Source organism: Comamonas piscis (genome assembly GCF_014109725.1).
GTDB lineage: Bacteria > Pseudomonadota > Gammaproteobacteria > Burkholderiales > Burkholderiaceae_C > Comamonas > Comamonas piscis.
Map to the genome: position 1 here is coordinate 3,692,461 of NZ_CP058554.1, position 230,686 is coordinate 3,923,146.

Genomic DNA, 230,686 nt, shown 5'->3' on the forward strand with positions numbered 1-230,686 from the left:
GCAGGTCTTGATGGGAGCGGATGCTGCGCTGCTGATGACCTACCACCTGGGCGGCGGCAGCGATGTGGACCGCCAGGCCGGCGCCCAATGGCTCCAGCCGATGTTTGGGGCAGTCGATGCCGAGCAGTTGGTCGTCTGCCCGGGCGCGCAGGCGGCGATTGCCGCCTCCATCCTGGTGCTGACCGAACCCGGCGATGTGATTCTGGCCGAGTCCATCGGCTACCCCGGCCTGCGGGCCGCAGCGACGCAGTTGGGCCGGCAGCTCATCGCCGTGCCCACCGACCCGCATGGCATGCGGCCCGACAGCCTGGAGCAGGCCTGCCGCCAGCACCAGCCGGCGCTGCTCTACCTCAATCCCACCTTGCAGAACCCCACTGCAACCACGATGCCGCTGGACCGGCGCCAGGCATTGGTTGCTGTTGCCCAGCGCTACAACGTCCGCATCGTCGAGGACGACCCCTACTGGCTGCTGGCCGAAGCGCCCCCGCCACCACTAGCAAGCCTGGCGCCGGAGCAGGTGCTCTATATCTCCACCTTGTCCAAATGCCTGACACCCGGCCTGCGCGTGGCCTTTGTGCTGGTGCGCGATCCAGTCCTGCGCGAGCGCTTTCTTGCCGCGCTGCGCGCCTTTGCGCTGATGGTCTCGCCGCTGTCGGCCGCGCTGGCAACGCAGTGGATTCTGGACGGCTCTGCCTATGGGCTGATGGAGGGTGTGCGCAAAGAGGCCCGCCTGCGCCACCGCATGGCGCGCGATCTGCTGGCCGGCCGCTACAGCGGCGCGGGCGATGGCCTGCATGTCTGGCTCGAACTGCCGGGGTATTGGAGCCCCACACAGCTCGCGCAAGCGGCACACAGCGAGGGCATCGCCGTCACCCCGGCAGAAGCCTTCACCACTGGCACTGCAGAAACGGGCAGGGACACGGGCGCGGGCACAGGCACAGGCACGGGCACCGTCAATGCCATACGCATTTCCCTGGGCAGCATCAAGGACCGAGGGCGCTTGCAGGCTGGTCTCCAGCGGCTGTCGCAGCTACTGGCACGGCGGCCGGATCCGTTCACGACAGCGGTGGTTTGACGCCCCCTCGTTCAAAGCCCCATGCACTTGCGTCCTGCCCCAACCAGCGCGCTCCCCACGCTCTTTGAAATCCACCAGTCTGTGTTCCACGCGGACATGGCAGTGCTTCGCTGCTTTCAGCATCAACCAGCCGTCGCCTGACTGGATGCCCCAGCCAAGGCCGCCGTGACCGCATCATCCACGCTAAAGGCCGCATACGCATCGGCAGGCAGCTGCGGAATCTGCGCACGCTCCAGCACTTCCCGGACCCGGTTTCTGGCGCGGGCGATGACCAGGCACACCTGCTGCTTCTCCAGCAAGGTCGCAAACTCGCTCAGCGCGATGATGGTGGTTCCATCCAGGTCTGAAGTGGCCTCCAGGCTCAGCACCAAGGTGTGCAAGGGTGCGGCACCGGCCGCCTGCTTTTGGTCCACCACCCGGCGCGCCATGAGGCCCAGGGTAGGCTCCGCATTGCCAAAGAACAGCGGCTCGGCCGGGCGGGCAATCAGCATGCCGGCAGGCTGCTCGGCATTGGCATAGTGCGCCACATCCACAAAATCATGCGAGCCGGGCAGGCGCGCCAGCCAACTCAAGCGGGGCTGGGCATAGTCACGCAGCAGCAGCAAGATGCTGACGCCCATCGAGACCAACAGGCCATCGAGCACGCCAAACACCAGCACCGCGAGAAAGGCCAGCACCACCAGCGTGCGGTCGCGCCGCCACTGAAAATAAGGCCGCACGCTCTTCAGGCTGAGCGTATGGCTCACCGCAAACATCACAATCGCGGCCAGCAGCGGCTCGGGGATTTTCTCAATCCAGGGCAGGCACAGCCACAGCAGCAGCGCGATCAGCGCCGCCGTCAGCAGGCCCGCAGCCTTGCTCTGCGCGCCCGCCACCTCATTGGCCGAAGTGGCCGAATAACCCGCCCCTACCGGCATCCCCTGAAAAAGGCTGGACACCACATTCGACAGGCCCAGCGCCATCAGGTCGCGGTTGGACTGGACCTTGTCGCCATGGCGCACTGCAAAATTGCGGATCGAGCCATAGGACTCGGCATACAGAATGAGCGCCAGCGCCGCCGCCAGCTGGCCCACGCGCAACCACTCGGCAAACGCCAAGCTGGGCAGGCTGGGATGCGAAAAGCCCAGCTGCATCGCCCCCACCGGGGCAATGCCCCAGCGTGCGCAGTAACCCGTCGCATCCAGCGCAATGCCGATGACGATCACCAACAGCGCCGCCGGCACCAGCGGCCATCGGCGCAACAAGCGCAGCAGCACCAGCGCCGCGACCAGCAGGGCCAGCCCCGCCAAGTTCCACTGCGGCCACTGCTGCAGCAGCTCATAGCTGAAGCGGAAGATATCGCTGTGCGCCGGGTGCACGCCCACGGCATTGGGCAACTGCTTGATTGCAATCGTCAGCGCCAGCCCCAGCGAGAAGCCGGTCAGCACCGGCTTGGCGATAAAGTTGGAGATGCTGCCCATGCGGGCCAGCCCGGCAAAGATGAAGTAGATGCCCGCCAGCAGCACCATCGCCAGGCCCATCATGTGCTGCGCATCGGTGCTGACATGCAGCACCGAGTTCATCGCCGAGGCCAGCACCGCCGCCGATGACGAGGTGGCCGACACAATCGCAAAGCGGCTGCTGCCGGTGATGCCATAGGTCAGCAACCCCGCCAGCAAGCCAATCACGCCTGCCTGCGGCGGCAGGCCTGCGATGCTGCTGTAGGCCACCGCTTCGGGCAGCAGCAGCCCCGCCATCGACAGGGCGGCAAGCGCATCGGCACGGCTGGGGCGCAAAGCGATGGTCATGGTGCTGCGGGGTGGCTCGTCAGTCCTTGGACTTGGACTGTGGTCTGGATTTGGACTGCGGTTTGGACTTGTCCTTTAGCTTGTCCTTGGCCCCACCTTTGGCTGCGCCGTGGGAGAGGTCATCCTTGTCATCGGTACACAGGGAGGCACTGACCGGCAAAGCGGCATCCAGCAGCCCCGTCCAGCCCGGCAGATTCTGCGCCGTGCTGCCATGCGCAATCTTGATCGCCTGGGCCAGCACCTTAGCGCTCAGCAAGCCTTTGGCATTGGGCTTGAGCGCGTCACGACTAAAGTGGCTGCGGAAAAAATCCGCCCACAAAAACTCCACATAGGGCTCCGACTCTTTGGAGAAGCCACCATGGCTGCGCACCTCGCCCGCCAGGCTGCGGTAGGGGTCGTCGCGCAGCGCTGCCAGCCTGCCCGGGATGGCGGTGTACTCGCACTGGGCGCCATGCTCATCAAAGGAATGCGCCCAGTGGCGGAAGGCCATCAGCCGCCAGAACAGCTGCACCTCCATATTGGAAAAGTCCGCCAGCTGCACCGCCCAGGCGTACTTCACCCCTTCCTGGATCAGCGCCTGGCCCAGGTGGTGGTGGTCGACGATATAGCACTCGCCATGCGGCCCCACCACCGTCGGGAACCAGTGCGTGTTCAGCAGCTGCTCGCGCGCCTTGGGCTTCATCCCCGCCCAATCTCGGCGCTTGGCCGCCACCTCAATGGCCCCCACCGTAATCTGGGTGGGACGCAGATCGCTGATCAAGACCCGCTGCAGTTGCTGCTTGGCGCGCATGGCGGCTTCACTTTCTAAGAATTGGTTGGAGTGAACTCAGAGGCGATCAGGCATTTTGATCCTATTTGTGGTGCTTGCTGCTGCCATTGAAAGAAATCGCTGCGGCCCGCGTGCTATCGAGCCATTCAGCCCCGCAGTGCAGCACCAGCAGCAAGCACTTTGGCACCAGCGCTATAATCCGCCCGTCGAAAAAGGCAGACTTGGTTTGGTAAGCCCAAGTCCTTCCACACGGAAGCGCTGACTCTGCCCGCGCATGGGTCCCCACGACGAACTTGCACCGCATCTCCATGCGGCCATCGGTTCGTCCCAGGGGTTCTCAAGACAAAGAATCACTCCGGCCGAACGGTCAAACGAGAGAGGACATGTCCATGCCTACGATCCCCCATTACGACGTCATCATTGTTGGTGCAGGCCCCGTGGGTCTGCTGCTCAGTTGCGAGCTGCGGCTCGCCCATTGCTCCGTGCTGGTGCTGGAGCAAGCTCCCCACCCGCACGCCCCCCTCAAGCAAGCGCCCTTTGGCATTCGCGGCCTCAACATCCCCACGCTGGAGGCGCTGCAGCGCCGGGGCTTGCTGGATGCCGTTACCGCGCCCGTGCACAGCGACAGCGCCCCCTCCGTATCGCGCCCCCACTGGATGCAGCATGCGCGCCGGCCCGGCGGGCATTTTGCGGGCATGCAGTTCTTCCAGGACCAGATCGACACCGCCGCCTGGCCCTACCGCCTACCCAGCCCCGCCAGCGAAAGCATGCCCACGACGATGGAGCGCCTCGAATCGGTGCTGGCACAGCGTGCGGCAGACCTGGGCGTGGAGCTGCGCCGTGGCGCTCGTGTGACCGATATTGCGCAGTTGCCCGACGGCGTGCTGGTGCAAGCCGGTGATGCACAGCTACAAGCCAGCTGGCTGGTGGGCTGCGACGGTGGCCGCAGCCAGATCCGCAAAGCAGCGGGTTTTGACTTTGCCGGCACCGAGCCCGAGTTCACGGGCTACTCGGTAGAGGCCACGCTGGACAACAGCGCCACACTTATGCCCGGCCGCCATTACACAGACACGGGCATGTACACCTTCCAGCCACCCGGCACGATCGCGATGGTGGATTTTGATGGCGGCGCCTTCCACGGCAGCACCTCCATCAGCGCCGGGCATGTGCAAACGGTGCTGCGCCGGGTCAGCGGCACAGATGCGACGGTCCAATCGCTGCAACTCGCATCCACCTGGACCGACCGCGCCCGCCAGGCCAGCAGCTACCGCCAGGGCCGCGTGCTGCTGGCGGGAGACGCCGCCCATATCCACTCGCCCTTGGGCGGCCAGGGCCTCAACCTGGGCATTGGGGATGCGATGAACCTGGGCTGGAAGCTGGCTGCCACGATCCGGGGTGATGCGCCAGCGGACCTGCTGGACAGCTATATCGCCGAGCGCCACCCGGTTGGCGCCCAGGTGCTGGACTGGTCCCGCGCCCAGGTCGCCCTGATGCGCCCCAGCCCCGCTACACGCGCCCTTGCCGACATCGTGCGCGACCTGATCGCCACCCGCGATGGCGCCACCTACTTTGCCGACCGGGTCTGGGGCGCCACCTTGCGCTATGACCTGGGCGACCCCCACCCGTTGGTGGGCCGCAGCGCGCCAAACTTTGCACTGGCCGATGGCTCAACCCTTGCGAGCCATCTGCAGACTGGCCAGGGACTGCTGCTGGACTTTGATACCGCTGCACCTTTGCGTGACTTGGCGATGGGATGGCAGGGCCGCCTCCGCTATATCGCCAGCCGTGCCGCTGATGAACTGGGGTTGCGATCGCTGCTGGTCCGCCCGGACGGCATCGTCGCCTGGGTGGATGACGGTGTGGCGCCATCCGAGAACGTTTCAGGAGCTATCCAGCGCTGGTTTGGCCCCGGGCAACAGCGCTAATGCGCTGGCGCTGAGCCGGGCATCAATCCGGCTCCGGCCAAAACATCTTTCTGACCTTGTCGTTGAAGTAAGGCAGCATCAAGGTCAACCCACCCAACGCATTGGCCAGAAAGTCCAGCACCTGGGCCCAGGAGGACTCGACCGACAGCCAGTTGTTGCCAACGATGAACAACAAGCCGCAAGCAGTCGTGACCAGATTGAGCGCAGGCGCCCAGGAGCGAAAGCGCATGCAGCCATAAAAGCCCGCAGTCCAGCCCAGGAGGATGAGGCACAGCAGCACTACCATCTCCCCCTCCAGCGCCATCGGATAGCGCAGCGGATGTTGTGAGGACAGCAGCTCGGTCCTGAAATCCATGCGGATGGAGAGCACCAACAGGAGGACGGTGGCAATGACTAGCAGGCGGTAGCGATTTTTGGTCATGATTTATTAGGCGAGTTGCGCCATGCTAACAAACGCCATAGTGCGCAGGCACTTCGCTTTACTCACCTCGCCACACGACGTCGGTCCCACCACTGTCGAATTCCGAGATCACGCTATACGAAAAAGGATGTGCAACACCCCGACACTCCCTAAATACATTCAATCTAAAAATTTAAACAGTATCCACAGAGCATGCAAACATATAAAATACAAGCCCAAAAGCGAGAAAAATATTAAAAAAAATGGCAGCAATTTACCAAGAATTAGAACGGCTAGAAAATTACACTTCCAATCATGCCAGCTCAGAGATAAAGATCCGCTAATAAAACGTTATGCATAACAACCACAAAAGGTTGCAGCACCATTTACACACCATGCTTTAAAGCTGGCATCAAAAATGCAAACTATGTTTCTAAAATCAGGCGCCTGCATAGCAGCAAGAATACGATTACTCACCAATGAAAATCATACTACCCCGGCCAGATTGGCTGTGGCTTTTTGGGGCGATGGTGCTGAAAAAATCATACAGGGACCTAGTCAAATTATCTGCGACTTGGAATCAGGTGCATGTAATCCTGACGCAATAAGCAATCTTCTCTTGCGGCAAAATTGCACAGTTCTAAAATACTCTGGACTTCATGCAAAGGTTGTTATTAGCACCGACGGCGCAGTAGTCTCGTCTGCAAATATGTCAAAGAATGGCCTGGGCGGAGAAGATAATAGCGCAAGCAGAACAATTGAAGCAGGTTACTTCATTCCAAATACAGCGCAAGAATACGAAGAAATTGCAGTGTGGTTTGAGGACCTCTGGAAAGCTGCCACGGAAATTACATCGACAGATCTCGCACTGGCGAAAGTAAAATGGGAATCGCGCAAACGCGATCGCTTAAAGCTAGAAGCAATAACAAACCCGGCGCTCAAAATAAATTCCAGCTCATTACTCAACCCCAAAATAGAATCCAAAGATTTAATTCGCGCAGTAAAAAAAGAAGTATTCACCCAAATCAGCAAGTCATTTGAAAACATCGAAAGACACCGACTTGGAAAAATTGCCAGCTGGGCCTGCCATCTTATTTTGGTTCGCGCAGGAGTCAGTTTAGACTATTCATCCAAAAAAACAAATAGCTCCGGAGCAGTGACGGAAAAATGGATCACGAGTAAATTCGGAACGAAAAAATATTTCGACACTGTGGAAAAAATAGAAGCCATTCTTAACATCATTAAAAATGACGATTTTTTCTCCGATGAGATTAGACGTTTTGCAGAGTCAGTTCAATCAACACCCCCATGGAGAATCAAAAGCAATCACCAAAACAGCTAATTCATTCTTGCAAATTTACAAAAAATCATGAGATTTCAGATTCAATTCTCAACCCATATCTCTGCATCAATAAACTTTGATATTTACAACTTAAAAGCCTCGCTGGCACAAAGCTAATTCCAAGCATCTTTAGAACGAGATGGATCCATCAAGAGGAAAGCGGTCTTTTTATGAAGCAAAGGCAGTAGAATGGCCCGCACTTGTTCGCAAAGAAGCCGGTGACAATCCGGCACGGTCGCGCCACTGTATCGCTGCCGCAGGCCCCGGGCTCGCCCCGCACCCTGCGCTGCCAAGTCAGACCTTTGTGCCAAGCCACCCCCGAACCAGCCCCCACCGGCATCCGCCCGCTGGTTTGCCTAGGACGCGCTTTTCCTGGAGTTCCCATGCAGACACCTGCCCCCAGCCGCCGCTTGGCGCTGCCCTTCCACCCTGCTCTTTGGCGCACAGGCTCGGCCTTGCCGTTGGCCCAGGTCTGCGGCCGCTAGTCCGTTCGCGCATCCCCTTTTTGTTCCAGACTGCCGAGCGCACCGCGCCCACCGGCCCAGCCCCTGGCTTGCCCGGCAGCCCTCCCTCTTTATTTGGAGACATCTCTCATGAGCACCAGCAAAAAGATCCCAGCCACCATCGTCACCGGCTTTTTGGGCAGCGGCAAAACCACCTTGCTGCGCCATATCCTGTCCAACGCCAATGGTCGCCGCATTGCGGTGATCGTCAATGAGTTTGGCGAGCTGGGCATTGATGGCGAGATTCTGCGCGGCTGCGGCATTGGCTGCGATGACGACGGTGTCGAGCAGGCCGGCCAGCTCTATGAACTGGCCAATGGCTGCATGTGCTGCACCGTGCAGGAAGAGTTCTACCCGGTGATGCGCAAGCTGATTGAGCGCCGTGCCGATATCGACCACATCCTCATCGAGACCAGCGGACTGGCCTTGCCCAAGCCACTGGTCCAGGCCTTTAACTGGCCCGAGATCAAGAACGCCTGCACCGTCGATGCGGTGATCACTGTGGTCGATGTGCCCGCAGCAGCGGCCGGCCAGTTTGCCGCCAACCCCGCCGCCGTCGATCTGCAGCGCAAGCAAGACCCAAACCTCGACCATGAATCGCCGCTGCACGAGCTGTTTGAAGACCAGCTTGTGTCCGCCGACCTGGTGGTGCTGACCAAGCTCGACCAGGCCAGCGCCGCCGACCGCGCTGCCGTTGAAGCCTTGGTGCGCGAAGACATTCCGCCCGCCGTCAAGATCGTCGCCGCCGACCATGGCCGTATCGACCTGGATGTCGTGCTGGGCCTGTCCAGCGCGTCCGAAGAAAGCATCGAATCGCGCAAGGGCCACCACGAGCACGAAGCCGGCCATGTGCATGACGAGCACGACCATGACGATTTCGACTCCGTCGTCGTGCAGTTGGGCGAGGTGGACCGCGAAGCACTGCTGGCCCAGCTGGCCGATGTGGTCGCGCAGCAAACCGTCTACCGCATCAAGGGCTTTGTGGCCCTGCCCAGCAAGCCCATGCGCCTGGTGGTGCATGGCGTGGGCAAGCGCTTTGACAGCTACTTTGACCGCCCTTGGCGCGCCGATGAAAAGCGCGGCAGCCACCTGGTCTTCATCGGCCATGACCTGGACGAGTCCGCCATCCGCGCCCAGCTCGCCGCCAGCCCGGTCGGAGCGCTCTGATGCATTTGCTCGCGGTCCAGCCCGGTGGTTTTGTCGACGACGCAGCCTTTGTCTCCAGCCTGGGTCAAAGCCCCGCCGACATCGTGATCCTGAGCGCCGCAGACACCACCCTGGCCCTGCTCGCTCAAGCCTATGAGCAGCTGCGGGCCGGCATGGATGGCGAGCAACTGCCCAGCGTGCGGCTGGCCAATTTGATGTACCTGCGCCAGCCTGCATCGGTCGATCTGTATGCCGATGAGGTGCTGCAGCATGCCAAGCTCATCATCATCGACCATCTCGGCGGCGAGAGCTACTGGCCCTATGGCACCGAGCGGGTCATGTCGCTGTGCCGCGCCCACAAGATTGCGCTGGCCATGTTCTCCGGCGACAGCAGCGAGGACCTGAACCTGCTGCAAAAGAGCACCGTGCCGCAGCAGGACTGCCGCACCTTGTGGCGCTACCTGCGCGAAGGCGGCCTGGCCAATGCGCGCGAGCTGTTCCGCTTTGTCTGGCACGGCCTGCTGGGTGGACCGCATGCGGCACTGCCGCCGCGCCCTTTGCCGGCGGTGGCCGTGTACCACCCCAGCAGTGATGAGGCCACGGTCGCCACCTGGCAGCAACCCGGCCCGCTGCAGTGGCAGCCCGGCGCGCCGGTGGTGATGGTGCTGTTCTACAAGGCGCATCTGCAGTCGGGCAACACCCAGGTGTTTGCCGACCTCTGCCAGGCCTTGCTGGCCCAGGGCATGAACCCGCTGCCGCTGGCCTTGCAATCGCTCAAAGATGCCAGCTGCCTGGCCGCCTTGCAGGCGCTCTGCGCCAGCGAAGGGGTGGCGCTGATCCTCAACACCACCGCCTTTTCTCAATCGTCGCTCGATACGCCCGGTGACCATGCACTGGCCGGCGATATCCCCGTGCTGCAGCTGATCCTGTCGGGCAGCAATGAGCAGACCTGGCTGGACAGCACCCATGGCCTGCAGCCGCGCGACATTGCGATGCATGTGGCGATGCCCGAGGTCGATGGCCGCATCATCACGCGGGCGATCAGCTTCAAGGGCCTGTCGCACCGCAGCGATCTGACCCAGTCCGATGTGGTGCAGTACCAGGCCCACCCCGAGCGCATGGGCTTTGTCGTGGAGCTGGCCCAGCGCTGGTGCCAGCTGCGCCGCAAGCCCAATGCCGACAAGCGCCTGGCCCTGGTGCTGGCCAATTACCCCAGCAGCGAAGGCCGCATCGGCAATGGGGTGGGACTGGATACCCCCGCCTCCGTCATAGAAATTTTGCGCGCGCTGGCGGCCGATGGCTATGCCGTCGATGCCATGCCCGCCGACAGCCAGGCGCTGATGGAGCTGCTGCAGCAAGGCATCACCAACGCACCCGATTCCTGGGCCACGCGTGCCGCCTGGCAAAGCCTGAGCCTGGCGGATTACCTGCAGTACTTCAACACCCTGCCAGCCGCCAACCAGCAGGCCATCACCGAGCGCTGGGGCGCGCCCGCGCAGGACCCAATGCTGCGCGAAGGCCGCTTTATGGTGTCCGGTCTGCGCCTGGGCCAGATCTTTGTGGGCGTGCAGCCGGCACGGGGCTACCAGCTCGATGCGCTGGCCGCCTACCATGACCCTGACCTCGTGCCGCCCCACTACTACCTGGCCTTCTACCACTGGCTGCGCAGCCAATGGCAGGCCGATGCGATGGTGCATGTGGGCAAGCATGGCAACCTCGAATGGCTGCCCGGCAAGAGCGTCGCCCTGTCGGCCAACTGCTGGCCCGATCTGGTGCTCGGCCCCCTGCCCCACCTCTACCCCTTTATCGTCAATGACCCCGGCGAAGGCACGCAGGCCAAGCGCCGCGCCCAGGCCGTGATCATTGACCACCTGATGCCCCCCCTGACCCGCGCCGAGAGCTACGGGCCCACGCGCGATCTGGAGCGCATGGTGGACGAGTACTACGACGCCGCCACCCTCGACCACAAGCGCGCACAAATCCTGCGCCAGCAGATCCTCGCCCACATCGTGCAGCACGATCTGCACCAGGACCTGGGCCTGCAAGCCCCCGGCGGCGAAGAGGAAGAGCAGCAACTGCTCAACCGCACCGATGCCTACCTCTGCGAGCTGAAAGAGAGCCAGATCCGCGACGGCCTGCATATCTTCGGCGTCTCGCCCGCCGGCCGGCTGGAGACCGACACCTTGCTCGCGCTGGCACGCCACCCGGTTGGCGACGGCAAGGGCGCAAACCAAAGCCTGGTACGCGCCATGGCCCGCGACCTGGGGCTGGACTTTGACCCGCTCGATGCCGACTGGGCCGCTGCCTGGACCGGCCCGCGCCCGGCCCTGCTTCAAGACCTTCAAGATCTGCATGACCAGCCCTGGCGCCACCACGGCGACACACGCGAGCGCCTGGAGCTGCTGGCCTTGCAGATCCTGGCCCCCGACGCCGCCTTGCCGCCCGCACTGGCCGAGCTGCCCGACGGCCACACCCAGGCCGTGCTGCGCCGGGTGCAGCAGGATCTGCGCCCGCGCCTGGCCGCCTGTGGCCCGCAAGAGCTGCAGCAACTGCTGCGCGGCTTGGCGGGGCGCTTTGTGCCAGCGGGCCCCAGCGGCGCGCCCACGCGCGGCCGGCCCGATGTGCTGCCCACCGGCCGCAATTTCTTCTCGGTCGATACGCGCGCCATCCCCACGCAAACCAGCTGGGGCATGGGATTCAAATCTGCCCAATTGCTAGTGGAGCGCTATACCCAGGAGCATGGCGAATACCCCGTCACCATTGGCCTGTCTGTGTGGGGCACGGCCACCATGCGCACTGGTGGCGACGATATCTCGCAGGCCTTCGCGCTGATGGGTGTGCGCCCCACCTGGGCCGATGGCAGCTGGCGGGTCAGCGATTTTGAAGTGCTGCCGCTGCATGTGCTGGGGCGGCCCCGGGTGGATGTGACTCTGCGCGTCTCGGGCTTTTTCCGGGACGCATTCAGCAATGTGATCCGCCTGTTCGATGCCGCCGTGCAAAAGGTGGCGGCCTTGGAGGACGAAGACGCCGCGCAGAACCCGATCCGCGCCCGGGTGCTGGCCGAGGCCGCGCAGCTGCAGCAACAGGGCATGGACGCCAAAGAGGCGCGCCACCAAGCGGGCCTGCGCGTGTTTGGCGCCAAGCCCGGCAGCTATGGCGCCGGCCTGCAAGGCCTGATCGACAGCGGCCAGTGGCAAAGCGACGAGGACCTGGCAACGGCCTACCGCAACTGGGGCGCCTACGCTTACGGCCAGCAAGACGAAGGCAGCAATGTGCCCGAGACCTTTGTGCGCCGCTTGGCGGAGATGCAGATGGTGCTGCACAACCAGGACAACCGCGAGCACGATGTGCTCGACTCCGGCGACTACTACCAGTTCCAGGGCGGCATGGCGGCTGCCGTGCGCCACTACAGCGGCCAACAACCGGCCATGTACTTTGGCGACCACAGCAACCCCGAGTCGCCACGCATGCGCAGCCTGCAAGAAGAGATCAGCCGCGTGGTGCGCTCGCGTGCCACCAACCCCAAGTGGATCGAAGGCGTGCAGCGCCATGGCTACAAAGGCGCGTTCGAGATTGCCGCAACCGTGGACTACCTCTTCGCGTTTGATGCCACCGCCCGCGTGGTGCGCGATGACCAATACGCCCGCGTCACCGATGCCTTTGTCGCCGATGCCAGCACGCGCGCCTTTATGCAGCAGCACAATCCGCAGGCCTTCCACGGCATGTGCGAGCGCCTGCTTGAAGCCATACAGCGCGGCCTGTGGCAAGAGCCCGGCGACTACCCCAAATTGCTGGAGACCCATTTGCTCGACACCGAACACCTGCTGGAGATGCGATGAGCGCCCCCAACGATCTGCATTTTCCGTTCAGCGCCCTTGAAGGCCAGGCTGCGCTGCAGCAGGCCTTGCTGCTGCTGGCGGTCGATCCGCAACTGGGCGGCGTGCTGGTGGAAGGCCCGCGCGGCACCGCCAAATCCACCAGCGCCCGCGCGCTGGCCGAGCTGCTGCCCAGTGGCCAGTTTGTGAACCTGCCCCTGGGCACGACCGAGGAGCAGCTGCAAGGCGCCCTCGATCTGGAAGCCGCCCTGCAATCCTCTGCCGTGCAGTTCCGCCCCGGCCTGCTGGCCCAGGCGCACCAGGGCATCCTGTATGTGGACGAGGTCAACCTGCTGCCCGATGGCTTGGTGGACTTGCTGCTCGATGTCAGCGCCAGCGGCACCAACCGCATTGAGCGCGATGGCGTATCGCACCAGCATGCCGCGCGCATTGCGCTGATCGGCACGATGAACCCCGAAGAAGGCCAGCTGCGCCCGCAGCTGCTGGACCGCTTTGGCCTGTTTGTGCGCCTGCCAAATGTGCCTGATGTGGACACGCGCAAACGCATCGTGCGCGCCCGCATGGCCTTTGACGCAGACCCGGCCCAGTTCTGCGCCCAGCATGCCGAGGCCCAGACGCAGTTGCGCGCGCAGATTGCCGCGGCACGGCAGCAGTTGGCCAGCGTCGTCTGGCCCGATGCCATTTTTGATGCCGTCGCGCAGCTGTGCCAGCAATCCGGTGCCGAAGGTGTGCGCGCCGACCTGGTGATGCTGCGCGCTGCCCGCGCCCAGGCAGCGCTGGCGGGCCATGCCAAGGTGAGCCTGGCCGATGTGCAGGCCGTGGCTGAGTTGGCACTGGCCCACCGCCGCAGCGCCGATGCGGCGCAACCGCCATCGCCCAGTGGCCAGGTCAACGATCCCAACGATCAACAAGCCCAACAGCAGCAACCGCAGCGGCAACCGCCCAACCAGGCACAAGCCAGCAAGGCCGATGCAGCCAGCAGCAGCAACACCAACCACAGCCAGCCCGATAGCTGGGGCGGCATGGCCGCGCCGCGCCACACCGGCATCGAACCCGTCAAGGCCCTGCGGCCCTTTATCGCAAAAAAAGCCTGACGCGCCTCAGCCTGGCCGGCAAGGCCAAGCTGGGGCGCGCGCAGAGCACGCAGCGCGCCGGCCGCCGGCAGGCAACGGCCAGCGACCGCATCGACTGGCCCCGCAGCCTGGCCGCCAAAGGCCAGGCCAAGTTGGCGCGCCCGCACCTGCGCTACCGCAAGCAACCAGCAGGTGCGCAACTGATGCACTGCGTGCTGCTTGATACCTCCGCCTCCATGCTGCGCGGCCAGCAGCTCGCCCGCGCCAAGGGCTACCTGCAGGCCCTTGCCGAGCAGGCCTACCGCCAGCGTGACAGGCTCTGCGTGCTGGGCTTTAGCGGCGACAGCGCCTATGTGATCCAGGCAGGGGCCAAGGCCCAGGCTTTGAATGACGGCTGGATTCGCCCGATTGCGGGCGGCGGCGGCAGCCCGCTGGCCAGCGCCATCACCCTGCTGGAGCGCCTGCTGCAACGCGCCCGCCGCCAGGGGCCCGTGCATGCCTGCGTCTGGCTGCTCAGCGACGGCCGCTTTGCCCAGGTGCCCGAGCGCCCCAGCTGCGCCGAGCAGATCACCGTCGTCGGCTTTGACCAGGGCGGCCTGCCCTTGCAGCTGAGCCAGCGCCTGGCCAGCCAATGGCAGGCAGCATGGATCGAAGCCTGATCCAGCGCCGGCCCTGCCCGGCACCCTTTTGCCAGTAGGGAGATGGCCCGCGCAGTTGCCCCAAAGCAACATACAGACATAGCCCACAAGTAGGCATTCACACTGGATCGGTGTTTTTAAAGCGCAAACGCTGCGGATCGTGCATGACTCGCCCCGCTTTTAAATACAATTCGTTCTCATTCCTAACACCAATCCCCTGGCAAACCTCGCTGCGGCGCCCCTGGCTGGCGCCGTTGTACTGTGCCCGCCTCGTTTTTTGCTGCCTTCACCATGTCCGCATCCACCAGCACTTCGCGCAAGCCATCGGGCCCCCGTCCAGCCCTCGGCCAGATAACAGCAGCCGTTCTGATCAGCCTGGCACCAGCTGCCAGCGTGCTGGCCCAGACGGCCGATGCAGCGGCGACTGCGGCTGCCGATGAGGAGCCAGTGGCAGAAAGCACCTTGGAGACTATCCAGGTCTCAGGCGATCTGCTGGGCAGCGGTCTGCAAAACCAGCTCAAGACCTTTGCCGGTGCCCGCACCATCGTCGACAAGGACGTGATCGAGAACAGCGGCGCCTCCAGCATTGGTGATGTGATGCGCCGCATTCCCGGCGTGCAGAGCAGCGACAACTCCGGCACCGCAGGCAGCGCGGTGTCGCTCAATATCGGCGTGCGTGGCTTGACCGGCCGCTACTCGCCCCGCTCCACCGTGCTGCTCGATGGCGTGCCGCTGGCCGTGGCGCCCTACGGCCAGCCCCAGCTGTCGTTTGCCCCGGTGAGCCTGGCCAATATCGAATCCATCGATGTAGTGCGCAGCGGCGGCGCAGTGCGCTATGGCCCGCAAAACGTGGGCGGCATCATCAACTTCAACACCCGAGCCATCCCCACCAGCAAGGACATCACTGGCGATGTGACCATGCGCTACAACGGCTTTGGCAAGGGGGGAGAGAACAACACGCTCTACAGCACCTTCCTGGGCTCGCAACTGGACAACGGCCTGGGCTGGGCACTGCTGTACTCGGGCATGACGGGCTCCGAATGGCGCAAGGACAGCGATGAGCGTTTGAACGATGTGGCGCTGAAGTTCCGCTATGCGCTGTCGGGTACTTCCGAGGTCTACGGCAAGCTGTCTTACTACGATGTGCGCTCCAACACGCCTGGCGGCCTGACGGTGGCCCAGTACAACGCCAACCCCTTCCAGAACACCCGCCCCACCGACATGTGGGACGGCGAGCGCAAGGGCCTGGACCTGGGCTATATCAACACCTTGTCGGACACGCAGGAGTTCGAGATCCGCGCCTACTACAACGACAGCTCGCGCTCCAGCCGCCTGATCAATGCCGCGCAGACCCAGATCAACTACCAGCCGCGCAACTACCAGACCCTGGGCATCGAGCCCCGCTACACCCAGCGTTTTGCACTGGGCAACAGCACGCATGATGTGACCGTGGGCTACCGCTTCATCCGCGAGCGCGGTGACGACAACAGCAGCCTGCTGAACCTGTCCACCAACGTGATGGGCGCCACTACCTCGTTCGACAACGCCACCGATGCCCATGCCGGCTATATTGATGACCGCATCGCCATCGGCGCCTGGCGCATCACGCCGGGCGTGCGCTTTGAGCACATCAAGTCCGAGCGCGATGACCGCAGCGGCGGCCAAAGCTTTGACACGCGCAACAACAAGTGGCTGCCCTCCGTCAGTGTGTCCTACCTGTTCAACCCGGCCCTCACGCTGTTTGCCAACTACACCACCTCGTTCGGCCCGGTGCAGAACATCCAGCTGAACTCGCAAACTGCCGCCAACCCGCTGCGCCCCGAAGTGGCCAAGACCAAGGAGCTCGGCGCCCGCTGGCAAGACAAGCAGTGGCGCGCAGAAGCCACGGTGTTTGACCTGCGCTTTGACAACCAGATCCTGCAGACACCGGGCGTTGTGCCCGTCACCTTTGCCAATATCGGCGCCACCAAGCACCAGGGCCTGGAGCTGGCTCTGGAATACAGCTTTGACAAGGCCGGCGCACTGGCGGGCACCACCGTCTACGGCAACTACACCTACACCAAGGCGATCCAGAAATCCGGCACCACCGCCGGGCTCGATGTGCCTTTCTACGCCCGCAACACCGACACCGTCGGCGTGCGCTATGAGCGCGATGCCTGGGGCTTTAACCTGTCGAGCACGCACCAGAGCAAGCAGTACTCGGACCTGGCCAACACCGAGGCCGAATCGGCCAATGCCAATGTGGGCCGCATCCCGGGCTTCCGCCTGTGGAACGCCCAGGTCAGCTGGAAGGTTCCGCAGTACAAGGGCAGCGAAATCATGGTCGGCGTGAACAACATCGCCGACCACCGCTACTACACCCGCAATGTCGACGGCAACCCCGGCCGCATGGTCGGCGCGCCGCGCACCTTCTACGTCCAGGGCCGCTACGCGTTCTGATCTCCCCATACCTGGCCTTCATATGACAAGACCCGCAGCACCTGATGCGGGTCTTTTTTGCCGATGGCCCTGCCTGTTTTGTGACCCTCTGATGACCCTTTCCCGCACCTCCGCCCGCTCCGCTTCCTTCCACCCGCTGAGCTGCCTCCGCGCCATCCCGCTGGCGATCTCGCTGGCCATCGCCGTCTGGCCTGCAGCCGCCCAAACCGCGCCCGATGCTGCCGCGCCCGACGTAACAGCCTCCGCCCCGGCCGCCGAGGCCGTGCTGCCCCAGGTCATCGTGCAAGAAAAAGCGCAGGAAATCGGCTACCAGCCCAAGCGCGCCACCACCGCCACCCGCAGCGATGCGGCGCTGCGCGATGTGCCCCAGGCCATTGCCGTGGTACCCGCCCAGGTGCTGCAGGACCAGCAGGTGCGCTCCATCGACGAGGCGCTCTACAACGTCAGCGGTATCACCCAGGCCAACACCTTGGGCGGCACGCAAGATGCGGTGATCAAGCGCGGCTTTGGCTTTAACCGCGATGGCTCCATCCTGCGCGATGGCATCCGCACCGTGCTGGCCCGCAACCTCACCTTCACGACCGAGCGGGTCGAAGTGCTCAAGGGCCCCAGCTCGGTGCTCTACGGCACCATGGACCCAGGCGGCGTGATCAACATGGTCACCAAAAAGCCCCAGCTCAGCTTTGCCGGCCAGGTAGGCGCCTCGCTGTCCAGCTACGGCGGCGGCGGTGCCTCGGTCGATCTGACCGGCCCCATCGGCGAGCAAGGCCTGGCCTACCGCTTTATCGCCGACACCAGCGATGTCGACTACTGGCGCAACTTTGGCAAAAACCGCCAGACCGTCATCGCCCCGTCTCTGGCCTGGTATGGGCGCGACACCTATGTGCGCATGTCCTACGAGCACACCGACTATGAGCAGCCCTTTGACCGGGGCACGGTGATCGACAGCCGCACTGGCCGCCCGGTGGCCACCGACCGCCGCGAGCGCTTGGACGAGGCCTACAACCGCACCCTGGGCGATTCGGACTTCTTCACCGTGCAGGCCCAGCACAGCCTGAATTCGCAGTGGAAGCTGAACGCCGCCTACAGCTACAACCGCAATGGCTATGACGACTACCAGGCCCGGCCGGTGTCGCTCAACCCCACCACCGGCATCCTCACGCGCCGGCCCGATGGCACCCGCGGCGCGCTCAGCCAGCAGCATGTGGGCCAGATCAACCTGGAAGGCAAGCTGCAAGCAGGCGGCATGACGCACGAGATCCTGGCCGGCTTCGACGCCGAGGACAGCAATATCTTCCGCCGCGACATCATCCGGGGCAGCAACAGCGGCGGCTTCAATGTCTACGACCCGGTCTACGGCAACCTGCCCAATGCCACCAGCATTGACGAGGCGCAAAGCGCCCAGAGCGACAAGATCCGCCAGCAGGCACTGTTTGCGCAGGATTCAATCCGCCTGTCGCCCCAGTGGCTGCTGCAGCTGGCCGGGCGCTGGCAGCACTACGACCAGATCGCCGGCAAGGGCCGGCCCTTTGTGGTCGGCAGCGAGGCGGACGGCAGCAAGTTTGTGCCGCGCGCCGGCCTGGTCTGGCAACCCAGTAGCGAATGGTCCATCTACGGCAGCTACAGCGAATCCTTCAAGCCGCAAAGCAGCATTGGCAGCGTCATCGGCACCCTGCCGCCCGAGACCGCCAAGGCCTGGGAGCTGGGCACCAAGTGGGAGTCGCCCGCAGGTATCACCGCCACCGCTGCGCTCTATGACATCCGCAAGCGCAATGTGGTGGTGAACGAGACCATCGACGGCCAAAGCTATGCCCGCGCCGTGGGCGGTGCCCGCTCGCGCGGCCTGGAGCTGGATGCCGCTGGCCGCCTGGGCAAGCAGTGGCAGCTGATTGGCACCTATGCCTACACCGATGCCGCCGTGACCGACGACCCGCAATACCAGGACAACCGCCTGGCCAATGTGGCGCGCCACACCGCATCGCTGTTTGCCGCTTATGATTTTGCCGCCAGCAGCAGTGGCCGCTGGCGTGCCGGCGCCGGCCTGCGCCATGTGGGCCGCCGCGCGGGCGATGCCGCCAACAGCTTCAACAACGCCGGCTACACCGTGGCCGACAGCTTTGTGAGCTGGGAGCGCCCCTGGAGCGGCCGCGTCGTCAAGCTGCAGCTCAACGTCAAGAACCTGTTCGACAAGAACTATGTGAGCTCTTCGGGCAGCCCCATCTATGTGTCCCTGGGTGAGCGCCGCCAGGCCGTGCTGCGCGCGGTCGTTGATTTCTAAGCTTGAGCAGTCCGACAAAATCAAAAGACAACAAAGACGAGCATGTGGAGTTTTAAAAATATCTGGTTCCAGATCCACTGGCTGATCGGCATCACCGCAGGCACGGTGCTGATCGTCATTGGCCTCACGGGCGCCACCTATTCCTTCCAGGACGAAGTGCTGGACTGGGCCAACCCGGGGACCGCCAGCGTGCCGGTGCAGCAAAGCGCGGCGCTGACGCCGCCCCAGCTGCTGGCGGCAGTGCGGGCCAGCGGTGAGCAGCGCCGTATCGACCGCATTACCTTGTATGCCGAGCCCGGGCGCAGCGCCCAGCTCGCCTTTGCGCCGGAGAAGGGTGAGCGCCGGGGCCAGAGCGTCTACCTCAACCCCTACACCGGCGCCCAGCTGCCGGCACAAAGCGGCCGCGAGTTTTTTGAATGGAACGAGCGTCTGCACCGCTGGCTGCTGCTGCCGCGCGACGATGGCAAGCCGATAACCGGCAGCCTCTCGCTGTGCCTGCTGCTGCTGTCGCTGTCGGGCCTGTACCTGCGCTGGCCGGCCAAGCCACTGTCCTGGCGCAGCTGGCTCACCTTCAATGTGCGGCGCAAGGGCCGGCCGTTTCTCTGGGGCCTGCACTCGGTCGCCGGCACCTGGGTGCTGGTGGTCTATGTGATGCTGACCCTCACCGGCATGTACTGGGCCTTTGATGCGGTGCGTGCGCCGGTGGACCGCTGGATGGGCGCGCCCTCCCGCGCAGCGGCCCGTGCCGAGCAATCGGCCGCGCAAGAGGCCGCCCGCAAGGCGCCGCCACTGAATATCGAGCCCGCTACGCTGGAGCCTGCCTGGCAAGGCTTTACGCAGCTGGCCAGCCAATGGCAGTTTGCGCAGATGCGCCTGCCCCAGCGCGCCGACCAGCCCGTGCAGTTCAGCTGGTGGGGCGCCGATGCCCCGCATGACCGGGCACGCAACCAGTTGAGCCTGAGCCTGGACGGCAGCGTGCAGCGCGACGACCGCTTTGCCGATCTGCCCGCCGGCCGCCGTGCGCTGGCCGCCATCTACCCGCTGCACACCGGCACCTATTTTGGGATGACGGGCCGCATCATCGTCACCGTTGCGGCGCTGATGATGCCGCTGTTCGCCATCACCGGCTGGCTGCTGTATTTGGAGCGGCGCCGCAAGTCCCGCGCCGCCGCCAAGGCCCAGCGCGCGCTGCTGGAGGGCGATGGCCCGCAGCCCAGCCCCGCTACCGGTGCCAACACCGGCGCCAGCATTGCCGTGGTCTACGCCAGCCAGGCAGGCCATGCCCAGCAACTGGCCGTGCGCACCGTCGCGCGCCTGCGCAGCGCCGGCCTGGCCGCGCAACTGCTGCCCGCCGCCAATCTGGACATGGCCCAGCTGCAGCCGCAGCGCCAGCTGCTCTGGGTAGCCAGTACCTTTGGCGAAGGCCAGCCACCCGACAGCGCCCGCCGCCTGGCGCGCCTGCTGCAGCAGGCCGAGGGCACGCCATTGGCGCACCAGCGCTTTGGCATGCTGGCCCTGGGGGACCGCCAGTACAGCCAGTTCTGCGGCTTTGGCCTGGGGCTGGCTGCACAGCTGGAGCGCCTAGGCGCCCAGCCCGTGTTTGCGCCCATCACCATGGATGCCGAAGACGACAGCGCCTGGCAAGCCTGGCTGCAGGCCCTGGCCGCGCACTGGGGCGTGAACGCCGCACCCGCCACAGCGGCAGACAACGCCGCTGCCAGCGTGGCCGATTCCGATGCGCCCGACGCCCTCTTCCTGCCCGCACAGCTGCTAAGCCGCCACCACCTCAACCCCGGCAGCAGCGGCCAGCCGCTCTACCAGGTGGAGCTGGCCTTTGCGCCTGCGCAAGCGCTGCAATGGCAGGCCGGTGGCCTGGTCGAGGTCAAGGCCGCACACGCGCCCGCCCAGGTCGATGCCTGGCTGCAGGCGCAGCAGCTTGATGGCAGCGCAGCCGTGCAATGGCGCGGCAGCGCCAGCAGCTTGCGCGATGCGCTCAGCGCCTCCGAGCTGCCCACGCTCTCGGCCCCTGCCACATCGGCCCAGGCCGTCGCCGACCAGCTGCATCCGCTGGCCCCGCGCAGCTATTCGCTGGCCTCCCTGCCGGCCGATGGCCGCATTCGCCTCTATGTGCGCCAAACCCTGCGCGAGCAGCCAGGTGCTGCCCCGCAGCTGGGCCTGGCGTCGGGCTGGCTCACGGCGCATGCGGCGCTGGGCAGCAGCATCGCGCTGCGCCTGGTCGACAACCCCGGCTTTGCGCCGCTGGTCGGCGATGCGCGGCCCGCCATCTTCATGGGCAATGGCTCGGGCTACGCCGGCCTGCGCGGCCACCTGCGCCACCGTATCGCCCAGGGCCAGTTCGACAACTGGCTGGTCTTTGGCGAGCGCCGCCGCGCCCATGACTCCTATGCCGAAGACGAGGTCTGCGTCTGGCAGGCGCATGGCCAGATCGAGCGCGCCGACTACGCGTACTCGCGCGACGCCCGTGATGCCCGCGTGCAGGCCGCTGGGCAAGGCCCGCACTGTTACGTGCAAGACGCTTTGCGCGCCGCTGCCGAACCGCTCAAAGCCTGGCTGGCCCGTGGCGCCGTCATTTACGTCTGCGGCAGCTATGACGGCATGGCCACCGGGGTGGACCAGGCGCTGACCGAGCTGCTGGGCGAAGAAGGGCTGAACGCGTTGATTGACGAGGGGCGGTATCGGCGGGATGTGTATTGAGTGGCGAGGCCCTGGCGGGCCGACCGCCACACCCAAAACTAGACGCAAACAGGGCAGTGCTTTTAAGCACTGCCCTTTTTTCTTGCGCCTTAGGTTGACGGTGCTCGCTCAACCTACGGTCCTCTGGTTGCACAAAACTTGATATTCCTAGGACCGGACCTGCAGAGCCTATGGAAGCTGCGTCCTCAACCTGTCCCACCAAGTCGGCGGGATGCGGATGAGATGCTGCGCTTCATCCCCCCACATAAACTGCTCACAGGCTCCCTTCGGGCATATCCAGTGGGGACGCGGAAAATAATCATTATATGCAGAGTACTGAATGATCATAAGACCATTTTCATTATCGTAGATCCGCACCATATATAGCTTATCAAAATTCAATACAATTTCTCGCAATAGATATCGTTTTGCAATATACCGACCATCGTCCGATGGATATTCAGAAATTAAAATCGCGTTTCTTTTTTCATAAATTTTAAGCCAGTTATATGAAACAAAAGCAGCTGACATCAGAAGAAATATCGCTATTTTAAGTGGCTTCATAGCATTGAAAACGAAATATCCACCTGATCAACTCTAGAGTCAGAAAATACCAAGAAATCCATTCCTCTTCCACTTTTGATTCTATAATCTCTTAATGAACCATTGGTAAACATACTGCAGAACGGGGCCACCCCAAGCCGATAGACCTCGCTTTCGGTCCAACAGGCCAACCACTGGAAGCCTGAAAAATCAAAGACATCTCTGATATAAATCTCGACTTCCGAAATATAAATAAACCCGTCTGCCACCACCGCTTTACGAATCGCCGCCATCACATTAAATCTTCCCAATGCGGCTGCCAGCGCATCTGGCGTCTCAAATATACTTCCTTGCCTATACCTTTGAAATTGCCACTTGAAGTGCAAGCTCTTAATATCCAAATGGGAATTATCGATCACTAAATTTGTCTTCTCTGAAATCACTACATTCGCAAAATTTGCCAAAATTCGTTTTTTTATCGCATCTCGCGCTTTGGGCGTATTAAGTATTGTTTTCAACTGATTGATGGCATTGATCGCCCTCGGAAAGCTCTCAACCCAGTCCATGGTCACTATTCCAGTGCTGTAGGCGCCGTACTCATCAGCAGATATACTTCCATCTGCTGCTGCTTCTGTCATTACTTTCGCGGCCCCGTTCAGCCGAAATTCCATCAGATTGGCGCCCTGATGCCAGCCTTTTTTACGCATCGTACTGGGTATATCCTCAGGCCCATACGCTAGCGATTCGGCAATTCGATTAATGTCGTCCACGCCACCGTTCATCATCGACGGCGAAAGAGGATGGGCTATCTCCCGCAAAGCACCAAATTTTTCGGCAACATTGGAAAAATTGTGCATTCCAAGCGGACCGGGTACCCGGCAGTATCCAGCGACGCCATGGGCACCGGGGGCATTCGGGTGGATGAACTCAGAACTATCCACCAACGACTGAAATTCCCTGAAGTAAGTCATATGAATTCCTTTAAAAGGATCCAATGCTACTATCAAATAAATATGATCGATAGCTTTTTACAACTCATCTCAAAGGCCTGCAGCTAAGGCCGGATAAGCTGGTGCCCTTCTCCCTTCTGACTGCGTCCGCCATGCCTCCAACCCCACCCCCTCTCGCCATCCGCCCCCTGGTCGATGCCGACCTGGCCGCGCTGCTCGCGCTGTACACCCATCTGCACCCTGCAGACGATGCCCGCCCGCCGCAGCCGGAGGTTCAAGCCATCTGGCAAGGCTTGATGGCGGATCCCAGCAATCGGTACCTGGGCGGCTTTGTCGGCACGCAGTTGGTCAGCAGCTGTGTGCTGCTGGTCATCCCCAACCTCACGCGCGGCTGCCGGCACTATGCCTTGATCGAGAACGTCGTCACCCATGCCGACCACCGGCAGCGCGGCTATGGCCGAGCGCTGCTGCATGCAGCCCTGGCGCATGTCTGGGACAAGAACTGCTACAAGGCCATGCTGATGACCGGCAGCAAGGACGAGAGCACCTTGCGCTTTTATGCCGACGCAGGTTTTGACGGCCATGACAAGCAGGCCTTCGTAGCGCGGCCTCCCGCATGAAATCCACAGCCTCCATCGTCCTGGCGGCCAGGGTGTTTGCGCTGGGCTTTTTCGGCCTGACTTTGTACTGCTCAGCGGTCTATCTGCTGCTGCGTGATGTTCTCGGGCTGCAGATGGTGTTCGGCGGGCTCTACCGCATGTTCATGTACCACGCCAAACATCCCTTCCAGTACATCGCCCTCTTCTGCGCGGTGTTTGCGGCGGGCTTGGCGTTGATCTTGGGTTGCTGGCCGAGATCAAGGCAGTGGCCGGCTTGGGCGTTGACGGCGTTGGTGCTGCTGCTTACCTTACTGCTAGGCTCCGCCTTGGGTGGTGCGCTGTGGTCGCTGCACGATATGCAGGCGGGGTATTTCCCGCCGAGCCACCGCCTTTGGCAGCAGGTGGGTTGGGCGATGCCATCACCACGCCAGCGCCTGTTGAGCGAGATGTGCTACTGCCAGCTGCTCGTTGGCCTGGGTGCGCAACCCGTCCTCCAGAAACCAAGCTGCAGACAAGGCGGCATGGGCCATCACCCATCTGAGCAATCGCTGACGCTCCAGCCCTGCAACGTCGATCACTATCGCCAACTGCCTCGCAAAGCGCAGCGGGTCAGTGCTAGTTTTCAGGTCAGGGTTGCACAGAACATTCACGTAGTCGTAATAGCGTTCACCCCTGACGCGCTTGGGATCTATCGCAAGCCAGCCACGCTGATCGAAGTCCAGGATATTGCTATGGTGTGCATCTCCATGCAGGACGACCTGCTCACGCTGATCACACAGCAGCGCACGGGCCACCCATGCGCATTCCGCCATCAGACTTCCTTCCCGCTGTGCCATAGGCGCTAGCGATCTAAAAAAATCCGCCAGTGGCAGCAGATTTTGAGGTGGCGCAGAGGGTCTGTTTGCATGCAGTTGGCGAAGGGTGAGGCAGGTACAGGTAGTCGCTGCGTCATCTTCCCCCTCTAAAGCCATGCGCAGTAGGTGCTTTGTGCCTGTTGCCCGCTCCATCAGCAGCGCTCCTGAATCCGGGTCGCGGGCATAAATGCGAGCAGCGCCTTTGCCATCCCACCATTGAAGGACTTGGCCGCCGATGCGTTCGTCAAGGTTTTGGCTGATTTTGATCATCGCCAGAAGGCCTTCCTGCGTCCCGGAGAGCCTCACAGGCAGAAGCTGACTGGTAGGGGTCACAAAGGGCTTACCAGCGGGCTGTGCGTTCCAGCGTTGCAGGTAGGCATCGAATAGGCTGAGGTCGGACATCCCTCTGATTTTCGTAGAAGCTGCATGGCTTGCCGCCATAAGGACCCGTCACGCTGATGCGCGCGTGTGATTCATCCCGGCAATCTTGCAGCCCTGGTTGTCCGCCAGGGCACGATCGCCGAGGATCCTCTGAGCACAGATTCTGCAATCGCTTCGCGCCTAGTCCTTGGGCACAAGTATCTTCATGACGGCCGACCCCGTCAGCACCGACTCGTCGCCCACAAAAATTGCGCCTTGTACAAAAGCAAGCGATGCCGTCGCGCGCACAACATGTCCACGCGCCTCCACAAAGGCCCCGGGGTGCACAGCGGCTACGAACTGGCAATCCATCTGCACGGTGACACAGGTTTTTCGCTCGCAATGCTCCCAAGCAATTGCACTGAGGGCATGGTCCATCAACGACATCAGAAAGCCGCCATGGACTATGCCGGCTGGGTTGGCGTGCCTGGCACTTGTGAGCACGCCGTAGCGCCACGCAGTGCCAACCTTCTTCGTCCAAAGCGGGCCAATGGTTCCCACAAAACCCGGCAGATCACGCTGCTTCCAACCTGACATTGCAAGAGACGGGTCGTTGATGCTTTCATTCATGGTTGTCTACCTTTACGCCAGGAATTGCGTCAGTGATGCAGCATGTCCCTGAAGCTGTTTGGCGACCTGCTGGCCTTGCGTGACTGACAGCCCTTCAGCCATCCCTGCTGCGACCAAGGAATGGGTCATCCGGCCAAGACGGTCCAGCACGGGAATGGCAATGACCACAACACCTGTGATGTAGTTGTTGCGGTCGATGCTGAAGCCTTTCTTCCGAACCGCTTCGACCTCCGCGCTCCACACCTCAAAGTCTGGCGCCTTGTCCCAGCGTAGGGCCTTGAACTTCCGCTCCAACTCCTTCGGGCTCGCAGCGCTGTACGCCGCAACAAGGCGACCCGTTGCGCTGATGAGTGCAGGGAATCGGCTTCCCACATCCACGTGAAGGCTGAAGGGTGTGTGCGATCGAGACAGGGCAAGAACCACCATGTGCTCCAGGCCGGAGACCTCCACGCCGATCGTGGTCAGACCCCAATCCTCTGACACCTGATCGAGCATGGGCTGAACCAAGGTGGGGAAAGGATTGCGCTCAATCACGCTCTTGGCCAGCGTCAACATGCCCACGCCCAGCGAATAGCGCTTGGTCTCAACGTCCACGCTCACCAGGTCTTCCGCAACCAATGCACGAAGGATGTGCAAAGCCGTGCTGGTGACCAGCCCCAGCTCTTCTGAGATCACTTTCAAGGTCAGCGGACTAGAGGTTTTCCCCAGGAGACGAAGGATGGAAACTGCCCTTGTGACCGCAGGCACATCGCGGATGCGTGCGCCATCTTTAGCGGGTTTTTCTTCTGTAGCCATGGTTTTTCTTCGCTCCTTGTAGCAGGGTTTTCTGCCCACATTCTGGCAGAAAGCTTCGCCTTATTTTAATTGTACTAATACAATTGATAGACGCCATTGACAATTTTAGAGATGTGGCGCAAAGTGAGTCCAACACAGACGGAGACATGAAAGCACCATGACAAAGCTGACCGACTACACCTCGCATGCCGATGCGCAAGCGCATTGTTCCAACCAGAAACTCTGGGAACTTTTCGATGGCAACCGGGAGAAGATGAACATCGCCCATGAGTGCCTGGACCGCCATACAGGAAAGGGAAACACGGCCGTCATCCTGGTTCGGGCAGATGGGAGCAGCCAGGAGATTTCGTTTGATGAACTGGCCGCTGCCGCTTCGCAGTTCGCTCACCTGCTTGGGCAACGCGGCATTCGTAAAGGGGACCGCGTAGCGGTGATGCTCGAGCCGTCCTTCGAGTTTTATGCCGTGATGTTCGGTGCCATCAAGTTCGGCGCCATCGCAGTTCCCCTGTTCACCTTGTTCGGACCAGACGGCATCCGCTTGCGTATTGAAGACTGCAAGCCGCGCATGGTGGTCACCAACACTGAGAAGGCCCCCCTGGTTCCATCCGCCGAAGACCTAGAAGTCATCGTCGCAGACGACTCCTTGCTGGCCCGCCTGCGCACGCTGCCCAGCACGTTTGAAAGTGACACCAAGGCCGATGACTTGGCTATCTTCCAGTACACATCGGGCACAACCCGCGAGTTGCCCGACGCTGTCAAGCACACGCATCGCGCCATCGTGACCTTGATGCTGGCAGCGCTTTATGGCACGGGCATCCGTCCTGGTGACCGCTTCATCTGCCCGTCTTCACCAGCCTGGGGCCACGGACTGTGGCATGGCACATTGGCACCGCTCGCGCTTGGCGTGACCATCGGCGCGTACTCAGGCAAGTTCAATGGCGAGCGTCTGCTGCAAGCGCTGGATGAGCACCGCTTCAGCAACATTTCTGCAGCAGCCACGCACTATCGAATGATGCGTAACTCCGGCGCTGCATCCAAGTTCGACTACTACCTCGAGAAAATTTCGTTTACCGGTGAGCCCATCGACAGTGAGACTGCGCGCTTTGTCGAAGACACCTTTGGCCGCCCTGCCTGCAGCATGTATGGCACGACGGAAATCGGCGTCTGCCTGGTCAACTATCCGGGTGCCGCTGACTTTCCCGTGAAGTCTGGCTCCCTCGGCAAGCCCGTTCCGGGCCTCAAGGTGGAGGTGCAAGACCCCCATGGCAAGCCTTGCGAACCGGGGGTCACGGGGGAGCTCAAGCTCTGGCGCAACGGCGATTGGTTGGCAACGAAGGACCTGGGGCGCATCGATGAGGATGGCTACTTCTGGCATGGAGGCCGAGCCGACGACGTGATCATTTCTGCGGGCTGGACCATTGGCGCCGTCGAAGTCGAAGACGCCATCCTCCAGCATCCCGATGTCCGGGAGGCCGCCGCCATTGGTTCGCCAGACGCTTTACGCGGCCAGGTCGTCAAGGCCTTTGTCGTGTCGCCCCGGCCAGGCAGCGACGCATTCATAGAAGAAATTCAAAACCTCGTCCGTACGCGGCTGAGTCAGCACGAATACCCGCGCCAGGTCGTATTCGTCGAAGAGCTTCCCAAGACCCCAGCAGGGAAAGTCCATCGCAAGAAGTTGCGCGAACAAGATGCCACCCCCGTGGCAACCATCTGATTTTTTACCACCCAAAGAAGAGGAGACGACATGACTGTTCAAACCGAACGTTCCTTCCCAAAAATCACCGATGCAGGCCTTGACGACCTCCGCGAGCGCATCGGCAAAAAGATTGGTGCCACCGCAGAGCCATGGTGTTATGAGGCCACCCGCGACAACATCCGCCACTACGCCCACGGAATCGGCGATGACAACCCGCTGTGGTGCGACCCGGATTACGCGGCCAAAACCAAGCACGGTGGCATTCTGGCGCTGCCGAGCTTCCTCTTCTCCACCAGCCGTATCGTCTCCGGTTATGTGGGCGGCCTGCCCGGGGTGCATGCCATGTGGTCCGGTGCCGATTGGACCTGGCACAAGAACGTGAACCGCAACGATGAAATTCGCACCGAGGCTTACCTCAAGGACCTCATCGAGCACCAGACCCGATTTGCCGGCCGTGCCATCCAACAGGTCTACCACGTGGACTTCTTCAACCAGGAAGGGGACAAGGTCGCCGAAGCGGACAGCTGGTGCTTCCGTACCGAACGAGACCATGCGCGGGAGGTCGGTACAAAGTACAAAGATGTGCGCGAGCGCCAACCACGACGCTATACCCCCGAAGAGATTGGCGAGGCATGCAAGCTCTACGCCAATGAGGAAGTGCGTGGCGCCGTGCCCCGTTACTGGGAGGATGTCGAGGAAGGGCAGCCTCTGCCAACGATGTTCAAGGGACCGATGACGGTCACAGGCTTCATCGCCTATGCCCAGGGCTGGGGCGGTCTCTACATCCGTGCCAACAAGCTCGCGTGGAAGCTCATTGATGCGCATCCTGGTGTCGGCATCACCAACCGCTTCGGCATCCCCGACGTCCCTGAGCGTGTCCACTGGGAAGAGGACTTTGCACTGGAAGTGGGTGCCCCTGGTGCCTACGACTACGGCCCCGAGCGTACCTCTTGGCTCACCCACCATCTGACCAACTGGATGGGTGATGACGGTTTCCTCCGCAAAGCCCATTGCAAGATCCGTCGCCACAACCCAGAAGGCGACATGCTGTTCATCAAGGGCCATGTCACCAAGAAGTGGGTGGAGAACGGCAAGCACCTGGTTGAGATCACCCAGGAGGCGCGCAACCAAGACGACGAGCTGTCCGTCCTCGGCTCTGGCGTCATCGAGCTCCCATCGCGCAGCTAAGGACCACAGGCCACCAGCGCGGCGGGGCCCTCGCGATCAGGCGGCTCCGCCCATCGCGATGTGTCTCGCCGCCATTGCCGGCCCCGCAGGGCCAGCATTCCTTCCCAACTGGAGGTCTGATGTGACAAATAGACATGAGGACAAGTCGCCAGCAGCTGCGCTCCAAGGCCTGCGCGTGCTCGACCTTTCTCGGGTACTCGCGGGGCCGCTGTGCGCCCAGATGCTGGCCGACCATGGGGCCGACGTTATCAAGGTAGAGCCACCAGCGGGCGATGAAACGCGCAAACTGGGCCCCCCTTTTGCCGTCACGGGCGATGCCGCCTACTACACCGCCGTCAACCGGGGCAAGCGTGGCGTGGTGCTTGACTTGTCGACCAAGTCAGGACAAGAGGACCTGCTGGCGTTATTGGACGGCATCGATGTTTTGATTGAAAACTTCGTCCCTGGAACCATGGCTCGGTGGGGGCTCGACTATGAAAAAGTACTGCAGCCACGCTTTCCAAGGCTGGTTCATTGCACGGTGTCGGGATTTGGGAGTGATGGACCTTTAGGCGGCCTGCCAGGCTATGACGCGGTGCTCCAAGCAATGTGTGGCCTGATGAGCATCAATGGCGACATGCAAAGTGGGCCCACGCGTATTGGCATTCCCATCGTTGACCACCTCACAGGTTACACGGCGTTCTCTGGAATCCTGCTGGCGCTCTATGAGCGGTCGCGCTCTGGCATGGGCCAAAGAGTCGACGCTGCGCTCTTCGACGCTGCGATGAGTTTGCTGGTCCCACATGCCGCAAACTGGATGTACTCACACCAAGAACCCAGACTCCTTGGCAGCGCACATCCAAACATCAGTCCCTACGACAAATTTCTGTGCACCGATGGCTACATTTTTCTGGGCATCCTCAACGACCGCCAGTTCAAGCGCTTTTGCGACCATGTCGGATTGAGCCATGTGCTGGAAGACGAACGGTTTTTTAGCAATGCCGGTCGCCTTCAGAACAGAGATGCCCTGCGGGAACTGATTGAAGTGGCACTCAGCAGTTTCTCTCGCGACCCATTGTGTGCCGAGCTCATGGGCTGCGGCGTTCCAGCTGGCCCTGTGAACTCAGTCTCAGAAGCGTTTGCCCAACCCCATTCACGCCACCGCAAGATGACCGTCGAGCGCGATGGCTACCACGGCATTGGCGTACCCGTGAAGCTATCCCGAACGCCTGGCTGTCCAGGATCGAATCCCCCGAGATTTGGTGAGCACACCGCAGCAATCTTTCACGAAGGAGGTGTGCCACCTACCTTGACCTGCGCCTAGGGATCCACTGCAAAACTCCCTGCCGTGGTCTGAGCGCGGCCTCGGGCGATCCGCGTCCATCCCGCTTGGCGAGGGTTATGCAGAAGATCCCTAGTTGCGCGATGCCCCCGGGTGCGGGCAGAACTGCATCTGACACGCAGTTGGCACCTGACCATAAAACCGAAGGAGACAACCATGAGAGTTAGCACGTTCATCGGAGGCGTCGTGGCCTCGCTCGTGATGCTGCAGCCGAGCATCGCACAAACCTACCCCGCCAAACCCATTCGACTGGTAGTCCCCTACCAAGCCGGACAAGGAACCGATGTTGCAGCACGGCTTGTCGCTGAGCATCTGGGCAAAACCTTGGGTCAGCCCTTTGTCGTGGACAACCGCGCAGGCGCTGGCGGCAACATTGGTGCGGCAGAGGTCGCTCGGGCAGCGCCGGATGGCTACACCCTGCTGATGGGAACCAACGGCACCCATGTACTCAATAAGTTCTTGTATGCCTCCATGCCTTTTGACCCAGAAAAGGACTTCGAACCCATTGGCCTCGTCAGCACGTTTCCGATGGTGGTCATTGCGAACCCTGCAGCACCCTACGCAGGAATCGGTGACCTGCTCGCCGCCGCCAAAGCCAAGCCAGGTTCTGTCGATGTCGCCCTGCCAAGCACCACCGCCCGCCTGGTCTTGGAACTGCTGCAAGAGAAAGGAAAAGCGTCCTTGCAAAGCGTTCCCTACAAAGGCTCCGGAACCTCCATGACCGACATCATTGGCGGACAGGTGAGCGTTGGCATCGACACGGCCAGTGCCGTTCGCTCATTCGTCAGCTCAGGCAAACTCAAAGTGCTTGGCGTCACCTCACTGCAGCAGTCTTCGCTGTTGCCGCAGGCCCAGACGGTGACGTCTCAGGGACTCGATGATTTCCAAGTTATCGCGTGGAATGGGCTGTATGCACCACGTGGAACGCCGCCGGCTATTCTGCAGAGGCTCAGCACAGAACTCGGCAAACTCCTGGCCCAGCCTGACGTGCGCCAGCGGCTTCTGGAGCTTGGCCATGAACCCTCGAATGGCCTTCCAGAAGAGCTGAAAACCTTTGCCGCTAGCGAGCGCGTCAAATGGGGCCCTCTGGTCAAGAACGCCGGACTGAAAGTCGACTGAATTCAACAGCGCCCCCGCCTGCGTCGCTCAGCCATCTGAACAAGCAGTTCGCGGGGTCCCATGAACGCCAAGCCCAGGGCTGCTGGCTGAGACCCAGTTTGATGGTGGGGTCCAGTCGTTGGCAACAACGGCTTCAGGGTCGCTTCTGGCGGTAAGCGACATCCGGACCCCAAATGCAAGCTTGAGGGTTGCCGGCCATGCTCGCCAACCCCGCACAAGGTGACAAGCCAACCCACCACGCTAAGCAGCACTTGCTTGCCAACTCCCAAAGCGTTCTCCAGTTCACACCAGCGGGCCATATCCAAATCACACCAAGAACCGCCCCTCCACACCGCAATCACCGCGTCTGCATCCCACACCTGGACACACATATAATAAGAACCATTCTCATTCCGTGACATCCTCCACACCATGCACCCCGGCACCGGCATCCCGCCCTCACCCTCCGTCGATCCGGTGCAGGCCCTGTACGAGGCGCACCACAGCTGGCTGGTCGCGCGCTTGCGGCGCAAGCTGGGCTGCGCCTGGGATGCGGCGGATTTGGCGCAGAACACCTTTGTGCGCGTGCTGGGCACCCAGCGCCAGCAACTGCAAGAGCTGCTGGAGCCGCGCGCCTACCTCACCACCATTGCGCAGCGCCTGCTGTCCAACCACCTGCGGCGGAGGCAGATTGAGCGCGCCTACCTGGATGCGCTGGCCCTGCTGCCCGAGCCCGTGGCCCCGCCGCCCGATGCACAACTGATGGTGCTGGAGACCCTGGTGGCGATTGACCGCCTGCTGGGCGGCCTGCCCGTCGTTGCCCGCAAGGCCTTTTTGCTGTGGCGGCTGGAGGATTTGACGCAGGAAGAGATTGCCCAGCAGCTGGGCATATCGCGCACCAGCGTGCGACGCCACCTGGCCGCAGCGGCAGAGCGCTGCTATTTTGCGGACCAGGCCTGAGATGGCCGCGCCCGACAAGCTGCCCGGCGCACTGCCGCTGGGCGCACAAGCTATGCCAGCTGCCATGCCAACCACCATCCCCCCTGCCGTGGCCCAAGCCGCCGTGCGCTGGCTGCTGGATCTGGAGCCTGGCGACAGCAGCACCGCCCGCCGCAAGCGCCAGCAATGGCAAAGCTGGCTGGATGCCAACCCGCTGCATGCCCAGGCCTGGCAGCGCATTGCGCAGGTGGATGGCCAGTTGCGCGGCGTGCCCACGGCGGTGGCGGTACAGACCTTGGCATCGCCCGCCTTGTCGCGCCGCCATGCGGTGCGCCTGGCGGTAATGCTGGGCGCCGGTGCCGGCGGCTTGCTGGCCCTGGGCCAAAGCCCGCTGGGCCAGCAAGCCTGGCTCAGCGCCAGCGCTGATCTAGCAACCGCCACTGGCGAGCAGCAGCGCACCGTGCTGGCCGATGGCACGCGCCTGCTGCTCAATACCGCTACGGCGGTGGATCTGCGCTACAGCAGCAGCGAGCGCCTGATCGTGCTGCGCGCTGGTGAGATCCAGATTGAAAGCGCTGCCGACCCCAGCCCCGACCCAGCGACCGGCCAGGCCCGCCCTTTGCGCGTGCGCAGCAGCCAAGGCTTGGCACGCGCCATTGGCACCCGCTTTACGGTGCGCCAGTATGCGGACGACACCCTGGTGCAGGTGCAAGAGGGCCAGGTCGAGCTGCAACTGCGCAACGACATAAGCCAGACCCTGCGCCTGGCTGCCGGCGAGCAAGGCCGCATCGCCACGCAGCAATTGCTGCGCGAAGCCACCGCCCCCGCTGCCGACCTGGCCTGGACCCAGGGCATGCTGGTGGCCGACGATATGCGCCTGGGCGACTTTATTGCCGAGCTGGCCCGCTACCGCCCCGGCCGCCTGCACTGCACGCCCGAGGCCGCAGCCTTGCGCGTATCGGGCAGCTACCCCTTGGCGGATACCGACAAGGTGCTGGCAGCGCTCAGCCGTGCCTTGCCTGTGCGCATCAGCAGCCGCACACGCTGGTGGGTGACGGTCGAAATAAACTAGTTGTCATACGCGCATCGCCAAGCGCTTCAAAAAAAATGTGGCCAATTGGCCCAACCCGCGTGTCAAGCCTTGCAGAAGTGCCGTAAAACCCTTTGCGGCGCGCTGCAACCAGCTTGTACCAACCGGGACTCTCCGCATGCTCCGCTCTCGTTTCTACGCCCCCGCCACGCCCCGTGGCACCGCGCTCTCCGCCCATCTGCTCTGCCTTGGCCTGGCCACCTGCGCCAGCCTGGCGGCATTGCCGCACAGCGCGCAGGCCCAGCCCTCTGCCAGCGCCCCTGCAACCCCAGCCGCCCGCAGCTACTCCATCCCCGCCGGCCCATTGGCCGCAGCGCTCAACCGCCTGGGGCAAGAATCGGGCACCCTGATCTCCTTCGCACCCGATACCGTTGCCGGCCTGCAAAGCCCCGGTGTGCAAGGCGCCGCCGATGTAGGTCAGGCGCTCAGCAGCCTGCTGGCCGGCTTGCCGCTGCAGGCCCAGCGCGATGCCAGTGGCAGCTATGTGGTGCGCCGTGTGGCACAAGCCGCAGCACCGGCTGCAGTGGCCGCAAGCGCGGCAGACGGCGCGCCCAGCATCACCCTGCCCGAGCTGCGCGTCACCGCCCAGGCCGAGCGCAGCGCCACCACCGAAGGCACCGGCAACTACACCATCCGCAGCACGGCGGCGGCGACCGGCCTGCAACTGTCGCCGCGTGAGACGCCGCAATCCGTCAGCGTGCTCACCCGCCAGCAGATCGAGGACCAGGGCATCACCAGCATTGGCGAGGCCGCGCGCCACATCACCGGCATCTCGGCCATCAGCTCCGACAGCGATCGCACCGATCTGGATGCGCGCGGCTTCTACATCAACAACTACCAGTACGACGGCGTGCCCACCTTTGTCGCCAATGACTTTTTTGGCGCGTCGATGCTCGACCCGATCCTGTATGACCGCATCGAGGTGGTGCGCGGCGCCACGGGGCTGATGACCGGCGCAGGCAATCCCGGCGCGTCGGTCAACCTGGTGCGCAAGCGCGCCAGCAGCAAAACCTTCACCGGCTCGGCCACGTTCAGCCTGGGCTCCTGGAACGAGCGCCGCGCCACGCTGGACCTGAGCACGCCCTTGACCGACGACGGCCGCATCCGCGCCCGCGTAGCGGCGATGGCCGATGAGCGCGACTCGCACCTCGACCGCTACCACACCCGCAACCGCGCGCTGTTGGCCACGGTCGAAGCCGATCTGACCCCCGACACCACCGCCTGGATCGGGCTGGAGCACCAGGCCAAGCGCCCCACCGGCGTTACCTGGGGTGGACTGCCCATGGTCTACCAGGATGGCAGCGCCACGCACTGGCCGCGCTCCTTCAGCATTGGCGCCGATTGGACCGAGTGGAACACCACCAGCAACACCACCTACGCCGGGCTGGAGCACCGCTTTGACAATGGCTGGTCCATCAAGGCCAACGCCAGCCGGCTGGATGCGGACTACACCTCCAAGCTCTTCTACCTGCTGAACGAGCCCGACAAGAACACCGGCCTGGGCCTGGGCCCCTACCCCAACTACTCGCGCCAAAGCTTTGCGCAAAACAGTGGCAGCCTACAGGCCACCGGGCCGTTTGATCTGCTGGGCCGCAAGCATGAGGCCGTTGTGGGCTTGACCGGCAGCCAGTCCAACTACACCTATGGCAACCATGCCTACACCGCCACACCGGTGGGCAATATCTTTGAATGGGATGGCTCCTACCCCGAGCCGGTCTGGGGCGCCTTCCGCCCGCTGGGTGATGACCGCACGCGCCAGACCGCCGTCTACGGCGCGCTGCGCCTGTCGCTGGCCGATGACCTCAAGCTCATCATCGGCGGGCGCGAAACCCGCTGGCAAAGCCAGAGCCTGACGGAGACGCGCAAGCACAATGTCTTCACGCCTTACGCCGGCCTGCTGTATGACCTCAACCCCACCTACACGGTCTACGCCAGCTATACCGATATCTTCCAGCCGCAGAACTACCAAGACGCGCAAGGCCGCTACCTGGACCCTGTGACTGGCAAATCGTACGAGGCCGGCATCAAGGCCGCCTACCTGGATGGCAAGGTCAACGCCTCGCTGGCCGTGTTCCGCATCGCCCAGGACAATGTCGCCGTGCAAGACGGCGACAACATGATTGGCGGCACCGGCAACCCAGCCTACCGGGGTGAGAAAGGCGTCACCAGCAAGGGCTTTGAGGCCGAGGTATCGGGCGAGCTGGCCCGGGGCTGGCAGCTGATCGCCGGCTTTGCCCGGGCCGATGCCCGCGCGGCCGACGACTCGCGCCTGCAATCGCAGCGCCCCAACAACATGGCCCACCTCTACACCACCTACCGCCTGCCGGGCAACTGGAGCGCCCTCAAGGTGGGCGGCGGCCTCACCTGGCGCGGTGGCACCTACGCCACCACCACCACCACATCTACCGATGTGGAAGCGCGCCGCGACCAGGGCTCCATCACCCTGGCCAGCCTGATGGCCAACTACGACATCTCGCGCCAGCTGTCCGTGCAGCTCAATGTCAGCAACCTGTTTGACAAGACCTACTTTGACTTTGCCGGCAGCCAGATCTACTACGGCGCACCGCGCAAGTTCACGTTGACGGCGAAGTACGACTTCTAAGCGCCCATCACAAGCCCGCTGATGCTGATCAGCGGGCTTGCTCCGCAACATCCACCAGCACCGCGCACAGCAGGCAGGCCTCGGAACCAATCGCCAGGCAGGTTTTTGCCAGCTCCCTTCTGGGTTGGCCAGGCTGCTGCACCGCAGGCCATCCGGTCTGCTCACTTTCTGCGCCACCGCCGCTCAGCTCGGCGGTTTCGGCATTGCGCAACCTGCGCACAAAGCCAAGCTCAGGCAGCGATCCGTCGATACAAACCACAGTTTCCCGCCATTACATTAATTTTCAAAAGCGGCGCGGAACTGTGCAAGCAGCCATGCAGGGGCGCACTTCAGATGCACACCTATGCTTGATTTGCTTTGAAGAAATAGATATCTATTTAGCTATTTAAATTGATGCTTTTTAAATAGTAGATACCTTTATAAGCTCTGTCGCTCTCTAAAAAACCACCAAGTGGTCAAACGCCACACCTTAAGTGCAACCACGCGTAGGTCCATGGCGTTGTTAAACGCACTATAAAAATCAAGGAAAAACAAGCACAGATACATCCAACTGGGCAGCACTGATTCCTACTATTTTCACATGTTACATATTTAACAATGGCGCATATGACTAATGATGCGCATCAGACATAGGCTTGCGCAATTAAATTCAGAAGATGTATAAATCCATGGCGAAGGTGACAGCGGACGACCATTCATTCAGTCGTAAGTAACGAAGACCAATAATAATTGGCAGCATCTTATTTGTTTGCCCGCTACATACACGTCACCCTAATCGCAATCTTTCGATATATCCAAGGAAACCTATGTCTTACCTCTACTTCAAGAAATATGTGCTTTTAGCAGGTCTCACTTTTTTGCCAGCCATAGCCTGGTCACAGTTCGTGGTGCCACCGGCTTTTCGAAATGCCGTCGAGCTGCAGTGGAACTTGACCGGCTCTGCACAGCTAACAGCGGCGTCTTCTCCGGGTTATGACGCAGCAGGGTCGGGTTGGTTACGTCTTACAGAAAATGCCCGTCAACAGACTGGATCTGCACAATACACCGGCGCAAGCTTCTCCGCAGAAGAAGGGGTGATTATAGATTTTGATTACGTGATGTGGATGACAGACGCTCCAACTGATCTCGCAGGCGATGGCCTGTCCTTTTATTTGTACGATGCGACTAAAGGAATGACAGGAGCCAAACACGGAGGGGATCTGGGTTACTGCGGCGGAGATGGTGGTTATCTGGGCGTGGGCTTTGATGCCTATGGCTATTTCTCTACCGATATTGCCTGCGGAGGCTTAGGCGACCCGAATACGCCGCGCATACCTAATACCATCGCGATTCGGGGACCGTTATCCAGCTCCAACACCTATCTTGCCGGCACGAATGTACCTGCACTCAATAACCCAGATGCCACTGCGCGCGCCGTTGACCGATCCGCACGCATCGTCCTGGTGCCGACTGGCGATGCCAATTCGCCCTTTTTGGTCAGCGTGCTCGACGGCCCAACCGGTGCACCCGCACCGATCATTACCGACCAACCCTTCCCTTATGCAGCGCCGCCCCAGCTCAGCATTGGTTTCTCAGCCTCCACAGGGACCGCAACCCAAATCCATGAGGTGCGCCTCAACAAAGTGGCCGTACCTGCAGATGTGCAGATCGACGTCGCGATGACCAGCCCCACCAGCCGGCGCCATGGCGATCCCGTTAGCTACACACTGAGCGTCAAGAACAACACGCTGAGCAACTCGCCCCTCTCCGCCAAGATCGATGTCCCGTCCAGCGCCCCGCTGATCAACGACCGCATTCCCGAGCTCAGCAACAAAACATGGACCTGCACCGCCAGCGGCGCAGGCACCACCTGCCCGGCAGCCAGTGGCAGCGGCGACATTGCAGACCTGGGCAACTACACCATGGGCCAGAGCGGAGAGCTGAACTTTGTTTTTCAGGGGGAGGTGGACCAAGCTGCCGTCTGCAATGCCTCCGTCGGCAATTCTGCAAGCGTCGATTTCACTCCCACCTCTGGCTTCGCAGACGAAGACCCTGCCAACAACCAATCCAGCAGCACCGCCTTTGTGGTCGATTGTCCAACCGACCCCATCAAACCTGTTCCCACCAAACCTGTGCCCGCCTTGGGCGTCTGGGGCCTGAGCCTGCTGTCCATGGGCTTGATCGGCTGGGGTGCCATCGCCCAGCGACGCAACCGCAAAGGCTAAAGCAGCAAGGATTGTCCGGCCAAACTGAACGCTGGCATCCACCGCCGCAGCCCGCAATCGCGAAGCAAGTACAAAACAGCCCGCTGATAACCAGCGAGCTGTTTTTGTTTTGGCCTACGGAGGGTGTCTCCGATCATCCCGGGGCTTACGACACTCCTGAGACTCCGCGCCCCCGACAAGGGGCCGTACCCAAATAGAAAAGCCCACTGAATAACCAGCAGGCTCGTCACAAGGGAGGTTCTGAATTCACAGCCTACCCATTCAAGGGGCTAAGGCAGCTCCTGAGACTAGGCGCACGGGCGTAGGCAGTACTGGAAGTACGACAAGCCCGAGCAACGACGTATCAGGCGCTGTATTAGCCCCGCCACCTTAAATCCATGGCACGCCGTAGTATTCGTTCACCTTGCGGCCATACTCGTCGTTGTAATCCTGCGTGGTCTCACGCGCATAACGGGGCGCGCCTTCCAGCTGTTCCTTGGTCAGCGACACGACATAGCCGCCCAGGCCCGTGTCGTACTTCAGCGTTTCCCAGGGCAGCGGGTACACATCGGTGCCCATACCCAGAAAGCCGCCGAACTCCATCACGGCATAACGGACCTTGCCGCTCAGCTTGTCCAGCAGCAGGCTTTCCACCGAGCCCAGCTTGTCGCCATTGGGGTTGTAGACCTTGGTGCCTTGCACCTTGTCGGAAGAGATGACGCTCGATGCGGTGTTAATCGTGTTCATAGGTTTCTCCTGTGTTGGAAAGCGGGATTGCAAAGGGGCCGATGCGGGGTGCTGTTGACAGCGCTTCCGTTGTGTCTCGGCCTTGGATTCAATGCTAAACAGCGGCGCTGGCGGGCCGGGTAGTCATCGCGTTCCGATAACCGTAGGACGGGCCGCACCGGTTTTGCAGGACGGGAAAAATCGCAGCAAGCACGGTGCGGGCGATACCCCGCCGTGCCAGGCGGGGCGCGCCTTGGCGCGGTTTTTTGGCCGTCCATGGTTGCCGCAGCAACAGGCCGCACATGCAAGCGATACATTCCGCGACTACAGTGGCCGCTACTCCTTGCGTCCAACGCAAAACGGGCAGCCCGAAGGCTGCCCGTTGCACGGCACTGCATAGCGCTCGCGCCCTCAATACGGCACAAAAATCGCTATCAGCAAAAACACCAAAACAACGGCGCCGATGATGGCAAAACGCTTGTTGGCGAATCGCCCAGCGCCGGTGTTGGGATTGGTGGGCTTGGTAGGTTTGGGGTCTGGTGGGTTCATACCTGAGAATCTATCCATCGGCCTGGCGCAAGCGCGTCAGACAAAGTACAGAAAGCATGACAGCGCCTGATTGGCGGCGTTGTCGGTAGCAGGGGCCACACCCGCCCCCGGTAGAGGAAAACAGAATGCGTGGTTCGATGACTTTGGCAACACTGCTGTTGGGGATGGCCCAGGCCTGCGCCGCTGCGGGCACTGCGGGCGCTACGGCAGCCACGCCCCAGGCCACGCGCAGCGAACGCCCTGCTGCCAACGCCACAGTCCACGACAGAGACAGCGATGCAGAGCAGGACCAGGACAGCGACAGAAAACCGCGCCGCCCGCAAGCCGCTGAACCCGCCAGCGCCCCCAGCACACCGCTCGCGCCCCAGCCCATCTTTATCATCAGCTGCAACGCCAGCGGCTGTAATGACAACCAGGGCCGCTTCCTCACCCGCTCCGGCCCACAGCGCCTGGTGGGGCCCGATGGGATTAGTTGCCAGCTGATGGGCGGCAACTGGCAGTGCAGCCCCGGCAGCCAGCCTTAAAGGCATGGCGCCGGCCGCCAACACTGCCGCAATTCGCGGTTGCCGCGCCGGCCGCACCAAGTCATGTCGTAGCTTGGTTCGGCCTGCGGCTGAATACCTTTTCAGGCTTAGCCAGCTTCCATTCCACACCGCCGATTTGCTGCGACGCATTAGCGCCATGTGCCGATGCCAGATATGGGCCAGGTCCACCAGCCTGGCCTTTTTGCGTTGGAGAAAAACACGGGGGAACGGCACCCAATCGGCACGCTGCCATTCGCGTGCATGCCATTTCTACAACGGCATTTCCGCTCTGCATTCCAGGCACTAAACCCGGGCGGTCAATCGCCTGCGGCTCACCCATTCAAGCCTTGTAAATAACCTTCCAATCCCTGTGTGGATCATCCCAGCAGCGGGAATGTTGGCAGCCTTTAGACCCCTTTCACCCACCCTGCTTGCCCGCCCAGACCTTGGGTATACGGGCGCAGACCCCCTTTAGCTGCGCCAAAGTCACAACAGTAAATACCCACAAACATCCAATTGATTGATAGAAACTATCAAAATACCAACTGCCATTTCAACAACAGAACTTGCAAATAAATTACACCCGTTATTGATTAACGATTATTGTTTATTGGCAATCTGACTAACCAAAATTCCCACATGTCCGTCCACCGCAGTTTCTGCAGGGACATATCTGTCGCAATCTTTGAATCAGTTACCGGAGAAAACACATGCTAGCCATGACTCGCCGCGCTTTGCGCCACTACACCACCCTTGGTTTACTTGCCTGTGCGGCGTCTTGGGGGCCTATGGCTTCTGCGCAAAGCCAGCCGCCTGTGGTGGTGGTCAATAGCCTCCCGATGTTCGAACCAAGCTCCTATTCTTTTGAATCACCCGAACAGCGCGGACCTGCTTTTCAAACGGGCCCTATCCAGACCCTCATCCGCGAAGTCGTTTTTGGCTTTGACGTGGGCTTACCTGTCACTGCGACACTAAGCCTCTATCAAGTTGACAACACTACTAACTTTCCTACCGGTGCAGCATTGGCGTCCACCACCATCAACTTGGTGGGAAATGGCGACGCGAGCGTGGTGCATACATACAACGTTGCCCAATTGGGGGCCATTGCTACTACCATTCTTCAGCCTGCGCAAAAGTACGCATTGATCCTGTCCAATGCAAGCGACTACGCTCGACTGACCGACGGCGACGTAACTTCGGACCAAAACTATGCCTTGACTTACAGCGAGGGCTTTAGCATGGTGGGCAGTGGTCATATCGACACCCTTGATGACGGAGCGACATGGCTGGTCGAGCCACAAATCCCAGCTGTCCAAATCAGCGTATCGCCCGTTGACGTCGTCCCCCCCAGCGTCAGCCTCACCTGCACCCCCACCGAGCTGCTAGCCGTTGCCGGCCAAGTCTCCACCTGCACGGTGACGGTCAGCGCCCCATCCACCACTGATACCCCCATCAACCTGAACTTGCCTGCCACCAACCCGGGTTACACCACCACCTGCACGTCGCCCCTGGTGATTCCAGCCAATGCCACCCAAGCCTCTTGCACGATCACGGCAGTGGCCAATACGACGCCCAACGCTCCCGATGTGATTGCAGATGTTTCAGTGGCGCCGCCCACCACGCCGGATGCCTACACGGTTGAAGGCGATGCGGCACAAGTGACCATCCGAAGCGACGACGTCGTCGTGCCTCCCGCAGCCCCCACCCCCGTCCCCACCTTGGGCGCCGTTGGCCTGGTCTCTCTGGTCTCCGTGATGGGCTTTATCGGCCTGCGCCACTCGCGCAAATCGGTCTAATCCGTTCTGCCGGCCTGAGGCTTTAGCGCCCTCAGGTGTGGCATGTCCCCGGGGCTCGTCCATGGCGAGGCCCCGGGTTCTTTTTTTGGGGTTGCCAATGGCGGGCAGCCCGTGTTTATCGCCTTGCTCGCCAGCGGCCAATGCAGCAGGTACCCAGGCCTGCACCTGCTGCGACCGCACCGGCCATCCCATCCCACCTGCCCAGCGGCATGCCTGGGCAGCGCTGTTGTGGCCCGGCAACCGCCAGGACCATCTACTCTACCGGTCACCCCGCTGTCGCCCGCTGTTACTGGCACTTGCATCTGGGCTGAGCCGGCGCTTTGCCATCCGGCCGCGCCAGCGATAGCGCGCTGCCTTGGCGCAGCGACCTGTGCCTGTTAGCCAGCATCCCGCTGCCACTGGCAACCAGGGGCCATGCAGAGGCCCCAGCGCCCCAGCCCATCGGCGCTGCACATGGCCCGATACCCAGCTTTCCGCGCCCCCGCGCAGCCAAGCAAAGACCCAAAGCATCAGCCCATTTTTTGGGGCTATATCCAAAGCCATCTGCGACACGCGATAAAAGCAATTACCTATTGAAAATTGAGTTTTTATAAAAAATAACAATTGATCGTGATAGCCTATGCGCCGTGTGATTTTTGCATACACGTTTTGTGCACAGAGTATGTTGAGCGAGCCCAAAGTGCAGTGAATGACTGCCAGGTCAAACAGCGGTCTGTCGAGAGAAAACCAGCGTTTAAGCGCACTGGCTGGAGCTTTCCGCACGGGGGTATGCCGAACCACAAACACTTATAAGACCTATTCTCAATCCAAGGAGACCTGCACCCTTTTCATAGCCAAAAACATAACAACAAACTAAAGTTGATACACGTTTGTTATCAATCAAAACTAGGGAATTGCCCTAATCTATGCGCTGTTCTGTTTTACAGGAGGACGCGGAGAACAGAGAGCTCTGCGTTTTTTAACCCAACCAGGAAACATGATGAAAGACCAATTTCTTCTTGACGGAAGTCAAGCCCGCTCCATGTCCGCCCCTGCGCCTGCAGACAGCGCAAGCCAGGGCTTGCTGGCGCTGATGGGCCAGATGGCCCAGTCGCCATCCTCGTTCAGGGCCTAAGGCCGGCCCCCTCTACCCCTCCCTCCAGAAGAACCGCGTATCCGACACATAGAAGGCAAAAGCCTCCATTTAGATAGCTTCTTACAACGTAAAAAATAGAGATCAATATGAAAAAACCATTCTTCCCTCTGAGCCAATGCGCCTTGCTGGTTCCCTGCCTTATGGCAGGTATGGCCCATGCGCAGTCCATTGAATTGACGGGTGACACTACAGCGACCGGCCATCGAGGCGCAAGCTACACCACCGACAGCATGACGGTCGGCAATACCGCTGCAGGAGCGCTGGACGTATCGTCGGGGGCTGTACTGATCAACACCGGCCCAGCAACGCTGGGTGCAGCGACGAGTGGCTCGGGAACAGCGACTCTTTCTGGCAGTTCCCAATGGACCTCCGCTGAGCTCAATGTTGGCAATGCCGGCACCGGGGTACTCAATATCAACAGCGGCGGCCTGTTGGTCTCTGCCGATGCCTACATCGGCAGAGAAGCAGGTAGCAATGGCACGGTGACCGTTGATGGCCCGGGATCCAACTGGAGCTCGCCAGTCAACCAGTAACACAACTTCAGGATTGGCCATCTTGAAGGAGCAGGCACCCTGAAAGTACTCAACGGCGGTATCGCGTTTGCGGATGGAGAGATCTACACTGCAGGCTCTCTGAACTCGTCAGCACTCGTAGAAATCGACGGCGTTGGCTCTACTTTGGGCGGCCACAGGGGTTGCAATTTCGGCATGGGAAGCGCATCTACCGTACGCGTCACCAACGGAGGACTGCTCAACTGCCGACAGCACACTGACCTTGCCTATGGAAGCGTGTCCTTGAGCGGCGCAGGCTCTCACCTGGAGGCCGGCCAGTTTCTCTCGATCGGTAAGGAGCTCGGTGATAGCGATGCCACACTGAACATCGGTGAAGGCAGCTCGGTGGCTGTCAGCCAGGAGCTTCGCCTGCCATCTGTTTTTGGCAACACCGCCTCCACGGGCAGGGGCACTATCAACATCAATGGTGCCGCCACACCGGGTTTCTTGCATGCCTTGAACATCGTATTTGGTGAGAACGGCCTGGGCGTTCTTAACTTCAACCACACCGATAACTCTGGCAACTATGCGTTCTATGCGCCGATCACAGGACCAGGCACGGTCAATGTCACGGATTCTGGCATTACCACCCTCACCCGCGATTACACCTACCACGGCAAAACCAACGTCAATGCTGGCGTGCTACGCGCAGGCTCTACTAACAGCCTGAGCCCTACCTCTGACTTTGCCGTTGCCAGTGGCGGAACGTTGGATACCAACACCTACAGCCCCACCGTGAAGAGCCTCAGCAATGCGGGCACGGTGACCATGTTGGCTGGCGGCACGGGAAGTGTTTTGACGGTAACTGGCAACTACGTCGGCAATGGCGGCGTTATCGCCATGAACACCATCGTGGGGGCAGACAACTCTGCCACCGAAAAACTGGTCGTCAACGGCGCTACCAACGGTACGACCATCTTGAACATCACCAATCTGGGCGGCGCCGGCGCACCCACCACCGGCAACGGCATTTTGGTGGTGGAAGTCGCTGGTGCATCGAATGGCGTCTTCAGCCTGCCCGCACCGGGTCATCTGGAAGTGGGCGGATTCCGCTATGAGTTGGTCAAGATCGGCAACAACTGGTACCTGTCGAACAACGAGCGGACAGAGGCCTCGCCGGTGGAAGCCAGCGTGGCCTGCACGCCATCCCAACTGGGCGGCTCGGCAGGCCTGGTCGCCACCTGCACGGTGTCGCTGAGTGTTCCCCTGGGTGTGGACATGCCGATCAACCTGAATCTGCCAGCCAACAGCCCGCGTTACAGCAGCACCTGCGCATCGCCGCTGGTGATCGCCGCCAATGCCACCCAGGCCTCTTGCACGATCACCGCTGTGGCGGCCACCAATGAAAGCGATGTGATGGCTGAACTCTCCATCGCCCCGCCGAGCGTGGCCGATGCCTATGCGGTGGGCGGCGTCCCCGCGCAAGTGCAGATCCTTGGCAATGGCAACTCCCGCCCCGGTGCAGGCGCCCATGCCGTGCCAACGATGGGCACCGTTGGCCTGGTGGCGATGGCATCGCTGATGGGCCTGATCGGCTTGCGCCGCAGCCGCAAGCACAACGGCCGCCAAGGCTAAATGCTTCAAACCCAGCCCTTGCTACCTGCTTGCTTGACCAGCCGCATCCAGCCATGCCGTACACACGTACTGCGCTGCGCTTGATGCCTGGCCGGCAGCGCCCAACAGCAACCGCCCAGCGGCGGTTTGCCTGGCGGTGCTAGTGGCGCTTATCCAGAGCCCCTCGCCCATGGTCTGAACGCGGATCCTTTGAGACCGCGCCCAGACCATGGGCGAATTTCTTTTTTTTTGGGGGGAGACCTACCCCACAACGCCTCCACACAAGAGAGGCGCGTTTGCTGTAAAGAGGGTTTACCCCCTCCAATTGATAGCTTTTTACAACGTTTTTACGGAGACATTTGATGAAGAAAACTATTCATTCACTTAGCCAAGGCGCCTTGCTGCTGGCCTGCCTTCTGGCGGGCACGGCCGGCGCGCAGACCATCACCTTGAGCGGCGACAGCAGCCCCAGCGGCAGCCTGGGCGCCAGCTATGACGGCACGGAAATAACGGTCGGCAATACCGGGGCGGGACGCATGGAAGTGCTGTCTGGGGCCAGGTTGAACAACAGTCGCCAAACCTTGATTGGCCAGGCGGCGGGCAGCGCGGGCACGGCGCTGCTGTCTGGCGGCTCTCGCTGGACGGCCATTGATGTGACGGTGGGGCGCTTTGGCAGCGGGGAGTTGACGGTCAATGCAGGCGCCAGTCTGGAGTCGGCACAGGGCTATATCGGACGCCTGGCCGGCAGCAGCGGCACGGTCACGGTGGAAGGGCCCGGCTCCTCCTGGTCCATCCCCATCACCAGGGATGTGGATTTCTGGATTGGCAATGCAGGGGCGGGCACGCTGCGGGTGCTGGATGGCGCAACGGTATCGACCACCAGCGACATCTACACCTCCAATGATGTGGGCGGTACGGCATTGATCGAGGTGGAGGGAGCCAACTCCAGTCTGTCGGCACTACAGCGCTGTTATTTGGGCGCCATTGACCTGACCACCATCAACATCCGCAATGGCGGCATGGTGCAGTGCGGCATCGATAGCTATTTGCGCATGGGCCATATTTCGCTCAGCGGTGCGGGTTCCCGATGGGTATCGACTTCCAGCTTCGACATCGGACGCAGCAGCGATCGCAGCCGTGCGGTGTTGACCATTGGCGATGGCAGCGCCGTGCAGGTGGCAGAGCAGTTGCTGCTGCCCAACGTCCGCAATGCCTCCTTGACGGACACGGGCACTCTCAACATCGAAGGTGCCACGACGCCGGGCGCATTGACCGCCAACCAGATCCGGTTTGGCATCAACGGAAGGGGCGTGATCAACTTCCAGCACAGCGACGCCTCTGGCAACTACCTGTTTGCCACACCGGTGTCGGGCCCGGGCACAGTCCATGTCAGCAACGGCGGCACCACCAGCCTGACGGGCAACAACCAGTACACGGGGCTCACGACGATTGATGCGGGCGTGTTGCGCGCAGGTAGCGCTACTGGTTTGAGCAGTGCGTCCGACTATGTGGTGGGCGCTGGCGGCACGCTGGATAGCGATAGCTACAGCCCCACGGTGCGCAGCCTGTCCAATGCGGGCACAGTGACTATGCTGGCTGCAGGCGCCACTGGCGTGCTCACCGTGGCCAATAACTATGTGGGCAACGGCGGCAGCATCGCGATAAACACGGTCTTGGGGGCAGATGACGCTGCCACCGAGAGGTTGGTCGTCAACGGCGATACCAGTGGCACCACGGTGCTGAATATCAGCAACCTGGGCGGCACCGGGGCGCAAACCACGGGCGATGGAATTTTGCTGGTGCAAGTGGCGGGTGCGTCGAACGGCAGTTTCCGCTTGCCTGCGCCGGGTACCGTGCGGGCTGGCGATTTTGTATATGCACTGGCCCAGGTGGGCAACAACTGGTATTTGCAATCGCAGGAACGGGCCGAGGCCTCGGGCCCCTCTGCCAGCGTGGCATGTACGCCTGCCGAGCTGGCTGACTCCGACAACCAGGTCGCCACTTGCACGGTGCGCCTGAGCGATGCCCCAGCGACGGCGCTGAGCATCAACCTGGTCCTGCCAACTGCCCACCCGCGCTACACGACGACTTGTACATCGCCGATCATCATCGCGGCCAACACGACCGAGGCCTCCTGCACGATCACTGCGGTGCCCAATACAACGCCCAACGATGGCGATGTGACGGTGGCGCTGTCTATCGCCCCACCCACGGTGCCCGATGCTTACGTCGTAGATGGCGGCCCGGCACTGGTGCTGATCATGGACGATGACATCCCCCGCCCCGCCATCGGCCCCCAAGCCGTGCCCACCCTGGGTAGCGTGGCTCTGATGTCATTGGCATCGCTGATGGGCCTGATGGGCTGGCGCCGCAGCCGCAAGCACAGCGGCCGCCAGGCTTAAACAGGGGACGCGTTGTACACCACCCCGCCATAGCAACCGCCGCCCGGCAATTGCTGACCGGCCGGCCGCCACTCCGTATTGGGGTGGCGGCCGGCTTGTTTATGGCGTGCCGCTGAGCGCAGCACAGCACCCCGCAAGGCGGAACATCCCCATGCGCAAACGTTTGCGAGTCGCCAAAGAGCGCCATTTTTGAGCAGGGGGCGGCACTATACGCCCTGAAACTTACAAAATACTTACATTATTTATAGCTATTACCAGAGGATAGTAATAATTTTAATTTATGATCGTGCTTCCTCTGGAGGGAGGAAAAGTGCTTCTTCGGGAGACGACCCTTGGGCCCGCCTCGTGCGGGCCTTTTTTTTGCCCCCTGGTTGCGCAAACAACAAGCAACATTCGTACATCTACAGCGATTTCTGGCAGTTTTCTCCAGGCACACCCTCTGCCTGATGGAAATTAATCTAACGTGGCCATGCCGCCTCATTCCGCCATCTGTATTGCCCACGTGCAGCGGTACGCGACCTAGGGACCCTCTGCAAAACTCCCTGCCGTGGTCTGAACGCGGGCTCGGGCGATCCGCTGCGTTGTCCTCGTTGTCAATAGCTACGGCTCGACTGCAAAAGGCGACTTGCGTCTCATCCCGATCCGCGCCCATCCCATTGGGCGAGGGTTTTGCAGAGGATCCCTAGCTTGGCAGCGGAGGACACGATGCAGCCGCGCCTTGAACCCTCCCACAGGCTCGACACCTGCGCCGATGATCGTTATCGCCCGTGCAGCGGCGAGTAGCGGTGCACCCGCATCCTGGGAACCTCTGCGCAACGCCTGCCATGGTCTGAACGCGGACTCGGGCGGTTCGCTGCGCAGTCCTCCTTGTCAATAGCTATAGCTACTGATTGCAAATAACGCCTTGCCGCTTATCCCGATCCGCGTCCATTCCGCTCGGCGACCGAGTATGCCGAAAGTCCTCAGCTTCATCCAAGATCGAACGCAATATCGGATTCATTCAGCTTATGCAGCAATTCCCTATTGAGCCGAAGCCCTGTTTTGCATGGCCGCAGCGGCACAAATGCCCTGCTCAGGAATGTCAGCAAATATGAGCAATGCAACAAACATCAATAAATACCCATCAACAAAAATACTCCATAGTGTCTCCACACTTTTTTCAAATCACTGCCTGATATTGACCTATGGCTTATCAGGAGGAACACCCAACCTACATCTGCCACATTATTCAAACCCACCCGCTTCGGTGACATCATTCGCATGGGCTTAGGCAACAAGCTGATTGCGCTGCAAGGAACCGAAACTGTCTCAATATATTTATCCATGCAACCTTTAGATGATAAAGCTGCAAAAACTTTGGAATATTCATATGATTGACAAGACAAATACCCGTACCCCCCTTAATCGCAGAACCGTCCTACAGGGGGCCGTAGCCGGCTCAGCCGTCCTTGCCACCACAGGGCTTGTGCACGCAAATGGTCAACCGCTTATTGGAGACGAACCTGCATCCGGGGATCTGGCAAAAACCCTCTATGATGCGCTGCGCGAGAGCATTATAGGTGGCATACGGCAAGTTCCAGCTATCGGCGGATTGCTCTCCTTTTTGGGATCCAGGATTATCCCGGACTCGAACGAAACGCCGGAGCAAATGTGGCGGCGACTGATTTCGGCAAGTATTTCGGATGCGTTGACACGATTGGTTCAGCGCGACCTGATTGGTCTCTCCAATGTGGTCAACCTCTATAAAACTGCTATTGAAACCGGCAACAAATCTACCATTCTGGCGCAAAGCATTGCTGCCAATACGCAGTTCAATAGCACAGTACCGGGGTTCCAAATCAAAGGCGAGGAAACGGGTCTGCTACCACTTTTTGCAGTCGCTGCCTCGCTCCACCTGGCCTTGATGAGAGACATGGTGCTCAAGGGGTCAGAAATTGGCCTCAGCGAAGCACATGTTGCACGTTATGCAAAGGAAACCACGGAGCTGATTAAACAGTATTCTGCACATGTGGATACTTTTGCTCCACTCGCCATAGAAAATGCGCGCCGGAATAACCCAAATGGTCAAAATGGTGCACCAAGGAACATGCCGCTGACTGCGATGCTCAACGCTAAAACTGATTATCAGCTCAGAGTTCTAGATTTGCGAGACACCTGGAATAACCTTGATCCGACACTGTTCCCAGGCCCCTCGACCATCATGCTTAATCGCGAGATATTTACATCCATCATCGGCTGGTGGGGTAGAGGCCATGGTTATCCGGGCACCATTCCGGCATGGAAGCCGCCAAGCTCCCCGCTGACCAACCTGGAGGTATGGGATAAAAGCCAATGGAGAACCCGTTTTATCTTTGGCTTCGAAATGACCTACCTGGATGGCACCACCATCAGCGCTGGCGCCAGAAACAGCACGCCGCATGAGGTTCTTGTAGGCAGCTATATCGACAGGGTGACGGCGGAAAGTTCAGCCGGCATCTATCAAATGCGCTTTCACAACAGCAATGGGCATTGGACGAAAGTGGGGATAGATCGGGATGGCGTTACGCATATTAGAGAATTTGACACGTCCTTCGCTGGGCATCGCCTGTCATCGATTCATCCAGTGGGAGGGGGAGTCGGTGCAGCGAACGGCGCCGTCAGTGGCTGTGTACTTGGATTTCAGTTAATCCATCCTGGAGCCTATGTCCTGCCTGAGATAGAGCTGAGGAGCATCGCTGCCAAGATGGCACCGCAGCTGAGGGATTGGATCGCGAAATAAGGCGATTCCACCGCCATCATTCAGCGCTGATACATAGAACCCGCTGAAGGATTCTCTGCACGAACATCGCCCCAGCGGATGGATGCGGAGCTCCTGAGCCTGCGTTCAGACCACGGTAAGAAAGTTGGTAGCGGGTCATTGATGCACATGCCGCTGCCCAACCATGCGAATGCCGAGACCACAGCAGTGTGCTCGGCATTCGCACACCCAAGTTCATCCCGCCCAGGTGGCACTGCAAAAGCTCGACCATGCATTGAACGCGGGCCCGGCACCTCCGCCTAGCAAAACCACTTTTAGCCAGCCAGACGCTGCACAGGTGAGCATTCGCTCCGTGGTGGCCCAGCATGCCGCCCGCTTGGCCGCACTTGGACCGCCTGGAAGTAGGAGTATGACTACATATTTGTTAACAGAGGTACACGTACAATTTGCGGTTGGTTCCGGCCCCTGTCGCCGCCCAGTACTCCCTCCCCCACTCCATGCCCCAATCCCGTTCGTCGCAGCAGCGCAGCCTGTTCCCTTTGCCGCTGCCCATGCTGCTGGGGTTTGCCGCCGCAGCCATTGCTGCGCTGGTGATCGCCATCGTCAATGTCTACTCGGCCGATGTGCGGGCCCGCGCGGTGACCAGCATTGACCGTATGACGGCGGCCATGCGCCAACTCAATGAATTCTCGGTATCGCTGAAAGATGCGGAAACTGGCCAGCGCGGCTTTTTGCTGACGGGCGACCCGGCCTATCTGCAACCCTACCGCCGCGCCCAAGATGCGCTGGAAGGCCAACTGCGCGGCCTGGCTGCCAGCAACAACAATGCGCCTTTGCGCCAGGAGCGGGTGCAGGCGATAGACGCCTTGGCCCACCAAAAGCTGGCCGAGCTGGAGGCCACGATCGAACTGAAGCAGGCCGGCCGAGGTGACGAGGCGCTGGCGCTGGTGCGCACCGACAAGGGCAAGCTGGTGATGGATGAGCTGAACAGCGAGGTCGCCAACCTGTACCTGCTGCAAAACAATGAGCTGGACCAGCGCCGCCGCGCCTGGGAGCAGGCGGCGATCACCTCGACCTATATCTCTTGGGGCGGCTCGCTGGTGATGCTGGTGCTGGTGCTGGTATCAGCGGCGCTGTCGATGCGCGAGTTCCGTGCCAAGGCGCGCCAGGCCTGGGTGTCTGACGGCCTGGGCGGTTTGAACCAAGCCTTGCAGGGTGACCACCGCCTGGAAGAAGTAGGCGCACGGGCCCTCGATTACCTGGCCAGCTACCTGGGTGCCCGCGTGGGCGCCGGCTATGCCCGCCATGGCATGGATGACCGCTACCAGCTGTTTGGCGGCTATGCGCTGCCCAAGGATGCGCTGCAAGCACACTTGCTGGCGGGTGAAGGCCTGGCCGGCCAGGTGCTGCGCAACGGCAAGCTGCTGAAGGTGGGCGGCCTGAACCAGAGCCATTTGAAGATCACCTCGAGCACTGGCGAATCGCAGCCGCTGGAGCTGGTGCTGGCCCCGGCGGTGGAGAACGGCAAGGTGCATGCCTTGATCGAGTTGGGCTTTGCCCGCCCAGTGACCCAGCCCGAGCTGGACCTGCTGGAGGCTGCATCGTCCACCCTGGCGATTGCAGTGCGCTCGGCCATCGACCGCTCACGCCTGGAGAACCTGCTGGAAGAAACCCGCCAGCAGTCCGAAGAGCTGCTGGTGCAGCAAGAAGAGATGCGTGCCAGCAATGAAGAGCTAGAGCAGCAAAGCCAGGTGTTGCAGCGCTCGCAGGCGCAGATGGAGCAACAGCAGTCGGAGCTGGAGCAGACCAATGCCTACCTGGAAGAGCAGACGCAAAAGCTGGAACACCAGCGCGAGCAATTGCTGCGCGCCAAGGATGCGCTGACCGACAAGGCCCGCGAGCTGGAAGTGGCCAGCCAGTACAAGAGCGAGTTCCTGGCCAATATGAGCCATGAGCTGCGCACGCCGCTGAACTCGACCCTGATCCTGGCCAAGCTGCTGGGCGACAACAAGCTGGGCAATCTGACGGGCGAGCAGGTGAAGTATGCGCAGACGATTTATGCCGCCGGCAATGATTTGCTGGCGCTGATCAACGACATTCTGGACCTGGCCAAGATTGAAGCCGGCCAGGCCAATGTGGTGCTGGAGCCGATCAACCTGAGCACCTCCATGCAGTCGCTGATTGAGCCGCTGCGCCCGATGGCCCAGCAAAAGGGCCTGGCGCTGACCTGCCATATCGCCCCCGGTGTGCCCGCCTACACGCAGACCGATGGGCTGCGCCTGGGCCAGATCTTGAAGAACCTGCTGTCGAACGCAATCAAGTTCACCGAGCGGGGCAGCGTGAACCTGCAGCTGACCCAAAGCCAGCCAGGAACCTTGACCTTTGCCGTGCATGACACGGGCATCGGCATTCCTGAGCACCAGCAGCAGCTGATTTTTGAGGCCTTCCAGCAGGCCGATGGCAGCACCCACCGCAAATACGGTGGCACGGGCCTGGGCCTGTCGATTGCACGCGATCTGGCGCATTTGCTGGGCGGCCAGGTGAGCGTGCAGAGCACCCCCGGCCAGGGCAGCGTGTTCAGCTTTCATATGCCGCTGGTGCAGGCCGGTACGCCGACCGCCGAGGTGCCGATGGTGCCCAAGGCAGCCGATGCGTTGCGCGCACTGCAGGCGGCACCGATACCCGCCCCCATCAGAACCATGGCCCCGGCCACTGCACCGCGCAGCATGGCCACCTATGCGATGGCCGATACCAGCGGGGTAGCTACCGCTACCGCTACTGCCACGGCAGCGCCTGCCACCGCTGTGGCGGCCGCCGCCGATGCACTGGCGCTGCCCACCATCATCCAGGGCCGCCATTTGCTGGTGGTCGAGGACGACCCGCGTTTTGCCGACATCCTGCAGGAGCTGGCACGCGAGATGGGCTTTAGCTGCCAGGTGGCACGCAATGCGGCCGATGGCTTGTCGGCAGCGGTGCAGTTTTTGCCCAATGCGATTGTGCTGGACATCAACCTGCCCGATTTCTCGGGCCTGGGCGTGTTGGACCAGCTCAAGCGCAACCCGGCCACGCGCCATATTCCGGTGCACATCGTGTCGGTGGCCGATTACTCGCAAGAGGCGCTGGTGCGCGGCGCGCTGGGCTATGCCCTGAAGCCGGTGCAGCGCGAAGAGCTGGCCCAGGCCTTGAAGCGGCTGGAGGCCAAGTTCACCCAGAACATGCACCGCGTGCTGCTGGTGGAAGACGACGAGCGCCAGCGCGACAGCGTACACAGCCTGCTGGGCAACAGCGAGGTGGATGTGGTCTGCGCGGGCACGGCCGGCCAGGCGCTGGAGTATCTGGCCCAGGGCACCTATGACTGCATGATCATGGACCTGAACCTGCCGGACATGAGCGGGTTTGCGCTGCTCGAACGCATGTCGGAGCAGGACGGCGTGTCCTTCCCGCCGGTGATCGTCTACACCGGCCGGGCCCTGTCGCGCGACGAAGAGACGCAGCTGCGCCGCTTCTCGCACTCGATCATCATCAAGGATGCGCGCTCGCCCGAGCGCCTGCTCGACGAGGTCACCCTCTTCCTGCACCAGGTGGAATCGCGCCTGTCACCCGAGCACCAGCAGATGCTGGCCCAGGCCCGCAGCCGTGAGGCCGCGCTGGAAGGCCGCAAGGTGCTGGTGGTGGAGGACGATGTGCGCAATGTGTTTGCGCTGACCAGCATCCTGGAGCCCACCGGTATCGCGGTCGAGATTGCGCGCAATGGCCGCGAAGCACTGGAGGTGCTGGACCGCGAGGACAACGGTGTGGACCTGGTCCTGATGGACATCATGATGCCGGAGATGGATGGTTATACGGCCATGCGCGAGATTCGCGGCCGCCAGGCTTTGAAACGCCTGCCCATCATCGCGCTGACCGCCAAGGCCATGAAAGACGACCAGGAGAAATGCCTGGCCGCTGGTGCCAACGATTACATCGCCAAGCCGCTGGACGTAGAAAAACTGCTGTCCCTGGTGCGCGTCTGGATGCCCAAGTAAACGCGCCATGCCATTACGCAAGAAGGCCGAGATTGCCGAGATTGAGCAGCGCCTGCTGCTCGACGGTATTTATTACCGCTACCACTATGATTTCCGCGGTTATGCGCAGGGCTCGATCAAACGCGGGCTGGAGGCGGCGCTCTCCTCGTTCGGCTGCCAAACCCTGTCGCAATTGCAGGACCGGATCATGCATGACCCGACGGCGTTCACCGCGCTGCTGGGTTATCTGACGGTGCAGGTCAGCGATATGTTTCGCGACCCGGCGTATTTTGCGGCGCTGCGCCGCGAGGTGGTGCCGCTGCTGCGCACCTACCCCTCACTCAAGATCTGGGTGGCCGGCTGCAGCACCGGTGAAGAGGTCTACTCGCTGGCCATCCTGCTGCAAGAGGAAGGCCTGCTGGAGCGCAGCCTGATCTATGCAACCGACATCAACTCCCAGGCACTGCGCGTGGCCGAGCAAGGCATTTTTGGCATCGAGCGGGCGGAGTCGTTCTCAGAGAACTACCTCAAAGCCGGCGGCAAGCATTCGCTGGCCGATTATTACACCGCACATTATGGTCACGTGGTACTGGACAAAGAGCTGCGCAAGAATGTAGTATTTGCCGACCACAGCCTGGCCACTGACAGTGTATTTGCCGAGATGCATTTGATCTCTTGCCGCAATGTGCTGATCTATTTTGATTCCGACTTGCAGAACCGGGCCTTTGATCTGTTCAAGCAGTCTTTATGCCACCGGGGTTTTCTGGGTTTGGGCATGAAGGAATCGCTGCGATTTTCGAACCAGGCCCAGGCATTTGAAGATGTGGCCCAGGTAGAAAAAATTTACCAGAAGAAATCGAATATTGAATAGATTCGATAATATCCGCCTCCAGCGGCGATGCATTGGCATGGCCCGGATACTTAGCTTTTGACTTGTAGCTCCATGAATACCATTGACGGCATCAAATGCCTGATCGTTGACGACATTCCGCAGAACCTGGTGGCGCTGGAAGCGCTGCTCCAGCGCGATGGCGTGCAGTTCCTCAAGGCCCACTCGGCGCGCGAGGCGCTGGAGCTGCTGCTGCTGCACAACGACATCGCGCTGGCGCTGCTGGATGTGCAGATGCCGGAGATGAACGGTTTTGACCTGGCCGCACTGATCCGGGGCAGCGAGCGCACCCGCAACATTCCGCTGATCTTCATGACGGCGGGCACGCATGAGCAGAACTGGCAGTTCCAGGGCTATGAGAGCGGCGCGGTCGACTTTCTGTACAAGCCGATTGACCCGGACATGCTCAGCGCCAAGGTCAACATCTTTTTTGAGTTGCACCGCCGCAAGCAGGATCTGGCCCAGCAGCTGCAGGAGCGCACCGAGGCGCTGCGGGTGAACGAGATGTTCATGGCCGTGCTGAGCCATGACCTGCGCAACCCGCTGCAGTCGATCAAGATGGCCGCGACCTTGCTCAAGCGCCAGACGGACGCGAGCAAGAACGAAGAGCTGGCCGAGCGCCTGCTGGGCAATAGCCAGCGCATGGCCCGCATGGTGGAGGATTTGCTCGATGTGACCCGCATCCGTCAGGCCGGAGGCCTGCGCCTGAGCGTGGTCGATATGGACCTGCGCAGCTTGAGCGATGCCGCCGTGGATGACGCCCGCCAGTGCGCCAGCGATCGGGAGTTGGACTACCAGGTGCTGGGCGACACCCAGGGCCGCTGGGATGGCGAGCGTCTGGCCCAGGTGGTCAGCAACATCATGGGCAATGCCTTGAAGCATGGCGCGAAGGACGCGCCGATCCGCGTGACCCTGGACGGCAGCCAGCCCGGTGAGCTGCTGCTGACGATCCAGAACGGCGGCACCATCCCGCCCAGCTTGCTCGCCGATCTGTTCAAGCCTTTCAGAGGGGGAGAGCGCCAGCCGGGCCAGAGCGAAGGGCTGGGCCTGGGGCTCTACATTGCCCAGCAGATTGCCCGGGCGCATGGTGGCAGCATCCAGGCGCAATCGGCAGAAGGCCAGACCCGCTTTGACATTCGCCTGCCGCGCCAGCCGCTGGCGCACCACCGGCAGGCAGTGCTTTAAGCTCCCGGCGGAGAGCCGCTACCTCGCCGAGCACACCAACGAAGGCCTATGGGAGGGGCGCTTACTGCAGCGATGCGTTGGCGCGCTGGGCCTCGATCTGGCTCAGCAGCGCTTCCAGCTCTTCAATCTCAAAGGGCTTGAGCAAGGTGCGCACATTAGGACCCCACTGCGCGGGGTAGTGGCCCAGGTCGTAGCCCGAGCACAGGACGATCCAACGCTGTGGCGACTGCTTGAGCAGGGCTTGGGCCAGGTCAGTGCCCGATTGGCCAGGCAGGCTGACGTCGCTGACGACCAGATCAAAGGGGGCCTGCGCATCGAGCAGCAAGGCGTCTTCGGCGCTGGCACAACTGGTGATGCTGCGGCCCGGCCCTTCCATGAGGCAGCCGATGGTCTCACGCAGCTCATCGTTGTCTTCTATATAGACTATTCTCATTGCAAACCTAATAATCAAAGAATATTGCAATAAAGCTATCGCAATCCAGGATTTGCATCAGAGAATTTATCCCTGTAGGACATTTTCTTTTTTATGCCGATGGAATATACCACAGCGGCCCATCCGCGAAATTTTCGTGTTAGGCAGCGGTGTCAGAAATAAAGGGTTTTAGACGCTGTAGGCGCATTCTGACAACGGGCGTTTGCGCGCACCCACAAGGCATTTGCAAACGATTGTTTAAACTACCTATCAGCCATTGGGGCATATGGGAAAAGGTATTTCACCCACCATTGAGGCAGGTCAATACCTTGAGCCAAATCAAGAATTAAATAATATGGTTTTTGATATCCGCGCCATTCAATAATAAATTTGACGATATACACGCAGGTTGGAGAATTAATACTTCCCTGCTGCGCATGCGGGCCCTCCCATCCCGTGCAACCCGTTTAAAAAAGACAGTGGGCAGACGCAGCCAGCCTGCGCTGCCGCCACCAAGGAAGACCAAATGATCAACGTAGGACTTGTGGATGACCACGCCATCGTTCGCTCCGGCCTGAAGCAATTCTTGGCGGATTTTGTAGATATTCGCGTTGTAGGCGAGGCCTCGAACGGACGCGAAGCCATTGACCTGGTGCGCAATGAATCGATTGACGTGCTGGTCATGGATCTGTCGATGCCCGGCCAAAGCGGTATTGATGCACTGACCATGCTGCGCGCCAAGGAGCCCGATATGGGCATCCTGATTCTGAGCGGCTACCCGGCAGAGCACTATGCGATCAACCTGATCCGCCAGGGTGTGAACGGCTACCTGAACAAGGAATGCGACCCGAGCGAAATTGTGGAAGCGATCCGCACCATCTCGCTGGGCAAGCGCTACCTGACCCCCATGGTTGCCAACCTGCTGGCCCAGCAACTGGGCCGCAAGGACGATGCCCCACCGCACGAGCACCTGTCGGAGCGCGAGTTCCAGGTCTTCCTGAAGCTGGCCCAGGGCGAAACCGCCAGCAATGTGGCCGAGCAGCTGTCGCTGAGCGTCAAGACCGTGAGCACCTACCGCACCCGCTTGATGGAAAAGATGACCTTGAGCTCGAACAGCGATTTGACGTACTACGCGTTGAAGAATGGCTTGATCAGCTGATCGCCCATCCCTCGCATAAAAGCAAACGCCACCTTCGGGTGGCATTTGTTTTTATGCGCAGGCATGGTGCCGTCGAGCCGTAGCAAACCACAGGCAGGCAGAGCAGCGGATTTCAGGGGCGCCGTGATTTATGCTGCGCTAGCTTTCTGCGCTTCGGCAGCTTTCTCATTGGCACGGTGCAGCACCGCCTGCGCATCCTCGGTCAAGGCATACAGAGCGCTGTGCAGACCGCCTTGTAGCCAACGGCTCAGCTTGAACGCCCCCTCATCATCGGCACCCACCAGCAGCGCCGATATGGCACTCATGCCATACAAACGCGTGTTGATCGCTTGGGCTTCGCACTCGGTCAGCGCCAGGTCGTCGGTAAAGCCGCAAGCCCTGCGGAGCCTGCAAATGTCGTGAATGTCCAAAGGCGGGTCGCCCTGGCCAGCGATGGCCTGGAGGGCATCGGCATGGGCCTTATCAAAGCGGGCGGTATCCGAGCTGGCATCCACGCATGCGGCAGCGTTGGTCTTGCTGGTCATGAGGACGCCTCCATCAGCCACCGGTTGCGGAGTGCAGGCATTGGGTGTGCAGTCATGTTCAGCGCGTTGTGCGCGTCGGCATGCAGTTGGATAGGAGCGGTTTCGCCTGTGGGGAAGGTGGGCGCAGAGATGTGCGCAGGGAAAGACTGAGCCATGGTGGACTCCAAGAGGGTTCGGTTTGCAAAAACCACCGCTCCGAGACCAATCAGGGCGGCAGCTCGACAGGTTGGTCTACCGGGAACCCTCTTGCGAGAACCAGCCAGGCTTGCGCCTGCCTGTCGAGCCGCCATAAAAGGGGCACGACTGACAAAGCCGCATTCCATTGCGGATACTGCGGCTTTCGTCGCAGAGGATTCAACGGGAGACCAATCCCGGCTGCGCTTTATTGGCACAGCGGCATGACTGTAGCACGGCAGGAACGGGCATTCCCTGCCCAGGTCTGCATGGCGGGTTTAGGCATTTTCTTTTTCGGAGATATCTAACCCTCCTTCGCTTCGGCCAGCGCCAGACGATGGGCGGCCAGTACGCGCAGGCCGGATTGGGGGGCTGCGTACAGGTTGCGAGGGACAGAGGGACTGCATCTCCCCTTGCACCCATGAACGGCCGCGATCATCGTTGCGCGCTTCGTGGATAAGTGGTGGAAGCGGCTCCAGCTCGGAAGCGGAATGGCGCTCCGTAGCGCAGGCTGCTACCTCACACTATTATGTAAATTTTGTCAGTAGATGTTATTTTTACCTTAAAATCCACCGCTGCTTGTTCTCCTCCCGTTTGCCGGGAGCGCTTAACGAGGCGCAGATACATCTGTCGCCAGTTATCGCCGTTATCGGACTCCGTTCCGAGCTGATTCAAAACATCGATCTCCCCAAATCCCGATAGAAGGTGACTCACCTGCCGTTGCGTGAGGGGACATCAGCCGCTCCAACCCATAGACAAAAACTCCCATGGAGTCTTTTGTTTTTCAATCAATTTATAAGATATATGAAAAAAGTGACTTTGGCGGTGGCCTGCCTCACGGCCATGAGCGCCTTGAATGCCCAGGCCAGCGAGCTCAGCGTTTATATTTCCCAACCCGTTCGCAACGCTGCGCTCAATGCCGCGGTGCCGGATGGCGCCCTGCCCTGGTCAGAGTCTTATCAGCAGACATACACCATTGAGACATTCAACGGCGAGACGCTGGGCGACAAAACCACCGGCAACTGGGCCATCGGAACTTACGAAGTGGGCGCCGGCGGCAATACCAATGTGGCTGCGGCCAATGTGTATGGCGGCGCAGGCACCGGCACAGCGGTGGGCAGTGGCGGCTCCAACTTCCTGAACGCCGGAACGACCGGCACACCAGAAGGCGTGACGGTGACTTTGACCAACCCGGCGCGCTATGTCGGTTTCTGGTGGTCGGCGGGCTCCAACGGCAACAACGTCGAGTTGCTGGACGAGCACGACAATGTGTTGACCGCGATGACCACCGACGGCCTAATGACGTTCCTGAATTCGCCCGACAACCTGACCATGAAGGCCTTGGACGGCACCACCACCTACTCCCGAGCCCAGTACAACGGCAATCCTTTTGTGGAGGGTAATGGCGGTGAGCCCTATGTCTATCTGAACTATGTGCTGAAAGACACGACGGGCTTCGGCGCCACCGCCATCAAGAAGATCCGCTTCTGGGGCGCCGGCTTTGAGCTGGACAACATCGCCGTGCGTGAAGAAACGCTGCCTGGGCTGCCGGCAGATACCGAATTGCCCGGCAGTTGGGTGCCGACAGAGATCAACAACGTCTTCGAGGACCCACCGGCCACCGCTGACGACGCCGGCAGTACCCGCATCAACACGCCCTCGGCGCCGTTGGACATCACCTTGAACGACCCGTATGTGCCAGCAGGCAGCGCAGTCACACCGCAGGCGACGTCGGCCAACGGCGGCACGATTGCGGCCGATCCAGCCAATCCAGGGAAATTCATCTACACACCCGCCACGGGCTTCATCGGCACCGACAGCTTTAGCTACCAGGTCTGCCTGCCAACGCCCAACCAGACCAAGTGCGCGACGTCGGTGGTGACGATGACCGTCACCGCGCCCGATCTGGCGATCGATCTGAGCGGCATCGGCGCTACTGCGACTGTCGGCCTGCCTTACCAAGGGGCATTTACTTGCACCAACCTGGGCAATGCGGATGCGGTGTCTGAGACGACTTGCACCACCGGCCCGCTGCCGGAAGGCCTCAGCGTGCAGGCTTGCACCGTGAGCCCGGACAACAGCGCCTGGGTCGCTGGCAACCGCATTGCGCAAGGCGCTGTCGTGACCTGTGACGTAGCCGGTACGCCCGCCAATGTGAAGAAAACGACGACGACGACTGGCACGACCAGCACCACGGGCGACAGCGACCTGCTCAACAATTCGGCGCCCCAGGACATCACCGTTGTAGGTGTGCCAAATGTCGTCATCGACCTGGGCGGCTTGCCATCAACAGGCACGGTCGGCTTGCCGTACAAAGGCAGCTACACCTGCACCAACCAAGGCAGTGCCGACCAGGCAGATGCCAGTTGCAGCGCCTCCGGCCTGCCTGCCGGCATCAGCCAAGGTCCTGCGGCCTGCACCATCGTGACACCAGCTGCACCCGCCCCCACCGGCTGGACCTCGCCTTCGGCGATCCCCGAAGGCGCAGTGGTGACTTGTCCCGTTGAAGGCAAGCCGACGGAGGTTGGATCAGCGTTGGTAAGCGGCTCAGGCGCTGAAAGCAAGGCAAGCAAGGACATCAGCATCAGTGCCGTTCCCATGGCCATTCCGGTCCCATCGCTGTCCACCTGGGCGCTGATGGTGCTGGCGGGATGCCTGGCCATGCTCGGCATGGGACGCGCACGCAAGCGCAGTATCTAAGCCAAGCTCTACTTAGAGACACATGCCAGTCAGTGCAACGCTGACTGGCGTTTTTTTAGGGGTAGCTGCCGCGATAGCGTCTGATGGACCGGAGCGAGATTCTTCGGCGCTGGTACGTCAGACCGCCTTCCCCACCTTGCAGGTGCTGCACCTGCTGCCCAGCATGGGCAACTCGGTCGCTTTGCCAGCGGCGTGCGTTGTGCAGATTACGCTACGCGGGGCTTGCAGGGGCAGCATTGGCGCACGGTTTCCGACGGATATCCGCAGCACCTGTGTCGGCATCGCCTATAACTAGGCCCTTGGGATCCTCTGCAAAACTCCCTGCCGTGGTCTGAACGCGGTCTCGGGCGATCCGCTGCGTTGTCTTCCTTGTCAATAGCTACGGCTCGACTGCAAAAGACGCCTTGCGGCTCATCCCGATCCGCGTCCGTCCCGCTTGGCGAGGGTTTTGCAGAGCATCCTTACGGTTTTTTGGGGGGACTTGCCCTTCATCGCCCCCTGCTGGATTGGCAAGACCGACAAGATTGCGCCCCAGTTGCCATGTTGCAGCCGCCGTTCTGAACGCATGGAGCGGAACACAGCAACCGGGCCACCTTTAAAACACCAGGAAATAAAACATGGCTATCCATATCCAAACCCCCGTCATCGACTCACGCGCACTCTCCCTGCGCAGCGGCAAGCAGGTGCGCCTGAAACTGGAGGCCTTGCAGCCCAGTGGCTCCTTCAAGACCCGTGGCATCGGGCATGCCTGCGAGGTGTACCAGTCGCGTGGCGCCAAGCGCTTTATCTCCTCATCGGGTGGCAATGCGGGCTATGCCGTGGCCTATGCTGGCCGCATGCTGAATACGCCAGTGACGGTGGTGGTCCCGGCGACCACATCGCAGCGGGCCCAGCAGTTGATCCGCTCCGAAGGGGCCGACGTGATCGTGCACGGCGAATCATGGATGGAGGCCCATGCCCAAGCCCAGCAGTTGATGACCGCCACCGATGCCTTTCTGCATCCCTTCGACGACCCTCTGCTCTGGACCGGCCATGCCAGCATGATCGATGAGCTGGCGCAGCAAGGCGAGCGGCCCGATCTGCTGATTTGCTCGGTAGGCGGCGGCGGGCTGCTATGCGGTGTGGTGGAGGGATTGCAGCGCAATGGCTGGGGCTCCGTGCCCGTCCTCGCCGCCGAGACCGCTGGCGCCGAATCCTTTGCGAAGGCAGTCGAGAACGGTGGCCCGACATTGCTGCCCGGCATCCACTCCATTGCCACCTCGCTGGGCGCACGCCAAGTCTGCGACCGTGCCTTTGCGCTGACCCAGGAGCACCACATCGAGAGCGTCGTCGTATCGGATGCCGCCGCCGTGGCCGCCTGCGAGGAGATTCTGCTGGAGCACCGCATGCTGGTAGAGCCGGCCTGCGGCGCATCCGTGGCCGCCTTGCACAGCGCATCACCACTGCTGCAGCAAGCCCGCTCCGTGGTAGTCATTCTCTGCGGTGGCGTGGGCATTACCGCAGGCCAGCTGGCGCAGTGGAGCGCCGATTTCGGCAGCTGAGATGGGGTGCGCGAGGGCGCCGCGGCGGCACTAGCTGGAAGGCCACCCTATGCGGCTGCCGGTCATATTGAACCGCAGACGGGGGATTGGGCGACACCCTGGCCGGATCCTCCACACCAGCCCCCCCATGACGCCGAGAAGACACGGGACTTCAGCCTGCTGGCGGATATTCGCCCTTGGATCGAGACCATGCCGCTGGAGCGTGCACCCGAAGCTTTAGGGACCCTCTGCAAAACTCCCTGCCGTGGTCTGAACGCGGGCTCGGGCGATCCGCCGCGTTGTCTTCCTTGTCAATAGCTACGGCTATTGACTGCAAAAGACGCCTTGCGTCTCATCCCGATCCGCGTCCATCCCTCTTGGCGAGGGTTTTGCAGAGGGCCCTTAGCGCGCATGGTGTCTGGCCAAGTCAAGTTCCACATGGTGCTGACGATGAAAGCAGGAGAACAACAATGAATATCAATCCTTCGGTCGCGCGCCTGGCGCTGGCGCAGGCGCTGTCGGGCGCCAACACGACGGTGGTGTATGCCACGGGCGCCATCATCGGCCATATGCTTGCGCCCCGGCCCGAACTGGCGACCTTGCCGATCACGATGTTTGTCGTGGGCATGGCGATCTCCACCTTGCCGGCGGGCCAAGTGGCAAGGCGCTATGGGCGAGCCCGGGCCTTCCAGCTAGGCAATCTCAGCGGCGTGCTGATGGGGCTGATTGCCAGCCTGGCGATCGTGCAAGGCTCGTTTGCGCTGTATTGTCTGGCCACGCTTTTTGGCGGTGCCTATGCCGCCGTGGTGCTGAGTTTTAGGTTTGCGGCGGCCGAATGCGTATCGCCCGAGGAGAAGCCCAAGGCGCTGTCTACCGTGCTGGCAGGCGGCGTGCTGGCCGGCGTGGTGGGGCCGCAGCTGGTGAGCGCCACGATGAATGCCTGGCCGCCTTATGCCTACAGCCTCACCTATATCTGCTCGTCCATCGTCGCGGTGTTGTCGGCGATGGTGCTGCGGGGTGTGAAGTTCCAAACCCTCCAGCCACGCAGCGGGCCGGTGGTTGCCCGGCCGCTGGGGCCCATCGTGCGGCAGCCACAGTTTGTGGTGGCCCTGCTCTGCGGCACCGTCAGTTATTTGCTGATGAACTTCATGATGACCAGCGCACCGCTGGCGATGGAGCTCTGCGGCATCTCGCGCACGCATTCCAACTACGGTATCGAGATGCATGTGATCGCGATGTATGCACCGAGCTTTTTTACCGGCAGCCTGATCAAGCGCTTTGGCGAGAGCCGTGTCATCTTCGCTGGCCTGGTGCTGACTGCCCTGGCCGCCATCACCGGTCTGGCCGGTATCAGCGTTTCGCACTTCTGGGTGGGCCTGGTGCTGCTGGGCCTGGGCTGGAACTTCGGCTTCCTGGGCGCTTCGGCCTTGGTGCTGAAATGCCATGCGCCCGAAGACGGCCCGCGCGTGCAGTCACTCAATGACTTTATCGTCTTCGGCGCGATGGCCGTGGGCTCCTTCGCATCGGGCAGCCTGCTGACCACCTATGGCTGGGATTGGGTAGTGGGGCCGATGCTGCCGCTGGTGTTGGTGGCGGTGTTGTCGCTGGGGTGGTTGGCGCGGGCGCGGGGATCAGCGGAGGCGTCACAGTGATGGCTATGAAAGCAGGTTGAAGCCAACACGCATCCAAGCCAGTGCAGCGCAGGCCATCAGATTTGCATCCCGAACCGCTTATTTGATCCGCGACTGCAGGGGCAGCCCCTGAGGCGCGGGCGGTAAAGAAGCCGCAGCAGCCGCCGGATCCACCAACAGGCCAATGTAGCCGTGCTGTCTCAGTGTCAACTGCGTTCCGTATGGTCCCGACAATCCAGCCGGTACTGCTTGGGCGATTTCTTCCAGAATTTCTTGAACTCGGTGGAAAAGTTGCCAGAGTTGGCATAGCCCACTTCTGCCGCGATATCGGCAACGCCCAGCGAACCCGTTTTCAACAGCTCGGCCGCCATCTTCATGCGCTGCTGGCGTATGAATTCAAAGACCGTCATGCCGGCCATGGCGTCAAAAACAATATTCAGGCGGTGTATGGACAGGCCCAGACTGGCGGCAACATCGCCGCCTTTAAGCTCGGAATCGCTGATATGCGCCCGAATAAATTCAGTGGCTACCCGGTTGATACTGGTATTGGCTGAAAGCATCTTCGGAATGGATTCCAAGGCAGCGTGCTGGTACGGCATTTTTGGGGCAGCAGGTGATTTTCTGCGCGACAACGCAATGTGAATGCGGACCCGTTCCAATACCTCATCTACATAATAAGGCTTCAATATGTAGTCCACCGCTCCGGATTGCAAACCCAACAAGCGGTCATTCTTTTCAGCTAATACCGAGATGAAGATAATCGGTATACGCCGCGTCAGTGAATTATCCTTTAGCTGTTTCGCTGCTTTAATACCATGGCGTTCTGGCAGTTGCACATCCATCAGCACCAGGTCCGGAAGCTGCAAAAAAATGCGGGTGTAGACCTGGCTCTCGTTGTCTATAACGCTGACGGTATAGGCATTGCTGCGCAGCGCGGTGACCAACAGACGGAGCTGCTGCATATCGCGGTCGACGATCAGCACATGGGGGACTTTGAGCTCACTGTTACTCATATATTGCGTGCAGAACCACAGCACCATCCGGACGAATTATTCTTGAATTATTTCCCGCATTGAATTGATAAGAGCCGGGGTCCGACTTGAGGCCAGATCAGACGCAGCATGGCAACGCTCGCGTGCCACCCAATGGTGCAGCGAGCCTCAAAAGACACAATGCAGAGATTGGCGGCAAATATAGTACGAGCGATTCAAAAATGATTTAAATGTTAAAAATTACAATGAGAAACACCATGCCATTGAATATATAAATAGCAAATATTAAAGAATCTACAATTAACCAAAGAGTTTTAAATTTAAGCAAAAAATAATCCGCGAATTGCCTGCTAGATTTGCCCGTGCATTTCATTTACACCGGTGTGATAGCAATTTTTAATTGCCGGCACATGCTGATTGCCATGGCTGTCATCCGCACCGACATCGAATTTATTTGAATGGGGAAAGGGTTATCTAGATGAAAAAAAATCACAGACAAGCTGCGTTTTTTGCGGTGACATTGCTAGGACTGGCTGCTGCATCCAGCGTGCAAGCTGCGACCTTGGCATGCGGCGCGCCGCTCCGTGTTCATACGGCTAAAGACACCTGGACTGCCGACGCACGCTATGTGAGCGCTCCCACGGGCGCGGCCGTGCCCCTGGTCGACGACTACCAATGGTCCGGATGGTTTAACAAGACGACGACCAACCACGTCGCCAGCGCCAGTGAATTGCCTGGTTCGGCTTTGACAGGACCCATTCAAGGTGACTGGATTTCGTTTGGTGAAACCCCATCCGTCATTACCAACGGTGTGGTCGCCAATGGCGCCTTGGTCGCTGGCCGTGTGTCTTTCACCTATAACGAAAAGATCAGCATTGCCAGCAATGTCAATCTGTCGTCCATCAAGATCCGGGGCACCGGAGGCTTCGATAACTACGCGCTGTTTCTGGTCAAACCCGATACCACGCCCTCTGGCGCCACGGACTGGGTTCGTACAACTGCTGCGGGCATGGACAACGATTCGGCTGCCAACGCGATTTCGCTGGATGGCGACACGGAGGGACTGGGCTTTTACTACGGCGACAACACGATTGGCTTCGCGATTCAGAATTTCGCGTCCGCCAACACAGTGGCCAGCAACGTGACTGGCGTAATTGCCGATTTTGAAATCACCGCCGATTGCCTGACTGAGCCTGCGCCGCAGCCCACGGCCATTCTGGCTTGCCCTGCTGGCAGCCAAGTGGGTGATGAAGTCCGGGTAGGCCCGTTCACCACCAATGCCAGAGACTGGAAGTGGACCAAGCGCTTCAATGCAGGGGCCTTGGAGAACGTCGAGCAGCCGCTGTTTGACAGCTACCGCTACCGCGGCTATTTCGACCCCGCTGCAGCCTCTACCCCCTCGACTGCGCGCTGGATCAGTCCGGGAACAACGGACCCGGCTAGCACCGACCTCCCAGGCGTTCCCTATCCTGCTGCCACCGGCCAGTCCAACGGCGGAGTGGATGCATCTACGTTTGTGATGAACCAGTCCATCAATGTTGGCGCTAACGTCGATCTGGCCAGCATCAAACTGGACGGCCGGTTTGCCTTTGACGACTACGGCAACTCCGTCTATGTCAAGCCAGCCGCTGGCACCGAAACCTGGGGAGGAACCTACCTGTCGAATGGTTTTGGTGCGTTCACAACGTTGACGACACCCGCTATCCCCGGTTTTGAGCGTGGCCAGAACACCATCGGCTTTATGCTGGACGGTGGTCAAAACCTCAACAGCTGCGCTGGCGGCACCTGCGCCATGGCTGCTGCGGCTGAGTTCTACGTGACCGCAGCCTGCACCGGCGAGCCGCCGAGCGCTGACCTGTCGATCACCAACACCAGCTCCGCATCCAGCGTGGCCCCCGGTGCGACGGTGACGTACACCATTGCCGCCAGCAACGCCGGCCCGATGGATGCCACTGGCGCCACGGTGACCAACACCTTGCCAGCGGCACTGACCGATGCCACCTGGACCTGCGTGGGTACGGGCGGCGGCACCTGCACGGCATCGGGCAGCGGCAATATCAACGACAGCGTGAATCTGCCCGCTGGCGCAACCGTTACCTACACAGTGACCGCCAAGGTCGCTGCAAACGCTACGGGCTCACTGGCCACCACGGCAAGCATTGCCTCCCCAGCTGGCGTGGATGACCCCACCCCTGCCAACAACAGCGCAACCGTCAGCAGCGTCGTCGCCACCCATGGATCTGCGACGCCAGTACCTACGCTGGATCTCGCCGGCTTGGCTCTGCTGGGCGGTCTGAGCGCCGGTATCGGTGCCTTGGCACTGCGCCGCCGCCAACGCGCCCAGTGATAGCGCACAGCAGGCAGACTGGTTAGTCTGCTGGCTGGCACCGAACCGCCTCCAACTGGAGGCGGTTTTTTTATACTCCTCGGTTGTTGGGGCACATTTGCGCCCCGGAAAGGCACCGCATGCAGCCAGATGGACAAGCCGTCACCGGTTCTCCAATCACCGATGTCATTTTTGAAGAGAAGCGCGTCCTGCTCGTGCTGGAAGATGGTCGCAGGCTAGCGGCACCGTTGTCTTGGGTGGGGCCCAGGGTGGCGGCGATGGACGCGCAGCAGCGGTCGCAGTGGGTGACCACCGCCGACCGGCGGGGGCTGAACTGGCCCAGCGCCGGCCAGACCTCGGCCGACGGCGCTCTCAATGTCTGGATGCTGGAGCAGGATGCGCTGTTTGAAGCGGCGCTGGCAGAGCTGAAGGCCGCTGACTGGAAGATCGACCAAATCAGTAGCCGCAGCCGGGCGCTGGTGGCCTTGTGGCGCCTGGTGGCCGATGGCTATAACGGCGGGCTGCTGCAGTTTCTGGGCAACTGGGGCATGGCCGAGATGGATGCGGCGCTGGCCGCACTGGCCGACATCCAGGCCAGCGCCACGCTCGATGTAGTGACCGAGTTCTGGCGCCTGGTCGGGCCGATTGCCCAGTCCGAAGAGGTCAACACAATCGATGATGTATACCGCGCCGTGGCGGGCGAGCTGTCCGAGCGGATCGAGGCACTGGACGAACAGTTCTGGGAGGCGGCCGAGGAGCTGGTCAAGCGGGTGCCGGAGTTTTTTGGGCCTGCGCCGTCGGCGAACTGATTCACGATCGACCACAAACAAACAAACAAACAGCCCTCGACTTGATGAACTGAGGGCTGTTTTGCGCCTGGGCGCTACTTGTCGTTGTTGGCGCTCAGGTTGTCCAGCATGTCATCCAGCGATTTGAATTCGAGGGTCTCGACGCTATCGTCCTCGTCGATGGAGATATCTTCCAGCGCCAGCTCTTCGCAGAGCTGAGCACGCACCCAGCATTGCGGAAACTGCTGCGGCGCCACAAAAGACAGCAGCACCGCATCGGCAAACACGGCCACCGAATGCAGACGCAGGTCATCGCGCAGATCGGTTGGCTCTTGCACCTCAGCGTCGTCTTCGACCTCTTCAACAGCGTCTTCCACCTCCAGCACGATGTCGTTCACCAGCTGCTGCCAGCGCTCCACCGGCATCGCAAGAAAGCGCTGCGTATTGGCAATCAGGGCGTTGGCATCCATCTCCGGGTGGTCGTCCAGCTCCGGGTCAACGTTGACATGGATATCGGCGCCTGCTGCCTTAAAGCGCACGCTGCCAATGACAAAGCCGTCGGCGGCTTCCACGTCTTGAAGAAGCTGGCTCGCCGCAATGGCATCTCGGAGATGGGCAATCTGTGTCATGGGAACTGTCCTTTCTTTGGCCGAAGGGGTTGTGCAAAGCATGCCAAGGCATCATAAGCGCCAACTTTTGACGCAGCTACCGTGCGCTGGAATGACTGCCATTCGCTGAACTGGCAAGAACAAGATAGTTCTTGTCCAAGTTGCGCGATCACGCCAGTGAGGTTTCACGTACGCTACCCGCTTGCTACAAATCTTTGCACTCCCATCGCAGTGCAAAACTAACAACATGACCGCCGAAACCGCCACCCTCGATCCCACCGCCTCCATCGCAGCACCGCCTGCAGCAGACACCCAACAGCATGGCTTCCTGCTGCCCATTGTTGGCGGTGCGGCCCTGGCCCACCTGCTCAACGACATGATCCAGGCGATGCTGCCCTCGATCTTTCCGATGCTCAAGGCCAACTTCTCGCTGAGCTTTGGCCAGATCGGTGTCATTGCGCTGGTCTACCAGGTGACCGCATCGCTGCTGCAGCCCTGGATTGGCATGTACACCGACAAGCACCCCAAGCCGTTCTTGCTGCCCTCCGGCATGGGCATGACCTTGATCGGCATCGGCCTGCTGGCGACCGCGCAGAGCTACGAGATGCTGTTGGTAGCCGCTGCGGTGGTGGGCGTCGGCTCGGCCACCTTCCACCCCGAGGCATCGCGCATTGCGCGCCTGGCATCGGGCGGGCGTTTTGGCACGGCGCAGTCCACCTTCCAGGTGGGTGGCAATACGGGTTCGGCCATTGGCCCGCTGCTGACGGCGGCCATCGTCATTCCCCACGGCCAGCCGGCAGTGGCCTGGTTCATGGTGGTCGCGCTGGTCGCCATCTTTGTGCTGTACCGACTGACCATCTGGGTGCGCCACAACGGCAGCGCCAAGGCCAAGAGCTTGGCCAAGAACCATGCCGGTGAAGGCCTGGACCGCGCAGGCGTGATCCGCGCCGTCACGGTGATCTGCATTCTGATGTTCGCGAAGTTTGTCTATATCGCCTCCTTCACCAACTACTTCACCTTCTACCTGATTGAACGCTTCCACCTGAGCGTGCAAAGCAGCCAGCTGTTTCTGTTCATGTTCCTGGCCGCTGTGGCGGCAGGCACCTTTGCCGGCGGCCCGGTGGGTGACCGCATTGGCCGCAAGGCCGTTATCTGGATTTCGTTCTTGGGTGTAGCGCCATTTGCGCTGGCCCTCCCCTATGTGGGCCTGGTCGGCACCGCCGTCCTGGCCATCGTCATCGGCCTGGTAATGTCATCCGCCTTTGCCGCGCTGGTGGTCTATGCGCAAGAGGCCGTGCCTGGCCGCGTGGGCTTGGTCTCTGGTTTGATGTTCGGGCTGATGTTTGGCATTGGCGGCGTGGGTGCCGCTGGCCTGGGTGAGCTGGCCGATGTGCATGGCATCGTCTGGGTGTATGGCCTCACCTCGTTCCTGCCGCTGCTGGGGTTGGCGACGGCGTTTTTGCCGGATACGCGGAAGAAACGCCAATAAGGTCTTGATGCGCATCCGGCATCAGGTGCGAGGGGCTGGTTGCCCAGCCCCTCACCGCAGGCATTATTCCAAGGGAACGTCGCCCAGCCCCAACAGGTTGCCGTGGCGGTCGCGGACCTGCAGCGCATAAGACCCTCGGTTGCCTACTTGCTGGAACAATGACGCGCGGTAGACCTTGCCGTCGCGGTTCGACACGCAAACGCCTTGTGGGAGAAACCGAGGGTTAGGCCGCGAGCAGCGCACCGTCCCATCGGCACTGAGGGCGTCCTTTCCTTCTACACGCGACAAGGTGACTGCTTCAATCACCCGCTGGTTGCCGCTTTCTGCGTCGAATCGCAGCCACCATTGGCCCAACAGACTTTGCGCATCCAGTAAACCAGGCTCCATGGCCATGCGCAACATTGGCTTGCGCACCTCATCTGGAAACGCTATGCCGCCCTCAATCCGAGATGACGACTGTGCCGTAGGTTCCAGAACCACAAAATCCAGCGTGAGATCACCTACGGCCTGCGCCAATTCGGCGATGGCCGATGGCCCACCCAATGGGCGGCCACCCCGGTATCGGTTCAGGCCAAAACTTGTTTTTCCCCTCTGGTATTCACCGCTTCCCATATGGAAAGTTGGGTCGCCGTTGGGCAGGTAGTTGAACACCTGGGCAAGCGCCATCCCGTTTTGAACATCAATAGCAATACCGCGCCCAGGCTTAAACGTCACTTCGTCCCGAACCAGCCAGGTGCCGCTGCTGGGGGTCAGCGTTGCGCTGCAGCCGGAGATATCTCCAACATATAAATCCTGCCAGTTCGCGCAGGCTGCAATACCCCCGCGATCATCCCCCCCGACTGCAGCCCCGTTGAGCGAATAGGTCTGCTTTACGCCCTGACTGATCACCTCCGCCACACCCACCAAATCGACATTGGCAATGCGCAATCTCATCGACTGAACAAAGGGAAAAGGGTCATTTGGTGTCTGCGTCTCAGTACTTGTGCAGTGGTATTCATCCTTGCCGGTCACCTGCGTGCAATCGAGCGTTTGCCCGGGATAGTCTCTGAGCTCCGAAACCCAGACTTTCCACTGCTTATCCTCCGTCAGCTTGCCCACACTGATGCCAGCAAACCAATGTGGATTCTCGCTGGCATCCAGCATCGTGCTCAGAAAATAACGTGTCTTCCCCTTTTCCCAATAGCGGGATAGGTAGTCCTCGCTTCGCATCTCAAAGCGCTGAATCGCCCGCGCAGGCTCCCCTGGAAACTGCACCGTTCCCTGCAGCCCATTGCTAAAACTGACTGTCACATTGCCTGGCGAGCCAAGCTCTTGCGCATCCCGCGCGTCACTGCCAAAGCTACGTCCCCCTTGGTATTGCATCAGCGGTACGGTGATGGAGTCACCATCCAGTTGCCCTGTGGCCATGTAGAAAGTGGCATCGCCATTCTGCTCGTAGCCAAATACCTGCATAAAGAAAGTATTGCCTTGCACATCAATCGCCAGGCCCCGGCCTGGTTTGCCATCCAATTCCTCGGTAATGGCCCAGGTGCCTGCCTGGGGAGTAAAACTGCGCGCGGCCCAAGTGGCGGTACACGAAACTGCCAAGACGGAAGCCAAAATAGCGGGACGAAGTGCCGGAATACGATATGCCTTTTTCACGTAATCTCCTGGTTTCAAATCAATATTTTTGGGATGCTCCAGCGGCATGCTGATGGACTTCGTACTGCTGAATCGGACAAACACAGACAAACCCAGAAGTTAGCCTCATGCACGTCTGGGCGGAGGCTTGGGCGCCCGAAGGCATCGCCCATATTTCAGGACGATCCGCCTTGTCGGCCAGGGAAGAACTCGCCTACCCGGGAAGCCCCTGCAAACCGGCTGTAGGGGTCTGAATGCGGTCTCTGACGATCCGCGCCCATCCCCTTCAGCAATAGGTTCGCAAGCCAATGCGCAGTGGAAAAATGGCGTCCCCTTCAGCCGCATCAATCATTCGAGATTTGCCCCACACCACGCCAGTTGGCGAATTGGTCTTTCAGCTGAATGGCATCCTCATCGGCTGTAAAGCCATTGAAACGCGCGTACAGGCTGCCTTGGACAACGGCTCTCGTCGCATCCGTATAGAGATTGCAGACATAGCGTGGGACATCGTAAGGATTCTTGGTGCATTGCACCAATCCATCATCGCTGGTAGCAGATGCTTCATTCGTAGATGAAAAACGCACTTTTCGGAGGATGGGTGCATCAGGAGGTACTGCATTTGAAAACGCCATCACCCACTCCCCAGCTAGGCGGCTGAACGGCGTCAACCCTTGTAAATCCAAGCGTTTGACAGGCTTGACTTCTTCACCAGGAAGCTGGAACGTGCCTTCAACATAGGGGGCAAACCTGTCTTCATTTCTGCCTGAGAATTCAATGACAGCGGCCCCAGCCTCTTGGCCATCAGACACCGGGGCGGCAGCAGAAGCTGGCCCGCCTAAATACCGTCCCCTTTGGTAACGCTGGATCGGCACTATTCTCGGGTTAATGGTTCCCGTCACCGGGTTACGACCAATCACTGCGCTCCCCATATGGAACGTGGACCTGCCATCGGGCAGATAATTGAAGATCTGCAGAATCGCCACCTTGTCCTGCATATCGACACTGATGCCGCGCCCCGGTCTACCCGTCAGCTCATCAGCAAACACCCAGGTCCCGTTGGATGGCATTTGCCATTGATCACAGCCTGCAGGCATATACGTATATTCATACATCCCGCACAGAGATACGGCTCCGCCAAGGAAGCCCATTGCGCGCTGCACTCCGGCAATTTCCAGAACATGGCCACTGCTGTTCTTGAGCGTGCCCACGACCTCCGGCCCTATCATCTGAAATTTCAGATCGGTATGCGGGCTTGTTGCTGCATCGCTCACGAGCGCTTGGCAGCTAAATGACTGGACGCCTGACAATCGCTGGCAGTCATACGACGCTCGATACCCGCTAAAGCGTGATGACAAGGAAAGTCGGTAATTTTTCCCCTCTACTTTGCTAAGGCCGGCGCCTAAAAAATCTACAAAATTGCCGCCCTGATCCACCAGCAGCCACTTGCTAGTCTTACCTATATTTTTTGCTTCTGGTGAGGGAGCAAGTACCGCATCATCAAAATCGGGGTCGTTGACCAGAAAGCGCTCGATGGGCTTCTCCTGCTCCCCAGGGAAACGGATCGACCCCAGGATGCCATTTGAGAAGGACACGGTCACCATGCCTGGTGATCCATCTTCCACCGCGTCCTGCGCGCCGCCGCCAAAACTGCGGCCTGCCTTGTAGCGCATAAGGGGTGCCGTAGCGGTAGTGCCATCCATCTGGGCGGTAGCCGTATAAAAAGTGGCATCGCCATTCTGCTCATAGCCAAATACCTGCATGAACAAGGTATTGCCTTGCACATCAATGGCCAAGCCACGGCCCGGTTTTCCGTCAATCTCTTCGCTGACCATCCAAGTTCCCGCTTGCGGTGTAAAACTGCGCGCAGCCCACGTGCCGGAGCAAGAAAGCGCAAGGATGGTAGCCAGAATAGCGGGACGTAATGCAGAAATGCGATTTGCCTTTGTCACATGATCTCCTCGTTTTAAATCAGTATAGATGCAAATAAATTGGAAATCCAAAACTAGAATAACCAAGACCTCCCGCTCCATCTAAAGATTAAACCCCCCCATTAACAACCGTGCAAATCCTCTATTTGTCTCTCTGTATCGCGGGCACTGTATTGCCGCTGTCGCAATTTATTCCATGGCTTTGCGCACATGGCCTGGATGTGCCACTCCTTTTGCAACAGGCCACTTCCAGCCCACTTTCCGCTTTCGCTTGGTCTGACGTTCTGGTGTCCGGCATCACCGTTGCGGTGTTGATCGTGGTGGAGGGAAGAAGGCTTGCCATGCCCAGGCTGTGGCTGCCCGTCTGCTGTCTTGTAGTGGGGCCATCGTTGGCATTGCCGCTGTTTCTTCTGCTGCGCCATCGGCATCTGGCTGCAGTGGGGTCCGCTGAAAAGGAGCCATGCAAGCAATGCCAGAATCCGTCTTGAGGCAACCCCAGCACTGACTGGGGTTCAGACCCTCCGATTCACAGCCCCCATTTAAAAAGCTGCCTTGATGTCCATGAAATCCAGTTTTCTCGCCCTGGCATGGGCAGTTGCCTGCTGTATCGCTGCAGCAGAACCGGCCCCGCTTAGCTTCGTCCGTATCAAAAGCACCTATGGTTCTGCGCAACATGAACCCGCCAGCCTGGTGGCCAGAAATGCGCAAGAACTGGAGGAGCTCGTCCAGCGCCATGGCGCACCTGCTATTCCAAAACCTGGTGCTTTGATTGCGGATGTTCAAAATCACATGGTGATTGGCATATTCCTGGGAGACAGGCCTAGCCCTGGTTACGGCATGTCCGTGCAATCGGTTGAGCAGGTAAATGAACAGCTGGTGGTCACTTACCAAGAGTACATCCCCGATAAGACTGCCGTTCATGCTGCAGCGCTTATGCAGTTGTTTGAGATTATTCAAACACCCCAAACCAGGTTGCCGGTGGTATGCAAAGGGCTGCCTGCCATCAGTATCGATGAGGCCAACCGCAGGTCCCAGTCAAAACAGAAAACCAGCAGTGCTTCATGAGCGCTTGCGCTGACTGAATAGCCAGCAACAGCCTCAAGTGCTGCCTGGCCAACTCCACCCCCACCAGGGTAATCCCGGAAATACAACAAAAAGTTGCAAACGCAATAACTGATGAATAAGATTGAGAATGATTCTTGTTTAATTTTCATAAAACAGTCACTCTCATGTCATACACCAAGCAACGTAGACACCAACCCAACCTGATCGTGATGGCCTTGATGGCGGCAGCCGCCACTGCCAGCGCATCCGCCCAACAAGCCCAAACTACCGAGGCAGCAGCAGCAACTGGCAGCGCTGCCGAGGTAACCGCCAACGCGCCGGTCAACCTGCCCCAGGTAACCGTGCGCGACCGCTATGAGCGCGAGGACCTGCCCGCACTCGCCCCCGGGCGCAAGGCGGCCAAGGGTGCGCGGCTGGGCATTCTGGGGGCGACCTCGATCATGGAGGCACCCGTCCACGTCAATGCCTACACCCGTGAGCTGGCCGAGGACTGGTCGGCGCTGTCGCTGCAGGATGTGCTGGAGAACGATGCGGCGGTGGTCTTCACCACCAACAAGGGCCACTTGCTGCAGAACTTCAACCTGCGCGGGCTGGATGTGACGGCGATGGACATAGCGACCAATGGGCTCTACGGCATTGCGCCGGCCAACTCGGTGCCGATCGAGATGTTTGAGCGGGTCGAGGTGATGCGTGGCCCCAATGTGCTGCTGTCTGGCATGCCACCGCTGGCCAGCGTGGCCGGCTCGGTCAATATGGTGACCAAGCGCGCGCTGGCCCAGCCGATTGCGGATCTGACTGCCACCTATGTCTCTGATTCGTACTACCAACTGCATGCCGATGTGGGCAAGCGCTTTGGGCCTGAGCAGCGCCTGGGCCTGCGCTTCAACGGCGTCTATGGATCAGGGGATATGGGTGCCGAGGATGAAAAGCAAAAGCGCAATGTGGGTGCGCTGGGCCTGGATTACCTGGGTGACAACTTCCGCCTCTACCTGGACCTGTACAACAGCGTCAACAAGATCGATGGCGGCAGCCCTGCGATGTTCAGCTTTTTGGGCAGCGCAGCCATCCCCGGTGTGGGCTATTTGCTGTCGCCGCCCGATGGCGATGTGAACCTGTTCAAGGGCTCGCATGGCAAATACGACAACAGCGGTTTGCTAGCCCGGGCGGAGTTTGATTTCAGCAAAAACTGGCAAGGCTATGTGGCAGCGGGCGGCTCAGAGGCCGAAGGCCAGGGCCTGCTGTTTGGCACGCGCGCCATCGTCACCGGCGCCGATGGCACCACGCGCGGCGCCATCTACAACGTACACACCAAGTCGGAGCGCCGCACGGCCGAGGCTGGTGTCATCGGCAAGTTCGACACCGGCAGCGTGCAGCACCGCCTGCAGCTGTCGTTCAACATCCTCAAGCACAAGGAAGGCACGGTCAACACGGCCTGCAACTACTGCTACACCACCAATATGTACCGGCCGACCGAGCCGACTTTCCCGGCAGCGCCGACTTTCAAGGGCTACGCCACGGAGAATGAATTCCGCTCCATCGCGATTGCCGACACGATGGGCTTTTGGGATGAAAAACTGCTGCTGACCCTGGGCCTGCGCCACCAAACGGTGAAGACCCCGCTGGTCAATGGCGTCGCCTCCAACTACAGCGAAAGCCGCGTCTCGCCGATGGTGGCCGCCGTAGTGCGCCCCTGGGGCGAGAACATTGCGCTGTTTGCCAACTACACCGAAGGCCTGGAGCCCGGCCGCACCGTGGGCACCGGCTTTGCCAACCAGGGCGACACCCTGGCCCCCATGCAAACCAAGCAGGGCGAAGTGGGCGTCAAACTGCAGGCAGGCGAGACCACCCACACCTTCAGCGCCTTCCAGATCAAGAAGCCCTCGGTCATCACCAACAGCGCCAACTTCCAGGTGCTCGATGGCGAGCAGCGCCTGCGCGGCCTGGAATGGAGCGCTTTTGGCAAGCTGAGCGAAACCGTGGCTCTGCTGGGTGGCGTCGAATACATCAAGTCAAAGCAGATCAACACCGGATTGGAGAACTACGGCGTGCCCAAGCTGCGCACCCGCATTGGCCTGGATTGGGACACCCCCGTGCAAGGCCTGTCGGTGGGCGGGCGCTTCTTCCACACCGGCTCGCAATGGGCCGACTCGGGCAACCGCCTGAAAGTGCCGTCCTGGAACCGTCTCGACGCCATGGCCCGCTATGCCACCAAGTTTGGCGCCACCCCCGTGCGCTTTAACGCCAGCGTGGAAAACCTGACCAACAAGAACTACTGGATCGGCATGTTCAACGACGGCTTTGTGATGCCGGGTGCGCCGCGCACCTACCGCTTGTCGGCCACCGTGTCGTTCTGATCGGGAGGTCAATGAACCTGGCCGCCATGGCCAGGGTCCACAAACACCACAGCCCGCTGGCACGTACATGCCAACGGGCTGTTTTTATCAGGGGTGTGACGCGCTTTACTTGGTCAAGATCAGCTTGCCCAGCTTGGTCGCCTGCAAGGTGTAGACGAAGCCGTTATGCGCAATCTGCACCGTCTTGTGGCCGGACAGCAGGCTGGCGCTGTCAACGCTGCGCACTTGCAGATTGGCATCATTAAGCACACGCGGCTGCAAGGCGATGGTAAGGGGCTCGGCATCGGCTTGCGTTTCGCAAACAGATGGAGTGGCTGCCAGGTCCAATGGCTGCGGAGCAGCGGGACGGCGCAGTTGCAGGGTACGGCGGGCACTGGTGGCGGCATGCAAAGGGGTCATGGTGGCGCTCATGGCAGTTGGGTGTTGGGTTGGTGGTCAAGCAAGTGCAGCCAGCTTGGCGCACCGCAGGGATGGAAGAAATGGCAGTTGGGGCACAGCGCCCCTGATCGCGCCCTCCGCCCAGCCAGCGCCGGAGCGGGCGCCAGCACGGCGCTGCAGGACGGGATGACGTTCATGGCGAGAGGGGTAAATCACAGGAACGGAGTCTAACATTGAATGAGATTGATTATCATTCATAACCATTCTGTCAAAGGAGTCTGATGTCCGTCCCGCCCTTGCCCGTTGCCCCCTCAAGCACATCCAGCATGCCCCTGCCCGCTGCGACTACGCGCCCTTTCAGCCTGCAGCCGCTGATGTTTGAGAACTTTGTTTGCACGCTGTCGATGATGTCCTTTGTGGCACTGATCGGCCCGATTGCGCGCCTGCTGGGCTTGGCGCCTTGGCAGGCCGGCATGGCCGTGACCGTGGGTGGCCTGGCCTGGGTGCTGCTGGCACGCCGCTGGGGAGCGGCCAGTGACCGCTGGGGCCGGCGCCCTATCCTCCTGCGTGGGCTGGGCGGCTTTGTGATTTGTTATGCGCTGCTGTGCAGCTTTATCGTGTTTGCGCTGCGCAGCCAGCCGCCCGTGTGGCTGGCCTTTGCCGGGCTGGTGCTGTTGCGCGGCATGGCCGGCGGCTTTTATGCGGCCGTGCCCGCCACCGGCGCCGCGCTGATTGCCGACCATGTGCCCGCCCCGCAGCGCGCGGCGGCCATGGCCACCTTGGGGGCGGCCAGCGGCATCGGCATGGTGGCGGGGCCCGGTGTGACCGGCCTGCTGGCCGCGCACAGCCTGGAGCTGCCTTTGCTCATCACCGCCGTGCTGCCGGCCTTGGCGTTTTTGGTGCTATGGCGCTGGCTACCGCGTAGCAGCAGCATGCCAACGCCCCCAGCGGCCACCTCAAGATCAGCGACCCACGCCTGCGCCGCCCCTTGGCCGTGGCCTTTTGCGCCATGTTCAGCGTGACCATTGCCCAGGTCGTTGTGGGCTTCTTCGCACTCGACCGTTTGCAGCTGGAAGCCAGCGCCGCTGCACGCGCCGCCGGCATTGCACTGGCCGTTGTCGGTGTGGGCCTGATCCTCGCGCAGCTGGCCGTCCGCAAACTGGGCTGGACGCCGCAGCGCCTGATCCGCGCCGGCTGCGCCCTGTCTGCGCTGGGCTTTGCATCACTGCTGCTGGCCAGCACACCCTGGGCGCTGTGGGCCGGCTACTTTGTCGGCGCCGCCGGCATGGGCTGGGTCTTCCCCTCCGTCATGGCCCTGGCCGCCAATGCCGTGGGCCCGCATGAGCAAGGCGCCACCGCCGGCACCGTTGCCGCAGCCCATGGCCTGGGCATGATCCTGGGGCCACTGGTGGGCACCTTGGTCTATGACCTGCACCCCGGCGCGCCTTATTTGCTGGTGGCGGTGCTGCTGGTGCTGGTGGCGCTGTGGCCTGCGCGTGCACCGGTGTCGGCGCTGGAGGTGGGGCGGGTGGGTTGAGGCCCAGCTGTCTGACATTTAGCGGTTCATTTGCGCTGCCTGGCTGCATCCAACTTGGCCTCCAGGCGGGCAATCACCACCTCTGCAGGGATGCCAGCAGCAGCGCTGTTGTGCCGCGTGGCGGCCGATCCCCGCTGCAGCCATCCAGCCTGTGCTTGCCGCTGCTGGATCTCGTGGCGGACCGCGGTTTCGACAAAAGACGCCAGGCTTTCGTTAGGCTCCAAGGCATGCTCCACCTCATCAAGTAAAGCGGGCTCGACGCAGATGGATGGGATGGTGGCGGTCGTCATGGAGAGATCGTAGAGTGAGGGCGTGCCGGTTCTTATTAATCTTGCAAATTTTCGCACTGCATGCAAATTGGGAGCCGACTGTCAGGTCTCCGTGAGCTTTGAATTTTTCTCACTGAAGTTTGAACTCGGGGCGCTTTGGGCTCCGCCAGAGGGGGGCCGGGGCGGCGTCCAGCCTGTCGCCGGCCCGTGAGGCTGCTGTTGCGCTTGGTCAATGCGAAGGTAGGATGGCGGCTAACGGCCAGAAGCAGACCTTCAACCTTCGTGTTCAGAGACCCAGTACAAGTCACGTTCAAGCTGCTCAAAAATTTTTCACTCGTAACCTAGCGCCTGCACTCCTATGGTCAAAATTTCTTCGCAGCAACAAGATGAGTTGCAACGTGCCATCTCCGAGTTTGTCGGAGCCTTCGAAGTCGTGTTTCGCTATGACTGGAACTACTCCTCAGAGATGATTGGTGACGCCGGGGCGAGCTTCTTAGAGCCCAATGTTGAGAATGAGAACGAAGATTGGGGAGCTCGAGGGGTGTTGCTTGAGCGGTATCGAGTATTGGTGGCCGCGATGAAGGAATGCGGCATGGAGCCTAGGTTCCCGTTCCCTCTTGAGAATCTGCCCGAAGCGCCCAAGCGACTTTGGTGAACGCTCCACGTCCCGGGGATGTCTGCTTTCAGCAAAATTGAACTTCGGCTTCGGGTCGAGCACTGACAGTCATCAACCAGCCAAATGCGGTAGTTCGTTAACGGACACCCATGCAGCCATCCGCAAACACTCGCCGGGTGAATCGACATGGAAATTCCAGAACTAAATAACGTCTATGGGCTCATTGACTGCAGCGGCCGAATGAAGGAGTTCGCGGCTACCCTGCAGCGCTTTCGTGAGGCGGAAGTTTGGCTCAAGGTATCAAATTTCGACGGCGCTGAAAGCATTCATATGGAAATTTCAGACGCGTCATTTCAAGCATACGGTGACCACCATAGTCAATTTCTTTTCAATGGGGCGATTGCAGGCGATGAAGAGATGGTTTGCGAGTTCACGCGTGAGCTTCACAGTCTTTTAAGGCTGGCGGGCTTCAGCGTTTGGTTCGAGATCTATGACAGAAACCGTGTACCGTTGGCGACGTTGGGTACATACTTTGGAAATCGACACCAGTGACCGAGCCGATTGCGGCCATGCGCCAACTTTCTATTTATCGCTTCATCCCAAATGATGCCAGTTTCGTTTTACGTTGAATCGGATGTCTTGGCTTTGCTAGAGCCTATTCCTTGTGTGCTCATCGCGCGTGAGGACAATGCGCTCAGGCTGCTCCAAAAGATGCATCGCGATATACAAGAATTGAGGAGTGTCTTGAGCCATTTCCCAGATGTTCTGTATCAACCACTGGAGATGCACTATGCGGTTTCCAAGGCCATCGCAGCCGTGAATGAAAAATTGATATCCGACCTAACCTCTAATTTTGGTTGGGGAGGAGTAGTCTATGCGGCCTTTCTTGCTGCATTCCGCCCCATGATGCCATTCGCCGACTACCTAAGAATAGCCAGGAATAGAGTTCCTCAAAATCAATGGTTGGTTGATTTGGCGCTTCGTGAAATTGAAGGTTGTTCAGATCCCGAAGTGGGCGGACATCAATCGCTGATTAGGGCAATCAGAGCAACGCTTCCAAGTTACCCCGGCGAACATATCCACCTCCGTGAGTGGCCTATTGGCGAAGAATTGGCCCAATTAAATCTAGAGAAAGACGCCATCGCTGCGGTTTACCGGAAGAATGGGGCAAGCGAAGCAATTTCGGAGATAAAGAGTTCTCCATGGTCGAAACTGCTGATGATTTGACCGTCAGCTTCCGAGGGCGGTGAACTTCGGCTACGGGTCGCAAGCTGCCCTCGAGCAAGTTCCATCAGCAGATCACTCTTGGCTTGGTCGGTAGGATCTTTGCAAGAGTGTGAGACTGGCTGGATCAACCGTTCTCACTGATTCTGCAGATGTCCTTGATCTACAAGGACACGAATTTGCAAGATCAATGAGGACCTACAGGGCGGGGAATGCTCAGCCATCGAACCTCGGAGTGATGGCTATTGGCACGGGGCGACTACCACCACTCCAACTTCGTCCAAATACCACCCCATCTCGCTCCACCTCCCCATACCACCTGGCATGGACTACGATAGCGGCACTCTCAGCCCCACCTTACCCGCCTGTGCAACCCACTGACCGCCCGTCCAAAATCCAAGATGTAGCCCGTGCGGCGGGCGTGTCTGCGATGACGGTGTCGCGGGCGATCAACCACCCCGAGCGGCTCAACCCGGAGACCCTGCAACGTGTGCGCGATGCCATCGCCAGCATGCGCTATGTGCCCAATGCGCTGGCCAGCGGGTTGCGGCTGTCGCGGGCGCGGCTGGTAGCGGCCTTGCTGCCGACCTTGGTGGGGCCTGTGTTCCAGGAGCTGATCCAGTCGCTGGACCATGCGCTCAACCAGCATGGCTACCAGCTGATGATTGGCCGCACCGGCTATGACGCCGCGCAGGAGGCGGACCTGATTCGCGCCATCATCCAGCGCCGGCCCGATGGCATTGTGATGATCGGCACCGCAGCATCGGAGGAAGGCCGCGCATTGTTGCAGGCCTCGCGCATTCCGGTGGTGGAGACCTGGGACCTGGCCGATACCGCCATCGACATGCTGGTGGGCTTTTCGCACCATGCCATTGGGGCAGCAGTGGCGGAGCATTTTGTCGCCAAGGGCCACCGACAGCTGGGCATGGTCAGCGGCGATGATGCGCGTGCCCGCGTGCGGGTGGCGGCCTATGCGCAAGCGGCTCAAGCGGCCGGGCTGCCGGAGGTGACGGTGGCCTTTACCCCTGCACCCAGCACCTTGGGCGGTGGCCGGCGCGGCCTGGCCGACGTACTGCTAAAGCATCCCGAGGTGACTGCCGTTTTCTGCAGCTCGGACACCCTTGCCTTGGGCGCCTTGATTGAGGCGCAGCACCAGGGCCTGCGCGTGCCTCAAGACCTGGCCGTCGTTGGCCTGGGCGACCAGGAGTTCGCCAAGGACACCGCCCCGCCCCTCACCACCGTGCGGCTGGACGGCACCCGCATCGGCCAGTTGGCAGCCGATATGATCGTGGCCCGCTCGCTGGACCAGCCCGTCGATGCGCACCACGTAGATATCGGCTTTGCGATCACCCAGCGCAGCAGCAGCTAAACAGCATCTCCCCAAAAAACTTCGTCTCTCGCCACCCAGTCAATATCGGGTAATTACTGATTTCTACACACAAGTTAACGTTAACAATACGACAAATTCCAATGTTAACGTTAACTATTCGAAGCGAACCATCGCTCAGCATGCTTTCAGCAACACCCGCAACAGCAGGAGACAAACATGACCACTACCCCTTTCAGCCCTTGGAAGAAAATCGCCGCACTCGTCTGCGCCAGCGCTGCGGCCTTGGCCGCCAGCCCTAGCGCCTGGGCTTGGCCCGACAAGCCGATCACCATCATCGTGCCCTTCCCCGCAGGCGGTGCGACCGACACCGTCGCCCGCGCCATTGGCAACAACCTGGGCCAGCAATGGGGGCAGACGGTGGTGGTAGAAAACAAGGCGGGGGCGACTGGCAGCATTGGCGCAGCCCAGGTGGCGCGCGCCCCGGCTGATGGCTATACCTTGCTGGTGTCGTCCTTGGCACCGCTGGTGGTGGCACCGCATTTGATCAAGGGCCTGTCCTATGACCCGACCCGCGACTTCAGCTACATCACCGTGGCGGTACAAACGGCCAATGTGCTGGTGGTCAACCCTAGTCTGGCGCCCAAGGTCAACAACGTGCAGGATGTCATCGCGATGCTCAAGGCCAAGCCCGATACCGTCAGTTTTGCGACCTCGGGGGCGGGCTCTTCCGACCACCTGACCGCCGAGCTGTTCTGGCAAAAGACGGGCACCAAGGGCCTGCATGTGCCCTACAAGGGTGGCGCTCCGGCAACGGCCGATCTGCTGGGTAGCCAAGTGGATATGTCGTTCCAGAACGTGAACAGCGTGTTCCCGCACATCAAGTCGGGCAAGCTCAAGGCCATTGCGGTGACGGGCAACAAGCGCTCTGCGGTACTGCCCGATGTACCAACCATGGCCGAGGCCGGCATCGAAGGCATGGATGTCTATGCCTGGCAAGCCTTTGCCGCTCCCAAGAACCTGCCGGCCGACATCAAGACCAAGCTGCATGATGGCATCGTCAAAGCGCTGCATGACCCTGCCGTGAGCAAGCAGTTCACCGACATGGGCCTGGAGATTGTCGGCAACAGCCCCGAGGTTTTTACCGAGTTTCAGCGCAAGGAGTTTGCGCGTTGGAAGCAGGTGATCACGACGGGTGGTATCACCGGACAATAAACAGCAAACCCAACTGACCCAACAGCGGGCCCGTCAAAGCGCCCGCTGCGCAACTCTCAACATTTAGCCTACGCCGACCATGCAAGCCACCCCCTCCGCCTCCCCCAGTTCCACCCCCCGCATCACCGGCTACCGCGTGGTGCCGGTGGCCGGGCATGACAGCATGCTGCTCAACCTGAGCGGCGCCCATGCGCCGTTCTTCACCCGCAACCTGCTAATCCTGACCGACAGCGATGGCCGCACGGGCGTGGGCGAGGTACCGGGTGGCGAGAGCATTCGCAACACCTTGGAAGATGCGCGCGAGCTTATCCTGGGCCAGCCGGTGGGCAACTACAACGCCATGCTCAACGCAATGCGCAGCAACTTTGCGAACCGGGACAGCGCCGGCCGTGGGCTGCAGACCTTTGACCTGCGCACCACCATCCATGCGGTGACCGCTGCCGAATCGGCACTGCTGGATTTGCTGGGCCAGCACCTGGGCGTGCCGGTGGCGGCGCTGCTGGGCGAAGGCGTGCAACGCACCTCGGTGCAGATGCTCGGCTACCTCTTCTATGTGGGCGACCGCGAGCTGACCGACCTGCCCTACCAAACGGCCCCCGACGAAGCGGACGACTGGAAGCGCCTGCGCCATGAAAAAGCCATGGACCCGCAAGCCATCGTGCGCTTGGCGGAAGCGGCTTACGAGCGCTATGGCTTTGAAGACTTCAAGCTCAAGGGCGGCGTGCTGCGCGGCGAGGACGAGGTAGAAGCGATCCGTGCGCTGCATGAGCGCTTTCCCAAGGCCCGCATCACCTTGGACCCGAATGGCGGCTGGTTGCTGAAGGATGCGGTGCGCATCACCCGCGATCTGCACGGCATCTTGGCCTATGCCGAGGACCCCTGCGGCGCCGAAGAAGGCTTCTCCGGCCGCGAGGTGATGGCCGAGTTCCGCCGCGCGACGGGACTGCCCACGGCGACCAATATGGTCGCCACCGACTGGCGCCAGATGGCGCATTCGCTGTCGCTGCAATCGGTCGATATTCCGCTGGCCGACCCACACTTCTGGACCCTCTCCGGCTCGGTGCGCGTGGCCCAGCTCTGCCAGGCCTTTGGCCTGACCTGGGGCTCGCATTCGAACAACCATTTCGACGTGTCACTGGCCATGTTCACCCATGTGGGTGCCGCCGCGCCCGGCAAGGTCACCGCCATCGACACGCACTGGATCTGGCAGGACGGCCAGGGCCTCACCAAGCAACCGCTGCAGATCAACGGCGGCTACATCGAGCTGCCGCAAAAGGGCGGCCTGGGCATTGAACTGGACATGGATGCCGTGGAACGCGCCCACCAGCTCTACCTGCAACACGGCCTGGGCGCCCGCGATGATGCGATGGCCATGCAGTACCTGGTGCCCAACTGGCGCTTTGACAACAAGCGCCCTTGCATGGTGCGCTAAGGATCATCGGCGATCCCTCGCTCCACCCAAACAGCGAGGGATGCCAGATGGCCGGACTCAGGGATGCCAATGGCTAGCCCGGACCAGGGTCGCAGACGGCCCGGCGTTGCCGGCCAAGGCATAGGACAGCTGATTGGCCGCCGCAATGACGGTGTTGGCCATCTCTTCCAATTTTTGCTGGGGCAGGCGCGACGCGGGGCCGGACACGCACACGGAACCTAGCAAGCGCCAGTGCTTGCCAAACACCGGTGCGGAGATGGTGGCCACACCCTGCTCGCGCTCGCCGATGGACCAGTGGAAACCCCGTTGGCGAATGGCCTCGTACAAATCGCCAGGCTCGCCGGAGAACGCCAAAATCACCCTCCCTGGTGAGCCTTTATTCAGCGGCAGCCCCTCGCCCATGCGGGCATGGTGGCGCAAGGCCTGGGGGCCTTCTACCCGCACCAGGCAGGTCCGCACATTGCCTTCGCGCACATAAAAGGCCGCGCTCTCGCCACAGGCCATCGTCAGCGCGCGCAGCGCCGGCTCCAACACGTTTTGCACATCAAAACCGGCCTGGTAGCGGGCGCCCAACCAGCCCGCTGCCGGGCCCAGGCGCCAATCGCCATCGTCCCGCTGCACCAGGTAGCCCGACTGCGCCAAGGTGCGCGCAATCCGCAACGCCGTGGTCTTGTGCAGACCGCAGCGCCGGCTCAGCTCGGCCAGTGGCAGATGGGATTCTCCCAACGCAAACGCATCTATCAATTGCATAGCACGCAACACCGCAGTGACAGTGGTTGTGGACGATCCACCGACCTCTTGCATCGCGTCCGAAGATGCGTTGGCAGGGTCGTCCGCAGCGGCCATCTCGCCCTCCAAAACCTGGGTGACAACAGGGCCCGGTTTCGCTGCGGATCGGGCTAAGGGTTTGCGCTGAGTGGGGTTGCCCATGGTGCAATGTGTTTCATTGGTTGAAACGGCATTGTATCCCTTGAAACTTTTTTTTAAAGTAGCGCACCACTTGGCGTGAGACCAAGGGGGAACAAATCAACAGAACGATACGGAGACAACGTATGACGATCACGACACGAGCCATGAGCTTCTCGGCACGCCTGTGCCGCCTGGCGCTGGGGACAGCCGTCCTCGCCGCAGCATCCACGGGCGCCATCGCCCAAAGCAACTACCCGGCCAAGCCCATCCGTTTGTTTGTGCCCTTCCCGCCCGGCGGCGGCACCGACATGATTGCCCGCGCCGTGGCGCAGAAAATCACCGAGAAAAACGGCTGGAACATCGTCGTGGACAACCGCCCTGGCGCCGGTGGCAACCTGGGCGTGGATGCCGCCGCCAAAGCCGCCCCGGATGGCTATACCCTCGTGATGGGCCAAACCAGCAACCTGGCCATCAACCCCTCGTTGTACAAAAAGCTGCCCTACGACCCGCTGAAGAACCTGACCCCCGTCGCGCTGGTCTCTTCGTCGCCGATCCTGATGGTCAGCGGTGCCGGCACCCCACTGCATTCGATCGCCGAAGTGCTGAAGGCCGCCAAAGCCAAGCCCGATACCGTCACTGTGGGTTATGCCGGCAATGGCACTGTCGCCCACCTGGCCGTCACCCAGGTCGAGCAGGCCACGGGCGTCAAGCTGCGCCATGTCCCCTACAAGGGCATTGCCCAGGCCATCACCGACTTGTCCGGCGGGCAGATCGACCTGTTTGTCGGCTCGATTCCGTCGCTGATTGGCCAAGTGCGCAATGACAAGCTCCAGCCGCTGATGGTGACCTCCAAACAGCGCTCGGGCGAGTTGCCCGCCACCCCGACGATGGCCGAATCCGGCAGCAAGGGCTTTGAGGCCATTACCTGGTTCGGCATCCTGGCCCCCGCCGGCACGCCAGATGCCGTGGTGCAAAAGCTGAACAAAGCCATCAATGCCGCGCTGGCTGAGCCGGATGTGGTCGAGAAGCTGCGCTCCGAAGGCGGCGATATCTTGGGCGGCAGTTCGGAAGACTTTGGCAAGCTGATGCGCGCCGAAGTGCCCCGCTGGGCCAAGATCGTCAAGGACTCGGGCGCCAGCCTGAACTAAGGCCGCAGCACAGCCGGCCCGCGCCCAGCGCCCACCCCACTCCACCCCACCTAATTAGAGCCCGCGCCATGCAACGCGATAGCTTGGCTGTGCCCGCCCGTTTCTCGGCCGGCACCGCCGCACCCTCCACCCCACTGCCGACAGGCGCCTGCGACTGCCATATCCATGTGTATGACAGCCGCTTCCCCAGCGCAGCGGGCGCCATGCTGTTGCCACCCGATGCCTCGGCGCAGGACTACCGCGCGCTGCAGCAACGCATCGATACCACGCGCACGGTGCTGGTGACGCCCTCCACCTATGGCACGGACAACCGCTGCATGCTGGAAGGCCTGGCAGCGCTGGGCGAAGGAGCCCGGGGCGTGGCAGTGATCGACGGCACAGAGAGCGACGCCGAGTTGCAGCGCCTGCACGGCCTGGGTGTGCGCGGCGTGCGGCTCAACCTGTCGCTGGGCGTATCGGGCACGCTGGCGTCTCTGCTGCCGCTGGCCCATCGCATTGCCCCGCTGGGCTGGCACCTGCAGTTGCTGATGGCGCCCGATTTGCTGCTGGGCCAGGCAGCCCTGCTGCGCCAGTTGCCGGTGCCCTTGGTGTTTGACCACTTTGGCCGCATAGCACCGGCCATGGCGGGCAGCGCTGCGCACCAGCTGCTGCTGGATCTGCTAGAGCGCGGCCAGGCGTGGATCAAGCTGTCCGGCGGCTACATCGTGAGCGACCAGCACAGCGTGGAAGACACGGCGCTGGATGCGCTGGCCGCCAGTTACCTGCGCGCCGCGCCGCAGCGCGTGCTTTGGGGCAGTGACTGGCCCCATGCCACCGCATCCGCCGGCGTGCAAGCCATGCCCGATGACGCCCGCCAGATCGACCGCCTGGCCGACTGGGTGCAGCACAGCGGCGACCACAGCGCACTGCAGCGCGTGCTGGTCGACAACCCGGCCGCGCTCTACGGCTTTGGCCCCCTGGCCGCTTCATAACAACTTTCCGGAGACAGACATGACCGCATCCCTTGCAAACTCCTCCTCCTTCAAGCGCGCACGCCGTGGCCTGCTCGCCGCCGCAGGCGCAGCGCTGTTGGCCAGCCTGGGCACCACGCCCGCACTGGCCCAAGGCGACTGGCCCGCTGGCAAGGTCATCACCTGGGTGGTGCCCTACCCACCGGGCGGCAGCACCGATGTGCTGGGCCGCAATGTGGCGCAGCGCATTGGCACGGCGCTGGGCACCAACGTGATTGTGGAAAACAAAGCCGGCGCGACTGGCACCATCGGTGCCGCCTGGGTCGCCAAGGCCGCGCCGGATGGATACACCCTGCTGGGCACCTCCATCGGCCCGCAGGCGATTGCGCCGCACCTGATGGGCAAGCTGCCCTATGACCACATTGCGGCGTTTGAGCCCGTGGTCATCCTCGGCACCATCCCGCACATGCTGGTGGTGGGTGCCAAGCAGCCCTATAAAACCGTGGCCGAACTGGTGGCCGCTGGCAAGGCCCAGCCCGGCAAGCTGGCCTATGCCTCGGGCGGCAACGGCACCATCTTGCAGATGCAGGGCGAGTTGCTGCAGCAGCAGACCGGCGCCCGCTTCATCCACATTCCCTACAAGGGCGACACCCCGGCGCTGCAAGACACCCTGGGCGAGCAGGTGCAGTTCATGTTCGCGCCCGTGGCCGCTGCGCTGCCCCATGTGCAGGCCGGCAAGCTGCGCGCGCTGGCCGTCACCTCCGCCAAGCGCCTGCCTGCGCTGCCCGATGTACCGACGATGGGCGAGGTCGGCATGAAGGACTTTGTCGTCGAGCAATGGCAGGCCGTGTTTGCGCCCGCCAAGACGCCCCAGGCCGTTGTGCAGCGCCTGAACCAGGACATCAACCAGGCACTGAAAGACCCCGGCGTGGTCGCGCTGGCCGACAAGCTCGGCATCAGCCTGGTGGGCGGCACCCCACAACAGCTGGGCGACTTGCAAAAGGCCGACTCCGCCAAGTGGGCCCAGGTCATCAAAGACGGAAACATCAAGGCCGAATAAGGCACCGGCCCTTCCCATCGCCCCATTTATTTTTTTATCCCTCCCAACGGACCAACACCATGAGCCAACTTCCAGACATCATCCGTGACATCGAACGCGTCGGCGCCGACGTCGTTGCCAAGGCCAGCAGCTTCCAGGCCGCCATTCTGGCCGACGTTGCAGGCCGCCGAGGCACCATGCATGCGCGGGTGGCACCGGTCCACCAAAGCATGCAGGTTGCAGGCCCGGCATTCACCGTCGAAGTGCGCCCCGGCGACAACCTGATGATCCACGCCGCCATCGCGCTGGCCCAACCTGGCGATGTGCTGGTGATCGATGGCAAGGGCGACCAGACGGCCGCACTGATGGGCACCTTGATGCTCAGCGCCTGCAAGAAGCTCGGCCTGGCCGGCGTGATCGTTGATGGTTCCATCCGCGACAAGCTGGAGATTCTGGACCTGGACTTCCCCGTGTTCAGCGCCGGCTTCAACCCCGCCGGCCCCACCAAGTTTGTGCCCGGCCGCATCAACCACCCCATTTCGGCCGGCGGCACCACGGTCAACCCGGGTGACCTGGTCGTGGGCGATGCCGATGGCGTGGTCGTGATCGAGCGCGCCAAGGCGCCTGCGATGCTGGCCCTGGCCGACAAGAAGGTGGCCGATGAAGCCGCCCGCATCGACGCGATTGCCCGTGGCGACACGGCATCGAAATGGCTGCCCGCTGCACTGCGTGCGGCCGGCGTGCTCAAGGAAGGAGAATCGCTGTGAACCCCAGCCTCATCGTGACTGGCGCCGATCTGGCGCAGCAAGCACTGGACCTGCTCGGCGGCTACGAAGTCATCTACGCCGGCAAAACGCCGACCGAAGACGACCTGGTGGCGCTGGCCAAGCAGCATGACCCAGTGGCCATCATCGTGCGCTACGGCAAGGTGGGCGCTGCGGTGATGGATGCGGCGCCTTCGCTCAAGGTGATCTCCAAGCACGGCAGCGGCACCGACACCATCGACAAAGTCGCGGCCAAGGCGCGCGGCATCGAAGTGGTGGCCGCCGTGGGCGCCAACGCCGCCGCCGTGGCCGAGCAGGCACTTGCGCTGCTGCTGGCTTGCGCCAAATCCGTCGTGGCGCTGAATGCGCGCATGCATGCCGGCCACTGGGACAAGGCCACGCACAAGAGCCTGGAGCTGGGTGGCCGCACCGTTGGCCTGGTAGGGCTGGGCGCCATCGGCCTGCGCTTTGCCAAGATGGCCGATGCGCTGGGCATGCGCGTGATTGGCTTTGACCCCTTCGCCAAGAACCTGCCGGACTATGTGCGCAGCGTGGACCTGGACACCCTCTGGCGCGAGGCCGATGCGATCTCGCTGCACTGCCCGCTGACGGAAGAGAACCGGGGCCTGCTCAATGCCGCCACCCTGGCGCAGTGCAAGCGGGGCGTCATCGTCGTCAACACCGCACGCGGCGGTTTGATCGACGAGGCCGCCTTGCTGGATGCCGTGCGCGCAGGCCAGGTGATGGCGGCTGGCCTGGACAGCTTTGCGGTGGAGCCGATGACCGCCGGCCACCCTTTCCAAGGCGAGCCGCGCTTTATCTTGAGCCCCCACATTGGCGGTGTAACCAGCGATGCCTACGTGAACATGGGCGTGGGCGCGGCCCAAAACCTGCTGGCCGTGCTGGCCAAGGCGCCAGCCACGGCCTAAAGCGCTGGCTGGAGTGCGGGCAAGCCAGCGTTGCTGCTCGTGCATTGACCTGGGCCGGGCACACACCCGGCCCCCACACACCAAGAGGCCGCAACCATGCGGCCCGGCTCAGAGCACCTGAGCAAGACAGGAGACAAAGATGAAGCAGGTTTTTAACCGCCGCTGGCCCATAGTGCTAGCGGTCAAGACGCTGGCGGCCATCGCCTTCACAGCAGGCACGGCTACGCTGCCCGCCCAGGCGCAGAGCCACTGGCCCGACAAGCCGATCAAGCTCGTCGTGCCCTACCCGCCCGGCGGCAATGCCGACAACACCGCGCGCCTGCTGGCCACCCAGCTGACCAGCCGGCTGGGCCAGCAGGTGATTGTGGACAACCGCCCCGGCGGCAGCGGCACCATTGGCGCGGCGGCGGTAGCCAAGGCTGCACCAGACGGCTATACGCTGCTGCTCGATGCGACGGCCTTTACCGTCAACCCCAGCCTGTTCGCCAAACTGCCTTACCAGCCGGCCAAGGATTTTGCGCCGATCTCGCTGATCAACCAGGTGCCCTTGCTGCTGGTGGTGCCCGCCAGCTCGGCACTGCATACCGTCGCCGACCTGACCCGCGCCGCGCAGGCCGCGCCGGGCAAGCTCAGCTACGCCTCGGCCGGCAACGGCGGCGCGCAGCATCTGGCGGCGGAGCTGTACAAGCAAGGCGCCAAGATCGAGATGACGCATATCCCCTATCGCGGTGGTGCACCGGCCCTGACCGACCTGATTGGCGGCCAGGTGGATGTGATGTTCAGCGCCACTACGGCCAGCGGCCCCTTTGTCAAAGGCGGCAAGCTGCGTGCGCTGGCCATCAGCTCGGCGCAGCGCAGCGAAGGCTGGGAGCAGGTGCCGACGATGGCCGAATCCGGCCTGGCCGGTTTTGAGGTGAACGAGTGGAACGGCTTGTTCGCCCCCGCTGGCACGCCGCAACCGGTGCTGCAGCGCCTGGAGGAGGAAACCCGCGCCATCGTGGCCAGCCCCGAGATGAAAAAACGCTTTGCCGAACTGGGTGTACAAGGCGTAGGCTCCAGCGCGCAGTCGTTTTCCAGCTTTGTGCAGGCCGAGACGGCCAAGTGGGCCGGTGTGATCCGCGCCAGCGGCATCCGAATGGATTGAGAAAGAGACAAGCACATGTTCAAGAAGAAAAATCTGCCAGCACTGGCGCTACAAACGCTGGTGGCAGCAGCAGCGCTGGCATCCAGCGCCAGCTTTGCCCAAGCCCCCGCCTACCCCGCCAAGCCAGTGCGGCTGATCGTGGGCTTTGCCGCAGGCGGCCCCACCGATGTGGTGGCACGTGCCTTTGCCGACTACGCCGGCCGCACCCTGGGCCAGCCTTTTGTGGTGGACAACAAGCCCGGCGCCAACACCATCCTGGCGGCGCAAGCGGTGGCCAGTGCGCCCGCCGATGGCTATACCCTGCTGTTTGGCGCCACCAACCACACGATGATTCCGGGCCTGTACAGCGGGCGGGTGAAGTTTGATGCGGTCAAGTCCTTCCAGCCGCTGTGTACGGTGGCCACCAGCCCAACTGTGCTGGTAGTGGGCCCGGGCCTGCCCGTCAAGACCTTGGCCGACTACATGGCCCGCGCCCGCAAGGAACCCGGCCGCACCACGGCAGGCACCGCCGGCATGGGCAGCTCGGGCCACTTTGCGACCGAGATGTTTGCCCGCGCCAATGGCCTGCAGCTGAACCATGTGCCCTACAAGGGCGCCGCCCCGGTGGTGACCGACTTGATGGGCGGCCAGCTCGACAGCTCCTTCGCCACCTTGGGATCGGTGCTGCCGCAGATCAAAAGCGGCAAGCTCAGCGCACTGGCTGTCGCCTCGCCCAAGCGCTCGTCGCTGCTGCCCGATGTTCCGACCTTTGCCGAATCTGGCGGTGGCAAGTACTCGGCCGATGCCTGGTACGGCGTGCTGGCTCCCGCCGGTCTGCCCGCAGCAGTAGCGCAGCAGTTGGAGAAGGCAGCCCGCGATTTTGCAGGCAGTGCAGCGGCCATTGAGAAGCTGCACAGCCTGGGCCTGGATGCCGATTCCACCTGCGGCCAGGCTTTCAGCACCCAAGTGGCGCGCGAAGTGACGACCTATACCCAGATCGCGCGCGACCTGGATCTCAAAGCCGATTGATCCCGCGCCCACAACGACACTTGCTATTAGGAGACAACATGCCCCGCTTTATCCGACCCCTGATCGCCGCTTGCGCGCTGGCCGCCACCATGGCGCATGCCGCCTTCCCCGAGCGCCCTATCACCATCGTGGTGCCCTACGCCCCGGGCGGCGCGGCCGATGCGGTGGCCCGCGTGCTGGCCACCCGCATGGGCAGCAAGCTGGGCACCAGCGTGATCGTGGAAAACAAGGCCGGCGCCAGCGGCACCATTGGCGCGAGCTTTGTCGCCAAGGCCAAGGCCGATGGCTACACCATGCTGTACGACGCGACGCCCTACTCGATCAACCCGCACCTGTTCGCCAAGATGCCCTATGCAGCCAATGCACTGCAGCCGCTGTCGCTGGTGCTGTTGGCCCCCAATGCGCTTGTCGTCAAGGCAGAGTCGCCGCTGAAGAACGTGAACGACCTGATCGCCAAGGCCAAGGCCGAACCGGGCAAGATCAACTTTGCATCGGGCGGCAGTGGCACCGTGCAGCGCCTGGCGGCCGAGCTGTTCCGCCAACAACTGGGGCTGGACATGGTGCATGTTCCCTATAAGAGCGGCGGCCCGGCGATTGCCGATGTGATGGGTGGCCAGGTGGATTTTATGTTCGCCACCGTTGCCGCTTCCTACCCGCTGGTGAGCGGCGGCAAGCTGCGCGCGCTGGCTGTCTCCTCGCCCCAGCGCTCGGCCCGTTTGCCAGAGGTGCCCACGGTGGCTGAGACGGTCATCCCCGGCTACGAAGCCTATGAGTGGAATGGCGTGCTGCTGCCCGCTGGTACGCCAGCCGCTATCTCCAAACAACTGCACCAGGTGATTGCCGAGGTGCTGAAGGAAGACGAGGTCAAGCAACGCCTGTCGGACCTGGGCGCACAGCCCGTGGGCTCGACGCCTGCGGAGTTCAGCGCCTTTCTGAAAAAGGAAGATGCCAAATGGGGCGAGGTGGTGAAGAAGGGCAATATCAAACTCGACTGAGCCCCATCCCACTGGCCGCCGCTGCAGCGGCCAGCCCCGCCTTCATAACACGCCTGCACCGCGATGACCTTGCCTGATCTCTCCACCCCCGTGCCGCATTCGGTCGGCCTGAACCGACCCACGCGCGCCCTGCCTGCGCTGGCCTGCGACAGCCATATGCACATCTTCGACACGCGCTTTGCGCCGTCGGCACACTGGCCGCGCACGCCACCCCATGCGCCGGTAGCGGCATACCGGCAGCTGCAACAGCGCCTGGGCACTTCGCGCACGGTGGTGGTCACGCCCTCTACCTACGGCACCGACAATGCTTGCACCCTGGATGCCCTCGACCAACTGGGCGACAGCGCGCGCGGCGTGGCGGTGGTGGATGCCGACGTGAGCGATGCCGAGCTGGCCCGCCTGGCGGCGCGACGCGTTTGCGGGCTGCGGCTGAACTTTGTCTCGCCCCAGTCCTGGGGAACCACTACGGCCGACATGCTGCAGACCCTGGCGCAGAAGCTGGCCCGCCACCCGGACTGTGCCGTCTGGCATATCCAGGTGTTTGCCGAGCCGGTGCAGATCATTGAATTGCAGCCGGTGCTGCAGCAGCTGCCCGTACCCTTGGTGATCGACCATCTGGGCCGCATTGACCCGGCCGAAGGCGCATCGGCCGAGGCCTATGGCGTGCTGCGCCGTCTGCTGGATGGCGGCCGTTGCTGGGTCAAGCTCTCTGGCGCCTATATGCGCTCCCAGGTGCATGGCCCCAGCTATGCCGATACCGTGCCACTGGGCCGCGCCCTTGTGCAGGCCGCCCCTGAGCGCCTGGTGTGGGGCTCTGACTGGCCGCACACCACCGAGCGGCCGGGTACCGTCAACGATACGGACCTGGTCAATCTTCTGCAGACCTGGTCGGCATCGGATGCGGTGATGGACCGCATTTTGGTGGACAACCCCGCTCAGCTCTACGGCTTCGATCGTCGCTAAACCCTGGCAAGATCCAGCTCGCACCCCACCCGTTTTTGATGCCAAAAAGGCTAGCCTATGTTTTTGCTGCAATCCCCTGAAGTCCGCCCCCTGGACACCTTCAGCGCCATGCCCGAATCCTTTCGCCGCCGTGAGCGCAGCGCCTGGGCCGATGCCAACAGGGGCGGCGCGATAACCGATTCATTTCTGGAAGGCCCGGTGTTGGACGAGGCGGGCAACCTCTATGTCAGCGATATCCCCTGGGGCCGCATTTTTCGCATTGATGCGCAAGGCCAGTGGAGCCTGGTCGCAGAGTATGACGGGGAGCCCAATGGCATGAAGTTTCTGGCGCCGGGCAAGCTGCTGATCACCGACTACAAGAACGGCCTGGTGCAGCTGGATGTGGCCAGCGGCACGGTGACGCCCTATCTGGAACGCCGCAACAGCGAGAGCTTCAAGGGGGTGAACGACCTGATTTTTGATGCCGATGGGAACCTGTACTTTAGCGACCAGGGCCAGAGCGGCCTGCATGACCCCAGCGGCCGGCTGTACCGCCTGCGCCCCAACGGCCAGCTCGATCTGCTGCTGAGCAATGTGCCCAGCCCCAATGGGGTGGCGCTGTCACCCGATGGCCGTGTGCTGTATTTGGCGGTGACGCGGGGCAACTGCGTCTGGCGCGTGCCCTTGCTGCCCGATGGCAGCGTCGCCAAGGTGAGCCAGTTCTTTACCTCCTACGGCCCCAGCGGCCCCGATGGCCTGGCCGTTGATGCCCAAGGCCATGTGCTGGTCGCCAACCCGGGCCTGGGCTATGTCTGGGTGCTGAACCACCTGGCCGAGCCGGTGCAGGTGCTCTGCGGCATCAAGGGCAGCTCCACCACCAATCTGGCCTTTGGGGGTGCGGATCGCAAACAGCTGTTTGTCACCGATTCCACCTATGGCCGCATATTGACGACAACCTTGGCTACCGCTGGTATGCCGATTCACCAAGGCAAGACAAGCTAACGCAGCGTAAACGCAAAGCGCATCGTGTCATTGGCCGCCTGCGCTGGCACGCTGGCATGCACCTCATGGGGGTAGCGCTGCAGCCGCACGCGCAGGCCCCAGCCAGACAGGGCTTCCAGCCGCTCGGCCAGCATGCGGGCCGATTCCGGATCGCCATCGGCATCGCGGTCGCCCACGACCACCATCAGGCGGCTGGTGGCGCCCACCTTGCCGGCCTGCACCTTGTCGCGGAACACGCGCTCCTCGTCCAGAATGCTCTGGCCGTTCCATTCCATCGAGGGACTGGCCGCCACAATCGACTCAAAGGCCTGGGGGTGCTCGTACAGCGCATAGAGCGCAAACAGCCCGCCAAAGGAATGGCCAAACAGCGACTGTCGCTCCAGGTTGACGGGGTAGCGCTGGGCGATCTCGCTGCGCAGCTTGCCGGTCAAAAAATCCAGAAACGGCGCGCGTGCGCCGCTTTTGTATTTGGCAAAGGGGCGCACCTCGGGCGACAGCGGCTCGCGCAGCTGCGCTGTGTAGTCGGCCATGCGGCGCACATCCCAGGCTTTGTCGCCCGGGTAGCCCACGCCCACGATGATGGCCTTGCCCACGGGCAAGTAGTCCTGCACCCAGCGTGCCTGCGCAAACGAGCCAAAGTAGGCATTGCCATCGAGCACATAGAGCACCGGGTAACCGCCCTTGGGGGGCTCGCCCTTCTCAGGCGCGGAGACAAAGATGCGGTAGACCTCGCCGTTGTCCGATGGCATGTCCCAGACCTGGGTGGCGGGCATCACATAGGGGCTGGCGGGTGTTGGGGTGGTGGCAGGGGTGGCCGCTGCGGGTGCAGCGCCCTCCTGGGCGGTTTGCGCACCCGCCTGCGGCGCAGCGACCAGCAAGCCAGCCAGCAGCGCCGCGCAGGTGCCTTGTTGGAAGGTAGACAAGCGCATGGGCAGCTTAAAAATCATGGCGCAGGTTAGCACTGAACTTGCGTGGCTCGCCAAACGGCGCGTACTCGCGGCCATACAGATGGCGGTAGCTGCGGTCCGTCAGGTTGCTGATGACGAGGTTCAGCTGGGTCTTGGGAGTAATGCGGTAGCGGGCGTTCAGGCCCACCAGCACCAGCGCGCCCTGCTCAATGGTCCAGGCATTGGCACCCGAGCCGCCATTTTTATAGGCCTTGCTGGTAGCAGCCACATTGCCGCCCAATGACCACTGCGTACCCGGCAGTTGGTAGTTGGCGGCCAAGCGCATGCTGTGGCGGGGCTGTTCGGTGCGGAAGCGCTGGTCCTTTTGCGGGCCGGCAACATACTCGGCGCTGGTGTAGGTGTAGCCGGCTGCCAGGTTCAGCTCGCGGCTCACCTGGCCGTTCACGCCCAGGTCAATACCTTGGCTGACGACCTTGCCCGCTGCGGTATAGCAGGCGCCGCCGCAGGCATTGCTGGGGTTGTTGGGCACCGAAGAATCGAGCACCGCCAGGTTGGACTGCGCCAGGCGGAACAGCGCGGCCGATACATTCAAGCGCTTGTTCAGCAGCTCACCCTTGATACCCACTTCGTAGTTGGCACCCACGACCGGGTCGAGCACATTGCCATCCTGGCTGCGGTTGGTTTGGGGGTTGAAGATGTCCGAGTAGCTGGCATAGGCCGAGTACTGGGAGTTGATGTCGTAGACCAGGCCGGCATACGGCGTGACCACGCCCTTCTCTTTAGGGGCCACCACGCCGGTCAAGGTGTTCTTGCGCTCGTAGTTGCTAATGCGGGTGCCGGTGATCAGCTTGAGCGAGTCGGTCAGGCTCCAGCGCGCCACGCCGTAGACGCCCATATTGCTGGTCTTGGTCTTGCTGGTCGATGCACGCAGACCATCGGGGATGGGGCCCAGGCCTTCGGGGTCAAAGGTGTAGACATTGATGGGGGTGGTGGACGAGTAGCCGGTGCCCGCGTTCTCGTCGCGGAAGCTGGTGCCGTTCATACCGACCGTCAACTCATGCTTGCGCCCCAAGAAATCAAACGGCCCGGTGGCATACACATCGACCACATTGCTTTCCATCACCGAGGTGTAGTTGCGCTGACGGCTGCCAATAAACAGGCCATCGCCGGTGGCGGGGTTCAGGTTGCCCGATAGGCTGCTGAAGTTCTCGATATCGTTGTTGGTCTTTTGCCAGGAGTAGTTGGCCTTCAGGCTCCAGGCGCCGGCCAGCTGCTGACTCAGGCCCACGGTGTAGATGTTGTAGTCGCGCACCGAGCGGTGGTCGGCATCGCCCCAGAAGGACGAGCGCGACAGGCCGGCATCGCTGCCATCGGCCGCCAGCGGCACGCCAAAGTGGCCCCGGCTGGTGTCCTTTTGCAGCTGCACGCTGGCGCTCAGGGTGGTGGTGGGGCTCAGGTCGGCCTCCACAATGCCGTAGCCCGCATAGCGGTCGCGGTAGACATAGTCGGTGAAGGATTCGCTGTTGTCCGCCACGGCCACCAAACGGCCCCGGATCACACCCGAGTCGATCAGCGGGCCGGACACATCACCCACCAGGCGCCGCTCCTTCCACGAACCCAACTGCACCTCGCCCTGCGCCTGGAAGGTATCGGTCGGGCGCTTGAGCACCATATTGACCGTGCCACCCGGGCTGCCCGCACCGGCCATCAGGCCAGCAGCGCCCTGCAGCACCTCGACCCGGTCGACAAAGGCGCTGTCAAACTTGGGCGAGCGGTTGCCGCTGTCAATGCCTGAAGGCGTGGCCATGCCATCGACCTGGGCCTGCATGCTAAAGCCCCGGCTGTAATAGCTGGCACCAATGCTGCCGCCATCGACCGCAAACACCCCGCTCACCGCGCGCAAGGCGTCGTCCACCGAGGTCATCCCCGCATCGTCCATCTGCTTGCGAGAGATGACGGTGAGGGTCTGCGGGGTCTCGCGCTGGCTCAGGTTCAGCTTGGAGCTGGTGCTGGAATGCCCTGCCGCATAGCTGTCCGTGCCTTCGGTGCTGCCGCTGCGGTTGGCGGCAGCCGTCACCGTGACGGTGTTCAAGGTCATGTCCGATGCAGCTGTCGCACCCGTGGCAGCCGGGGTGGCCGCTGGCGCTTTGCGCAGCACATAGGTGGCACCGCCTTGTCGAACCACCTCAAAACCGCTGCCGCGCAGCAGCTGGGCAAAGCCCTCCGCCTCGCCATAGCTGCCTTGCAGGCCGCTGCTGCGCAGTCCCGCGAGGGTGGACTGCTCAAACACCAGCTGCACCCCGGCCGTTGCCGCGTACTGCGCCAGCACATCGGACAGCGGGCCCGCTGCAATCGCGTAGCTCTTGGCAGCGGCTGCCGGCTCGGCCGCCATGGCAAACGGCGCTGCCAGCGCCAGGCCTGCGGCACTGCCCCCGACGAGGGTGGCGCGGATGGCGCCATGCAGCAAAGCCAGCGCAAAGCGTTCACGGTGCCGGCTGCGGCGTTGGGAAGAGGTAGTCATGGTTCGTCGTCCTGGTGATCTGGGAAAAAGAGCGGCACTGCATAGCGCCATTGCCCTGTACACCGAACGAGATCCAAAAAGTGATCACTTGAATTGAAAAATAGTTGAAAAAAATTTTCAGCCCCCCCAACCGCAGCCGCTGTCGCGCTCGCGCCCCCTGTCCCCCAAGCGATGCCCCAGGCCAGCACGTCAGCCAAGCGTAAGATCACAAAGATACATTTTGTAATACAAAGCATCAGATGGCCTGCGCGTGGCGCTTCAAGCAGCGCTGCGCCGCCATCAGCCAGCCGCACAAAGACAGGCACACATCAGCCAACCAGGACAGGGGGACACCATGGCAAGACGCAAGAAAAGCAGCGGGTTCGAAGACATGCTGGACCTGTTGGCCATGCTGCCCTGGTGGATCTGTGTGGCACTGGCGGCAGCGAGCTATTTCTTTCTGCACCCTTGGGCGGTGGTGCCGCCGACCGCAGACATCGCAGGCCGCCCTGGCGACATGATGGCGGCCGTGGTCCAGAAGGGGCTCATCTATGGGCTGGCCTCCATCGGCCAGTACCTGCTGCCCTTCATGTGCTTGATCGCCGCCGCCATGTCGGCCTGGCGCAGAAAGCAGCGCAAGGCCCTGGTCAGCACGGTGGCACAGGCGCAAGACGCAGCCGCGCTCGACGGCATCAGCTGGCGCGAGTTTGAACTGCTGGTGGGTGAGGCCTACCGCCTGCAGGGCTACCGCATCATCGAGCTGGGTGGCAATGGGCCTGATGGCGGCGTGGACCTGGTGTTGCTCAAGGGCAGCGAGAAGTTCCTCGTCCAATGCAAGCAGTGGAAGGCCCAGAGCGTGGGCGTCGCCATCGTGCGCGAGCTGTATGGCGTCATGGCCGCCAGGGGCGCCACCGGTGGCTTTGTGGTCACATCAGGGCGCTACAGCAACGATGCCCAGGCCTTTGCGCGCGGTCGCAATATCACGCTGGTGGATGGCCCCCAGCTGTTTGCCATGGTGCAACGCGCACGGCAATCCATGCTCAGCCCCCGCACGGAGCGGGCTCCCGCCACGGTCACCAAACCCCAAGCAGCTGTAGCTGCCGCTCCGTCCGCCGTGGCCCCATCCACGGCACAACCCGCCTGCCCACGTTGCAGCGCCGCGATGGAGCTGCGCACCGCACGCCAGGGTACCCATGCCGGCAAGTCCTTCTGGGGCTGCTCGACCTTCCCGGGTTGCCGTGGCACGCTTGCTGCGGCGTGATGGATGCTTGAAGGTCTGACTATGGCCGTGTTGTCCACCTCTCGCAATGCAGGCGGTCGCAACCTACAACGCTCGCTGGTACTGCTGGCCCTGGTCTGCTCCGCCGCGCATGTGTATGCGCAAAAGCCGGTCTACCGCTGCGAAACGGCTGGGCGCGTGAGCTACTCCGATACACCCTGTTTAGGCGCCCAAGAAATCGATGCGACTCCTACCCAGGGCATGGACAAGATGACAGGCAAGAGCCGCAAGGGCCAGGACGTGCAGCGCGCCGAACGCAACGCTGCCTTTGCAGAGGCCTTCCAGCCCCTGACAGGAATGAACGCCGATGAGTACCGGGTGTACCAGCGCCGCTTCAAGCTGAGCCCCGCCGACAAGCTGGAGTGCGCACGGCTGGACAACCGCCTGCCCGGGCTCAAAAAGTCTGTGCAAGCAGCTGCAGCCAACGACCTGGCCCAGGCCGAGGTCGATCTGTACAAGGCGCGCAAGCGCTTCAATGATTTGAACTGCTAGCCGCTAACTTGTCTTTTTAAACGGCAAAGCAGAGGCCAGCGCTTGCCAAATGCCAGCGCAAGCTTGTGTCAATCCAGGGGAACATTCCCCAAGCCCATCCCATGGCCGTGGCGATCCTGGACTTGGAGCTGCCCACCAAAGCGATTGTTGGGCTCGCTACTCAGATAGCCGGTCATCAGCACGCCATCGCGAGTCCACAGGCACCTCACCGACGGGAACTCGGCGTCGATACGGTTGCACACGACCTGCCCGTCTTCGCTGGTCAGGTAGTCACCCTCCAAGCTCGTCAGTTTCACGAGCTTGAATGCCGGAAGGCTTTGACCGTAGAAACCGATCCACCACTGGCCCAGCAGGCCTTGCAAGCTGGCAGCATCCGGCTCCAGCGACATACGCACAATGCGCTTGGGCTCCTCACCGGGAATGGAGGCAATGCCCACCAAACGGTTGTCGTCGTAGCCTTGTCGTACCGCATTCTCAGAAAAGCGAATCGACAGATCACCCGCGGAATCCACCAAATGTCCGCTCGCTGCCGGTCCGCCCAAAGCGCGGCCACCAGCGTATCGGTTGAGCGGAAAACTGGCATTGATGCCTTGGTACAGACCGCTCCCCATATGGAAGGTCGGTGCACCATCTGGCAGGTAATTGAATACCTGGGCCAGCACCATGCCGTTTTGCACATCGATGGCAAAACCCCGCCCCGGTTTACCAAGCAGCTCCTCCTCCACCACCCAGGTTCCGCTGCTGGGGCTGGTCACCGGATTGCAGTTGCGCGGATAGCCAACATATGCGTCGATAAAGGAGCCACAGCCAGTGATGGACACCTCTCCGCCTCCAGCCACCGTGATGCCCTGAAGCGGCAGTTGTTGACTGACACCATTGCTCAGAATATCAACCGTGCCGTAGACATCAATGCCCGCAATATGCAGACGCAGCGACTGTATATTTGCCTGCTCCGTGGGGAGTCCACCATCGATGGGTTTGCAGGTATATACATCCCGACCATCCAGCCGCTCGCAATCCATTCGCTGCCGCAAATCACCGGGTATGTCGCGCAAGGTCATCAGCATTCCACGACCCGGGGTGGCAGAAGCACTCAGAGACATATTCGCAAAAAACGCCATCTGGCGATCGGCATCTACCGCCGAAACGATGAATCTGCGGGACCGTCCCTGGACCCAGTAGCGGTTTTCAAATTCAGCACTTTGCATATGAAAGCGCTGTATGGCAACCTCTTCCTCGCCGGGAAACTGCACTGTGCCTTGCAGGCCATTGGCAAAGCTGACGGTGACATTGCCGGGCGATCCATCTTCCACGGCATCCCTTGCGGCACTGCCAAAACTGCGCCCACCGCTGTAGCGGTTCAGCGGGGCGGTGATGGCATTGCCGTCCATCTGGCCAGTGGCCATATAGAAAGTGGCATCGCCATTTTTTTCATAGCCAAAGACCTGCATGAAAAAGGTATTGCCCTGCACATCAATGGCAAGGCCGCGCCCTGGTTTGCCATCGAGCTCCTCGCTGATGATCCAGGTGCCCGCTTGCGGCGTGAAATCTCGCGCAGCCCAGCTGGAGACATGTGAAAAAGCAAGGCCAGCTGCAAGCACGGCCGTGCGTAAGGCTTGAATACGGATGGGAAGGCGCACTCTCTCTCCTATTTGATTATCGAATCAGTATAGATGAGCAGCTAATGAATTCCCCAAAGAAAGTGACAGCCGTCGCAATGGCGCCGGCGATTTATCGATCCGAATCAGCGGCCCATTTCTTGGGCTAGCCTGCATTAATCCTGCCAATAAGCTAGCAGAGAATATTGAAGCCCCGCTGCGCATGCTGCACCAGGAATACGCTGCAGGGAATATTGCCGAGGACTATGGATGCGCTGCAAAACCCTCGCCAAGCGGGATGGACGCGGATCGGGATGAGCCGCAAGGCGTCTTTTGCAGTCGAGCCGTAGCTATTGACAAGGAAGACAACGCAGCGGATCGCCCGAGTCGGCGTTCAGACCACGGCAGGGAGTTTTGTAGAGGGTCCCTAGAGATTCAACGCCAACTCCGGCCCCTCCGCCCAGGACACACAGGTACACATCGCATGGCCGCGCAATGCAGGCGCGATGCTGTCGCGGTGGATGGGGGTGCCACTGACCACCTCGGTCAGACAGGCACCGCAGACGCCGCGCCGGCACTCGTAACCGGTCCAGGCGCCCGCAGCCAGCAAAGCATCCAGCAAGGATTGGCCGGGCTCCATATCAATACTCAGGCCCGATTGCACCAAGGTGACCCGCAATGGGCCATCGCTGGCATCGGCAGCGGCGCCAAAGCTCTCGCTGTGGACGCGCCCGGGCGCCCAGCCCAATTGCGCGGCAGCGGCGCGCACGGCGCCCACCAAACCTGCAGGCCCGCAGACATAGACCTGGCTGCCGGGCACTTGCGCGGCCAGCAAGCCGGGCAGGTCCAGGCTGCTGCGGCCGATGTGGGTCTGGGCAGGCAGATCAGGCGCCAGCGGCCACTGCCGGGTCGCGTCGTGCACGATCTGGTGCAAGGCAAAGCTTTGCCCTTGTTGCTGCAGGTGCTCGGCCATGCTCAGCAAGGGGGTGATGCCGATACCGCCGCCGATCAACAGCGCATGCGGCGCATCCGGCTGCAGCGCGAATTCATGGGCCAGCTCCAGCACGCGCACCTTGTCCCCCACGGCCAGCTGGTCGTGGACAAAATGCGATCCACCCTGGCTCTGCGCTGTGCGCAGCACAGCGATGCTGTAGTGGTCCAGCTCTGGGCCGGTGTGCAGCAAGGAGTAGCGCCGCACCAGGCCGTCCAGATCCAGCGCGATGTGGGCACCAGGTTCTGCGTCGGGCAGCATCTGGCCTTCGGCGTGGCGCAGCACCAGGCGCACGATATCGGTGGCGATGGCTTGCTTGTCAGCGACCACCAGGTCCAGGCTTGTCAGGGGTTCCATAACAGTCTCAAGGGTTGTAAGGCGAGGCTTCCAGCAGGCGCCAGCGCTGGGGCAGGTTCAGCGGCGTGCTGCGCCATCTCTCCACCCGGAACTCGATCCAGCGCCCGGTTCCTCCTGTCTGGTCGATGTCGGCCTCGACACCAAAATGGGCGCGCGCATGGCCGGTCAGCTGCAACTGGCGCGCGCCTTCAAAGTCCGGAAAGACCAGGCCACAGCGCGACTCCAGCTCCAGATTGCCCAAGGTGTTGAACATGCTGTTGCCGTTGAAATCAGGGATGCGCAGCACCTGGCCCTGTTGTTGCACAAAGCCAGGCCGGCCACCCCGGTGCGATACATCGGCGTCCTCGCTGGGGCCCAGGCTGGCGATGAACAAGGTGTCGGCGCCAGCAATCCAGGCGGAAGTGGCCTCGTCCAGCAGCGTGCCCGAGGTGGCTTCCGCGCAGGTGCTGTTGTCGGAGGTGGGTTCTGCCTCCAGCGGCAGCAGCTCGCGCTTCTGGATATAGCGGGGGCAGACCGGAAAGGCCTGGCCGACTGCCACATCCAGCGCCTGCGCGGATGCTTGCGCCACATGGCCATTGACCCGCAGGCGCCTGCGCGTCTGCAGCTCGATCAGCAGCACGGCGATGGATTGCGTGGGCTGCAGATCGGCGAGGGGCACGATGCTGGCCAGCACACCCTGCGGATCACTGCTGGCCACATGCAGGCTGCGCAGGTCATCGCTGGCCTGCACAAAGCCGGGCTCGCCACTCAACAGGCAAGCCCACATGGCGCCTGCCGCATCGGCCGCGCCCACTATGCACCAGCGCTGCTGGCCCACAAAGTTCCGCGCCGCCGCCGGAATGCCGGGGCTGATGCTGCGGCTGTTGATGAGCGCGGTGCCGCGCTCGCCCGTGCGCTCCTGCACCAGGCGTTCGCCAGCGTGAAAGATGGTTTCGTCCATATCGGCTCCTTGTCAGGTGCGGGGTCGCACGGGTGTCAGCAAACGGGCTTAGAACGTGACCAAGGTATGGCCCGCGTCCAGATGGCGCGAGAGATCCAGCACACCCGTGGTGCCAGGGATGGTCTTGTCGCGCACCAGCGCAATACCGGTAGGTGCCAGGCCTGCGCCCGCACCAAACACGTCCGCACAGCCGCCGCAGGCAACGATGTGGTCCAGCACGGCTTCGTACAGCGCATGGCCGGGGTGTTCTGGCTTGACCAGCTCGGCAGGCCAGCGCACGCCCGTGCCTTGGAACACCAGGTCGAAGTCGCGGTTCTTTTCCTTGAGCTCATAGGCCAGGAACAGCGCGTTCACGACGCGGCCCAGCGCTTCTTGCGTGCCGGATTGGGGATCGGAAAAAACAACGATGACGGTTTTCATAAATAGTCCTTTGGGGCGGCGTTGAGACAAAAACGAAGGTTGCCGCCACGGAAGCAAATTTATCTATTTACTCAAACGTGATAAATGCCAGAGAATTGATTTGATTCTTCCATTTTTTGCAGTAATTACCCGCACCATGGACCGACTCCACGCCATTGATGTCTTTCTTGCGATTGCCGATTTGGGCAGCCTGACCCGCGCGGCCGAAGCGCTGGAGCTGTCCCTGCCCAGCGTGGTGCGCACCCTGGCCGCGCTGGAGAAGCACTTGGGCGTGCGCCTGTTCAACCGCAATACCCGGCGCCTGGCGATCACCGATGAGGGCCGGGCCTACCGCGTGCATGCGCTGGCCATTCGCGCTGCGGTTGCCGATTCCGAACAAGCAATGCGCCGGGCGCAGGCCGAGCCCTCGGGCAGCATCAGCCTGACGGCCTCCGTCAAATTTGGCGAACTGCATGTGGCCCCGCTGGTGGCCAGCTACCTGCAGCGCTACCCGCAGGTGGAGGTGCAGCTCTTGCTGCTGGACCGCGTGGTCAATCTGGTCGAAGAAGGCCTGGACCTGGCCGTGCGCATTGCGCCGCTGCCCGATTCAAGCCTGGTGGCGCGCCATGTTGTGGACATCCACCAGGTGATTGCAGCCAGCCCCGCGCTGGTCGCCGCCTGCGGCATGCCCCAGCAGCCGCAAGACCTGGCAGCCCTTCCCTGCATAGAGTTCGGCGGGGTGGGCGATGCCAACCTCTGGGAATTTGTCAGCCAGGGCCGGCTGGAACGGGTCAAGGTGCAGGGCCGCATGCGCTGCAATACCGTCGGCGGCAATATCGCCGGCTGCATGGCCGGCCAGGGCTTTGGCCGTTTTTTGCACTACCAGGTGCTCGATGCGATTGCGCGCGGCGAGCTGGTCCGCATCCTGCCCGGCCTGGAGCCTGCGCCGCGCCCGCTGTCCCTGGTCTACCCCAGCAAGCAGCATGGCACGGCGCGGGTGGCAACCTTGGTCGAGCATTTGTCCGAGCATCTGCGTGCGCGGCTGGGGGAGTTCGCGCTGCCTACAGAACAACGCTGATGGGCTTGGCTGCAGCAGCGCTACTAGTTCGCCGTTGCGGTATCGGCCAGCTCCCCTTTGAAGCGCCCAGCCAAATGCTCGATAAACGCTCGCACCACCGGCGGCAAGCCCCGCCTGGTGGTGAACACGATATGCACAATGCCGGTCTCCGTGCGCCACTGCGGAAACACATGGACGAGGCTGCCAAGCTCCAGCTCCTTGCTGCAAAAGTGCTCGGGCAACAGCGCAATGCCCAGGCCAGCCAAGGCTGCTGAGCGCAGCGCGCCAAAATCGGCGCAGGTCATGCGGGGCGTGTGGGTTATGGCACTGGGCTGGCCATCGCCATCCCAAAACTCCCAGCTGATGGTGCCGGTCTGCTCGGTGCTGGCCAAGGTGGGCAGCTCAGCCAGCAGCTGCAGATCACCCTTTTTGCACTGCTTGGCCAGGCTGGGCGCAGCCACCAGAATGCGGCTTGAATGGCCCAAGGTGCGCATCACCAGGGCGGCATCGGTCGTCAGGCTGGTGCGCACGCGGATGGCCACATCAATGCGCTCATCGATCAGGTTGACAGGCCGGTCTGCGGCCACCATCTGCAGCTGCGCCTTGGGGTAGGTCTGCAAAAAATCGGTCAAGGTGGGCGAGAGGATTTCCATCAGCCCCAAGGGGCAGCTGCAGCGCACGACGCCATGGGGCTCGCCCAACGCATCGGACACCACGGCATCGGCCTGCTGCACATCGAGCACGATGGTGCGGCAGCGCTCGTAAAAGGCCTGGCCGACCTCGGTCACCCGAAAGCGCCGGGTGGAGCGCTCGATCAAGCGCACACCCAGCCGCGACTCCAGCGCCGCAATGCGCCGGCTCAAGGTGGACTTGGGCATGCCCAGCGCGCGGCCCGCTGCGGCAAAGCCGCTGTGCAACACCACCTCGGCAAACAGCGCGTAGTCGTTGATATCTCGCATGGGCTTCGTTCCCGGTTTTTGTCTCAATATTGGAACAATGATATCCATTTTGACCGTCTACTCAAATCTTTGTTCCACCTGCATCATTACATCACTGCGACGAACGGTTCGCCGCACAACCCAAGGAGTAGGAAAAATGGAACGCAAGTTTGACAACAAGGTCGTCGTAGTCACCGGTGGCACCAGCGGTATTGGCCTGGCCACCGCCAAGAAATTTGCCGGCGAAGGCGCCTATGTGTTTGTGACCGGCCGCCGCCAGGAAGAGCTGGAAAAGGCCGTCAAGGCGATTGGCCCCCGCGCTACCGGTGTGCGGGCCGACATGTCCAAGCTGGCCGACATCGACCGCCTCTACGACGCCGTGCAGCAAAGCCACCCACAAATCGATGTGCTCTACGCCAATGCCGGCGGTGGCTCGATGCTGCCCCTGGGCGCCATCACTGAGGAGCATTTCGACGCCACCTTTGGCACGAATGTAAAGGGCCTGGTGTTTACCGTGCAGAAGGCCTTGCCGCTGCTGCGTGATGGCGCTTCCGTCGTGCTGACCGGCTCGGTCGTCGGCTCCACCGGCACCGCTGCTTTCAGCATCTACAGCGCCTCCAAGGCCGCCGTGCGCAATCTTGCCCGCAGCTGGACGCTGGACCTGAAGGAACGCGGCATCCGCGTCAATGTCGTCAGCCCCGGCCCCATCCGCACCCCTGGCCTGGTGGAGCTGGCCGGCAACGATGCCGCGCAGCAGCAAGGCCTGCTGGACTACATGGCCAGCCAGGTGCCGATTGGCCGCGTCGGTGAGGTCGATGAAATCGCGGACGCGGTGCTCTTCCTGTCCTCGCCACAGGCAAAGTTCATCGCCGGTACCGAGCTGTTTGTCGACGGGGGCTTGGCCCAAGTCTGAGGCATTGGGCGCCAGTGCAAAGCAGCGGGTTTGAGGGTAGCCCGCTGCCCATCGCCCGCAAAGACAGCATGCTGCGCCCAGACGCAAAAAGGCCCGCAAGCGCGGGCCTTTTTGCGTCTGGGCAGCGTAAAGGCTTAGGCGGCGGGGCGGCCAGCGCGCTTTTTGCGCATAAAGGCAAAAAAGCCAACACCGGCAAGCAGGCCCGAGGTCAGGACCAGATTCCAGTCGGACAGCGTGGGCACGGGCACCGACGCAGTGACGGGCGCGGGAAGGCCAGCATCATCGGCGCAAACCTTGATCCAGGACGGTTGACCGTTCTTTGCGACCCTCAGGCTGGTGAGCGTCGCAGGAGGGTTATTGGTGAGCGAGATGGTGCCGGAGGCGGAAGGGGATTGGACTCCGATATATCCGGTGTCTAGTATTTGCAGCGCGCTGGTGGAGGTACTGCCGACCAGAGGCGCACCGATATCGGCAGCCGCTGACTGGTAGAGCTCGTCGTCGATACTTACCTTGAGGGAGTTCCCATTGTTTTGAAGGCCCTCCACTTGGATAGACACCGAATTGGTCAGCAGTGGCTTGCTGAAGGTGTAAGTACAAGCGGATGCACCACCCATCAACTGGGCCGTACCCACCGCAAAGGTTCCTCGTTGCACGGCGTTGTCCACGCAGTTTCCGCTTACCGTCACATCAACAGCGCCATAGGTGGTCGTAGCACCGGCGCGAAATGCAAAGCACTGCTCAGCAGCGTTGGCAGCGCTGAGGGCGCCGAGGGTAAGGACAAGCGCGGAAGCCAAGCGGGAAATCGTTAACATTTTCAGTACATGTTGTTGCAAACGGAACCAATATGTTAACCGCTCAACAAAGGCAGTTCATGACGAAATTGACTTAGGTCATGTTCATTTTTCTGAATAACAACAGTATCTAACGGTCTCATACGCGACATATGCGAGATAACTATTCACACCGCATTTTCGATTAGCGTCACTCTCTTTTCCTGCCAATTGTCAACTGTTCAGCCGCACTCAAGAAACAAAAATGCCACCTCGTGTGACGGAGGTGGCATGGGTCAGACGCTCAGTTGCAGCGGCTCAGATCACCACTTGTCGTCCTTGTCCGCATGCGCATCGGCTTCCGCAGTCGCCGCCCGAGCGGCTGGCTTTTTGGCAGCGGGCGCCGCAGCGGCTGCGCGGGCCGGGGCGGGTGCTGTGCCAGCCACCGCGTTGGCAGCGGCGGCTTGGCTGGCAACGGCAGCGGGCACGTTCTTCAACTCACCGCGTACCTGCAGGCCGCCTTCGGGGATGGCATCCAGATCGGTGCGCATGTTTTCGAGATGGCCGTAGGACAGGTTGGGCGTTACGCGGTCGATGACGAGTTCGCAGCAATGGGATTCCATGCGGCCCAGGCTTTGGCCGGTCTGCGGGTCCTTCATCTCCTTGCCCATCACAGCCATCGCATAGCGCGTGCCTTCGCGGGTCGATTGGCCACCTTGGCTCAGCACGACGTTGGTGCCATCGCGGGCCACAACCATCACCGGGAAGGTGCGCTGCAGGATGGAGTTGACGATGGCCTTGGCGGCTTCATCGGTCATGTCGGCCAGGATGCGGTCGCCATCCACACCAGTGCCCAGTGTGGTGGCAGCGCGGTCCGGTGCGCTACCGCGCAGCGAATCGGCGACGGTGACCTGGCGGGTGGCCACGTTGACCATCTTCTGCGACAGCGCCCAGCCGCCCGAGTAGCTCACCAGCTCGCGGTCGCTGGTACGCAGCTGGCGGGCATGGCGGTTGTAGGCAAAGCTGTTGACGCGCGCGCTCCAGACCAGATCGGCGCTGGCGGTCTGCGACAGCTTGGCCAGCTCGGCGCTGGGCGCCTGGCCGCTGGCGATGATGTCGAGCTCCTGCTCGATCTCGGGGCTGAACTCGCGGTCCAGCACGGCAAAGCGGCCGGTTTGCACCAGCGCATCACTCACCCGCTGGCGCAGCGCGGCAGACACCGCCGCAGCCGGCACGGCACGGTCGCCCATGGCCAGGTTCTTTTGTGCAAAGCTCACCGGGCCGATGACGACCTTGAGCTTTTGCATGTCGGCTGAGGGCTTGAACTTGGCGATCTGCGCTTCGATGGTGGCCTTGTAGTTCTTGGGCGGCAGCAGGCCAGGCTCTTCCAGGCTGACCACTCGCAGATTCTGGATCACGCCGCCAGACTTTTGCCGCACGAGTTCCGCAAAGGCATTGGCGCGCAGCGAAGCGCTGTCCTGGTTCAGGCTGACATCGAGGCCGTACTTGGCGCTGATGCCTTCGGTCTGCACCACTGCGCCGTTCACCTGCAGCAGCGCCATCTTCATGGCCTCGGCCATGGCTTCGCCTGCAGTGCGACCCAGGCCGGTGGCCGTGGTGCTGACGTTTTCGAGTTTGCCGACATCAGGTGGCGGCGGGGCCACCGATTGGTTGGTGGGTGCGGGGGCAGCCGCCGTCTCTTCAGACTTGGGGCCGCAGCCGACCACCACCAGGGCGGCCAGCGCCCCCAGGAGGTAATAACGCATAAAGGTCTTTGGTTTGCTTGTCTGGCGCAGGCTTACAGCAGGCTGGTGGCTTCGGTCGGCACTTCAATGCCATTGCTCTTGGCAAAGTCCACCGCATTGCCCAGGGCCTTGACCACTTCGGAGGCAGAGCCGGGGAACTGGGTGACCACATAGGTGGCGGCACCCATCGATGGCAGCTGGGTCAGCGGTGCGCTCTTGAGACCATTGCCCATGGCGCTCACATCCTTGCCCAGGCCGGTGTACTTGGCAACGCCCTTGGCCAGGCTCAGCAGGCCTTGGGCATAGATGGCCTTGGATTCGGCATCCAGGGTGGGCTTTTCTGCCAGCTTGGCGGCAATCGCACCACCGGTGTCACCCACGGCGGTGGCGGCCTTGGAAGCGCTGTCCTTGTCATAGGTGGAGCCCGAGGACAGTTGCTGTGCCACGGCTTCTGCATCTGCTGCCGTGGCCTTGAGGCCCAGCGCTTCGCTCATCTTGGCATTGGCCTTGAGCACGTCCACATTGGCGGCCACAAAGTTCTTTACCAGGCTGGTTTGCTGGCCACTCAGATCGCCACCACCACCCGAGCCGCCGACGGCCTTGAGCGCACCCAGGTTGGGCAGAGAGAACTGGGCGGTTGCGGTATAGGGGGTAGCCAGGGCTGCGCACACCAGGGCCACAGCGGTCAACATCTTCTTCATCAAACCATCTCCAAAAAAATAGGCAGTGTTATCAATTCAAAGGCGTGCAGATCAGCGCACACCCAGGTTGGTGATCTGGCTGGTCAGCTCGCGGGCGGCATTGTTGGCGGCCAGCTTCAGCGCATTGCCACGCGCCTCGTCCTCGGTGGGGCCTACGCCGGCAAACTGCACCGGGCCCACAGAGGCAATGGTGTCGGGAATGGTCTGGCTGATATCGAGCAGCTTGGCGTTGACCGAGACGGCCACGCGCTTGAGGCCAGTGTTGGGATCGGTGTCGGCCATGCCCACATCCAGTGTGCCCAGAGCCACATAGGGGATCTGCGCCACGCGCATGCCGCGCACCAGCGATGCCAGCGTGGCGGGCTTGAGGTCCATGCCCGACTTGTAGTCTTCCTCGACCGTGGCGACCTTGAACTGGCCGTCGGTGTAGGGCTCGACCATTGCCGCCTCGGACACCTTGAAGCCGGCGCGGGTGAAGGTCGACGAGAACACCTGGCCCAGGTTGGCGCTGGGCAGCAGGCGGAAGGTGGATTCATTGGCACGGCGCGTGGTGCTGCCACCGGTCTCAGTCGATGCAGTGTGCTGCATGGAGCCCGACATCTTGCTGGACGTGGAAGCATTGGTGTTGATCTGGCCACGGCCGAAGGATTCGCCCTCCGAGCCCTTCTCCGACACCTGCACATCAGCCTTGAAGTTGGCCTTCTGGTCTTCGCGCTTGTAGATGCGATCGTCAAAGATGCGGGTGCTGTCGACCTGGCGCGAGACGAACATGAAAGCCAGCGGTGAGCGCGCAGCCGCCCCACCCTTGACCACGGCCGAATTGGACTTGACGGCATTGCGCAGGTTGGCCACGTTCAAGGACACGCGCACGGTCACCGTGTACTGCTTGCGGTCCTTGGCTTCGTCTTCGGCCAGCGGTGTGGTTTCCAGAATGTAGCGGTCGGGGTCGACCACGATCTTCTCCCGAATGGCATCAAAGTTCTCTGCCTCGGACTGGCCCGCTTCGGCGTAGTAGAACTCCACCGCCTTGAGCTGTGCGGCCAAGGTGGCACGCGCCTTGTCGTCGGCCGTGGCTTCGCGGCCCTGGTAGGTCACCGTGGCCTTGCCCTTGGCTTGCTGCACTTGGGCCAGGGCGCTGCTGGCCACCAGCGCTGCCATGGTGCAGACCAGAAATTTCTTGATTACTTGCATAGATTCATCAACTTGGTAGTTTTTTCAATTTGCGCGTCAATATCGGATGCCGAGGCCGATTTCTTGATCCAGCCGCTGTCTTTGCCCGCCATCGTTTCGGCCAGCTTCACAAACATGCCATTGACCGAGTCGTAATAAGCGGGGAAATCATCCACATAGGTCTGCGAGGCAGGAATCACCTTGGTCTCGCCATTTTTCAGCGAGGTATTCAGATAGACCGTAGCGGACAGCGGCTCATGGATCTTGATATCGGCATAGGTGCCATAGACAAAGGAGGCGCCGCCTGCGCTTTCGCTGAACTTGATTTTCTTGACATTTTTCAAGTCAACCTCGATTTCATAATCGGGCTTAGGCAAACTCAGGTTGAATACATCGCCATCCATTACCTGCATGGACATTACATTGCCCACCGCATAGCCCTTGGTATAGGGCACCATGGGCACACCCACCCGGGTGGAGATGGCCTCGGACACCAGGTCGGCCGCCCAGGTTTCGGCAGCAGCCGGGCTGGCTTTCAGATAATCGGGCAGCACGCCCAGCATCTCTGGCGCCAGGCTGGCCCGGGTGACCTGCACATAGCGCGGCACCTGGCTGGGCAAGCTGGCCGCAGCCATGGCGCTGGCATAGCGGCTGAACAGCCCCGGCTTGTTGTTGCCGCCCTCATAGACCAGGCGTACCCGCTCCAGAATCTCTTCGGGGCTGGGGTCGTGGCGGAAGTTGTCCACATAGCCAAAGCTGACCGGGTAGGAGCGCAGCACGCTCATCGACTTGAAATCAAAAAACAGCGCCTGCCCGCGCAGCAGCACAAACAGCTTGCGGATGTTGCCGAAATGCTCGACCGACACCGTCTCCGAACTGATCAGCAACGAGGCGACCAAGGCCTGGTCACTGCCCTGGAGGCTGTCCAGCGGAGCCGTGGATATCTGAAAATTGGGAGGCTGGTTGACCGCAATATATTCATAGCTGCGCTTGAATAAACTGCTATTGGCTGCCTTGAGCTGCTTGTCGATCTGGATCGAATAGGGAAAGCGTTGCGCCAAGCCTGCGGCATCGCCAGAAAATGCCACACCCGCAAATGCGACTTCTCTTGTCTGCCCCTGCGAAACCTGTGCCACCAACGCCAAACTGCAGGCCAGCATCAAGTGCCTGAGCGCCTTGTAGATATACATTCTTTTAACTCCATCGCCACTTGCCCCGCGCAGTATACAGATGTTAAAGCATGTATTGTTGGTTTCTACACGAAACAGAACGATGTTCCATGTCGTCTATCAAGCCAATCAATCACAAGTAAGTAAGTGCGAACAAATAATCTTTGTATGTATATTCCAGGTTTTCAGATGCACCATAGAAAAATACTTGCCTGAATATGCCGGCGGTACCTATTTACCGCATTGAAATACCCGCCATGGACCAAAGCACTTACCGCGCCATCGGCTACACAGCCCTGGCCGCCGCACTCAACCGCTAGCAGCAGCGCCCCATCGCCGAGCTGTTGGCCTGCGTGGATTTGCCGGCTGAATCGTCTTTGGTCACGGTGGACGGCGAGGAGGTATTGGTGGATATAGCTGTACGCTGGCTGAATGCCAAGCGCAACGCCTTGCTGATCCAAGGCTTCTCCCATGGCAGCAGCCACTTGCACATCGAGCGGGTCGAGGAGCAGCTCGTTTTGCCGCTGCAACGCGCAGAGCCATGACCATGCCCCGGCACGGCCGGGACCAGCATGGCTACAGCGGTGCCGCTGGATGGGCCTAGTCCTGCGCTGCATAGGCAGCCATTTGCGCGGTGAGCCAGTCCATCGCCTCGGCCTCCTCCACAAACAACTCGGCGGTGATGCCCAGCAGCTTGCCGGCGGGGAATTGCTTGAGCGTTTCGTACTCGGAGGCGGGCACCACGGTGGCCATCGCCATCACCGCGCCTTTCAGGCGGGGCACGGTGTTCTGCAGCCAGGCCTTGGCAAGCGGGGCGCTGCCTTCGGGGTGCTGCAGGGCGGCGGCGCTGCGGTAGATGCGCAGCAGCGCAAAGGGCTCCTTGCGCGCCAGCCAGAGGGCCCAGTCATCGAGCTGGCTGCTGTAGTGCTGCAGGTCCATCGCCTGGTCGTAGACGCAGCGGACCAGGGGCCAGCGTTGAAGATCGCATGTCATAAAGAATTTCCTGAAACCTGGGGAGTGCGCGCATACCAGCGGGGCGCGAGCACCAGGCCCAGCAAGGCCAGTGCGGCGCAGACCGCGAATGACCAGCTGTAGCCTAGGTGGTGGGTAAAGGCGCCGGCGCTAAGGCCAAACACAATGGCGCAGAGCGCATCGCTGCACTGGAGCAAGGAGAAATCGGTGCCCGGCTGCTGGGGCGAGCACCAGTCCATCATGGCGGTGTAGAGCACGACAAAGCCCAGAGCCATCGTCGTGCAGAACAGCAGAAAGATGGCGGCCAGCACGGTGCTGGAGCGCAGGCCCGATGCCTCGATGGCCACATAGCCCAGCTGTATGGCGAGGTACAGGCCCAGGCAGATCTGCAGCAAGGGCCGCCGGCCCAGGCGCTTGAGCAGCCAGCCGCCCAGCACTGCACCCGCCACACCCGCCAGCGCAAGGCCCGCGCCCGAGAGCAGACCCACCGAGCCCAGCGGCATGCCCCGGTCGAGCAGATAGGTCAGCATGATGGCGGTGAACCAGCGCGTGGAGGCCTGGCAGGCGATGACGGTGGCCATGCCCCAGCGCATGCCGGGACGGCGCCAGGCGGCTTTCAGGCTGGGCGCGGCGTCGTTGGCTACGGCGATGACTCCGCCTTGCAACCCGCGCCGGGATGCCCAGAGCGTGGGCGCCGTAAACAGCAGCAACAGCGCGCTGAGATAGAGCATGCCGCTGCGCCAGTCCGTCGCGTTGACGACGACTACCAGCATGCCGCCGCCCAGGATGTAGCCGCTGTAGCTGCCGCCAATCTGCATGGTGTTGCCCCAGCGGCGCTGGTCGGCTGCGAGCATTTGCACGGCCATGCCATCGGTGGCGATGTCCTGCGTGACCGACAGCAGCATCAGCCCGAGCAGCAGCACGATCACAGCGCCCCATTGCGACTGCAGCGGCAGCAGGCTCAGCGCCAGCACCCCAACGAGCAATGCACATTGCAAGGCACGCGCCCACTGCAGGCGCCGATGCGCGCTGCCCTGCGCGGCGCGGTCCATCGCCGGCGCCCAGAGGAACTTGATGGCCGAGGGCAGAAACAGCAGGGACAGAAGGCCAATGACATCCAGGCCCACGCCCTGGGCGCGCAGCAGCACGGGCATGGCCTCATGCACCAGGCCGCCCAGCAGGCCCTGGGTGGCGTACAGGCCGCCCAGCAGCGACAGCATGCCGCCTAGGCCGAGCGTGGACGGGGCCAGACGCACACGGGTGTCAGAAGCGTACATTCAAGCGCGCTCCCAAGCTTCGGCCACGGCCCAGTTGGTAGGCCGTCCCCAGGCCCATCGATGCGGCATCAAAGGCATAGACCGCATAGGTCCTGTCCGTGGCATTGTCGACAAAGAAGTCGGCCGTCATCTGCGGGTTGATCTTCCAGCTGACGCCCAGATCCAGCAGCGCATAGCCGCGCTGTGCAATGCGGTTGTCCATGTCGAAATAGGTCTTGCCCACGTAGCTCACGCCCATGCGCGGAGTGAGCTTGCCGCCCCCGGCCAGCGGGATGCCGTATTCCACGCTCAGGTTGGCGGTGGCCTTGGGGGCATAGGGCACGGTGTTGCCGCTCAGGTCGGTGCCGCTACTACCGCTCGGGTCGCGATAGTTGTGCAGCTTGGAGCTGTTGAGGGCCAGGCCCGTTTTCAGGTGCAGTTGGCTGCTGGCTTTCCAGTCCACGTCGATGCTGGCGCCCCGTGTGCGGGCATCGCCCACGTTCTGCAGGTACTGGCCTTCGACCGGGCCGACCGACAGCTGGTAATCCTTGATGCGCATCAGGTAGGCGGCGGCGCGCAGCTCCAGCGTGTTGTTCAGCATCAGCGCCTTGAAGCCCAGCTCAAAGTTGTCCGCCTTTTGCGGCTGGTAGGAGAAGGCAATGTTCTGCGGCGTCACGGCGCGGGTGAAGCCCCCTGCCTTGAAGCCCGTGCTGTAGAGGCCGTAGACCGAGACATCCTCCGTCAAGCGCAGGCTGGCACCGACCTTGGGCGAGGTCGATTGGAAGGACTTGTTGCGCTGCAATGCCGTGTCCTGCAGCCGCGTGTCCACCTTGGCCTGCTCACGCTCGCTGCGCAGGCCGGCAGTCAGGTCAAGCCGGTCGGTCGCATGCCAGGTCGCATCGCCATAGAGCGCATAGGAGCGCAGGTTCTGCTGGGAGCTGAGCGCATAGGCCGGCACATTGCGCTGAAAGTCGATGTCCTGGTAGTAGGCGCCCACCACATAGTCCAGCGCACGGTCCTTGCCGGGCTTGGTGGCCAGGCGCAGTTCCTGGCTGAAGGTGGTCTGCAGCTCGGGGGGATAGCTGCCAAACACCGTGCGGTCAAAATCGCGGTCCTGGTAGCCGGTGAGCGCACTGAAGGTGTAGCCGCCCAGGTCATAGTTCAGATGCAGGCCGTAGCTGCTGGTGCTGAGCCGGTAGTACGAGGGCACGGGCAGCACCTCGCGCGAGCGCTTGCTGGGGTCCACGGCGAAATACTCCTCATCGGTGGAGCGCTTGCTGTGCGCGGCCGTGAACATCACATCCAGCGGGCCACCGGTAGGCGCATAGCGCAGCCGAAAGCGGCCATTGAGGTCATCGCTGTTGCCGCGCCGCTCGCCCGTCTGCATCTCGTGCAGGTCGCCCCGGGTATTTTGCGAATCGATGGCCACATCGGCGTAGAGCATGTCTTGCACGATGGGGGCATTGAGCAGCAGGCTGGCGCCCTTGTCGCGGTTGCCGATGTTGCTGCTGAGGCTGCCGCGCAGCTGGTTGTCCGGCTTGCGCGTGACGATGTTGACCACGCCGCCCACCGCGCCCCGGCCGTAGAGCGTGCCCTGCGGGCCATACAGAATCTCGACCTGTTCCAGATCACCGGGCAGCAGTTGCGACAGCAGTGCATAGTCCTGCGGCAAGCCATCGACATACAGCTGCGCGGCCGGGTTGTAGAAGTCGGGCGAGGACTGGCCCCGGATGGTCAGGTTGGAGTAGGCCCGGTTGGAGCGCTGGCGGATGTTCACATCGGTGAACACGCGGTCCAGGTTGTCTACCTTGCGAAAGCCCCGGGGGCCCAGCTCCTCAGAAACCGCCACATCCGCAGCGCCGATCAGCTCCCGGCTGCTTTGGCCGCGCTTGGTGGCGCTCACCGTCACCACGGGCAAGGAGGCGCTGTCATCGGCAGAGGGATCGGTGGCAGGCTGGGCCACCGCTTGGGTGGCCAGAAACGGCAATAAAGCCCAGTAGGCTTGGCGCTGCATGGAGGAACTCGCTCATCAGTTGAAAGCCGTAACGATAGAAATACCGGGCGCTTTTGATGAGCACAATGCGGCGGAAATTAGCACCATCAGAAACATTAATGATATTTATTCTCGTTAAGATGCCGCATGCCCCGCAAAGCCCTGCTCCGCCAGACCATCCTGAACCATACCGACCCGGCCGAGCCGCAGACGGGTGCCACCTGGAGCAGCCTGGAAGGACCGGTACGCGTGGGCCGCGTCAGCCGCGTGACCGAGGCCGAGTTGCGCCTGCCCTCGGAAGCCGCTGCGCCGCATTTCTCGCTATTGCTGCTGCTGGAAGGGCAAGGGCATTTCTACATGCCCGATGCACAGGAGAGCAAGCAGGGCCGCTACCTGGAGTTTCTGCCAGGCCACTGCTACCTCAGCTGCAGCTACCAGCCCTTTCGCTGTGAAGACTATGTGCCGGCCAACATCAGCTTCCGGGCGATTTTTCTGCACTTTCCGTTGGCCTTGCGTGGCGTGGTCGAAGGTGGTGCACCCGCCAGCCATGCTGCCGCCCAGGTGCTGGCCCACCGCGATGGCCATGCCTGGATTGCCCGCCTGGCGATGGCGCCCGCCATCCGCAGCTTTGCCAGCCGCTTGATGGCGCAGGGCCTGCCGCAGCAGCCCCTGGAGCTGCTGCAGGTGCAGTACCGCTCGCTGGAGATTTTGCATTCGGTCGTCAGCAGCCTGCTGCTCAAAGATGCGGCGGACATGGCGACGGCCACCACGGCCTCCGCCACTGCGCCACCGGCTGCATCCGCACAGCCCCACCTCTCCAGCCGCGACCGCCGCCAGCTGCTGGAGGCACGCCGCTTTATCGATGCCCACCTGGCCGAGCCGCTGCGCCTGGCCGATGTGGCAGCCGCCTGTGGCCTCAGCGAATCGACCTTGAAAACCGGCTTCCGCGTGCACTTTGACAGCAGCGTCTATGACTATGTGATCCAGCAGCGCTGCCTGCAGGCGGTGCGCCTGCTGCGCGATACCCCCCTGAGCGTGCTCGATGTCGCACTGCGCTGCGGCTTCTCCAGCGCCAGCCTGCTGGCCCGGCATTTTCGGGCGCATGTCGGGCGCACGCCCTTGCAGGTGCGCCATGGCTGAGGCGCTGATCAGCAGCGCCTCAGACAAAAAAATGCCACCTCGGTTGGCTGAGGTGGCACAAGGCCGGTAGGGCATGGGGGTTTGGACTACCGGCGAGAAGAGGGACTGATGGGGTAGATGGGATTGATGGGGTTGATGACTCCTGTCTGAGCGAATCAGAAGGCCGCAGGCCGCCATTTGAGCAGGCGTTTTTCCAGGCGGGTCAGCAAGAAGTCGGCGCCCAAGGCCACCACCGCTAGCACGATCATCGCGGCGAACACGCCGCTGGCGTTGAACGCGCCCTGCGCGGTGGAGATCAAGAGGCCGATACCTTCCTTGGCGCCGAGGAACTCGCCCACCACAGCGCCGACCAGCGCAAAACCAAAGCTCACATGCAGGCTGGCCAGAATCCAGGACATGGCAGAAGGAATGACCACCGACAGGGTGACCTGGCGGGGCGATGCACCGAGGATCTGGGCATTGGCGATCATGTACTTGTCGGCTTCACGCACGCCCTGGAAGGCATTGGCAAACACCACAAAGAAGACCATCACAACAGCCAGCGCCACCTTGGAGGCCATACCCAGGCCCAGCGCAATCACAAACACGGAGCCCAGCACCACGCGGGGGATGGAGTTGGCGATCTGGATATAGATGGAGAACACATCAGACAGCAGCTTGTTGCGGCCCAGCACGATGCCGCAGATCACGCCAGCGATGGAGCCAATCAGAAAGCCGATCACCGTTTCTTCCAGCGTCACCAGCACCTGCTGCCACAGCGGGCCTTGCGATGTGCCGTCGCGCATCCACTCCACGATCTGGTTCCAGATCATCGAGGGCATCGAGTAGAAGAAGGGGTCGATCCACTGCATGCGTGCCGAGACTTCCCAGCCGCCGAGGACCAAAACCAGCACCAGCAGGCGCAGGCCGAGGATGAGGGCCTTGCGGCGCTTGATGGCGGCTTGCGCAGCTACCGATTCCTGCGCCAGCGCGGCATCGCTGACGGCAGCGGGGGTGTGGTCTGCCGCAGCCGACGCGGGTGTCGGGCTGCGGGAGGCGGCGGGGTTCATGGTGAGTTCAGACATGGTGTGTTCCTTGCCTTGTGTTTACTGGATATGGACTTCTTCGCGCAGGTCATCCCAGATGCGCTTGGACAGGTCGATGAACTGCGGGTCGTAGCGCACCTCGCTCATCACGCGGGGGCGCGGCAGGTCGATCTCGTACACGCGCTTCAAGGTCGCGGGGCGGGCCGTCAGCACAAACACGCGGTCGGCCAGCGCAATGGCTTCTTCCAGGTCATGGGTCACAAACACCACCGAGCCACCGGAGGCCGACCACAGGCGCAGCAGCTCGTCCTGCATCAAGGTGCGGGTCTGCATGTCCAGGGCCGAGAAGGGCTCGTCCATCAGCAAGATTTCCGGCTGGTTGATGAAGGTCTGCGCCAGCGCCACCCGCTTGCGCATGCCGCCCGAGAGCTGGTGCGGGTAGTGGTTGCCAAAGTTGGCCAGCCCCACGCGGTGGATCCACTCGTCGGCCAGCTTGAGTGCTTGCGCACGCGGTGTGCCGCGAAAGATCGGGCCGGCGGCCACGTTGTCGCGCACCGATTTCCAGGGGAAGACGGCATCAGCCTGGAAGACGAAACCGATGCGCGGATCGATCTGCTCGACCTTCTTGCCCATCACCCGCACCTCCCCCACCGTCGGTTGCAGCAAGCTGGTGATCAGGTTCAAGGTGGTGGATTTGCCGCTGCCGGTGGGACCGACGATGGCGATGAATTCGCCCTTGGCCACCGACATCGAAAAGTTGCGCAGCGCCAGGGTAGCGGTGCCGTCCGGCGCGATAAAGCGCAGCGACACCTTGTCGAATTCGATGGCCGCATCGGCCTGGGGTGCAGAAGCTGCGGCATTTTTGGGCTGCAGGGAACTGGGCGGTTGCTGGCTGGCAATCGCCTGGGTGGCATAGGACATGGTCGTCTCCCGAAAGGGTGTGGATGGCGCGCAAGCTGCAGCCCGGCGTGGCCGCGCTGCTGGGCAGGTTGCGCCGCTTTTACTTGGCGCTCAGGTAGGCGTTGGAATAGGTCTTGGCCAGGTCAATGTGCGCGCTCTTTACATTGGGCTTGTAGGCCGACAGCACCCGGAGCACCGTCTCCGGGCCGCCTTCGGGCATCTTGCCGTCCTTGGTGTACATGGGCAGCGAGGCCTTCAGCGCTGCCACATACAGCTCCTTGTCACTGCCGTAGTAGTCCTTGGGCATCTTCTCGGCAATTTCTTCGGCGCTGTGGCTGCTGATGTACTGCATGGTCTTGCCAAAGGCGCGGGCCAGCTTGGCGGCCTGGTCCTTGTGGCTGGCGGCCCATTCGTTGCGCACATACAGGCTGGCAGCGGGGTAGAGGCCACCCAGCGCGGCCTTGGTGCCCTCTTCGCTACGCATATCGACGAGCACCTTGGCATCGCCGGTCTTGAGCATTTGCGAGACGGTCGGCTCGGTGGTCATGCCAGCCTGGATGCGGTCCTGCTTCATGCCGGCGATGAAGGAGTTGCCAGCGCCCACGGGCAGCAGCGAGTAATCCTTGCTGGCGACGCCTTCTTTGTCGACCAGGTAGCGAGTCAGGAACTCGGTCGACGAGCCCAGCCCGGTGACACCCAGGGTCTTGCCCTTGGCATCGGCCATTGTCTTGAAGCCGCCGGCTGCCGCCTTGGTGGAGACCAGCTCCACCTCACCGGGCACCTTGCAGAACACCGCAATGGCCTGGATCTCTTTGCCCTTGGCTTGCAGGTCGATGGTGTGGTCGTAGAAACCCACCACGCCTTGCACGGCACCGGCGATCAGCTGGTTTTCTGCATCCACGCCGGCGGGCTGCGATTGCAGCTCGACCTTCAGGCCCTCTTCCTTGAAGTAGCCCAGCGACTCGGCCAGCTTGGCGGGCAGGTAGATGATCTTGTTGATGCCGCCCACCATGATGGTGACGGTGTCGTCTGCGGCCTGGGCAGCCGTGCTGGCCATGCAGCAAACGACAGCTGCAGCGATGGCGGCCAGGGCATTGCGGCGGGTAGCGTGGAACGTGGTCATGCAGTGTCTCCTTGAAGTTGTGGTCCTGGCACCTTCAGCAGCGTCGCCCTGGGCGACCGCATAATGCACCGGATAGGAACAGAGTCTAGAAACTGCACCCTTTCAGTGCGCTTTCGCTGCACTGCAGCATTTTTAGTGGTTATCCCTGATCTATTTGCGGGCGCCCGGCCCCACCCCCTCCGATGAAGATCCTTCTGGTCGAAGACAACCTGGAACTGGCCCAGTCCCTGGCCGAGCTGCTGCGCCAGCATGCTTTTGTGGTGGACCATGTGGACTGCGGTGATGCGGCCGACCAGCTGCTGAGCCAATCGCACTACGACTTGCTGCTGCTGGACCTGAACCTGCCCCAGCTCAGCGGCAAGGCGCTGCTGCGGCGCCTGCGCGAGCGGGGGGATAGCCTGCCGGTGATCGTGCTGACGGCCAGCGATTCGCTCGACCAAAAGGTGCTGTGCCTGGAGATTGGCGCCGATGACTACCTGGTCAAACCGGTGGAGGTGCGCGAGCTGCTGGCCCGCATGCAGGCCATTGCGCGGCGCCAGATGCCCGGGCGTGAGAACCTGGTGCGCTGCGGCAACCTGCAGCTGGATTTGCGCACCCGCCTGTTCAGCGTGGCGGGCGAGGAGCTGGCCCTGCCGCCGCGCGAGCGCAGTGTGCTCGAAGCGCTGATGCTGCAAAACGGCAGCGCTCTGCCCAAGCAGCGTTTGATGGATGTGATCTACGGCATGGACGAAGAGGCCAGCGCCGACGCGGTGGACCTGTATGTACACCGCCTGCGCAAGAAGCTGCAGGCCAGCGACACCACCATCATGACCTTGCGCGGTGTGGGCTACCTGCTGAAGCAAAAACTGGCGGGCGGTGACTGAATGCTGCACAGCCTTCGCGCCCGCTTGGCCCTGTGGCTGCTGCTGCCGCTGGCGGTGCTGGTGGGCCTGTGCGGCTGGTTTGCGCATGAGCATGCCGAGGACGCGGCCGACTATGTGCAAGACCACGACTTGCTGTCATCGGCCAAGATCCTGGCCGACCGCCTGATCTGGGAAGACGGCGATGTGCGCGCCAGCGTGCCGCCCTCGGCACTCAGCCTGTTCATGTCGCCCGCGCGCGACCATGTCTACCTGAGCGTGATGGATGCGCAAGGCCAGCTGTTGGCGGGCCAGCAGAATTTTCCGCAACCGCCACAACTGAAGCTGAGCGGCAGCGACAACGCCCAGTGGTATGACGCCGTCTGGCAAGGCCAGCCGATCCGCGCCGTCATCACGCGCCGGGCCATGTACGACGTGGACGGCGCGCGTGAGATCACCATCCTGGTCGGCAAAACCACCCACAGCCGCGACGACATGGTGCAGACCTTGTGGTGGCCCACGATGGAATACCTGCTTTGGGCGCTGGCCGTCGCCGTGCTGGTGAGCGCCACCGCCTTGACCCTGGAGCTGCGCGCGCTGCTGCGCATGGCGCGCCAGCTGGCCGAGCGCCCGGCCCGGGATCTGGATTTTCACCTCGACTCGCGCCAGATCCACCAGGAGCTGCGGCCGCTGACCGACACCGTCAACCAGTTTGCCCGCACCATCCGCGCCCAGGTGGCGCGCCAGCGCCAGTTCATCTCGGATGCCGCGCACCAGCTGCGCACGCCCCTGGCCATCCAGGCCCATACCTTGGAGCAGGCGCTGGGCCAGAGCCCTGCCGAGTTGGCGGCCTTGTCAGTCGCGCAGCGCCTCGCTGTTTTGCAGCGGCTGCAGCGCAGCAACCAGCAATTGCTGAATGTGGCGAATCAGCTGCTGACTTTGGCGCAGGCCGAGGCCGGCAGCGCCGCGCATGCGGCCCAAACGCCGCAGTGGGTAGACCTGCGCGCGCTCTGCCTGCAGTGTTTGGAAGCTCTGGCGCCAGCGGCTGAGCTCAAGCAGATCGACCTGGGCTGGGAAGAAAGCGAAACACCTGCTGCAGCACCCACCGATGGCACAGGTTCCTCGCCCGATCTGCATGCATTTTCGCTGTACACCAGCAGCCGTTTGTTGCCCGAGCTGATGGCCAACCTGGTGGACAACGCCATCCGCTACACCCCCCCACAAGGCCAGGTCACCCTGGGCCTGGAGGCCAGCGCCGACAGCCTGCTTTTGTGGGTGCAAGACAATGGCCCGGGCATTCCAGCGCAAAGCCGCGATCGGGTGCTGGAGCGCTTTTACCGCCTGGCCCATGACACGCCCGGCACGGGGCTGGGCCTCGCGATTGTGCAGGAGGTGGCACGCGCAACAGGCGCCAGCCTGCAACTGGCCGATGCCCAGCAGCGCTATACGCCGCCCTTTGGCCCGGGCCTGCGCATCAGCGTGCGTTTTGTGCGTGTGACCGGCGCCGACTAGGCTTTGTTGGCTGTGGCAGCACGCGGCTGGCGGGCCAGTTCGATAAAGGCGCGCACATAGTCGATGGCGGTTTCCGACTCGCGCGCACCCAGAAAGATCTGCTTGGCAATGCCACGCGGGCCCAGCCGCACGGGCACCACATCCATCTTGGCGGCGTACTCCTCCACCAACCAGCGCGGCAGCGCCGCCACGCCCCGACCGCTGGCGACCATCTGCACCATGATGTCGGTGGTCTCGATGGCCTTGTGGCGCCGGGGCGTGACGCCGGCGGGCAGCAGAAACTGGTTGTAGATGTCGAGCCGCTCGATATCGACCGGGTAGCTGATGAGTACCTCCTGCGTGAGCTGCTGGGGCTTCACATAGGCGGCAGAGGCCAGCGCATGGCCCCGGGGCACGACGAGTACCTGCTCGTAGTCAAACACCGGCTCAAACTGCAGCCCGGGTTTGAACAGCGGATCGGGCGTGACCAGCAGATCGATCTCATAGCCAAACAGCGCACCAATGCCGCCGAACTGGAATTTCTGCTTCACATCGACCTCCACATCGGGCCAGGCGGCCAGATAGGGCGAGACGACCTTGAGCAGCCACTGGTAGCAGGGGTGGCATTCCATGCCGATGCGCAGCTCGCCGCGCTCGCCCTGGGCAAACTGGCCCAGGCGCTCTTCGGCCAGGTCCAGCTGGGGCAGCACGCGGTTGGCCACTGCCAACAGGTACTGGCCGGCCTGCGTCAGCCGCAGGCTGCGGCCCTCGCGCAGCCATACATCCGTGCCCAGCTGCTGCTCCAGCTTTTTCATGCTGTGGCTCAGCGCTGATTGGGTCAGGTGGAGCACGCCGGCCGCTGCAGTGAGCGAGCCCTGCTTTTCGACCTGCTGCACGATGCTGAGGTGGATACGTTCAAGCATACAAATGAGCCATATTCATGGATTTATGAGATAAAACCATTTTACTTCATCGATTATCCGCTCTAACATCCGGGCCATCGGTCTGAGCGACGTCTTGTGTGCTTCAGATCCCCCGCATTCAACGATCGGACCCGCATGAGCAACGACATCAGTTTCAGCATCCAGCGCCTGCGTTTTGATGAGCACTACCAGCCCTCGGACAGCACGCGCATCACCACCAACTTTGCCAACCTGGCCCGGGGCCAGAGCCGGCAGCAGAACCTGCGCAACACCTTGCGCATGGTGGACAACCGCTTCAATGCGCTGGCCCATTGGGACAACCCCAGCGCTGACCGCTATGCGGTGGAGCTGGACATCGTCACGGTGGAGATGCAATTGGGCGCGCAGCGCAGCCAGGAGGCCTTTCCGCTGATCGAGATGCTGCAGACCCATATCGTCGACAAGCGAACAGGCCAGCGCACTGCCGGCATTGTGGGCAATAACTTCTCTTCCTATGTGCGCGACTATGACTTCAGCGTGCTGCTGCCGGCGCACAACCTGGACCGGGCCGGCTTCAGCACCCCCGCGCATTTTGGCGACCTGCATGGCAAGCTGTTCAAGGCCTTTATGGCCTCCAGCACCTACCAGGACAACTTCAGCAAGCCGCCGGTGATCTGCATCAGCGCGTCAAGCAGCAAGAGCTACCAGCGCAATGGCAACCAGCACCCGGTGCTGGGCATTGAATACCAGCAAAACGAGCTGTCGTCGACCGACCAGTACTTTGCCAAGATGGGGATGCAGGTGCGCTTTTTCATGCCCGCCAACGGTGTTGCGCCGCTGGCCTTCTACTTCCATGGTGATCTGCTGGGCGACTACAGCAGCCTGGAGCTGATCGCCACCATCAGCACGATGGAGACCTTCCAGAAGATCTACCGCCCGGAAATCTACAACGCCAATGCCGCCGCCGGTGCGCGCTACCAGCCGAGCCTCAAAAACCAGGACTACTCGCTGACGCAGATCGTCTACGACCGAGAAGAACGCAGCCAGCTGGCGGTCAAGCAAGGCAAGTTTGCCGAAGCGCACTTCATCAAGCCCTACCAGGGTGTTCTGCAAGCCTGGGCTGCCGAGGCTAGCGTCTGAACCCGGGGCAAAGCTCCCGTCCATGTCGCCTGCGGTACCCGCTTGCACGGCGGCTTGCGCACAATGCTCTGCACGCAAGCCCGCCCCCTCTTATTTGAAAAAGGAAATCTTTGATGTTTGAAACCTCGATTGCCGGCAGTCTGCCCAAGCCCGCCTGGCTGGCCGAAACCAACAAGCTCTGGCCCCAGTGGAAGGCAGAAGGCGATGCACTGCGCCAGGCCAAGGCCGATGCCACGTTGCTGTGGATCAAGGCCCAGGAGGATGCAGGCCTCGACATCGTCGGCGACGGCGAGCAGGCACGCCAGCACTTTGTGCATGGCTTTCTGGAGCAGGTGGAGGGCATCGACTTTGACAACAAGGTGAAGATGGGCATCCGCGACAACCGCTACGACGCGATGGTGCCGCAGGTGGTGGCGGCCTTGCGCCTCAAAGGCCGCGTGCATGCGTTTGAAGCGCAGCTGGCGCGCGCCCACACCAAGAAAAAGCTCAAGTTCACCTTGCCCGGCCCGATGACGATTGTGGACACCGTGGCGGACCGCTTTTACGGCGACAAGTTCAAGATGGCCATGGCCTTTGCCGAGCTGCTGAACCAGGAAGCGCTGGCGCTGCAGGCCGATGGCGTGGACATCATCCAGTTTGATGAACCCGCCTTCAACGTCTACATGAAGGACGCGGCCGACTGGGGCGTGCAGGCGCTGGAGCGCGCAGCACAGGGCCTCAGCTGCACCACGGCAGTCCACATCTGCTACGGCTACGGCATCAAGGCCAATACCGACTGGAAGAGCACCCTGGGCGACGAATGGCGCCAGTACGAGACGGTGTTCCCTGCACTCGCGCGCAGCAGCATCGACCAGGTGAGCCTGGAATGCATCCACTCCCACGTGCCGCCCGACCTGATGAAGCTGCTGGCGGGCAAGGATGTCATGGTGGGTGTGATCGATGTGGCGAGCGAGACCATCGAGACGCCCGAGGAAGTGGCCGACACCATTGCCCGCGCACTGGAGTTTGTGCCAGCGGACCGCCTCTTCCCCTGCACCAACTGTGGCCTGGCGCCCATGTCGCGCGATGTGGCCTGGGGCAAGCTCAAGGCGCTGGCGGCGGGGACGCAGCTGGCCAAGGAGCGGCTGGCTGCGGCCTGAGAAGCCAGCTTGACCCGGTCAGCTACTGCACAAACCCACTCACCCGCCCCCAGGCCTGGTTCATCTCGGCCACCAGCATCTCCATTTGCGCGGCGACTGTCGTGCGCGCCTTGATGCCAAACACGCTTTGCCCGGCTGCTTCGTAGATCAGCTGGGCATTGTCGTGTTCGTGGATCGATGCGAACACATCACCGGTCAACGCCTGCTGCTGGGGCATGCCGAGCGGTGCGGGGGCATCGGCCTCGTCCCAGGCATCGATCCAGGCACTGCGCACCACACGGCAAGGCTTGCCGCTGTGGGCGCGCGAGATGACGGTGTCCTCGCTGCTGCTGGCGATCAACCGGTCCAGCAATGCGGGCGGCGTGTGGTTCTCTTGCGCGGCCATCCACAAGGTACCCAGCCAGGCGCCCTGCGCGCCGCTGCAGATGCTGCCCAGCACCTGCGCACCGGTGGCAATGCCGCCCGCAGCCAGCACGGGCGTGTTCTGCGCCACTTCCACAATCTGCGGCAGCAGCGACATGGTGCCCACGTTGCCGGTGTGGCCGCCGGCGTCATAACCCTGGGCCACTAGCACGTCCACCCCCATGTCCAGCGCCTTGCGCGCATGGCGCACGGAGCCGATCAGCGAGAACGTGAGCTTGCCTCTGCGCTTGGCCTCGGCAATCAGCTCTGCGCGCAGGCCGATGGCGGTAGCCACCGCGCAGGCATTGGAGTTCAGTACCGCATCGATCTGCGCCTGGAACAGCGCCTCCGAGCGCGCATGGGCGGTAAAGAAGCTGGGCTGGCTGGGTGGCTGGATCGCAAAGCGCTTCCGCAGCCCGGCCACAAACGCCACATGCGCCGGCGGCAGCGCCGCCTGCAGGCTTTGCGGATCGGCCTGGCTGGGCACATGGGCCGGCAGCATCAGGTCAATGCCATAGGGCAGGCCCGCCAGGCGCTGCTCCACATCGCGCACGATGGCCGGAATATCCTGCGGCGCATCGCGCGCCAGCCCCAGCACCGGAAAGCCACCGGCTTGGGCAATGGCGACGACCACATCAGGCTCATGCGAGAAACCAAAGATGGGATGCGCAATGCCCAGGCGCTGGCAGAGCGGTGTTTGAAATTGCGGCATGCTGCGGACTTGTATGCGTTTAGCCATCAGTTCGGCTCAATGCCGGCCTGCTTGATGACCTGGCCCCACTTCTCGCTCTCCTGCGCGATGAAGCTATCGAACTGCGCGGCGTTCTGCGGTGCCAGCTCCATGCCCAGCGATTCGAGCTTGGTCTTGACATCGGGCTGCGCGAGGATCTGCGCAATATCGGCGGTGAGCTTTTGCAGCACCGGCGCTGGTGTCTTGGCCGGGGCCACAAAGCCAAACCAGGTGCCCACGTTGTAGTTGGGCAGCTGCGCCGCCTCGGCCACGGTCGGCAGATCGGGCGATGCGCTGGAGCGCTTGGCGGTGGTGACGGCCAGCGCACGCAGCTTGCCGCTTTTGACATGCGGAATCGCCAGCGCCGAGGTCAGCGGCATCATGTTGACCCGGCCGGACAGCAGGTCGTTTAAGGCCTCGGACTGGCCTTTGTAGGGCACATGTGCGAGCGCGATATGGGCCTCTTGCGCCAGCAGCTCGCCCGACAGGTGGTTGGAAGTGCCCAGGCCGGCGGTGGCATAGGTCAGCGGTGGATCGCTCTTTTTGGCCAAGGCGACGAACTCGGCCATGGTCTTGGCCGGCAGGCTGGGGTGTACGACGATGATGTTGGGCACATAGCCAAATCCCGCAATGGCCTTGAAGTCGCGCACGGGGTTCCAGGTAATGCTCTTTTGCAGCGCGGGCGCCACCGCATGGCTGGGGCTGACTGCCAGCAGGGTGTAGCCATCCGGCGCGGATTTGGCGACATAGTCGGTGCCGATGGAGCCGCCCGCGCCCGTCTTGTTCTCCACGATAAAGGGCTTGCCGTACTGGGTAGAGAGCTTGTCGCTGATGATGCGCGCGACCGAATCGACCACCCCACCCGCCGAGAACGGAACGATGACCTTGACCGGCTTGGTGGGGTAGCCTTCCGCCTGGGGCTGGGCCTGCGCAACGGCAGTGACGGCCAGACTGCACGCCAGCAAGGCGCGTGCCGCATGGGCAAGGGATGGGATGGTCTGCATGGCTTTGTCTCCTGGGATAAAAGGGGGATTCCGCTTTTGTCTGTCTGCTCTTGTTCTTGTCTCGATACGCGTCGCGGTGATGGGCGACTAAGCCGACAACGCCGCCATCGTGCGTTTGGCGATATTGGTGATGTGGACCTGGCTGGTGCCCTCATAGAGGCGGAACAGGCGCACATCGCGGTAGAAGCGCTCGGCCACGTTGCCGGCCACATAGCCGCTGCCGCCAAAAATCTGCACGGCCCGGTCGGCCACACGCCCGCAGGCTTCGGATGCAAAGAGCTTGCACATGGAGGCTTCCATGGTTACGTCCTGGCCATCGTCGCGCTTGCGCGCGGTCTCCAGCACCAATGCGCGGGCGGCATGCACGTCGGTATTGCTCTCGGCAATCAGCTGCTGCACCAGCTGGAACTCGCTGATCGGCTGGCCAAACTGCTGGCGGCGCTGCGCTTGCAGGGCCATCTCCTGCACCAGGCGGATGGCGGGCCCGACGCAGAGACCGGCCAGGTTGATGCGCTGCTTGTTGAGGGCGCGCATGGCCGTGCGAAAGCCCTTGCCCTCCAGGCCGCCAACGATGGCGCTTTCATGCACGCGCACCTGGTCCAGCACCACCTCGCCCACGGGCGAACCATGCTGGCCCATCTTGCGCATCGCCGGTGGTGTAGATAGCCCGGGCGTGCCGCGCTCGATCAAAAAAGCGCTGATGCCGTTGGCGCCCTTGCTGCCGGGCTCGGACCGTGCAAACACGGTGAACAGGTTGGCAATCGGCGCATTGGTGATGAAGCACTTGCGCCCGCTGATCACAAAATGCTCGCCATCGCGCACAGCCGTGGTCCGCAACGCGGTGGCGTCCGATCCGGCCTCGGGCTCGGTCAGCGCAAAGCAGCCCGTTACCTCTCCGCTGGCCAGCAGCGGCAGGTATTTATCCTTTTGCGCTTCGGTGCCATCGACCACCAGCGACTCCGACGCAATACCGGTGTTGCCACCAAAGCGCGCGCGGAAGGTGGTCGCTACCTGCGAGACCTCGATATTGACCAGCGCCAGCTCCTCGGTCGTCAGCCCCGCGCCGCCATAGGCCGCTGGGATGCTGTGGCCAAACAAGCCCAGCTCGCGCATGCGCTGCACCACCGGCTCGGGGATCAGGTCCTGCTCATCGACCTGCACCTCGATGGGCTGGCATTCGTTGCGCAGAAAGCTGCGCAGCTCAGCCAGCAGGGCTTCAAACGTCTGGGGGTCTCGGATCATCACGCTTCTTTCTATGGCGGGTGGTGGATCGGCGCTGGCGGCAAGGCTTGGGCGGTGGGCCCTAGCGCATACCCAGCGCCAGCTCCAGTTGAAAAACGGCTTCCTTGAGCAGCGGTGCCACCTCGCGGGTGAGCAGATTCTTCGATGCCCGGTGGGTGGACAAGGTGCAGTTCAGCGCGACGGGCAAGCCACCCAGGTGGGTGCGCACCGGCACGGCAATCGCATGGATCTCCTTGCGCCAGTCGCCCTTGGAGTGGCAGTAGCCCTCGTCCTGGAAGCGCGCTACATCGGCCTGCCAGTTGGGCAGTTGGGCGTCGTACTCGGCGCGGTCCTTGACCTGGAGGTAATTGAGGATGGCGCGCTGCTCGGCCGCCGGGCAGGCCAGGATCAGCGCCCGGCCTATGGCGCTGGACAGCAGCGGGCGGGTGGAGCCGATATCGGGCAGATGCTGGTTGGTGGAATCGGCCCGCACCGAGTCGATATAGACCACCAGATCGCGGTCACGCACCCCCATGTTGACGGTGCAGCCGGTGCTGCGCGCCAGCGACTCCATCAGCGGCTTGGCCGCTTGGCGCACCTGCAGGCTCGCCAACAGCGGGTGGCCCAGCGACAGCACGCCTGGGCCCAGCCGGTACTTTTGCAGCTGGCCATCGCGGCTCAGATAGCCCAGCAAAGTGAGCGTATAGGTCAGCCGCGAGACCGTTGGCTTGGGCAGGCCCGTGCGGTCGGCAATCTCCCGGTTGCCCAGCACCGGGCTGGCCGGCGTGAACGCGCGCAGCACCTCCAGACCGCGTGCCAGATTCATCGAGAACTGGCGGTCTTGCGTGAGGTCATGGGGGCTGACGAGCCCGGGCAGGGAGATGGTGTTCACGGGGCGTTGGGCGGTGGTTCGTGTGGTCATGATTGGGCGGCGGCCTTTCCAGGTCAATCGTTTGAGCCGAGTGTTTCGCTAAGCGAAACATGCTATTGCAGCCGCCAATCCGCTGTGGGACAAAGCGGCTATTGCGCTTACTTCCCCAAGAGCTTTATGACCCACTCATCCACCAACGCGGGCTCGCTGGCCGGCGTCCGCATTCTCGATATGGCCACGGTGCTCGCTGCACCGAGTGGCGCGACGATGTGCGCCGACCATGGCGCCGATGTCGTCAAGCTGGAGCTGCCCGATGGCAACGATGCGCTGCGCCATATGCAGCCCATCAAGAACGGATCGCCGCTGTGGTGGAAGGTGGCCAACCGGGGCAAGCGCGGCATTACGCTAGACGTGCGCAAGCCGCAGGGGCGCGAGCTGCTGCTGGCCATGCTGGCGCAGTTCGATGTGCTGGTGGAGAACTTCCGCACCGGCAGCCTGGACCGCTGGGGCCTGGACATTGCGACCCTGCACCGCGCCAACCCACGCCTTATCGTGGTGCGGCTGACCGGCTTTGGCCAGACGGGCCCCTACAGCGCCCGCGCCGGCTTTGCGCGGGTGTTTGAGGCGATGAGCGGTTTCACCAACCTGACGGCCCCCGTCGGCGGCGCGCCGATGCACAGCAACTACCCCATCGGCGATACGGTGGCCGGCATCTTCTGCGCGTTCTCGATCGCCGCAGAAATGGCCCGCCTGCGTGCCGACCCCGAGGCCCGGGGCGTGGAGGTGGACCTGTCGGCCACCGAGGCGCTGTTCCGCATCCTGGACCCGCTGCCCGTCGAGCATGAACAGCTGGGCCTGGCCCGGCGCGGCGAAGGCAATCTGGCCACCTACACCGCGCCATCCAATATGTACCGCAGTGCCGATGGCGTGTTCTTCTCGATGGTGGCCTCGTCGCAGGCCGTCTGGCTGCGGCTGTGCATAGCCATGGACAAGCCCCAGCTGGCCGAGGACCCGCGTTTTGACAGCCTTCCCCACCGCGTGGCCCATGTGCATGCGCTCGATGCCATCGTCAGCGGCTGGTTTGCCGAGCATGGCTTTGCGCGGATCAGCGAGAAGCTCGAAGCCTGCGAGATCCCGTTCAGCAAGGTCTATGACATCGCCGACATCGAGGCGGACCCGCACTTCCAGGCGCGCGAGACCATCATCCGCCTGCCCGACGCCGACCATGGCAGCCTGCCTGCCCCCTGCATTGTTCCGCGCATCATCGGCCGCGACATGCCTGTGCCCCGCACCGGCCCGGCGCTGGGCGAGCACAACGCCGAGGTTTATGGCGCCTTGGGCATATCGGCTGATGCGCTTGCGCAGTTGCGCGCGCAAGGCGTCGTCTGACCGAACACCTTTTGAGGAGAACTGCATGAACCACTACCAAGCCATGGTCACGCGCAGCGTGGACAAAGCCATCCACTCCCAGATGGAGACCTTGCAGCGCGGCGAACTCGCGCCCGGCGAGGTGCTGGTGCAGGCCCACTATGCGGGCGTCAACTACAAGGACTGTTTGTCGCTGCATGGGGCGGCCAGGATCATCACGCAGTTCCCCCGGGTGGCGGGGATCGAGGTGGTGGGCAAGGTGCTTGAATCGCGCAGCGACCAGTTCCGGCCCGGGGACATGGTGCTCAGCCATGGTTTCCAGCGCGGCATTGATGTGGACGGTGGCTTTGCCGAGCTGGTGCAGGCGCCCGCCGAGCACCTGCAAGCGCTGCCCCCAGGCCTGAGCGCCGAACAGGTCGCCATTCTGGGTGTGCCCGGCTTTACCGCAGCGATGGCGCTGGAGCGGTTTGAAGAACTGGGCCTTAAGCCCGACAGCGGCCTGGTCGCCATCTCGGGCGCAGGCGGTGCCGTGGGCCGGCTGGCCATCCATATGCTGCACCGGGCCGGCTACCGCACGGCAGCCCTCACCCGCAACCTCAGCAACGAAGCGGCACTGCGCGCACTGGGCGCCAGCGAGGTGATCGACATCAGCCAGGTCATCGACTCCAAGCGCCCCATCGAAAAGCCGCAGTTTGCGGCCGGCATCGACAACGTGGGCGGCGCAGTGCTGTCATGGATGCTGCGCTCTCTCAGCGATGGCGGCCTGCTGGCCAGCGTGGGCAATGCCAGCGGCAATACGTTTGACGGCAGCGTGCTGCCCTTCATCATGCGCCGCGCGCAGATGTTCGGCATAGTGGCCAACGCGCCCTGGCCGCAACGGCGCAGGCTGTGGGACAGGCTGGCGGGCGACTGGAGGCCGGACTTTGCTGCGCTGCAGCCGGATGTGCGATTTATCCCGCCGGATGAGCTGTTGGTGCATGCGAGGCGGCAGCTGGAGGGTGGGACCAGTGGGCGTACGGTGGTGAGGTTTGGGGCGGCGGCATAAGCTGTTACCGAGCCTCCGTAGAATGGTTGATTTCACGGAGTGCTTGGATCTGCGATGAAGGTAGTAGCGCGAAAGGTATTTCCAGAGGTTCGGCTTCCGGCTGGTGAGACCGATGTTTTCGACATTCGTCGCACAGGCGCGTCGCTGGAGATCGTCGTGAAAAATCTGGTGGACGACACCGTCACTCTGCACATTTCGTTCCCACACTACGAAGCGCTGTTGGAGACCGATGAAGGCAACCACAGCGCCTACTGGTGCAGCGGACAATTCAAAGACGGCATCGTCTATGAAATTGCAGCGGGCGGCCTTCTTTCGCGCGAGCAAGCCATGCCAGGTCTACTCACCTCAGCTGCAGCACTGCCCGATGTTCGCGAATGGTTTATCGCAACCTGCGGATGTTGCGTCACGGTGGTCTCAAGCACGCAGCCGTCATACCAGCTACACACGCAGCGATAAACGTGGCAGCCTGATCCCCTCTGCACCTAAACGCTGCGGGTTTTCAACCCTGCCCACCGACGGCTGAGCCGTGGATAGGCGACCCATGGTGTATGCATGTCCCGGCATGCAACCACCCCGCTAACGCCCCACCACCCTCACCTGCCCATTCCCCAACCGCTCAATCCGCACCGGCAGCGACTGCGCCAGCAGCGCCAGGCTGGCGTCCGTATCCTTGAGCGACAGGGCGCCCGATAGCCGCAGCTGGGCAACGGCGGGGTCGCAGTGCAGGCGGCCTGTGCGGTAGCGGCCGATCTCGGCGACGACGTCGGCCAAGGGCATGTTCTTGGCCAGCAGCATGCCCTGCTCCCACAGCGCCGCGCTGGCTTGCACATCGGTTTGCGGGCCGATGCTCGTGGTGCTGAAGTCGGCGGTATGCCCCTCTTGCAGCAGCTGGGTGGCGCCTTGTTGGTTGGTGATGGCGACGGCGTGGCTGAATACCGCTACGCGGCTGGTGTCGGCATCGACCCGGCGCACGCTAAAGCGCGTGCCCAGCGCCTGCACGGTGCCTTGGCGTGTCTCCACGACAAAGGGACGGTAGCTGGGCGATGGGTCGGCATGCGTGGTGATTAAAATCTCGCCGCCCAGCAGCCGCACCCGGCGCTCTTGGGCGCTGAAATGGATGGCTACCGCGCTGGCGGTGTTGAGCGTCAGGGTGGAGCCATCGGGCAGCAACATGGAGCGCGATTGTCCCACTGCCGTGGCCTCGTCGGCCGCCCAATCGCGCCACTGCAGCTCTCGCCATGCCAGCCACCCTGCTGGGGCTGCCACCAACAGGCCCCCCAGCATGGCCAGGCTTTTTCGGCGGTCGGGGCGCTGCACGCTGCGCAGCGTCTGCTGGCAAATCTCTGGTGGCACCTGCGCAAATACGCCCAGCATCGATTCGGCCTTGTGCCAGGCCGCTTCATGCGCGGGACTTTGGCTGCGCCACTGTTCAAAACTTGCCTGTTCCTTGGCGCTGGGCGCTTCGTAGCGCAGCACGATGAGCCAGTCGGCCGCTTCGCTCAGCAAGGTGTTTTGCGCGGCAACCCCCGCCATCAAACAGCCTCCAGGCAGAGCACCAGGGCCTTGTGGATATGGCGGCGCACGGTGATCACGGGCATGGCAACCTGCTCCGAGATCTGTTGCAAAGTCAGTCCATCGAGCTGGGCCAGCAAAAACACCTGGCGGGTCTGCGGCGCCAAGCCGGCCAATAGCCGGTCGATCTGCACCAGCGCTTCGATGACCTGCAGCTGCGTCTCGGGCGACGGGGCATGCGGCTCGGGCAAGGCCTGCAGGGTCTCCAGGTAGGCCCGCTCTATCTCGCGCCGGCGCCACAAATCAACCACCAGCCCCTTGGCGACATGGGTCAAAAAGGCACGCGGTTCATCAGCAGCATCCACATTGCGGGGCGACACCATGAGCCGAATGAAGGTGTCATGGGCCAGGTCGGCCGCGTCGCCTGCATTGCCCAGACGGCGCCGCAGCCAGGACTGCAGCCAGGCGTGGTGGTTTTTGTAGAGCGCTTCGATGGGCGAAGCCGAATATCCGGGAGATGCCATGCGATGTCCGCGCCCTGGTGCAACAGTGAATAGTTGAGAATGACTCTCAATTATATTCAAATGTAAAGACCGTCTTTACGCAGGATATTCGCGCGGGGCCCGCGCCACAGGTCGGTGCGGTGGCTCAGCGATGCGGCGCAAGCGGCTCGGGCAGCACATACGCACCTGTCCAGCCCACCAGGCGCAAGGCCATTTGCGTCATCTCTTCGCACAGAGCCTCAATGGACAGCTTGCCGTTGGGCTGGTACCAGCGGTGCGTCCACTGCACCATGCCGCTGATGGCGAACGCCGTCACCTTGGGGTTGCCGACCTGGAAAACACCGGCCTCCACGCCTTTGACGATGAGCCGCGTCACCAGCGCATCAAAGCCGTGGTACTTGCTGCGGATATCGCTGATTTTTTCCGGGCTCAGGCTTTTCTCTTCTTCAAGCAGGATGACGGAGAAAGTGCTCAGCTCGATCTTGCGGCGCGTGTAGGTGTCGATAAAAAACTCGAAGCGCCGCACCGGGTCCTGGTCCTCCAGCTGCTCGCACTGGCTCACCGCCTCGTACAGGCCGGAAAACACCTTGTCGAAAAGCCGCTCCAGCAGCTCGTGCTTGGACTTGAAGCGCTTGTAGATAAAGGGCTTGGTCACGCCAATCGATGCCGCTATGTCGTCGAGTGTCGCGCTCTTGAAGCCGCGCTTGTAGAACAGCTCGGCAGCGGCATTGATGATCAAGGTGTCCTTGTACTCCTGGATCTGGTTTTTGGCATCGGCTGCGCTGGTGTCGGTGGGTTGAAGCTGCACTGCTGAATGTCTCCTGGTGGGCGTGGGGGCTGCGGTGGCGATGCACGCCACGGCAGCCAGCTCGCAAAACGCATGGCCCCAGCATAGTGGAAAGGCGGGGGGTTTTGCAGCAGATGCCATCAAGCGGCCATGCGTGAAATCCCCAATAGTACCAATCGATACTGATCAGTATCTTTGGGCTTTTCCAACGCGCTGCAGCGTTTTGAGGCCCATGCCCCAGCGACGCGCCAGCAGCCACTGAGCCCTTAGATACAGGAGACAAGCGCATGTCGAACGCAACCGCCACCTCCGGCGAACAGCTGAGTTACCAGGTCGTCGATTTTGGCCAACCGCTGCAACTGGCGCGCCGCGCCATTGCGGCGCCGCAAGGCAGCGAGGTGCTGGTGCGCATCAGCGCCTGCGGCGTCTGCCACAGCGATCTGCACATGGCCGAGGGCTTTTTTGACCTGGGCGATGGCCGCCACTTCGGCCTGGAAAAAGTGCTCAAGCCGCCCCGCACCTTGGGCCATGAGATCGTCGGCACCGTGGCCGCCAACGGGCCCGATGCCCGAGGCGCGCTGGGCCGCTCGGTGATCGTCTTCCCCTGGATTGGCTGCGGCCAGTGCGCGCTTTGCGCCCGAGGTGATGAACACATGTGCGCCCGCCCCGAGAGCCTGGGCACCACGCGGGATGGCGGCTTCAGCACCCATGTGCGCGTGCCCCATTCGCGCTACCTGATCGACCATGCCGGCATTGACGCCGCCTTTGCCGCCACCTTGGCCTGCTCGGGGCTGACGGCCTACTCCGCCCTGAAAAAAGTGGCGCCAGCGACCGAGCAGGCACCGCTGGTCATCATCGGCGCGGGCGGCGTGGGCCTGTCTGCCGTGGCCTTGGCCAAGGCCATGCACGGGCTGGGGCCCATCGTGGTCGATATCGATCCGGCCAAGCGCCAGGCCGCGCTGGATGCTGGCGCCAGCCGTGTGGTGGACCCGGCCGAGGCGGATGTCGCCAAGACCCTGGCACGCTCCAGCGCCGAAGGCGTATCGGCCGTGCTCGATTTTGTTGGCTCCACACGCACCTTCGAGTTTGCCAATGCCGTCGTCGGCAAGGGCGGAAAGATCCTCATCGTGGGCCTGTTTGGTGGCAGCGCCAGCATCCAGCTGCCGCTGATCCCCATGCGCGCCATCTCCATCGGCGGCTCCTATGTGGGCTCGCTGGCCGAGCTGCGCGAGCTGGTGGCACTGGCCCAGCAAGGGGTGTTGCCGTCCCTGCCACTCAGCAGCCGCCCGCTGGGCGATGTACAGACCGTGCTGGACGAGTTGCGTGCCGGCAAGGTGACCGGACGCGCCATTTTGCAAAGCTGAAGCCAGAAAGAACCAGGAGCACCGCATGAACTACCAAGTCCAATTGCTGATCGACGGCCAGTGGCGCGACAGCAGCAGCCAGGAATGGCTGGACATCACCAACCCCGCCGATGAAAGCAGCATTGGCCGCGTGGCCAAGGCCAGCCGCACCGACCTGGATGCCGCGCTGGCTGCCGCCCAGACCGGCTTTGCCGCCTGGCGCAAGACCTCGGTAATGGAGCGATCGACGTATCTGCGCAAGGCCGCCGCGCTGGTGCGCGAGCATGCCGAAGAAATGGCGCTGATGCTGGTGCATGAGCAAGGCAAGCGCCTGACGGAAGCGCGCATCGAGCTGTCAGGCGCCAGCGAGGTGCTGGAATGGTTTGCCGAAGAGGCGCGCCGCTGCTACGGCAGCATGATCCCGCCACGCTCGCCCGAGCTGCGCCAGTATGTGCAGCATGAGCCCGTGGGCCCGGTGGCGGCGTTCACGCCCTGGAACTTCCCGATCAACCAGGCCGTGCGCAAGATAGCCGCCGCACTGGCTGCCGGCTGCTCGATCATCGTCAAGGGCTCGGAAGAAACCCCCGTGGCGCTGGCCCGCTTTATCCAGGTGCTGGAGCAGGCCGGCCTGCCCGCAGGCGTGCTCGGCCTGGTCTATGGCGTGCCCGGTGATATCTCCGAGCACCTGATTGCCTCGCCCGTGGTGCGCAAGATCTCGTTCACTGGCTCGACCTCGGTGGGCAAGCTGCTGAGCGCGCAAGCGGGCGCTGCGATGAAGCGTGTCTCGATGGAGCTGGGCGGCCATGCGCCTGCCATCGTTTGCGACGACGCCGACCTGGCGCGCAACCTCAAACTCCTGGGCGTGCAGAAGTTCTGGAACGCCGGCCAGGCCTGCATTTCGCCCTCGCGCTTTCTGGTGCAGGCGCCCTTGTATGACGAGGCCATTGCCGGTTTTCAGCGCATTGCCGAAGGCTATGTGATGGGCAATGGCCTGGACAAGGCCACCCGCATGGGCCCGCTGGCCAACCCACGCCGCGTGGCCGCCATGCAGGCGCTGGTGGATGACGCGGTGGCCAAGGGCGCCCGTGTGGTGACGGGCGGCAAGGCGCCGGATGGCAAGGGCTACTTTTTTGCACCCACGGTGCTGGCCGATGTGCCGCAGGATGCGCGCATCTTCAACGAAGAGCCCTTTGGCCCGATTGCCGCGTTTGCCCGCTTTGACAGCGATGCCCAGGCGCTGCAAGAGGCCAACCGCCTGCCCTGGGGCCTGGCCGCCTATGTGTTCACCGGCTCGGCCACGCGCGGCGAGTGGTTCAAGAATGAGATCGAAAGCGGCCTGGTTGGCATCAATTCGATCGCGATGGGCTACCCCGAGCAGCCGTTTGGTGGCGTCAAGGATTCGGGCTATGCCAGCGAGGGCGGCGCCGATGCGTTGGCCTTCTACCTCAGCAGCAAGTTCGTCAGCCAGACCATCTGAGCGCGCAGGCCGGCGCCCATCCGCTGCCGGCCTGATGCCGGCCCGCTGCCGCGCCGATGCGGGCCAGTGTGATCGAAGAGAGAGAAGGATTTCCATGCACAAGGTATTGATCGCCAACCGGGGGGAGATTGCGGTGCGCATTGCGCGCACGGCCGCAGACCGGGGCATCGCAAGCGTTGCCGTCTACGCCAGCGACGATGCAGCCAGCCTGCACCGCCGCAGCGCCGACCAGGCACGCGCGCTGGGCGCTCAGGGCGCGGCCGCCTATCTGAACGGCGCGCACCTGATCGAGATTGCCCACCAGGAAGGTTGCGATGCCATCCACCCCGGCTATGGCTTCTTGAGCGAGAACGCGGCCTTTGCGCAGGCTTGCACCGCAGCCGGCCTGCGCTTTATCGGCCCCTCGCTCCAGGCGCTGGAGACCTTTGGCGACAAGGCCCAGGCGCGCGCCTTGGCCCAGCGTGAGCAGGTGCCGGTGGCGCAAGGCACGCAAAGCGCCACCAGCCTGGCGCAGGCCCAGGCCTTTATGCAGCAGCTGGGCGGGCCGGTGATGCTCAAGGCTTTGGCGGGCGGCGGTGGGCGAGGTATGCGCGCAGTGATGCATGCCGCAGACCTGGCCGCAGCCTTTGACCGCTGCAGCTCCGAGGCCCTGAGCGCCTTTGGCCGCAGCGATCTGTATGTCGAGCAGCTCATCGGCGGTGCACGCCATATCGAAGTGCAGATCGTGGGCGACGGCAGCGGCGCGGTGCAGCACCTGTTTGAGCGCGATTGCACTTTGCAGCGCCGCCACCAAAAGCTGCTGGAGATAGCGCCCAGCCCCTTCATCAGCCCCGCGCTACGTGCGCAGCTGGTGCAGCATGCCTGTCGCCTGGGCGCCGCAATGCACTACCAAGGCCTGGGCACGGTGGAGTTTTTGGTGGACAGCCGCAGCGGCCAGTACATCTTTATCGAATGCAACCCGCGCCTGCAGGTGGAACACACCATCACCGAGGCCATCACCGGGCTGGACCTGGTGGCGCTGCAGTTTGCGCTGGCCGATGGCGCCAGCCTGCAGGACCTGGGCCTGGACCAGGCACTGCCGCTGCCCCGCCAGTTTGCGCTGCAGGCACGTGTGAACATGGAAAGCATGCAGCCCGATGCCCAGGCCCTGCCCACCGGCGGCACCCTGACACGCTTTGAGCCGCCCACCGGCCCGGGCGTGCGCGTGGACAGCTTTGGCTATACCGGCTACGAGACCTCGGGCAACTATGACTCCTTGCTGGCCAAGGTGATCGTCAGCGGGCCCAGCCAGTTCGAGGTGCTCTGCGCCAAGGCCGATCGCGCTCTGGCCGAGTTCCATATCCAGGGGGTGGAGACCAACCTGGACTACCTGCGTGCACTGCTGCGCGACGCGCAGCTGCTGCGAGGCGAGATCGACACCACCTATGTGGAGCGCCAAGGCCCGGCGCTGCATGCGGCTGCCACGGCGCTGGCAGCACAGCGCCAGCCTGGTCCGCAGGGCGCCGGCCAGCACGCCGTGCCATCCAACAGCAGCGACGAGCCCGCACTGCCCGAAGGCGCACATGCGGTGCGCGCTGCGATGCGCGGTCGCTTGATTGCGCTGGAGACCGATGCCCATAGCGTGCAGGCCAAGGGCACATCAGTGGCGGTGCTGGAGGCCATGAAACTGGAGCACAGCGTGGCCTTGGGCCAGGGTGGCCGCTTTGTAGCGCGCAGCGCGCTGCTGGGCGAGGTGGTGGCCACGGGCACCCTGCTGGGCTGGGTGCTGCCCGATGCATCGGCCGATGCACTGGCCAGCGAACAGCAGCAGGCCGACCTGGATGCGATCCGCCCCGATCTGGCCAAGGTGCTGCAGCGCCAGCAAGGCTTGATGGATGCGGCCCGGCCCGAAGCGGTGGCCAAGCGCCGGCGCCACGGCAAGAACACCGCACGTGAGAACCTGGAGCAGCTGCTGGATGCCGGCAGCTTTGTCGAATATGGCGGCCTGACCCTGGCGATGCAGCGCGGCCGCCGCAGCGAGGAAGAGCTGATCCGCCTCAGCCCGGCGGACGGCACCATCACCGGCCTGGGCCGCATCAACGGTATGCAGTTTGGGCCTGAGCAATCGCGCTGCGCAGTGATGGCCTATGACTACACGGTGTTTGCCGGCACGCAGGGCTTTATGGCCCACCGCAAGATGGACCGCATCGTGCACACCAGCGAACGCCTGGGCCTGCCCTTTGTTTTGTTTGCCGAAGGCGGCGGCGGCCGGCCGGGCGACACCGACTATGTGGGTGTATCGGGGCTGGAGTTCACCACCTTCACGCACATGGCGCGGCTGTCGGGCAAGGTGCCGACGATTGGCGTGGTTTCGGGCCGCTGCTTTGCCGGCAATGCCGCCCTGCTGGGCTGCTGCGATGTGATCATCGCCACGCAGGACGCCAGCATCGGCATGGCCGGGCCGGCAATGATTGAGGGCGGTGGTTTGGGCGTGGTGGCGGCAGATGAGGTGGGCCCGGCGAGCGTGCAGACGCGCAATGGCGTGATCGACCTGCTGGCCCGCGACGAGACCGAGGCCGTGGCCCTGGCCCAGACCTACCTGGGCTTTGTGCAGGGCAAGCTGCCGCCCGGCGAACATGCCGACCAGCGCCTGCTGCGCGCGCTGGTGCCCGAGAACCGGGTCAAGGGCTACGACATCCGTGCCGTGGTGCAGACCCTGTTTGACAGTGGCAGCTTTCTGGAACTGCGCGCCCAGTTTGGCCGCAGCGTGGTCACCGGTTTTGCGCGGCTGGAGGGCCAGGCCGTGGGCGTGCTGGCCAACGATGGCAGCCACCTGGGCGGCGCGCTCGATGCCAACAGCGCCGACAAGATATCGCGCTTTCTGGAGCTCTGCGACAACTATGGCCTGCCGGTCGTGTCGCTGTGCGATACGCCGGGCTTCATGGTCGGCCCGGAGAGCGAAAAGGCCGCAGCGGTGCGGCACTTTGCCCGCATCTTTGTGACGGCCAGCCACATCAAGGTGCCGGTGCTGGCGATTGTGCTGCGCAAGGCCTATGGCCTGGGCGCGCAGGCCATGCTGGGCGGCAACCTGTTTGTGCCGGTAGCCACGGTCGCCTGGCCCACCGGCGAGCTGGGGCCCATGGGCATCGAAGGCTCCGTGCGCCTGGCTTACCGGCGCGAGCTGGAAGCACTGGAGGACGCTGCTGAGAAGGCCGCCTACTTCCAGGCCAAGACCGACGAGATCTATGCCCAGGGCAAGGCGCTGAACGTGGCCAGCTACAACGAGATCGACGATGTGATCGACCCGGCGCAGACCCGCGACTGGCTGGCCAGCATGCTCGCCAGCCTGCCAGCGGCCAGCCCGGGGCGAGCGGCATCGGGCGTATCGCCCTGGTAGGCACCCAGTTCAACACGGCGACCGAGACCCCAAAAAAACACCAGGACCGTAGGAGACACCATGACCCCCATCGCGTACCGGCAACAAGAAAAACCTTTACATGAGTACCTGCGCCAGCATGCGCGCACCCAGCCCGACAAGCCGGCCTTCATCTGGTACGGCAGCGCCATCAGCTGGGCGCTGCTGGACCAGATGAGCGATACCTTCGCCCACCAACTGCAGCAGCGCGGTGTGGTCAAGGGGGACCGGGTAGCGCTCTTCATGCAGAACTGCCCGCAGTACGTGATTGCGCATATCGGCATCCAGAAGCTGGGCGCGGTGGTGGGGCCCTGCAGCCCGCTGTTCAAGGGCCATGAGCTGGAGTACCAGCTCTCCGACCTGGGTGCCAAGGTGATCGTCGCGGCCGATGTGCTGTATGAGATCGTGCAGACGGCACGCCCAAAGACGGCGATTGACCATGTGTTTCTGACCCACTATGCCGATCTGCTGCCGGCCCAGCCAACGATCGACCTGCCCGCAGAAATCGACACGCCCAAGCGCCATATCGAAGGCACAACAGACTTGATGGACTGCCTGCGCAAGCCACAGCCCGCGCCCGATGTGGGCGCGCTGGACATGGACGATGTGGCGCTGATGACCTATACCTCGGGCACCACCGGCCTGCCCAAGGGGGCGATGCTGACCTACCGCAATGCCTTATTCAAGGCCCATGCGGCGGCAGACAACAACCCCATCCGCGATGACGACACCATGCTGGCGGTGGCGCCGCTCAACCACATTGCGGGCATGCTGATCGGCCTCAATGTCACCCTCTACACCGGCATCCCCTGCGTGCTGCTGTACCGCTTTGACCCCGTGCAGGTGCTGCAGGCACTGGCACGCTACCGGGTGACCTGGTGGTACAGCGTGGCCAGCATGAATGCGGCGGTGATGCAGGTGGAAGGCGCGCGCGACTACGACCTCAGCGGACTGCGCATCAACCCCAGCACCAGTTTTGGCATCACCATCAACCAGGCGCTGGCCGAGCAGTGGCGCGGCTTTGCACCGCAGTGCCAGCTGTTCGAGGTGACCTACGGCATGTCCGAAACCCACACCTGGGACACCTCGATGCCCGTCGATGCCATCAAATGGGGCGCGCATGGCATTCCCATCAAAGGGGTGGAATGCCGCGTGATCGATGCCGGCACCGGCCAGGACCTGCCCGCCGGCCAGGTGGGCGAGCTGGTCTTGCGCAGCCCGGGCAACTTCAAGGGCTACTGGAACAAGCCCGAGGCCACGGCCAGCACCTTGAAGGACGGCTGGGTGCATACCGGCGACATGGCCAAGATCGACAGCGATGGCTACCTGACCTTTGCCGGCCGCTTCAAGGAGATGATCAAGGTATCGGGCTACAGCGTCTTCCCGGAAGAGGTCGAGTCCATCATGATCAAGCACCCTTCGGTAGCGCAGGTGGCGGTGATCGGCATTGACGATGCGCACAAGGGCCAGGCAGTCAAGGCCGTCGTCATTGCGCGCAGGGACGCGCCGGCGGTGAGCGCGCAGCAGCTGATCGACTGGTGCCGCGAACAGATGTCGGTCTACAAGGCGCCCCGGGAGATCGAGTTTCGGGAGGCGCTACCCACCACAGGCACCGGCAAGGTACTGCGGCGCCTGCTGAAGGAGCCGCAGAAAGCGAGCGCCGCATGAGCGCCGCCACCCACCCCGTGGCAGCGCTGGACAAGCCGGCGCTGCTGGCGCTGTTGCAGCGCGATGGCGAACTGGTCACCGAGCGCCTGGCGCACTGGGCGCGCACCAAGGGCGACCAGCTCTTCTACCTGTATGGCGAAGACGATGTGCGCCTGAGCTATGCCGAGTTTGACCGTATCACCGATGCCATCGCCGGCAACCTGGCCGCTGCCGGCATCGGCCGGGGCATGCCGGTGTCGGTGTTCATGCGCAACCAGCTCATCAGCGCGCTGGCGATGTTTGGCATCTGGAAGGCTGGCGCCATCTTTGCGCCAATCAATTTTGGGCTGACCGAGCGCCTGCTGGCCTACCAGATTGGCGACACCCAGCCGGTGATGCTGCTGGCCGAACGCGCGCTGGTGCCGGCCCTCAATGCCATCGCTGAGGAACTGGGCCGGGTCGCCCCGCTGGCCCAGGTGGTGGTCTACGAGCCGCCCGCCGGCAGCCATGATGCGGTGGCGGACGGCATGGCCTATAGCGGCCTGCATGGGGAGACGGCATGGGCCGCGCTGCTGCAGCCCGCAGCCAAGCCGGATGTGGTCCTGGCTTTTGACGACCTCTGCAACATCATCTACACCTCCGGCACCACCGGGCCATCGAAAGGCGTGGTGCAAAGCCACCGCTGGATGAACCAGTACACCTATTTGTTCCGTCAGATGCTCAATGGCCATGACGTGGTCTACAACGACCTGCCGATGTACCACGTGGGTGGCGCCGTGTTCAATGTGGTGCGGGCGGTGTGGGCCGGCAGCGGCCTGGCCTGCTGGGACCGCTTCAGCCCCAATGACTTCTGGCGCCGCATTGCCGTCAGTGGCGCCACCAGTGCGGTGCTGGTGGACACGATGATCTCCTGGCTGGCCAAGGCAGCGCCAGCAGCCACCGACCACCACAACAGCCTCAACAAGGTCTACATGCAGCCGCTGCCCCAGCGCCATGCGGAGATTGCGCGCCGCTTTGGCTTTGACTTTGTGACGGCCGGCTTTGGCCAAACGGAGTCGGGCATGTCCTGCTTCACGGTCATCGAAGAGACGGATGCCAGCTGCGAATCCCCGCCCGCCTACCGGCGTGGGCAAACGCGTGAGGCGATCCGCGCGCATGCAGCCGCGCTGGGCGTGGAGCTGCTGGCACCTGCGCAAGCCAACCAGGTGGGCAAGGGCTACCTGGGCCATCCTTGCCTGTTTGTGGAGGCGGCCGTGCTGGATGAGCGCGATGGCGAATGCGCGGTGGGCGTGGCCGGGCAGCTGGCTTTTCGGTCGAAGCTGCCCTACTACCTGTTGGTGGAATACCTGGGCAAGCCCCAGGCCACTGCCAAGGCCTTTCGCAACCTCTGGTTCCACACCGGTGACTCGGCGCTGCGCCATGCCGATGGCAGCCTGAGCTTTGTGGACCGCATGGGTGACCGCATCCGTGTGCGGGGCGAGAACATCTCGTCCTTCCATATCGAGGACATGCTCAACCAGTACCCGGCCGTCGAGATGACAGCTGCCTTTGCCATCCCCGCGCACGAGGGCGATGAGGACGATGTGGTGGTCTATGTGGTGGCGCGCGAGCAGCAGGTAATTGACCGCCAGGCGATGCATGACTGGTGCGACAGCAAGATGCCCAAGTTCATGCGGCCGCAGCATATCCGCGTGGTGCCGCAGTTCCCGCGCACGCTGACGCAAAAGATCGAGAAGTTCAAGCTCAAGGCCATGATCCTGGCCGAGCTGCAGGGCCAGACACCCACCCAGGAAACGGCCACGCCACCAGCCAAGGAGCACCGCATGACCTGAGCCCGCCCTGCCCCACCTGGCCTAGGGACCCTCTGCAAAACTCCCTGCCGTGGTCTGACCGCGGGCTCGGGCGATCCGCTGCGTTGTCTTCCTTGTCAATAGCTTGCTATTGACTGCAAAAGACGCCTTGCGCCTCATCCCGATCCGCGTCCATCCCGCTTGGCGAGGGTTTTGCAGAGGATCCCTAGCGCCCACCCCTTTGTGCGATCCGTAACACCGTGCTCACCAGGCCCAAGCCCTTGCCCTGCACCCTTTGACAGCAGGGCAAAGCCACCTGGCCGAGGCCAACGATAAAAATACCAGGAGACCATTTCCATGAAGTTCAGAACCACTTGTTTGACGACCCTGTTTGCCTCTGCTGGCCTGGCCTCTGGCGCTTGGGCGCAGGGCCTATCCGACAACGCCGTGCGCATAGGGGTGATCAGCGACACCTCCAGCGCCTACGCCGATATTGGCGGCAAGGGCACGGTGGCGGCCGCCACGATGGCGATCAAGGATTTTGGGGGCAAGGTGCTGGGCAAGCCGATCGAGCTGCTGTCGGTGGACCACCAGAACAAGGCCGACATTGGCGCCACCCGCGCCCGCGAATGGTTTGACCGCGAGAACGTGGACATGGTCATCGGCCTGGGCAACACGGCGGTACACAACGCGGTGGCCACCGTGGCCAAGGAAAAGAACAAGGTGCTGATCAACACCGAGGCGGGTTCGAGCTCGATCACCGGCGAAAACTGCGCGGCCAACATCGTGCACTACACCTATGACACCTATGCCACCGCCAACAGCACCGTGAAGGCGGTGACCGAGGGCGGTGCCAAGAGCTGGTACATCGTGGCGGTGGACTATGCCTTTGGCCAGGCGCTGTCCAACGACATCACGGCGGCGGTCGACAAGAACGGCGGCAAGGTGATCGGCACGGTCAAGCACCCGCTCAATGCGCCCGATTTCTCGTCCTACATGCTGACGGCGCAGGCCTCCAAGTCCGATGTGATTGCGCTGGCCAATGGCGTGAACGACACCATCAACTCCATCAAGAGCGCACGCCAGTTCGGTATCACCGACAAGCAAAAGGTGGCCGCAGCGCTGATGTTTATCTCGGACGTGCATGCACTAGGCCTGAAGACTGCTCAGGGCATGTATGCGACGACCGCCTTCTACTGGGATCGCACGCCCGAGAGCCGCGCCTGGTCGCAAAAGTACTTCAAGGTGATGAACAAGATGCCGACCATGGCCCAGGCCGGCACCTACTCGGCGGTGATGCACTACCTCAAGGCGGTAGAAGCCGCCGGCACCGACGAGACTGGTGCGGTGATGACCGCGATGAAGAAGATGCCCATCAAGGACTTCTTCAGCGACGACGGCAAGATCCGCGAGGACGGCCGCATGGTGCATGACATGTACCTGGTGCAGGTCAAAAAGCCGGAAGAGTCCAAGGCGCCTTGGGACTACTACAAAATCATTGCTACCATCCCGGGTGAACAGGCGTTCCGGCCACTGTCGGAAGGCAAGTGCCCGCTGGTCAAATCCTGAACTCGGCGACCATCGCTGCTGGTCAGCCCCTCTAGAGAACCCAAAACCCAACAGGCCCGATGAGGCCTGCCGAGTTGTTTCATTTACAAACAGAGCTGATAGGCATGTAGACAGGGCTTATCTAGTGGCTTTCAGTATTTGTTCTCTAGCAAGCGTAAGTATTGCTGCGACCTCAGAGTGCGCTCAAGTCAAACAATTGCAAATAAATTCGATAGCCTATGCAAATTAATTATTAATCATAGATTGCCTTGCACATATAAAGCTATCTAAAACATAGCAATTCAATCAATCAAAGCAACGCATCCTCATTCCTGAAGTTTCATACATCGCTTCAATAAGCATCAAAATAGATTACTTCAATATTAATAAAAATCGGCACCTGAGATAATTGAACATTCATTGACAATGCGCAATGGGGATTCAAAGCGTTGCTGTTTAGGATGTAATCCTTTGGAAAAGGAGATCATCCATGTTATTAAATAGCAATATAAAAATATTCAAAACTGGATTGGCCATCATCGCTGCGGCTGCGCTGGCCCCGGCGGTCATGGCCGCATCGGGCGCCCCACTGCCCCGCTGCGACGCCAGCGCGCAATCGTTCTACCTGACCCGCTACTCCGGTCCGGCGGCCACGGGCACACCGCCCACAGCGGTGCTGGACCTGGCGACCGCGCCGGCGACCGGCACCGTGGCCATTTCGCAAATATGGAGCGGCGCCACGGCGCCCACCGTCTCCTCCCGAGAAATAGGATTGACACCGCCCAACCCACCATTGCCCGCAGGCGCCTCCGTCGCGGGCGGCATGGGCAAGGATGGCTATATCTATACGATGCGCGCCATCGATGGGGACAACAGCTGGGATACCAGCCCGGCAGCGGGCTGGGCCAGTGCAGCGGGAGGCGGATGGCGCAGCCATACCCGCTATTACGAGATGCTGCGCTATGGCCGCGATGGCGTGGACAACCTGGGCATCGTGACGGGGCTGGGACCCTACCAAACCGACCCGACCAATGCGGCGACTTTGGTGCCTGGCGCCATCGACCTGCGCCTGGGTCCCAATTTCAACGCGGCCGATATTGATCCCGTCACCGGCATCATGTACCTGGCGAACTTTCAGGCCGGCGGCGCGCTGAACCGGGTCTTCAAGATCGACGTGACGCAGACCCCGCCGCTGTATGTCGGAACCTTGAACCTGTCCAGCAATATTCCCGGTGCGCAGTCGGGCGACTTTGCCATTGATGCCGGCGGGCAATGGGCCTATGGCATTGCCACGACCGGAAACATCATCAGCGGCACCTCGGTCAGCTACCGGTTCAACCTGTCTTCCGGCGCCGTGGAGACCTTGGCACCCGTGTCACCCGCGCCGTTCAACGCCCCATATGGCGCAGCAGCCCGGCTGCCGAATGCCACGGACAAGCTGGCCTTCTATGGACTGGGCACACGCATCATGAGCATCCCTGCCGGCACAGTCGGCCCCAGCCAGAGCACCGCAGGGGCGACCAGTGGCGATGCCGCCGCCTGCCTGCCCAAGCTGACGGCCACCCTGGTCTGCACACCCGATGCGCTGGTCGATGCAGCGGGCAATGTCTCCACCTGTACGGTCACTTTGGACCAGGCAGCGCCTGCAGGGGGCATGGCCATTGCGCTCACACCACCGGCAGCCAACCCGCGCTATACCAGCAACTGTGGCAGCTCCATCCTGGTGGACGCCGGGCAGACCAGCGCAAGCTGCACCATCACCGCCACACCAAACACGACGCCCGGTGATGGCGATGTGACCGCAGCCATCGCGCTGGCGACGCCCACCGCAAGCGATGACTATGTGCTGGGCACCCCGTCGGCAGCCGAGGTAATGGTTCGCAATGACGACATGGCAGTGACGCCCCTGGTCAACCTCAGTTGCACACCCAGCAGTTTGGTGGATGCCGCAAGCCAGGTAGCGACCTGCACCATCAGTCTGAGTGCGCCCGCGCCCGCCAGTGGCAGCAGCATCACGCTCACTCCGCCAGCTGGCAGCACCCGCTACACCAGCAGTTGCAGCTCTCCCGTTGTCATCGCTGCGGGGGCGACAGAGAGCAGTTGCACGATCACCGCGACACCCAATACCGTCGTCGGCGACGGCAGTGTTACCGCGTTGGTACAGCTGCTCGCCGGCTCTGGCTATGCGCTGGGCCCGAACAGCCAGGCGAGCGTTCAGGTCAACGATGACGATCTGCCCATTAACCCCGGCAATGCCAAACGTGTGCCGACGCTGAACCCATGGGCCCTGGCCTTGATGGGGCTGTTGCTGGCCGCGGCGGGCGCGCTGTGGCTGCGCAGGCGCCACGACTAAGTTCTGGCCCAGAGCCACAGCCGCAAAAAAGGGAGCGTTGCTCCCTTTTTTGTTTTCCAGAGATGGCCAATGACAGGAAGATTTATCCAACAAACAAATTACAACAACAACTAAATCTATCTTCAGGAGCCATCATGCCTGCCCCAACAGCCATTCAAGCCAAGACATGCAGCTCGGAGACCACCTATTTTTGTTTGATTTACGTCAATTAACATCAAAAGAAGCATTTACGATAGGACTTTGAAGCGACATCCATAAATACCAAAGAATATATCGATTGCCATGATGGTTACATTTTGTTAACTTCCATCCCTTCAACCAACGAGGGGATCTTATGAAAAAGTTTTTGGCCTATCTCAGCATGGCCTGCGGTGTCATGGCATTCAGCGCCACCGCGAACGCCGTGCCTATGCAATGGACAGTGTCGGAGACCACCTTTGATGACGGAGGCACGGTGACGGGCTCTTTCGTGTACGACGCCGATACGAATATCTACAGCAATATCCGCCTAAGAACCACGGCGGGAACGGAGGGCTCTGCAGCCGAGTTCCGCACGCAATGCACGACGGCGTACTGCCTGGCATCTTTGCCGGAATTGCTGTTCATTGCATCGTCCAACCAAGCCAATCTCAGCAATGTCCCGTTGCTGGATATCGAACCCTCCGCTCCGCTCACCAATACCCCTGAGACCGTGGATCTGGCATTTGGCATGTCCTTTCTGTGCAGCAATGCGGAATGCACTGGAATCGGGACCGGCCTGCGCGTTGCCTTCAGCGGAAAGCTGACGGGCGCCCTGTATATAGCTCCCGTGACGCCCACCAGTGTTCCGACCAGTAGTCCCATAGGATTAGGGTTGATGGCGTTGTTGTTGGCCACTGCCGCTTGGATGTATCGCCGCCGTCGTTCTGGATACTGATGCCGCTTTTAGAGAGCAGATAGAGGTATTTTTCAACCAGATAGGTCCCAGCGCTTAGCCAGACGCCGAGAAAAAATGTAAATAATGCTGTCCGAGGCGCTGGGTCAAGGAAATGTAAGGATAAGTTATTAGAATGTAAATATTTACAACGGGGATAAGATGATTTTCAAGAAGATTGCAGTCGTAGGCGCCTTGCTCGGCACCGGTTTGGCCCAGGCTTTTGCGCCTCAGACGGGCACCTGGATCGTGACCAGCGAAGTCAATGGCAAGCCCGGCCGTGGTTTGGCCATTGATGTGCAGGACAACACCCTGGTCATGCAGATGTATGCCTACGATGCCAGCGGCAATGCCACCTTCTACATGACCAGCGGCCCCTTGGCGAATGACCGCTACTCTGCGCCTCTGAACAAATACCGCGGTGGCCGTTACCTGGGCAGCGGCGAGCTGTCGGGTACAGAAGACGGCAGCCCTGGTACCGTCTCGATCCGCTTTGAATCAGGCACCAAGGGCTATATCACTTTGCCTGGCGAGGCTGAAAAAGAAATTTCGCGATTCAACTTCGCCTATGGCAATGATCCAGAGGGCCTCAAAGGGATCTGGATTTTCAGCCCGCTGAATTCTTTGACGCCCACTTCGGACTTTTTCAGACTTGAAAAAGTGCAAGCGGCCACTGCCAATGGCAATGGATTGATCACCACGGCTGCCGGCACCTTTGGTTGCGAATACCAGGTATCTGGAGCCGCCGTAGGCACGGTCATTTGTGCAAAGGTCAGCGCAGCGGGCAGATTGCTCGGCGGCTACCAATTCAGCTACAGCGTGAATGAGGGAGAAGGCTACTACCTCAATAGCGCCGGCGTACGCGCTTCTATCGCAACCATGCACCGCTTGGCGAATCGCGCAGATACCGGAACGGGCATCGTCCTCAAGACTGAAGCGAATGACGACACCGTCGCACCATCGGTGAGCCCAGAACAGCTCCGCCAGGCGATCGAAAGCGTGGCAGCACAAGTGGAATAAGCGACAGCGCGCTGCGCTGAAATACCAGCAAACCGCCTTCGGGGCGGTTTTTTTATGAGCATGAAGCCCATTGCATGAGTTTGGAATTTCCTACAGAACGCGGCTCAGCCCATTTTTGACATCGCCACGCTTGGAGAGCTACTAAACTGGCCCACTACCGATAAATTCAGGACAACCTTTGATGCGCACACCCTACCTATTTGCCTGTTTGCCCCTAGCCTTGGCACTCAGCGCCTGCCAAGAAGATAAACCCACGGCAGCAACACAGGCAGCCGCCAAACCCACATTTACGGCGCCAAGCGTTGATATATCGACGCCCGACAAGGCGGTGAAAAGCTGGTGGGCGGTGGTAGATTCAAAATTCAATTTGAGGTATCAGGAGTGCACACAAGCAGCATCGGCAGAGCAAACCGCGCTGCTGCAAGCCCAATTGCGCGTGGCTACAGGCGCCGTAAAAAGCTACATGCAACATGACAAAGAATGCACCTTGTTTACCTACGATCGCCGGATTGATCGCGTTGATATGGAGACGGAATCCAGGGCGCTGGTCGTGACGACCATCAAAAACAGCACCCGACCAAAAGAAGGGCAGTCGATTGCAAATCGTACCCTTGAAGCGGCAACGGACGGTGTGGAATACCGCTATGTGCTTTCGCGTGAGAATGACGGCTGGCGTGTGGAAGACATCTACCAGTATGACGATCTGCTCAAGGCCATGGGCCGTGATCCTTGGAAGCAGGAGTACCAGCGCGCGCCACCCGACCTGTACCTGCTGATATATAACCAATAAAAGCGAGATCCACTCCCCATTCTTCTGCCATAGGATGGTTTGCAAAGGCAAGAAAAAAGCGCTCACTGGATACCAGTGAGCGCTTTTTGGTAGGGGCTGGCGTCAACTGAATAATCAATCTAACAAGATGATTATTAAAAACAAATAAATTTCAAAAATCTTTACTGTTCCCCGGTTTGTTCCCCGGTTTCGTAATGGATAGGCGGCGTTGAACATACCGGCTCGATGAGATCTTGGTAGTCGCGCTCGATGCGCCAGCACATCTTGGCTTCGAACACCAGGCACTCAAGCGCCATCTTCTTGGGCAGGCTTGCCAGAGTCATGGGGATAGTCAACATCCGGTGGCTTGGAGTCGATAGTTGTCAGACCGGTGTATCGCCAATTTCCTACAGTCAGGTGATCTCTCCATACCGAGACCTCGACTTACTCTGACATCAACCGAGACGGAAATTTGGAGAAATTTTCCGCTTGAATTTGGTAGCGGCTTGGCCAGAGAGCGCCTTCCGCAGGGACTGGGACAACCCATCCTGGCCTAGAAAATGCCAGTATCCGACCATCAAACGAGATGCCCACATCATCGCCCCCATGCTCAACATTCAATTTCTCTTTTAGCGCGTTGAGGGCAACTCTCATCCAAGACCGATCAACCATGCATCTGGGACGAGCTGCATAGGCCACCCAGTCTTCGAAGCCGCATAGCACCGCGCACAAAGTGATCATCATGATGTCTTCGAGCTTGTGCAACTTGTTGCGGGTCACACGCCTGGGGGGGCAGCTCGGCAAAGCGGCGTTGGGGGTGTCGAGAGCATCGCGCAACAATTCAGTTCCTGGGTAAATCTTCGGGAGCCTCCCGGGGGACATGGCGCGATTACCCTGAGCTACCATCCCTGCGATAGCATTTCCTTCATGCTCAGGCCATTCAAAACGGTTGCACAAGTCTCCCAATCGGCATCCTCCACTTTGCTGTACTTCGCATCAAACGGATTGCGCGTGGCCATGGTACGGTCGATCAGCTGATTGGCGGCGGCCTCGTCATGCAAGGCCACCTGCACCCACACGTCTTCCAGGGTGTCGGGGATCTGGCCGAACAGGCCATGAATCGCTTCCAGCCGGTCGGCCAGTACCTGGTGCACACGGTCTTCCACCGAGTCGCGGTAGCGCAGGTTGGCGATCCAAATTTCACTGCGAGCCTGGCCAATACGCTGGATGCGCCCTTTGCGCTGTTCCAGGCGGGTGGGGTTCCAGGGCAAGTCGATATTGATCAGCGTGCCCAGGCGCTGCAGGTTCAGCCCCTCTGACGCGGCATCGGTTCCCAGCAGCAACCTCAAGTCACCCTCGCGCACCCGCTTTTTGAGCACATTGCGGTCGCAGCGTTGAAACCGTCCGTCACGCCAAAAGCCGGAACGGTTGCTGCCCGCGTACAGGCCAATATCCATGCCCGCAAACTCTGCGCGCTTGGCCATTTCATCGCCCGTCCAGCGCACCGTGTCGTAATACTGCGAGAACAGAATGCAGCCGCGCTCCAGCCAGCTCTCGGACACTCCCAGGTGGGTGCCAAGCAGGTAGCCGATCAGCGCCTCCAGCTTGGGGTCGTTGTTGCCGCCTTGCTTGAGCAGGCTCAGGCAGCGCCGCAGCGAATCAATTTCCTTGTCGGTGAAGTTCTTGAAATCGCTCGCCCCTTGCGGTGGCCGTCCCACCTGCACGGTAGCCTCATCGTCGGCGTCATCATCGTCTTCATCGTCGGGTGCGTCAGGCTCCTCGCCCAGCAGCTTGGCCACGGTGCGCCGCCCGGCTTCCATCGAACTGCCCAAGCGCCGCAGCAGCAGCGTTTTGAAAAAGCCCGCGCCTTTCACCCGTTGCGCCAGTAGCTGCGAAAACTCCTCCGCCTCCACATACGCATCACGCAGGTAGCTGCCCAGTACCAACGCGCCTTCCTGGTCCTCGCCAAACAACTTCACCGTTACCTTGGGCAGAAAGTAGCTGCCTGTGGCCGGGTTGATAGTGGCCTCCAGGTAAGCGCGGGTGCGGCGCACGATGCAGCGCAGCAGCGGGTTGTAGTGGGCGCCGTACTCAGGCAACAGGCCGTTTTGCAGTTGCACGCGTCGAATGGCGGGGGACAGTTGCTCCAGGCTCTCGGGCGCAAATTGCCATCGCGTGTCTTCGGCATCCAAGCTGCGGCGGATGCGGTCAAACGCCGGGTTTTCGAACTTGGAGGGCAGCGGGTCGCGCACAAACTCCCAGCCTTCACGCAGATCCGCTGTCGGCACCTCCGCATCGCCAGTAGCAATAGCCAAGCAACGGCTGGCCTGATACCAGCGGCTGGAATGTGTCCAGCCACCCAGCACACCATCATTGCCCTGCGACAGGATGTGCAGCAAATCCCACGCCTCCACCGGGTGCAGCTGCACCGGCGTGGCCGTGGCCAGCAACATGCTTTTGGTCTTGGGGCCTATCTCGCGCAAAAAGGCCATCAGCTTGTTGGGCTCGGCGCGCTCGTTCACTTCATCGGCATCAGCATCCACCTTGGGCACCTTGCGGCGGCGGGCGCGGTGCGCTTCGTCCACGATCACACAGGTGTAGCGGCGACTCAGCAGCTGGCCCACCGCCTCAGGCAAGCCACGCACCACCAGTCCCTGCGACACCAGCCCTATGCGGCGCGGGCATTTGCCCAGCGTCTTGGAACCTTCTGACGGGTACTCCAGATCGTTTTCATCCACCCAGGCCTTGCCGGTCCAGCGGGCGGATGGCAGATCCAGCAACTCCATCAGCTCGTCCTGCCACTGCTGCAGCAAGGGTTTGGGGGCCAGCACCAAGATCGGCCCACCCTCGGGGTCGTCCAGTGCCATCAGCATGGCGGCCATGGCCAGCTGCACCGTTTTACCCAGTCCCACCTGGTCGGCCAGCACCAGGCGTGCACCGCCCAGGCGGTGTCGCTCCAGCGCCAGCTGGGCAAAGTATTTCTGGTGCGGCCACAGGCCCTGCTCACGGCGATACACCGGTGCCTCCACGGCCACAGCGGCTGCCACTTGCGTGGGGTCTGGCATTGCAGGCAGTTGCGCTGGCTCGATGACCGTGCGGGTGATGATGCGTTGCACATCCTGCACGATGAAAGGGCAGCAGGCCAGGTCTACCGCGCGCGGGTCGTTCCAAAGCGCATCAAACTCCGCCTGCACCCAGGCGATGGTTTCGGGGTCGTTGTCTTCCCACAGCAGTTCGTAGTTCAGCTTCCAGGCCGACAGGCTCTCGTTCACGCTGCCCATGAAGGCGGTGGCCGTGCCATCGGCATAGCGCAGCACCCCGGCCTTGCCGTGAATCAGGCCAAACGCTGTGTCCGGCAGCACCCGCACTTCCAGCTTGTTGCTGGTCAATGCGTCGTACAACGCTCGGTAGCGCGGCAAGGCGACAGGTGGCGCATCCTCGGGCCTGCTCGCGCACCAGCTGCGGCGCAGTGCAGCTTGTGCGGCTGCGGCTGTCACCAGGTCTTGCGGGTCCAGGTCGGAGTTACAGATGATGCGCACTGGCCCGGCAACGCTGGCCAGCGCCTCGCCCGCCACCTCAAACAGGCTGGATCGAAAGTAGCCCGCAATGCGGTCGTAACTGACGGCACCGCGCAGGCGCTGGGTCAGCACCGATTGGTCTAGGCGGTTCAGGCGGCTGGAATGGCGTTGCAGCATAGGGGCTTACGTTGAGCGCGGCGTTAAGCGTGGTCGTTGCGCAGCCGCCCAGCCAGCATGCGCGCGGCGTCAGAGTCGGCCACCCACTCACCCATGCCCTGGGCGTTGCCCAGTGCGGCCAACCATTCCAGCAGATTCACAAAGCCCTCGCGTCGGCCCCAGTAGCCTTGGCCAAAGGTGTCACGCAGGTATTGGCGTCCGGGCTCGGGGTTGTTGTCGTTGACTGCCGTTTCGCGCACGGCAAACAGCAGGTGCCGCAGGGGCGATGCCGCGAACGGATGCGGCCCCGCCGCAGCAACTCTGCCTCGACCCACACTGGTGCTTATTTGGCTTGTAGCACCCGCCCCGTCTGCGCTAACAGCTGCCAAAACACTAGCAGCCAAGGCGCTGGCGCTGGCCACGCGGGTGCCGTTGGTCTTGTCGCTTTTGAGCAGGGGCTTGATGTTGGTCACGCCAAAGCCACGTGCCAGCTCTTCGTACATGCCCTTGCGGCGTTCGCCTCGGCTCTCGATGTCGAGCGAACGCAGGTAATAGCGCTCCACCAGGCTCAGGTCGCGCCAAGCGTTTTCCAAACCGCGTGGGATGAGCGTGTCGCAGGCAATGCCCAGGGCGCGCTCAATCACGGCCTGAAAGTCGCTCTTCTCGCCCTTGCCACGCACGGAGAACACCTCGTGCTCCACGTCTTTTCCGTCCAGGTTTCCGTACTGCGTCAGCACCTTCAGGGCAGCGGCATAGGCGGCCAGCTGGTAATCCGCATCGTTGAAATTGGGCTCACCGCCTTCGTCCAGCGTCTGCATGCTGGCAATCTGGCGCTTCACCTCGTCTTCGACCAGCGGGTACACCTCGTCCAGAAAGCCGGGTTCGTTTTGCATACGCTTGCGCAGGACCAGGCAGACAGTGCCTTGCACGTAGTTGCCTTTTTTAATGCCCACTGCCTCGGTTTCGGTGCTGATGGTCCAGGCAGCAGTGGCTTTGAGGCCCGCCGCCCAAAGGATCATGCCCAGGTCGGCCCACACCGCCGGGTCCTGATGCGTGAACATGACCATTTGCAGGCCGTTGTCGGGCATGTGGCGGGCGAGATTCTTGTAAATTTCCACCATAGAGCGGCGGAAGTCTTCGCCGTCGCCACGTACTGCCAATTCAGCACGGGCGTCAGGTGTCCAATTTGGGAAAGCGTTGGTGAGTTGCTTGTCATACCAGGCGAGGAAGAAATCGCCCAATTCATGGTAGTTCACCGCGTCTGCATAAGGCGGGTCGGTGATCCACAAGTCGCAGGCGTTGGCTAGGTCGCGAGCGTCTGAAACGACCGATATGTTGTTGCCACAGGATTCAGATCCGCTTTTGCCTTTGAATGCAAAGAAATCACGAACACCTGATATTGGGCGCACACCCCAATTAAATAGGGGATTAATCGCTTGGTTGTAGAAGCTTTGTGCGAATGCACCTATCCCTCCGCTACGCGCAAGCTGTGGAGTCCATCCGCAAAGCTTGGAATTCCAGTTGCTGCATGAGGCAATACCCAAAGCGCTCGCTGCAAATAGTTCCTTGTGTCCGAGACCGAAGTTGGCCTTATTCAGCAATACTCCATGAACAAGCAATTGACGCGGGGTAAACAAATGGTGCCAATGAGTCCATCCGCGAGTGCGAATAGGTTCCTCTGTTTTGTCGCCGCCTTTAGGGATCGCCTTTGACGGTATAAAGCCTTCACGTTGCCAATCTGCAAACCGCTCGCGCAGCAGCGTCAACACCTGTGCCTCGCGCGCCATGTCTGCCGCATCGGGCGCAGCATAGCGACGCTCCAGCTTCGGTTTGCCATTGCGCGTCACGGTCTTGGCCCAGCGAATGCAGTACAGGCGCTCCTGAAATACATCGTCCGGGCGCGGCACTACATCGTCATTGGTCCAGCGGCGCAGGCCATCGGTGCCCCGTAGCGCCTCTACTGACCAGCTCCGGTTCGGATCAAACGGATCCACCACACGGCTGTCCACCACGGTGGCTCCTTTTTTGTCTTTGTATTGCTTGAACTCGACATCGGACACGGCCAACACTTCGGGGGTAAGCCGCTCCGCATTGCCTACGCGTGTCCAGCGCGTAACGATGTTGTACTTTTCGGCTACCACCCAGCTGGGGGCCAGTGGAATGTAGTAGTCGCAGCCTTCAGGTTTGACTTCTACGCAGTACAAAAACGCTTCAGCGCGTTCGCCACGGTCGTTGTGTTCAATGCCCCAATCAGTGATTTGCTGGTCGGCAGCGGCAAAAACCTGCTGCTGCACGCGCGCAACTTCGGCCTGCACATCGGAACCACTGCCCAGCAGATTTAAGCTTGCCCAGGTGAGCAGGCCAGCCACGGGGTTCAGGTCGGAGCCAAAGGCTTCGCAGCCGATGCGTGCTGCTTCAAACGGGATGGAGCCACCGCCACAAAAGCTGTCGCCCACGCGGGGCGTGTGACCAAAGGTGCGCTGGCCCAGTTGGTCGATGAGCTCTGACAGACAGGTGGCGGTTGTGCCCAGGTGGGCGTTGATGTCGGCCCAGGTGGCTGGCGTCGGGCCTGCAACGTTTTCGGGGCGCTCGCAATGCACCAGGCGCTCGGCATAGGGCAAGGCATCAAACTCGGCACGGTCGGGGATGGGGCGCATGCGCTGTGCATCCAACGCCTGCTGCTGCTCGGGGCTCAGGGCGTCCCAGATTTGGGCGAAAAGGGCTTCTTTGTCTTCATCGCTCAGGCCCTGCTTGAGGCCGCGCGCGCCAAAAAACTCCTCTTGCACCTCGGGTGTGGCTGCTTCGCGCCACGCGGCTGCAGGAATCTCGCCCTTGCAGCGCTGCCAAGTGCCGTCGTCGTCCATCGTCAGGATTTTGAGAAAAATCTCTCGGTCCTTTTTGGCGTCGTTGCTAGCGGGCATGAGCATGCCCAGAATGGACGCACGCACCAGAATCAAGGGCTTGCGGCCCCACCATTTGCCCAGGCCGGTGAGCGTTTGGCTGGCGCCGGCCTTGCGCTCTTTGTAGGCCTCGGCCGAAAGGCGGGCAATGGGGAACTGGGTTTCGATGAAAGTGGGCATGGATTAATTCAAATTTAATAGCTGCTTGCGCTTATTCAGAAGGCGCTAGAGGCCAATCAGGCCTCAGGTTCAGGTGGCGGCTGCCCAGTTGTCCACCTGCAGGCCGGGCACCTTGGCAAATTCGCGGGTGTTGTCAGAGAGACAACGACAGCTGCGAATGCCCCAGTAATTCGCGTCGTGCCTTGGGCGAGAGGCCTTCGCCTTTCACAAACGGGTTGTCGGCAAGCGCCGCGCGCAGAGCCTTGCGCCAGCCAATGCCCTTTTGCATGGCCTGGCCGGTGGTGGCCACAGTCATGGTGTAGAGCCACCAGCGTTCTTCTGGGGCCAGTGCCTCCCAGTTGTGCAGAGCGTTGGGGATGTCGTCTGGCGGCGCGTCTTCTACTGCCCAGCACAAAATACACAGCTCTTTGCCCAGCGATGGGTGCACGGGAACGGGCTTAGCGGGCACTTTAACAAACTTAGCCACCGGCAGACCATTGGCGCGCAGGCGGCGGTTGGCTTCGTCCCAAAAGGCAGGGGCCAGAGCCTGCCAGCGGGCGCGGTCGATGACGACGCGTAAAGCTGGGTCGTTGGGCTGTGGCGGCTGCGAGGCGCGGGCACCCAGGCTATCCAGGTCGTTGCCCCGGTGCTCGGTGATGCAGATCATGTTGCTGCTAGAAATGCCTTTTGGCACGTCAATCAGGAAGCCGTGGCGGGCTTCATCGGGTAGAAAGCCCAGGCCCACGACCTTGCGATTGGTGCTTGTAGAACTGCGGGCCATGATTATTGGCGCACCTTGGCGGCGTTGAAGGGTTGGTTGGTGACTTTAAGCCAGTCCAGCAAGGCCTGGCCGCTGGGGAAGGCCAGGCTGCCAATGGTCATGCGCAGACCACCCTCAGTAACGATGTCTTGCAACTTTTGTGCGATAGCTTTGACGGCAGCGGCGTCATAGCCACCCTCCAGTGCACCGGAGTATTCGACGTTTTGCTGACCATCTGCACTCTCCGCTGTGAGGCTGATATCGTAGGCCATGACTGTGCTGGTTTTTTCCAGTCGCCCAATGATGTCCCATACGGCGGTAGCGTCGTCGAGCTTGGTTTGTTGGGTCCAGTGAGCTGGCGCGGTGGAATTAATCGAAGAACGCTCTTCGGCACCCTTCTGGGGAATGGAGATACGGATAGTTTCAGAGTTGAGCCCGTATTCAGCCGCAGTGGCCATGGCGCACACCACGCGGCAATTGGCGGGTACACGGAAAGGCCCGTCGTAAGTTGCGGTGCCCACACTGGTGGGCGATGAACCATCGGTGGTGTAGCGGATGCTGATGCTGTTGGCTTTGGGTAGAGCGAGCAGCTCCACTTCATAGTGGTCGCCCCGGTTGTGCAACTGGTATTTGAGGCGCAGCTTGGCTGTCCATTCCTTCACGGCGCTTGTGCGTGCAAGGTCGTCAGGATCATGCGCCAGAAACCGGTAACGCAGGGCCGTAGCTTCGAAGCGGGTGGGTGCGGGTACGGGCGTGGAGGCTGAGGTGGGCTCGGCGTCGCCTGTTTCAAACACCACTGCGGGGGCGTGCAGGGGCTCGATCTTCAAGTAGGTGTAGCCGGGAATTTCTTCTTGCACCGAAAGTTCGCGTACCGACACTTCAGGCACAGGTGGTGGGAACGGGCCACGGCGAACGTGGTTGCCCTCTTCGCGCCAATGGCCGCGCATTAGACATGAGGCTTTGAGGTCGTCGAGCGCCGAGAGCTTGTGCAGTGGCCAGTTGGTGTTGACGGCAGCAGCGCGTTTGAAGTCGGACCAGAGCACCACCTTGGTGTCGGCAGAGCCAAACAAACGGGCCTCGGCACGGGTGCGGAAGCTGTCGTCGTCGATCTTGGTAGTGAACTTCTGCGCGCCTTCGAGGGTGTGACGCAAGGTGGCTTCACCGCTTTGGTTGCCAGCGAAGGCCAGGTCGGTGCCAGTAGCGCGCAGGGCGCTGTTGATGGAGGGGTAAACAATCTGGTCGAAGGCTTCCTTCAGCGCTGCGGTGAACTGCAGGCCCACGCGGTCACGCAAGGCGTCGAGGGCCCGCCACTGAGGGTCGTCAGACGGGGTGTTTTCAGAGCGCAGTTCGTCTTCAATGCTTTGCAAGGCACGGGTCTGGCGAGCGGAGTCGAGCACCTTTTGGAAGGTGTCGCGCGACCCGGTGAGAAACAGCACACGGTTTTTGTACTGCTGCTGCGCCCACCATTCTTGCCAGTCGGCAGAGATGGGAAGCTGGTTGGCCTGACCACCCGGGCGCACGATGACCAAGGTGGTTTTTTCCAGCTCAATCTGAACTTCATCAGGGGGCGGCAGCACTTTGATGACTTGGTAGCAGTCGCGCAGTGAAGGGGCGAAGTACGACTCCAGGTGCTCGCGCAGCATGCGGTCCACGGTCTCGGTGTGCAGCGAGAGCGCCATGGAGCGCAGCTTGGCAGCCAGGTTCTGCTGGTTCTTGAAGTACAGGCGGCCATCAGCAGAGTTGTGCAGATACCAGGCGCGGGTGGCCAGCTTATCGAGCACGTTGGCCTTGAAGGTGGACAAGTCCCGCCCCGGGCGTTGCAGGCAATCGACCAGCTGGTATTCGCGCAGGCCATGGATAGCACCCGGCGTGGTGGACAGCGACGCGACGAGGATCAGCCGCGCGGCATCGGACGCATCAGAGTTGCCGTTGACCAGGTCAATCTGCTCGACCTCTGCATCGCCGCTGTGGGCGATGTCGTGGGCGATGGCTTCGCTGAGCGATGGGTTGATGGTGCGGACTTCTGACGCAATTTCGTCCAGGTTCAAGTCCAGGTCGTAGGGGTGAATCAGGTCGATAGTGGCCGCTTTGCCCGAGTTCCACAGGTTGGAAACCACCATTTGCATGAGCCGAATCACGCCACGGGTTTGTTGAAAGCCCTCGTTCTCCTTGAACTTGCCGACCAGCTCGCGCAGATCCGGGTGGAAGGGGTAGGCATCCAGGACGCGGGTGAACAGCGTTTCGGGGGATGTGGTGGTCAGGCCCATTTGCACTGCTTCGCGCAGCGCTTCGCGGTAGGCCTCTGCCACCTTTTTGACTTCAGGCTCGGGGGCTACTTGAGCGAACAGGCGTTTGCGCAGAATGTGGTACAGCTCGTCGCCGTTGGGGTTAACCGGCGTGATAGGCACGGCAATGCGGCGGGACTCGGAGGTAATGCCTTGCACGGCGCGGTTGAAGGCGTCTTCCAGCCGGGATTGGCCCACACTGAAGTTGGAGCCTGCCAGGTCGGACAGCACAAGGCACACGTTGCTCATGTCAGCCACTGCGACAAACAGGTTGGCCAGTGCGGCGGTGGTCACAACGCCCAGGTCTGCATTACCCACCGGCACAGCCACAGCGTATTCGAGGTACGGCGGCAGTTCATCCAGGAACAGAACCAGTGGCTCACCGCCCAGCAGCTGCTTCCACGCTTCGGGTCCTGGGGCGCTGAGCAAGGGGGAGACGTAGCGGGCAAACTGATCGGCTTTGCCCAATTGCTCGGCAATGGAGCCCCAGATGCCACCTGCTGCATCGGTGCTACGGCCGTTAAAACCCACCACGCGGCATGGCCCAAGGCTGGGGGCCGGGTTTTTATCACCAGTGAGTACTTTGTTTCGAAGTTCTGGATCGCGTGCCAATAAGCCCAACGCGATCATGCTGTGCGTCTTGCCGCCGCCCATAGCTTGCGAGAGCAAAAATACAGAAGACCCCGCCCCCGATCCGCCCAAATGCCGGAAAGCCCTATCCACCAGCGTGAGCATGCCGTGGGTGAAGTAGTTCTCTTCAAAAAACTCTGTGCCGTTCACCTGTCCTTTCAGAAAGGTATCAAGATTAAGAACAGTGGCTCGGCGATCAGCAGCGTAAACGGACTGGCGTGGTTTGCAGAGAACGTGAAGTGTCATAGCTAGAAACAGAGTAAGTGTCGCGCAGGCATTGGTACGCCTTGTGATTTTTTGAAAGAAGGCGCAGGTACTGTGGATTCTTACATTTTTTGACTCTCGAGCTAGGGAATATGACTAACTGGAACATTAAAACGCATCGAGTACTCGCTGCTGCTCCTGCAACCCTTCGTTCAATCGGCGCCGCATTTCTTGCATAGAGCGCCAGACACCGCCCTTGTACGCGTTGCGAGACGCCACCGCCTTACCCTCTGCGCTTGTCGGCCCGGTGGATTGGAGCCAAGGCTTCTGCTCCCGAATGCGTGCCGCCTGTTGCGCTCGGCGTTCCGGCGTCCAGCCATTGCTCTTGCTCATGCGGGAATTCCTTCAGTTTGTTTTTTTGAAATTTATTTTCTTGCGTGCCCGTGGGTGCGGCCGGCAGGCCGTTATTGATCTGCTGCGGGCCGGTGGTCACGTTGGCCTGCTTGGCATAGACAACGGGCGGGTTCTTGATGTTGGTCAGTGTTTCAAGGGTCGCTCGGCATTGGCTTTGGGCCTTGAGTGCCAGACGCAATGCGGTTTCCTGCTGGCGCAGCAAGCTCGCTTGCAGGCCGGTTTCCGTCAGCTTCACAAACAGCGATTGCAGGGCGGTGGCCTGGTTCATCAGCATGGCCTCTGCGACTTTCAGGTCCCCTTGATGAATGGCTTGGCTCTGCTCGCGCAAAGCATCGATCAGGGAGGGGGTGTCCAACTGCGCCATCAGCTCTTCTCGCTCATTCTTGGTAATGACGCGAAAGCTGGCCATTTCCGGCGAGATCACCAACTTGGCATAGTTCAAGACACTTTCTTCCGGCGAGGCGCCATCCATGGATTGCACCGCCTTGCGCGCCAGAGCGGGCCGAGGTGCCCCGTTTTCAGGTACCACGGGGTTCTTTTTGCTATTGCTGCTCATCAATGGGCTCCTTTTTAGATGCACAGGAAGCGAAGCCGGGGCAGCGCTGTAGTTGCTGCGTCATTGCCTTCGCCAATGGGGTGTTTGCGGTGTAGAGCGTCACGCCAGCCACGAGCCCATTGGCACAGCGCCAGCGCCCCATATCGCCGTGCAGATGGATGCACTCCAGGCACAGCCGGCGATCATCGTCCTCACGGTCACGTCGCATCAATTGGTCGGCCATCAGCTCCGCCTCTGGCAGTGACACTCCTTTGTGGGTGAACTGCTCCAGGCGCCGAGCGAAGGTGTCAATCTCCTGCGTGTTCATCGCTTTGCTATACGGCCAGCACACGCTATCGGCGTCTGCCGGTGCCTCCGCAAGGGTGCTTGGCTGGCGCTGCGGCGCCAGCATTTGCGGATGCACCGCCGAGGCGTCCTCTGCTTTGGCTTTTTCTGAAGGCGGGAGCGCTACAAACGCTACGCGGGGTGTATTCGTAGCGTTCGTAGCCTTGGCAGTGGCCTGCACGGGGCTCGGTGCATGCTTTGGTAGAGCTGCTACGGGATCCGCCTGGGTTTTGGGAATTGCTTCAGCAATGGGCGCTACGAACGCTACGCTCTGGGCGGTCGTAGCACGCGTTGTGCTGCTGTTTTCAGCCTTCAAGCGTGCGAGCCAGTTCATTGCATGCCCCCGTTCAGCAGTTGGGGATGCAGCACATAGCTCTCGCTATCGCGGCGGCCTGGCATGCTCACCACGTTTTTGACCAACCAGTCATAGTCCGTCAGAAGATCGGCGGCTTTGCGCACCGCATCGGGGGTGCCAAGACCGGCCCAGTGCTTGACCGCCACCTGCCGTGGGGTGAACTGCATCAACACATCACCATGGACATCGCTGAGCTTGCTGCCCTTGAGCTTGGCCAGCAATGCCTGGGCGCCCGATGTTTCAGGCATGACAGCTGCCGCATACAGACGCTCCGCATGGCGGCGCACATAGTCCCCCCAGGCCAGCGCGCGCATCAGTTCGTTGTGGTGAATGATGCCGCCCGTGTCTGGCGTATCGACCAAGGCAAAAATCAGCGCCAGCGCAGGAATCAGTTTGCGGTACTTGGAGAGGTGAGACACCAGGGCCGGGTGAAGGGCATCACCACGAATTTCCTGCTCGAAAGGCACCACCCACTCTTCAAACAGCGCCTGCGCCTTCGTGCTGAAGCGCCACACGACAGCGGCGTCTTCACTGGCCGGCTGCAGATGGTTCAGGCGCGCGAAGACCTCCCAAGTGGACTGGCGGGCAGCCAGGTCGGGGCTGCGGTCGATGTACACAAACTCTGGCTTGATGTCTGGCCACACCGTCAGACCAAAGCGCTGCAGCAGCCCATCGTCCCCCGCACCTCCGGCCACAGCATCGCGCACATAGCTTTGGATCTTGCCGGGCTGAATACCGCCCAGCATCGCCAGGCAGACACGCGGCACATAGGATTCACCACGACCAATGCGGTCCACCGCATGCCCCTGGTTACCGTCATAGCCCGTCAGGTAAAACCCACGCGCGCCCTCCTGCCCCGGTTTGTCCATGCTGCACAGCAGGCCATGCATCTCGTCACGGTAGACCAAGGTGCCCCAGGGATTCGTCACCAACAGGTCGGCCAGCTTTTCTACCGTGGCATCGTTGATCACATAGCGACGCATGCTCGGCTCCGCTGGCGTGTCCAGGGGCTGCAGCAAAGCACGCGCCGCAGCGGGGTCCTTGGCCGCCAGGTTCTTTGCTTGGCGTTCATTGGCGGCATCGGCCAACTCAGCTACCTTGCAGTCAAGCGCCCAGGCCTCATGCTCCGCTTGCCACAGCTCACGCTCCGTTTTCTCCAGTCGATGCAAAGGCTTGAGCACTTCGCTCAAAGCAGGAGACTTCATCACGCCGGGGCGACCAACAATGGCTCCCCACAGATTGGGGACGACGACCCAGTCATCATTCGCTTTGGGCTTCACCACAGCACGGGCACCAATCAAGCTGGACAACGCCACCAAGGTGCCCACTGCGGTGAAATCCGGCGGGCATTGCATGCGCTCGGCAATATCCATGACGCAGCCTCGCAGCGCGACCGGCATCAGCTCCGGGTCAAACACGGGCACTGCCGGCAGACCATTGGGCAGCGGCACGGGGTCAGGCCATGCACGCTCCACCTGGTCCGTGTCCAGAGTGCCAGCCGGGTAAGCAGCGTCCTCAACGGGCATGGCCGCATCGATGCATGCACGCACTGCCTCCACCCCCTCACGCTGGTGCAGGTCGTTGAAATCCGTTGCCTGTTCCTCGCGCTGGCCGTCAAAGCGGGGCAGCGCCAGCAGTGCTCCCACCGCCAAGGCAGCTTCACGAGCCTTGGTCAGGCCGGGATTGCCATCCGTTTTCCAGTCATCGTCCACCGCGAGGATCAGGCGCAGTTGGGGGTATTTTTGATGCAGGGCCTGGGCCACCTCCAGCAGATTGCCTGCATTCATCGCACAGGCCACGGCATGGTCTGTCGCTTCGTGGATGGATGCACCAGTTGCCGCCCCCTCGCACACAATCAGCATGTCATTAGGCTTGCCAATGGCGAAGTAGCAGCCCTTGATGCGCCCGCCCGGCTGGAAACGCTTGTCGCCCTCAGGGCCAATGGCTTGCAGGCTGTGCAAGGTCGTGGACACGTCACGCAGCGGGACCAGCAGCGCCTCGCCTTCTGCCTTGATACCATGTGCTTGAATGCCTTTGCGCGCCAGATAGGGATGGTCTGCTGCTGCAGGCACAGCATTCTCCCAGCGCTTGGCGGCCGCAGCAGCGGCCTCCTGCTGGCGCTGGACCTTGTCCGCTTCGCGCTGCTGGGCAATGGCCTGCATGCGCTGCTGGTGAGCATGGCGCTGATTGGGAGTGAGTGTGTTCACATCCTTGCTGCACCAGGTCTGCTGTATGCCAGCGCGCCAGCAACCGAATGCACCCGCAGCCAGGTCGCCATCATCGTGCAGCACGAACCAGCCCGATTGATCACCACGCTTGCCGCTGGTGCTGTAGCGATGCAACATGCCATCGCCGTGGATCACCTCGGGGATCGCCAAGCCAGCCGCTGCGATGGCGCTTTGGAATTGGTCAATGACACTCATTAGAGCTGCCCACCAATCTGCGCCAGCAACAGCGCCGCATCGTGCAGGCTGGGCAGATAGCGCACCAGTCCCCAGCGTTCGGCCCAGTAGGCCGTGCTGCCGTCCGGTGCTGCGCTGCTGTGCAGGCAGCGCCCCTGCTGGGCAAAGGCGCTGTGCAGGGCGTGAAACTCCTGGTCGGTATCGGTCAACTGCGCGTTGATTGTGGTGCTCGATGCTGCGGCGCAAGCAGTGCCGCTCGTATTCTTCAGGGGCATTACATGCCCTCCCAGCGCTTGAAGGTCTTGGGGCTTGCTCATGTCACCCCCTTAAACCATCGCCAGCTGATCCAAGCGCTTTGCATGCAGGCGATTCACGAGTTCACGGATTTCATCATCCGATTGACCAGCGATGCGTGCGCGAACAATGGCCTTGACCTCATAGTCAGGCCAGGCTTTTGCTCTCTGCCCGATGGCTACGGGTTTTGTGAAAGTACCCGCCCGGATCGCGTTGTAAATGCTCGTGTTGCTGCGGTCGCCGGTCTCCGCCTTGCAGGCTTCAATTCTCCAAAGTGCCATAACTGTCCATCTTTCCTCGGCATTGCTTGCCGGTGTTGTGATGGGGGAAGTCTGGTATTTTCGTTCTTGGAAAGCACCCTAACTAAGGACATCAGCACCCTAGTTAGGGTGGATATCAAGTCCCTCTGATGCTTCGCTTTGCTTCTGCAAATTTGTTTTCCAGCGTTGCCTTTGAGATACCCGGTTTGTCTTTGTAGTTATCCAGCAACTCGGCAATTACAGCACTATCCGATGTGCGGCCATCCCTGGGCATTTGTATCAGTTCAAGCATGGCTGCGATGATATTGAGATAGGTGGTTTTGCTTCGTGGCCCAACAGGTTCTTCAACCCTTTTCACATCTCTGGCTTTGCATCTCTCCAGTTCGCTTCGCAACGCCGCGACCTCCTCCAACAAGTGGTCCAGTCCGTCTTTTTCGAGCTGATCCCGAAGACTTTGAATATCGCTACTGTCGTACAGCCCTTCGTACTGGCGTCGCTTTAAGTCCTGGGTTCCAGCTGCTGAGCTGAAAATTTCTTGATCGTCTTTCCATAGTTCAAACCAGCTTTCGCCGAGCGAGATTCCACGAGAGTTGCACCACTCCTCGAAATCGCCAGCGCCGATCCAGCTGTCCAGAAGAGAGAGGTCACCAGCCAGACTCCGCCTAACTACCGCAAGCTTCAGCTCACCTTTTTCCACACTGGCCAGCACTGCATTTTTTAAAGTGGATGCTGCCTTTTCTATGCCTCCAGTAGGCTCGACTGCAAAGTAGCAATGCCCACTGACGTCAAAAAATTTTTGCAGATCATCATCCCCGTACTCAACACCGAAAAACTCTCCGCCGGCATCGATGCATGCAATGTGAATGGCTGTCAGCAATCTGGCAAACATTGGCAGATCGCCATACAAAATGTTTGGATAGTCAGGGTTAATGTCCATCGCGTTCCTTGTCTCGTATCTCTTACACGGCCGCCAACGCCACTATGTCCGGCATGGCGTTAAAAGTTGTTTTGTGGGACATTCCCCATGGGAGCGTTTCAATTCATGCCTGCTTGAGTTGCACGACATCAGCGCCAGCAGCCAGCTTGTCCAAGTAGTCCGCCCAACGCTGCATCATGGTCTGGCGCTGCTTCAGATAGGTGGTGCGGTTGTAGGCCCGCCCATTGGCATCACGCACGGAATGAGCCAATTGCGCTTCGATCACCAGCGGGTCACACTCCAGCCGCTCGGCCAACATCGTTCTTGCCGTTGCTCGGAACCCGTGCCAGGTCTGAATGTCTGGCGTGTAGCCCATGGATATCAGCGCCGTGCGAACTGAGTTTTCCGATATAGGTTTGCTGCGCTGGCGCTCACCGGGGAACACCAACCCGGTGACTTCCGTATAGGGCTTCAAGACTTCCAGAATCTGTACGGCCTGCGTAGACAGCGGGACGATGTGAGGCTGCCCGTTTTCCTTGCCATCCTTGTTGCGCTTCATGCGTGCTGCCGGAATCGTCCACAGCGCCGCGTCCAGATCAATTTCTGCCCACGCCGCACCACGCAACTCGCCGGGACGCTGAAACAGCATCGGAGCCAGCCGCAGAGCTGCCCGCACCACCGGCCCGCCTTTGTACCCTTTGATGGCACGCAGCAGCTCACCAAATTGTGGAGGCTCTGTAATGGCAGCAAAGTGCTTGCCACGGTACGGCGACAACGCCCCCTTGAGGTCACCCGTGATATCACGGCTCACCCGGCCCGTTGCCACCCCGTAACGCCACACTTGCCGTGCCAACATCAGTCCCCGGTCAGCAGTCTCGACGGCCCCGCGCTCTTCAATCTTGCGCAATGTAGCCAGCAACTCCACCGGCTCGATATCCGCCAGCCGCCTCTCACCCAGCCAAGGGAACAGGTCGCGTTCAAATTGGCGCTTGGCGCGTACCGCATGTGTCTCACTCCATTGGGCTTCCTGCTTTTCATACCACTCCAAGGCAACCACTTTGAAACTGTCACCCGCCGGGTTGACGGCTTTCAGCCGTTCGACCTTACGCGCCTGTACCGGATCAATACCATCGGCTTTTTGCAACTTCGCTGAATCTCTTGCACGCCTGGCAGCAGTCAACCCAACAGTGGGATAGCTTCCCAACGCCAGCCTGGTTTCCTTGTTATCACGATAAATTTTCTGGAACCAGCGCTTGGAGCCACTCGGACTGACCTCCAGATACAGTCCACCGCTATCGGTCAGACGTGCCCGCTTTTTGTCAGGTGGGCAGGTAGCATTGCGGCATTGGGCGTCGGTCAACATGGTGTTCCCAGGGTTCGTGTTCCCCGGCTCATTCCGGTCTTGTTCCCCGGTCGCCAGAAAAAACAGGTTTTGTTCCCCGACATGTTCCCCGGTCACGGTTTGGCTGTCAATGGCTTTCTCTGTTCACATCTGCTGTTTAATCGATTGATTTACCAATGAAAAAGGCCACCGAGTGGTTATCCTTGGTGGCCTTTGTTTTTGTGGATGGTGGAGCTGGCGGGAATTGAACCCGCGTCCGTCAGCCTTCGTCGAGCAGATCTACATGTTTAGTGTTCTGATTTGAATCTCGCCCGAAATGCCGCGCAGACACACGCTGCATCGCAAGCCAGTACCCTTAGATCTTGTCATCTACCAAGGTACCCGGTAGACGACCAGCTGATGAAAATTCCCTTGCAGCCTGGAGGTATTGCTACCCCCTTGCCCAGCCCATCAACATGCTGTTGCAAGGCTCACCGGATTTAAGCGGCGAGTGCGAAACGTTCGTCGTTTGCAGTTAGTTTTTTGAACGGAGATTTACGAGCGTCATTCAAGCTCGACATGCACCACACCGATCCCGAACCCACGTCGAAACCAGGACAGCCCCATGGCATCTATTTTAGGCCAGATTCAGGCGTTTCAAGAGCTCGTGTGGAGAATTGATGACATCATCTGCCTCCCAATGCGCGACAGACTGCTTTTCGCCGAGGTAGCCATAGACGGCAGCGACGGTATGCATGCCAGCGGCCTTGCCGGCGATGATGTCGCGCTCGTCGTCACCGACATAAACGCAGTGCTGCGGTTCGACACCTATGCGGCGCGCGGCCTCAAACAGTGGCTCGGGATGGGGCTTGGCATGCGGCGTGGTATCACCACTCACCACCGCACCGGCGCTGGAAAACAAGGCCATTTGGCGCGACAGCGGCTCGGTAAAGCGCTTGGATTTGTTGGTGACCACGCCCCACTGCAGTTGCTGCGCCACAATGCAGCGCAGCATGTCGGCCACGCCATCGAACACGGTGGTGTCTTGCGTCATGCGGCGCTCATAGTTCTGGAAGAACTCTTCGCGCATCGCAGGGAACTCGGCATCCTCGGGTTGCATGCCAAAGGCCACGCGCAGCATGCCTCTGGCGCCGGATCCGGCAAAGGGCCGGTAGTCAGCCATCGGCAGGGACGGCATGCCTCTTGCCACCCGCATCTGGTCAGCGGCAGCACCCAGGTCGGGGGCGCTGTCAATCAGGGTTCCGTCCAGGTCGAACAGAATGGCACGTATGGATCTTTGCATCAGCCGGGCTTTCGGGTAGCGATCATGTAGTTGACGCTGGTGTCTTCATTGAGCCAGTAGCGTTGCGTCAAAGGATTGAACTGCAGGCCCTTGCTGTGCTGCTGCACCAGGCCGGCGCTGCGGCAGTAGTGGGCCAGCTCGGAGGGGCGGATGAACTTGGCAAACTCATGCGTCCCCTTGGGCAGCATCTGCAGGATGTATTCGGCGCCGACAATCGCCAGCGCAAAGGCCTTGGCATTGCGGTTGATGGTCGAGAAAAACACCCATCCGCCGGGCTTGACCAGGTCATGGCAGGCCTGCACCACCGATGCGGGATCGGGCACATGCTCCAGCATCTCCATGCAGGTGACCGTATCGAAGCTCTCGGGCTGCAGCTGCGCCAGGGCCTCGACAGCGATTTCCTGGTAAGTGATATTCGGCGTCTGCGCCTCCAGCGCATGGAGCTGGGCCACGCGCAGTGCCTTGGTGGCCAGGTCGATTCCGGTGACGGTGGCACCTTTGCGCGCCATCGAATCACTCAGAATGCCGCCACCGCAGCCAACATCCAACACCTTCTGGCCACTCAGCGGGCTGATGGCATTGATCCACTCCAATCGCAAAGGATTGATCTGGTGCAAGGGTTTGAAGTCACTGTCCGGATCCCACCAATGCATGGCGAGTTCGGAAAACTTGGCCAATTCGGCCGGATCGGCATTCACAGTCTGGTTCATGGCCTGATTGTCCACCATCTGCAGGCGCATCCAGGCATAAAAAAAGCCCCACGAATGGGGCTTTTTGCGCAGGGGCAGAAGAATTACTTCTGGGTGCCCACCACTTCGATTTCCACGCGACGGTTCTTGGCGCGGCCAGCTGCAGTCTTGTTGTCTGCCACTGGTTGCTTTTCGCCCTTGCCTTCGGTGTACACGCGGCTCTTGTCGATGCCCTTGGACACCAAGTAAGCCTTCACAGCTTCAGCGCGACGCACGGACAGCTTTTGGTTGTAAGCATCGGAACCGATGGAGTCGGTGTGACCCACAGCGATGATCACTTCCAGGTTGATGTTCTTCACCTTGGAAGCCACATCGTCCAGCTTAGCCTTGCCTTCTGGCTTCAGCACCGACTTGTCGAAGTCGAAGAATGCGTCAGCAGCGTAGGTGATCTTCTGGGTCGAGGCCACAGGAGGAGCAACTGGAGCAGGTGCTGGAGCAGCTGGGGTAGCAGCAGGTGCTGGTGCAGGAGCTTCAACAGCCTTCACCAGGGCACCGTCGCAGCCTTCAGCAGCGGTAGCAGGGGTCCAGTTGGCATCGCGCCAGCACAGTTCGTTGGTACCGTTCTTCCAGACCAGCTCACCGCTGCCGTTTTGCCAGTTATCAACTACTTTGCCGCCGTCAGCAGCCTTAATTTGTGCTCCAGCGGCGGTTGCAAGCGCTGCAGAGGCAAACAACATCGCCACTTTGTTCAGTTTCTTCATGGTTCTCCTCTTGGGGAAAAAGCCGCAGCCGCGCTGCGAATCAAGACGTCGTCAGTGACCATCACCAAAAACGTTCTTACTTATTGTGCCATAGGCGTACCGGATCGCCATAGTTATCTGTAGCGCCAACGGTAAGACAAAAGCGCATTGGGCCTAGAATGTTGCCGACATGCAACAGCAGCTTGCGCCTAAAATGCCTCTTGTACTTCGCCACCTATGCCAGCACTATGACCCAGTTTGCTAAAGAAACATTGCCGATCAGCCTGGAAGAGGAAATGCGCCGCAGCTACCTCGATTACGCAATGAGCGTGATCGTGGGCCGTGCGCTGCCAGATGCCCGCGACGGCATGAAACCGGTGCACCGCCGGGTTCTGTATGCGATGCATGAGCTGAACAACGATTGGAACCGCCCTTATAAGAAGAGCGCGCGTATTGTGGGTGACGTGATTGGTAAGTACCACCCGCACGGTGACAGCGCGGTGTACGACACGATCGTACGTATGGCCCAGGATTTCTCGCTGCGCCATATGTTGGTCGATGGCCAGGGCAACTTCGGCTCGGTCGATGGTGACAGTGCAGCGGCCATGCGGTATACCGAAATCCGCTTGTCCAAGATCGCCCACGAGATGCTGGCCGATATTGACAAAGAGACAGTGGACTTCGGCCCCAACTATGACGGCTCGGAAAGCGAACCGCTGGTGCTGCCAGCGCGCGTACCCAATCTGCTGATCAATGGATCGGCCGGTATTGCGGTGGGCATGGCCACCAATATTCCACCGCACAATTTGAACGAAGTGGTGGATGCCTGCCTGCACCTGCTGCACCACCCGGAAGCCACCGTCGACGACCTGATGGAGATCGTGCCCGCGCCCGACTTCCCCACCGCAGGCATCATCTATGGCATCAATGGAGTGAAGGAAGGCTATCGCACCGGCCGCGGCAAGGTGGTGATGCGCGCCCTGGTGCACTTTGAAGATATCGACCGAGGCCAACGCCAGTCGATCATCGTTGATGAGCTGCCCTACCAGGTCAACAAGAAGACCTTGCAAGAGCGCATGGCCGAGCTGGTGCACGAGAAAAAGATCGAAGGCATCAGCCACATCCAGGACGAATCAGACAAGTCCGGTATGCGCCTGGTGATCGAGCTCAAGCGCGGCGAAGTGCCCGAGGTGGTGCTGAACAACCTGTACAAGCAGACCCAGCTGCAGGACACCTTCGGCATGAACATGGTGGCCCTGATCGATGGCCAGCCCAAGCTCTGCAACCTGAAGGACCTGATCAAGGTGTTCCTGGAACACCGCCGCGAAGTGGTCACGCGCCGCACCGTGTTTGAGCTGCGCAAGGCGCGCGATCGCGGCCATGTGCTGGAAGGCCTGGCTGTCGCCCTGGCCAATATCGATGACTTCATCGCCATCATCCGCAACGCCCCGACCCCACCGGTCGCCAAGGCCGAGCTGATGACCAAGAGCTGGGACAGCAAGCTGGTACGCGAGATGCTCACCCGCACCCGCACCGATGGGGGACTGGTGAGCGCCGATGACTACCGCCCTGAAGGCCTGGAAGTGGAATTCGGCATGCAGCAGGACGGCCTCTACCGCCTGTCCGAAACGCAGGCGCAGGAAATTCTGCAAATGCGTCTGCAGCGCCTGACCGGTCTGGAGCAAGACAAGATCGTTGCTGAATACAAAGAGATCATGTCGGTCATCGAAGACCTGCTCGATATCCTGTCCAAGCCCGAACGTGTCTCCACCATCATTGGCGAAGAACTGGTCACCATCAAGACCGAGTTCGGCCAAACCAAGCTGGGCGCACGCCGCAGCAAGGTGGAGTACAGCGCGCAAGACCTGTCTACCGAAGACCTGATCACCCCCACCGACATGGTGGTGACCCTGTCGCATACCGGCTATATCAAAAGCCAGCCGCTCAGCGAGTACCGCTCGCAAAAGCGCGGCGGACGCGGCAAGCAAGCCACGGCGACCAAGGAAGACGACTGGATCGACCAGCTTTTCATCGCCAATACGCACGACTACCTGCTGTGCTTCTCCAACCGGGGCCGTCTGTACTGGCTCAAGGTCTGGGAAGTGCCTGCCGGCTCGCGCGGCTCGCGTGGCCGCCCTATCGTCAACATGTTCCCGCTGCAAGACGACGAGAAGATCAATGTGGTGCTGCCGCTGACCGGCGAGTACCGCAGCTTCCCGGCCGATCACTATGTATTCATGGCGACCCGCATGGGCACCGTCAAGAAGACCTCGCTGGACGAATTCAGCAACCCGCGCAAGGCCGGCATCATCGCCGTGGGCCTGGACGATGGCGATGTGCTGATCGGTGCCGCACTGACCGCCGGCCGCCATGATGTGATGCTGTTCAGCGATGGCGGCAAGGCCGTGCGCTTTGACGAAAACGATGTGCGCCCCATGGGCCGCAATGCCCGCGGTGTGCGCGGCATGAACATCGACGACAGCCAGAACCTGATCGCGATGCTGGTGGCAGAGCAGCACCCAGCCGAGGTCGAAGCCCGCAAGGCCAAGGACGCCTTGGAAAACCTGCAGATCCGCGACAAGGAACTGCAAGATGCCCAAGCACCCGCCGCCGATATCGAGGCTGTGCGCAAGCAGATCGACGAGGCACGTGCCGCGTTGGAAGCCGCCGACCTGGCCGCCATCACTGCACTGGGCGAGCAGCCCCGCGAGACCTTGCACAGTGTGCTGACCGCCACCGAAAACGGCTACGGCAAGCGCACTTCCATCGTCGAGTACACCCGCCACGGCCGTGGCACCAAGGGCATGATTGCGATCCAGCAATCGGAGCGCAACGGCAAGGTGGTCGCTGCCACCCTGGTGAGCCCGGACGACCAGATCATGCTGATCACTGACACCGGCGTGCTGGTGCGTACCCGGGTGGCCGAGATCCGCGAGATGGGCCGCGCCACACAAGGCGTGACCTTGATCGGACTGGATGCCGGCGCCAAGCTGAGCGGCTTGCAGCGCATAGTCGAGAACGATGCGCAGGCCGATGAGAACGCCGAGGACGCAGAAGCTGCCGACGGCGCGGAAGGCGCAGAAGGCGCAGCAGGCACCGACACCCAGAACCCGGCAGACGGCGCCTAAGCCCCACCGAAAAAGCCATGCTGTGACATGGCTTTTTCCTGCCTGTTTTTGCGCATATTTTTATTGCTATCACTGCTCGCTGAGCGAGCCCACAAGGCCTTCCATGCAACGCCCCTATAACTTCTCGGCCGGCCCGGCCGCCATCCCCGAAGACGTGCTGCAGCAAGCAGCCAGCGAGATGCTGGACTGGCGCGGCAGCGGCATGAGCGTGATGGAGATGAGCCACCGTGGCAAAGAGTTCATCTCGATCTGCGAGAAGGCCGAGGCCGACTTCCGCCAGCTGCTGGCCGTGCCCGCCAACTTCCACATCCTGTTCATGCAAGGCGGCGGCTTGGCCGAGAACGCCATCGTGCCGCTGAACCTGTCGCAAGGCGGCGCGGTGGATTTTGTCGTCACCGGCAGCTGGAGCCAGAAGTCCACCAAGGAAGCGGGCAAGTTCTGCAATGCCGCCGTGGCCGCCAGCGATGAAGCCCAGGGCTTCACCCATATCCCCGATGCCGCCAGCTGGAAGCTGCGCAGCGACGCGCGCTATGTGCACATCTGCAGCAACGAGACCATCAACGGTGTCGAGTTCCAGCAGTTGCCGGATCTGGCCAGCCTGGGCTGCCAGGCGCCGCTGGTGATCGATTTCTCTTCGCATGTGGCATCGCGCTCGGTGGATTGGAGCCGCGTTGGCCTGGCCTTTGGTGGCGCGCAGAAGAACCTGGGCCCCGCCGGTTTGACCTTGGTCGTCGTGCGCGATGACCTGCTCGGCCACGCGATGGCCATGTGCCCCAGCGCCTTCAACTACCGCCTGGTGGCAGACAACCAATCGATGTACAACACGCCGCCCACCTGGGGCATCTACATCGCCGGCCTCACCTTTGAATGGATCTTGCGCCAGCAAGAGGGCGGCGCCAGCGGCGTGGCCGCGCTGCAAGCCCGCAACACCGCCAAGGCCGAGCTGCTCTACCAGGCGATTGATGGCTCGCAGCTCTATGAAAACCGCGTGGCACGCGACTGCCGCTCGCGCATGAATGTGCCGTTCTTCCTCAAGGACGAGTCGCGCAACCAGGCCTTCCTGGATGGCGCCAAAGCACGCGGTCTGCTGCAGCTCAAGGGCCACAAGTCGGTCGGCGGCATGCGCGCCAGCATCTACAACGCCATGCCGATGGCGGGCGTGCAGGCGCTGGTGGACTATATGCAAAGTTTTGAAAAACAGGGCTGATCACCGGCACCCGGGTGAGACCCCGGAAACACACTTACGTTATTCTTACTCCCTGGCCGCCTTGAACCCAGAGGCGGCCCGCACCTAGACCACCATGAGCACACCTCCCCAAGCGTCCCCCGAACTCGCCGTGCTGCGTGTCCAGATCGACAATCTCGACACGCAACTGCTGACTTTGCTGAACCAGCGCGCCCTGGTGGCCGAACGTGTGGGCGAGCTGAAAAAACGTGAAGGCACGCCCTTCTTCCGCCCGGACCGGGTCGCCCAGGTCATCCAGAAGATTGAAAACGCCAACCCCGGCCCTTTGAAGGCCGCCCATGTCTCGGCCATCTGGCGCGAGATCATGTCCGCCTGCCTGGCACTGGAATCGCCCCAGCGCGTGGCCATTCTGGGCCCGGCCGGCACCTTCTGCGAAGAAGCCGCGATCCAGTATTTCGGCGGCGCCGCCGACATCAAGTACTGCAACAGCTTTGAAGAGGTGTTCCACTCCACCGCTGCTGGCAGCGCGCAGTTTGGCGTGGTGGGTGTGGAGAATTCCAACGAAGGCGTGGTCACCCGGTCGCTGGACATGTTCCTGCACACGCCTTGCCATGTGGTTGGCGAGGTGAGCCTGCTGATCCGCCACAACCTGATGCGCACCACCAACTCGCTCGAAGGCGTGGACGTGGTCGCCGCCCACCCGCAAGCGCTGGCGCAGTGCCAGGGTTGGCTGTCCAAGCACCTGCCCCATGCCGAGCGCCGCCCGGTTGAAAGCAATGCCGAAGGCGCGCGCCTGGCAGCCCTGCATCCCAATATTGCCGGCATTGCCAGCGAGCGCGCTGCCCAACAATACGGCCTGCACATCATCAGCCACGCGATTCAGGACGATGCCTACAACCGCACCCGGTTTGCCATCATCTGCCTGCCCCACACCCTGGCCACGCCCGAGCCTACGGGCAAGGACTGCACCAGCCTCGTCGTCTCGGTGCCCAACCGGCCCGGCGCCGTGCATGAGCTGCTGATGCCACTGAGCAAGCATGGCGTGTCGATGACGCGCTTTGAATCCCGCCCGGCCAGAACCGGCCAGTGGGAATACTATTTCTATATTGATCTGGACGGCCACCCGTCGCAGCCCCACGTGGCCAAGGCCCTGGAAGAGTTGCGCGCGCTGTGTGCGTTCTACAAGGTGCTTGGCGCCTATCCAGTCGGGGGTTGAATCGGTGAAAAAGTTTGAACATATGGCGCTGATCGGCTGTGGGCTGATGGGCGGCTCATTTGCCCTCGCAGCCAAACGGGCAGGGCTGGTCAAACGCATTGTCGGCTATAGCAAGTCGCCATCCACCACCAGCCGCGCGCGGCAGATGGGCGTCATTGATGAAGAGGCCAGCTCGGCCTTGCAGGCCGTCTCGGGTGCCGATCTGGTGCTGCTGGCGATCCCGGTCGCCTCAACCGAGTCCACCTTGGCCAACATTAAGCACCTGATCAACCCGGACACCCTGGTGATGGATGTCGGCTCCACCAAGATGGATGTGGTGGCGGCCGCACGCCGCGCGCTGCGCGACCGCTTTGGCTGCTTTGTGCCCGCCCACCCCATCACCGGCAAGGAAGTGTTTGGCGTGGACCATGCCGACGTCAACCTCTACCGCGATGCCCAGGTGGTGCTTACCCCCACCGAGCTGACCAAGGTCGCCCAACTGCGCCAGGCCGAAGCCGTCTGGAAAGCCATTGGCAGCCATGTGATCAGCATGGCGCCGGAACAGCACGACGCAGCACTCGCCGCCAGCAGCCATGCGCCGCACCTGGTGGCCATGGCTTACATCAACTCGATGCTGTCGCAAGACGGTGCGCACCGCATGCTGTCGCTGGCGGGCCCGGGCTTCCGTGATTTCACCCGCATCGCAGCGGCCGAGCCGCAGATGTGGCGCGATATCTTCCTGGCCAATCGCAGCGAGATCCTCAAGCAAATCCAGTCGCTGCAGCACATGCTGGGCAGCTACGAGGCCGCCCTGCTGACCGACGACCAGCCCAAGCTGGAGCAGCTGCTGCGCGAGGCCAGCAACACCCGTGCGCAATGGAAGCAGGGCAAGCTCTACACGGCTGAATCGCTGTCCAAGCATAAAACCTCTGCCGCCTAAATCGCTGCCCCGGTTGGGGGCGCCGATAATAGCCAGTGGCGCTGTCTGATACCCGGGCAGCGCCACCTTCTTTTTGTGACCACCGCGCGCCGCCTGTGCAGCAGGCCAGGCGCCACCATCCCACAGCAGAGCCCGCCATGTTCTCCACCGCATTTCTTGATATCCCCGCCTTGCAAAGCGCCCATGGTGAAGTGCAGTTGCCCGGCTCCAAGAGCATCTCCAACCGCGTGCTGCTGCTGGCCGCGCTGAGCTCGGGCACCACCACCATCCACGATCTGCTGGACTCCGACGACACCCAGGTGATGCTGCGCGCGCTGGAGCAACTGGGTTGCGCGGTGGTGCGCAGCACCGATCCAGCCCACCTCAACAGCTACCACATCACCGGCATTGCCGGGCAGCTGGCCCCGGCGCTGGCGGCCCGCAGCACCGCGCTGTTCCTGGGCAATGCCGGCACCGCGATGCGGCCGCTGACCGCCGCATTGGCCTTGCTGGGCGGCCACTTCGAGATGAGCGGCGTGCCGCGCATGCACGAGCGCCCGATTGGTGACCTGGTCGATGCGCTGCGCCAGCTGGGCTGCAAGATCGACTACCTGGGCAACGAGGGCTTTCCGCCGCTGCGCATCCAGCCGGTGGCGGCCGCGCAACTGCAGCTGAACGCACCGATCACCGTGCGCGGCGATGTGTCCAGCCAGTTCCTCACGGCGTTGTTGATGGCCCTGCCCCTGGTCGCTAAGCAGCAGGACGTGGTGATTGAAGTGGCCGGCGAGTTGATCTCCAAGCCCTACATCCACATCACCCTGGAGCTGCTCAAGCGCTTTGGCATCGACATCCACAACGAACAGTGGCAGCGCTTCACGGTACGCGCCGGCAGCCGCTACCAATCGCCGCACGAGATCCATGTCGAGGCCGATGCCTCGTCGGCCAGCTACTTCATCGCGCTGGGTGCCATTGCAGCCAGCAAGGGCAGCAAACCCAATGCGCAAGGCGGCACTACGAGCGTCGATCGCGTCGTCAAAGTGATGGGGGTGGGCGCGCAATCGATCCAGGGCGATATCCGCTTTGTCGAAGCTGCGCGCGCGATGGGCGCCGCCATCACCAGCGGCCCCAATTGGCTGGAGATCCGCCGTGGCACCTGGCCGCTGCAGGCCATCGACATGGACTGCAACCACATCCCCGATGCGGCGATGACCTTGGCTGCGATGGCGCTCTACGCCAATGGCACGACCACCTTGCGCAATATCGCCAGTTGGCGCGTCAAAGAGACCGACCGCCTGGCGGCGATGGCCATCGAGCTGCGCAAGCTCGGCGCCGTGGTGGAGGAAGGCGCCGACTACCTGACCATCACCCCGCCCGCCAACCGCGAGGCCTGGAAGCCCGCCAGCATCCACACCTATGACGACCACCGGGTGGCGATGTGCTTTTCGCTGGCCGCCTTCAACCCCGCCGGCCTGCCGGTGCGCATTGAAGACCCCAAGTGCGTGGCCAAGACCTTCCCCGGTTACTTCGAGGCCATGTTCTCGGCCGTGCGCGCCGTGCCCGGCTCGGTGCCGGTGATCTGCATCGATGGCCCCACCGCCTCGGGCAAGGGCACCGTGGCAGCCGCTGTGGCCGAGCACCTCGGCTACCACTTGCTCGATTCAGGCGCGCTCTACCGCATCACCGGCCTGGCGGCCACCCGCGCCGGCATCCCGATCGATGCCGAGCATGCCAGCCAGATCGCCGCGTTGATTGCGCAGATGGATATCCAGTTCGGCGCCGACCAGCAAGTGCGCCTCGATGGCGAGGACATCAGCCTGGCCATTCGCAGCGAAGAAGCCGGCATGAACGCCTCCCTGGTCTCTGCGCTGCCCGCTGTGCGCCAGGCGCTGGTGCAGGCCCAGCATGATTTTCGCCAGCTACCCGGCCTGGTGGCCGACGGCCGCGACATGGGCACGGTGATTTTCCCGCTCGCCCCCCTGAAGGTCTATTTGACCGCCAGCGCAGCCAAGCGCGCCGAGCGCCGCCATAAACAGTTGATTGAAAAAGGAATACCGGCTACAATAGCCGACCTTCGTGCTGACTTGGAGGCGCGTGACTCGCGGGACATGAACCGCGCCACCGCCCCCTTGCATGCAGCGCAGGATGCATTCTTGCTGGACAACTCCGAGATGGGCGTGGACAACGCGGTCGCTCAGGTGCTGTCCTGGTGGGAAAAACGACAACCGTTTGGCAAAGCCCAGGCTTAAGGCGCAACGCGCTTTTTGCCCGGCGTTGGCAGCGGCGTTACCGCCCCTGCAACCTTCTACTGGTGGATCTAACCGCCATGGGTTGCCGGGTTGTTTAACTTTGAACCCCGTGGTGTCACAACCACACAACCTGCACGGCCAGCCTTAAAAACGTCAGCAATGGTGCTGCCGGAAACCTGCCCGTGTCTAAGGAAATACATGTCTGAATCTTTTGCCGCCCTTTTTGAAGAGTCGTTGACACGCACCGAAATGCGTCCTGGCGAAGTGATCACTGCAGAAGTCGTGCGCGTTGAGCACAACTTTGTGGTGGTGAACGCCGGCTTGAAGTCCGAAGCCTACGTGCCAATCGACGAATTCAAGAACGACCAGGGCGAAATCGAAGTCCAAGTGGGCGACTTCGTGTCCGTGGCTATCGGTTCCATCGAAAACGGCTACGGCGACACCATCCTGTCGCGCGACACCGCCAAGCGTCTGGCTTCCTGGCTGGCCCTGGAAAAGGCGCTGGAATCGGGCGAATTCGTGACCGGCACCACCTCCGGCAAGGTCAAGGGCGGTCTGACCGTTCTGGTCAACGGCATCCGTGCTTTCCTGCCAGGCTCGCTGATCGACACCCGTCCGATCAAGGACCTGACCCCGTACGAAAACAAGACCCTGGAATTCAAGGTCATCAAGCTGGACCGCAAGCGCAACAACGTGGTGCTGAGCCGCCGCGCTGTGGTGGAAGCTTCGATGGGCGAAGAGCGCGCCAAGCTGATGGAAACCCTCAAGGAAGGCTCCATCGTTCAAGGCGTGGTCAAGAACATCACCGAATACGGTGCGTTCGTGGACCTGGGCGGTATCGACGGCCTGCTGCACATCACCGACATGGCATGGCGTCGCGTGCGTCACCCATCCGAAGTGGTGACCGCTGGCCAAGAAATCACGGCCAAGATCCTGAAGTTCGACACCGAAAAGAACCGTGTCTCGCTGGGTCTGAAGCAAATGGGCGACGATCCATGGATGGGCGTGTCGCGCCGTTATCCATCGAGCACCCGTCTGTTCGGTAAGGTCACCAACATTGCTGACTACGGCGCATTCGTGGAACTGGAACCAGGCATCGAAGGTCTGGTTCACGTGTCCGAAATGGACTGGACCAACAAGAACGTTGCTCCTTCCAAGCTCGTGACCCTGGGCGACGAAGTCGAAGTCATGGTTCTGGAAATCGACGAAGACAAGCGTCGCATCTCCCTGGGCATGAAGCAGTGCAAGGCCAACCCATGGCAAGAATTCGCGCAAAACACCAAGCGCGGTGACCGCGTCAAGGGCCCGATCAAGTCGATCACCGACTTCGGCGTGTTCGTGGGCCTGGCCTCCGGCATCGACGGTCTGGTTCACCTGTCTGACCTGTCGTGGAACGAAACCGGCGAAGCCGCCGTTCGTAACTACAAAAAGGGCCAGGAAGTGGAAGCCATCGTGCTGGCCGTGGACGTGGACCGCGAACGCATCTCGCTGGGCATCAAGCAGCTCGACAGCGATGCATTCACCACGTTCGCTACTGTGAACGACAAGGGCCAGATCGTCACCGGCAAGGTGAAGACCGTGGACGCCAAGGGCGCTGAAATCGACCTGGGCGACGACATCGTCGGCTACCTGCGTGCTTCCGAAATCTCGGTGGACCGCGTGGAAGACGCCCGTTCCGTGCTGAAGGAAGGTGATGAAGTTACCGCCGTGGTGACCAACGTGGATCGCAAGAGCCGCAGCATCTCCCTGTCCATCAAGCAGAAGGACCACGCTGAACAGCAAGAGACCATGTCTTCGCTGTCGCAGCAATCGTCCAAGGAAAACGCTGGTACCACCAGCCTGGGCGCCCTGCTGCGCGCCAAGCTGGACGCCGACAAGTAATTGACGGCTCCGCTACCGACCCATGCCTTGCCTGCCTTGGTATAGTCGGTAGCTTGCGAAAAAAGGTGGGCGCCCAGTGCGCCCACCAATGTTTTGATTATTTGATTCACGAAGAATCCCCATTCGTATGACCCGATCCGATCTGATTGAAGAGCTTGCCGCTCGATTCCACCAGCTGACGCAGCGGGATGCGGAGCAGGCCGTCAAAACGATTCTGGAGGCCATCGAAGACTCCCTGGTACGCGGACAACGCATTGAAATCCGTGGCTTTGGCAGCTTCACCATCACCCACCGCCAGCCCCGCCTGGGCCGCAACCCCCGCAGTGGCGAAGCCGTGCAGGTGCCCGCCAAGCGCGTCACCCACTTCAAGCCCGGCAAGGCTTTGCGCGAATCGGTGGACGACCCGAGCAATATCCTGACCTCGGCAGCAAGCCCCAAGAACAACGACGAATAAAGCGCTGGCTGCGGCGGCCGCCCAAGATGCACCGCCCCTGCTTCTGACTGACCAACGAACGCTCCCTTGTGGAGCGTTTTTTTATGGCCCTGCGGTCCCCTGCCCGCCTTCGTCACGCAGCCCGGCTGCCATACCTGCGTGACAAGCGGGGCACCATCCGCCGCGCTATGCTCCGCTATTCCCCGTGAGCACCATGCAGCACCGACCACCGCAGGACAGCAACCCCCACCAACCCAACCGCCGCCAATGGCTGCAAGGCTTGGGTGCCCTGGGCCTGGCCGCACAGTTTGGCAGCGATGCCCATGCCCAAAGCCTACAGATGGCGCCCTGGCCAGTATCGGAGCAGCTGTTTGGCCTGGGGGTCGCCAGCGGCGAGCCCGATGCCAGCAGCGTGGTGCTGTGGACGCGGCTGCTGCCCAGCGCAACCGCGCCCTTGCTGCGCCCGCAGGCGGTGCACTGGGAGCTGGCCCATGACGCCGAGTTCCAGCAGATCCTGCGCCGGGGTGAGGCCCTGGCCACGTCCGACAGCGGCCACAGCGTGCATGTACTGGCCCAGGGTTTGGACGCCGACCGCTGGTACTACTACCGCTTCCGCTGCCAGGGCCAGACCAGTGCCACAGGCCGTACCCGCACCGCACCCGCCCCTGGTGCTGCGGTGGCGCAGCTGCGCCTGGTCTATGCTTCCTGCCAGCGCTGGGAGCATGGCTACTATGCCGCCTGGCGCCATGCGCGCGAGGACGATCCCGACCTGGTTGTCTTTCTGGGCGACTACATCTACGAATACGCCTCGCCCAGCTCCGCCGCCAAGCAGAAGCACAGCCAACTCGCCCGCCTGCAGCCGCTAGCCCATGCCGTCAGCCTGCAGGACTACCGCGACCGCTATGCGCTGCACAAGAGCGACCCGGACCTGCAGGCCATGCATGCGCACTGTCCCTGGCTCGTGACCTGGGACGACCACGAGGTGGAAGACAACTATGTGGGCGACTATGGCGTCGGCAAGGTCCAGGCCTTTGTCGTCAAGCGCATGGCCGCTTACCAGGCGTTTTACGAGAACATGCCACTGCGCGCCTCCGTCGCTTACAAGCAGGCAGGGCTGCGCATGCCTGCCGCCGGTACCCCCCTGTACCGCCAGCAAAGCTGGGGTGCATTGGCGGATCTCTGGGTGCTCGATGCGCGCCAGTACCGCGACCTCCAGGCCTGCCGCACAGCCACCGAAAAAAGCCCGGCCTCCGTCAAGGCCGCAGACTGCGCCGACCTGGCACGCAACAGCCGCAGCTTTCTGGGCTGGGAGCAAGAGCGTTGGCTGGCCGCCCAGTTGGCGAGCAACAGCGCGGCCAAGCCCGAGAGCCGGCGCTGGAGCGTCATCTGCCAGCAAACCCTGTTTGCAGCGCGCGCCTTTCCGAGCGGCCGCACCAGTGCCGACACCTGGGACGGCTACCCCGCCGCGCGCCAGCGCCTGCTGCGCGCCATCGGCGAAGCGCAGTTGCGCAACACGGTGCTGCTGGGCGGAGATATCCACCAGAACTATGTCTGCCGCATCCAGGACCCGGAAGGCGAACACCCCCAGCGGGTACTGGCCAGCGAATTCTGCGGCACCTCCATCAGCTCACACTCCGGCACCACCCAGGCCAGAGTCGATGCCATCGTGGCCCGCAACCCCCATGTGCTGCTGGCCCGCTGCGATGAACGCGGCTATGGGCTTTGCGATATCAGCACCAAGCTCTGGACGACCCAGCTGCGCGTGGTCAACCAGCCGCAGTACGCCAACAGCGGCGCACACAGCTTGGCCCGCTTTGTGGTGGAGGACCAGGTCGCTGGCCCGCAGTGGGCCTGAAGCTGCTTGCGATCTACCGCCCCTGCGCGGCACACATTCTGCAATCCAATACCGGCGCCGTCCGCTACGCCAGCAGCGGCAAAGCGGTTAGCATGCCAAATATTGCCGCCACAACAAGGAGATCGCCATGCCACGACAGTCCCCTGGGTCCCGCACCCGCCGCCCGCACCACCAGACATCCAACACCCCAGCCGTTCGCTGGTCCTTGTCTCTGGCCGCAGTGGCGACGGCGGCCTTGCTGGCGGCCTGCAGCAGCCAGCCTAGCCTGCAGTACCAACCACCGGCAGCAGCGGACCAACCCGAGGGCAGCTCCGGTTGGACCGACAAACCCGGTTGGGCCACCGAGCAGTACGCGGTAGCTGCCGCCAACCCCCTGGCCACCGATGCCGGCTACCAGGTGCTGCAAGCCGGCGGCTCGGCCATTGATGCAGCGATTGCGGTGCAACTGGTGCTGGGCCTGGTGGAGCCGCAATCGAGCGGCATTGGTGGCGGTGCCTTTTTGCTGCATGCGCAAGGCAGCAAGGTCGAGGCCTATGACGGCCGCGAAGTCGCCCCAATGGCGGCTGACGAGAACCTGTTTATGCAGGGTGGCAAGCCGATGGCCTTCCATGATGCTGTCGTCGGTGGTCGCTCGGTAGGAGTGCCCGGCGCCATCCGCATGCTGGAGATGGCGCACAAAGAGCATGGCAAGCTGCCCTGGGCCAGCCTGTTTGAGCCAGCGATCCGCTTGGCCACCGATGGCTTCAAGGTCAGTGCCCGTTTGAACGCCCTCACCGCGCAGGAGAAGTTTCTGGGCCAGGACCCCCTGGCCAGCGGCTACTTTCTCGATGCCAATGGCAAGCCCTGGCCTGTTGGCCATCTGCTGAAGAACCCCGAATACGCCGCCGTGTTGAAGGGCATCGCCCAGCAGGGCTCCAAGGCGCTGCTGGAAGGCCCCGTGGCCGAGGCCATGGTGCGCAAGGTGCAAGGCCATGCCAGCAACCCCGGCAAGCTCAGCATGGCCGACCTGGCCGCTTACCAACCCATCAAGCGCGAGGCGCTGTGCAGCGATTACTCGCCCAGCGCAGCCGGCGCGCCAACCAACCAGCCCACGGCCACGCGCAGCTACCGCCTTTGCGGCTTTCCGCCACCCAGCTCGGGCGGCATTGCGGTGGCGCAAATCCTGGGCATCCTGGGCAGCACCCCCGCTGGCCAGATGGGGCTGGGCGCTGATGGCCTGCCCAGCGCCGACTGGCTGCACCTGTATGCCGAGGCCTCGCGCCTGGCCTTTGCCGACCGCAACCAGTATGTGGCCGACCCGGCCTTTGTCGGCGCACCGGCGGGAGACTGGTCGAGCATGCTCAAGCCCAACTACCTGGCCCAGCGCGCCCGCCTGATTGGCGCGCGCAGCATGCAGCAAGCCCAGCCCGGGCGGCCCGGCAGTGTGCAGATGGCTTACGCCAGCCAACCCTACCAGCAGGAGTACGGCACCAGCCACATCAGCATCGTCGACCGCTACGGCAACGCCATTGCGATGACCACCACCATCGAGGACCAGTTTGGCTCGCGCCAGATGGTCAACACCGGTCGCGGCCTGGCCGGCGGTTTTTTGCTGAACAACGAGCTGACCGATTTCAGCCTGGCGCCGCGTGATGCGCAAGGCCAGCCCATTGCCAACCGGGTCGAGCCGGGCAAGCGGCCGCGCTCGTCGATGGCGCCCACCCTGGTGTTCGACAAGGCCACGGACCGCCTGGTGATCAGCGCCGGCAGCCCAGGCGGCGCCTGGATCATCCACTACACCACCAAGACCTTGTACGGCATGCTCAACTGGGGCCTGATGCCGCAGCAGGCCATCAACCTGCCCAACTTTGGCAGCCTTAACGGCCCCACCGTGCTGGAGGAAAAACGCTTCCCCGCCGCCACCGTGCAAGCCTTGCAAGCCCGAGGTGCCGAGGTCAAGGAGCAAAACCTGACCAGTGGCCTGCAAGCCATCTCGCGCGGCGAGGCGCATGGCAAATCCTGGTGGTTTGGCGGGGCGGACCCGCGCCGCGAAGGCATCGTCATGGGCCAATAGACCACCCTGCACGTACACCACGACGAGCCGCAAGCGGCTCGTTTTTTTATGGACGCAAGCTATTCACGCAAACGCCGCCATCTGCGTTGAACCTGTTCCAGTTTCAAAAATTAATATCTGCATACGCTTTTTTTGGCTAAGATATTTTCAGAAAATTGACCCACAACAAGCTTATTATTTAATTCATTGGATAGATATCCACAACCTCATCGATCAGTCATAAATTAAATCACAAGATTTATTATTTCATTCGACTCCGATGAGATGACGCGCCTTCACCCCAGGAAATAAACCATGAAATCCATTGCGAAATATTTAATAGTGTTGGGACTATCTTGGCTCCTCAGCGGCTGCATGAAGACGGAAAACCCAGCAGAAAATCCCAGTGCAGAAACCCAGATTCGGCAGAGGATTGCGGAACTTTACGCCAAGCATGGAAAATCCGGCGATTCAATCTATTCCCAGGCCATCAGCCCAGACCTGTTTTCAGCAGATCTCAAGAATTTATTGCAGCAAGTCCTGGAGGTAACCAAAGCCGACCAAGAACGCATTGCAAAAAGCGAGCATCCGACCGATAAACCAGCCATCTTGGAAGGTTCCATTTTCAGCAGCCTGTATGAAGGCCCGACCGCTTACACCATCCAATCGATCGAGATAGCAGAAAGCGTCAAACCCTTGGGCGCGCAGGCGACCGTGCGTGTCGCGATGGAGAACACCAGCGTATCGCCCACCATTACCTGGACGGACTCCGTGCATCTGGTCAATGCCTTTGACAGCGGCTGGCGGGTGAGCAATATCAGCTTTGTCCCCGAGATGGCACATGCCGCCGACCTCGTCGGCAGCCTGCAGACCTTTATCTCCCACAGCCAGCGCCCGCTTCCATAGCTGCTTGGGATGCTCTGCAAAACCCTCGCCAAGCGGGATGGACGCGGATCGGGATGAGACGCAAGGCGTCTTTTGCAGTCAATAGCAAGCTATTGACAAGGAAGACAACGCAGCGGATCGCCCGAGACCGCGTTCAGACCACGGCAGGGAGTTTTGCAGAGGGGCCATAGGGATCCTCTGCAAAACCCTCGCCCAAGCGGGATGGAGGCGGATCGGGATGAGCCGCAAGGCGTCTTTTGCAGTCAATAGCAAGCTATTGACAAGGAAGACAACGCAGCGGATCGCCCGAGCCCGCGTTCAGACCACGGCAGGGAGTTTTGCAGAGGGGCCATAGGGATCCTCTGCAAAGCCCTCGCCCAAGCGGGATGGACGCGGATCGGGATGAGCGGCAAGGCGTCTTTTGCAGTCAATAGCAAGCTATTGACAAGGAAGACAACGCAGCGGATCGCCAGAGACCGCGTTCAGACCACGGCAGGGAGTTTTGCAGAGGGGCCCTAGATATTGCGGCTATCGCAAGGCGGCAACACCTGCTCACACAGGCAGGCAATTGGGCGTTGCCTCTGTTGCGAAGCGCCCCCTACAATGCACGCTTCACAAAGCGTACAGCGACAACAAATCAAAGAAGCCTTACGCATCCAGTTTCATACACCAGAGGGGAACACCATGAAAAAACTAGGCATCGGCATTGCCGCAGCCGTGGCCGTGCTGGTCGCGGGTGGCGCAGCCACCGGCTATATCGTTGGCAACAACATCGAAGCAGGTTTTGCCACCGCCGCCCAGGAGTGGAGCAAGCCGCCACTGCTGGTGCAAGTCAAGGAATACCAAAAGGGCATTTTCTCGTCGACTGCCCAAACCCTGTGGACGGTGGACACCGGCGAAGAAAAGCTGCAGTTCACCGCCCAGCACGCCATCAGCCATGGCCCGCTGCCCATTGCGCACTTGGCAGAGATCGTCTCCACCTTTGCGATCAACCCCGATGCACCGCCTGAATGGGTCGTGGCCTTCAAGAACAAAGCGCCCCTGGTCTGGAAGAGCCAGGTGGGCTGGTCCAAGAGCACCCAAAACGAGGTGACCTCACCGGCCTTCAACGGCGAATTTGGTGGTGACAAGCTCGCTTTTGGTGGCTTCAAGTCGGACTTCGAGATGTCCTCCGATTTCAGCCGCATCAAGGGCGATGCATCGATGCCCAGCCTGCAGCTGCAGTCCACCCCCGGTGAGGAAGACGAGGGCCAGGCCTCCGAGATGCTGATGAGCGGCAACACCATGCGCTTTGACATGCACCAGCCCAGCGGCCATGAGTTCATGGTGGGCAGCATCGAGTGGGCGCTGGCCAGCCTCAAGATCACGCCCAAGAACGGCGAAGACCCCGCTGAGCTGAAAGACCTGAAACTGGTGGGCGACACCCAGCTCGCCGGTGAGTCGGTCAACAGCAGCATCAATGGCACCGTCAAATCCTTTGTACAAAAGGACCACAAAATTGACGACATGGTCATGGACATGACCCTCAACAACCTGGACGCGGGCTGGCTGAACCAGTTCACCAAGGAATCGCAAAAGGCCCAGGGCGATCCAGAAGCGCTGCAAATGCTGCTACTCCAAGGCATGCAGCAGTTGCTGGCGCGCAAGCCAGAGCTCGACGTCAAGCGCATCAGCTGGCGCACGGCAGAAGGCACGTCCGAGATGGCCGCATCGCTGGCCTACCAAGGCGATGCGAGCAAACAGATCAACCCCATGATGGACCTCAAAGCCCAGCTGCGCCTGGATATGCCCAAGCCCGTGCTGCAGTCTCTCTACGCCAGCAAAGTGCGTGAGACCTACCTGCTGGAAAACGAAGTCTCGGACATTGACGAGAAGCAATTGGCAAGCACTGTGCAAGAGGACGTCAACGCGCGTTTGAGTGGTCTGGTGCAAGCCGGCTTGCTGGTCGAGAACGGCGACCGCATGAGCTCGAAGCTGCAGTGGGAACAAGGCCAGCTGCAGGCCAATGGCAAGCCGCTGGACCAAAATGGCATGATGGGTCTGCTGTCCGCCATGCCATAAACGGCAGCGCCAGCGCCACAAAAAACCAAGCCCGCCATCTCAACGATGGCGGGCTTTTTGCTGTGCGATGCGCAGTGTGCCAACTAAGCGGGCATGCCGCCTGCGAACTACTCGACGAATTCCTCATCGCCGGTCAGGCTCTGCTGGCGCAGCTCCTCGTCTTGGCGCAGATAGGATTTGATCAGGTCAAAGAAGCTGTCGTAGAAAGTGGCCGAGCTGACGGTCTCGCTGCCCACCTTGACCATCGAATCATTGCCGGCAGAAAACGGCAGCGAGAGCGAACCCAAGGCGCCGACACCCACGCTGGCCGAGTTGCTGCTTTTCTTGAGGTTGTAGGTGTCCTTGAGCGCAGACACAAAGCCCAGGGTCACCTTGCCGTCCTTGGTGTCAGCCGCGCAAACCACGCGGATGGTGATGATCTGGTGGTTGTCGGTCGCTGGTTGGAAGCTCTTTTGGCCTTCCACCTCTTTGCCCTTGGAGACATTGATCAGATAGCCCTGGCTCAGCAGCGCACGGCGTGCGGCCTCGCAGGCGCGCTCGGGTGGCGCATCAAAAAGCCGCGTGTAGGTGGCAGACGATCCAAAGGTTTCAGCGGCCACCACGTTGTAGCGGTGGCTGTCGGACTCACGGTCCAAGCTGCCGCAACCCGATAGCCCAAGCGCCAAAGCCACCACCAAGGACCCGCCCACCAAAGCGCGCTGAGGTTTGCAACTGCTGAATGCAGCCAGTGAAAGTAGATCTGAATGCTTGCCGAACATGAAAGAAACGAACTCCCGAAACAACATGATGACCTGGACGCCATGGATACAGGCCCAAGCGCACCACTGTAAAGGATGCCACTGCGGCAGGATGTCAGCCAACGCCTGTACAGCAGCGGTGCTGAACGAACCACACCCACTGCCTAGCGACAATACCAGGCGGCCTTGCATGCTAACAGTCGGCGCGATGGGCGCCAACAGCGCCTCATTGGTTTACCAAATTTTGCATATTATGCGCGGCATTTACCCTTGATGGAAAAGCCCGAGGCGCTATGCTTTTAAAAGCACCTCCAACCACGCTGCCCACCACCATGTCCATGCCAGACTCCGCCCGCCCTACCGATTCCTCGCGCCTGCAACGCCGCCTTTTGCTACAGGCTGGAAGCGGCTTGGTGCTGCTGCCCTGGCTGCACAGCGCGCAGGCCGCTGCGACCGACGGCTGGCCTGCCGACTCACGCGTTCCCGGCGGCGTCGCCCGCCTGTCGCTCGGCCCTGCGGCAGAGCGGCCCCAGGCTTTTGCGGGCGACATTCCACTGTTGGTGCTCGGCGATGCCATTGAGTGGACGGCACTGGTCGGCATACCGCTGTCGGCCGCCACCGGTGCTGCAGAGATCAAGCTGCAAACGCCCAGCGGCTCACGCAGCATCCCCTTCACCGTGCGCGACAAGAAATACAGCGAGCAACGTTTGAAGGTGGCACCCAAGACGGTCGACTTGTCTGCCGCCGACAATACCCGCTACGAACGCGAGCGCGACCACCAGCAACAGGTGATGGCCACCTTCAGCACGCCACTGCCTGCCAACCTGCAGCTTCCGGTGCCCGTGCCTGGCCGGCGCTCCAGCTCATTTGGCTTGCGCCGCGTGTTCAACGGCCAGTCCCGCAATCCGCACAGCGGCATGGACATCGCAGCCGGCACCGGCACGCCGATCAAGGCACCGCTGGATGGCAAGATCATCGATGTGGGTGACTACTTCTTCAACGGGCACACTATCTGGATGGACCATGGTGGCGGCTTTTTGACCATGTACTGCCACCTGAGTGCCACCCAGGTGCGCGAAGGGCAGACCGTGCGCGCTGGCGAGGTCATCGGCAAGGTGGGCGCCACCGGCCGTGTGACTGGCCCTCACCTGCACTGGGGCGTGATGCTCAACCGCAGCATGGTCGATCCTGCACTTTTCCTGACGGCCTGATGCAAGCGCCTGTGGTTATCCCAGATATCTGTGGGTCAGCATGTGGACAAGGCTCTGGACAAGATGGCAAGCTATTGGCCTGCTTCAATAATTTCCATACGCCTAAGAATTAGGCAGTCGCCTCCGCAACAGCCGGCATGAGGGGGCTGAAAAGCGCCAAGCTTGGCCTACACCAGCGCAGGCTGGCGGGCCCTACCATGACAAGCTAAGTTTGCTTTCACTCACCGCAGCGCGCATGCAGGCGCTGCCTAGAACAAGGAAAAACGCACTATGCAACGTTGGAAACTGATGAGCCTGAGCGCAGCCGCAGCCATGGCCCTGGCCGCCTGCAGCAGCACCCCGTCCTCCACCTCCGTGGCACCGGCCACGGGCAGCACCGTACCCGCCATGAACGCCTCTGCCGCTGACAAGACCCTGCAGGCCTACCACTGGGACCTGGAACGTGCCGAGGACCAGGCCGGCCGCGCGCTGCCCGCCTTCACCGCGCTGGCACCGAAGAAGGTACTGCGCCTGGGCTTCAGCGGGGATGCCAAGACGGCGCACCGCGTGAGCATTGGCAACCTCTGCAATGTGATGGGCGCTGGCTACCAGCTCGATGGCGACAAGATCAGCATCACCAACCCGATCGGTACGATGATGGCTTGCGAGCCCCCCTTGATGCAGCTGGAGCAAGCGGTGAGCGCACAGATCACCCGTGCCGAGAGCCTGCGCATCACGCAAGACAATAATGCCCCGCGCCTGACCCTGCACTTCAACGACGGCAGCCGCTGGCTGCTGAAGTCGGTGCCTACTAACGCCACCAAGTACGGCAACGCCGGCGAGACCATGTTCTACGAAGTAGGCCCGCAGACCAAGCCTTGCAACCATGGTGTGGCCAAGGGTGTGCAGTGCCTGCAGGTACGTGAACTGCGTTATGACAGCAACGGCCGCAAGACCGTGGCGGGCGACTGGCAGCACTTCTACGGCAACATCGAAGGCTACCAACATGAAGCCGGTTACAGCAATGTGCTGCGGGTCAAGCGCTACACCATCGCCAACCCGCCGGCAGATGCATCGCGCTACGCCTATGTGCTGGACATGACGGTGGAGACCGCCAAAGCCCCTTGATAGCGGCCCGCTGGCGCCTGTGGCGCCCGTTGTAGGCAGAGCCTGAGCCCGGCCTTCTTTGAGGCCACAAGCCCCCCCCGTTGCTGCCCTTTCGTGGCAACGGGGGTTTGGCGTTTCTGGGCCCAGCGCCGGCCAGCCCTTGGCAGCACATGGCGCGCATCCAATACCGCGCACAGCCATCCCGCGCATTTGGGCAAGGCCTGCCTGCCGCATGGATAAGCCCAACTCTTATATAAGAGTTGAGCAGCCGTGGCAGAATGGCGCCACAACAATCCACAACCATTCATCGGTTGCAGCAGCGGTGCCATCGCAGGCTGCGCAAAACCCCATGCCAGCGACTACCCCATCTGCCCCTCCGCGGCTGCTGCGCGACCAGCACAGCGGCTTTCTCATTTTCCTGATCGCGCGCGTATTCGCTGTCGGCGCCACCCAGATCCAAGCGGTTGTGGTGGCCTGGCAGGTGTATGACCTGACGCGCAACCCGATGGCGCTGGCCTTTGTCGGCCTGGCCCAGTTCATCCCCATGCTGCTGCTGCTCTTGCCCGCTGGCGAGCTGATCGACCGGCTGCCGCGCAAAAAGGTGCTGGCCACCAGCTGGGCGCTGGGCAGTGTCTGCAGCGCATTGCTGCTGTGGCTCTCCGGCCATGGCAACGCGGGCGTGGCAGGTATTTATGCGGTGCTGGTGCTGTATGGGGCCACCCGTGCTTTCTCAGGCCCGGCACTGCAAAGCCTGTTGCCGCAGTTGGTGCCCATGGCGCTGCTGCCCAAAGCCATTGCCACTAACAGCGTGGTGATGCGCTGCTCGGCGATTGTTGCGCCCATGCTGGGCGGCTTTTTGTACGCAGCGGGCGGGGCCGTATGGACCTATGGCGTGTGCATGCTGGCCTTCGCCGTCGGCACGGCGCTGCTGCTACGGGTCAAGGTGCTGTATGCAGCACCCAAGATAGTGACCGAGCCCGGCGCCCCGCGCGATTCGATCTGGCAGCGCTTTGGCGCCGGCATCCGCTTTATCTTTGGCCGCCCCATGGTCCTGGGCACCATCTCGCTCGATCTGTTTGCGGTGCTGCTGGGCGGCGTGGTCGCGCTGTTGCCCATCTATGCCCATGAGGTGCTGCACACCGGGCCTGAGGGCCTGGGCCTGCTGCGCAGCGCCATGGCCATCGGCGAGGTCTGCGCTGGCCTCTACCTCAGCAGCCGCCCCTTTGGCACCCAGGTGGGTCGTCGCATGATGCTGGCCGTGGCCGTGTTCGGCATCGCTAACCTGGTGTTCTCGCTGTCGCACTGGCTGTGGCTGTCCTGCCTGGCGCTGGCGATTGCTGGCGCCGCCGATATGGTAAGCGTCTATGTGCGCGGCTCGCTGCTGCAATTTGCCACGCCTGACAACATGCGCGGCCGCGTCAATGCCGTCAACATGCTGTTCATCGGCTCGTCCAACGAACTGGGCGAGTTCCGCGCCGGCACCAGTGCCGCCCTGCTGGGCGCCGTGCCGGCTGCCGTTGCTGGCGGGCTGTGCTCGCTGCTGGTGGTGGGGCTATGGACGCGGCTCTTCCCGAGCCTATGGAGGGTGAACCGCTTTGAGGATGCGCAGTACACCTCGGCGGGCAAATAGCCTCTGGTGGGATAGGCTGCAGCCCCTTGCGCGCGCGGGCGCAGGTGCAAGGTTTAGCCCTGCACCCGCGCCTTAGAATAGGCCCCCAGCCATGCCCATGATCCCTGCCTCCGTCGCCCACCCCCATGCCCAGGACCAGCCTCTGCCCGTGCTCTGGCGCGACGAGCATCTGATCGCCATCTACAAGCCGGCCCAATGGCTGGTGCACCGCACGGGGCTGGATGCGGGTGAGACACGCTTTATCGTGCAGACCTTGCGCGACCAGATTGGCAAGCATGTGTTTCCGCTGCACCGGCTGGACAAGGGCACCTGCGGCGTGCTGCTGCTGGCGCTGCATGCAGAAGCAGCCAGCCGCACGCGGCAGCAGTTTGAAAACCACCAGATCGGCAAGCGCTACCTGGCGATGGTGCGTGGCTGGGCACCGCTGCATGCGGAGGTAGACCACGCGCTGCGCCCGGATGATGCACCCGAGGACGCGGCAGCCCAGCCAGCGCAAACCCGCTTTGCCCGCCTGGCCACGCTGGAACATGCCGATACCTATGACGCGCGCTTTGCCGGCACGCGCCTGTCCCTCGTGCAAGCCGAGCCGCACACCGGGCGCCGCCACCAGATCCGCCGCCACCTCAAGCACATCGCCCACCCCATCATCGGTGATGCCACGCATGGCAAGGGCCCCCTGAACCGCTGGTGGGCCGAGCGCCTGGGGCTGCAGCGGCTGTGGCTGCATGCCTGGTCGCTGTCGCTGCAGCACCCTTATACCCAAGTGCCTTTGCAGATTGAGAGTGGCCTGCAGTTTGCGCCAGTAGCGCCGCAGCCAGCATCAGCATCAGCACCTGGCAGTGGCGAGCCGCAATCGCACCCCAGCCTGCAGCAATGGCAGGCGCTGCTGCGCAGCCCGCAATGGTCACGTGATTGACAAACCGGGGCGGCGTACAACGCCACCATCGCAAGACCAGAGCCGCACATAGTTTTTCAGATGCGCGCACACTCGCCCCGTGCAAAAACAACCAACAACATCTTCTTCCGCCAGCCCCGCTGCTGCCCCAGGCCCCACCCTCAGCCCCACCCTCAGCCCCGCCGTCCTGCTGCTGATGGCAACCGCCTGCGGCCTGTGCGCAGGGGCCAATTACTTCAACCAACCGCTGCTCAACTCCATCGCGCATGCGCTGCAGGTGAGCGAAAGCACGGCCGGCATCCTGGTCACCTGCGCGCAGGTGTCGTATGCCATCGGCCTGCTGTTTCTGGTGCCGCTGGGCGATATGCTGGAGCGCCGCAAACTGACCGTGGGCCTGATGCTGCTCGCAGCGATTGGCCTGCTCGTCAGCGGCTTTGCCGAGTGGATGCCCTCGCCCTTCACGGCGCTGGTGCTGGGCACCCTGGTGACCGGTTTGTTCTCGGTCGCAGCCCAGGTGCTGGTGCCGATGGCCGCCAGCCTGGCACCACGTGAATCCAGCGGCCGCGCCGTCGGCCTGGTGATGAGCGGTTTGCTCACCGGCATCTTGCTGTCGCGCACCGTTGCCGGTTTGTTGTCGGCCGTGGGCGGCTGGAGCCTCGTCTACAAGGCGGGCGGTGTGGCCATGGTGCTGGTGGCGCTGGCGCTGTACCGGGTGCTGCCCAAGGTGGCGCACAGCGGCGCACGCCTGCCCTATGGCCAGGTGCTGGGCAGTATGGCCACGTTGATCCGCACACAGCCACGCCTGCGCACCCGCACCTTGTTGGGTGGCCTGGCCTTTGCGTCGGTCAGCGTGTTGTTTTCCACGATGGCCTTGATGCTCGGCGGCCCTGAGCACGGTTTGAGTGATTCGTCGATCGGATTGATTGGCCTCTCCGGTGTGGCCGGCGCCTTGATGGCCAATGCCGCAGGCCGCCTGGTCGACAAGGGCCTGGAGCGCCCGACCACCGCCTTCTCCGTGCTGCTGCTGGTCGTCAACTGGGCACTGCTCTGGTACAGCCAGCACTCGGTGTTTTTGTTCATCGTCGGCATGCTGGTGATCGAGCTGGCGCTGCAAGGCACCCACATCTGCAACCAGAACGTCATCTACCGGCTGGCACCCGAGGCGCGCTCGCGCATCAATGCCTGCTATATGACGGGCTACTTTATCGGTGCCTCTGCCGGCTCGGCCATCGGCGCCTGGGCCTGGCACCATGGCGGCTGGACGGGCGCCTGCATCGCTGGCACGGTGCTTGCATTGCTCAATGTGGCGGCCTTGCTGGCCGACCGCAGGCTGTCCCATCCGAACGCCCAGGCATCTGGGCCCAGCGCCACCTAAAGGGCGGCCCGGCGCTGTCGCGCAGACGCCCCGGGCGGGCAGGAGGAAAATGGTAGGCTTGCATTCCAGGCATGGCAGCCCATGGCCGCCGGCACCGACACGAGAGAGAAACCATGTACCTCGACCAAGACAACGCGCCCAACATCAACCAGCTCACCGCATTCCGCCGTGATCTGCACATGCACCCCGAGCTGAAGTATGAAGAGAACCGCACTGCCGACAAGATTGCGGCCTACCTGACGGCGCTGGGCATCCCCATGCTGCGCGGCATGGGCACCACCGGCATTGTGGCCAGCATCTACGGCCGGGGGCGCGATGCCAGCAACCCCGGGCCAGCCATCGGCATCCGCGCCGATATGGATGCGCTGCCGGTGCAAGAGACCAACCAGTTTGGCCACATCAGCCAGTACCCGGGCCGCATGCATGCCTGCGGCCACGACGGCCACACGACCATGGTGATGGGTGCCGCTGAGCTGCTGGCGGCGCAGCGTGATTTTGATGGCACCGTACACCTGATCTTCCAGCCCGGTGAAGAAGGCGGCGCGGGCGCCCGCGCGATGATGCAGGACGGCCTGTTTACCCAGTTCCCCTGCCAGGCGGTGTTCGCACTGCACAACTGGCCGGCGCTGCCGCAAGGCCAGATGGGGGTGCGCGTGGGACCGATCATGGCCGCTGCGCTGCGCTTTGAGATCGTCGTGCGCGGCCGGGGCGGCCATGCGGCGCTGCCCCACACCACGGTGGACCCGATCCCCGTGGCCTGCTCCATCGTCGGCCAGCTGCAAACCCTGGTCTCGCGCGGCACCGATCCGCTCGATGCCGCCGTGCTGACCGTGGGCAAGATCGAGTCCGGCACGGTAGAGAACATCATCCCCGATGAGGCGCGCATCTACGGCACCTGCCGCAACCTGACCCTGGCCTCCCAGCAGTTTCTCATCGACGGCCTGCACCGCGTCTGCAGCCACATCGCCGAGGCGCACTTTGCCAGCGCCGAAGTCATCATCAAACCCGGCTACCCCAACACCACCAACCACCGCAAAGAGGCGCTCTTCATGGGCGAGGTGATGCGTGAGATGGTCGGCAACACCCATGCCCACACCGATGTGCTGCCGGCGATGACGGCCGAGGACTTTGGCTTCATGCTCGAAGAAGTACCCGGCGCCTATGGCTGGATCGGCAATGGCGCCGATGGCCAACCGGGCGTGGGGCTGCACAACCCCGGCTATGATTTCAACGACAACAACATCGCGCTGGGCGCGAAGTTCTGGGACCGACTGGCACGCCGCTGGCTGGAGACCCAGGCGCTGCGCTAAGCCCCCACTGCCGCAAGAGGCCGCTCCGTTTTTGGAGGCCGCTGCGGCCTGACTTGGAGCCCCTTTTGCCGCGTCTACCCAGCCTCATCCAACTTCCCCGGCACGCCGCACGCGCGCTGCGCCGCTTTCCACAGTTACTGCTCGGGCTGGCCTTGCTTGCCGGCGGCCATGCGGCCCAGGCACGTGCGCCTGTGGCAGAAAAACCAGCGCCCACCAGCAACCCCGCCTGCCCCGCACCACCGGTTACCGATCCGGCGGTGTACCAGGCCGAGGCGCGCAAGCCGCAGCCCGACCGGGGTGTGCTCTGGCAACTGCGCAAGGGCGACGATATCGCCTATCTCTGGGGCAGCATCCATGTGGGGCAGCTGCCCTGGATCATTCCCGGCCCGCGCACCCAACAAGCGCTGCGCGGCGCCCCTGCGATTGCGCTGGAGCTGGACCCGGTCGACCCCGCCACCTTGCAGGCCCTGACGCAGGCGATGCGCGAGGACAGCGACCGGCAACAACTCATCATGCGCCAGCACCCTGAGCTGCAAGCGCGCATGGGCCGCATGGCAGTTGAATCCTGCATAGACACCAGCACCTGGCAGACCAACGCCTCCACCCTCGCCCGCATCATCATGCTGGGCATGCAGGATGTGGCCCGCAGCGGCTACCACCCCGCCTACGGCATCGATGTGAACCTGGCAGCCATCGCCCATGCCGCCGGCCGCCCCGTCAAAGCCATCGAGACGGCGCAAGAGCAATTGGTCGCCATGGGCCTGGGCGGCAATGGCGTGCCGGCGCAACTGGCCACGCCCGAGGACATCCGCAAGGCCCTGGATGACATCGACAGCGGCAAAAACCGCCAGGTGGCGCTGGACCTGGTGCACCATTGGGAAAGCGGTGACCTGGTAGCCCTGGACCAGCTGACGCGCGATTGCCAGTGCCTGGGCGACATGGGCATGAAGGCGGCACTGCTCGACAACCGCAACCAGCGCATGGCCGAACGGCTGCCAGCCATGATTACAGCGCAACCCAATCTCTTTATCGCCGTCGGCCTGCTGCACATGGTGGGCGACAACAACCTGCTGGAGCTGCTGCAAAAGCAGGGCTACACGGTGCGGCAGTTGACGGGCAAGGGGGCCGATACCGCAGCCGCTGCCAGCGCCCCTGCCAAAGCACCCTAAGCGCCGATAAAAAATGCCGCCGGCTTTGCAGCGGGCGGCATAAAAAGATAGACCTCAGCTGGCGCGTTCAGGCTATCTGAGGGCGCTGGTCATGCTTGGCCAGCATGTCGGCATAGGGCTCCAGCACCCATTTTTGTTCTGCGGCATCCGGGATCTGCGCCGCACTGGCTTGCACCACCTGGCCATGCGCGGCACACAGCTGTGCCATCGCGGCCGGGCTGATCAGGCCCTCCCGCAGCAGCAAGCTGGTCATTGCCATCAGCAAGGCGTTGTGCTGCACCAGCAAGTCCTGCGCACGCAGCATCTGCGCTTGCAGCAAGGCCTCGATACCGGCATTGGTGGCTGCCACTTCGGTATTGGTGTTGTCGCCCGGCTCCTGGGCCACATCGGTGCGCGACAGGCGCGCCCCAAAACCCAGATGGCGCAGGTAACGCGCCGCATCCGCCGTAGTCTGCAGGATGTCCTGCTCGGCCCCGGTGGTACAGGCCTCCTGGCCAAACACATGGCGCTCGGCCGCGCGGCCCGCCAGGCCCACGCAAACCATGTCCAGCATATTGCGCTTCGAGGTGGCCTGCAGCTCAGTAAAGCTGTTGTAGCCGCCTTCGAAGGTAGCGATGTTGATCTTCAGCTCTTGCGGCGTGCGGCCAAACAGCAATGCATAGACCAGACCATGCCCCGCCTCATGCACCGCCAGCAAGGCCCGAAAATCCGCGCTGGTGCGCTGCTTGACCTTGTTCAGATCCAGCGGCACGGCAAAGCACTGTTGCAACGGCGCTGGCGCATCCGGCAGCGCCAGTTGCACCTGCAGCTGCGCCGCGCCAGCGGCCATTTGCACCTGCAATGGCTGCCCTGCCTGCGCGCCCTGCTCCAGCGCCCACAGCGCCGCATCCACCAAGGCACTCGACAAGATCGTGTGCACCGACGAGAACAGCGGCCGCGTCCCTTGGGTGGGAAAGACGGCGTTCTGGTAGATCTGCGCCAGCACATCCGGGCCGATGACAAAGCGCAGCCCGCAGTTGGCCTCAATGCCTTGCACATAGTTGTGCACGGTCATCGCAATCAGCTGCTCATAGGTCGAGCGGCTGAACGACGGGTAGATCACATGCTGGTTGCCCAGCCGGGCGATCTGCTCGGGTTTGAAGCGTTCGGCCAAGGCCCGCTTGACATCGATCAGCGACAAGCGGCTGGTGAGCCGGTGGAAGATGTCGGCATCGGTGTCGCAGTCCTCGACGCGGCTGGCCGTCTCCGAGTACATCTCATCGAGGTTGCCACAGACAAAGACCAGCAGCTTGCTGTAATCGGTCTCCCAGGATTGCTGAGAGCTACGAAACTGGACCAGCAGCTGGTGAATGTAGTCATTGCTCCACTGCATGATGTCCAGCAAGGGCGCATCGAGCTTCAGGCTGCGCTTGAGGGCCTGCGCGTCCCAGGCATCAATCTTGTAGCGCATCTTCTGCTTTTTGCGCCGCTCCTGCGCATCGTCTTCTTCGGCCCGCTCGGCGTCATAGAGCGCATCCGCCAGTTTGCGCTCGATGCTGTGCAGCTCCGACAAAGCCGGTGGCAGCTTGCCATCGGACAACAAGGCCCAGACATCCTGGTAGCGCTCGACCTTGCTGTCTTCGCCACGGCTGCTTACCGTGCGGTAACGCTGGAACTCATCGAGCACCAGGATGCCAGGCGCGCCTTCCACCAGCCCCGCACTCTCGAGCGTGCCGGAGATAGTGGATGCGCCATAGCTGTCACCGTTTTGGCTGAAGCCGTCCATCTGGACTTCGACAAAGCGATCATAAAAACCCAGCAGCTGCGCCAGGCGGCGCGTCAGCTGGGTCTTGCCCGTGCCTGTCAATCCCCACAGGCACACAATCACAGGGCGGGTAATGAGCTGGGGCATCACATACCAGGCGCGCACGGCGCCCGTCACACGGTCAATCACGTCATCAATACCGATCAATTCGGTTTTCAGCTGGGCCGCAATGGCCTGCAGGTTTTGCTGACGCTCATGCATCTGTACGCGAAGCAATAGCTCCGGGGAGGTTTTCATTTCTTTCATGTTGTGCTGTCTCTTCAGCCTGCGCAGCCGCTCAATCCCCATGGTCGGCTTTGCGGGTCATCTGTTGCAAAGCCATCCGGTCGGCACGGCGCTGGGCGCCTTGGCTGCGGATGTGCTTGCCCGCAGCGCCGGACAGACGCCGTTGGGCCATGGCTTTGGCAACAGGGTTGAAAGGAGTGGCATCGGCCACAATCAGCAGCGCGATAGGCTGCTTCATGCGGCGCAAGGCCTTGACCCGGCCCTCTTCAAAGGCGCGGGAAACGGTTTTTGCACTCATCTGTGCGGTTCCTCAGGGGCTTGGCGCGCCTTCAGCCATAAGCTGGCGCAGCAAGACCCCAAAACAAAAAGCCCCGGCGACGTAGCCAGGGCTTTTGTCGATCCCGCCTGCAGTGCTGCAGGCGGCGATCTGGGCCAAGGCTAAACCATATGAACATGGTTTAGCCGGGGCAGAAACCGTGTTCAGTGGAGAGGGTTGAACATAAAACAGGACATAGCAAAAACTCCCAATAATGCGCTGCAGAAGGTCATTCGTTACTGCAGCGATAAGAAGACGAAGGCTGGACTATAGCGTGAATTTCTCAATCACGCAAGCCCCATATACAGCCTGTTGCATAAAACAAACCGACAACCGCTGGCTTCCGCCCCTTTTGCACGGCTTTTTGCACATAAAACGCAGCAACATGCCAACAGCGGCCAAAACCGCCGCTGGAGCCAGCTACAGATCAATAACGCTTGCGGCCCGCCTTGCGGTGCTTGGCATGCTCGGCCTTCTTGGCCTGTTGCAAGGCCTCGGCCGCCTCGCCGGCAGCGCGCCACTGCTCAAACTCTGCCGGGGTCTCCACGGTGATACGGCCCAGCATCTGGGTGCGAAAGTCGGTGATCAGCAGCTCAGCGGCCTTTTGCATATTGATGCGGCCGCCGCTCATCACCGCGCCGCGCTTTTTGCCAATGAGGGTCAGCAGCTCGTCATCGCCCAGCGCGGCCAGCTCCGCATCATCGAGGCCCAGCTTGTAGCGCTCATCCAGTTGGCGGGGGTAGTGCTTTTGCAGGTACAGCAGCAGCTCCAGCGCCACCAGCTCATCGTCATAGGCATTGCGGCCCACCGAGCCGCAAACCGCGAGCTTGTAGCCGGACTCCGGCACGATGATCTTGGGCCAGAGCATGCCGGGCGTGTCCCAGAGGTAGAAATCATCGGCCAGCACAATGCGCTGCTCGTCCTTGGTCACCCCGGCCTCGTCACCGGCCTTGGCCTGGCTCTTGCCGCTCATGCTGTTGATCAGGGTGGACTTACCGACATTGGGCACGCCGCAGATCAACACCCGCATGGGCTTGGCCATGCCGCCGCGTCCGGGCGAGAGTTGGCGGCAGGCCTCGACCAGGCGCTTGGCGGGTGCTGGCTCGCTCGCATCCAGCGGTAAGGCCTTGGTCTCGAACTGCGCCTCATACCAGGCCACCCACAGCGCCGTGCGGCTGGCATCAGCCATGTCCTGCTTGTTGATGATCTTGAGGGTGGGCTTGTGGCCCGTCAGCTCCGTCAGCGCCGGGTTGGCGCTGGAGCCGGGCATGCGCGCGTCCAGCACCTCGATGACCACATCGATGTCTTTGATGCGCTCGGCAATCAGCTTGCGCGTCAGGTGCATATGCCCGGGGAACCATTGGATACTCATACTCTTGCTTTCGGGGGAATGGTGCATGGGCATCGCGCACAGAGTTGCGCCGTGCCGGATAATGCTGCCATGTCTTCTTTATCTCAACGCCAGTGGGATGCGCAGCGCAAATCCGATCAGGACCTGCTCATCAAAGGCATCATCTTGGTCTTGATAGGGCTGGTGATTGTCGTCTCGCCCTATGTCGCTCAGGGCGATATTGTGCAGGGAGTTTTTGCTAAGGCTCCAGCAGTCGGTTGGTTTTCCCTGGTATTGGGCGCGGCTTTTGTGCTGCGCTTTGGCCTGCGCCGCAAGGCCGTGCCGCCACGGCCTGAGCAGTGAATGCCGCGCCAGCCCCCCAAGCTTTAGCCAGTTTACGGGAGGCCCGCGAGTGCTTTGCCGCGCTGCAGGCCAGCGCCAGCGCCCGGCAGATCAGCTTGCGTGAGCCCCCTAGCGCCCCCACCACCTGCTGTGGCCGGGGCTGCAATGGCTGCGTCTGGGAAGGCTTTTTTGCCGCAGCCATGTACTGGCAGGAATGCGCGCTGGATGCGCTGAAGCCTTAACCCCGCCTCTGCGCTACAACCAGTTATGTCGACTGCGCCTGGGCAGCCTCGGCCTGCACCGGTGGCAAGGTCTCCTCGCGCGCCAGCAGCTGGCGGATCTGCACCGCATCCTGCTGCAGCTGGCTTGCCAAAATACGTGCGGTGGCTAAGCGCCGCATCAGCCAGGGAATGAGCTGGTCGCGGTCCTCAGGACCCGGCACGCGCTCGGGTGCCGGCATCTTGGCGGGGCGCTGCGCATCGGCATCGCTCGCTGCGATCTGCGGCGCTTGCAGCAGGCAGGCATCGATGCTGGCCGCTGTGTCTTTGAGTTGCTGCACCGCAAAGGGCGACGGCGTCTGGCCCCGGCGCATCATCAGCATGATCTTGACAGAGGACATCTGGCCCAGCAGCTGGTAGCAATGGGCCTGGAACAGCTCCAGCGCCTGCAATGGTGGCTGCACCGCGCGCGGCTCTTTCAGCGAACGGTCAACAGCCTGGATCAGCGCCGAGAGGCTGTCGTAGGCTTCGCGCCGAGCCAGCCGCCAGGCCAGCTCGGGGGCATTGTCGACGGCTTGGAGCTGATCGACCGCCAGCGAGGTGCTGGCATGCGCCGCCTGCGCCTTTAGCACGCGCTGCACCAGCGCTGGCAGCTGCGAGCGCTCCCAGGACGGCAACACATAGGCAAAGGCCCAGGCAATGCCGGTGCCGATCAAGGTATCGACCACGCGCTCGAACATATGGAAGGTGGTGCTGCCGCCGGCATGCAACATATGCGCCTGCACAAGGCCCAGCACCGTGGCGCCCATAGCCGTGAACAGATAGCGGCGCAGCGCAAAGCCGTGCGCGACCCCCTGGGCCAGGGTCAGGCACAGAATCAAGCCCAGCGGCGACAAATGCGCTGACAAGATGGCCAGCGCCGCCACGCAGCCCAGCAAGGTGCCCAGCACCCGGATGGTGCGCCGCTCCAAGGTTTGCGCCAGGCTGCCGCGCAGCACCACCACAATGGTCAGTAGCACCCAATAGGCATGCGCATTCCAGGGCAGCATCTGTACCACCACATAGCCCACCGCAATCGCCAGCGCCGCACGGATCGCATGGCGCAGGGGAGGCGCATCCCAGCTCATCAGGCCCTTGAACGGTGTCCAGGACCAGGCGGTGGGGCTGACAAACATTTGCCAGCTGGCGCGCACCACGGCCAGGTCGGGCTCAACCTCGTCCCGGCCCAGGCCGACGAGGCGGCTCACTTCTTCATGGATGCGTACGATGCGCTCACTCAGCTCACGCGACAGCGCCTGGGGCGATACGTCGGCGTCAAAATGGTCGGGCAGCGATTCTTCGAGCCGTTGCACCGGCGTCTGGCTGGCCATCTGCATGGGGCGCAGCAACGCATCGAGGTTGCTCATCGGCCGGGGCTTGCGGCCCAGCAGCAGGCTATCGGCCAAATGCACCAGCTCCATCGCCAAGGCGCGCAGCGTGGCCTGCTGGGCCAGCAGCATGGGCGCCTGCTCGGGCGCCTTGCGCAAATGCTCCAGGTCCAGCTCGCAGGCCAGCAGATGGTCGCGGATCTCCAGCATCTGCAGCAGCATGCCGGCCAGGCGCTGGCGGCGGGGGGTGCGCGGGCTCTCCAGCACAATGTCGCGGGCGGCTTGCAGCTGGTCGGCAAAGGCCGCATGCCGGGCCATCAGCTGGCCCATGTGCTGCTGGGGCAGGCCCGTGCGGGAGAATTTGCCAAAATTGCGGTCGGCCAAGTTATCGCCATAGGCTTCGCCATCCACCGTTTCGCCATCCAGCCCCACATGGCGGGCGGCCTCGGGCAGCACCATACGCGCCTGCTCCAGCATCAGCGCGGCCAGCGACAGCACGGTATCGGCGATGAACTGCACGCGGTAGCGGAAATTAAGCAAAGTATTGGCGATGACCGCATACACCAGGAACATGCCAGCACCAATGCTGAAGAACAAGGTGGATTCAGCCGCCGCTGCCAACAGTTGCCCCTCGGGCGGCTTGGGCACCGACATGCCCAGCACCATGGCCAGCACCACTGCAATCGCAATCGGCGCGCCGCGCTTGCCCCAGGCCATCCACAAAAAGCCTAAGAAGGTGGACAGCACCGCCAACATGCCCAGCAGCACCAGGTGCTGGTGCATCAGCTGCACCAGAAAGAACAGCGGCGCGCCCAGCACGGGCGCTGGCAGCATGCGCCAGAACTTGCCCCGGCGTGGCGCTGGATTATCAACAATGATGGACACAATCACCCCGACCGACGCGGCCGCCGCATGCTGCGTGCCCCAGATCAGCTGCACCAGGGTGGTGACGAGAAAAAGGCCCAGCGCCACTTCCAGCCCATTGAGCACATAGTGGTTGAGCAGGCCACGCTTGAAGGTGCGCCAACTGCGGTCGGAAGAGAAATGCGCCATGGAGAAACAATACGAGGATTCAAGGCCGAGGGATGTCGGACAAATGATAGCCATCCCTGCTAGCTACCAACGCAGAAGCGCCAAGCTTCTTGCAAGCTTTTGCATTCTGCGCCAAGACCTGGGCCTCTGCCAGCAACAAAAAAGCCCGCAGCAGCGGGCTCTTGGGCATCAGCAGGATTAAGACACAACGAGGTGCTCAGGCGACATATAGCACTGGCGCCATTCTTCAAAGGGCACGGTGTCGGCGGCTTCCATGTCCTTTTGCGCCTGGATCGACTTGGCCGCCAGCTCCTGGTACTTGGCGGTCAAGGCCTCGCTCCAGGGGCGGGCTAGGGTCTGCTCGCGGGCCCATTCCGATTGGGCAGCGCCAAAGGCCTTGAACGAGGTGCCAAACTGCTCGCTGACTGCAGCCAGCACCTGTGCCGACGGGGTCTGCGCCGGGTTGGCCAACAAGGTTTGGGACTGCGCCAGTGCCTGGCTGTAGTCTTGCGTGCCATGGGCCTGGTCCAGGGCAGCGGCAATCGGTTGGCAGGCTTGCAGAATCTCCTGCGCCCACTCGGTCAGCTTCACTTCTTTGCCCTGGCGCTGCAGGTTCAGGCCCGGCTCACGGCCGCGCTCGGCCACCATGTGCTGGTTGTGCTTCATCTCGGCAATCTCGGCGGGCGAGTCGGGCGGGCTGTCGCTCAGCAGGCAGTGCAGCAGGAACACATCCAGCAAGCGCATCGTCGGGGCCGAGATGCCCATGCTGTCAAAGGGATTGATGTCCATCAAGCGCACTTCGACGTACTCGACACCGCGCTCGCGCAGCGCATGCAGCGGGCGCTCGCCGCGCTGCACCGTGCGCTTGGGGCGGATGGTGCCGTAGAACTCGTTCTCGATCTGCAGCAGGCTGGTGCCCAGCTGGTTGTACTCACCGCCGGGGTTGAGGATGCCGACCTTTTCATAGGCCGGATACGGCTGCGTCAACGCGCCGTAGAGCGAATCGGCATAGCCCTTGAGATCGTTGTAGCTGACGCTGATGGAGGCCTGGGCATCGCTTTGGTAACCCAGGCGGCCCATGCGCAGCGAGGTGGCGTGGGGCAGGTGCAGGGCACCCTGGCCATCGCCCAGCGGCTGCAGCTGGTGCGGGCGTCCCTGCACAAAACAGGGACAGAGCACCGGCGATGCGCCAAACAGATAAAGCAGCAAAAAGGCCTGGCGGCGGAAATTGCGGATCAGCCCAAAATAGGCCTCGCTGCTGACACCGGGCAGCGACCAGTTGTAGTGGATGCCCGAGATGGTTTGCATGCGCCGACCATAGCGGTGGCCCAGGCCCATGCGGTAAATGCTTTTGGAACGGCCAATGTGCGAGGTGCCAAAGCGGCCCAGCGGGATGTTCTCGTCCGATGGCAGCGAGCAAGGCATGCTCGAAATCCACAGGCGCTCGTCGTTGGCCTGCAGCACCTGGTAGACATACTGGTGCACCTCGGCCAGCTCATCGAGGCAGGCCTGCACACCTTGGTGCACGCCGGTGATGATCTCGATCTGCGACTCGCTGAAATCGGTGGTGATGCTGCTGTGCGTCAGCGCGGAGCCCAAAGCGGCCGGGTGTGGCGTGAGGGCCAGCGCGCCCTCATCGTTCACGCGCAAGCCTTCTTTCTCGATGCCGCGCCCCATCTGCAGCAGGCGCTGGGCGCCGATGGCATCAATACGTTGTTGGATATGGTTCATCTGCGTTGTTCTTGTCTAAGCCGGGCTGCACGATAGCAGGTTGCCCGGCGACTGGCAGAGTATTGCACGCTCAGCCCGACCGGCCTTCGGGATTTAACCCAGGCCCCAGCGCAAGGCCTGGCGAGTCATAGTAAGAAGCTGTTGTAATCGCCGTTTCTGTTGCTTTAGGGATTCTCTGCATGACCCTCGCCGCATGGGATGGCCGCGGATCGGGAGGAGGTGCAAGGCGTCTTTTGCAGTCAATAGCGAGCTATTGACAAGGAAGACAACGCAGCGGATCGCCCGAGTCCGCGTTCAGACCACGGCAGGGAGTTGTGCAGAGGATCCCTCATGCAAGCTTGATTTAATGCAGCTTCTGCTGGGCCTTGCGGATCTCCAGATCACCCTGCACAAAGCCGTTGTCCGGCACGATATCGTCCCGGCGGTCGGTCAGCTCTGTCCACTGCTGCGAAAGATGCAGATCCATGTCGTCGAGCGCTATGTTGTCGGCGCTCAGGTGGACGCCGCGCGTCATGGTGATGTGCGAGGCCTCAAAGCTGCCAGCGCCTGCACACAGAATGGTGCGTGTGGGGGCGCTCTCATGCACTAGCGCCAGCAACGCCGGGCTGACCAGCTCGGGCCGCAGCGCACGCAGCATCTCAGGTGCCATCAGGCCGTCGGTCATCCGGGTGGCCGCCGTCGGCGCCAGCGCATTCACATGGATGTTGTACTTGGCCCCTTCCAGCGCCAGCGTCTGCATCAAACCCACCAGCGCCATCTTGGCAGCGGCATAGTTGCTTTGGCCAAAATTGCCAAACAGGCCCGATGACGAGGTGGTCACCAGAATGCGGCCATAGTGGGCCGCCTGCATAAAGGGCCACACAGCCTTACAGCAGTGGACGCTGCCCATCAGATGCACTTCCAATACCGCGCGGAAGTCGTCCAGTTCCATCTTGGCAAAGCTCTTGTCGCGCAAGGTGCCGGCATTGTTGACCAGCACATCGACTTGGCCCCAGTGCTCGATCACCTGGGCAACCATGGCCTGCACCGCTGCCCAATCCGTGACCGAGGCATGGCTGGCCATGGCAGTGCCGCCCAGCGCTTCAATCTCGCGCACCACTTTCTCGGCCGCCGAGGAGTTGCCCTGCCCGTCCACCGCGCCGCCCGGGTCATTGACCAGCACCTTGGCGCCGCGCCGGGCCAGCGCCAATGCATGTTCACGCCCCAGCCCGCCGCCGGCACCCGTCACAATCGCTACCTTGTCGCTGAAATCCAGACCCATACGTTCGCACCTTATAAAAAGCGGGCTGATAGCCCTTGATGCCGTCGAACTGTACGTGTTCACATTCGCTTTGCGCAGCGCTTGGGCGACAGACGCCAGCGGGACATGGACCGGTATTGCCTAGGGTTATCCCGAAAATGGCTGAACAACCATGTGGATAACTTGCGCTCACCGGATTTTTAACCCGCTAAGCCCATGTTTTTATTAGCAGCGTGTTACATTGCCCGCAAATTCAGCAAAACGGTTGCCGCGCTGGTTGCCCGGCAGCGGTGCTTACCACAGCTTGCGGGGCCGCTATGCTTTTGATATTGCACTGCCAAAACGGCAAGCAGGCCTGGCGCGGCAGGCGGTCCATTGGCACCTTACTTATTACATCCCCATGCCCATCACCCCCGAGCTCTACAACGCCCAGATCGACAACGAAGACATCCAGGTCGATGCCTGGGCCGATACGCCGTTGCTGCAATCACTGGAAGAAGGCGGCGTGGACTGGCCCAGCTCCTGCCGCAACGGCACCTGCCGCACCTGCGTGGGCCGGCTCAAATCTGGCAGCGTGCACTATGAGATTGAATGGCCGGGACTCAGCGCTGAGGACAAAGAGGCCGGTTGCATCCTGCCCTGCGTGGCCTACCCGGATGGCAATGTGGTGCTGATGCGCGGCGAATACTGAGCCTGCACAAGCCATTTGCAAGCAGCTCCCCGGCAGCAATTGACCCGGCGCGCTAGTCCCCAGATCGGCCAAAGCGCCCCAGCCGGGGAGCAGCTGGTCTAAAATTGGGGTTTTTACTGTCCGAGGTGCCGCATCGCTGCACCGAGACACGACACCCGTTCTTTAAAGGCATTCCATGAGCAGCCCCCTGACTCCAGCACCGATCTCTGCGGTGGAGGACATTGTTGCCGAGATGCGCGCTGGCCGCATGGTCGTTCTTGTCGATGAAGCCGACCGCGAGAACGAAGGCGACCTGGTGCTGGCCTCCGACCATGTCACCCCCGAAGCCATCAACTTCATGGCAAAGTGGGGCCGGGGCCTCATCTGCCTGACCCTGACCCGCGAACGCTGCGAGCGCCTGCAACTGCGCCAGATGACCGCCAACAATGGCGCGCCGCTGTCCACCGCGTTCACCGTCTCCATCGAAGCGGCCGAAGGCGTGACCACCGGTATCTCGGCCGCTGACCGCGCCCGCACCGTGCAGGCCGCGGTGGCACCCGATGCCCAGGCCCACGACTTGGTCCAGCCCGGCCATATCTTCCCCTTGCAAGCCGTCGATGGCGGCGTGCTGATGCGCGCCGGCCATACCGAAGCCGGTTGCGACCTGGCGCGCCTGGCCGGTTGCTCGCCCTCCTCCGTCATCTGCGAGGTGATGAAGGACGACGGCACCATGGCCCGCCTGCCCGATCTGCAGTTGTTCTGCGCCGAGCACGGCATCAAGATCGGCACGATTGCCGATCTGATCGAATACCGCAGCCGCCACGAGTCGCTGGTCGAGCGCATCAGCAGCCGCCCGCTGCAAACGGCGCATGGCGAGTTCACCGCCCACCTCTACCAGGACCATGCCAGCCACGCGGTACACATGGCCCTGGTCAAAGGTAGTGTGCAGGCCGACAGCGATGTGCCCGTGCGTGTGCATGAGCCGCTGTCGGTGATGGACCTGCTGGAGACCGGCCGTGCCATGCACAGCTGGACCCTGGACGCCAGCCTGGCTTATCTGCAGCAGCAAGGCTGCGGCGTGGCCGTGCTGCTCAACTGCAATGAAAGCGCCGCCCAGCTGGTGAGCCAGTTCGACGGCAAGGCCCGCGCAGCACAAGCGCCCGAGCGCGGCCGCATGGACCTGCGCACCTATGGCATTGGCGCCCAGATCCTGCGCGACTGCGGCGTGCAAAAAATGCGCCTGATGGGCGCGCCCCGTCGTCTGCCCAGCATGGCGGGCTACGGGCTTGAGATCACCGGATATATCAGCAAGGAATAACAAGCATGTTTGGAGCAGAAAAAGGCAGCGCAGCCAACCTGGACGGCAGCGCCCTCGCCATCGGCATTGTGCAGGCCCGGTTCAATGCCAGCATCACCGACAGCCTGGCCCAGGCCTGCCTGCAAGAGCTGGCCGCCATGGGCGTGCTGGCCGACAATATTCGCCATGTGCAGGTGCCCGGCGCTCTGGAAGTGCCGATTGCCCTGCAAGCCATGGCGGAATCCGAGGAATTCGACGCGCTGATCGCCCTGGGCTGCATCATCCGTGGCGAAACCTACCACTTTGAGCTGGTGGCCAACGAATCGGGCGCCGGCGTTACACGCATTGGCCTGGATTTCCAGATCCCGATCGCCAATGCCATCCTCACCACTGAAGACGAAGCCCAGGCCATCGCTCGCCAAACCGACAAGGGGCGTGATGCCGCCATCGTCGCTGTCGAGATGGCCAATCTGCTGAAAACACTATGAACGAAAACGACCAGAGCGAGTCCCCCTCCAGCCAGCGCCCACCGCGCCAGACCCGCAAGGGCCTGACCTCCACCGGTGCGCGCAAGGCCGCCTCCAAATCCACCCGCAGCCGCTCGCGTGAGTTCGCGCTGCAGGCGCTCTACCAGTACATCCTGAGCGGCAACAGCGCCACCGAGATCGACCTGTTCACCCGCGAGCTGGCCGGCTTCCACAAAGCCGACGCCGCCCACTACGATGCCCTGCTGCACGGCTGCATCGAAAACGCCGAACAGCTCAACGCCCAGATCACCCCCCACCTGGACCGCAAGATGGACGAGCTCTCGCCCATCGAGCATGCCTGCATGTGGATTGGTGTCTACGAGTTCCAGCACTGCCTGGACGTGCCTTGGCGCGTGGTCATCAACGAGAGCATCGAGCTGGCCAAGGAATTTGGCGGCACCGACGGCTACAAGTATGTGAACGCCGTGCTCAATGCCCTGGCCCCTACCTTGCGCGCCACCGAAGTGACCGCTGACCGCAACAACGCGGCCTGAGCAACGCCAAGACCGATGCCATGCCTGCGCGCTGGCATCGGTTTTTTGTAAGGGCTTCGCGGCCGCCAGTTATACTTTTGATAGCACACCCGTGCTTGCCCATGTGCTGCCAGCGCAGTGGGAGCCCTCTGATCCGAGCTGAAGACCATGAAAATCGCCACCCGAGCCGAGCGCATTGAGCCGTTTTATGTGATGGAGGTCGCCAAGGCCGCCCAGGCACTGGCGGCGCAGGTGGCGGGCAGCGCGGAGCCGATGATCTTCCTCAACATCGGCGAACCCGACTTCACCGCACCGCCGCTGGTGCAGCAAGCCGCCGACCGCGCCATCCGCGAAGGCCGCACCCAGTACACCCCCGCCCTCGGCATTGATCCCCTGCGCCAGGCGCTGTCCGACTGGTATGCCCAGCGCTTTGGGGTGGATGTACCGGCGCGCCGCATCGTCATCACCGCCGGTGCCTCGGCCGCCTTGCAGCTGGTCTGCCTGTCGCTGATCAATGCCGGCGACGAGATCCTGATGCCCGACCCGAGCTACCCCTGCAACCGCCACTTTGTCAGCGCGGCAGAAGGCCGGGCCGTGCTGCTGCCGACCACGGCAGAAGAGCGCTTTCAGCTGAGCGCCGACAAGGTGCAAGCCGCCTGGGGCGACAAGACCCGTGGCGTATTGCTGGCCTCGCCCTCCAACCCCACGGGCAGCTCCATTGCGCCGCAGGAGCTGCGCCGCATCCATGAGGTGGTCAAGGCCCATGATGGCGTGACCATCATCGACGAGATCTACCTGGGCCTGTCCCATGACGAGGCCTACGGCCAGACGGCGCTGGCCATTGATGACAACATCATCTCGATCAACAGCTTCAGCAAGTACTTCAACATGACTGGCTGGCGCCTGGGCTGGGCGGTGGTGCCCGAAGCCCTGGTGCCGGTGGTCGAGCGCGTGGCACAGAACCTGTTTATCTGCGCCAGCACCATCTCCCAACACGCGGCGCTGGCCTGCTTTGCGCCCGAGAGCCTGGCCGAGTACGAGCGCCGCCGTGCCGAGTTCAAAGCCCGGCGCGATTATTTCATCCCCGCGCTCGAAGCACTGGGCCTGCCGGTGCCGGTGGTGCCCGATGGTGCGTTCTACGCCTGGGCCGATTGCACGCAGGCCGCTAAAAAGCTTGGTGTTGAAGGCTCCTGGGACTTTGCCTATGCCGTCATGGAGCGCGCCCACCTGGCCATCACCCCGGGCCGCGATTTTGGCAGCCATGACACCGGCCGCTTTGTGCGCTTTTCCACCGCCAACTCGATGGAGCAGCTGCAAGAGGCCATCGCCCGGCTGCGCAAGTTGCTGGCATGAGCATGCCAACAGCGATGCACCATTTCGTCCCGGCTCACCGCAGAACAGGCATGGGCTTGGAAGCGGCTCCTCCGCACCATAAATTTGACCGAAAAGGCTATATCCATGGCCTTTGAATTCCCGATCCGCATTTATTGGGAAGACACCGATGCCGGCGGCATCGTGTTTTATGCCAACTACCTCAAGTTCATGGAACGCGGCCGCACCGAATGGCTGCGCTCGCTGGGACTGGAGCAGCAACGTCTGCGCGACGAGGTCGGCGGCATGTTCGTGGTCAGCGAAGCCAATATCAAATACTTACAACCTGCACGCCTGGACGATGAACTCATCGTCACCGCAGAACTCCAAGCTGCGGGGCGTGCCTCGATGCAGATCGCACAGCGGGTGCTCTTAAAACAGAAGCAACCAACAGATACACCTCAACTGCTGTGTGAGGGCACAATCCGTATCGGCTGGGTCGACGCTGTCAGCATGCGCCCGGCAAGAATTCCTCAATCCCTGATCCAAACCATCTCATGAATTCCCAAGAAATGTCCATTGCCAGCCTGGTCTTGCACGCCAGCTGGGTGGTGCAACTCGTGATGCTGATCCTGGTGGCTGCCTCGGTCGCCTGCTGGGCCACCATCATGCGCAAGTTCGGCATGCTCAAAGCCATCAAAGCGAAGAACGAGACCTTCGAGAGCGACTTCTGGTCCGGCTCCAGCCTCAACGAGCTCTACCAGAACGCGATGCACAACGTCAAAGCCTGCGGTCCGATGGAACGCATCTTTGCCAGCGGCATGCGCGAGTACCAAAAACTGCGTGAGCGCCAGATTACCAACCCCGACACCTTGCTGGACGGCACACGCCGCGCAATGCGCGCCAGCTTCCAGCGCGAGATGGACGAGATCGAATCGGGCCTGTCCTTGCTGGGCACCATCGGCTCGGTCTCGCCCTATGTCGGTCTGTTCGGCACGGTATGGGGGGTGATGCACGCCTTTACCGGCTTTGCCAATATGGAGCAGATCACCCTGGCCACCGTCGCGCCAGGTATTGCCGAAGCGCTGGTTGCCACCGCCATGGGCCTGTTTGCCGCCATTCCCGCCGTGACGGCCTACAACCGCTTCTCCAGCGGCATTGACCGCATCGCCAGCCAGCAAGAGACCTTCATCGAAGAGTTCTCCAACATCCTGCAGCGCAACCTGGGTGCCCAGCCGGTGCACGCGGCGCACTAAATACAAAGGAAACCGCCATGCCGGCCGTCGCCTCTCGCGGAAAACGCAACCGCCGCACCGTGAACGAAATCAACATGGTGCCCTTCATCGACGTGATGCTGGTGCTGCTGATCATCTTTATGGTCACTGCCCCCATGCTGACGCCAGGCGCCATCAACCTGCCCAAGGCAGGCAAGAGCGAGCGCCCCCCAACCAAGAACATCGCCCATGTCCTTCTGGACAAGGACGGCTCCGTCAAGCTGATGGTGGGCAACCGCACGCAAGCGGTGGCTGCTGGTGATCTGGCCGATGTGGCCAAGTCCTGGCAAGCCGACAATCCGCCGGACGACAGCGCCATGCTTATCGTCGCGGACAAGGACCTGAGCTACCAGAAGGTGATTGACGCGATGTCGACCTTGCAGAAGGCCGGCGTCAAGCGCGTGGCCTTGCAAGTGGCAGGCGGCAGCCAGTAAGAAGAGTCTCCATGTCCCCTCGTCAAGAGCGCGATCAGCTTGCCCCTCCCAAACCCCCGTCGCGGACCAAGTCCTGGACCGTGGCGGCCGCTGCCCATTTGCTGGTGGTCGTCGCCTTGCTGTGGACGGTGCGCAACCCCCGCGACAGCGATCAGCCCTCGGTCGAGGCCGAGCTGTGGGCGCCCACCAATGAGCAGGCCGCGCCTGCCCCGCTGACGCCGCCCCCTCCTCCGCCACCCGTGGCCCCACCGCCCCCAGCTCCCGTGCCGCCGCCACCTCCGCCTGCGCCCGCCCCCCCTGTGGTGACCACGCCCAAGCCGGCCGCTGCCGTGCCGGACGAGGATGACCGCGAGTCCGAAATAGCCCTGCGCAAGAAAAAAGAGCAGGAAGCCAAGCAGCGCGAGCAAAAGGAGCGCGAGCTGGCCGAGCGCAAGGAAGCCGACCGCAAAAAGCAGGCCGAGCAGGACAAGAAGGACCGCTTGGAAGAAGAGCGCCAGGAACGCCTGCAAAAGGACAAAGAAGCCCGCGAAAAGGCCGACAAGGCGGAGAAGGACCGCAAGGAAGCCGACCGCAAGAAGCAGGCCGAGCAAGACAAGAAGGACCGCCTGCAAAAGGACAAGGACGCCCGCGAGAAAGCCGAGAAAGACAAGGCAGAACGCGAGAAGGCTGAGAAGGCCAAAGCAGAAGCCGACGCCAAGGCGAAGGCCGCTGCAGACGCCAAGGCCAAAGCGGCCGCCGATGCAAAGGCCAAGGCTGCAGCGGATGCCAAAGCCAAGGCCGCCGCCGATGCCAAGGCTGCCGAAGCGCAACGCCAAGCCAATATTGCGCGCATGGCCGGTATGGCGGGCGCCGCAGGTGCATCCGGCAGCAGCCAGGGCGGATCGACCTCGGGCACTGCCTCTGGCCAAGGTGGCCCATCGGCCGGCTATGGTGGCAAGGTGGCTGCCAAGGTGCGCCCGAACATCACCTTCCCCGATGACATCCAGGGCAACCCACGCGCCGAGCTGGAAGTGCGCGCTGCGCCCGATGGCACCATCGTTGGTGTGCGACTCACCAAGTCCAGCGGCAACAAGGCCTGGGACGATGCCGTCGTCCGCGCGATGCACAAGACCGAAACCCTGCCGCGCGATACCGATGGCCGGGTGCCGTCGAGCCTGGCGATTGGCTTCCGTCCGAAGGACTAAAGACCCATCCGTCTTATCGAAAAAAATGCCCTCGGCCACATGGCCGAGGGCATTTGTCTTTTCAAAGGCAGCACGCTGCCACGGCCCTTGCGGGCTGCTGCTTCAGGTCACCATGTACCCGCCGTCAACCGGCAAAATCACCCCCGTCATAAAGCTGGCTGCCGGCGTGCAAAGAAAGACCGCCGCCTGCGCCACATCCTGCGGTGTGCCCCAGCGACCCAGCGGCGTGCGCGCCAGGATGGGGCCCGCGCGGGCCGGGTCGTCCTGCAGCGCCTGGGTCAATGGCGTCGCAATCCAGCCGGGGGCAATGGCATTGACACGGATGCCATCGGCCGCATAGGCAATGGCCAGGGACTTGGTGAGCTGGCCAATGCCGCCCTTGCTGGCCGCATAGCCGGGCACCAGGCCACCGCCAAAGAAGGTCAGCATCGATGCGGTGTTGACGATGCAGCCACGCCGGGCGCGCAGCTTGTCGCGCGTGGCGGTGCAGACCCGCATGGTGCCGGTCAGGTTCACCTCCAGCACGCGCTGGAACACCTCCACATCGTGCTCCAAGCCGCGCTTGATGATGCCTGCGCAGTTGAAGACGATGTCGAGTTCGTCCAGATCGGCGAGCACGCCATCCAGATCGGCCTGGCGGATGACATCGGCTTCGCGCATCTCCACACTGGCATCGAGCGTGCCATCGCCCTCCCCCAGGCCCAGCGCAATGACGCGCGCGCCCAGTGCGGACAAATGGTTGGCGATCACGGCGCCAATGCCTTGGGAGGCACCGGCGACCAAGGCGGTCTTGCCTGTCAACAGGTCTTTCTGGTAGGTCGTGCTCATGTCTCGCATCAGTCGTGGGTCGCTCAGTTCTTCATGTCCAGCAGCTTGATCAGGTCGGCGAAATAGGTCGCGTCCTTCATCATCTGGTTGCGGAAACCTTGGTCGTCGGCATAGACAAAGCCCAGGTTTTGCTTGGCCAACACTTCCTGGAAGGCGGGCTCATCGACGGTCTTCTTGGCCGCAGCCTTGAGGTAGTTCAGCACATCAGTGGGCAGCTTCTTGGGGCCGGCAATGCCGCGCCAGGTGCCAATGCTCAGGTCAATGCCCTTTTCCTTCAAGGTAGGCACCTTGTCAAAGTTCTTCACCCGCTGGTCGGCCATCACGGTCAGCATCTTGAGTTTGCCGGCCTGCAGCTGCTGGGCCACTTCGGCGGGGCTCACGGCCACGGCATCCACGTGCCCACCCATCAGCGCCAGCACGGCCGGGCCAGCACCTTGGAACGGAATATGGTTGAACTGGATGCCGGTCTTGTCGCCCAGCGCCGTCGCCGCAAAGTGCCAGATGGAGCCATTGCCGGCATTGCCCACGCCCATCTTGCCGGGGTCCTTCTTGGAGGCGGCCAGGAACTCTTCAATCGTGTTCCAGGGCGCATCGGCGCGCACGGTGATCGCGGCGGGGTCGGCATTGAACTGGATGATGGGCTGCACATCGTCATAGGAGAACTTGGCCAGGCCCATGGGCTTGAGGGTCACCAGCTCCACCGTCACCACGGCCAGCTTGTAGCCGTCAGGCTTGGCATTGATCATGTCCGTCCAGCCAATGGCACCGCTGGCGCCGGGCTTGTTGATCACCACAATGCTTTGGGGAATATGCTTGCGTGCCGCCTCGCCAAAGGCGCGGGCCACACCGTCGGTACCGCCACCGGGCTGGAAGGGCACAATTAACTCGATCTGGCGCGCCGGGAAATCAGCAGCTGCTGCCGCATTGCCCAGCGCCATCACTACCGCGCTGGCACCCGCCGCAACCAGGCCAATGGCGCCTCGGCGCGTTTTGCTCATGTTCATACCGTCTCCTCTGTTTTTACTTTGTCGTGCAGTTTCAATAGGTCGCACGTCCACCGGATACATCAAACACCGCCCCGGTGCTGAACGAGCAGGCGTCGGACGCCAGCCACAGCACCTGGGCTGCAATCTCTTCGGGCTCGCCCAGGCGGCCCATCGGGCTCTTGGCAATCATCGTGGCCACATGCGCAGGCGCCATCTGCTCCAGAATCGGCGTGCGCACCGCCGCCGGTGCCACCGCATTCACCAGCACGCCGCTGCCAGCCAGCTCCTTGCCCAGCGATTTGGTCAGTGCCAGCACCCCCGCCTTGGCCGCGCTGTAGGCCGAGGCATTGGGTGTCCCCTCCTTGCCGGCCAGCGATGCAATGTTCACCACCCTGCCATAGCCCTGGCTGCGCAGCACCGGCGCCACCGCCTTGCAGACGTTGTAGACACCGACCAGATTGATGTCAATCACCCGTTGCCAGACAGCGTCGTCAAAGGCATCCAACGCCATCGTCGGCCCGGTGATGCCGGCGCTGTTGATCAGCATGTCGACCCGGCCCAAGCTTGCTAAGGTCCGCGCCAGCGCAGCCTGGATGCTGACCGGGTCGGTCACATCGACGGGGCAGAACAAGGCATCGCCAGCCTGGCTGGCAACAGGCGCCTGCAGATCCCAGACCGCCACACGCGCTCCCGCTTGCTGCAAGGCCTGCACCAGGCTGGCACCGATGCCGCTGGCGCCACCGGTCACCACGGCCACGCGGCCGCTAAATTGGTAGCTGCAATCGGCCATGTCAGCGGATGAACTGGTTGGTGTAATCGGCGCCCAGGCCGACGGCCTCAAAGTGCTTGCGGCACATCTCTATCTTGGTAAACACATCCTCAAAGCCCATGCCCTTGCCCCAGGGGTCGGTGTAATACATGACACCGTTGACCTGGAAATAGGTGATCATCTCCTCGCAGTCCTCGGGCACATACAGGGTGTGGGTCTCGCCGGGCGGCTCGAACACATAGCTGCCCTCCTTGGCCCACCATTCGTGTTCCAGGTATTTCCAGCGGCCTTTGAGCACAAAGCCATGCACCGCCTGGGGGTGACGGTGGCGGCTGAGCACCCCCGATTTGCGCACCTTGAGCAGGTTCATCCAGTAGCCTTGGCTGGCGTTCAGGCACAGCGGGCGAAACCAGACATTCTCGGCCTGGGGCACCCACAGCCGGTCATCGGTGGGGATGGCACTCTCCACCACGATCTCGGGCAGCGCATCGGGCGGGTTCGGATACTGGTACGGCATCAAGGGGGTCTGGTCGGGGCTATCTACAGGCATTTATCCACCATATGGACGAAAGTTCATAATATGGATTATTGTAGAGAATGCCTGGAATCCTGCTGCCCAGACAAACCCGAAGACGGACGCCAGGGAGACATCTGGGCGACTGACAGCCGCTCTGGAAACCGAAGTAAACGCCCACAAAAAAGCCCGGCATGGAAGCCGGGCTGCGTTCGCAAGGGATGACCGTTGATCAGGAATCGACCCAGTTCACCTTGCCGCTGAAAGCCGTCACCAGCACGATGATGCCGAACACAATCCGGTACCAGGCAAACGGCACAAAGCTGTTGGAGGCGATATAGCGCAGCAGCCAGCGCACGCAGAGCCAGGCACTGATAAAGGAGAAGAACAGGCCGGTCGCAAACATGGGGATGTCGGCCATCGACAGCAGCGCCCGCTCTTTGTAGAGGCTGTAGACGCCGGCGCCAATCAGGGTGGGAATCGCGAGGAAGAACGAGAAATCGGTCGCGGCCTGGCGCGACAGGCCCATCAGCATGCCTCCGATAATGGTGGAGCCGCTGCGGCTGGTGCCGGGAATCATCGCCAGGCACTGCACCAAGCCGACCTTCAAGGCATCCAGCGGCGTCATCTCATCAACCGTCTGCACCCGCACATGGGCGGATTGGCGCTTTTCCGCCCAGAGAATCACAAAGCCGCCCAGGATAAAGGTGGTGGCCACAACGATGGGCGTGAACAAATGCGCCTTGATGTACTTGCCAAACAGCAGGCCCAGCACGACGGCCGGCAAAAAACCGATAAAGACATTCAGCGCAAAGCGCTGCGCCTGGCGGCTCGATGGCAGCGCCACCACGGTGCTGCGGATCTTTTGCCAGTACACCAGGATCACCGCAAAGATGGCGCCGGTCTGGATCGCGATATCGAACACCTTGGCCTTGGCATCGTCAAAGCCTAGCAGGCTACCGGCCAAAATCAAATGGCCTGTCGAGGAGATCGGCAAGAACTCCGTCAGCCCCTCCACCACGCCCATGATGGCGGCTTTGATCAACAACAAGGTGTCCACAACAGTCTTTCGAAAAAAAGTTTGCCCGATTATCCAGCGACCCAACACGCGCCACAGGGCTGGCCCACCGGCACGCACGAAAATTTACACAATGCAGCGCTCAGCGCCGCGTCCTGCGCTGCCCTACCCACTACGCAGCCGGCAAGGCCACCACCTGCACCCCATCGCCCGCCTCCAGCAGTGGCTCGTAATGCGCCAGCACCAGGTAGCGCCCTTGCGCGGCAAACAGCGGTGCTGCTATCCGCAAGGCCTCCCGCAAGGCAGTCAGCGCCGGTTTGTCAAGCCCCGAGGTCGGTTCATCGAGCAGCACCAGCCGGGCGCCACTGGCCAGGCCCAGCGCGATGACCAGCTTGCGCAGGCTGCCGGTGGACAGCGCCAGCAAAGGCTTGGCCGTGTGGGGCAGCAGATCAAAGCTGTATTGCGACTGCGCAAACAGCGCCTCATCCCAACCCGGGCAGGCGCTGCGCATCTGGGCGATCCAATCAGCGACCAATGTGGTATCGGGCGGCATGGTCACCGGCAGGCGCGGCTCATGCCAAAACACAGCACCGGTGCGCTGCAGCGCCTGCGGTGTCTGCCCATCAATGCGCAGGCTGCCACTGCTGCCCTGCAGCAGGCCGGCCAGCAATTGCAGGGCCGTTGTCTTGCCAACGCTCCAGCCATCCACCAGCTGCACCAGGCCGGGCGCGGCCTGCCATTGCCAACCGGCCAGCAACGGGGCCGCGGGCGGGTATGAAAATTCCAGCGCATTCCAATCCAAGCTCATAGGGGTATCCGGCTCGCATGATTAACTCCTAAAAACATAGCATAAAATCGCGCAATATCGATGAAAACCCCGCACATGCTCGACTATTTGGACTTTGACACCAGCGACGACGGCGAAGGCTGCACCAGCCTGGATGCCATGGCCTATGCCAAGGCCGCCCACTGGCCGGCGCTGTTGACCGAAGTCACGCAGCTGCTGGCCTGGTGCAGCAACGCGTTTGGCACCCCCGGCCCCTTGGAAGACGGCCATGCCTGGGATCTGGACCTGCAGCTGCAAAGCGATGCAGGCGATGCGCTGGATGTGCAGTGGGATGCGCGCGGGCGCCTGCTGCTGGCACCCGATGCCGCGCAGCACAGCGCGCTGCAACTGAGCCTGACCCTCAGCGGCCCCGACCCTTTTGCGCAGCAGGTGCTGCAGCAGTTTGTGGGCGAATCCCCTTAGGCCGCTACCGCCCAGGCTGGATCATGGGTTGCCTCACTCCCCACTAAGCGCAATCACCACCGCCGAGGGCTCCACCGTCACCTGCACCGCAGCGCGCACCCGCAGCGATGAGGTCTCGCGGCTAAAGCCCACCAACTGCATGCCCGACGACAGGCGCACGGCCAGCTCCTGCACCGCGCCGCCCCGTGTAGCGCGCGTGATGACGCCCTGCCAACCATTGCTGCCAGCGGCCACATCTGCGGCAGCCGATGCCGCCTGCACCGTCACGGCCGTGGCCTTGCACATAGCCAGCACCGGCAAGCCCCGGCGCAGGCCCAGCAGTTGCACGCTCTCGTCGGTGATATGGGAATGCAGCACAAATTGCGCACCGGCATCGGCGCCCTGCAGCTGCACTTGTACCAGCGGGCCTCTGCGACTGAGCTGGGCGACTACGCAAGGCCATTGGTTGCGCATGCTGGTCATGACCTGCAAACGGGCCAAGGTGGTGGCGACCGAGATGCCCGCCGCGCCAGCGGCACGCGCCTGGCTGTCCGCCGCCGCTGGCAGCTGGCGTGCGTGTTCCAGCTGTACATGCAATTGCTCGCGGGCATGGCCCATGGCATCGGCGGCCTCCAGCAGCAGCAGTGCATCGGCGGTGAGCTGCGCGCCGCCGCCGCCCTTGCCGCCCACACTGCGTTGCACCAGCTCTACGCCTGCCAGGTTGGACAAGGTATCCAAGGCCTGCCAGGCCGCCTTGTAGCTGACGCCCACGCGGCGCGCGGCCTCGGATATGGAGCCGCAATTCTGGATATGGCGCAGCACGTCGATGCGGCGGTCAGAGCGCTTCTCGGCGAGCGCGGCGGCGAGCGATGCTTGGGGAATCATGGCGCGGATCTTCGCATGCTTTGCGCCCGCATGATCAGGACCACGGTGCTGATTCGCCTGCTCCGCATTAGGGAGACCGCATGCACCCAGCGCTCTTTGACCCCCATGGCTTGGTCACCCTCCGCAATCTCGTTACACTCGCGTTATTCATTAACAGAATAGCGATCAGCCTACTGCCATGACCCATTTCCGCCTTGCCCCCCTCGCCCTGTCCCTGTTTGCCGCCCTGGCTGCCAGCGCCCATGCCGACGAAGTCTCGGTGGCCGTGGCGGCCAACTTCACCGCGCCCATGCAAAAGATCGCTGTCGAGTTTGAAAAGGACAGCGGCCACAAGGCGGTGCTGTCGTTTGGCGCTACCGGCAAGTTCTATGCACAGATCAACAACGGCGCGCCCTTTGGCATTTTGCTGGCTGCCGATGACACGACGCCCGCCAAGCTGGCACAGGAAGGCAAGGCCGTGGCAGACAGCCGCTTTACCTACGCCATTGGCCAGTTGGTGCTGTGGAGCAAGCAAGCGGGCTATGTGGACGACAAGGGCGCCGTGCTGAAGACCGGTGACTACCGCCATATCGCCATTGCCAACCCCAAGCTGGCGCCCTACGGCCTGGCTGCGATGGAAACCCTGAAGAACCTGGGCCTGACCGACCAGGTAACCCCGAAAGTGGTGCAAGGCGAGAACATTGGCCAGACCTACCAGTTCGCCGCCAGCGGCAATGCCCAGCTGGGTTTTGTGGCCCTGTCGCAGGTAATGGAAGACGGCAAGCTGCGTGAAGGCTCGGCCTGGATTGTGCCGTCTAGCATGCATGAGCCTATCCGCCAGGACGCCATCATCCTCAACACCGCCAAGGACAGCGCAGCGGCCAAGGCGCTGATGGACTACCTCAAAGGTGACAAGGCCCGCGCCATCATCAAGTCCTACGGCTACGCGTTCTAAATAGCGTTGCCCGCCAAACACGGCGGGTGTTGGCTAGCCGGGCGCATACAGCTCGGCACGCTCAGTCATCGGCCACCGACTTCAGCGCTTTGGCTCGGCCACACATTCCCCTTGCCGGGCCCGCGCTGTGCGTGCACCATGTGCGCAGCCATCGCCCTTCTCCTGACCCTTAGCGACGACCCCGCCTGCCGTGAGTACCTCCATTCTCAGCCCCGACGATTGGGCCGCCATCTGGCTGACGCTGGAGCTGGCCAGCCTCACCACCATTTTGTTGCTGGTGCTGGCCACGCCGCTGGCCTGGTGGCTGGCGCATACGCCATCGCGCTGGCGCGGCCCTATCGGCGCGGTGGTGACCTTGCCCTTGGTGCTGCCACCCACAGTGATCGGTTTTTATCTGCTGGTCACCATGGGCCCCAATGGCCCGCTGGGCCAGCTCACCAATTCCATGGGCTTGGGCTATCTGCCCTTTAGCTTTGCCGGGCTGGTGGTGGGCTCATTGGTCTACTCGCTGCCCTTTGCGGTGCAGCCGCTGCAGCGGGCCTTTGAGGGCCTGGGCCGCCGCCCGCTGGAAGTGGCGGCCACCTTGGGCGCCAGCCGTATCGACAGTTTCTTCAGCGTGGCGCTGCCGCTGGCGCGGCCCGGCTTTATCACTGCCGCCGTGCTGACCTTTGCCCACACCGTGGGCGAGTTCGGCATTGTGCTGATGCTGGGTGGCAATATCCCTGCAAAAACGCGTGTGGTCTCGGTGCAGATCTACGACCATGTCGAAGCCATGGAGTACGCCCAGGCGCACTGGCTGGCGGGCGGCATGGTGGTGTTTGCCTTTGTGGTGCTGGTGGCCTTGCAATGGCTGCAACCCCGCGACAAGAACAACGCAAGCCCCCTATGACGCAAGCCCAAAACCTCAACAATGGCATTCAGGTGCGGCTGCAGCTGCAGCGCGCCGCGTTCCAGCTGCAGGTCGATCTGCAACTGCCTGGCCAGGGCGTGACCGCGCTGTTTGGCCCTTCGGGCTGCGGCAAGACCAGTTGCCTGCGCTCCATCGCCGGGCTGGAGCGCGCGCAGGGCCGGGTCAGCGTCCACGGCGAGCCCTGGCAGGACGATGACAGCGGCCACTGGCTGCCCACCCACCAGCGCGCGCTGGGCTATGTGTTCCAGGAAGCGAGCCTGTTCCCGCACCTGAGCGCGCAAGACAACATCCGCTACGGCCTGCGCCGCACACCGGCCGCACGCCAGCGCGTGCAGCTGGAGCGCCTGGTGGAGCTGCTGGGCATCGGCCCGCTGCTGGCGCGCAAGCCTGCCACCTTGTCAGGCGGCGAGCGCCAGCGGGTGGCGATTGCCCGTGCGCTGGCTACCAGCCCGCGCGTGCTGCTGATGGACGAGCCGCTGGCCGCCCTCGACGCAGAGCGAAAAGCCGAGGTGCTGCCCTACTTGGACCAGCTGAGCGAGCAGCTCAAGCTGCCGATTCTCTATGTCAGCCATTCGATCGACGAGGTGGGCCGGCTGGCCGACCAGGTGGTGCTGTTGCAGGCCGGCAAGGTGGTGGCACAAGGGCCGGTGGCCGAGCTGCTGACCCAGTTGGATGCACCCCTCGCCAAGAACTTGCCCGATGCCCAGCAGGCCAGCCTGCTCGAAGGCCAGGTCTGCGGCCACGACACGCAAGACCATCTCTGGTCGCTGCAAATAGGCAGCATGCCCCAGCTGCAGTTGCACTGGACGCAGGCGGATGCCCACTACGCGCAAGGCGAGCGCGTGCGTCTGCGCGTGCTGGCGCGCGATGTCAGCCTGTCGCTGATGCCACAGCCGGGCAGCTCCATTCTCAACAGCTTGCCGGCGGTGGTCACCGCCATCCAGGCGAACAGCCCGGGCCAGGTGCTGGTACAGCTGCGCCTGGCGCCTGGCGCTGCCGATGACACGCCCCATCTGCTGGCGCTGGTGTCGGCCCGATCAGCGCGCCTGTTGCAGCTGGCACCTGGTCTGCTGGTGCATGCCCAGCTCAAGGGCGTCGCCGTATTGCGCTGAACCCTGCGGCCCCCAAAAACAAAAAAGCCCGGACGCATCCGGGCTTTGTCGTCAGTGGCTGAGCCGATTAAGGGGCCAGCACCACTTCCACGCGACGGGCTTGGGCAAGGTTGCCAGCGTTCTCCACCGCTTCGGGCTTCTTCAGCTCCAGCTTGTCTTCGGTCAGGCCCAGGGCCAGCAGCGCATCGCGCACGGCAAAGGCGCGTTGCTTGGCCAGCTCGGCATTCTTCTCGGCATCGCCGGTGGCATCGGTGTAGCCCGAGATCACTGCGCGTTGGCCCGCCTTCACGCCAGCTACCACGTCCACCAGCGCCTCATTGGCGCCCGCAGCCAGCTCGGCCTTGGCGGTGGCGAAGTAGAACTTGACCACGCCGTTTTCGATCATCACAGCGGCGGCATCGTCTGCGATCACTGCAGCGCCATTGGCAGCAGCGGCACCGGTAGCGCCAGCGGCATTGGCCGCATCAGCAGCAGCGGCTGCACGGGCAGCGGCCACAGCGGGATCGGTACCACCCAGCACGGCACCACCCTTGGCACCCGTCTGCATGGTGGCAGCGGTCACGCCGGCTTGGGCGGACTTGGCACCGTGCAGGCCCTTATAGGCACCGAACCACACAACCCCCAACACCACCAAGGTGATCAGGGCAAAAACAAGGCCCAAGGCAAAGCGCTCATCACCGTCATTATTTTGCGAAGAACTCACGGTCAGACTCCAGGCACCTGTAGTGCATTAAAAGAGAAAAAGAAAATGTTCCTGGTGGTGGGCAGTGGCACAGCCCTGCCTACCCTCCATCGGCAGATACGCGCGAGATTGTACCTTGCAGCGCAGCCGCCCCGCGCCCAAGGCGCCGCCAGCCGCTGGGCAAACCCTCGGCCGGTCATGCGGGTCTCACCGGTGGTCACCGGCATCGAGTTGCTTGAAAATAGATAGCAGCTGATGACCGTACCATGCCGCCTTCCTAGTAATTACCCTTGAGTTTGCCGCTTTCGGCGAAAAAAGTTTTCATCCTTGCTCCTGTATGCAACAGAGGCCAGACAATTTGTATTGGGAACGGCGTACTTATTCGTAAAATCAGTGCTTTTCGAAAATGTGCATTTGCTTACCAGCAATGAGCACGTATTACAGGACTAGCCAACCATTGGAGACACCATGCAGGCTTTACTCGCTCTATCCAGGGCTATAGACAGGCTCAACGCCTTTGTCGGCAAATACTCAATCTGGCTCATCTTTGCCGCCACCTTTATCAGCGCGGCCAACGCTATCGTTCGCAAGGCCTTTGACGCCAGCTCCAACGCCTTTCTTGAAGTGCAGTGGTACCTGTTCGCCTGGTCCTTCTTGCTGGCCGCGGGCTACACCCTGCTGCACCGGGAGCATGTGCGCATTGACGTGATCAACTCGCGCCTGTCCAAGACCAAGCAGGTCTGGATCGACATCATCGGTTTCTCGCTGTTCCTGACACCGCTGTGCGTCACCATTCTGTGGCTGAGCATGCCGGTGGTCATCCAGATGTACCAGTCCGGCGAAGTCTCGGGCAACCCCGGCGGCCTGATCCGCTGGCCGGTATGGGCAGCCATTCCCGTGGGCATCACCTTGCTGTTGCTCCAGGGCCTGTCCGAGCTGGTCAAGCGCATCGCCTTTTTGACCGGCGATGGCCCCGACCCGATGGGCAAGCTCAGCGACAAGAGCGCCGAGGAAGAGCTGGCTGAAGCACTGCGTGCAGAAGCTGAAATCAAGCAGGCGCAGGCCGCCGCAGCCCTGGCTGCAGCGCGCCAGGTCTAAGGCCAGCCAGAGGACCTCAAATGGAATTTCTAGTTACCAATTACGCCCCGATCATGTTCGCGGGCCTGATCGTCTTTCTGCTGCTGGGCTTTCCCGTGGCGTTCAGCCTGGGCGCTGCCGGCCTGATGTTCGGCTTTATCGGCATTGAGCTCAATGTCTTCCCCTCGTCGGTGATGGCCTGGTTGCCCCAGCGCCTGATCGGCATCATGGCCAATGACACCTTGCTGGCCGTGCCCTTCTTCACCTTGATGGGCTTGATACTGGAACGCAGCGGCATGGCCGAGGACTTGCTCGACACCGTCGGCCAGGTCTTTGGCCCGATCCGAGGCGGTCTGGCACTGGCCGTGATCTTTGTGGGCGCGCTGCTGGCTGCGACCACCGGTGTGGTGGCCGCGTCGGTTATCTCCATGGGCCTGATCTCGCTGCCCATCATGCTGCGCTACGGCTATGACCGGCGCCTCGCCTCCGGCGTGATTGCCGCATCGGGCACCTTGGCCCAGATCATTCCGCCCTCGCTGGTGCTGATTCTGATGGCTGACCAGCTGGGCAAGAGCGTGGGCGACATGTACAAGGGCGCCTTTATCCCCGGCTTCATGCTGATGGGTCTGTATGTGGTGTGGGTCGCCTTCCTGGCCATCTTCAAGCCCAAGCTGGTGCCTGCGCTGCCTGTTGAAGCACGTATCTACCGCGAATCCAATGGCAATGCCGGCTACACCTCACTGATCGTGGTGATGGGCCTGTCGACGATTGTGGCCATCTTCCTGGCCAGCCATATGGCCGACATCCACACCTGGTGGGAAGGCAAGCTGGTCACCGACGTGGCCACCGACGAGAAGATTGTCACCGCCATGTGCGGCGGCACCTTCATCGCCTTTGTGATCGCCTCGATCAACCGCGTCTTCAAGCTGGGGCTGCTGTCCAAGCTGGCCGAGCGTGTGACCTTTGTGCTGATCCCGCCGCTGCTGCTGATCTTCCTGGTGCTGGGCACCATCTTCCTGGGCATCGCAACGCCTACCGAAGGCGGCGCCATGGGTGCGATGGCTGCGCTGATCATGGGCTT

Annotated in this window: 191 protein-coding genes and 1 other RNA gene (2 of these 192 running past the window's edge); 115 read left to right on the forward strand and 77 right to left on the reverse strand. The window is 62.1% G+C overall.

The window, feature by feature from the left end:
• A protein-coding gene (locus HS961_RS16725; protein ID WP_182323913.1) for a PLP-dependent aminotransferase family protein crosses the window boundary here: on the forward strand, nucleotides 1-1,075 show its 3' portion. The gene continues 353 nt to the left of window position 1, outside the view; the window shows 1,075 of its 1,428 coding nt (coding positions 354-1,428); the start codon falls outside the window, past its left edge; the stop codon is at nucleotides 1,073-1,075.
• Nucleotides 1,076-1,197: 122 nt separating this feature from the next.
• Here HS961_RS16725 and HS961_RS16730 read toward each other — a convergent pair whose 3' ends face one another.
• A complete protein-coding gene (locus HS961_RS16730; protein ID WP_182323915.1) occupies nucleotides 1,198-2,862 on the reverse strand; it encodes a SulP family inorganic anion transporter in 1,665 nt (554 codons plus the stop codon).
• Between the two features lie 19 nt (nucleotides 2,863-2,881).
• A complete protein-coding gene (locus tag HS961_RS16735; protein ID WP_182323917.1) occupies nucleotides 2,882-3,652 on the reverse strand; it encodes a ParB-like protein in 771 nt (256 codons plus the stop codon).
• 368 nt (nucleotides 3,653-4,020) lie between these two features.
• Here HS961_RS16735 and HS961_RS16740 point away from each other — a divergent pair, with 368 nt between their 5' ends.
• Nucleotides 4,021-5,556 (forward strand): FAD-dependent monooxygenase, encoded by a 1,536-nt coding sequence (locus HS961_RS16740; RefSeq protein WP_182323919.1) that lies wholly within the window; start codon nucleotides 4,021-4,023, stop codon nucleotides 5,554-5,556.
• Between the two features lie 22 nt (nucleotides 5,557-5,578).
• Here HS961_RS16740 and HS961_RS16745 read toward each other — a convergent pair whose 3' ends face one another.
• Nucleotides 5,579-5,977, reverse strand: a complete 399-nt coding sequence (locus HS961_RS16745; protein ID WP_182323921.1) for a hypothetical protein — start codon at nucleotides 5,975-5,977, stop codon at nucleotides 5,579-5,581.
• A 397-nt stretch (nucleotides 5,978-6,374) separates the two neighbouring features.
• On the opposite strand from HS961_RS16745, the gene HS961_RS16750 reads away from it, so the two are divergent.
• The 8 genes from HS961_RS16750 to HS961_RS16785 all read left to right on the forward strand — a co-directional run bounded on the left by HS961_RS16750 (nucleotide 6,375) and on the right by HS961_RS16785 (nucleotide 21,926).
• Nucleotides 6,375-7,298, forward strand: a complete 924-nt coding sequence (locus tag HS961_RS16750; protein WP_182323923.1) for a phospholipase D family protein — start codon at nucleotides 6,375-6,377, stop codon at nucleotides 7,296-7,298.
• A gap of 593 nt (nucleotides 7,299-7,891) precedes the next feature.
• The gene (gene cobW, locus HS961_RS16755) at nucleotides 7,892-8,968 is read left to right on the forward strand and encodes a cobalamin biosynthesis protein CobW (protein WP_182323925.1); all 1,077 of its coding nucleotides are present in this window, start codon (nucleotides 7,892-7,894) and stop codon (nucleotides 8,966-8,968) included.
• Complete coding sequence (cobN, locus tag HS961_RS16760) at nucleotides 8,968-12,786, forward strand: cobaltochelatase subunit CobN (protein WP_182323927.1); 3,819 nt, start codon at nucleotides 8,968-8,970, stop codon at nucleotides 12,784-12,786. Before cobW ends, cobN begins: the two co-directional genes overlap by 1 nt.
• Nucleotides 12,783-13,877, forward strand: a complete 1,095-nt coding sequence (locus HS961_RS16765) for an ATP-binding protein (RefSeq protein ID WP_182323929.1) — start codon at nucleotides 12,783-12,785, stop codon at nucleotides 13,875-13,877. Before cobN ends, HS961_RS16765 begins: the two co-directional genes overlap by 4 nt.
• Nucleotides 13,878-14,008: 131 nt before the next feature.
• Complete coding sequence (locus HS961_RS16770; protein WP_202883120.1) at nucleotides 14,009-14,515, forward strand: vWA domain-containing protein; 507 nt, start codon at nucleotides 14,009-14,011, stop codon at nucleotides 14,513-14,515.
• 270 nt (nucleotides 14,516-14,785) lie between these two features.
• On the forward strand, nucleotides 14,786-16,933 hold the full coding sequence (locus HS961_RS16775; RefSeq protein ID WP_182323931.1) for a TonB-dependent receptor family protein: 2,148 nt from the start codon (nucleotides 14,786-14,788) through the stop codon (nucleotides 16,931-16,933).
• A gap of 91 nt (nucleotides 16,934-17,024) precedes the next feature.
• The gene (locus HS961_RS16780) at nucleotides 17,025-19,211 is read left to right on the forward strand and encodes a TonB-dependent siderophore receptor (RefSeq protein ID WP_182323933.1); all 2,187 of its coding nucleotides are present in this window, start codon (nucleotides 17,025-17,027) and stop codon (nucleotides 19,209-19,211) included.
• 42 nt (nucleotides 19,212-19,253) lie between these two features.
• Entirely contained in the window at nucleotides 19,254-21,926 is a 2,673-nt protein-coding gene (locus tag HS961_RS16785; RefSeq protein WP_182323935.1) for a PepSY domain-containing protein, read from the forward strand.
• Between the two features lie 539 nt (nucleotides 21,927-22,465).
• Here HS961_RS16785 and HS961_RS16790 read toward each other — a convergent pair.
• A complete protein-coding gene (locus HS961_RS16790) occupies nucleotides 22,466-23,419 on the reverse strand; it encodes a DUF6402 family protein (protein ID WP_182323937.1) in 954 nt (317 codons plus the stop codon).
• A 131-nt stretch (nucleotides 23,420-23,550) separates the two neighbouring features.
• Between HS961_RS16790 and HS961_RS16795 the strand changes: the two genes are divergently transcribed.
• Complete coding sequence (locus tag HS961_RS16795; RefSeq protein WP_182323939.1) at nucleotides 23,551-24,018, forward strand: GNAT family N-acetyltransferase; 468 nt, start codon at nucleotides 23,551-23,553, stop codon at nucleotides 24,016-24,018.
• Nucleotides 24,019-24,416: 398 nt separating this feature from the next.
• On the opposite strand, the gene HS961_RS16800 is transcribed toward HS961_RS16795, so the two are convergent.
• The 3 genes from HS961_RS16800 to HS961_RS16810 all read right to left on the reverse strand — a co-directional run bounded on the left by HS961_RS16800 (nucleotide 24,417) and on the right by HS961_RS16810 (nucleotide 26,636).
• Entirely contained in the window at nucleotides 24,417-25,292 is an 876-nt protein-coding gene (locus tag HS961_RS16800) for an aminoglycoside phosphotransferase family protein (protein ID WP_327012002.1), read from the reverse strand.
• 120 nt (nucleotides 25,293-25,412) lie between these two features.
• A complete protein-coding gene (locus HS961_RS16805; protein ID WP_182323943.1) occupies nucleotides 25,413-25,841 on the reverse strand; it encodes a PaaI family thioesterase in 429 nt (142 codons plus the stop codon).
• A gap of 12 nt (nucleotides 25,842-25,853) precedes the next feature.
• Nucleotides 25,854-26,636, reverse strand: a complete 783-nt coding sequence (locus tag HS961_RS16810; protein ID WP_182323945.1) for an IclR family transcriptional regulator — start codon at nucleotides 26,634-26,636, stop codon at nucleotides 25,854-25,856.
• Between the two features lie 157 nt (nucleotides 26,637-26,793).
• Here HS961_RS16810 and HS961_RS16815 point away from each other — a divergent pair, with 157 nt between their 5' ends.
• The 7 genes from HS961_RS16815 to HS961_RS16845 all read left to right on the forward strand — a co-directional run bounded on the left by HS961_RS16815 (nucleotide 26,794) and on the right by HS961_RS16845 (nucleotide 36,570).
• Nucleotides 26,794-28,350 carry an acyl-CoA synthetase gene (locus tag HS961_RS16815; RefSeq protein WP_182323947.1) on the forward strand — a complete coding sequence of 519 codons (1,557 nt, stop codon included), beginning with the start codon at nucleotides 26,794-26,796 and terminating at the stop codon, nucleotides 28,348-28,350.
• Between the two features lie 30 nt (nucleotides 28,351-28,380).
• A complete protein-coding gene (locus HS961_RS16820) occupies nucleotides 28,381-29,520 on the forward strand; it encodes an FAS1-like dehydratase domain-containing protein (RefSeq protein WP_182323949.1) in 1,140 nt (379 codons plus the stop codon).
• A 121-nt stretch (nucleotides 29,521-29,641) separates the two neighbouring features.
• Complete coding sequence (locus tag HS961_RS16825; protein ID WP_238347633.1) at nucleotides 29,642-30,823, forward strand: CaiB/BaiF CoA transferase family protein; 1,182 nt, start codon at nucleotides 29,642-29,644, stop codon at nucleotides 30,821-30,823.
• A 174-nt stretch (nucleotides 30,824-30,997) separates the two neighbouring features.
• Nucleotides 30,998-31,960 carry a Bug family tripartite tricarboxylate transporter substrate binding protein gene (locus tag HS961_RS16830; RefSeq protein ID WP_182323953.1) on the forward strand — a complete coding sequence of 321 codons (963 nt, stop codon included), beginning with the start codon at nucleotides 30,998-31,000 and terminating at the stop codon, nucleotides 31,958-31,960.
• 411 nt (nucleotides 31,961-32,371) lie between these two features.
• Nucleotides 32,372-32,899, forward strand: coding sequence for a sigma-70 family RNA polymerase sigma factor (locus tag HS961_RS16835; protein WP_182323955.1), 528 nt, complete (start codon nucleotides 32,372-32,374; stop codon nucleotides 32,897-32,899).
• Between the two features lies 1 nt (nucleotide 32,900).
• Nucleotides 32,901-33,950, forward strand: a complete 1,050-nt coding sequence (locus tag HS961_RS16840) for a FecR domain-containing protein (protein WP_182323957.1) — start codon at nucleotides 32,901-32,903, stop codon at nucleotides 33,948-33,950.
• A gap of 322 nt (nucleotides 33,951-34,272) precedes the next feature.
• On the forward strand, nucleotides 34,273-36,570 hold the full coding sequence (locus HS961_RS16845) for a TonB-dependent siderophore receptor (RefSeq protein WP_412101662.1): 2,298 nt from the start codon (nucleotides 34,273-34,275) through the stop codon (nucleotides 36,568-36,570).
• A 28-nt stretch (nucleotides 36,571-36,598) separates the two neighbouring features.
• Here the strand turns inward: HS961_RS16845 and HS961_RS16850 are convergent, their stop codons facing one another.
• Complete coding sequence (locus HS961_RS16850) at nucleotides 36,599-36,829, reverse strand: hypothetical protein (protein ID WP_182323961.1); 231 nt, start codon at nucleotides 36,827-36,829, stop codon at nucleotides 36,599-36,601.
• Nucleotides 36,830-37,376: 547 nt separating this feature from the next.
• Here HS961_RS16850 and HS961_RS16855 point away from each other — a divergent pair.
• Complete coding sequence (locus tag HS961_RS16855; protein WP_182323963.1) at nucleotides 37,377-38,774, forward strand: lectin-like domain-containing protein; 1,398 nt, start codon at nucleotides 37,377-37,379, stop codon at nucleotides 38,772-38,774.
• Nucleotides 38,775-39,143: 369 nt separating this feature from the next.
• Here the strand turns inward: HS961_RS16855 and HS961_RS16860 are convergent, their stop codons facing one another.
• Nucleotides 39,144-39,500 (reverse strand): PRC-barrel domain-containing protein, encoded by a 357-nt coding sequence (locus HS961_RS16860; protein ID WP_182323966.1) that lies wholly within the window; start codon nucleotides 39,498-39,500, stop codon nucleotides 39,144-39,146.
• A gap of 390 nt (nucleotides 39,501-39,890) precedes the next feature.
• The gene (locus tag HS961_RS16865; RefSeq protein WP_182323968.1) at nucleotides 39,891-40,028 is read right to left on the reverse strand and encodes a hypothetical protein; all 138 of its coding nucleotides are present in this window, start codon (nucleotides 40,026-40,028) and stop codon (nucleotides 39,891-39,893) included.
• Between the two features lie 137 nt (nucleotides 40,029-40,165).
• Here HS961_RS16865 and HS961_RS16870 point away from each other — a divergent pair, with 137 nt between their 5' ends.
• The 10 genes from HS961_RS16870 (at nucleotide 40,166) to HS961_RS16910 (ending at nucleotide 56,805) form a co-directional block, all read left to right on the forward strand.
• Nucleotides 40,166-40,552, forward strand: a complete 387-nt coding sequence (locus HS961_RS16870; RefSeq protein ID WP_182323970.1) for a hypothetical protein — start codon at nucleotides 40,166-40,168, stop codon at nucleotides 40,550-40,552.
• Nucleotides 40,553-41,574: 1,022 nt separating this feature from the next.
• Nucleotides 41,575-42,348: a hypothetical protein gene (locus HS961_RS16875; protein ID WP_182323972.1), complete on the forward strand. Its 774-nt coding sequence runs from the start codon at nucleotides 41,575-41,577 to the stop codon at nucleotides 42,346-42,348.
• A 979-nt stretch (nucleotides 42,349-43,327) separates the two neighbouring features.
• Nucleotides 43,328-43,462: a hypothetical protein gene (locus tag HS961_RS23730; protein WP_272956274.1), complete on the forward strand. Its 135-nt coding sequence runs from the start codon at nucleotides 43,328-43,330 to the stop codon at nucleotides 43,460-43,462.
• Nucleotides 43,463-43,569: 107 nt separating this feature from the next.
• Entirely contained in the window at nucleotides 43,570-44,016 is a 447-nt protein-coding gene (locus tag HS961_RS16880; protein ID WP_182328304.1) for a hypothetical protein, read from the forward strand.
• Nucleotides 44,017-44,277: 261 nt separating this feature from the next.
• Nucleotides 44,278-45,609: an autotransporter outer membrane beta-barrel domain-containing protein gene (locus HS961_RS16885; RefSeq protein ID WP_182323974.1), complete on the forward strand. Its 1,332-nt coding sequence runs from the start codon at nucleotides 44,278-44,280 to the stop codon at nucleotides 45,607-45,609.
• A 341-nt stretch (nucleotides 45,610-45,950) separates the two neighbouring features.
• Nucleotides 45,951-47,990, forward strand: a complete 2,040-nt coding sequence (locus HS961_RS16890) for an IPTL-CTERM sorting domain-containing protein (protein ID WP_182323976.1) — start codon at nucleotides 45,951-45,953, stop codon at nucleotides 47,988-47,990.
• 1,336 nt (nucleotides 47,991-49,326) lie between these two features.
• A complete protein-coding gene (locus HS961_RS16895; RefSeq protein ID WP_182323978.1) occupies nucleotides 49,327-50,748 on the forward strand; it encodes an insecticidal delta-endotoxin Cry8Ea1 family protein in 1,422 nt (473 codons plus the stop codon).
• A gap of 476 nt (nucleotides 50,749-51,224) precedes the next feature.
• Complete coding sequence (locus HS961_RS16900; protein WP_182323980.1) at nucleotides 51,225-54,752, forward strand: response regulator; 3,528 nt, start codon at nucleotides 51,225-51,227, stop codon at nucleotides 54,750-54,752.
• Nucleotides 54,753-54,759: 7 nt separating this feature from the next.
• Nucleotides 54,760-55,602, forward strand: coding sequence for a CheR family methyltransferase (locus tag HS961_RS16905; RefSeq protein WP_182323982.1), 843 nt, complete (start codon nucleotides 54,760-54,762; stop codon nucleotides 55,600-55,602).
• A 72-nt stretch (nucleotides 55,603-55,674) separates the two neighbouring features.
• A complete protein-coding gene (locus HS961_RS16910; RefSeq protein ID WP_182323984.1) occupies nucleotides 55,675-56,805 on the forward strand; it encodes a hybrid sensor histidine kinase/response regulator in 1,131 nt (376 codons plus the stop codon).
• A gap of 61 nt (nucleotides 56,806-56,866) precedes the next feature.
• Here the strand turns inward: HS961_RS16910 and HS961_RS16915 are convergent, their stop codons facing one another.
• Nucleotides 56,867-57,238 carry a response regulator gene (locus HS961_RS16915; RefSeq protein ID WP_182323986.1) on the reverse strand — a complete coding sequence of 124 codons (372 nt, stop codon included), beginning with the start codon at nucleotides 57,236-57,238 and terminating at the stop codon, nucleotides 56,867-56,869.
• Between the two features lie 505 nt (nucleotides 57,239-57,743).
• On the opposite strand from HS961_RS16915, the gene HS961_RS16920 reads away from it, so the two are divergent.
• A complete protein-coding gene (locus tag HS961_RS16920) occupies nucleotides 57,744-58,376 on the forward strand; it encodes a response regulator transcription factor (protein WP_182323988.1) in 633 nt (210 codons plus the stop codon).
• Nucleotides 58,377-58,504: 128 nt separating this feature from the next.
• Here HS961_RS16920 and HS961_RS16925 read toward each other — a convergent pair whose 3' ends face one another.
• Both HS961_RS16925 and HS961_RS16930 read right to left on the reverse strand, forming a co-directional pair.
• Nucleotides 58,505-58,900 carry a hypothetical protein gene (locus HS961_RS16925; protein ID WP_182323990.1) on the reverse strand — a complete coding sequence of 132 codons (396 nt, stop codon included), beginning with the start codon at nucleotides 58,898-58,900 and terminating at the stop codon, nucleotides 58,505-58,507.
• Nucleotides 58,897-59,055 carry a hypothetical protein gene (locus HS961_RS16930; protein ID WP_182323992.1) on the reverse strand — a complete coding sequence of 53 codons (159 nt, stop codon included), beginning with the start codon at nucleotides 59,053-59,055 and terminating at the stop codon, nucleotides 58,897-58,899. Before HS961_RS16930 ends, HS961_RS16925 begins: the two co-directional genes overlap by 4 nt.
• Nucleotides 59,056-59,878: 823 nt before the next feature.
• On the opposite strand from HS961_RS16930, the gene HS961_RS16935 reads away from it, so the two are divergent.
• The 3 genes from HS961_RS16935 (at nucleotide 59,879) to HS961_RS16945 (ending at nucleotide 64,946) form a co-directional block, all read left to right on the forward strand.
• Nucleotides 59,879-61,774, forward strand: a complete 1,896-nt coding sequence (locus HS961_RS16935; protein ID WP_182328305.1) for an IPTL-CTERM sorting domain-containing protein — start codon at nucleotides 59,879-59,881, stop codon at nucleotides 61,772-61,774.
• A 617-nt stretch (nucleotides 61,775-62,391) separates the two neighbouring features.
• Complete coding sequence (locus HS961_RS16940; RefSeq protein WP_182323994.1) at nucleotides 62,392-63,315, forward strand: pyridoxal-phosphate dependent enzyme; 924 nt, start codon at nucleotides 62,392-62,394, stop codon at nucleotides 63,313-63,315.
• A gap of 449 nt (nucleotides 63,316-63,764) precedes the next feature.
• Nucleotides 63,765-64,946: an MFS transporter gene (locus tag HS961_RS16945; RefSeq protein WP_182323996.1), complete on the forward strand. Its 1,182-nt coding sequence runs from the start codon at nucleotides 63,765-63,767 to the stop codon at nucleotides 64,944-64,946.
• A gap of 185 nt (nucleotides 64,947-65,131) precedes the next feature.
• Here the strand turns inward: HS961_RS16945 and HS961_RS16950 are convergent, their stop codons facing one another.
• Nucleotides 65,132-65,965 carry a response regulator gene (locus tag HS961_RS16950; protein ID WP_182323997.1) on the reverse strand — a complete coding sequence of 278 codons (834 nt, stop codon included), beginning with the start codon at nucleotides 65,963-65,965 and terminating at the stop codon, nucleotides 65,132-65,134.
• A gap of 580 nt (nucleotides 65,966-66,545) precedes the next feature.
• Here HS961_RS16950 and HS961_RS16955 point away from each other — a divergent pair.
• A complete protein-coding gene (locus tag HS961_RS16955) occupies nucleotides 66,546-68,264 on the forward strand; it encodes a DUF11 domain-containing protein (protein WP_182323999.1) in 1,719 nt (572 codons plus the stop codon).
• 119 nt (nucleotides 68,265-68,383) lie between these two features.
• Nucleotides 68,384-69,052 carry a DMP19 family protein gene (locus tag HS961_RS16960; RefSeq protein ID WP_182324001.1) on the forward strand — a complete coding sequence of 223 codons (669 nt, stop codon included), beginning with the start codon at nucleotides 68,384-68,386 and terminating at the stop codon, nucleotides 69,050-69,052.
• 74 nt (nucleotides 69,053-69,126) lie between these two features.
• Here the strand turns inward: HS961_RS16960 and HS961_RS16965 are convergent, their stop codons facing one another.
• Nucleotides 69,127-69,660, reverse strand: a complete 534-nt coding sequence (locus HS961_RS16965) for a cytochrome C5 (protein ID WP_182324004.1) — start codon at nucleotides 69,658-69,660, stop codon at nucleotides 69,127-69,129.
• Nucleotides 69,661-69,886: 226 nt separating this feature from the next.
• On the opposite strand from HS961_RS16965, the gene HS961_RS16970 reads away from it, so the two are divergent.
• A complete protein-coding gene (locus HS961_RS16970) occupies nucleotides 69,887-71,128 on the forward strand; it encodes an MFS transporter (protein WP_182324006.1) in 1,242 nt (413 codons plus the stop codon).
• 63 nt (nucleotides 71,129-71,191) lie between these two features.
• Here the strand turns inward: HS961_RS16970 and HS961_RS16975 are convergent, their stop codons facing one another.
• Both HS961_RS16975 and HS961_RS16980 read right to left on the reverse strand, forming a co-directional pair.
• A complete protein-coding gene (locus HS961_RS16975) occupies nucleotides 71,192-72,859 on the reverse strand; it encodes a hypothetical protein (protein ID WP_182324008.1) in 1,668 nt (555 codons plus the stop codon).
• Between the two features lie 233 nt (nucleotides 72,860-73,092).
• Nucleotides 73,093-74,763 (reverse strand): hypothetical protein, encoded by a 1,671-nt coding sequence (locus HS961_RS16980; RefSeq protein ID WP_182324010.1) that lies wholly within the window; start codon nucleotides 74,761-74,763, stop codon nucleotides 73,093-73,095.
• 44 nt (nucleotides 74,764-74,807) lie between these two features.
• On the opposite strand from HS961_RS16980, the gene HS961_RS16985 reads away from it, so the two are divergent.
• The 3 genes from HS961_RS16985 (at nucleotide 74,808) to HS961_RS16995 (ending at nucleotide 78,095) form a co-directional block, all read left to right on the forward strand.
• Entirely contained in the window at nucleotides 74,808-75,164 is a 357-nt protein-coding gene (locus HS961_RS16985) for a DUF2834 domain-containing protein (RefSeq protein ID WP_182324012.1), read from the forward strand.
• A gap of 67 nt (nucleotides 75,165-75,231) precedes the next feature.
• Nucleotides 75,232-75,741: a protease complex subunit PrcB family protein gene (locus tag HS961_RS16990; protein ID WP_182324014.1), complete on the forward strand. Its 510-nt coding sequence runs from the start codon at nucleotides 75,232-75,234 to the stop codon at nucleotides 75,739-75,741.
• Nucleotides 75,742-75,905: 164 nt separating this feature from the next.
• Entirely contained in the window at nucleotides 75,906-78,095 is a 2,190-nt protein-coding gene (locus tag HS961_RS16995) for a TonB-dependent receptor (protein ID WP_182324016.1), read from the forward strand.
• A gap of 105 nt (nucleotides 78,096-78,200) precedes the next feature.
• Here the strand turns inward: HS961_RS16995 and HS961_RS23765 are convergent, their stop codons facing one another.
• Nucleotides 78,201-78,494, reverse strand: coding sequence for a hemin uptake protein HemP (locus tag HS961_RS23765; protein ID WP_182328306.1), 294 nt, complete (start codon nucleotides 78,492-78,494; stop codon nucleotides 78,201-78,203).
• 305 nt (nucleotides 78,495-78,799) lie between these two features.
• On the opposite strand from HS961_RS23765, the gene HS961_RS23520 reads away from it, so the two are divergent.
• Together HS961_RS23520 and HS961_RS23525 are read left to right on the forward strand one after the other, a co-directional pair.
• Nucleotides 78,800-79,495 (forward strand): MFS transporter, encoded by a 696-nt coding sequence (locus tag HS961_RS23520; protein ID WP_202883121.1) that lies wholly within the window; start codon nucleotides 78,800-78,802, stop codon nucleotides 79,493-79,495.
• Nucleotides 79,483-80,010, forward strand: a complete 528-nt coding sequence (locus tag HS961_RS23525) for an MFS transporter (RefSeq protein ID WP_202883122.1) — start codon at nucleotides 79,483-79,485, stop codon at nucleotides 80,008-80,010. Before HS961_RS23520 ends, HS961_RS23525 begins: the two co-directional genes overlap by 13 nt.
• Before the next feature lie 26 nt (nucleotides 80,011-80,036).
• Here HS961_RS23525 and HS961_RS17010 read toward each other — a convergent pair whose 3' ends face one another.
• Nucleotides 80,037-80,300, reverse strand: coding sequence for a YlcI/YnfO family protein (locus HS961_RS17010; RefSeq protein WP_238347634.1), 264 nt, complete (start codon nucleotides 80,298-80,300; stop codon nucleotides 80,037-80,039).
• Nucleotides 80,301-80,637: 337 nt separating this feature from the next.
• Between HS961_RS17010 and HS961_RS17015 the strand changes: the two genes are divergently transcribed.
• From HS961_RS17015 to gudD, 6 genes are all read left to right on the forward strand, one after another.
• Nucleotides 80,638-80,934: a hypothetical protein gene (locus tag HS961_RS17015; protein WP_182324018.1), complete on the forward strand. Its 297-nt coding sequence runs from the start codon at nucleotides 80,638-80,640 to the stop codon at nucleotides 80,932-80,934.
• 147 nt (nucleotides 80,935-81,081) lie between these two features.
• Nucleotides 81,082-81,447 (forward strand): hypothetical protein, encoded by a 366-nt coding sequence (locus HS961_RS17020; protein ID WP_182324020.1) that lies wholly within the window; start codon nucleotides 81,082-81,084, stop codon nucleotides 81,445-81,447.
• Between the two features lie 54 nt (nucleotides 81,448-81,501).
• Nucleotides 81,502-82,122 (forward strand): hypothetical protein, encoded by a 621-nt coding sequence (locus tag HS961_RS17025; RefSeq protein WP_182324022.1) that lies wholly within the window; start codon nucleotides 81,502-81,504, stop codon nucleotides 82,120-82,122.
• A 364-nt stretch (nucleotides 82,123-82,486) separates the two neighbouring features.
• A complete protein-coding gene (locus HS961_RS17030; protein WP_238347635.1) occupies nucleotides 82,487-83,488 on the forward strand; it encodes a LacI family DNA-binding transcriptional regulator in 1,002 nt (333 codons plus the stop codon).
• A 177-nt stretch (nucleotides 83,489-83,665) separates the two neighbouring features.
• A complete protein-coding gene (locus HS961_RS17035) occupies nucleotides 83,666-84,661 on the forward strand; it encodes a Bug family tripartite tricarboxylate transporter substrate binding protein (protein ID WP_182324026.1) in 996 nt (331 codons plus the stop codon).
• Between the two features lie 79 nt (nucleotides 84,662-84,740).
• Entirely contained in the window at nucleotides 84,741-86,093 is a 1,353-nt protein-coding gene (gene gudD, locus HS961_RS17040; protein ID WP_182324028.1) for a glucarate dehydratase, read from the forward strand.
• A gap of 57 nt (nucleotides 86,094-86,150) precedes the next feature.
• Here the strand turns inward: gudD and HS961_RS17045 are convergent, their stop codons facing one another.
• A complete protein-coding gene (locus tag HS961_RS17045) occupies nucleotides 86,151-86,897 on the reverse strand; it encodes an IclR family transcriptional regulator (protein WP_182328308.1) in 747 nt (248 codons plus the stop codon).
• 248 nt (nucleotides 86,898-87,145) lie between these two features.
• Between HS961_RS17045 and HS961_RS17050 the strand changes: the two genes are divergently transcribed.
• The 10 genes from HS961_RS17050 to HS961_RS17095 all read left to right on the forward strand — a co-directional run bounded on the left by HS961_RS17050 (nucleotide 87,146) and on the right by HS961_RS17095 (nucleotide 96,923).
• Nucleotides 87,146-88,150: a Bug family tripartite tricarboxylate transporter substrate binding protein gene (locus tag HS961_RS17050; RefSeq protein WP_412101602.1), complete on the forward strand. Its 1,005-nt coding sequence runs from the start codon at nucleotides 87,146-87,148 to the stop codon at nucleotides 88,148-88,150.
• Between the two features lie 68 nt (nucleotides 88,151-88,218).
• Nucleotides 88,219-89,121, forward strand: a complete 903-nt coding sequence (locus tag HS961_RS17055) for an amidohydrolase family protein (RefSeq protein ID WP_182324030.1) — start codon at nucleotides 88,219-88,221, stop codon at nucleotides 89,119-89,121.
• Nucleotides 89,122-89,140: 19 nt separating this feature from the next.
• Nucleotides 89,141-90,160: a Bug family tripartite tricarboxylate transporter substrate binding protein gene (locus HS961_RS17060; RefSeq protein ID WP_182324032.1), complete on the forward strand. Its 1,020-nt coding sequence runs from the start codon at nucleotides 89,141-89,143 to the stop codon at nucleotides 90,158-90,160.
• 59 nt (nucleotides 90,161-90,219) lie between these two features.
• The gene (locus tag HS961_RS17065; RefSeq protein WP_182324034.1) at nucleotides 90,220-90,906 is read left to right on the forward strand and encodes an RraA family protein; all 687 of its coding nucleotides are present in this window, start codon (nucleotides 90,220-90,222) and stop codon (nucleotides 90,904-90,906) included.
• Nucleotides 90,903-91,832, forward strand: coding sequence for an NAD(P)-dependent oxidoreductase (locus HS961_RS17070; protein WP_182324036.1), 930 nt, complete (start codon nucleotides 90,903-90,905; stop codon nucleotides 91,830-91,832). The genes HS961_RS17065 and HS961_RS17070 overlap by 4 nt, the downstream gene beginning before the upstream one ends.
• Nucleotides 91,833-91,971: 139 nt before the next feature.
• Nucleotides 91,972-92,976, forward strand: a complete 1,005-nt coding sequence (locus tag HS961_RS17075; protein WP_182324038.1) for a tripartite tricarboxylate transporter substrate binding protein — start codon at nucleotides 91,972-91,974, stop codon at nucleotides 92,974-92,976.
• Between the two features lie 15 nt (nucleotides 92,977-92,991).
• On the forward strand, nucleotides 92,992-93,984 hold the full coding sequence (locus HS961_RS17080; RefSeq protein WP_182324040.1) for a tripartite tricarboxylate transporter substrate binding protein: 993 nt from the start codon (nucleotides 92,992-92,994) through the stop codon (nucleotides 93,982-93,984).
• Nucleotides 93,985-94,022: 38 nt separating this feature from the next.
• Complete coding sequence (locus tag HS961_RS17085; RefSeq protein ID WP_182324042.1) at nucleotides 94,023-94,979, forward strand: tripartite tricarboxylate transporter substrate binding protein; 957 nt, start codon at nucleotides 94,023-94,025, stop codon at nucleotides 94,977-94,979.
• Between the two features lie 63 nt (nucleotides 94,980-95,042).
• The gene (locus HS961_RS17090) at nucleotides 95,043-95,942 is read left to right on the forward strand and encodes an amidohydrolase family protein (protein ID WP_182324044.1); all 900 of its coding nucleotides are present in this window, start codon (nucleotides 95,043-95,045) and stop codon (nucleotides 95,940-95,942) included.
• 57 nt (nucleotides 95,943-95,999) lie between these two features.
• Nucleotides 96,000-96,923, forward strand: a complete 924-nt coding sequence (locus HS961_RS17095; protein ID WP_182324046.1) for an SMP-30/gluconolactonase/LRE family protein — start codon at nucleotides 96,000-96,002, stop codon at nucleotides 96,921-96,923.
• On the opposite strand, the gene HS961_RS17100 is transcribed toward HS961_RS17095, so the two are convergent.
• Complete coding sequence (locus HS961_RS17100; protein ID WP_182324048.1) at nucleotides 96,920-97,852, reverse strand: alpha/beta hydrolase; 933 nt, start codon at nucleotides 97,850-97,852, stop codon at nucleotides 96,920-96,922. The two genes, HS961_RS17095 and HS961_RS17100, sit on opposite strands and share 4 nt — an antisense overlap.
• 7 nt (nucleotides 97,853-97,859) lie before the next feature.
• A complete protein-coding gene (locus HS961_RS17105; RefSeq protein WP_182324050.1) occupies nucleotides 97,860-100,352 on the reverse strand; it encodes a TonB-dependent siderophore receptor in 2,493 nt (830 codons plus the stop codon).
• Between the two features lie 334 nt (nucleotides 100,353-100,686).
• Here HS961_RS17105 and HS961_RS17110 point away from each other — a divergent pair, with 334 nt between their 5' ends.
• Nucleotides 100,687-101,592 (forward strand): restriction endonuclease, encoded by a 906-nt coding sequence (locus HS961_RS17110; RefSeq protein ID WP_182324052.1) that lies wholly within the window; start codon nucleotides 100,687-100,689, stop codon nucleotides 101,590-101,592.
• A 21-nt stretch (nucleotides 101,593-101,613) separates the two neighbouring features.
• Nucleotides 101,614-102,102 (forward strand): DUF4124 domain-containing protein, encoded by a 489-nt coding sequence (locus tag HS961_RS17115; RefSeq protein WP_238347636.1) that lies wholly within the window; start codon nucleotides 101,614-101,616, stop codon nucleotides 102,100-102,102.
• 68 nt (nucleotides 102,103-102,170) lie between these two features.
• Here HS961_RS17115 and HS961_RS17120 read toward each other — a convergent pair whose 3' ends face one another.
• The 4 genes from HS961_RS17120 to HS961_RS17135 form a co-directional block, all read right to left on the reverse strand.
• Nucleotides 102,171-103,742, reverse strand: a complete 1,572-nt coding sequence (locus HS961_RS17120; RefSeq protein WP_182324056.1) for a hypothetical protein — start codon at nucleotides 103,740-103,742, stop codon at nucleotides 102,171-102,173.
• A 385-nt stretch (nucleotides 103,743-104,127) separates the two neighbouring features.
• Nucleotides 104,128-105,048: a PDR/VanB family oxidoreductase gene (locus HS961_RS17125; RefSeq protein WP_182324058.1), complete on the reverse strand. Its 921-nt coding sequence runs from the start codon at nucleotides 105,046-105,048 to the stop codon at nucleotides 104,128-104,130.
• A 7-nt stretch (nucleotides 105,049-105,055) separates the two neighbouring features.
• Nucleotides 105,056-105,988 carry a pyridoxamine 5'-phosphate oxidase family protein gene (locus tag HS961_RS17130; protein WP_182324060.1) on the reverse strand — a complete coding sequence of 311 codons (933 nt, stop codon included), beginning with the start codon at nucleotides 105,986-105,988 and terminating at the stop codon, nucleotides 105,056-105,058.
• A 48-nt stretch (nucleotides 105,989-106,036) separates the two neighbouring features.
• A complete protein-coding gene (locus tag HS961_RS17135; RefSeq protein ID WP_021026377.1) occupies nucleotides 106,037-106,408 on the reverse strand; it encodes a DsrE family protein in 372 nt (123 codons plus the stop codon).
• 136 nt (nucleotides 106,409-106,544) lie between these two features.
• Here HS961_RS17135 and HS961_RS17140 point away from each other — a divergent pair, with 136 nt between their 5' ends.
• Nucleotides 106,545-107,465 carry a LysR substrate-binding domain-containing protein gene (locus HS961_RS17140; RefSeq protein ID WP_182324062.1) on the forward strand — a complete coding sequence of 307 codons (921 nt, stop codon included), beginning with the start codon at nucleotides 106,545-106,547 and terminating at the stop codon, nucleotides 107,463-107,465.
• Between the two features lie 23 nt (nucleotides 107,466-107,488).
• Here HS961_RS17140 and HS961_RS17145 read toward each other — a convergent pair whose 3' ends face one another.
• Nucleotides 107,489-108,403: a LysR family transcriptional regulator gene (locus HS961_RS17145; RefSeq protein ID WP_182324063.1), complete on the reverse strand. Its 915-nt coding sequence runs from the start codon at nucleotides 108,401-108,403 to the stop codon at nucleotides 107,489-107,491.
• Nucleotides 108,404-108,539: 136 nt separating this feature from the next.
• Between HS961_RS17145 and HS961_RS17150 the strand changes: the two genes are divergently transcribed.
• Nucleotides 108,540-109,295, forward strand: a complete 756-nt coding sequence (locus tag HS961_RS17150; RefSeq protein WP_182324065.1) for an SDR family oxidoreductase — start codon at nucleotides 108,540-108,542, stop codon at nucleotides 109,293-109,295.
• 134 nt (nucleotides 109,296-109,429) lie between these two features.
• On the opposite strand, the gene HS961_RS17155 is transcribed toward HS961_RS17150, so the two are convergent.
• The 5 genes from HS961_RS17155 to HS961_RS17175 form a co-directional block, all read right to left on the reverse strand.
• Nucleotides 109,430-110,128: a hypothetical protein gene (locus tag HS961_RS17155; RefSeq protein WP_182324067.1), complete on the reverse strand. Its 699-nt coding sequence runs from the start codon at nucleotides 110,126-110,128 to the stop codon at nucleotides 109,430-109,432.
• A gap of 260 nt (nucleotides 110,129-110,388) precedes the next feature.
• Entirely contained in the window at nucleotides 110,389-111,831 is a 1,443-nt protein-coding gene (locus HS961_RS17160) for a CsgG/HfaB family protein (protein WP_182324069.1), read from the reverse strand.
• A 32-nt stretch (nucleotides 111,832-111,863) separates the two neighbouring features.
• Nucleotides 111,864-112,511: a hypothetical protein gene (locus HS961_RS17165; protein ID WP_182324071.1), complete on the reverse strand. Its 648-nt coding sequence runs from the start codon at nucleotides 112,509-112,511 to the stop codon at nucleotides 111,864-111,866.
• 51 nt (nucleotides 112,512-112,562) lie between these two features.
• Entirely contained in the window at nucleotides 112,563-113,702 is a 1,140-nt protein-coding gene (locus HS961_RS17170) for a hypothetical protein (RefSeq protein ID WP_182324073.1), read from the reverse strand.
• Nucleotides 113,693-114,769, reverse strand: coding sequence for a hypothetical protein (locus tag HS961_RS17175; RefSeq protein ID WP_238347637.1), 1,077 nt, complete (start codon nucleotides 114,767-114,769; stop codon nucleotides 113,693-113,695). The genes HS961_RS17170 and HS961_RS17175 overlap by 10 nt, the downstream gene beginning before the upstream one ends.
• A 488-nt stretch (nucleotides 114,770-115,257) precedes the next feature.
• Between HS961_RS17175 and HS961_RS17180 the strand changes: the two genes are divergently transcribed.
• Nucleotides 115,258-115,395 carry a hypothetical protein gene (locus tag HS961_RS17180; protein WP_182324075.1) on the forward strand — a complete coding sequence of 46 codons (138 nt, stop codon included), beginning with the start codon at nucleotides 115,258-115,260 and terminating at the stop codon, nucleotides 115,393-115,395.
• Nucleotides 115,396-115,450: 55 nt separating this feature from the next.
• Here HS961_RS17180 and HS961_RS17185 read toward each other — a convergent pair whose 3' ends face one another.
• From HS961_RS17185 to HS961_RS17195, 3 genes are read right to left on the reverse strand one after another with little or no spacing between them, the layout of a single operon-like run.
• On the reverse strand, nucleotides 115,451-115,843 hold the full coding sequence (locus HS961_RS17185) for a hypothetical protein (protein ID WP_182324077.1): 393 nt from the start codon (nucleotides 115,841-115,843) through the stop codon (nucleotides 115,451-115,453).
• Nucleotides 115,840-117,099, reverse strand: a complete 1,260-nt coding sequence (locus tag HS961_RS17190) for an MFS transporter (RefSeq protein WP_182324079.1) — start codon at nucleotides 117,097-117,099, stop codon at nucleotides 115,840-115,842. Before HS961_RS17190 ends, HS961_RS17185 begins: the two co-directional genes overlap by 4 nt.
• Nucleotides 117,086-119,092 carry a TonB-dependent receptor gene (locus tag HS961_RS17195; protein WP_182324081.1) on the reverse strand — a complete coding sequence of 669 codons (2,007 nt, stop codon included), beginning with the start codon at nucleotides 119,090-119,092 and terminating at the stop codon, nucleotides 117,086-117,088. The genes HS961_RS17190 and HS961_RS17195 overlap by 14 nt, the downstream gene beginning before the upstream one ends.
• A gap of 126 nt (nucleotides 119,093-119,218) precedes the next feature.
• Between HS961_RS17195 and HS961_RS17200 the strand changes: the two genes are divergently transcribed.
• Entirely contained in the window at nucleotides 119,219-120,211 is a 993-nt protein-coding gene (locus tag HS961_RS17200) for an AraC family transcriptional regulator (protein WP_182324083.1), read from the forward strand.
• Nucleotides 120,212-120,366: 155 nt separating this feature from the next.
• Here HS961_RS17200 and HS961_RS17205 read toward each other — a convergent pair whose 3' ends face one another.
• The 3 genes from HS961_RS17205 to HS961_RS17215 all read right to left on the reverse strand — a co-directional run bounded on the left by HS961_RS17205 (nucleotide 120,367) and on the right by HS961_RS17215 (nucleotide 123,259).
• Entirely contained in the window at nucleotides 120,367-121,275 is a 909-nt protein-coding gene (locus HS961_RS17205; RefSeq protein WP_412101603.1) for an ABC transporter permease, read from the reverse strand.
• Between the two features lie 21 nt (nucleotides 121,276-121,296).
• Entirely contained in the window at nucleotides 121,297-122,157 is an 861-nt protein-coding gene (locus HS961_RS17210) for an ABC transporter ATP-binding protein (RefSeq protein ID WP_182324085.1), read from the reverse strand.
• A gap of 79 nt (nucleotides 122,158-122,236) precedes the next feature.
• Complete coding sequence (locus HS961_RS17215; protein ID WP_412101604.1) at nucleotides 122,237-123,259, reverse strand: ABC transporter substrate-binding protein; 1,023 nt, start codon at nucleotides 123,257-123,259, stop codon at nucleotides 122,237-122,239.
• A 182-nt stretch (nucleotides 123,260-123,441) separates the two neighbouring features.
• On the opposite strand from HS961_RS17215, the gene HS961_RS17220 reads away from it, so the two are divergent.
• A complete protein-coding gene (locus HS961_RS17220) occupies nucleotides 123,442-124,122 on the forward strand; it encodes a response regulator transcription factor (RefSeq protein WP_182324087.1) in 681 nt (226 codons plus the stop codon).
• Nucleotides 124,123-125,610, forward strand: coding sequence for a sensor histidine kinase (locus HS961_RS17225; protein WP_182324089.1), 1,488 nt, complete (start codon nucleotides 124,123-124,125; stop codon nucleotides 125,608-125,610).
• Here the strand turns inward: HS961_RS17225 and HS961_RS17230 are convergent.
• On the reverse strand, nucleotides 125,607-126,512 hold the full coding sequence (locus HS961_RS17230; protein WP_182324091.1) for a LysR family transcriptional regulator: 906 nt from the start codon (nucleotides 126,510-126,512) through the stop codon (nucleotides 125,607-125,609). The two genes, HS961_RS17225 and HS961_RS17230, sit on opposite strands and share 4 nt — an antisense overlap.
• 135 nt (nucleotides 126,513-126,647) lie before the next feature.
• Between HS961_RS17230 and HS961_RS17235 the strand changes: the two genes are divergently transcribed.
• Entirely contained in the window at nucleotides 126,648-127,631 is a 984-nt protein-coding gene (locus HS961_RS17235) for a DUF1852 domain-containing protein (protein WP_182324093.1), read from the forward strand.
• Nucleotides 127,632-127,744: 113 nt separating this feature from the next.
• Nucleotides 127,745-128,770, forward strand: a complete 1,026-nt coding sequence (locus HS961_RS17240; RefSeq protein ID WP_182324095.1) for a methionine synthase — start codon at nucleotides 127,745-127,747, stop codon at nucleotides 128,768-128,770.
• A 22-nt stretch (nucleotides 128,771-128,792) separates the two neighbouring features.
• Here the strand turns inward: HS961_RS17240 and HS961_RS17245 are convergent, their stop codons facing one another.
• The 4 genes from HS961_RS17245 to HS961_RS17260 all read right to left on the reverse strand — a co-directional run bounded on the left by HS961_RS17245 (nucleotide 128,793) and on the right by HS961_RS17260 (nucleotide 133,049).
• A complete protein-coding gene (locus HS961_RS17245) occupies nucleotides 128,793-129,884 on the reverse strand; it encodes an NAD(P)H-dependent flavin oxidoreductase (RefSeq protein ID WP_182324097.1) in 1,092 nt (363 codons plus the stop codon).
• 26 nt (nucleotides 129,885-129,910) lie between these two features.
• Nucleotides 129,911-130,906 (reverse strand): tripartite tricarboxylate transporter substrate binding protein, encoded by a 996-nt coding sequence (locus HS961_RS17250; protein ID WP_182324099.1) that lies wholly within the window; start codon nucleotides 130,904-130,906, stop codon nucleotides 129,911-129,913.
• An 87-nt stretch (nucleotides 130,907-130,993) separates the two neighbouring features.
• Entirely contained in the window at nucleotides 130,994-132,148 is a 1,155-nt protein-coding gene (locus HS961_RS17255; RefSeq protein WP_182324101.1) for an acyl-CoA dehydrogenase family protein, read from the reverse strand.
• Nucleotides 132,149-132,209: 61 nt separating this feature from the next.
• Complete coding sequence (locus HS961_RS17260; protein WP_412101605.1) at nucleotides 132,210-133,049, reverse strand: IclR family transcriptional regulator; 840 nt, start codon at nucleotides 133,047-133,049, stop codon at nucleotides 132,210-132,212.
• 126 nt (nucleotides 133,050-133,175) lie between these two features.
• Between HS961_RS17260 and HS961_RS17265 the strand changes: the two genes are divergently transcribed.
• From HS961_RS17265 to HS961_RS17275, 3 genes are read left to right on the forward strand one after another with little or no spacing between them, the layout of a single operon-like run.
• Nucleotides 133,176-134,387 (forward strand): CaiB/BaiF CoA transferase family protein, encoded by a 1,212-nt coding sequence (locus tag HS961_RS17265; protein WP_182324103.1) that lies wholly within the window; start codon nucleotides 133,176-133,178, stop codon nucleotides 134,385-134,387.
• Nucleotides 134,388-134,412: 25 nt separating this feature from the next.
• Nucleotides 134,413-135,411 (forward strand): YhdH/YhfP family quinone oxidoreductase, encoded by a 999-nt coding sequence (locus HS961_RS17270; protein WP_182324105.1) that lies wholly within the window; start codon nucleotides 134,413-134,415, stop codon nucleotides 135,409-135,411.
• A 54-nt stretch (nucleotides 135,412-135,465) separates the two neighbouring features.
• A complete protein-coding gene (locus HS961_RS17275; protein WP_182324107.1) occupies nucleotides 135,466-135,867 on the forward strand; it encodes a hypothetical protein in 402 nt (133 codons plus the stop codon).
• A gap of 120 nt (nucleotides 135,868-135,987) precedes the next feature.
• Here the strand turns inward: HS961_RS17275 and HS961_RS17280 are convergent, their stop codons facing one another.
• From HS961_RS17280 to HS961_RS17290, 3 genes are all read right to left on the reverse strand, one after another.
• Nucleotides 135,988-136,944: a FecR domain-containing protein gene (locus HS961_RS17280; RefSeq protein ID WP_182324109.1), complete on the reverse strand. Its 957-nt coding sequence runs from the start codon at nucleotides 136,942-136,944 to the stop codon at nucleotides 135,988-135,990.
• Complete coding sequence (locus HS961_RS17285) at nucleotides 136,944-137,447, reverse strand: sigma-70 family RNA polymerase sigma factor (RefSeq protein ID WP_182324111.1); 504 nt, start codon at nucleotides 137,445-137,447, stop codon at nucleotides 136,944-136,946. The genes HS961_RS17280 and HS961_RS17285 overlap by 1 nt, the downstream gene beginning before the upstream one ends.
• A gap of 124 nt (nucleotides 137,448-137,571) precedes the next feature.
• Complete coding sequence (locus HS961_RS17290; protein ID WP_182324113.1) at nucleotides 137,572-138,234, reverse strand: TetR/AcrR family transcriptional regulator; 663 nt, start codon at nucleotides 138,232-138,234, stop codon at nucleotides 137,572-137,574.
• A gap of 266 nt (nucleotides 138,235-138,500) precedes the next feature.
• Between HS961_RS17290 and HS961_RS17295 the strand changes: the two genes are divergently transcribed.
• The 10 genes from HS961_RS17295 (at nucleotide 138,501) to HS961_RS17340 (ending at nucleotide 154,488) form a co-directional block, all read left to right on the forward strand.
• The gene (locus HS961_RS17295) at nucleotides 138,501-139,577 is read left to right on the forward strand and encodes an alcohol dehydrogenase (protein WP_182324115.1); all 1,077 of its coding nucleotides are present in this window, start codon (nucleotides 138,501-138,503) and stop codon (nucleotides 139,575-139,577) included.
• Nucleotides 139,578-139,602: 25 nt separating this feature from the next.
• The gene (locus HS961_RS17300; protein WP_182324117.1) at nucleotides 139,603-141,033 is read left to right on the forward strand and encodes an NAD-dependent succinate-semialdehyde dehydrogenase; all 1,431 of its coding nucleotides are present in this window, start codon (nucleotides 139,603-139,605) and stop codon (nucleotides 141,031-141,033) included.
• Between the two features lie 94 nt (nucleotides 141,034-141,127).
• The gene (locus tag HS961_RS17305; RefSeq protein ID WP_182324119.1) at nucleotides 141,128-144,409 is read left to right on the forward strand and encodes a carboxyl transferase domain-containing protein; all 3,282 of its coding nucleotides are present in this window, start codon (nucleotides 141,128-141,130) and stop codon (nucleotides 144,407-144,409) included.
• Between the two features lie 60 nt (nucleotides 144,410-144,469).
• Nucleotides 144,470-146,095 (forward strand): AMP-binding protein, encoded by a 1,626-nt coding sequence (locus HS961_RS17310; protein ID WP_182324121.1) that lies wholly within the window; start codon nucleotides 144,470-144,472, stop codon nucleotides 146,093-146,095.
• Nucleotides 146,092-147,906: a class I adenylate-forming enzyme family protein gene (locus HS961_RS17315; protein WP_182324123.1), complete on the forward strand. Its 1,815-nt coding sequence runs from the start codon at nucleotides 146,092-146,094 to the stop codon at nucleotides 147,904-147,906. The genes HS961_RS17310 and HS961_RS17315 overlap by 4 nt, the downstream gene beginning before the upstream one ends.
• 315 nt (nucleotides 147,907-148,221) lie before the next feature.
• Nucleotides 148,222-149,433: an ABC transporter substrate-binding protein gene (locus HS961_RS17320; RefSeq protein WP_182324125.1), complete on the forward strand. Its 1,212-nt coding sequence runs from the start codon at nucleotides 148,222-148,224 to the stop codon at nucleotides 149,431-149,433.
• Nucleotides 149,434-149,941: 508 nt separating this feature from the next.
• Nucleotides 149,942-151,765: an IPTL-CTERM sorting domain-containing protein gene (locus HS961_RS17325; protein WP_182324128.1), complete on the forward strand. Its 1,824-nt coding sequence runs from the start codon at nucleotides 149,942-149,944 to the stop codon at nucleotides 151,763-151,765.
• A gap of 334 nt (nucleotides 151,766-152,099) precedes the next feature.
• Nucleotides 152,100-152,681: an IPTL-CTERM sorting domain-containing protein gene (locus HS961_RS17330; protein WP_182324130.1), complete on the forward strand. Its 582-nt coding sequence runs from the start codon at nucleotides 152,100-152,102 to the stop codon at nucleotides 152,679-152,681.
• A gap of 159 nt (nucleotides 152,682-152,840) precedes the next feature.
• The gene (locus HS961_RS17335; protein WP_182324132.1) at nucleotides 152,841-153,698 is read left to right on the forward strand and encodes a hypothetical protein; all 858 of its coding nucleotides are present in this window, start codon (nucleotides 152,841-152,843) and stop codon (nucleotides 153,696-153,698) included.
• A 181-nt stretch (nucleotides 153,699-153,879) separates the two neighbouring features.
• A complete protein-coding gene (locus tag HS961_RS17340) occupies nucleotides 153,880-154,488 on the forward strand; it encodes a hypothetical protein (protein WP_182324134.1) in 609 nt (202 codons plus the stop codon).
• 161 nt (nucleotides 154,489-154,649) lie between these two features.
• On the opposite strand, the gene HS961_RS17345 is transcribed toward HS961_RS17340, so the two are convergent.
• The 16 genes from HS961_RS17345 to ompA all read right to left on the reverse strand — a co-directional run bounded on the left by HS961_RS17345 (nucleotide 154,650) and on the right by ompA (nucleotide 174,674).
• The gene (locus HS961_RS17345) at nucleotides 154,650-154,826 is read right to left on the reverse strand and encodes a hypothetical protein (RefSeq protein WP_182324136.1); all 177 of its coding nucleotides are present in this window, start codon (nucleotides 154,824-154,826) and stop codon (nucleotides 154,650-154,652) included.
• Between the two features lie 540 nt (nucleotides 154,827-155,366).
• Entirely contained in the window at nucleotides 155,367-158,162 is a 2,796-nt protein-coding gene (locus HS961_RS17355) for a phospholipase D-like domain-containing anti-phage protein (RefSeq protein ID WP_182324138.1), read from the reverse strand.
• A gap of 23 nt (nucleotides 158,163-158,185) precedes the next feature.
• Nucleotides 158,186-161,221, reverse strand: a complete 3,036-nt coding sequence (locus HS961_RS17360; protein ID WP_182324140.1) for an anti-phage-associated DUF1156 domain-containing protein — start codon at nucleotides 161,219-161,221, stop codon at nucleotides 158,186-158,188.
• A gap of 133 nt (nucleotides 161,222-161,354) precedes the next feature.
• Nucleotides 161,355-161,981: a DUF3780 domain-containing protein gene (locus HS961_RS17365; RefSeq protein WP_182324142.1), complete on the reverse strand. Its 627-nt coding sequence runs from the start codon at nucleotides 161,979-161,981 to the stop codon at nucleotides 161,355-161,357.
• 2 nt (nucleotides 161,982-161,983) lie between these two features.
• Nucleotides 161,984-165,025, reverse strand: a complete 3,042-nt coding sequence (locus tag HS961_RS17370) for a DUF499 domain-containing protein (protein ID WP_182324144.1) — start codon at nucleotides 165,023-165,025, stop codon at nucleotides 161,984-161,986.
• Nucleotides 165,026-165,362: 337 nt separating this feature from the next.
• The gene (locus HS961_RS17375; RefSeq protein ID WP_182324146.1) at nucleotides 165,363-166,049 is read right to left on the reverse strand and encodes a hypothetical protein; all 687 of its coding nucleotides are present in this window, start codon (nucleotides 166,047-166,049) and stop codon (nucleotides 165,363-165,365) included.
• Entirely contained in the window at nucleotides 166,036-166,707 is a 672-nt protein-coding gene (locus HS961_RS17380) for a hypothetical protein (RefSeq protein ID WP_182324148.1), read from the reverse strand. The genes HS961_RS17375 and HS961_RS17380 overlap by 14 nt, the downstream gene beginning before the upstream one ends.
• Nucleotides 166,704-169,151 (reverse strand): DUF3987 domain-containing protein, encoded by a 2,448-nt coding sequence (locus HS961_RS17385; protein WP_182324149.1) that lies wholly within the window; start codon nucleotides 169,149-169,151, stop codon nucleotides 166,704-166,706. Before HS961_RS17385 ends, HS961_RS17380 begins: the two co-directional genes overlap by 4 nt.
• Nucleotides 169,151-169,405, reverse strand: coding sequence for a hypothetical protein (locus HS961_RS17390; protein WP_182324151.1), 255 nt, complete (start codon nucleotides 169,403-169,405; stop codon nucleotides 169,151-169,153). Before HS961_RS17390 ends, HS961_RS17385 begins: the two co-directional genes overlap by 1 nt.
• 51 nt (nucleotides 169,406-169,456) lie before the next feature.
• Nucleotides 169,457-169,705: a helix-turn-helix transcriptional regulator gene (locus tag HS961_RS17395; RefSeq protein WP_182324153.1), complete on the reverse strand. Its 249-nt coding sequence runs from the start codon at nucleotides 169,703-169,705 to the stop codon at nucleotides 169,457-169,459.
• 115 nt (nucleotides 169,706-169,820) lie between these two features.
• The gene (locus HS961_RS17400; RefSeq protein WP_182324155.1) at nucleotides 169,821-170,621 is read right to left on the reverse strand and encodes a hypothetical protein; all 801 of its coding nucleotides are present in this window, start codon (nucleotides 170,619-170,621) and stop codon (nucleotides 169,821-169,823) included.
• Between the two features lie 103 nt (nucleotides 170,622-170,724).
• Complete coding sequence (locus tag HS961_RS17405; RefSeq protein ID WP_182324157.1) at nucleotides 170,725-171,963, reverse strand: tyrosine-type recombinase/integrase; 1,239 nt, start codon at nucleotides 171,961-171,963, stop codon at nucleotides 170,725-170,727.
• Between the two features lie 205 nt (nucleotides 171,964-172,168).
• Nucleotides 172,169-172,546, reverse strand: a transfer-messenger RNA (tmRNA) gene (ssrA, locus tag HS961_RS17410).
• Between the two features lie 12 nt (nucleotides 172,547-172,558).
• Entirely contained in the window at nucleotides 172,559-173,224 is a 666-nt protein-coding gene (gph, locus tag HS961_RS17415) for a phosphoglycolate phosphatase (protein ID WP_182324158.1), read from the reverse strand.
• Nucleotides 173,224-173,934, reverse strand: a complete 711-nt coding sequence (ubiG, locus tag HS961_RS17420) for a bifunctional 2-polyprenyl-6-hydroxyphenol methylase/3-demethylubiquinol 3-O-methyltransferase UbiG (protein WP_182324161.1) — start codon at nucleotides 173,932-173,934, stop codon at nucleotides 173,224-173,226. The genes gph and ubiG overlap by 1 nt, the downstream gene beginning before the upstream one ends.
• A gap of 83 nt (nucleotides 173,935-174,017) precedes the next feature.
• On the reverse strand, nucleotides 174,018-174,674 hold the full coding sequence (gene ompA, locus HS961_RS17425; protein ID WP_182324163.1) for an outer membrane protein OmpA: 657 nt from the start codon (nucleotides 174,672-174,674) through the stop codon (nucleotides 174,018-174,020).
• Nucleotides 174,675-174,901: 227 nt separating this feature from the next.
• Here ompA and gyrA point away from each other — a divergent pair, with 227 nt between their 5' ends.
• From gyrA to HS961_RS17480, 11 genes are all read left to right on the forward strand, one after another.
• Nucleotides 174,902-177,781 (forward strand): DNA gyrase subunit A, encoded by a 2,880-nt coding sequence (gene gyrA / locus HS961_RS17430; protein ID WP_182324164.1) that lies wholly within the window; start codon nucleotides 174,902-174,904, stop codon nucleotides 177,779-177,781.
• 103 nt (nucleotides 177,782-177,884) lie between these two features.
• On the forward strand, nucleotides 177,885-178,988 hold the full coding sequence (gene serC, locus HS961_RS17435; RefSeq protein ID WP_182324166.1) for a 3-phosphoserine/phosphohydroxythreonine transaminase: 1,104 nt from the start codon (nucleotides 177,885-177,887) through the stop codon (nucleotides 178,986-178,988).
• 94 nt (nucleotides 178,989-179,082) lie between these two features.
• Nucleotides 179,083-180,183, forward strand: a complete 1,101-nt coding sequence (gene pheA / locus HS961_RS17440; RefSeq protein ID WP_182324168.1) for a prephenate dehydratase — start codon at nucleotides 179,083-179,085, stop codon at nucleotides 180,181-180,183.
• A gap of 22 nt (nucleotides 180,184-180,205) precedes the next feature.
• Nucleotides 180,206-181,102: a prephenate dehydrogenase gene (locus tag HS961_RS17445; RefSeq protein ID WP_182328314.1), complete on the forward strand. Its 897-nt coding sequence runs from the start codon at nucleotides 180,206-180,208 to the stop codon at nucleotides 181,100-181,102.
• A 137-nt stretch (nucleotides 181,103-181,239) separates the two neighbouring features.
• On the forward strand, nucleotides 181,240-183,327 hold the full coding sequence (locus HS961_RS17450) for a bifunctional 3-phosphoshikimate 1-carboxyvinyltransferase/cytidylate kinase (protein WP_182324170.1): 2,088 nt from the start codon (nucleotides 181,240-181,242) through the stop codon (nucleotides 183,325-183,327).
• Nucleotides 183,328-183,525: 198 nt separating this feature from the next.
• Nucleotides 183,526-185,208, forward strand: coding sequence for a 30S ribosomal protein S1 (rpsA, locus tag HS961_RS17455; RefSeq protein WP_182324172.1), 1,683 nt, complete (start codon nucleotides 183,526-183,528; stop codon nucleotides 185,206-185,208).
• Between the two features lie 127 nt (nucleotides 185,209-185,335).
• Nucleotides 185,336-185,662, forward strand: a complete 327-nt coding sequence (locus tag HS961_RS17460; protein WP_182324174.1) for an integration host factor subunit beta — start codon at nucleotides 185,336-185,338, stop codon at nucleotides 185,660-185,662.
• A 193-nt stretch (nucleotides 185,663-185,855) separates the two neighbouring features.
• Entirely contained in the window at nucleotides 185,856-187,496 is a 1,641-nt protein-coding gene (locus HS961_RS17465) for an alkaline phosphatase D family protein (protein WP_238347640.1), read from the forward strand.
• A 127-nt stretch (nucleotides 187,497-187,623) separates the two neighbouring features.
• Nucleotides 187,624-189,549, forward strand: coding sequence for a gamma-glutamyltransferase family protein (locus HS961_RS17470; protein WP_182324177.1), 1,926 nt, complete (start codon nucleotides 187,624-187,626; stop codon nucleotides 189,547-189,549).
• A gap of 294 nt (nucleotides 189,550-189,843) precedes the next feature.
• Nucleotides 189,844-190,434: a hypothetical protein gene (locus HS961_RS17475; RefSeq protein WP_182324179.1), complete on the forward strand. Its 591-nt coding sequence runs from the start codon at nucleotides 189,844-189,846 to the stop codon at nucleotides 190,432-190,434.
• A gap of 663 nt (nucleotides 190,435-191,097) precedes the next feature.
• Nucleotides 191,098-192,474, forward strand: coding sequence for a YdgA family protein (locus tag HS961_RS17480; protein ID WP_182324181.1), 1,377 nt, complete (start codon nucleotides 191,098-191,100; stop codon nucleotides 192,472-192,474).
• A gap of 107 nt (nucleotides 192,475-192,581) precedes the next feature.
• Here the strand turns inward: HS961_RS17480 and HS961_RS17485 are convergent, their stop codons facing one another.
• A complete protein-coding gene (locus HS961_RS17485) occupies nucleotides 192,582-193,109 on the reverse strand; it encodes a DUF2242 domain-containing protein (RefSeq protein WP_238347641.1) in 528 nt (175 codons plus the stop codon).
• A gap of 434 nt (nucleotides 193,110-193,543) precedes the next feature.
• Here HS961_RS17485 and HS961_RS17490 point away from each other — a divergent pair, with 434 nt between their 5' ends.
• The 7 genes from HS961_RS17490 (at nucleotide 193,544) to HS961_RS17520 (ending at nucleotide 201,887) form a co-directional block, all read left to right on the forward strand.
• Nucleotides 193,544-194,422 (forward strand): peptidoglycan DD-metalloendopeptidase family protein, encoded by an 879-nt coding sequence (locus HS961_RS17490; protein ID WP_412101606.1) that lies wholly within the window; start codon nucleotides 193,544-193,546, stop codon nucleotides 194,420-194,422.
• 270 nt (nucleotides 194,423-194,692) lie between these two features.
• Nucleotides 194,693-195,529, forward strand: coding sequence for an META and DUF4377 domain-containing protein (locus HS961_RS17495; RefSeq protein WP_182324185.1), 837 nt, complete (start codon nucleotides 194,693-194,695; stop codon nucleotides 195,527-195,529).
• 328 nt (nucleotides 195,530-195,857) lie between these two features.
• Nucleotides 195,858-197,138 (forward strand): MFS transporter, encoded by a 1,281-nt coding sequence (locus HS961_RS17500; RefSeq protein ID WP_182324187.1) that lies wholly within the window; start codon nucleotides 195,858-195,860, stop codon nucleotides 197,136-197,138.
• 91 nt (nucleotides 197,139-197,229) lie between these two features.
• Nucleotides 197,230-198,054, forward strand: a complete 825-nt coding sequence (locus HS961_RS17505) for a pseudouridine synthase (protein WP_182324188.1) — start codon at nucleotides 197,230-197,232, stop codon at nucleotides 198,052-198,054.
• A gap of 79 nt (nucleotides 198,055-198,133) precedes the next feature.
• The gene (locus tag HS961_RS17510; protein WP_238347642.1) at nucleotides 198,134-199,408 is read left to right on the forward strand and encodes an MFS transporter; all 1,275 of its coding nucleotides are present in this window, start codon (nucleotides 198,134-198,136) and stop codon (nucleotides 199,406-199,408) included.
• 113 nt (nucleotides 199,409-199,521) lie between these two features.
• Complete coding sequence (locus HS961_RS17515) at nucleotides 199,522-200,718, forward strand: M20 aminoacylase family protein (protein ID WP_182324191.1); 1,197 nt, start codon at nucleotides 199,522-199,524, stop codon at nucleotides 200,716-200,718.
• A 65-nt stretch (nucleotides 200,719-200,783) separates the two neighbouring features.
• Complete coding sequence (locus HS961_RS17520; protein ID WP_182324193.1) at nucleotides 200,784-201,887, forward strand: TraB/GumN family protein; 1,104 nt, start codon at nucleotides 200,784-200,786, stop codon at nucleotides 201,885-201,887.
• A gap of 67 nt (nucleotides 201,888-201,954) precedes the next feature.
• On the opposite strand, the gene HS961_RS17525 is transcribed toward HS961_RS17520, so the two are convergent.
• From HS961_RS17525 to ylqF, 3 genes are all read right to left on the reverse strand, one after another.
• Nucleotides 201,955-203,937, reverse strand: coding sequence for an AAA family ATPase (locus tag HS961_RS17525; protein WP_238347643.1), 1,983 nt, complete (start codon nucleotides 203,935-203,937; stop codon nucleotides 201,955-201,957).
• Between the two features lie 31 nt (nucleotides 203,938-203,968).
• A complete protein-coding gene (locus tag HS961_RS17530; RefSeq protein ID WP_021027318.1) occupies nucleotides 203,969-204,214 on the reverse strand; it encodes a hypothetical protein in 246 nt (81 codons plus the stop codon).
• A 445-nt stretch (nucleotides 204,215-204,659) separates the two neighbouring features.
• A complete protein-coding gene (gene ylqF / locus HS961_RS17535) occupies nucleotides 204,660-205,604 on the reverse strand; it encodes a ribosome biogenesis GTPase YlqF (RefSeq protein ID WP_182324195.1) in 945 nt (314 codons plus the stop codon).
• A gap of 69 nt (nucleotides 205,605-205,673) precedes the next feature.
• Here ylqF and HS961_RS17540 point away from each other — a divergent pair, with 69 nt between their 5' ends.
• Both HS961_RS17540 and HS961_RS17545 read left to right on the forward strand, forming a co-directional pair.
• On the forward strand, nucleotides 205,674-205,925 hold the full coding sequence (locus HS961_RS17540) for a hypothetical protein (protein ID WP_021027316.1): 252 nt from the start codon (nucleotides 205,674-205,676) through the stop codon (nucleotides 205,923-205,925).
• Nucleotides 205,922-206,146, forward strand: a complete 225-nt coding sequence (locus HS961_RS17545) for an oxidoreductase-like domain-containing protein (RefSeq protein ID WP_182324197.1) — start codon at nucleotides 205,922-205,924, stop codon at nucleotides 206,144-206,146. Before HS961_RS17540 ends, HS961_RS17545 begins: the two co-directional genes overlap by 4 nt.
• Before the next feature lie 23 nt (nucleotides 206,147-206,169).
• Here the strand turns inward: HS961_RS17545 and HS961_RS17550 are convergent, their stop codons facing one another.
• The 3 genes from HS961_RS17550 to HS961_RS17560 all read right to left on the reverse strand — a co-directional run bounded on the left by HS961_RS17550 (nucleotide 206,170) and on the right by HS961_RS17560 (nucleotide 211,513).
• Nucleotides 206,170-208,542, reverse strand: a complete 2,373-nt coding sequence (locus tag HS961_RS17550; protein WP_182324199.1) for an FUSC family protein — start codon at nucleotides 208,540-208,542, stop codon at nucleotides 206,170-206,172.
• 177 nt (nucleotides 208,543-208,719) lie between these two features.
• Nucleotides 208,720-210,252 (reverse strand): glutamate--cysteine ligase, encoded by a 1,533-nt coding sequence (gene gshA / locus HS961_RS17555; RefSeq protein ID WP_182324201.1) that lies wholly within the window; start codon nucleotides 210,250-210,252, stop codon nucleotides 208,720-208,722.
• A gap of 343 nt (nucleotides 210,253-210,595) precedes the next feature.
• Complete coding sequence (locus HS961_RS17560; RefSeq protein WP_182324203.1) at nucleotides 210,596-211,513, reverse strand: SDR family NAD(P)-dependent oxidoreductase; 918 nt, start codon at nucleotides 211,511-211,513, stop codon at nucleotides 210,596-210,598.
• A 379-nt stretch (nucleotides 211,514-211,892) separates the two neighbouring features.
• Between HS961_RS17560 and HS961_RS17565 the strand changes: the two genes are divergently transcribed.
• The 9 genes from HS961_RS17565 to tolA all read left to right on the forward strand — a co-directional run bounded on the left by HS961_RS17565 (nucleotide 211,893) and on the right by tolA (nucleotide 218,662).
• Nucleotides 211,893-212,183, forward strand: coding sequence for a 2Fe-2S iron-sulfur cluster-binding protein (locus HS961_RS17565; RefSeq protein ID WP_116924442.1), 291 nt, complete (start codon nucleotides 211,893-211,895; stop codon nucleotides 212,181-212,183).
• A gap of 175 nt (nucleotides 212,184-212,358) precedes the next feature.
• Complete coding sequence (ribBA, locus tag HS961_RS17570; RefSeq protein ID WP_182324205.1) at nucleotides 212,359-213,480, forward strand: bifunctional 3,4-dihydroxy-2-butanone-4-phosphate synthase/GTP cyclohydrolase II; 1,122 nt, start codon at nucleotides 212,359-212,361, stop codon at nucleotides 213,478-213,480.
• A 5-nt stretch (nucleotides 213,481-213,485) separates the two neighbouring features.
• Nucleotides 213,486-213,947 carry a 6,7-dimethyl-8-ribityllumazine synthase gene (gene ribH / locus HS961_RS17575; RefSeq protein WP_182324207.1) on the forward strand — a complete coding sequence of 154 codons (462 nt, stop codon included), beginning with the start codon at nucleotides 213,486-213,488 and terminating at the stop codon, nucleotides 213,945-213,947.
• Nucleotides 213,944-214,480, forward strand: coding sequence for a transcription antitermination factor NusB (gene nusB, locus HS961_RS17580; protein WP_182324209.1), 537 nt, complete (start codon nucleotides 213,944-213,946; stop codon nucleotides 214,478-214,480). Before ribH ends, nusB begins: the two co-directional genes overlap by 4 nt.
• Nucleotides 214,481-214,627: 147 nt before the next feature.
• Complete coding sequence (locus HS961_RS17585; RefSeq protein WP_182324211.1) at nucleotides 214,628-215,812, forward strand: pyridoxal phosphate-dependent aminotransferase; 1,185 nt, start codon at nucleotides 214,628-214,630, stop codon at nucleotides 215,810-215,812.
• A gap of 105 nt (nucleotides 215,813-215,917) precedes the next feature.
• Nucleotides 215,918-216,331, forward strand: a complete 414-nt coding sequence (ybgC, locus tag HS961_RS17590) for a tol-pal system-associated acyl-CoA thioesterase (protein ID WP_182324213.1) — start codon at nucleotides 215,918-215,920, stop codon at nucleotides 216,329-216,331.
• Complete coding sequence (gene tolQ / locus HS961_RS17595) at nucleotides 216,328-217,026, forward strand: protein TolQ (RefSeq protein WP_182324215.1); 699 nt, start codon at nucleotides 216,328-216,330, stop codon at nucleotides 217,024-217,026. Before ybgC ends, tolQ begins: the two co-directional genes overlap by 4 nt.
• 17 nt (nucleotides 217,027-217,043) lie before the next feature.
• Nucleotides 217,044-217,478: a biopolymer transporter ExbD gene (locus HS961_RS17600; protein ID WP_182324217.1), complete on the forward strand. Its 435-nt coding sequence runs from the start codon at nucleotides 217,044-217,046 to the stop codon at nucleotides 217,476-217,478.
• Nucleotides 217,479-217,489: 11 nt separating this feature from the next.
• Nucleotides 217,490-218,662: a cell envelope integrity protein TolA gene (gene tolA / locus HS961_RS17605; RefSeq protein WP_182324218.1), complete on the forward strand. Its 1,173-nt coding sequence runs from the start codon at nucleotides 217,490-217,492 to the stop codon at nucleotides 218,660-218,662.
• Between the two features lie 102 nt (nucleotides 218,663-218,764).
• Here the strand turns inward: tolA and HS961_RS17610 are convergent, their stop codons facing one another.
• From HS961_RS17610 to HS961_RS17635, 6 genes are all read right to left on the reverse strand, one after another.
• Nucleotides 218,765-219,490, reverse strand: coding sequence for an SDR family NAD(P)-dependent oxidoreductase (locus HS961_RS17610; RefSeq protein WP_182324219.1), 726 nt, complete (start codon nucleotides 219,488-219,490; stop codon nucleotides 218,765-218,767).
• 23 nt (nucleotides 219,491-219,513) lie between these two features.
• A complete protein-coding gene (locus tag HS961_RS17615; protein ID WP_182324220.1) occupies nucleotides 219,514-220,494 on the reverse strand; it encodes a Bug family tripartite tricarboxylate transporter substrate binding protein in 981 nt (326 codons plus the stop codon).
• 34 nt (nucleotides 220,495-220,528) lie between these two features.
• On the reverse strand, nucleotides 220,529-221,266 hold the full coding sequence (locus HS961_RS17620) for an SDR family NAD(P)-dependent oxidoreductase (protein ID WP_182324221.1): 738 nt from the start codon (nucleotides 221,264-221,266) through the stop codon (nucleotides 220,529-220,531).
• A 1-nt stretch (nucleotide 221,267) separates the two neighbouring features.
• Complete coding sequence (locus HS961_RS17625; RefSeq protein WP_182324222.1) at nucleotides 221,268-221,795, reverse strand: 2,4'-dihydroxyacetophenone dioxygenase family protein; 528 nt, start codon at nucleotides 221,793-221,795, stop codon at nucleotides 221,268-221,270.
• Nucleotides 221,796-221,991: 196 nt separating this feature from the next.
• Nucleotides 221,992-222,819 (reverse strand): undecaprenyl-diphosphate phosphatase, encoded by an 828-nt coding sequence (locus HS961_RS17630; protein WP_182324223.1) that lies wholly within the window; start codon nucleotides 222,817-222,819, stop codon nucleotides 221,992-221,994.
• 130 nt (nucleotides 222,820-222,949) lie between these two features.
• Complete coding sequence (locus HS961_RS17635) at nucleotides 222,950-223,585, reverse strand: ATP-binding cassette domain-containing protein (protein ID WP_182324224.1); 636 nt, start codon at nucleotides 223,583-223,585, stop codon at nucleotides 222,950-222,952.
• Nucleotides 223,586-223,660: 75 nt separating this feature from the next.
• Between HS961_RS17635 and HS961_RS17640 the strand changes: the two genes are divergently transcribed.
• Nucleotides 223,661-224,026 (forward strand): hypothetical protein, encoded by a 366-nt coding sequence (locus HS961_RS17640; RefSeq protein ID WP_182324225.1) that lies wholly within the window; start codon nucleotides 223,661-223,663, stop codon nucleotides 224,024-224,026.
• 33 nt (nucleotides 224,027-224,059) lie between these two features.
• Here the strand turns inward: HS961_RS17640 and HS961_RS17645 are convergent, their stop codons facing one another.
• Complete coding sequence (locus tag HS961_RS17645; RefSeq protein WP_182324227.1) at nucleotides 224,060-224,890, reverse strand: TOBE domain-containing protein; 831 nt, start codon at nucleotides 224,888-224,890, stop codon at nucleotides 224,060-224,062.
• A gap of 178 nt (nucleotides 224,891-225,068) precedes the next feature.
• Here HS961_RS17645 and modA point away from each other — a divergent pair, with 178 nt between their 5' ends.
• The 3 genes from modA to modC all read left to right on the forward strand — a co-directional run bounded on the left by modA (nucleotide 225,069) and on the right by modC (nucleotide 227,846).
• Nucleotides 225,069-225,824 (forward strand): molybdate ABC transporter substrate-binding protein, encoded by a 756-nt coding sequence (modA, locus tag HS961_RS17650; RefSeq protein WP_182324229.1) that lies wholly within the window; start codon nucleotides 225,069-225,071, stop codon nucleotides 225,822-225,824.
• A 190-nt stretch (nucleotides 225,825-226,014) separates the two neighbouring features.
• Nucleotides 226,015-226,713 (forward strand): molybdate ABC transporter permease subunit, encoded by a 699-nt coding sequence (gene modB / locus HS961_RS17655; protein WP_182324231.1) that lies wholly within the window; start codon nucleotides 226,015-226,017, stop codon nucleotides 226,711-226,713.
• Complete coding sequence (modC, locus tag HS961_RS17660) at nucleotides 226,710-227,846, forward strand: molybdenum ABC transporter ATP-binding protein (RefSeq protein WP_182324233.1); 1,137 nt, start codon at nucleotides 226,710-226,712, stop codon at nucleotides 227,844-227,846. The genes modB and modC overlap by 4 nt, the downstream gene beginning before the upstream one ends.
• 67 nt (nucleotides 227,847-227,913) lie before the next feature.
• Here modC and HS961_RS17665 read toward each other — a convergent pair whose 3' ends face one another.
• Nucleotides 227,914-228,549: an OmpA family protein gene (locus tag HS961_RS17665; RefSeq protein ID WP_238347644.1), complete on the reverse strand. Its 636-nt coding sequence runs from the start codon at nucleotides 228,547-228,549 to the stop codon at nucleotides 227,914-227,916.
• 447 nt (nucleotides 228,550-228,996) lie between these two features.
• On the opposite strand from HS961_RS17665, the gene HS961_RS17670 reads away from it, so the two are divergent.
• Nucleotides 228,997-229,626 (forward strand): TRAP transporter small permease subunit, encoded by a 630-nt coding sequence (locus HS961_RS17670; protein WP_182324235.1) that lies wholly within the window; start codon nucleotides 228,997-228,999, stop codon nucleotides 229,624-229,626.
• Between the two features lie 20 nt (nucleotides 229,627-229,646).
• Nucleotides 229,647-230,686: the 5' portion of a TRAP transporter large permease gene (locus HS961_RS17675; protein ID WP_182324237.1), read on the forward strand. Its footprint extends 781 nt past the window's final position; 1,040 of the gene's 1,821 nt are visible here — the first part of the coding sequence; its start codon is at nucleotides 229,647-229,649; the stop codon falls past the right edge of the window.

What these genes read in the sequence shown, in the direction of transcription:
- HS961_RS17310 (WP_182324121.1), top strand. Translation starts at nt 144,470, where the DNA reads ATGACCCCCATCGCGTACCGGCAACAAGAAAAACCTTTACATGAGTAC.
- HS961_RS16945 (WP_182323996.1), top strand. Translation starts at nt 63,765, where the DNA reads ATGAATATCAATCCTTCGGTCGCGCGCCTGGCGCTGGCGCAGGCGCTG.
- ybgC (WP_182324213.1), top strand. Translation starts at nt 215,918, where the DNA reads ATGGCCTTTGAATTCCCGATCCGCATTTATTGGGAAGACACCGATGCC.
- HS961_RS17260 (WP_412101605.1), bottom strand. Translation starts at nt 133,049, where the DNA reads ATGACCACACGAACCACCGCCCAACGCCCCGTGAACACCATCTCCCTG.
- HS961_RS16990 (WP_182324014.1), top strand. Translation starts at nt 75,232, where the DNA reads ATGTCCATGAAATCCAGTTTTCTCGCCCTGGCATGGGCAGTTGCCTGC.
- HS961_RS17100 (WP_182324048.1), bottom strand. Translation starts at nt 97,852, where the DNA reads ATGCGCTTGTCTACCTTCCAACAAGGCACCTGCGCGGCGCTGCTGGCT.
- HS961_RS17015 (WP_182324018.1), top strand. Translation starts at nt 80,638, where the DNA reads ATGGTCAAAATTTCTTCGCAGCAACAAGATGAGTTGCAACGTGCCATC.
- HS961_RS16865 (WP_182323968.1), bottom strand. Translation starts at nt 40,028, where the DNA reads ATGAACCCACCAGACCCCAAACCTACCAAGCCCACCAATCCCAACACC.
- HS961_RS17635 (WP_182324224.1), bottom strand. Translation starts at nt 223,585, where the DNA reads ATGAGCTTGGATTGGAATGCGCTGGAATTTTCATACCCGCCCGCGGCC.
- HS961_RS16795 (WP_182323939.1), top strand. Translation starts at nt 23,551, where the DNA reads ATGCCTCCAACCCCACCCCCTCTCGCCATCCGCCCCCTGGTCGATGCC.
- HS961_RS17315 (WP_182324123.1), top strand. Translation starts at nt 146,092, where the DNA reads ATGAGCGCCGCCACCCACCCCGTGGCAGCGCTGGACAAGCCGGCGCTG.
- HS961_RS17135 (WP_021026377.1), bottom strand. Translation starts at nt 106,408, where the DNA reads ATGAAAACCGTCATCGTTGTTTTTTCCGATCCCCAATCCGGCACGCAA.
- tolQ (WP_182324215.1), top strand. Translation starts at nt 216,328, where the DNA reads ATGAATTCCCAAGAAATGTCCATTGCCAGCCTGGTCTTGCACGCCAGC.
- HS961_RS16870 (WP_182323970.1), top strand. Translation starts at nt 40,166, where the DNA reads ATGACTTTGGCAACACTGCTGTTGGGGATGGCCCAGGCCTGCGCCGCT.
- HS961_RS17670 (WP_182324235.1), top strand. Translation starts at nt 228,997, where the DNA reads ATGCAGGCTTTACTCGCTCTATCCAGGGCTATAGACAGGCTCAACGCC.
- HS961_RS17125 (WP_182324058.1), bottom strand. Translation starts at nt 105,048, where the DNA reads ATGGAACCCCTGACAAGCCTGGACCTGGTGGTCGCTGACAAGCAAGCC.
- HS961_RS16740 (WP_182323919.1), top strand. Translation starts at nt 4,021, where the DNA reads ATGCCTACGATCCCCCATTACGACGTCATCATTGTTGGTGCAGGCCCC.
- HS961_RS17620 (WP_182324221.1), bottom strand. Translation starts at nt 221,266, where the DNA reads ATGGCCGATTGCAGCTACCAATTTAGCGGCCGCGTGGCCGTGGTGACC.
- ribBA (WP_182324205.1), top strand. Translation starts at nt 212,359, where the DNA reads ATGAGCAGCCCCCTGACTCCAGCACCGATCTCTGCGGTGGAGGACATT.
- ubiG (WP_182324161.1), bottom strand. Translation starts at nt 173,934, where the DNA reads ATGAACCAGACTGTGAATGCCGATCCGGCCGAATTGGCCAAGTTTTCC.
- HS961_RS17035 (WP_182324026.1), top strand. Translation starts at nt 83,666, where the DNA reads ATGACCACTACCCCTTTCAGCCCTTGGAAGAAAATCGCCGCACTCGTC.
- HS961_RS17390 (WP_182324151.1), bottom strand. Translation starts at nt 169,405, where the DNA reads ATGCCCCTGAAGAATACGAGCGGCACTGCTTGCGCCGCAGCATCGAGC.
- HS961_RS16855 (WP_182323963.1), top strand. Translation starts at nt 37,377, where the DNA reads ATGTCTTACCTCTACTTCAAGAAATATGTGCTTTTAGCAGGTCTCACT.
- HS961_RS17020 (WP_182324020.1), top strand. Translation starts at nt 81,082, where the DNA reads ATGGAAATTCCAGAACTAAATAACGTCTATGGGCTCATTGACTGCAGC.
- HS961_RS17530 (WP_021027318.1), bottom strand. Translation starts at nt 204,214, where the DNA reads ATGAGTGCAAAAACCGTTTCCCGCGCCTTTGAAGAGGGCCGGGTCAAG.
- HS961_RS17190 (WP_182324079.1), bottom strand. Translation starts at nt 117,099, where the DNA reads ATGTACGCTTCTGACACCCGTGTGCGTCTGGCCCCGTCCACGCTCGGC.
- HS961_RS17515 (WP_182324191.1), top strand. Translation starts at nt 199,522, where the DNA reads ATGTACCTCGACCAAGACAACGCGCCCAACATCAACCAGCTCACCGCA.
- HS961_RS17450 (WP_182324170.1), top strand. Translation starts at nt 181,240, where the DNA reads ATGTTCTCCACCGCATTTCTTGATATCCCCGCCTTGCAAAGCGCCCAT.
- HS961_RS17255 (WP_182324101.1), bottom strand. Translation starts at nt 132,148, where the DNA reads ATGATCCGAGACCCCCAGACGTTTGAAGCCCTGCTGGCTGAGCTGCGC.
- HS961_RS16930 (WP_182323992.1), bottom strand. Translation starts at nt 59,055, where the DNA reads ATGGCTCAGTCTTTCCCTGCGCACATCTCTGCGCCCACCTTCCCCACA.
- HS961_RS17340 (WP_182324134.1), top strand. Translation starts at nt 153,880, where the DNA reads ATGCGCACACCCTACCTATTTGCCTGTTTGCCCCTAGCCTTGGCACTC.
- HS961_RS16750 (WP_182323923.1), top strand. Translation starts at nt 6,375, where the DNA reads ATGCAAACTATGTTTCTAAAATCAGGCGCCTGCATAGCAGCAAGAATA.
- HS961_RS16940 (WP_182323994.1), top strand. Translation starts at nt 62,392, where the DNA reads ATGGCTATCCATATCCAAACCCCCGTCATCGACTCACGCGCACTCTCC.
- HS961_RS17295 (WP_182324115.1), top strand. Translation starts at nt 138,501, where the DNA reads ATGTCGAACGCAACCGCCACCTCCGGCGAACAGCTGAGTTACCAGGTC.
- HS961_RS16730 (WP_182323915.1), bottom strand. Translation starts at nt 2,862, where the DNA reads ATGACCATCGCTTTGCGCCCCAGCCGTGCCGATGCGCTTGCCGCCCTG.
- HS961_RS17550 (WP_182324199.1), bottom strand. Translation starts at nt 208,542, where the DNA reads ATGGCGCATTTCTCTTCCGACCGCAGTTGGCGCACCTTCAAGCGTGGC.
- serC (WP_182324166.1), top strand. Translation starts at nt 177,885, where the DNA reads ATGCAACGCCCCTATAACTTCTCGGCCGGCCCGGCCGCCATCCCCGAA.
- HS961_RS17400 (WP_182324155.1), bottom strand. Translation starts at nt 170,621, where the DNA reads ATGGACATTAACCCTGACTATCCAAACATTTTGTATGGCGATCTGCCA.
- HS961_RS16830 (WP_182323953.1), top strand. Translation starts at nt 30,998, where the DNA reads ATGAGAGTTAGCACGTTCATCGGAGGCGTCGTGGCCTCGCTCGTGATG.
- HS961_RS16735 (WP_182323917.1), bottom strand. Translation starts at nt 3,652, where the DNA reads ATGCGCGCCAAGCAGCAACTGCAGCGGGTCTTGATCAGCGATCTGCGT.
- HS961_RS16820 (WP_182323949.1), top strand. Translation starts at nt 28,381, where the DNA reads ATGACTGTTCAAACCGAACGTTCCTTCCCAAAAATCACCGATGCAGGC.
- HS961_RS17470 (WP_182324177.1), top strand. Translation starts at nt 187,624, where the DNA reads ATGCCACGACAGTCCCCTGGGTCCCGCACCCGCCGCCCGCACCACCAG.
- HS961_RS17585 (WP_182324211.1), top strand. Translation starts at nt 214,628, where the DNA reads ATGAAAATCGCCACCCGAGCCGAGCGCATTGAGCCGTTTTATGTGATG.
- HS961_RS16935 (WP_182328305.1), top strand. Translation starts at nt 59,879, where the DNA reads ATGAAAAAAGTGACTTTGGCGGTGGCCTGCCTCACGGCCATGAGCGCC.
- HS961_RS16860 (WP_182323966.1), bottom strand. Translation starts at nt 39,500, where the DNA reads ATGAACACGATTAACACCGCATCGAGCGTCATCTCTTCCGACAAGGTG.
- HS961_RS17380 (WP_182324148.1), bottom strand. Translation starts at nt 166,707, where the DNA reads ATGAACTGGCTCGCACGCTTGAAGGCTGAAAACAGCAGCACAACGCGT.
- HS961_RS16775 (WP_182323931.1), top strand. Translation starts at nt 14,786, where the DNA reads ATGTCCGCATCCACCAGCACTTCGCGCAAGCCATCGGGCCCCCGTCCA.
- HS961_RS17235 (WP_182324093.1), top strand. Translation starts at nt 126,648, where the DNA reads ATGAGCAACGACATCAGTTTCAGCATCCAGCGCCTGCGTTTTGATGAG.
- HS961_RS17505 (WP_182324188.1), top strand. Translation starts at nt 197,230, where the DNA reads ATGCCCATGATCCCTGCCTCCGTCGCCCACCCCCATGCCCAGGACCAG.
- HS961_RS17215 (WP_412101604.1), bottom strand. Translation starts at nt 123,259, where the DNA reads ATGACCACGTTCCACGCTACCCGCCGCAATGCCCTGGCCGCCATCGCT.
- HS961_RS17395 (WP_182324153.1), bottom strand. Translation starts at nt 169,705, where the DNA reads ATGGCACTTTGGAGAATTGAAGCCTGCAAGGCGGAGACCGGCGACCGC.
- HS961_RS17285 (WP_182324111.1), bottom strand. Translation starts at nt 137,447, where the DNA reads ATGGCATCTCCCGGATATTCGGCTTCGCCCATCGAAGCGCTCTACAAA.
- HS961_RS17305 (WP_182324119.1), top strand. Translation starts at nt 141,128, where the DNA reads ATGCACAAGGTATTGATCGCCAACCGGGGGGAGATTGCGGTGCGCATT.
- HS961_RS17615 (WP_182324220.1), bottom strand. Translation starts at nt 220,494, where the DNA reads ATGAACATGAGCAAAACGCGCCGAGGCGCCATTGGCCTGGTTGCGGCG.
- HS961_RS16785 (WP_182323935.1), top strand. Translation starts at nt 19,254, where the DNA reads ATGTGGAGTTTTAAAAATATCTGGTTCCAGATCCACTGGCTGATCGGC.
- HS961_RS17145 (WP_182324063.1), bottom strand. Translation starts at nt 108,403, where the DNA reads ATGCGAGATATCAACGACTACGCGCTGTTTGCCGAGGTGGTGTTGCAC.
- HS961_RS23525 (WP_202883122.1), top strand. Translation starts at nt 79,483, where the DNA reads ATGTTCAGCGTGACCATTGCCCAGGTCGTTGTGGGCTTCTTCGCACTC.
- HS961_RS16905 (WP_182323982.1), top strand. Translation starts at nt 54,760, where the DNA reads ATGCCATTACGCAAGAAGGCCGAGATTGCCGAGATTGAGCAGCGCCTG.
- HS961_RS17185 (WP_182324077.1), bottom strand. Translation starts at nt 115,843, where the DNA reads ATGACATGCGATCTTCAACGCTGGCCCCTGGTCCGCTGCGTCTACGAC.
- HS961_RS17300 (WP_182324117.1), top strand. Translation starts at nt 139,603, where the DNA reads ATGAACTACCAAGTCCAATTGCTGATCGACGGCCAGTGGCGCGACAGC.
- HS961_RS17250 (WP_182324099.1), bottom strand. Translation starts at nt 130,906, where the DNA reads ATGCAGACCATCCCATCCCTTGCCCATGCGGCACGCGCCTTGCTGGCG.
- HS961_RS16950 (WP_182323997.1), bottom strand. Translation starts at nt 65,965, where the DNA reads ATGGTGCTGTGGTTCTGCACGCAATATATGAGTAACAGTGAGCTCAAA.
- nusB (WP_182324209.1), top strand. Translation starts at nt 213,944, where the DNA reads ATGAACGAAAACGACCAGAGCGAGTCCCCCTCCAGCCAGCGCCCACCG.
- HS961_RS17240 (WP_182324095.1), top strand. Translation starts at nt 127,745, where the DNA reads ATGTTTGAAACCTCGATTGCCGGCAGTCTGCCCAAGCCCGCCTGGCTG.
- HS961_RS17465 (WP_238347640.1), top strand. Translation starts at nt 185,856, where the DNA reads ATGCAGCACCGACCACCGCAGGACAGCAACCCCCACCAACCCAACCGC.
- cobW (WP_182323925.1), top strand. Translation starts at nt 7,892, where the DNA reads ATGAGCACCAGCAAAAAGATCCCAGCCACCATCGTCACCGGCTTTTTG.
- rpsA (WP_182324172.1), top strand. Translation starts at nt 183,526, where the DNA reads ATGTCTGAATCTTTTGCCGCCCTTTTTGAAGAGTCGTTGACACGCACC.
- HS961_RS17090 (WP_182324044.1), top strand. Translation starts at nt 95,043, where the DNA reads ATGACCTTGCCTGATCTCTCCACCCCCGTGCCGCATTCGGTCGGCCTG.
- HS961_RS17645 (WP_182324227.1), bottom strand. Translation starts at nt 224,890, where the DNA reads ATGATTCCCCAAGCATCGCTCGCCGCCGCGCTCGCCGAGAAGCGCTCT.
- HS961_RS17270 (WP_182324105.1), top strand. Translation starts at nt 134,413, where the DNA reads ATGAACCACTACCAAGCCATGGTCACGCGCAGCGTGGACAAAGCCATC.
- HS961_RS17280 (WP_182324109.1), bottom strand. Translation starts at nt 136,944, where the DNA reads ATGGCGGGGGTTGCCGCGCAAAACACCTTGCTGAGCGAAGCGGCCGAC.
- HS961_RS17210 (WP_182324085.1), bottom strand. Translation starts at nt 122,157, where the DNA reads ATGTCCTATGCCACCCAGGCGATTGCCAGCCAGCAACCGCCCAGTTCC.
- HS961_RS17065 (WP_182324034.1), top strand. Translation starts at nt 90,220, where the DNA reads ATGAGCCAACTTCCAGACATCATCCGTGACATCGAACGCGTCGGCGCC.
- HS961_RS17460 (WP_182324174.1), top strand. Translation starts at nt 185,336, where the DNA reads ATGACCCGATCCGATCTGATTGAAGAGCTTGCCGCTCGATTCCACCAG.
- gyrA (WP_182324164.1), top strand. Translation starts at nt 174,902, where the DNA reads ATGACCCAGTTTGCTAAAGAAACATTGCCGATCAGCCTGGAAGAGGAA.
- HS961_RS17405 (WP_182324157.1), bottom strand. Translation starts at nt 171,963, where the DNA reads ATGTTGACCGACGCCCAATGCCGCAATGCTACCTGCCCACCTGACAAA.
- HS961_RS17080 (WP_182324040.1), top strand. Translation starts at nt 92,992, where the DNA reads ATGTTCAAGAAGAAAAATCTGCCAGCACTGGCGCTACAAACGCTGGTG.
- HS961_RS17385 (WP_182324149.1), bottom strand. Translation starts at nt 169,151, where the DNA reads ATGAGTGTCATTGACCAATTCCAAAGCGCCATCGCAGCGGCTGGCTTG.
- HS961_RS17075 (WP_182324038.1), top strand. Translation starts at nt 91,972, where the DNA reads ATGAAGCAGGTTTTTAACCGCCGCTGGCCCATAGTGCTAGCGGTCAAG.
- HS961_RS17140 (WP_182324062.1), top strand. Translation starts at nt 106,545, where the DNA reads ATGGACCGACTCCACGCCATTGATGTCTTTCTTGCGATTGCCGATTTG.
- HS961_RS17060 (WP_182324032.1), top strand. Translation starts at nt 89,141, where the DNA reads ATGACCGCATCCCTTGCAAACTCCTCCTCCTTCAAGCGCGCACGCCGT.
- tolA (WP_182324218.1), top strand. Translation starts at nt 217,490, where the DNA reads ATGTCCCCTCGTCAAGAGCGCGATCAGCTTGCCCCTCCCAAACCCCCG.
- HS961_RS17345 (WP_182324136.1), bottom strand. Translation starts at nt 154,826, where the DNA reads ATGTTGACTATCCCCATGACTCTGGCAAGCCTGCCCAAGAAGATGGCG.
- HS961_RS16780 (WP_182323933.1), top strand. Translation starts at nt 17,025, where the DNA reads ATGACCCTTTCCCGCACCTCCGCCCGCTCCGCTTCCTTCCACCCGCTG.
- HS961_RS17480 (WP_182324181.1), top strand. Translation starts at nt 191,098, where the DNA reads ATGAAAAAACTAGGCATCGGCATTGCCGCAGCCGTGGCCGTGCTGGTC.
- HS961_RS17130 (WP_182324060.1), bottom strand. Translation starts at nt 105,988, where the DNA reads ATGGACGAAACCATCTTTCACGCTGGCGAACGCCTGGTGCAGGAGCGC.
- gshA (WP_182324201.1), bottom strand. Translation starts at nt 210,252, where the DNA reads ATGAACCATATCCAACAACGTATTGATGCCATCGGCGCCCAGCGCCTG.
- HS961_RS16840 (WP_182323957.1), top strand. Translation starts at nt 32,901, where the DNA reads ATGGCCGCGCCCGACAAGCTGCCCGGCGCACTGCCGCTGGGCGCACAA.
- HS961_RS16915 (WP_182323986.1), bottom strand. Translation starts at nt 57,238, where the DNA reads ATGAGAATAGTCTATATAGAAGACAACGATGAGCTGCGTGAGACCATC.
- HS961_RS17095 (WP_182324046.1), top strand. Translation starts at nt 96,000, where the DNA reads ATGTTTTTGCTGCAATCCCCTGAAGTCCGCCCCCTGGACACCTTCAGC.
- HS961_RS17195 (WP_182324081.1), bottom strand. Translation starts at nt 119,092, where the DNA reads ATGCAGCGCCAAGCCTACTGGGCTTTATTGCCGTTTCTGGCCACCCAA.
- HS961_RS17275 (WP_182324107.1), top strand. Translation starts at nt 135,466, where the DNA reads ATGAAGGTAGTAGCGCGAAAGGTATTTCCAGAGGTTCGGCTTCCGGCT.
- HS961_RS16790 (WP_182323937.1), bottom strand. Translation starts at nt 23,419, where the DNA reads ATGACTTACTTCAGGGAATTTCAGTCGTTGGTGGATAGTTCTGAGTTC.
- HS961_RS17230 (WP_182324091.1), bottom strand. Translation starts at nt 126,512, where the DNA reads ATGCTTGAACGTATCCACCTCAGCATCGTGCAGCAGGTCGAAAAGCAG.
- HS961_RS17245 (WP_182324097.1), bottom strand. Translation starts at nt 129,884, where the DNA reads ATGCCGCAATTTCAAACACCGCTCTGCCAGCGCCTGGGCATTGCGCAT.
- HS961_RS16835 (WP_182323955.1), top strand. Translation starts at nt 32,372, where the DNA reads ATGCACCCCGGCACCGGCATCCCGCCCTCACCCTCCGTCGATCCGGTG.
- HS961_RS17170 (WP_182324073.1), bottom strand. Translation starts at nt 113,702, where the DNA reads ATGCAAGTAATCAAGAAATTTCTGGTCTGCACCATGGCAGCGCTGGTG.
- HS961_RS17115 (WP_238347636.1), top strand. Translation starts at nt 101,614, where the DNA reads ATGGCCGTGTTGTCCACCTCTCGCAATGCAGGCGGTCGCAACCTACAA.
- HS961_RS17525 (WP_238347643.1), bottom strand. Translation starts at nt 203,937, where the DNA reads ATGAAAGAAATGAAAACCTCCCCGGAGCTATTGCTTCGCGTACAGATG.
- HS961_RS17050 (WP_412101602.1), top strand. Translation starts at nt 87,146, where the DNA reads ATGACGATCACGACACGAGCCATGAGCTTCTCGGCACGCCTGTGCCGC.
- HS961_RS17220 (WP_182324087.1), top strand. Translation starts at nt 123,442, where the DNA reads ATGAAGATCCTTCTGGTCGAAGACAACCTGGAACTGGCCCAGTCCCTG.
- HS961_RS16810 (WP_182323945.1), bottom strand. Translation starts at nt 26,636, where the DNA reads ATGGCTACAGAAGAAAAACCCGCTAAAGATGGCGCACGCATCCGCGAT.
- HS961_RS17490 (WP_412101606.1), top strand. Translation starts at nt 193,544, where the DNA reads ATGTCCATGCCAGACTCCGCCCGCCCTACCGATTCCTCGCGCCTGCAA.
- HS961_RS16805 (WP_182323943.1), bottom strand. Translation starts at nt 25,841, where the DNA reads ATGAATGAAAGCATCAACGACCCGTCTCTTGCAATGTCAGGTTGGAAG.
- HS961_RS17640 (WP_182324225.1), top strand. Translation starts at nt 223,661, where the DNA reads ATGCTCGACTATTTGGACTTTGACACCAGCGACGACGGCGAAGGCTGC.
- HS961_RS17330 (WP_182324130.1), top strand. Translation starts at nt 152,100, where the DNA reads ATGAAAAAGTTTTTGGCCTATCTCAGCATGGCCTGCGGTGTCATGGCA.
- HS961_RS16815 (WP_182323947.1), top strand. Translation starts at nt 26,794, where the DNA reads ATGACAAAGCTGACCGACTACACCTCGCATGCCGATGCGCAAGCGCAT.
- HS961_RS16880 (WP_182328304.1), top strand. Translation starts at nt 43,570, where the DNA reads ATGAAAAAACCATTCTTCCCTCTGAGCCAATGCGCCTTGCTGGTTCCC.
- HS961_RS17355 (WP_182324138.1), bottom strand. Translation starts at nt 158,162, where the DNA reads ATGCTGCAACGCCATTCCAGCCGCCTGAACCGCCTAGACCAATCGGTG.
- HS961_RS17365 (WP_182324142.1), bottom strand. Translation starts at nt 161,981, where the DNA reads ATGGCCCGCAGTTCTACAAGCACCAATCGCAAGGTCGTGGGCCTGGGC.
- modA (WP_182324229.1), top strand. Translation starts at nt 225,069, where the DNA reads ATGACCCATTTCCGCCTTGCCCCCCTCGCCCTGTCCCTGTTTGCCGCC.
- HS961_RS23520 (WP_202883121.1), top strand. Translation starts at nt 78,800, where the DNA reads ATGCCCCTGCCCGCTGCGACTACGCGCCCTTTCAGCCTGCAGCCGCTG.
- HS961_RS17165 (WP_182324071.1), bottom strand. Translation starts at nt 112,511, where the DNA reads ATGAAGAAGATGTTGACCGCTGTGGCCCTGGTGTGCGCAGCCCTGGCT.
- HS961_RS23730 (WP_272956274.1), top strand. Translation starts at nt 43,328, where the DNA reads ATGAAAGACCAATTTCTTCTTGACGGAAGTCAAGCCCGCTCCATGTCC.
- HS961_RS17010 (WP_238347634.1), bottom strand. Translation starts at nt 80,300, where the DNA reads ATGACGACCGCCACCATCCCATCCATCTGCGTCGAGCCCGCTTTACTT.
- HS961_RS16895 (WP_182323978.1), top strand. Translation starts at nt 49,327, where the DNA reads ATGATAAAGCTGCAAAAACTTTGGAATATTCATATGATTGACAAGACA.
- HS961_RS17360 (WP_182324140.1), bottom strand. Translation starts at nt 161,221, where the DNA reads ATGCCCACTTTCATCGAAACCCAGTTCCCCATTGCCCGCCTTTCGGCC.
- HS961_RS17025 (WP_182324022.1), top strand. Translation starts at nt 81,502, where the DNA reads ATGCCAGTTTCGTTTTACGTTGAATCGGATGTCTTGGCTTTGCTAGAG.
- HS961_RS17600 (WP_182324217.1), top strand. Translation starts at nt 217,044, where the DNA reads ATGCCGGCCGTCGCCTCTCGCGGAAAACGCAACCGCCGCACCGTGAAC.
- HS961_RS16970 (WP_182324006.1), top strand. Translation starts at nt 69,887, where the DNA reads ATGACCGCCGAAACCGCCACCCTCGATCCCACCGCCTCCATCGCAGCA.
- HS961_RS17475 (WP_182324179.1), top strand. Translation starts at nt 189,844, where the DNA reads ATGAAATCCATTGCGAAATATTTAATAGTGTTGGGACTATCTTGGCTC.
- HS961_RS16910 (WP_182323984.1), top strand. Translation starts at nt 55,675, where the DNA reads ATGAATACCATTGACGGCATCAAATGCCTGATCGTTGACGACATTCCG.
- HS961_RS16925 (WP_182323990.1), bottom strand. Translation starts at nt 58,900, where the DNA reads ATGACCAGCAAGACCAACGCTGCCGCATGCGTGGATGCCAGCTCGGAT.
- HS961_RS17560 (WP_182324203.1), bottom strand. Translation starts at nt 211,513, where the DNA reads ATGGGTCTGGATTTCAGCGACAAGGTAGCGATTGTGACGGGTGCCGGC.
- HS961_RS16800 (WP_327012002.1), bottom strand. Translation starts at nt 25,292, where the DNA reads ATGGCGGCAAGCCATGCAGCTTCTACGAAAATCAGAGGGATGTCCGAC.
- HS961_RS17110 (WP_182324052.1), top strand. Translation starts at nt 100,687, where the DNA reads ATGGCAAGACGCAAGAAAAGCAGCGGGTTCGAAGACATGCTGGACCTG.
- HS961_RS16890 (WP_182323976.1), top strand. Translation starts at nt 45,951, where the DNA reads ATGAAGAAAACTATTCATTCACTTAGCCAAGGCGCCTTGCTGCTGGCC.
- HS961_RS23765 (WP_182328306.1), bottom strand. Translation starts at nt 78,494, where the DNA reads ATGACCCCTTTGCATGCCGCCACCAGTGCCCGCCGTACCCTGCAACTG.
- HS961_RS17055 (WP_182324030.1), top strand. Translation starts at nt 88,219, where the DNA reads ATGCAACGCGATAGCTTGGCTGTGCCCGCCCGTTTCTCGGCCGGCACC.
- pheA (WP_182324168.1), top strand. Translation starts at nt 179,083, where the DNA reads ATGAGCACACCTCCCCAAGCGTCCCCCGAACTCGCCGTGCTGCGTGTC.
- gph (WP_182324158.1), bottom strand. Translation starts at nt 173,224, where the DNA reads ATGCAAAGATCCATACGTGCCATTCTGTTCGACCTGGACGGAACCCTG.
- HS961_RS17445 (WP_182328314.1), top strand. Translation starts at nt 180,206, where the DNA reads ATGGCGCTGATCGGCTGTGGGCTGATGGGCGGCTCATTTGCCCTCGCA.
- HS961_RS16995 (WP_182324016.1), top strand. Translation starts at nt 75,906, where the DNA reads ATGTCATACACCAAGCAACGTAGACACCAACCCAACCTGATCGTGATG.
- HS961_RS17085 (WP_182324042.1), top strand. Translation starts at nt 94,023, where the DNA reads ATGCCCCGCTTTATCCGACCCCTGATCGCCGCTTGCGCGCTGGCCGCC.
- HS961_RS16900 (WP_182323980.1), top strand. Translation starts at nt 51,225, where the DNA reads ATGCCCCAATCCCGTTCGTCGCAGCAGCGCAGCCTGTTCCCTTTGCCG.
- cobN (WP_182323927.1), top strand. Translation starts at nt 8,968, where the DNA reads ATGCATTTGCTCGCGGTCCAGCCCGGTGGTTTTGTCGACGACGCAGCC.
- HS961_RS17225 (WP_182324089.1), top strand. Translation starts at nt 124,123, where the DNA reads ATGCTGCACAGCCTTCGCGCCCGCTTGGCCCTGTGGCTGCTGCTGCCG.
- ylqF (WP_182324195.1), bottom strand. Translation starts at nt 205,604, where the DNA reads ATGAGTATCCAATGGTTCCCCGGGCATATGCACCTGACGCGCAAGCTG.
- HS961_RS17375 (WP_182324146.1), bottom strand. Translation starts at nt 166,049, where the DNA reads ATGAGCAGCAATAGCAAAAAGAACCCCGTGGTACCTGAAAACGGGGCA.
- HS961_RS17200 (WP_182324083.1), top strand. Translation starts at nt 119,219, where the DNA reads ATGCCCCGCAAAGCCCTGCTCCGCCAGACCATCCTGAACCATACCGAC.
- HS961_RS16960 (WP_182324001.1), top strand. Translation starts at nt 68,384, where the DNA reads ATGCAGCCAGATGGACAAGCCGTCACCGGTTCTCCAATCACCGATGTC.
- HS961_RS17500 (WP_182324187.1), top strand. Translation starts at nt 195,858, where the DNA reads ATGCCAGCGACTACCCCATCTGCCCCTCCGCGGCTGCTGCGCGACCAG.
- HS961_RS17540 (WP_021027316.1), top strand. Translation starts at nt 205,674, where the DNA reads ATGTCTTCTTTATCTCAACGCCAGTGGGATGCGCAGCGCAAATCCGAT.
- gudD (WP_182324028.1), top strand. Translation starts at nt 84,741, where the DNA reads ATGCAAGCCACCCCCTCCGCCTCCCCCAGTTCCACCCCCCGCATCACC.
- HS961_RS17045 (WP_182328308.1), bottom strand. Translation starts at nt 86,897, where the DNA reads ATGCAAGAGGTCGGTGGATCGTCCACAACCACTGTCACTGCGGTGTTG.
- HS961_RS17320 (WP_182324125.1), top strand. Translation starts at nt 148,222, where the DNA reads ATGAAGTTCAGAACCACTTGTTTGACGACCCTGTTTGCCTCTGCTGGC.
- HS961_RS16745 (WP_182323921.1), bottom strand. Translation starts at nt 5,977, where the DNA reads ATGACCAAAAATCGCTACCGCCTGCTAGTCATTGCCACCGTCCTCCTG.
- HS961_RS17205 (WP_412101603.1), bottom strand. Translation starts at nt 121,275, where the DNA reads ATGTCTGAACTCACCATGAACCCCGCCGCCTCCCGCAGCCCGACACCC.
- HS961_RS17625 (WP_182324222.1), bottom strand. Translation starts at nt 221,795, where the DNA reads ATGCCTGTAGATAGCCCCGACCAGACCCCCTTGATGCCGTACCAGTAT.
- HS961_RS17565 (WP_116924442.1), top strand. Translation starts at nt 211,893, where the DNA reads ATGCCCATCACCCCCGAGCTCTACAACGCCCAGATCGACAACGAAGAC.
- modC (WP_182324233.1), top strand. Translation starts at nt 226,710, where the DNA reads ATGACGCAAGCCCAAAACCTCAACAATGGCATTCAGGTGCGGCTGCAG.
- HS961_RS16920 (WP_182323988.1), top strand. Translation starts at nt 57,744, where the DNA reads ATGATCAACGTAGGACTTGTGGATGACCACGCCATCGTTCGCTCCGGC.
- HS961_RS17335 (WP_182324132.1), top strand. Translation starts at nt 152,841, where the DNA reads ATGATTTTCAAGAAGATTGCAGTCGTAGGCGCCTTGCTCGGCACCGGT.
- HS961_RS16965 (WP_182324004.1), bottom strand. Translation starts at nt 69,660, where the DNA reads ATGACACAGATTGCCCATCTCCGAGATGCCATTGCGGCGAGCCAGCTT.
- HS961_RS17495 (WP_182324185.1), top strand. Translation starts at nt 194,693, where the DNA reads ATGCAACGTTGGAAACTGATGAGCCTGAGCGCAGCCGCAGCCATGGCC.
- HS961_RS17610 (WP_182324219.1), bottom strand. Translation starts at nt 219,490, where the DNA reads ATGAGCACGACCTACCAGAAAGACCTGTTGACAGGCAAGACCGCCTTG.
- HS961_RS17160 (WP_182324069.1), bottom strand. Translation starts at nt 111,831, where the DNA reads ATGCGTTATTACCTCCTGGGGGCGCTGGCCGCCCTGGTGGTGGTCGGC.
- ribH (WP_182324207.1), top strand. Translation starts at nt 213,486, where the DNA reads ATGTTTGGAGCAGAAAAAGGCAGCGCAGCCAACCTGGACGGCAGCGCC.
- ompA (WP_182324163.1), bottom strand. Translation starts at nt 174,674, where the DNA reads ATGAAGAAACTGAACAAAGTGGCGATGTTGTTTGCCTCTGCAGCGCTT.
- HS961_RS17150 (WP_182324065.1), top strand. Translation starts at nt 108,540, where the DNA reads ATGGAACGCAAGTTTGACAACAAGGTCGTCGTAGTCACCGGTGGCACC.
- HS961_RS17265 (WP_182324103.1), top strand. Translation starts at nt 133,176, where the DNA reads ATGACCCACTCATCCACCAACGCGGGCTCGCTGGCCGGCGTCCGCATT.
- HS961_RS17105 (WP_182324050.1), bottom strand. Translation starts at nt 100,352, where the DNA reads ATGACTACCTCTTCCCAACGCCGCAGCCGGCACCGTGAACGCTTTGCG.
- HS961_RS16765 (WP_182323929.1), top strand. Translation starts at nt 12,783, where the DNA reads ATGAGCGCCCCCAACGATCTGCATTTTCCGTTCAGCGCCCTTGAAGGC.